This is a genomic window from Stenotrophomonas sp. YJH_SMC_91, assembly GCF_059368495.1.
On sequence record NZ_JCAFRT010000007.1, the window covers coordinates 1 to 194,444 of the forward strand.

The 194,444-nt window shown below is 66.5% G+C and carries 170 protein-coding genes, 1 tRNA gene and 2 pseudogenes; 70 read left to right on the forward strand and 103 right to left on the reverse strand.

Annotated elements, in window-relative coordinates:
• From AC5P5X_RS10590 to AC5P5X_RS10615, 6 genes are all read left to right on the forward strand, one after another.
• On the forward strand, window positions 1–472 hold a 472-nt coding region (locus tag AC5P5X_RS10590), incomplete at its 5' end, for a methyl-accepting chemotaxis protein (RefSeq protein ID WP_495201458.1).
• Window positions 473–509: 37 nt separating this feature from the next.
• Complete coding sequence (locus AC5P5X_RS10595) at window positions 510–1,379, forward strand: CheR family methyltransferase (protein ID WP_005409512.1); 870 nt, start codon at window positions 510–512, stop codon at window positions 1,377–1,379.
• Window positions 1,376–1,972, forward strand: coding sequence for a chemoreceptor glutamine deamidase CheD (gene cheD, locus AC5P5X_RS10600; protein ID WP_005409511.1), 597 nt, complete (start codon window positions 1,376–1,378; stop codon window positions 1,970–1,972). The genes AC5P5X_RS10595 and cheD overlap by 4 nt, the downstream gene beginning before the upstream one ends.
• A complete protein-coding gene (locus AC5P5X_RS10605) occupies window positions 1,969–3,042 on the forward strand; it encodes a protein-glutamate methylesterase/protein-glutamine glutaminase (RefSeq protein WP_329762685.1) in 1,074 nt (357 codons plus the stop codon). Before cheD ends, AC5P5X_RS10605 begins: the two co-directional genes overlap by 4 nt.
• 303 nt (window positions 3,043–3,345) lie before the next feature.
• Window positions 3,346–4,722, forward strand: a complete 1,377-nt coding sequence (locus AC5P5X_RS10610; protein ID WP_258391103.1) for a hypothetical protein — start codon at window positions 3,346–3,348, stop codon at window positions 4,720–4,722.
• Between the two features lie 90 nt (window positions 4,723–4,812).
• Window positions 4,813–5,757 (forward strand): hypothetical protein, encoded by a 945-nt coding sequence (locus AC5P5X_RS10615; RefSeq protein ID WP_111189522.1) that lies wholly within the window; start codon window positions 4,813–4,815, stop codon window positions 5,755–5,757.
• A gap of 91 nt (window positions 5,758–5,848) precedes the next feature.
• On the opposite strand, the gene acnB is transcribed toward AC5P5X_RS10615, so the two are convergent.
• Genes acnB through AC5P5X_RS10630 form a run of 3 tightly spaced genes read right to left on the reverse strand, consistent with a single transcriptional unit; the run spans window position 5,849 to window position 9,113 of the window.
• Window positions 5,849–8,440: a bifunctional aconitate hydratase 2/2-methylisocitrate dehydratase gene (gene acnB / locus AC5P5X_RS10620; RefSeq protein WP_495215978.1), complete on the reverse strand. Its 2,592-nt coding sequence runs from the start codon at window positions 8,438–8,440 to the stop codon at window positions 5,849–5,851.
• A gap of 43 nt (window positions 8,441–8,483) precedes the next feature.
• Window positions 8,484–8,882 (reverse strand): type II toxin-antitoxin system VapC family toxin, encoded by a 399-nt coding sequence (locus tag AC5P5X_RS10625; protein ID WP_005409506.1) that lies wholly within the window; start codon window positions 8,880–8,882, stop codon window positions 8,484–8,486.
• 6 nt (window positions 8,883–8,888) lie between these two features.
• Window positions 8,889–9,113 (reverse strand): AbrB/MazE/SpoVT family DNA-binding domain-containing protein, encoded by a 225-nt coding sequence (locus tag AC5P5X_RS10630; protein ID WP_005409505.1) that lies wholly within the window; start codon window positions 9,111–9,113, stop codon window positions 8,889–8,891.
• A 192-nt stretch (window positions 9,114–9,305) separates the two neighbouring features.
• Here AC5P5X_RS10630 and bamE point away from each other — a divergent pair, with 192 nt between their 5' ends.
• Together bamE and acnA are read left to right on the forward strand one after the other, a co-directional pair.
• Window positions 9,306–9,677 (forward strand): outer membrane protein assembly factor BamE domain-containing protein, encoded by a 372-nt coding sequence (gene bamE / locus AC5P5X_RS10635; RefSeq protein WP_111189521.1) that lies wholly within the window; start codon window positions 9,306–9,308, stop codon window positions 9,675–9,677.
• 260 nt (window positions 9,678–9,937) lie between these two features.
• Window positions 9,938–12,691: an aconitate hydratase AcnA gene (gene acnA / locus AC5P5X_RS10640; protein WP_088431980.1), complete on the forward strand. Its 2,754-nt coding sequence runs from the start codon at window positions 9,938–9,940 to the stop codon at window positions 12,689–12,691.
• 151 nt (window positions 12,692–12,842) lie between these two features.
• Here acnA and AC5P5X_RS10645 read toward each other — a convergent pair whose 3' ends face one another.
• Window positions 12,843–14,393, reverse strand: a complete 1,551-nt coding sequence (locus AC5P5X_RS10645) for a BCCT family transporter (RefSeq protein WP_005409502.1) — start codon at window positions 14,391–14,393, stop codon at window positions 12,843–12,845.
• Between the two features lie 170 nt (window positions 14,394–14,563).
• Here AC5P5X_RS10645 and betI point away from each other — a divergent pair, with 170 nt between their 5' ends.
• From betI to rpfF, 5 genes are all read left to right on the forward strand, one after another.
• Window positions 14,564–15,154, forward strand: coding sequence for a transcriptional regulator BetI (betI, locus tag AC5P5X_RS10650; protein WP_005409501.1), 591 nt, complete (start codon window positions 14,564–14,566; stop codon window positions 15,152–15,154).
• Window positions 15,155–15,192: 38 nt separating this feature from the next.
• Window positions 15,193–16,665 (forward strand): betaine-aldehyde dehydrogenase, encoded by a 1,473-nt coding sequence (gene betB / locus AC5P5X_RS10655; RefSeq protein WP_005409500.1) that lies wholly within the window; start codon window positions 15,193–15,195, stop codon window positions 16,663–16,665.
• Window positions 16,666–16,766: 101 nt separating this feature from the next.
• The gene (gene betA / locus AC5P5X_RS10660) at window positions 16,767–18,449 is read left to right on the forward strand and encodes a choline dehydrogenase (protein ID WP_005409499.1); all 1,683 of its coding nucleotides are present in this window, start codon (window positions 16,767–16,769) and stop codon (window positions 18,447–18,449) included.
• Window positions 18,450–18,668: 219 nt separating this feature from the next.
• On the forward strand, window positions 18,669–20,345 hold the full coding sequence (locus AC5P5X_RS10665) for a long-chain fatty acid--CoA ligase (RefSeq protein WP_012480081.1): 1,677 nt from the start codon (window positions 18,669–18,671) through the stop codon (window positions 20,343–20,345).
• 200 nt (window positions 20,346–20,545) lie between these two features.
• Complete coding sequence (rpfF, locus tag AC5P5X_RS10670; protein ID WP_012480080.1) at window positions 20,546–21,415, forward strand: diffusible signal factor synthase RpfF; 870 nt, start codon at window positions 20,546–20,548, stop codon at window positions 21,413–21,415.
• 12 nt (window positions 21,416–21,427) lie between these two features.
• Here the strand turns inward: rpfF and AC5P5X_RS10675 are convergent, their stop codons facing one another.
• From AC5P5X_RS10675 to AC5P5X_RS10710, 8 genes are all read right to left on the reverse strand, one after another.
• On the reverse strand, window positions 21,428–24,151 hold the full coding sequence (locus tag AC5P5X_RS10675; protein ID WP_111189519.1) for a response regulator: 2,724 nt from the start codon (window positions 24,149–24,151) through the stop codon (window positions 21,428–21,430).
• A 1-nt stretch (window position 24,152) separates the two neighbouring features.
• Window positions 24,153–25,292: a cyclic di-GMP phosphodiesterase response regulator RpfG gene (gene rpfG / locus AC5P5X_RS10680; protein WP_005409495.1), complete on the reverse strand. Its 1,140-nt coding sequence runs from the start codon at window positions 25,290–25,292 to the stop codon at window positions 24,153–24,155.
• A gap of 205 nt (window positions 25,293–25,497) precedes the next feature.
• Complete coding sequence (gene lysS / locus AC5P5X_RS10685; RefSeq protein ID WP_100443322.1) at window positions 25,498–27,009, reverse strand: lysine--tRNA ligase; 1,512 nt, start codon at window positions 27,007–27,009, stop codon at window positions 25,498–25,500.
• 230 nt (window positions 27,010–27,239) lie between these two features.
• Entirely contained in the window at window positions 27,240–28,880 is a 1,641-nt protein-coding gene (locus tag AC5P5X_RS10690) for an acetolactate synthase large subunit (RefSeq protein ID WP_012480077.1), read from the reverse strand.
• A 65-nt stretch (window positions 28,881–28,945) separates the two neighbouring features.
• On the reverse strand, window positions 28,946–30,331 hold the full coding sequence (locus AC5P5X_RS10695) for an NAD-dependent succinate-semialdehyde dehydrogenase (RefSeq protein WP_111189518.1): 1,386 nt from the start codon (window positions 30,329–30,331) through the stop codon (window positions 28,946–28,948).
• Window positions 30,332–31,038: 707 nt separating this feature from the next.
• Window positions 31,039–31,821: a helix-turn-helix transcriptional regulator gene (locus tag AC5P5X_RS10700; protein ID WP_032966703.1), complete on the reverse strand. Its 783-nt coding sequence runs from the start codon at window positions 31,819–31,821 to the stop codon at window positions 31,039–31,041.
• 153 nt (window positions 31,822–31,974) lie between these two features.
• Window positions 31,975–33,100, reverse strand: a protein-coding gene (prfB, locus tag AC5P5X_RS10705) for a peptide chain release factor 2 (protein WP_014037064.1) whose coding sequence is annotated in 2 segments (ribosomal slippage) — window positions 31,975–33,024 and window positions 33,026–33,100 — 1,125 coding nt in all. Because the reading frame shifts where the segments join, the coding sequence is not laid out codon by codon here.
• A 144-nt stretch (window positions 33,101–33,244) separates the two neighbouring features.
• On the reverse strand, window positions 33,245–34,165 hold the full coding sequence (locus AC5P5X_RS10710; protein ID WP_099479805.1) for a LytTR family DNA-binding domain-containing protein: 921 nt from the start codon (window positions 34,163–34,165) through the stop codon (window positions 33,245–33,247).
• A 175-nt stretch (window positions 34,166–34,340) separates the two neighbouring features.
• Between AC5P5X_RS10710 and AC5P5X_RS10715 the strand changes: the two genes are divergently transcribed.
• The gene (locus AC5P5X_RS10715; RefSeq protein ID WP_111189419.1) at window positions 34,341–35,540 is read left to right on the forward strand and encodes an acyltransferase family protein; all 1,200 of its coding nucleotides are present in this window, start codon (window positions 34,341–34,343) and stop codon (window positions 35,538–35,540) included.
• 102 nt (window positions 35,541–35,642) lie between these two features.
• On the opposite strand, the gene AC5P5X_RS10720 is transcribed toward AC5P5X_RS10715, so the two are convergent.
• Entirely contained in the window at window positions 35,643–38,555 is a 2,913-nt protein-coding gene (locus AC5P5X_RS10720; protein ID WP_495215979.1) for a DUF2135 domain-containing protein, read from the reverse strand.
• A gap of 144 nt (window positions 38,556–38,699) precedes the next feature.
• Entirely contained in the window at window positions 38,700–40,457 is a 1,758-nt protein-coding gene (recJ, locus tag AC5P5X_RS10725; protein ID WP_044571328.1) for a single-stranded-DNA-specific exonuclease RecJ, read from the reverse strand.
• Window positions 40,458–40,602: 145 nt separating this feature from the next.
• On the opposite strand from recJ, the gene AC5P5X_RS10730 reads away from it, so the two are divergent.
• On the forward strand, window positions 40,603–41,643 hold the full coding sequence (locus AC5P5X_RS10730; RefSeq protein ID WP_111189421.1) for a DUF1176 domain-containing protein: 1,041 nt from the start codon (window positions 40,603–40,605) through the stop codon (window positions 41,641–41,643).
• Window positions 41,644–41,953: 310 nt separating this feature from the next.
• On the opposite strand, the gene AC5P5X_RS10735 is transcribed toward AC5P5X_RS10730, so the two are convergent.
• The 5 genes from AC5P5X_RS10735 to dapB form a co-directional block, all read right to left on the reverse strand.
• Window positions 41,954–42,871 carry a hypothetical protein gene (locus tag AC5P5X_RS10735; protein ID WP_005409484.1) on the reverse strand — a complete coding sequence of 306 codons (918 nt, stop codon included), beginning with the start codon at window positions 42,869–42,871 and terminating at the stop codon, window positions 41,954–41,956.
• Between the two features lie 4 nt (window positions 42,872–42,875).
• Window positions 42,876–43,340, reverse strand: a complete 465-nt coding sequence (gene greA / locus AC5P5X_RS10740) for a transcription elongation factor GreA (RefSeq protein WP_181453298.1) — start codon at window positions 43,338–43,340, stop codon at window positions 42,876–42,878.
• An 8-nt stretch (window positions 43,341–43,348) separates the two neighbouring features.
• On the reverse strand, window positions 43,349–46,591 hold the full coding sequence (gene carB / locus AC5P5X_RS10745; protein WP_111189422.1) for a carbamoyl-phosphate synthase large subunit: 3,243 nt from the start codon (window positions 46,589–46,591) through the stop codon (window positions 43,349–43,351).
• A gap of 149 nt (window positions 46,592–46,740) precedes the next feature.
• Window positions 46,741–47,868: a glutamine-hydrolyzing carbamoyl-phosphate synthase small subunit gene (gene carA / locus AC5P5X_RS10750; protein ID WP_005413213.1), complete on the reverse strand. Its 1,128-nt coding sequence runs from the start codon at window positions 47,866–47,868 to the stop codon at window positions 46,741–46,743.
• A 335-nt stretch (window positions 47,869–48,203) separates the two neighbouring features.
• A complete protein-coding gene (gene dapB / locus AC5P5X_RS10755) occupies window positions 48,204–48,923 on the reverse strand; it encodes a 4-hydroxy-tetrahydrodipicolinate reductase (RefSeq protein WP_005409480.1) in 720 nt (239 codons plus the stop codon).
• A 90-nt stretch (window positions 48,924–49,013) separates the two neighbouring features.
• On the opposite strand from dapB, the gene AC5P5X_RS10760 reads away from it, so the two are divergent.
• The 4 genes from AC5P5X_RS10760 to AC5P5X_RS10775 all read left to right on the forward strand — a co-directional run bounded on the left by AC5P5X_RS10760 (window position 49,014) and on the right by AC5P5X_RS10775 (window position 51,391).
• Window positions 49,014–49,775 (forward strand): 3-oxoacyl-ACP reductase, encoded by a 762-nt coding sequence (locus AC5P5X_RS10760; protein ID WP_414486345.1) that lies wholly within the window; start codon window positions 49,014–49,016, stop codon window positions 49,773–49,775.
• Window positions 49,776–49,779: 4 nt separating this feature from the next.
• On the forward strand, window positions 49,780–50,175 hold the full coding sequence (locus tag AC5P5X_RS10765) for a MerR family transcriptional regulator (RefSeq protein ID WP_049459818.1): 396 nt from the start codon (window positions 49,780–49,782) through the stop codon (window positions 50,173–50,175).
• 55 nt (window positions 50,176–50,230) lie between these two features.
• Window positions 50,231–50,812, forward strand: coding sequence for an NAD(P)H-dependent oxidoreductase (locus tag AC5P5X_RS10770; RefSeq protein WP_005413208.1), 582 nt, complete (start codon window positions 50,231–50,233; stop codon window positions 50,810–50,812).
• Window positions 50,813–50,929: 117 nt separating this feature from the next.
• On the forward strand, window positions 50,930–51,391 hold the full coding sequence (locus tag AC5P5X_RS10775; protein WP_049459817.1) for a DUF4304 domain-containing protein: 462 nt from the start codon (window positions 50,930–50,932) through the stop codon (window positions 51,389–51,391).
• A 54-nt stretch (window positions 51,392–51,445) separates the two neighbouring features.
• On the opposite strand, the gene AC5P5X_RS10780 is transcribed toward AC5P5X_RS10775, so the two are convergent.
• The 3 genes from AC5P5X_RS10780 to AC5P5X_RS10790 are packed head-to-tail and all read right to left on the reverse strand — an operon-like array spanning window position 51,446 to window position 53,816.
• Window positions 51,446–51,700 carry a DUF6587 family protein gene (locus tag AC5P5X_RS10780; RefSeq protein WP_005409475.1) on the reverse strand — a complete coding sequence of 85 codons (255 nt, stop codon included), beginning with the start codon at window positions 51,698–51,700 and terminating at the stop codon, window positions 51,446–51,448.
• Complete coding sequence (gene feoB / locus AC5P5X_RS10785) at window positions 51,700–53,565, reverse strand: ferrous iron transport protein B (protein WP_049459816.1); 1,866 nt, start codon at window positions 53,563–53,565, stop codon at window positions 51,700–51,702. The genes AC5P5X_RS10780 and feoB overlap by 1 nt, the downstream gene beginning before the upstream one ends.
• Window positions 53,562–53,816: a FeoA family protein gene (locus AC5P5X_RS10790; protein ID WP_005409473.1), complete on the reverse strand. Its 255-nt coding sequence runs from the start codon at window positions 53,814–53,816 to the stop codon at window positions 53,562–53,564. Before AC5P5X_RS10790 ends, feoB begins: the two co-directional genes overlap by 4 nt.
• 119 nt (window positions 53,817–53,935) lie before the next feature.
• Here AC5P5X_RS10790 and AC5P5X_RS10795 point away from each other — a divergent pair, with 119 nt between their 5' ends.
• The 5 genes from AC5P5X_RS10795 to yeiP all read left to right on the forward strand — a co-directional run bounded on the left by AC5P5X_RS10795 (window position 53,936) and on the right by yeiP (window position 57,508).
• Window positions 53,936–54,724: an enoyl-CoA hydratase/isomerase family protein gene (locus AC5P5X_RS10795; RefSeq protein ID WP_005409472.1), complete on the forward strand. Its 789-nt coding sequence runs from the start codon at window positions 53,936–53,938 to the stop codon at window positions 54,722–54,724.
• Between the two features lie 2 nt (window positions 54,725–54,726).
• The gene (locus AC5P5X_RS10800; protein ID WP_043035388.1) at window positions 54,727–55,128 is read left to right on the forward strand and encodes a VOC family protein; all 402 of its coding nucleotides are present in this window, start codon (window positions 54,727–54,729) and stop codon (window positions 55,126–55,128) included.
• Window positions 55,125–56,021: a hydroxymethylglutaryl-CoA lyase gene (locus tag AC5P5X_RS10805; RefSeq protein WP_495215980.1), complete on the forward strand. Its 897-nt coding sequence runs from the start codon at window positions 55,125–55,127 to the stop codon at window positions 56,019–56,021. Before AC5P5X_RS10800 ends, AC5P5X_RS10805 begins: the two co-directional genes overlap by 4 nt.
• A 100-nt stretch (window positions 56,022–56,121) precedes the next feature.
• On the forward strand, window positions 56,122–56,892 hold the full coding sequence (locus AC5P5X_RS10810; RefSeq protein WP_005409469.1) for an SDR family oxidoreductase: 771 nt from the start codon (window positions 56,122–56,124) through the stop codon (window positions 56,890–56,892).
• Window positions 56,893–56,941: 49 nt separating this feature from the next.
• Entirely contained in the window at window positions 56,942–57,508 is a 567-nt protein-coding gene (gene yeiP, locus AC5P5X_RS10815; protein ID WP_005409468.1) for an elongation factor P-like protein YeiP, read from the forward strand.
• Window positions 57,509–57,662: 154 nt separating this feature from the next.
• Here the strand turns inward: yeiP and AC5P5X_RS10820 are convergent, their stop codons facing one another.
• The 4 genes from AC5P5X_RS10820 to AC5P5X_RS10835 form a co-directional block, all read right to left on the reverse strand.
• Window positions 57,663–58,355 carry a COG3650 family protein gene (locus AC5P5X_RS10820; protein ID WP_076739000.1) on the reverse strand — a complete coding sequence of 231 codons (693 nt, stop codon included), beginning with the start codon at window positions 58,353–58,355 and terminating at the stop codon, window positions 57,663–57,665.
• A gap of 83 nt (window positions 58,356–58,438) precedes the next feature.
• On the reverse strand, window positions 58,439–58,831 hold the full coding sequence (locus tag AC5P5X_RS10825; protein ID WP_005409466.1) for a nuclear transport factor 2 family protein: 393 nt from the start codon (window positions 58,829–58,831) through the stop codon (window positions 58,439–58,441).
• The gene (locus AC5P5X_RS10830; RefSeq protein ID WP_111189423.1) at window positions 58,812–61,961 is read right to left on the reverse strand and encodes a multidrug efflux RND transporter permease subunit; all 3,150 of its coding nucleotides are present in this window, start codon (window positions 61,959–61,961) and stop codon (window positions 58,812–58,814) included. The genes AC5P5X_RS10825 and AC5P5X_RS10830 overlap by 20 nt, the downstream gene beginning before the upstream one ends.
• 36 nt (window positions 61,962–61,997) lie before the next feature.
• Complete coding sequence (locus AC5P5X_RS10835) at window positions 61,998–63,146, reverse strand: efflux RND transporter periplasmic adaptor subunit (protein ID WP_099484308.1); 1,149 nt, start codon at window positions 63,144–63,146, stop codon at window positions 61,998–62,000.
• A 129-nt stretch (window positions 63,147–63,275) separates the two neighbouring features.
• On the opposite strand from AC5P5X_RS10835, the gene AC5P5X_RS10840 reads away from it, so the two are divergent.
• Window positions 63,276–63,992: a response regulator gene (locus AC5P5X_RS10840; protein WP_495215981.1), complete on the forward strand. Its 717-nt coding sequence runs from the start codon at window positions 63,276–63,278 to the stop codon at window positions 63,990–63,992.
• Window positions 63,992–65,068: an ATP-binding protein gene (locus AC5P5X_RS10845; RefSeq protein WP_005409462.1), complete on the forward strand. Its 1,077-nt coding sequence runs from the start codon at window positions 63,992–63,994 to the stop codon at window positions 65,066–65,068. Before AC5P5X_RS10840 ends, AC5P5X_RS10845 begins: the two co-directional genes overlap by 1 nt.
• Here the strand turns inward: AC5P5X_RS10845 and AC5P5X_RS10850 are convergent.
• From AC5P5X_RS10850 to AC5P5X_RS10860, 3 genes are all read right to left on the reverse strand, one after another.
• The gene (locus AC5P5X_RS10850; protein ID WP_111189424.1) at window positions 65,046–66,842 is read right to left on the reverse strand and encodes a DUF7844 domain-containing protein; all 1,797 of its coding nucleotides are present in this window, start codon (window positions 66,840–66,842) and stop codon (window positions 65,046–65,048) included. The two genes, AC5P5X_RS10845 and AC5P5X_RS10850, sit on opposite strands and share 23 nt — an antisense overlap.
• A 34-nt stretch (window positions 66,843–66,876) precedes the next feature.
• A complete protein-coding gene (locus AC5P5X_RS10855) occupies window positions 66,877–67,176 on the reverse strand; it encodes a DUF2388 domain-containing protein (protein WP_005409460.1) in 300 nt (99 codons plus the stop codon).
• Between the two features lie 62 nt (window positions 67,177–67,238).
• On the reverse strand, window positions 67,239–68,627 hold the full coding sequence (locus AC5P5X_RS10860; RefSeq protein WP_024958330.1) for an FAD-binding oxidoreductase: 1,389 nt from the start codon (window positions 68,625–68,627) through the stop codon (window positions 67,239–67,241).
• A 169-nt stretch (window positions 68,628–68,796) separates the two neighbouring features.
• Here AC5P5X_RS10860 and serA point away from each other — a divergent pair, with 169 nt between their 5' ends.
• Complete coding sequence (gene serA / locus AC5P5X_RS10865; protein WP_033833465.1) at window positions 68,797–70,038, forward strand: phosphoglycerate dehydrogenase; 1,242 nt, start codon at window positions 68,797–68,799, stop codon at window positions 70,036–70,038.
• Window positions 70,039–70,117: 79 nt separating this feature from the next.
• Here the strand turns inward: serA and AC5P5X_RS10870 are convergent, their stop codons facing one another.
• Window positions 70,118–70,732 carry an NUDIX hydrolase gene (locus tag AC5P5X_RS10870; RefSeq protein WP_111189425.1) on the reverse strand — a complete coding sequence of 205 codons (615 nt, stop codon included), beginning with the start codon at window positions 70,730–70,732 and terminating at the stop codon, window positions 70,118–70,120.
• A 133-nt stretch (window positions 70,733–70,865) separates the two neighbouring features.
• On the opposite strand from AC5P5X_RS10870, the gene AC5P5X_RS10875 reads away from it, so the two are divergent.
• Together AC5P5X_RS10875 and AC5P5X_RS10880 are read left to right on the forward strand one after the other, a co-directional pair.
• On the forward strand, window positions 70,866–72,341 hold the full coding sequence (locus tag AC5P5X_RS10875) for an amino acid permease (protein ID WP_099497646.1): 1,476 nt from the start codon (window positions 70,866–70,868) through the stop codon (window positions 72,339–72,341).
• A gap of 82 nt (window positions 72,342–72,423) precedes the next feature.
• Window positions 72,424–73,851 (forward strand): amino acid permease, encoded by a 1,428-nt coding sequence (locus AC5P5X_RS10880; RefSeq protein WP_012480054.1) that lies wholly within the window; start codon window positions 72,424–72,426, stop codon window positions 73,849–73,851.
• Window positions 73,852–74,118: 267 nt separating this feature from the next.
• On the opposite strand, the gene AC5P5X_RS10885 is transcribed toward AC5P5X_RS10880, so the two are convergent.
• A complete protein-coding gene (locus AC5P5X_RS10885) occupies window positions 74,119–74,472 on the reverse strand; it encodes a hypothetical protein (RefSeq protein ID WP_258391100.1) in 354 nt (117 codons plus the stop codon).
• A gap of 226 nt (window positions 74,473–74,698) precedes the next feature.
• A complete protein-coding gene (locus AC5P5X_RS10890) occupies window positions 74,699–75,073 on the reverse strand; it encodes a hypothetical protein (RefSeq protein ID WP_005413186.1) in 375 nt (124 codons plus the stop codon).
• Window positions 75,074–75,325: 252 nt separating this feature from the next.
• On the opposite strand from AC5P5X_RS10890, the gene AC5P5X_RS10895 reads away from it, so the two are divergent.
• The 3 genes from AC5P5X_RS10895 to mtnC all read left to right on the forward strand — a co-directional run bounded on the left by AC5P5X_RS10895 (window position 75,326) and on the right by mtnC (window position 77,316).
• Window positions 75,326–75,967 carry a methylthioribulose 1-phosphate dehydratase gene (locus AC5P5X_RS10895; RefSeq protein WP_032967162.1) on the forward strand — a complete coding sequence of 214 codons (642 nt, stop codon included), beginning with the start codon at window positions 75,326–75,328 and terminating at the stop codon, window positions 75,965–75,967.
• 92 nt (window positions 75,968–76,059) lie between these two features.
• Window positions 76,060–76,617, forward strand: coding sequence for a 1,2-dihydroxy-3-keto-5-methylthiopentene dioxygenase (locus AC5P5X_RS10900; RefSeq protein WP_005409451.1), 558 nt, complete (start codon window positions 76,060–76,062; stop codon window positions 76,615–76,617).
• A 3-nt stretch (window positions 76,618–76,620) separates the two neighbouring features.
• Entirely contained in the window at window positions 76,621–77,316 is a 696-nt protein-coding gene (gene mtnC / locus AC5P5X_RS10905) for an acireductone synthase (protein ID WP_495215982.1), read from the forward strand.
• A 259-nt stretch (window positions 77,317–77,575) separates the two neighbouring features.
• On the opposite strand, the gene AC5P5X_RS10910 is transcribed toward mtnC, so the two are convergent.
• From AC5P5X_RS10910 to AC5P5X_RS10935, 6 genes are all read right to left on the reverse strand, one after another.
• Window positions 77,576–80,194: a beta-mannosidase gene (locus AC5P5X_RS10910; protein ID WP_227843473.1), complete on the reverse strand. Its 2,619-nt coding sequence runs from the start codon at window positions 80,192–80,194 to the stop codon at window positions 77,576–77,578.
• Between the two features lie 91 nt (window positions 80,195–80,285).
• Complete coding sequence (locus tag AC5P5X_RS10915; RefSeq protein ID WP_227843474.1) at window positions 80,286–81,512, reverse strand: AGE family epimerase/isomerase; 1,227 nt, start codon at window positions 81,510–81,512, stop codon at window positions 80,286–80,288.
• Window positions 81,509–82,504 (reverse strand): carbohydrate kinase family protein, encoded by a 996-nt coding sequence (locus AC5P5X_RS10920; RefSeq protein ID WP_164225500.1) that lies wholly within the window; start codon window positions 82,502–82,504, stop codon window positions 81,509–81,511. Before AC5P5X_RS10920 ends, AC5P5X_RS10915 begins: the two co-directional genes overlap by 4 nt.
• Before the next feature lie 7 nt (window positions 82,505–82,511).
• Window positions 82,512–83,825, reverse strand: coding sequence for an L-fucose:H+ symporter permease (gene fucP, locus AC5P5X_RS10925; protein WP_154329395.1), 1,314 nt, complete (start codon window positions 83,823–83,825; stop codon window positions 82,512–82,514).
• A gap of 60 nt (window positions 83,826–83,885) precedes the next feature.
• Window positions 83,886–84,935 carry a LacI family DNA-binding transcriptional regulator gene (locus tag AC5P5X_RS10930; RefSeq protein ID WP_005413180.1) on the reverse strand — a complete coding sequence of 350 codons (1,050 nt, stop codon included), beginning with the start codon at window positions 84,933–84,935 and terminating at the stop codon, window positions 83,886–83,888.
• A gap of 96 nt (window positions 84,936–85,031) precedes the next feature.
• Window positions 85,032–87,497 (reverse strand): GH92 family glycosyl hydrolase, encoded by a 2,466-nt coding sequence (locus AC5P5X_RS10935; RefSeq protein ID WP_115875233.1) that lies wholly within the window; start codon window positions 87,495–87,497, stop codon window positions 85,032–85,034.
• 1,036 nt (window positions 87,498–88,533) lie between these two features.
• Between AC5P5X_RS10935 and AC5P5X_RS10940 the strand changes: the two genes are divergently transcribed.
• A complete protein-coding gene (locus AC5P5X_RS10940; protein ID WP_111188889.1) occupies window positions 88,534–91,611 on the forward strand; it encodes a TonB-dependent receptor in 3,078 nt (1,025 codons plus the stop codon).
• Window positions 91,612–91,814: 203 nt separating this feature from the next.
• A complete protein-coding gene (locus AC5P5X_RS10945; protein ID WP_005409441.1) occupies window positions 91,815–92,009 on the forward strand; it encodes a heavy-metal-associated domain-containing protein in 195 nt (64 codons plus the stop codon).
• A gap of 79 nt (window positions 92,010–92,088) precedes the next feature.
• On the opposite strand, the gene cueR is transcribed toward AC5P5X_RS10945, so the two are convergent.
• From cueR to hisS, 18 genes are all read right to left on the reverse strand, one after another.
• Complete coding sequence (gene cueR, locus AC5P5X_RS10950) at window positions 92,089–92,544, reverse strand: Cu(I)-responsive transcriptional regulator (protein WP_111188888.1); 456 nt, start codon at window positions 92,542–92,544, stop codon at window positions 92,089–92,091.
• Window positions 92,545–92,555: 11 nt separating this feature from the next.
• Window positions 92,556–95,057 (reverse strand): heavy metal translocating P-type ATPase, encoded by a 2,502-nt coding sequence (locus AC5P5X_RS10955; protein WP_111188887.1) that lies wholly within the window; start codon window positions 95,055–95,057, stop codon window positions 92,556–92,558.
• Window positions 95,058–95,230: 173 nt separating this feature from the next.
• On the reverse strand, window positions 95,231–98,188 hold the full coding sequence (locus tag AC5P5X_RS10960) for a TonB-dependent receptor plug domain-containing protein (protein WP_111188886.1): 2,958 nt from the start codon (window positions 98,186–98,188) through the stop codon (window positions 95,231–95,233).
• Window positions 98,189–98,589: 401 nt separating this feature from the next.
• Entirely contained in the window at window positions 98,590–99,321 is a 732-nt protein-coding gene (locus AC5P5X_RS10965; RefSeq protein WP_005409437.1) for a copper homeostasis protein CutC, read from the reverse strand.
• Window positions 99,318–100,316: a glycosylasparaginase gene (locus AC5P5X_RS10970; RefSeq protein ID WP_005409436.1), complete on the reverse strand. Its 999-nt coding sequence runs from the start codon at window positions 100,314–100,316 to the stop codon at window positions 99,318–99,320. The genes AC5P5X_RS10965 and AC5P5X_RS10970 overlap by 4 nt, the downstream gene beginning before the upstream one ends.
• Before the next feature lie 51 nt (window positions 100,317–100,367).
• Window positions 100,368–101,390, reverse strand: coding sequence for a glucokinase (locus AC5P5X_RS10975; RefSeq protein ID WP_111188885.1), 1,023 nt, complete (start codon window positions 101,388–101,390; stop codon window positions 100,368–100,370).
• Window positions 101,391–101,474: 84 nt separating this feature from the next.
• Window positions 101,475–101,759 (reverse strand): hypothetical protein, encoded by a 285-nt coding sequence (locus AC5P5X_RS10980; protein ID WP_076738991.1) that lies wholly within the window; start codon window positions 101,757–101,759, stop codon window positions 101,475–101,477.
• A gap of 34 nt (window positions 101,760–101,793) precedes the next feature.
• A complete protein-coding gene (locus AC5P5X_RS10985; protein WP_111188884.1) occupies window positions 101,794–103,383 on the reverse strand; it encodes a calcineurin-like phosphoesterase C-terminal domain-containing protein in 1,590 nt (529 codons plus the stop codon).
• A gap of 154 nt (window positions 103,384–103,537) precedes the next feature.
• Window positions 103,538–104,158 (reverse strand): bifunctional phosphoribosyl-AMP cyclohydrolase/phosphoribosyl-ATP diphosphatase HisIE, encoded by a 621-nt coding sequence (hisIE, locus tag AC5P5X_RS10990; protein WP_099485076.1) that lies wholly within the window; start codon window positions 104,156–104,158, stop codon window positions 103,538–103,540.
• On the reverse strand, window positions 104,148–104,924 hold the full coding sequence (gene hisF / locus AC5P5X_RS10995; protein WP_005409431.1) for an imidazole glycerol phosphate synthase subunit HisF: 777 nt from the start codon (window positions 104,922–104,924) through the stop codon (window positions 104,148–104,150). Before hisF ends, hisIE begins: the two co-directional genes overlap by 11 nt.
• Window positions 104,918–105,652 (reverse strand): 1-(5-phosphoribosyl)-5-[(5-phosphoribosylamino)methylideneamino]imidazole-4-carboxamide isomerase, encoded by a 735-nt coding sequence (gene hisA, locus AC5P5X_RS11000; RefSeq protein WP_111188883.1) that lies wholly within the window; start codon window positions 105,650–105,652, stop codon window positions 104,918–104,920. The genes hisF and hisA overlap by 7 nt, the downstream gene beginning before the upstream one ends.
• Complete coding sequence (gene hisH / locus AC5P5X_RS11005; RefSeq protein WP_005409429.1) at window positions 105,649–106,251, reverse strand: imidazole glycerol phosphate synthase subunit HisH; 603 nt, start codon at window positions 106,249–106,251, stop codon at window positions 105,649–105,651. Before hisH ends, hisA begins: the two co-directional genes overlap by 4 nt.
• Window positions 106,248–107,321, reverse strand: coding sequence for a bifunctional histidinol-phosphatase/imidazoleglycerol-phosphate dehydratase HisB (gene hisB, locus AC5P5X_RS11010; protein WP_005409428.1), 1,074 nt, complete (start codon window positions 107,319–107,321; stop codon window positions 106,248–106,250). Before hisB ends, hisH begins: the two co-directional genes overlap by 4 nt.
• Entirely contained in the window at window positions 107,318–108,412 is a 1,095-nt protein-coding gene (gene hisC, locus AC5P5X_RS11015) for a histidinol-phosphate transaminase (protein ID WP_111188882.1), read from the reverse strand. Before hisC ends, hisB begins: the two co-directional genes overlap by 4 nt.
• Entirely contained in the window at window positions 108,409–109,704 is a 1,296-nt protein-coding gene (hisD, locus tag AC5P5X_RS11020) for a histidinol dehydrogenase (RefSeq protein WP_111188881.1), read from the reverse strand. The genes hisC and hisD overlap by 4 nt, the downstream gene beginning before the upstream one ends.
• Window positions 109,701–110,612, reverse strand: coding sequence for an ATP phosphoribosyltransferase (gene hisG, locus AC5P5X_RS11025; RefSeq protein ID WP_033833294.1), 912 nt, complete (start codon window positions 110,610–110,612; stop codon window positions 109,701–109,703). The genes hisD and hisG overlap by 4 nt, the downstream gene beginning before the upstream one ends.
• A gap of 33 nt (window positions 110,613–110,645) precedes the next feature.
• Window positions 110,646–110,954 carry a YerC/YecD family TrpR-related protein gene (locus tag AC5P5X_RS11030; protein ID WP_088025802.1) on the reverse strand — a complete coding sequence of 103 codons (309 nt, stop codon included), beginning with the start codon at window positions 110,952–110,954 and terminating at the stop codon, window positions 110,646–110,648.
• 306 nt (window positions 110,955–111,260) lie between these two features.
• The gene (hisS, locus tag AC5P5X_RS11035) at window positions 111,261–112,655 is read right to left on the reverse strand and encodes a histidine--tRNA ligase (RefSeq protein WP_005413164.1); all 1,395 of its coding nucleotides are present in this window, start codon (window positions 112,653–112,655) and stop codon (window positions 111,261–111,263) included.
• Between the two features lie 127 nt (window positions 112,656–112,782).
• Here hisS and AC5P5X_RS11040 point away from each other — a divergent pair.
• A pseudogene (locus tag AC5P5X_RS11040) lies at window positions 112,783–113,523 on the forward strand (Crp/Fnr family transcriptional regulator); the annotation flags it as partial.
• A 15-nt stretch (window positions 113,524–113,538) separates the two neighbouring features.
• Here the strand turns inward: AC5P5X_RS11040 and thrC are convergent.
• The 3 genes from thrC to thrA are packed head-to-tail and all read right to left on the reverse strand — an operon-like array spanning window position 113,539 to window position 118,270.
• Complete coding sequence (gene thrC, locus AC5P5X_RS11045) at window positions 113,539–114,825, reverse strand: threonine synthase (protein ID WP_088430387.1); 1,287 nt, start codon at window positions 114,823–114,825, stop codon at window positions 113,539–113,541.
• A 29-nt stretch (window positions 114,826–114,854) separates the two neighbouring features.
• Window positions 114,855–115,769, reverse strand: coding sequence for a homoserine kinase (locus AC5P5X_RS11050; protein WP_495215983.1), 915 nt, complete (start codon window positions 115,767–115,769; stop codon window positions 114,855–114,857).
• Window positions 115,766–118,270 (reverse strand): bifunctional aspartate kinase/homoserine dehydrogenase I, encoded by a 2,505-nt coding sequence (thrA, locus tag AC5P5X_RS11055; protein WP_111189379.1) that lies wholly within the window; start codon window positions 118,268–118,270, stop codon window positions 115,766–115,768. The genes AC5P5X_RS11050 and thrA overlap by 4 nt, the downstream gene beginning before the upstream one ends.
• A gap of 27 nt (window positions 118,271–118,297) precedes the next feature.
• Here thrA and AC5P5X_RS11060 point away from each other — a divergent pair, with 27 nt between their 5' ends.
• On the forward strand, window positions 118,298–118,618 hold the full coding sequence (locus AC5P5X_RS11060; protein ID WP_162292024.1) for a hypothetical protein: 321 nt from the start codon (window positions 118,298–118,300) through the stop codon (window positions 118,616–118,618).
• A gap of 9 nt (window positions 118,619–118,627) precedes the next feature.
• On the opposite strand, the gene AC5P5X_RS11065 is transcribed toward AC5P5X_RS11060, so the two are convergent.
• Together AC5P5X_RS11065 and AC5P5X_RS11070 are read right to left on the reverse strand one after the other, a co-directional pair.
• A complete protein-coding gene (locus tag AC5P5X_RS11065) occupies window positions 118,628–119,578 on the reverse strand; it encodes a DMT family transporter (RefSeq protein WP_111189378.1) in 951 nt (316 codons plus the stop codon).
• 119 nt (window positions 119,579–119,697) lie between these two features.
• The gene (locus AC5P5X_RS11070) at window positions 119,698–120,396 is read right to left on the reverse strand and encodes a helix-turn-helix domain-containing protein (RefSeq protein ID WP_060380061.1); all 699 of its coding nucleotides are present in this window, start codon (window positions 120,394–120,396) and stop codon (window positions 119,698–119,700) included.
• Window positions 120,397–120,477: 81 nt separating this feature from the next.
• On the opposite strand from AC5P5X_RS11070, the gene AC5P5X_RS11075 reads away from it, so the two are divergent.
• The gene (locus AC5P5X_RS11075) at window positions 120,478–121,257 is read left to right on the forward strand and encodes a DUF6491 family protein (RefSeq protein ID WP_099485199.1); all 780 of its coding nucleotides are present in this window, start codon (window positions 120,478–120,480) and stop codon (window positions 121,255–121,257) included.
• Here AC5P5X_RS11075 and AC5P5X_RS11080 read toward each other — a convergent pair.
• From AC5P5X_RS11080 to AC5P5X_RS11090, 3 genes are all read right to left on the reverse strand, one after another.
• Window positions 121,254–122,306 (reverse strand): linear amide C-N hydrolase, encoded by a 1,053-nt coding sequence (locus tag AC5P5X_RS11080; protein WP_012480021.1) that lies wholly within the window; start codon window positions 122,304–122,306, stop codon window positions 121,254–121,256. The genes AC5P5X_RS11075 and AC5P5X_RS11080 overlap by 4 nt on opposite strands.
• Window positions 122,307–122,375: 69 nt before the next feature.
• Window positions 122,376–122,789 (reverse strand): DUF6691 family protein, encoded by a 414-nt coding sequence (locus AC5P5X_RS11085; RefSeq protein WP_005409414.1) that lies wholly within the window; start codon window positions 122,787–122,789, stop codon window positions 122,376–122,378.
• Window positions 122,786–123,223: a YeeE/YedE family protein gene (locus AC5P5X_RS11090; protein WP_111189377.1), complete on the reverse strand. Its 438-nt coding sequence runs from the start codon at window positions 123,221–123,223 to the stop codon at window positions 122,786–122,788. The genes AC5P5X_RS11085 and AC5P5X_RS11090 overlap by 4 nt, the downstream gene beginning before the upstream one ends.
• 85 nt (window positions 123,224–123,308) lie before the next feature.
• Here AC5P5X_RS11090 and AC5P5X_RS11095 point away from each other — a divergent pair, with 85 nt between their 5' ends.
• Window positions 123,309–123,629, forward strand: coding sequence for an ArsR/SmtB family transcription factor (locus AC5P5X_RS11095; RefSeq protein WP_012480019.1), 321 nt, complete (start codon window positions 123,309–123,311; stop codon window positions 123,627–123,629).
• A 204-nt stretch (window positions 123,630–123,833) separates the two neighbouring features.
• Here AC5P5X_RS11095 and AC5P5X_RS11100 read toward each other — a convergent pair whose 3' ends face one another.
• The 4 genes from AC5P5X_RS11100 to AC5P5X_RS11115 are packed head-to-tail and all read right to left on the reverse strand — an operon-like array spanning window position 123,834 to window position 129,461.
• Entirely contained in the window at window positions 123,834–124,967 is a 1,134-nt protein-coding gene (locus AC5P5X_RS11100; protein ID WP_005409410.1) for a hybrid sensor histidine kinase/response regulator, read from the reverse strand.
• Window positions 124,964–125,539: a chemotaxis protein CheB gene (locus tag AC5P5X_RS11105; protein ID WP_005413150.1), complete on the reverse strand. Its 576-nt coding sequence runs from the start codon at window positions 125,537–125,539 to the stop codon at window positions 124,964–124,966. Before AC5P5X_RS11105 ends, AC5P5X_RS11100 begins: the two co-directional genes overlap by 4 nt.
• Window positions 125,539–126,363 (reverse strand): CheR family methyltransferase, encoded by an 825-nt coding sequence (locus AC5P5X_RS11110; RefSeq protein ID WP_005409408.1) that lies wholly within the window; start codon window positions 126,361–126,363, stop codon window positions 125,539–125,541. Before AC5P5X_RS11110 ends, AC5P5X_RS11105 begins: the two co-directional genes overlap by 1 nt.
• Complete coding sequence (locus tag AC5P5X_RS11115; protein WP_495215984.1) at window positions 126,360–129,461, reverse strand: hybrid sensor histidine kinase/response regulator; 3,102 nt, start codon at window positions 129,459–129,461, stop codon at window positions 126,360–126,362. The genes AC5P5X_RS11110 and AC5P5X_RS11115 overlap by 4 nt, the downstream gene beginning before the upstream one ends.
• A 151-nt stretch (window positions 129,462–129,612) precedes the next feature.
• Here AC5P5X_RS11115 and AC5P5X_RS11120 point away from each other — a divergent pair, with 151 nt between their 5' ends.
• Both AC5P5X_RS11120 and AC5P5X_RS11125 read left to right on the forward strand, forming a co-directional pair.
• Entirely contained in the window at window positions 129,613–130,776 is a 1,164-nt protein-coding gene (locus tag AC5P5X_RS11120; RefSeq protein WP_414489472.1) for a two-component system sensor histidine kinase NtrB, read from the forward strand.
• Window positions 130,766–131,125, forward strand: coding sequence for a response regulator (locus tag AC5P5X_RS11125; RefSeq protein WP_005409405.1), 360 nt, complete (start codon window positions 130,766–130,768; stop codon window positions 131,123–131,125). The genes AC5P5X_RS11120 and AC5P5X_RS11125 overlap by 11 nt, the downstream gene beginning before the upstream one ends.
• 30 nt (window positions 131,126–131,155) lie before the next feature.
• Here the strand turns inward: AC5P5X_RS11125 and AC5P5X_RS11130 are convergent, their stop codons facing one another.
• A complete protein-coding gene (locus AC5P5X_RS11130) occupies window positions 131,156–131,722 on the reverse strand; it encodes a TetR/AcrR family transcriptional regulator (protein ID WP_005409404.1) in 567 nt (188 codons plus the stop codon).
• A 171-nt stretch (window positions 131,723–131,893) separates the two neighbouring features.
• On the opposite strand from AC5P5X_RS11130, the gene AC5P5X_RS11135 reads away from it, so the two are divergent.
• Entirely contained in the window at window positions 131,894–132,724 is an 831-nt protein-coding gene (locus AC5P5X_RS11135; protein WP_005409403.1) for a universal stress protein, read from the forward strand.
• On the opposite strand, the gene AC5P5X_RS11140 is transcribed toward AC5P5X_RS11135, so the two are convergent.
• Window positions 132,672–133,565, reverse strand: coding sequence for an AraC family transcriptional regulator (locus AC5P5X_RS11140; RefSeq protein WP_111189376.1), 894 nt, complete (start codon window positions 133,563–133,565; stop codon window positions 132,672–132,674). The genes AC5P5X_RS11135 and AC5P5X_RS11140 overlap by 53 nt on opposite strands.
• Window positions 133,566–133,722: 157 nt before the next feature.
• On the opposite strand from AC5P5X_RS11140, the gene AC5P5X_RS11145 reads away from it, so the two are divergent.
• Window positions 133,723–134,283, forward strand: coding sequence for a GNAT family N-acetyltransferase (locus AC5P5X_RS11145; protein WP_111189375.1), 561 nt, complete (start codon window positions 133,723–133,725; stop codon window positions 134,281–134,283).
• Window positions 134,284–134,290: 7 nt separating this feature from the next.
• Here the strand turns inward: AC5P5X_RS11145 and AC5P5X_RS11150 are convergent.
• From AC5P5X_RS11150 to AC5P5X_RS11160, 3 genes and pseudogenes are all read right to left on the reverse strand, one after another.
• Window positions 134,291–134,755 (reverse strand): annotated as a pseudogene (locus AC5P5X_RS11150) (GNAT family N-acetyltransferase).
• Between the two features lie 173 nt (window positions 134,756–134,928).
• Window positions 134,929–135,411 (reverse strand): hypothetical protein, encoded by a 483-nt coding sequence (locus AC5P5X_RS11155; protein WP_099485193.1) that lies wholly within the window; start codon window positions 135,409–135,411, stop codon window positions 134,929–134,931.
• Window positions 135,412–135,655: 244 nt separating this feature from the next.
• Window positions 135,656–135,732: transfer RNA gene (locus AC5P5X_RS11160), tRNA-Arg, on the reverse strand.
• A gap of 183 nt (window positions 135,733–135,915) precedes the next feature.
• Between AC5P5X_RS11160 and amaB the strand changes: the two genes are divergently transcribed.
• The 7 genes from amaB (at window position 135,916) to AC5P5X_RS11195 (ending at window position 142,580) form a co-directional block, all read left to right on the forward strand.
• Window positions 135,916–137,448: an L-piperidine-6-carboxylate dehydrogenase gene (gene amaB / locus AC5P5X_RS11165; protein WP_005413146.1), complete on the forward strand. Its 1,533-nt coding sequence runs from the start codon at window positions 135,916–135,918 to the stop codon at window positions 137,446–137,448.
• Window positions 137,448–138,287 (forward strand): SDR family NAD(P)-dependent oxidoreductase, encoded by an 840-nt coding sequence (locus AC5P5X_RS11170; protein ID WP_111189374.1) that lies wholly within the window; start codon window positions 137,448–137,450, stop codon window positions 138,285–138,287. Before amaB ends, AC5P5X_RS11170 begins: the two co-directional genes overlap by 1 nt.
• A gap of 179 nt (window positions 138,288–138,466) precedes the next feature.
• Window positions 138,467–138,751, forward strand: coding sequence for a DUF4190 domain-containing protein (locus AC5P5X_RS11175; RefSeq protein ID WP_005413144.1), 285 nt, complete (start codon window positions 138,467–138,469; stop codon window positions 138,749–138,751).
• A gap of 4 nt (window positions 138,752–138,755) precedes the next feature.
• Window positions 138,756–139,526 carry a class I SAM-dependent methyltransferase gene (locus AC5P5X_RS11180; RefSeq protein ID WP_111189373.1) on the forward strand — a complete coding sequence of 257 codons (771 nt, stop codon included), beginning with the start codon at window positions 138,756–138,758 and terminating at the stop codon, window positions 139,524–139,526.
• 8 nt (window positions 139,527–139,534) lie between these two features.
• A complete protein-coding gene (locus AC5P5X_RS11185) occupies window positions 139,535–140,590 on the forward strand; it encodes a quinone-dependent dihydroorotate dehydrogenase (protein ID WP_111189372.1) in 1,056 nt (351 codons plus the stop codon).
• An 8-nt stretch (window positions 140,591–140,598) separates the two neighbouring features.
• Complete coding sequence (gene murB, locus AC5P5X_RS11190; RefSeq protein ID WP_111189381.1) at window positions 140,599–141,660, forward strand: UDP-N-acetylmuramate dehydrogenase; 1,062 nt, start codon at window positions 140,599–140,601, stop codon at window positions 141,658–141,660.
• Window positions 141,661–141,692: 32 nt separating this feature from the next.
• Window positions 141,693–142,580, forward strand: coding sequence for a DMT family transporter (locus tag AC5P5X_RS11195; RefSeq protein ID WP_032966688.1), 888 nt, complete (start codon window positions 141,693–141,695; stop codon window positions 142,578–142,580).
• Window positions 142,581–142,722: 142 nt separating this feature from the next.
• Here the strand turns inward: AC5P5X_RS11195 and AC5P5X_RS11200 are convergent, their stop codons facing one another.
• The 3 genes from AC5P5X_RS11200 to AC5P5X_RS11210 all read right to left on the reverse strand — a co-directional run bounded on the left by AC5P5X_RS11200 (window position 142,723) and on the right by AC5P5X_RS11210 (window position 145,484).
• The gene (locus AC5P5X_RS11200; RefSeq protein WP_099529531.1) at window positions 142,723–143,763 is read right to left on the reverse strand and encodes an aminoglycoside phosphotransferase family protein; all 1,041 of its coding nucleotides are present in this window, start codon (window positions 143,761–143,763) and stop codon (window positions 142,723–142,725) included.
• Between the two features lie 99 nt (window positions 143,764–143,862).
• Complete coding sequence (locus tag AC5P5X_RS11205; protein ID WP_111189370.1) at window positions 143,863–144,897, reverse strand: DUF418 domain-containing protein; 1,035 nt, start codon at window positions 144,895–144,897, stop codon at window positions 143,863–143,865.
• Window positions 144,894–145,484 (reverse strand): TetR/AcrR family transcriptional regulator, encoded by a 591-nt coding sequence (locus tag AC5P5X_RS11210; protein ID WP_049449614.1) that lies wholly within the window; start codon window positions 145,482–145,484, stop codon window positions 144,894–144,896. Before AC5P5X_RS11210 ends, AC5P5X_RS11205 begins: the two co-directional genes overlap by 4 nt.
• 143 nt (window positions 145,485–145,627) lie before the next feature.
• On the opposite strand from AC5P5X_RS11210, the gene AC5P5X_RS11215 reads away from it, so the two are divergent.
• Window positions 145,628–146,053 (forward strand): DoxX family protein, encoded by a 426-nt coding sequence (locus AC5P5X_RS11215; protein WP_108270052.1) that lies wholly within the window; start codon window positions 145,628–145,630, stop codon window positions 146,051–146,053.
• Here AC5P5X_RS11215 and AC5P5X_RS11220 read toward each other — a convergent pair.
• Both AC5P5X_RS11220 and AC5P5X_RS11225 read right to left on the reverse strand, forming a co-directional pair.
• On the reverse strand, window positions 146,026–146,829 hold the full coding sequence (locus AC5P5X_RS11220) for an APH(3')-II family aminoglycoside O-phosphotransferase (protein WP_111189369.1): 804 nt from the start codon (window positions 146,827–146,829) through the stop codon (window positions 146,026–146,028). The genes AC5P5X_RS11215 and AC5P5X_RS11220 overlap by 28 nt on opposite strands.
• Window positions 146,830–146,870: 41 nt before the next feature.
• The gene (locus AC5P5X_RS11225; RefSeq protein WP_111189368.1) at window positions 146,871–147,374 is read right to left on the reverse strand and encodes a DUF2938 domain-containing protein; all 504 of its coding nucleotides are present in this window, start codon (window positions 147,372–147,374) and stop codon (window positions 146,871–146,873) included.
• A gap of 53 nt (window positions 147,375–147,427) precedes the next feature.
• Between AC5P5X_RS11225 and AC5P5X_RS11230 the strand changes: the two genes are divergently transcribed.
• The 4 genes from AC5P5X_RS11230 to AC5P5X_RS11245 all read left to right on the forward strand — a co-directional run bounded on the left by AC5P5X_RS11230 (window position 147,428) and on the right by AC5P5X_RS11245 (window position 151,622).
• Window positions 147,428–148,093: an ArsR/SmtB family transcription factor gene (locus AC5P5X_RS11230; protein WP_005409356.1), complete on the forward strand. Its 666-nt coding sequence runs from the start codon at window positions 147,428–147,430 to the stop codon at window positions 148,091–148,093.
• A gap of 14 nt (window positions 148,094–148,107) precedes the next feature.
• Window positions 148,108–148,836: a GNAT family N-acetyltransferase gene (locus AC5P5X_RS11235; protein WP_111189367.1), complete on the forward strand. Its 729-nt coding sequence runs from the start codon at window positions 148,108–148,110 to the stop codon at window positions 148,834–148,836.
• A gap of 28 nt (window positions 148,837–148,864) precedes the next feature.
• Window positions 148,865–149,581, forward strand: a complete 717-nt coding sequence (locus AC5P5X_RS11240; protein WP_049459944.1) for an SDR family NAD(P)-dependent oxidoreductase — start codon at window positions 148,865–148,867, stop codon at window positions 149,579–149,581.
• Window positions 149,582–149,675: 94 nt separating this feature from the next.
• Window positions 149,676–151,622 carry an EAL domain-containing protein gene (locus AC5P5X_RS11245; protein ID WP_111189366.1) on the forward strand — a complete coding sequence of 649 codons (1,947 nt, stop codon included), beginning with the start codon at window positions 149,676–149,678 and terminating at the stop codon, window positions 151,620–151,622.
• Here the strand turns inward: AC5P5X_RS11245 and AC5P5X_RS11250 are convergent.
• A complete protein-coding gene (locus AC5P5X_RS11250) occupies window positions 151,619–152,230 on the reverse strand; it encodes a TetR/AcrR family transcriptional regulator (protein WP_111189365.1) in 612 nt (203 codons plus the stop codon). The genes AC5P5X_RS11245 and AC5P5X_RS11250 overlap by 4 nt on opposite strands.
• A 104-nt stretch (window positions 152,231–152,334) precedes the next feature.
• Here AC5P5X_RS11250 and AC5P5X_RS11255 point away from each other — a divergent pair, with 104 nt between their 5' ends.
• On the forward strand, window positions 152,335–153,411 hold the full coding sequence (locus tag AC5P5X_RS11255; protein ID WP_111189364.1) for an MBL fold metallo-hydrolase: 1,077 nt from the start codon (window positions 152,335–152,337) through the stop codon (window positions 153,409–153,411).
• A 27-nt stretch (window positions 153,412–153,438) separates the two neighbouring features.
• On the opposite strand, the gene AC5P5X_RS11260 is transcribed toward AC5P5X_RS11255, so the two are convergent.
• A complete protein-coding gene (locus AC5P5X_RS11260) occupies window positions 153,439–153,936 on the reverse strand; it encodes a helix-turn-helix transcriptional regulator (protein WP_012479990.1) in 498 nt (165 codons plus the stop codon).
• Window positions 153,937–154,449: 513 nt separating this feature from the next.
• Here AC5P5X_RS11260 and AC5P5X_RS11265 point away from each other — a divergent pair.
• Window positions 154,450–157,563, forward strand: a complete 3,114-nt coding sequence (locus AC5P5X_RS11265; protein WP_329762645.1) for a discoidin domain-containing protein — start codon at window positions 154,450–154,452, stop codon at window positions 157,561–157,563.
• A gap of 56 nt (window positions 157,564–157,619) precedes the next feature.
• On the opposite strand, the gene AC5P5X_RS11270 is transcribed toward AC5P5X_RS11265, so the two are convergent.
• The 9 genes from AC5P5X_RS11270 to AC5P5X_RS11310 all read right to left on the reverse strand — a co-directional run bounded on the left by AC5P5X_RS11270 (window position 157,620) and on the right by AC5P5X_RS11310 (window position 168,212).
• A complete protein-coding gene (locus tag AC5P5X_RS11270; RefSeq protein ID WP_111189362.1) occupies window positions 157,620–158,597 on the reverse strand; it encodes an ABC transporter substrate-binding protein in 978 nt (325 codons plus the stop codon).
• Window positions 158,598–158,612: 15 nt separating this feature from the next.
• Window positions 158,613–160,358 carry an amino acid ABC transporter permease/ATP-binding protein gene (locus tag AC5P5X_RS11275; RefSeq protein WP_111189361.1) on the reverse strand — a complete coding sequence of 582 codons (1,746 nt, stop codon included), beginning with the start codon at window positions 160,356–160,358 and terminating at the stop codon, window positions 158,613–158,615.
• On the reverse strand, window positions 160,355–160,906 hold the full coding sequence (locus tag AC5P5X_RS11280) for a GNAT family N-acetyltransferase (RefSeq protein WP_062606321.1): 552 nt from the start codon (window positions 160,904–160,906) through the stop codon (window positions 160,355–160,357). The genes AC5P5X_RS11275 and AC5P5X_RS11280 overlap by 4 nt, the downstream gene beginning before the upstream one ends.
• A complete protein-coding gene (locus AC5P5X_RS11285) occupies window positions 160,903–162,123 on the reverse strand; it encodes a M20 aminoacylase family protein (RefSeq protein ID WP_111189360.1) in 1,221 nt (406 codons plus the stop codon). Before AC5P5X_RS11285 ends, AC5P5X_RS11280 begins: the two co-directional genes overlap by 4 nt.
• Window positions 162,124–162,127: 4 nt before the next feature.
• Window positions 162,128–163,471: an LLM class flavin-dependent oxidoreductase gene (locus AC5P5X_RS11290; protein ID WP_005409343.1), complete on the reverse strand. Its 1,344-nt coding sequence runs from the start codon at window positions 163,469–163,471 to the stop codon at window positions 162,128–162,130.
• 17 nt (window positions 163,472–163,488) lie between these two features.
• Window positions 163,489–164,466 carry an MsnO8 family LLM class oxidoreductase gene (locus AC5P5X_RS11295; protein ID WP_065184097.1) on the reverse strand — a complete coding sequence of 326 codons (978 nt, stop codon included), beginning with the start codon at window positions 164,464–164,466 and terminating at the stop codon, window positions 163,489–163,491.
• 14 nt (window positions 164,467–164,480) lie between these two features.
• Window positions 164,481–164,843 carry a DUF3088 family protein gene (locus tag AC5P5X_RS11300; protein ID WP_005409341.1) on the reverse strand — a complete coding sequence of 121 codons (363 nt, stop codon included), beginning with the start codon at window positions 164,841–164,843 and terminating at the stop codon, window positions 164,481–164,483.
• Between the two features lie 158 nt (window positions 164,844–165,001).
• Window positions 165,002–165,583 carry an FMN reductase gene (gene msuE / locus AC5P5X_RS11305; protein ID WP_111189359.1) on the reverse strand — a complete coding sequence of 194 codons (582 nt, stop codon included), beginning with the start codon at window positions 165,581–165,583 and terminating at the stop codon, window positions 165,002–165,004.
• 52 nt (window positions 165,584–165,635) lie between these two features.
• On the reverse strand, window positions 165,636–168,212 hold the full coding sequence (locus AC5P5X_RS11310; RefSeq protein ID WP_329762644.1) for a TonB-dependent receptor plug domain-containing protein: 2,577 nt from the start codon (window positions 168,210–168,212) through the stop codon (window positions 165,636–165,638).
• Window positions 168,213–168,646: 434 nt separating this feature from the next.
• Between AC5P5X_RS11310 and ftrA the strand changes: the two genes are divergently transcribed.
• From ftrA to AC5P5X_RS11325, 3 genes are all read left to right on the forward strand, one after another.
• Window positions 168,647–169,648, forward strand: coding sequence for a transcriptional regulator FtrA (ftrA, locus tag AC5P5X_RS11315; protein ID WP_100443298.1), 1,002 nt, complete (start codon window positions 168,647–168,649; stop codon window positions 169,646–169,648).
• Window positions 169,649–169,742: 94 nt separating this feature from the next.
• The gene (locus AC5P5X_RS11320; RefSeq protein WP_032966646.1) at window positions 169,743–170,177 is read left to right on the forward strand and encodes a BLUF domain-containing protein; all 435 of its coding nucleotides are present in this window, start codon (window positions 169,743–169,745) and stop codon (window positions 170,175–170,177) included.
• A 107-nt stretch (window positions 170,178–170,284) separates the two neighbouring features.
• Complete coding sequence (locus tag AC5P5X_RS11325) at window positions 170,285–170,752, forward strand: chemotaxis protein CheW (protein ID WP_099527739.1); 468 nt, start codon at window positions 170,285–170,287, stop codon at window positions 170,750–170,752.
• 11 nt (window positions 170,753–170,763) lie between these two features.
• Here AC5P5X_RS11325 and AC5P5X_RS11330 read toward each other — a convergent pair whose 3' ends face one another.
• The 4 genes from AC5P5X_RS11330 to AC5P5X_RS11345 form a co-directional block, all read right to left on the reverse strand.
• Window positions 170,764–171,264, reverse strand: a complete 501-nt coding sequence (locus AC5P5X_RS11330) for a hypothetical protein (RefSeq protein WP_111189648.1) — start codon at window positions 171,262–171,264, stop codon at window positions 170,764–170,766.
• Window positions 171,265–171,356: 92 nt separating this feature from the next.
• Complete coding sequence (locus AC5P5X_RS11335) at window positions 171,357–171,944, reverse strand: TetR/AcrR family transcriptional regulator (RefSeq protein ID WP_111189647.1); 588 nt, start codon at window positions 171,942–171,944, stop codon at window positions 171,357–171,359.
• A gap of 86 nt (window positions 171,945–172,030) precedes the next feature.
• Window positions 172,031–173,800, reverse strand: a complete 1,770-nt coding sequence (locus AC5P5X_RS11340; protein ID WP_111189646.1) for an oleate hydratase — start codon at window positions 173,798–173,800, stop codon at window positions 172,031–172,033.
• 93 nt (window positions 173,801–173,893) lie between these two features.
• Entirely contained in the window at window positions 173,894–174,418 is a 525-nt protein-coding gene (locus AC5P5X_RS11345; protein ID WP_111189645.1) for a GNAT family N-acetyltransferase, read from the reverse strand.
• Window positions 174,419–174,583: 165 nt separating this feature from the next.
• On the opposite strand from AC5P5X_RS11345, the gene AC5P5X_RS11350 reads away from it, so the two are divergent.
• Genes AC5P5X_RS11350 through AC5P5X_RS11360 form a run of 3 tightly spaced genes read left to right on the forward strand, consistent with a single transcriptional unit; the run spans window position 174,584 to window position 175,843 of the window.
• On the forward strand, window positions 174,584–175,039 hold the full coding sequence (locus AC5P5X_RS11350) for an SRPBCC family protein (protein WP_111189644.1): 456 nt from the start codon (window positions 174,584–174,586) through the stop codon (window positions 175,037–175,039).
• Window positions 175,040–175,049: 10 nt separating this feature from the next.
• The gene (locus AC5P5X_RS11355; protein ID WP_062606310.1) at window positions 175,050–175,382 is read left to right on the forward strand and encodes an ArsR/SmtB family transcription factor; all 333 of its coding nucleotides are present in this window, start codon (window positions 175,050–175,052) and stop codon (window positions 175,380–175,382) included.
• Window positions 175,383–175,384: 2 nt separating this feature from the next.
• Window positions 175,385–175,843 carry an SRPBCC family protein gene (locus tag AC5P5X_RS11360; RefSeq protein WP_111189643.1) on the forward strand — a complete coding sequence of 153 codons (459 nt, stop codon included), beginning with the start codon at window positions 175,385–175,387 and terminating at the stop codon, window positions 175,841–175,843.
• A 30-nt stretch (window positions 175,844–175,873) separates the two neighbouring features.
• Here the strand turns inward: AC5P5X_RS11360 and AC5P5X_RS11365 are convergent, their stop codons facing one another.
• Both AC5P5X_RS11365 and AC5P5X_RS11370 read right to left on the reverse strand, forming a co-directional pair.
• Window positions 175,874–176,428, reverse strand: a complete 555-nt coding sequence (locus AC5P5X_RS11365; protein WP_227860341.1) for a hypothetical protein — start codon at window positions 176,426–176,428, stop codon at window positions 175,874–175,876.
• Between the two features lie 183 nt (window positions 176,429–176,611).
• Window positions 176,612–177,871 (reverse strand): alpha/beta hydrolase family protein, encoded by a 1,260-nt coding sequence (locus tag AC5P5X_RS11370; RefSeq protein ID WP_495215985.1) that lies wholly within the window; start codon window positions 177,869–177,871, stop codon window positions 176,612–176,614.
• Window positions 177,872–178,043: 172 nt separating this feature from the next.
• Between AC5P5X_RS11370 and AC5P5X_RS11375 the strand changes: the two genes are divergently transcribed.
• Complete coding sequence (locus tag AC5P5X_RS11375) at window positions 178,044–178,421, forward strand: DUF4180 domain-containing protein (protein ID WP_111189642.1); 378 nt, start codon at window positions 178,044–178,046, stop codon at window positions 178,419–178,421.
• Between the two features lie 97 nt (window positions 178,422–178,518).
• Complete coding sequence (locus AC5P5X_RS11380) at window positions 178,519–179,283, forward strand: COG4705 family protein (protein ID WP_111189641.1); 765 nt, start codon at window positions 178,519–178,521, stop codon at window positions 179,281–179,283.
• Here the strand turns inward: AC5P5X_RS11380 and AC5P5X_RS11385 are convergent.
• Window positions 179,280–180,062: a 3-hydroxybutyrate dehydrogenase gene (locus AC5P5X_RS11385; RefSeq protein ID WP_111189640.1), complete on the reverse strand. Its 783-nt coding sequence runs from the start codon at window positions 180,060–180,062 to the stop codon at window positions 179,280–179,282. The two genes, AC5P5X_RS11380 and AC5P5X_RS11385, sit on opposite strands and share 4 nt — an antisense overlap.
• A gap of 60 nt (window positions 180,063–180,122) precedes the next feature.
• A complete protein-coding gene (locus AC5P5X_RS11390) occupies window positions 180,123–180,602 on the reverse strand; it encodes a tetratricopeptide repeat protein (protein ID WP_181453875.1) in 480 nt (159 codons plus the stop codon).
• A 166-nt stretch (window positions 180,603–180,768) separates the two neighbouring features.
• Here AC5P5X_RS11390 and AC5P5X_RS11395 point away from each other — a divergent pair, with 166 nt between their 5' ends.
• Window positions 180,769–182,187: a M1 aminopeptidase family protein gene (locus tag AC5P5X_RS11395; protein ID WP_111189638.1), complete on the forward strand. Its 1,419-nt coding sequence runs from the start codon at window positions 180,769–180,771 to the stop codon at window positions 182,185–182,187.
• 71 nt (window positions 182,188–182,258) lie between these two features.
• Here AC5P5X_RS11395 and AC5P5X_RS11400 read toward each other — a convergent pair whose 3' ends face one another.
• The 3 genes from AC5P5X_RS11400 to AC5P5X_RS11410 all read right to left on the reverse strand — a co-directional run bounded on the left by AC5P5X_RS11400 (window position 182,259) and on the right by AC5P5X_RS11410 (window position 184,493).
• On the reverse strand, window positions 182,259–182,753 hold the full coding sequence (locus AC5P5X_RS11400) for a hypothetical protein (RefSeq protein WP_238985303.1): 495 nt from the start codon (window positions 182,751–182,753) through the stop codon (window positions 182,259–182,261).
• A 70-nt stretch (window positions 182,754–182,823) separates the two neighbouring features.
• On the reverse strand, window positions 182,824–183,555 hold the full coding sequence (locus AC5P5X_RS11405) for a hypothetical protein (RefSeq protein WP_099561353.1): 732 nt from the start codon (window positions 183,553–183,555) through the stop codon (window positions 182,824–182,826).
• Between the two features lie 98 nt (window positions 183,556–183,653).
• A complete protein-coding gene (locus AC5P5X_RS11410; protein WP_005409316.1) occupies window positions 183,654–184,493 on the reverse strand; it encodes a type 1 glutamine amidotransferase domain-containing protein in 840 nt (279 codons plus the stop codon).
• A gap of 97 nt (window positions 184,494–184,590) precedes the next feature.
• On the opposite strand from AC5P5X_RS11410, the gene AC5P5X_RS11415 reads away from it, so the two are divergent.
• From AC5P5X_RS11415 to AC5P5X_RS11435, 5 genes are all read left to right on the forward strand, one after another.
• A complete protein-coding gene (locus tag AC5P5X_RS11415) occupies window positions 184,591–185,508 on the forward strand; it encodes a LysR family transcriptional regulator (RefSeq protein ID WP_111189637.1) in 918 nt (305 codons plus the stop codon).
• A 553-nt stretch (window positions 185,509–186,061) separates the two neighbouring features.
• Window positions 186,062–186,415, forward strand: a complete 354-nt coding sequence (locus tag AC5P5X_RS11420; RefSeq protein ID WP_111189636.1) for a hypothetical protein — start codon at window positions 186,062–186,064, stop codon at window positions 186,413–186,415.
• A 272-nt stretch (window positions 186,416–186,687) separates the two neighbouring features.
• Entirely contained in the window at window positions 186,688–187,251 is a 564-nt protein-coding gene (locus AC5P5X_RS11425) for a TIR domain-containing protein (protein WP_111189635.1), read from the forward strand.
• 34 nt (window positions 187,252–187,285) lie between these two features.
• Window positions 187,286–188,122: a macro domain-containing protein gene (locus tag AC5P5X_RS11430; RefSeq protein ID WP_495215986.1), complete on the forward strand. Its 837-nt coding sequence runs from the start codon at window positions 187,286–187,288 to the stop codon at window positions 188,120–188,122.
• A 272-nt stretch (window positions 188,123–188,394) separates the two neighbouring features.
• A complete protein-coding gene (locus tag AC5P5X_RS11435; protein ID WP_146257435.1) occupies window positions 188,395–189,276 on the forward strand; it encodes a hypothetical protein in 882 nt (293 codons plus the stop codon).
• A gap of 343 nt (window positions 189,277–189,619) precedes the next feature.
• Here the strand turns inward: AC5P5X_RS11435 and guaA are convergent, their stop codons facing one another.
• The 3 genes from guaA to folD form a co-directional block, all read right to left on the reverse strand.
• Window positions 189,620–191,185, reverse strand: coding sequence for a glutamine-hydrolyzing GMP synthase (gene guaA / locus AC5P5X_RS11440; RefSeq protein WP_005413109.1), 1,566 nt, complete (start codon window positions 191,183–191,185; stop codon window positions 189,620–189,622).
• A 103-nt stretch (window positions 191,186–191,288) separates the two neighbouring features.
• Window positions 191,289–192,746 carry an IMP dehydrogenase gene (gene guaB, locus AC5P5X_RS11445; RefSeq protein ID WP_005409308.1) on the reverse strand — a complete coding sequence of 486 codons (1,458 nt, stop codon included), beginning with the start codon at window positions 192,744–192,746 and terminating at the stop codon, window positions 191,289–191,291.
• Between the two features lie 492 nt (window positions 192,747–193,238).
• Window positions 193,239–194,117 (reverse strand): bifunctional methylenetetrahydrofolate dehydrogenase/methenyltetrahydrofolate cyclohydrolase FolD, encoded by an 879-nt coding sequence (gene folD / locus AC5P5X_RS11450; protein WP_005416247.1) that lies wholly within the window; start codon window positions 194,115–194,117, stop codon window positions 193,239–193,241.
• Window positions 194,118–194,444: the final 327 nt, after the last annotated feature.

The window sequence follows — 194,444 nt, forward strand, 5'->3', positions numbered from 1 at the left end:
GGAGATCAAGGGCCTGATCGATGATTCGGTCGGCAAGGTCGCCGAAGGCTCCAGCCTGGTGCACCAGGCCGGCAGCACCATGGGCGAGATCGTCGCCTCGGTGCAGCGCGTGACCGACATCATGGCCGAGATCTCCGCCGCCTCGCAGGAACAGTCGGCCGGCATCGAGCAGGTCAACCAGACCGTGGTGCAGATGGACGAGACCACCCAGCAGAATGCTGCACTGGTGGAAGAAGCCACCGCCGCCGCACGTGCGATGGAAGACCAGGCCGCGCAGCTGGCCGACGCCGTGGCGATCTTCCGCCTCGACAACCAGGTCTCGGCCGCGGTGAAGGCTGTCGCCGAACGCGTGGAACCGGCGCGCATCACCACCGTGGCACGTCCGCAGCCGACCAGCACGCCCACGCCGGTACGTCGCAGCAGCAACGCCAGCACCTTCGCCGCCAGCGACAGCGACTGGCAGGAATTCTGAGACCCACCCGCGGCGGCTTCGGCCGCCGCCTCTGCCGATGGACACGTCCCCCGTGCAAAGTCCTACTCCCATCGTCACCGGCCCGCGCGAGTTCGAGTTCGCCGACCGTGATTTCCGCCGCGTCTGCGACCTGATCTACCAGCGCGTGGGCATCGCCCTCGCACCGGCCAAGCGCGACATGGTCTATGGCCGCCTGTCGCGCCGCCTGCGCACGCTGGGCATGCGCAGCTTCCAGCAGTACCTGGACCATCTTGAGCAGGAAGACGGTGACGAGTGGCAGGCCTTCACCAACGCACTGACCACCAACCTGACCTCGTTCTTCCGCGAGCCGCACCACTTCGACAAGCTGCGCGAAGAGCTGCAGCAGCGTTCCAGCCGTTCGCCGCTGCTGCTGTGGTCGTGCGCGGCGTCCACCGGTGAGGAACCCTATTCGATGGCGATCACCGCCTGCGAAGCCTTCGGTACGCTGAAGCCGCCGGTGCGCATCGTCGCTACCGACGTCGATACCCAGGTACTGGCCACCGCCGGCCGCGGCGTCTACAACATCGACCGTGTCGCCAATCTCGACCCGGACCTGCGCCGCCGCTACTTCCAGCGTGGCAGCGGTCCCAACGAGGGCCAGTGCCGCGTGCTGCCGGCGCTGCGCGAGCTGATCGAGTTCCGTCCGCTGAACCTGCTCGCCCCGCGCTACGACGTCGGCGGCCCGTTCGACGCGCTGTTCTGCCGCAATGTGATGATCTACTTCGACAAGCCGACCCAGCGCGCCATCCTCGGCCGCCTGGTGCAGCACCTGGCCGACGATGGCCTGCTCTACACCGGACACTCGGAGAACTACCTGCACGCCGCCGACCTGATCCAGCCCTGCGGGCGCACCCTGTACCGCCGCGCGGCAAAGGCCGGCGCATGAACGCCTCACTGCGTACCGACGACGTGATGCGCTACCAGGATGCACGCTTCCAGACCCTTGCCGCCAAGCTGCTGCCCACCCAGTACCTGGTGGTCGATGACACCACCGCGCTGACCACCACCCTGGGTTCGTGCGTGGCCGCCTGCCTGCGCGACCCGGTGCTGAAGATCGGCGGCATGAACCACTTCCTGCTGCCGGAGGGCAACGCCGGCGACGGCGCGCCCGCACGCTACGGCAGCTATGCGATGGAGCTGCTGATCAACGACATGCTCAAGCGCGGCGCGCACCGCAAGCGCATCGAGGCCAAGGTGTTCGGCGGCGCCAACGTACTGAAGGGCTTCACCAGCAATCCGGTCGGTACCCGTAACGCCGAGTTCGTGCGCCAGTACCTGCAGGCCGAGCATATTCCGATCATCGCCGAGGACCTGTGCGGCATCCATCCGCGCAAGATCTGGTTCTTCGCCGACACCGGCCGCGTGGTGGTGCAGCGCCTGCCGCATGCCCACGAAGCCGAAGTGGCTGCCACCGAATCGGCAGTGCGTGCGCGCCTGTCCAAGGCCCCGGTCACCGGTGGCGTGGAGTTGTTCGAATGACCCTGACCGGCAACGCCCCCTGCCGGGTCCTGATCGTCGACGACTCCGCCGTCGTGCGCCAGATGCTCACGGAAATCCTGTCCAGCGATCCGGCCATCGACGTGGTCGGCACCGCTGCCGACCCGCTGCTGGCGCGCGAGAAGATCAAGCGTCTGGCCCCGGACGTGATCACGCTGGACGTGGAAATGCCACGCATGGACGGCCTCGCCTTCCTGGAAAACCTGATGCGGCTGCACCCACTGCCTGTGGTGATGATTTCCTCGTTGACCGAGCGCGGCGCCGATACCACGCTGCAGGCACTGGCACTGGGCGCCGTGGACTTCGTCTCCAAGCCCAAGCTGGACGTCGCACGCGGCCTGCAGGGCTACGCCGACGAGATCATCGCCAAGGTGAAGATGGCGGCGCGCTCGCGGGTGCGCCCGCTGGTGCGTGCTGCCGCTCCGAAACTCCTGCTGGAAGCAGCTCCTGCAATGCGCCCGGCTGCACCGCAGTTCCGCACCACCGACCGCCTGATCGCGACTGGTTCTTCGGCCGGCGGCACCGAGGCGCTGCGCGTGGTGCTGGAAGGCATGCCGGCCGATGCGCCTGCCGTGGTGATGACCCAGCACCTGCCTGCCAGCTTCAGCAGCGCCTTCGCCGAACGCCTGGACCGGCATTCCGCGATGGCCGTGCGTGAGGCCAGCGACGGCGAGGCAGTGCTGCCTGGCCATGCCTACCTGCCACCGGGCGGCAAGCACCTGCGGATCATCCGCGACGGTGCGCGCTGGCGCTGCCGCGTCGATGATGGCCCTGCGGTGAACCGTCACAAGCCCGCGGTGGACGTGCTGTTCCGTTCGGTCGCGCAGAGCGCGGGCGGCAACGCCATCGGCGCCATCCTCACCGGCATGGGTGACGATGGCGCGCGCGGCCTGCTGGAAATGCGCCAGGCCGGCGCGCCGACGCTGGTCCAGGATGAAGCCACCAGCGTGGTCTGGGGCATGCCCGGCGCTGCCTTCAAACTGGGAGCGGCCGAAGAACAGGTGCCATTGGAACGGATCGCCGAACGACTGTTGGCGCTCGCCCGCGGCTGATCGTCCGCGGCATCGCACCGCCTGATTTCCTCTTTCAGATGCCGGCCCCGGAAGGGCCGGCACGGCTGTCGTGTTTTCCAAGGAGTTTGACCATGGCCCTGCGTCTCTTCCGTTACCAACCGTCACTGCTGGCGGCCGCTCTGCTGGCTCCGCTGGCAGCTACCGCTGCCGGCGTGCCGGCACCGCCGCAGGCCACCCTGGGCCTTCCCCCCCGCCCCCGTCGCGAAGGGCACCGCCTGGACCGATCGCGTCCACATCCAGAGTGGTCCGGATACCGCATCGAAGCGCCTCCACGCACCCGACGTGGCGTTGCGCATCGTCACCCCCGATGACAGCGAGTCGCTCACGCCAAAGGGCCTCGCACTGCTCTTCAGCGGCAATGAGCCGGACTACTTCCGGCGCAACACCCTGCCCGGCAGCATCGTCGAGAGCCAGGCCAGCCCCGCCACCACGCTGATGCCCAACGTAGCCAGGGCGCTGGTGGGTGGCTACTTCAGCTATGCGCCTGACGCGCTGCCCAACCAGAGCAGCACCCTGCGTTTCAGTGCAGACACCTGGGCGCTGGTGCACCAGGGCAACACGCGGAAGGATCCCCTTTACCGCCTCAACCACGTCAGCACCATCGAGCAACGCCGTGCCGATGGCACCCTGGCTGAAATCATCAGATGCAGTGACAGCGACGACCGGGCGACCCTGGGCGAGTGGCAGGCCAATGACTACGCCAGGCTCAAGATTGCCGCCCAGGTGATCACGATGAAGTGCACCGAGCAGCTCATCAAGCGAATTCCGGCGATGTACCCTCGCCCGCTTGCTGCTGAAGATCTCACGGCCTACGCAGGCGGTGCCGTGCCGCCGGCACGGGTGCGCATCTATGCCAGCCTGGGGCGGACCACCACCCTGTACACCGACGCCGCCTGCCGCGAGGACTACCGCGACAGGATCGACGTCAAGTACAACAACGCCGGTGACAAGGGCGTGCTCGGCATCCCCGCCACGGAAACCCTGCGCAGCAAGGAGAACGAGCGGTTCTCCATGCTCAGCTACCAGGAGTACGAAGTCGCCGGCGGCAAGCCGCTGATCGTCGAAGCGCGCTTCGACGCATCAAGCCGCATGTACTGCGACGGGCAGTTGTCGGGTCAGTTCGTGGCCAGGCCCGGACAGGACTACGAAGTGGAAATGGAAGTGGCCGACAAGATGTGCCGCCTGCATCTGCGCCAGGTACACGCCGATGGCAGCACGACGCCACAGGTCGCACGCAAGACCCCCAGCACCTGTGAGGGCACGCGTGCGCCGGTGCGCATTGAACCGCGGCAGGACATGCAGGTCCTGCTGTTCAGCCCAGGCCAGCTGCAGATCCAGGATGCCCGTCAGGGCAGCGCACCGGAACGGTTGACCGACGACGCGGGCAGCACCGAGGCACTGCGGAAGATGCTGCAGCAGGCCAGCAGCAATCCCGGCACACGCCTGTGCGTGGTGGTACCGGCTACCGATTACAGCAGCGCCCTTCACGATGCCGTGCGCGAACGCGTACTGGACGCACCGCAGGTATTGCCCAGCCTGTGGGAAGAGGCGGCCACGGTGAACAGTCGCCGCAGTGCCGCCGCCGATGCTCCGGTCGACATCGCCGCTGCGATCGCCCATTGCAATGCGTTCCCGATCAGGGAGTTCGCGCCGCGCTGAGCAATCGCTCCCCTACCTTCGGCCTTCGCCGGGCATCAACCACCAGAGCGCGCACAGCGCCTCATTTTCGTTTCCCCAAGGAGTACTACCGTGGCATTACGCCCAACCTGCCTCACCGCCGCGATCGCGGCCACCCTGCTGCTGGCGCCGTCGGCCTACGCCAACGACGAAGCACCCACACCCACGCCTGCCGTGGATTCCGCAGTCACCAGCGGGTCAACGCTCGATCCAGCAACGGGTGCGGCGACCGCGCCAGACGCGGCGCACGCCCCCACCGCGGCCGATCCGGGCATCGGGAATGTCACAGCCGCCGTGGCACCTCCTGTTGACTACAGCAGCCTGCAGCACATCAAGGTCACTTCCGGACTGGGTGCAGGCCCCAACGGCAATCGCGTGGGCGATCACGTGCTGCGCCTGGTGATGCGTGCCGACACCGCTGCCGTCACCGCGGCCAAGGTCGGCCTGTCTGCTCTGGCGTTCGTCACTGGCGTGGGTGACATCGGCACCAGCAACAGCTTCAGCAAGAACAACGTCCGTGGCGAGGACATCAACTCTGTGCCCAGCCCGGCCTTCGGCGCATTGCCCGGCATGATCCGCGAGCAGCTGGCACTCTATTTCGCGGCCCACCCCGGCGCCATTCCCAGCGACGAGCGCACCGTGGAAGCCAGCGCCGGCCAGTGGTCGCTGGTGTACCAGAAGCTCAGCGATGCAGAGACCCCCTACGAGCTGCGCCACGATGTAACCATCGGCTTCCCGGTGGTGCGCAAGCTGTTCCGCGGCGCCAGTGGCGGCCAGGGCGTGCACTGCCGGGACGAAGCACGGGTTGCCCCGCTGCAGGAATGGCAGGCAGACGACTACGCGAAGGCCAAGGCGGCGTCGCGTGAGTTCGCCGAGGCCTGCATCGCGCGTTTCGTGGCTGAGCTGCCCCGCCTGTTCCCCGACCATGGCGCTCTGCCGCAGCCTGCGGTGGAAGCCGAGCTTCCGGCGGAAACGCCGGCCGTGACCGAGGAAGCGGCGGCCGTTACCCAGGCCTGAACCTGGGTACGCCCCCAAACGAAGAACCCCCGGCTCTCACCGGGGGTTCTTCGTTTCAACGGCGTGCCGGCCAGCGGCCGGCACTACCGCATCAGGCAGCGACCGTGTTGGCCACGTCCTGGTATTCCTCGATCTGGTCGAAGTTCATGTAGCGGTAGATCTCCGCACCATTGGCGTTGATCACGCCGATGTCCGCCATGTACTCCTCCTTGGTCGGGATGCGGCCCAGACGCGAGCAGATCGCGGCCAGTTCGGCCGAACCCAGGTACACGTTGGTGTTGCGGCCCAGGCGGTTCGGGAAGTTGCGGGTCGAGGTCGACATCGCGGTGGAGCCTTCGCGGTTCTGCGCCTGGTTGCCCATGCACAGCGAGCAGCCCGGCATTTCCATGCGGGCGCCGGTGGCGCCGAAGGTGCCGTACACGCCTTCCTTGGTCAGCTCCGAGGCGTCCATCTTGGTCGGCGGGGCCACCCACAGGCGGGTCGGCAGGTCACGCTTGCCTTCCAGCAGCTTGGCAGCGGCACGGAAGTGACCGATGTTGGTCATGCACGAACCGATGAACACTTCGTCGATCTTGGCGCCAGCGACTTCGGACAGGGTCTTCACGTCGTCCGGATCGTTCGGGCAGGCCACGATCGGCTCGTGGATGTCGGCCAGGTCGATCTCGATGACGGCGGCGTACTCGGCGTCGGCATCCGGCTCCAGCAGCTGCGGGTTGGCCAGCCACGCCTCCATCTTCTCGATGCGACGCTGCAGCGAACGCGGATCCTGGTAGCCCTCGGCAATCATCCACTTCAGCAGCGTGATGTTGCTGGTCAGGTACTCGATGATCGGTTCCTTGTTCAGGCGCACCGAGCAACCGGCCGCCGAACGCTCGGCCGAGGCGTCGGACAGTTCGAACGCCTGTTCGACCTTCAGCTCCGGCAGGCCTTCGATTTCCAGGATGCGGCCGGAGAAGATGTTCTTCTTGCCAGCCTTGGCCACGGTCAGCAGGCCCGACTTGATCGCGTACAGCGGGATCGCGTTGACCAGGTCACGCAGGGTCACGCCCGGCTGCATCTTGCCCTTGAAGCGCACCAGCACCGACTCCGGCATGTCCAGCGGCATCACGCCGGTGGCCGCAGCGAAGGCGACCAGGCCCGAACCGGCCGGGAACGAAATGCCCACCGGGAAGCGGGTGTGCGAGTCACCACCGGTACCCACGGTGTCCGGCAGCAGCATGCGGTTGAGCCAGCTGTGGATCACGCCGTCGCCCGGGCGCAGCGAAACGCCGCCACGGGTGGAGATGAACTCCGGCAGGGTGTGGTGGGTCTTCACGTCCACCGGCTTCGGGTAGGCGGCGGTGTGGCAGAACGACTGCATCACCAGATCGGCCGAGAAGCCCAGGCAGGCCAGGTCCTTCAGCTCGTCACGGGTCATCGGGCCGGTGGTGTCCTGCGAGCCGACCGAGGTCATCTTCGGTTCGCAGTAGGTGCCCGGGCGCATGCCCTGGCCTTCCGGCAGGCCACAGGCGCGGCCGACCATCTTCTGTGCCAGCGAGAAGCCCTTGCCGGTGTCGGCCGGCTGCACCGGCAGGCGGAACAGGTTGGTCGGGGCCAGGCCCAGCGCTTCGCGCGCCTTGCCGGTCAGGCCACGGCCGATGATCAGCGGAATGCGGCCACCGGCACGCACTTCGTCGAACAGCACTTCGGACTTGACCTGGAACTCGGCGATCACTTCACCGTTCTTCAGCGCCTTGCCTTCGTACGGACGCAGCTCGACCACATCGCCGTGCTCCATCTTCGACACGTCCAGCTCGATCGGCAGTGCGCCGGCATCTTCCATGGTGTTGTAGAAGATCGGGGCGATCTTCGAACCCAGGCAGACGCCACCGGCGCGCTTGTTCGGGATGAACGGAATGTCATCGCCGGTCCACCACAGCACGCTGTTGGTGGCCGACTTGCGCGAGGAGCCGGTACCGACCACGTCGCCGACATAGGCAACCAGGTGGCCCTTGTCCTTCAGGTCGAGGATCTGCTGGATCGGGCCGCGCTTGCCGTCTTCTTCCGGGGTGAACGGCGCGTCGTCGCGCTTGTTCTTCAGCATCGCCAGGGCGTGCATCGGGATGTCCGGGCGGGTGGTCGCATCGGGTGCCGGCGACAGGTCGTCGGTGTTGGTCTCGCCAGGCACCTTGAACACGGTGACCGTCAGGCTCTGCGGCACTTCCGGGTTGCTGGTGAACCACTCGGCATCGGCCCAGCTCTGCAGCACGGCCTGGGCGTTGGCGTTGCCGGCCTTGGCCTTTTCCTGCACGTCGTGGAACGCGTCGAACACCAGCAGGGTCTTCTTCAGGCCGTTGGCGGCAATGGTGCCGACGCTGGTGTCGTCAAGCAGCTGCACCAGCGGCGCAACGTTGTAACCGCCGAGCATGGTGCCCAGCAGTTCGGTGGCGCGCTCGCGGCTGATCAGCGGGTTCTGCTCGCTGCCCAGCGCGATCGCGGCCAGGTACGAGGCCTTGACCTTGGCTGCGTCATCGACGCCGGCCGGCACGCGGTGGGTCAGCAGGTCGAGCAGGAACTCGGCCTCGCCCTGCGGCGGGTTCTTCAGCAGTTCGATGACATCGGCCGTCTGCTGCGCGCTCAGCGGCAGCGGCGGGATGCCAAGCGCAGCGCGCTCGGCGACGTGGTGGCGGTAGGCTTCCAACATGACAACTCCCGGGTAATGCGTAGGTTGAAAAAACAAAGTGGGCTCAGGCTTGCGGCACGATCAGCTTCAGGCCCTTGAAGTAGTCGCGGTAAAACGTGTCGTTCCAGGTGATCAGGCCGTCGCACTGCAGCAGTGCGTGGGCGCCGACCATGAATTCGTCCAGGCTGCGGCGGCTGCCGCCGCGCTGGCGATGACGGCGGTGCATCTCGCCGGCGCGCAGTGCCGACTTGGCTTCCATCGGGTTGAAATGCACGCCCATCTCTTCCAGCGCTTCGAGCACTTCGGCACCGCCGCGCAGCGATGCGCAGACTTCGGCCAACGTCGCGCCACAGACCACCACGCGGCCGCCGACCAGGCTCTGCCGCAGGATGGCTTCCACCGCATCGGCCTGCGGACCATTGCTGAGCAGCTCGACCAGAACTGGTGAATCGACGGCGATCATCACCGCTTACTCCTCGTCACGCACCGCGCGCACCGCCGCGTCGGACGATTCGAAGCCGTCCAGCGCGAACTTGCCGCGCGCCCGTGAGATGGCATCGTCAACACTCTTGCGCAGGATGATGCGGCTGCCGTCCAGCTCGACCTTCAGCAGCGTGCCCTTGGTCAGGCCGAGGGCATCACGCACCGCCTTGGGCAGGGTGATCTGTCCGCGTTCAGCAACGGTGGCTTCCATGGGGGGTACGCCTCAAAAAGTATGCATGAATTATACATACTCGCAGCATCTGGAACAAACCCGCCCAATCCGTGACCGCGATCCTGCGCTGGTCGCATCCGGGGGTTAGACTGGCTCCGCAGCGACCTGCTGCGGCCCCGGGCTGGACGCACCGCGTGCCGCCCGCACCTACCCGCCATAAAAGGATGTTCCATGCGCGCCTTGACCCTTGCCCTGATGCTGGCTGCCCCGCTGGCCCTTTCGACGACGGCAGCCCACGCCAATCCGTTCGGCGCCTACACCACCGGCGTCGAGATCACCCAACAGCAGATGGACACCCTGGAAGTCGGCAAGACCAACCAGGACCAGGTCCGTGAGAAGTTCGGCGCACCCGGCCGCCGCGAACAGCTGGGCGACACGCAGGTCTGGTACTACGACTACGTGAAGATCAAGACCTTCGGCAAGAACATCCAGGAAGCGACCGTCCTGGAATTCAACAAGCAGGGTGTGCTGACGGCCAAGTCCAAGAGCAACGCTGTTGGCAAGACCGGCAATCCGCTGCTGGATGCCGCCAACGGCAAGTAAGTCCTGCTCGACACGCACTTCCGGACGGGACGCCCATGGGCGTCCCGTCTGCGTTCGGGCCAGCGGGCGACGACCGCACGCGCTGACACGAAGGCTACACACACCGCTGTAACCTTGCGTTCCAAGCCAGCCGGGTCATTGCCGGGCGCTGGATCGCCGATACTGGGCAGGATCCGGGGCCGGAATGCCACCGGCGACCGCAAGCAGGCCCCTGCACGCACGGGCCAGAGCAAGCCATCCGCAAGAAGGAGTTACCCCGCATGAGCGATTCGTTCTCCACCCGCAGCCAGCTGAACGTCGGCGGCAAGACCTACGACTACTTCAGCCTGCCCACGCTGGGCCAGCGCTTCGATATCTCCCACCTGCCCTACTCGATGAAGATCCTGCTGGAGAACCTGCTCCGGCACGAGGACGGCGGCATCACCGTCGGCAAGGACCACATCGAAGCCGTGGCCCGCTGGAATCCGGCGGCAGAACCGGACACCGAGATCGCCTTCATGCCGGCGCGCGTGGTCCTGCAGGACTTCACCGGCGTGCCCTGCGTGGTCGACCTGGCCGCGATGCGCGATGCGGTGGTCAAGCTCGGCGGCTCGCCGGAGCAGATCAACCCGCAGATTCCCTCCGAACTGGTCATCGACCACTCGGTGCAGGTCGATGTGTTCGGCAAGCCGGACGCACTGGACCTCAACGGCAAGATCGAATTCCAGCGCAACCAGGAACGCTACGGCTTCCTGCGCTGGGGCCAGAAGGCCTTCGACAACTTCAAGGTGGTGCCGCCGAACACCGGCATCGTCCACCAGGTGAACCTGGAAAACCTCGCCCGCGTGGTGATGACCGCGGAGAAGGATGGCAAAGCCGTGGCCTACCCCGATACCGTGTTCGGTACCGACAGCCACACCACGATGATCAACGGCATCGGCGTGCTGGGCTGGGGCGTTGGCGGCATCGAAGCGGAGGCCGCCATGCTCGGCCAGCCATCGTCGATGCTGATCCCGCAGGTGGTCGGCTTCAAGCTGACCGGCAAGCTGCCCGAGGGTGCCACCGCCACCGACCTGGTGCTGACCGTCACCCAGATGCTGCGCAAGCTGGGCGTCGTCGGCAAGTTCGTCGAGTTCTACGGTGACGGCCTGCAGCACCTGCCGCTGGCCGACCGCGCCACCATCGGCAACATGGCCCCGGAATACGGCGCCACCTGTGGCATCTTCCCGATCGACGCCGAGTCGCTGAACTACCTGCGCCTGTCCGGCCGCAGCGAAGAGCAGATCAACCTGGTCGAGGCCTACGCCAAGGCGCAGGGCCTGTGGCACGAGCCGGGCAGCCCGCACGCCCAGTACAGCACCACGCTGGAACTGGACATGGGCACGGTGAAGCCGTCGCTGGCCGGCCCGAAGCGCCCGCAGGACCGCGTGCTGCTGGAAGACGTGCAGAAGAACTACCGTGAAGCCCTGGTCGGCATGACCGCCAACCGTGACAAGCGCAGCGACGACGTCTCCTCGTTCGTCAACGAAGGCGGCGGCGCCGCGGTCGGCAACGAGCAGCTGGCCAAGGGCTTCGCCGACATCGAGATCGAAGGCCGCAAGGTCCGCCTGAAGGACGGCGCGGTGGTCATCGCTGCCATCACTTCGTGCACCAATACCTCCAACCCGGCGGTGATGATCGGCGCCGGCCTGCTGGCCCGCAATGCGGCCGCCAAGGGCCTGAACCGCCAGCCGTGGGTGAAGACCTCGCTCGGGCCGGGCTCGCGGGTGGTCACCGATTACCTGGAAAAGGCCGGCGTACTGAAGGAGCTGGAAAAGATCGGCTTCTACGTGGTCGGCTACGGCTGCACCACCTGCATCGGCAACTCCGGCCCGCTGCCGACCGAAGTCAGCGCCGGCATCGCCACCGGCGACCTGGTGGTCACCTCGGTGCTGTCGGGCAATCGCAACTTCGAGGGCCGCGTGCACCCCGAAGTGAAGATGAACTACCTGGCCAGCCCGCCGCTGGTGGTGGCCTACGCCATCGCCGGCACCACCGACATCGACCTGACCACCCAGCCGCTGGGTACCGGCAGCGATGGCCAGCCGGTGTTCCTGCGCGACATCTGGCCGAGCAACAAGGAAATCGGCGACGTCATCGCCGCCACCATCGGGCCGGAGATGTTCAAGCAGAACTACGCCGACGTGTTCAAGGGTGATACCCGCTGGAACACCATCGCCTCGCCGGACGGCAACCTGTACGCGTGGAGCGATGCCTCCACCTACATCAAGAACCCGCCCTACTTCGATGGCATGACCATGCAGACCGGCAGCATCAACGACGTGCACGGCGCGCGCGTGATGGGCCTGTTCGGCGATTCGATCACCACCGACCACATCTCCCCGGCCGGCAACATCAAGAAGGACTCGCCGGCAGGCCGCTTCCTGCAGGAGCGCGGCGTGCAGCCGGCCGACTTCAACAGCTACGGCAGCCGCCGCGGCAACGATGACGTGATGGTCCGCGGCACCTTCGCCAACATCCGCATCAAGAACCTGATGTTCGGTGGCGAGGAAGGCGGCAACACCCTGTACTACCCGGCCGGTGGCGGCCAGCCGGAAAAGCTGGCGATCTACGATGCGGCCATGAAGTACAAGGCCGACAAGGTGCCGCTGGTGGTGCTGGCCGGCAAGGAATACGGTACCGGTTCGTCGCGTGACTGGGCTGCCAAGGGCACCCTGCTGCTGGGGGTGAAGGCAGTCATCGCCGAAAGCTTCGAGCGCATCCACCGCTCCAACCTGGTCGGCATGGGCGTGCTGCCGCTGCAGTTCCGCAACGGCGAGAACGCGCAGAGCCTGGGCCTGGACGGCTCGGAAGTAATCGACATCACCGGCCTGCAGGACGGTGCCAGCAAGCGCGCCACGGTCACCGCGACCAAGGCCGATGGCACGAAGAAGACCTTCGAGGTGTCGGTGATGCTGCTGACCCCGAAGGAAGTCGAGTACTTCCGTCATGGTGGCCTGCTGCAGTACGTGCTGCGCCAGTTGGCCAGCAAGTAACGTTCCGCTCTCGGTAGAGTCGACTGCTGGTCGACCACCCAACAAAAGGGCCGGATCCTCGCGGATCCGGCCCTTCCTGTTTCTCTGCAGACAGGCATGGCCTGGCTCTACCGCATCTCCGGCGGCACCGGGATGGGCGCCAGGTGCGCGCTCAGCGGCGCGGCGCGTCCGGGTCGGTGCGCAACGCCTTCAGCAGGCCCCACATATAGAACGCCAGGGTGAACGAGAACGGCAGGCCGCACAGCACCACCGCCGTCTGCATTGCGCTGAAATTGCCGGCCAGCAGCAGCCCGACGCTGGCTACGGTGATGCCGACGGCCCAGAACACGCGCAGCCAGATCGGCGCGTCATGGCCATCTTCCACGCCATCGTCAACGCGACGGGTACACAGGTTGGCGATCATCAGCGTGCCCGAATCGACCGGGGTCAGGAACAGCACGAAGCCGATCACCACCGCGGCACCGGCCACGTACGGCGCGGCGGGCAGGTATTCCAGCAGCTTGAACAGCGTCATCGCCGCATCGTGCTGGGCCACGTCACCCAGGATCGCCTGGCCATGGTTGAGCACCAGGTCGATGGCGGTGTTGCCGAAGATCGACAGCCACGCCAGGGTGAAGCCGAGCGGGATCAGCAGCACGCCCATGATCACTTCGCGGATGGTGCGGCCACGCGAGATGCGTGCCACGAAAAGGCCGACGAACGGCGCCCAGGCGATCCACCAGGCCCAGTAGAACAGCGTCCACGAGCCCATCCACTCACGGCCCTTCGGGTCGTTGAGGTACATGTCGAAACTCTTGCGCACGAACGCACCGAGGTAATCGCCGGTGTTCTGGATCAGGCCATCGAACAGGTGCAGGGTCGGGCCGGTGACCAGCACGAACAGCAGCAGGCCGCACAGCAGGCGCACGTTGAGATTGGACAACCAGGCAATGCCCTTCTCCACACCGGCGACCACGCCGATGGTGGCCACCACCATCATCACCAGCACGATCGCCACCAGCACCTGCGGCGTATCCGGGATGTGGAACAGGTAGACAAGGCCGGACTGCACCACCAGCGCGCCGATGCCGAGGTTGGTGACCATCGAGATCAGCGTGGCGAGGATGCCGAAGCCATCGACCATGTCGCCGATCCGGCCATGGATGCGCTCACCGAAGATCGGGTACAGCGCCGAGCGCAGCGCCAGCGGCAGGTCACGGCGGTAGGCGAAATAGCCCAGTGCCACGCCGACCAGCGCATACAGCGCCCAGCCGTGCAGGCCCCAGTGCAGGAAGGTGAGCACCATCGCCTCGCGGCCGGCGGCCACGGTGCCGCCGGGTTGCCCGGGCGGATGCAGGAAGTGGTCCAGCGGCTCGTAGGCGCCGTAATACAGCAGCGCGATGCCGATGCCGGCCGAGAACAGCATCGAGACCCAGGCGACGTAGCCGAAGGCCGGCGATTCCTCGTTGTGGCCCAGGCGGATGCGGCCATACGGCGAGAACGCCAGCCACAGCACGAAGCCCAGGCACAGCACGATCAGCAGCATGTACCACCAGCCGAACGCGGCCGACACCTCGGCCTGCGCCCATTGCAGCCAGTGCTCGCTGCCTTCGGGATAGAGAACGGTGAGCAGCCCGAGGATGCCGATCGACACCGAGGAGCTGAAGAAGACAAAACGGTTCAAGCGCAGGGGCGAACGCTTGGGATGAGCCAGGGAAGACATGGGGTCGTCTCATCAAGTCCGAGGGAGCACATGGGCGGGGCCGGACCAGTAAACCGGGCCCATGGCGTGGGGCGCGAGCGCATCCTAGGGTTTATTGATTGAACGTTCAATCAATAAAAAGCATAATGGCGGGCAGCCCGATCCTTCGGGTCGCAATCCGTGGAGAGACAATGCCGAAGAAAGGCGTGGAACCGGTACGGCGCGAACAGCTGATCCGGGCCACTTTCCAGACCATCGACGAGATCGGCATGGCCGATGCGACCGTCGCCACCATCGCGAAGAAGGCAGGGCTGTCCAGCGGCATCGTCGCCCACTACTTCGGCGACAAGGACGGCCTGCTCAATGCTGCAATGCGGCAGATCCTGCGCGAGCTGAAGGACGCGGTCGCCCGCTACCGCGCCGACGCCAGCGACGACCCACGCGAGCAGCTGCGCGCCATCGTCGACGGCAACTTCGACGACAGCCAGATCAACGGCACCGCGATGCGCGTCTGGCTCACCTTCTGGGCCGCGAGCATGCACCAGCCGGAACTGGCCCGGCTGCAGCGCGCCAACGACCAGCGCCTGTTCTCCAACCTGTGCCACCAGTTCAACCGCCTGCTGCCCCACCCGCAGGCCCGCCTGGCCGCTCGCGGGCTGGCCGCGATGATCGATGGCCTGTGGCTGCGCGGCAGCCTGGTCGGCGGCCAGTTCAACGCCGAGAAGTCCCGGCGCATCGCTTACGGCTACATCGACTTCCAGTTGCAGGCTGTCGCGCTATAAGCGCTCCAGCACCCGCCCCCTTCCAAGGAGTACGCCCCATGACCACCCTGCCCGTCCAACAGCTCTACATCCACGGCCAGCGCGTCGATGCCACCAGCGGCAAGACCTTCAAGACCGTCAATCCGGCCACCGGTGAGGTGATCGCCGAAGTGCAGGTTGCCAGCCAGGCCGACGTCGAGCGTGCCGTGCAGAGCGCATCCGAAGGCCAGAAGGTGTGGGCCGCGATGACCGCGATGGAGCGCTCGCGCATCCTGCGCCGCGCCGTCGAGATCCTGCGTGAGCGCAACGACGAGCTGGCCCACCTGGAAACCCTGGACACCGGCAAGGCGCTGGCCGAAACCACCACCGTGGACATCGTCACCGGGGCCGACGTGGTCGAGTACTACGCCGGCCTGGCCACCGCCATCGAGGGCATCCAGCTGCCGCTGCGCGAATCGAGCTTCTTCTACACCCGTCGCGAGCCGCTGGGCGTGGTCGCCGGCATCGGCGCCTGGAACTACCCGATCCAGATCGCCATGTGGAAGTCGGCCCCGGCCCTGGCCGCCGGCAACGCGATGGTGTTCAAGCCTTCGGAAGTGACCCCGCTGACCGCGATCCGGCTGGCCGAGATCTACACCGAAGCCGGCGTGCCGGCTGGCGTGTTCAACGTCGTGCAGGGCCCGGGCCGCGAGATCGGTCAGTGGCTGACCGAGCACCCGGTGATCGAGAAGATTTCCTTCACCGGCGGCGTCGCCACCGGGAAGAAGGTCATGGCCAGCGCCGCGTCCTCCTCGCTGAAGGAAGTGACCATGGAGCTGGGCGGCAAGTCGCCGCTGGTGATCTGCGATGACGCCGACCTGGACCGCGCCGCCGACATCGCGGTGATGGCCAACTTCTTCAGCTCCGGCCAGGTCTGCACCAACGGCACCCGCGTGTTCGTGCCGCGCAGCATGCTCGCCGCGTTCGAGGCCGCCGTTGTCGAGCGCGTCAAGCGCATCCGCATCGGCGACCCGATGGCCGCCGAAACCAACTTCGGCCCGCTGACCAGCTTCCCGCACATGGAAAACGTGCTGCGCTACATCGAAAGCGGCAAGGCCGAAGGCGCCCGCCTGCTGACCGGCGGTGGCCGTGCCACCGAAGGCGCGCTGGCCAATGGCGCCTACGTTCTGCCGACCGTGTTCTCCGACTGCCGCGATGACATGACCATCGTCAAGGAAGAGATCTTCGGGCCGGTCATGAGCATCCTCGCCTACGACGACGAAGACGAAGTGGTGCGTCGCGCCAACGACACCACCTTCGGTCTGGCCGCCGGCGTGGTCAGCAAGGACATCAGCCGCGCCCACCGCATCATCCACCGCCTGGAAGCCGGCATCTGCTGGATCAATACGTGGGGGGAGTCGCCGGCCGAAATGCCGGTCGGTGGCTACAAGGAATCCGGCGTCGGCCGCGAGAATGGCATCTCCACCCTCGGCCACTACACCCGCATCAAGTCGGTGCAGGTGGAACTGGGCGACTACGCCAGCGTGTTCTGACCGGCGCGCCCCGAGCGCGCACCCTCGTCCGGCCACCGCGCCGATCCGACATTCCGCCGGGACGCCTGCATGCAGCGCGCCCCGGCCTGCAGGAGACACCCATGAGCACCCACAACGAGTACGACTACATCATCATCGGCGCTGGTTCGGCCGGCAACGTGCTGGCTACCCGCCTCACCGAAGATGCCGATGTCAGCGTGCTGCTGCTGGAAGCCGGTGGCCCGGACTACCGGCTCGACTTCCGTACCCAGATGCCGGCGGCACTGGCCTTCCCGCTGCAGGGCAAGCGCTACAACTGGGCGTACAAGACCGATCCCGAGCCCTTCATGAACAACCGCCGCATGGACTGCGGCCGCGGCAAGGGGCTGGGCGGCTCGTCGCTGATCAACGGCATGTGCTACATCCGCGGCAACGCGATGGATTACGACAACTGGGCCAGCATGCCGGGCCTGGAAGACTGGACCTACCTGGACTGCCTGCCGTACTTCCGCAAGGCGGAAACCCGCGACATCGGCCCCAATGACTACCACGGTGGCGACGGCCCGCTGCGCGTGACCACGCCGAAGGCCGGTAACAACGAGCTGTTCGCTGCGATGGTCGAAGCCGGCGTGCAGGCCGGCTACCCCCGCACCGACGACCTCAACGGCTACCAGCAGGAAGGCTTCGGCCCGATGGACCGCACGGTGACCCCGAAGGGCCGTCGCTCCAGCACCGCCCGTGGTTACCTGGACCTGGCCAAGCCGCGCCCGAACCTGACCATCGTCACCCACGCGCTTACCGACCGCATCCTGTTCTCGGGCAAGCGTGCGGTGGGCGTGCAGTGGCTGCACAACGACCAGCCGCAGCGTGCCACCGCGCGCCGCGAAGTACTGCTGTGTGGCGGCGCCATCGCCTCGCCGCAGATCCTGCAGCGTTCGGGCGTCGGCCCGGCCGACCTGCTGCGCAGCCTGGACATCGACCTGGTGCACCACCTGCCGGGCGTCGGCGCCAACCTGCAGGACCACCTGGAGATGTACCTGCAGTACGAGTGCAAGAAGCCGGTCTCGCTGGCACCGGCACTGAAGCTGTACAACCAGCCGGCCATCGGCGCCGAGTGGCTGTTCCTGGGCACCGGCATCGGCGCCAGCAACCAGTTCGAGGCCGGCGGCTTCATCCGCAGCGACGCCGAATTCGACTGGCCGAACCTGCAGTACCACTTCCTGCCGGTGGCGATCAATTACAACGGCTCCAACCCGATCAAGGCGCACAGCTTCCAGATGCACGTCGGTTCGATGCGCTCGCCCAGCCGCGGCCGCATCCACGTGCGTTCGAAGGATCCGCGCGAACATCCGAGCATCCTCTTCAACTACATGTCGCATGAGCAGGACTGGCGCGAGTTCCGCGCGGCGATCCGCATCACCCGCGAGATCTTCGCGCAGCCGGCGCTGGCACCGTACAGCGGCCGCGAGATTTCCCCGGGCAGCGCGCTGCAGACCGATGCGCAGATCGATGCGTTCGTCCGCGAACATGCCGAGACCGCCTACCACCCGTCGTGCTCGAACAAGATGGGCCACGCCGATGACCCGATGGCGGTGGTCGACGGCCAGGGCCGCGTGCACGGGCTGGAAGGCCTGCGCATCGTCGATGCCTCGATCATGCCGCAGGTGGTGACCGGCAACCTCAACGCGCCGACCATCATGATGGCCGAGAAGCTGGCCGACGTGATCCGCGGCCGCACCCCGCTGGCCCGCAGCACCGCGCCGTACTACAAGGCCAACGGTGCACCGGTGCGCAAGCAGGACTGACGCAAGCGCCCCGCTTGGCGACACGGTCGTGCCGGCCGCTGGCCGGCATCCACCGGAATCCCGATCGAGCGCAGATGCCGGCCAGCCGGCAGTACCAAGCAAAGAGGCCCTTCGGGGCCTCTTCGCGTTTTCCCTACGGCGGGGTATGCTGCATTGAACGGCCATTGTCGCTACGCTCAGGGCCGGAACCTAATACATCACGATTCCTGGAGGGGGAATATGAGTCTGGATCGTCCCTGGCTGCAGAGCTATCCGAAAGGCGTTCCCGCCGAAATCGACGTCAACGAGTTCCATTCGGTAGCTTCGGTCTTCGACGCTTCCGTCGCGAAATTCCGCGACCGTCCAGCCTACTCCAGCTTCGGCAAAGTGCTCACCTACGGTGAGACCGATGCGCTGGTCACCCAGTTCGCCGCCTACCTGCTGGGTGAGCTCAAGCTCAAGAAGGGTGACCGCGTCGCCCTGATGATGCCCAACTGCCTGCAGTACCCGGTGGCCACCTTCGGCGTGCTGCGCGCCGGACTGACCGTGGTCAACGTCAACCCGCTGTACACCGCGCGCGAACTCAAGCACCAGCTGGTCGATGCAGGCGTCAGTGCGCTGGTGGTGGTCGACAACTTCGGCGACACCGTCGAACAGGTCATCGCCGATACGCCGGTCAAGCACGTGGTCACCACCGGCCTGGGCGACCTGCTCGGCGCCAAGGGCGCGATCGTCAACTTCGTGCTGAAGTACGTCAAGAAGATGGTGCCCAACTACCACATCAAGGGCGCCGTCCGCTTCAGGCAGGCGCTCAAGCTGGGCAGCCGCCACGCGCTTCCGAAGGTCGAGATCGACCACGACGACATCGCTTTCCTGCAGTACACCGGCGGTACCACCGGCGTGGCCAAGGGCGCGATGCTGACCAACCGCAACCTGATCGCCAACATGCAGCAGGCGTCGGCGTGGCTGTCCACCTCGGGCATCGAGCCGGGCAAGGAAGTGATCATCACTGCCCTGCCGCTGTACCACATCTTCGCGTTGACCGCGAACGGCCTGGTCTTCATGAAGTTCGGTGGCTGCAACCACCTGATCACCAACCCGCGCGACATGAAGGGTTTCGTCAAGGAGCTCAAGGGCACCCGCTTCACCGCCATCACCGGCGTCAACACGCTGTTCAACGGCCTGCTCAACACGCCCGGCTTCGACGAGATCGACTTTTCTTCGGTCAAGTTCACCCTCGGCGGCGGCATGGCGGTACAACGTGCCGTGGCCGAACGCTGGAAGAAGGTCACCGGGGTGACCCTGGTCGAAGCCTATGGCCTGACCGAGACCTCGCCGGCAGCCTGCATCAACCCGCTCACCCTGCCCGAGTACAACGGCGCCATCGGCCTGCCGATCCCGTCCACCGATGCGTGCATCAAGGACGACAACGGCAACATCCTGGCGCTGGGCGAAGTGGGCGAGCTGTGCATCAAGGGCCCGCAGGTGATGAAGGGCTACTGGCAGCGCCCGGAGGAAACCGCCACCGCCATCGACGCCGACGGCTGGCTGCACACCGGCGACATGGCGAAGATGGACGAACAGGGCTTCTTCTACATCGTCGACCGCAAGAAGGACATGATCCTGGTGTCCGGCTTCAACGTGTACCCGAACGAAGTCGAGGACGTCATCGCGATGATGCCCGGCGTGTTGGAGGTGGCTGCGGTCGGTGTCCCGGACGAGAAGTCCGGCGAGGTCGTGAAGGTCGTGATCGTGAAGAAGGACCCGAACCTGACCGCGGAAATGGTCAAGGAACATGCCCGGGCCAACCTGACCGGTTACAAGCACCCCAGAATCGTAGAATTCCGAAAGGAGCTGCCGAAGACCAACGTCGGCAAGATTCTCCGTCGCGAGCTGCGTGATACGCCCGCCCAGTAAGGGTTTCCGGGCAACACGACAGTACAGGGGACCCCGCCGGAGACGGCGGGGTCTTTTTATTGCCGGAACATGGCCGGCCCGGCGCTTGCGGGCGGTTCACGCCGGGTGCATAGAATCAGTCGCCGCCGCATGTTCAGCTCGCCCCCTCACTCCTCTCCGTCCGCTCTGCGGTTGGCCGGACGGTCACACGGAGAACTCCCATGTCTGCAGTACGCCCCATCATTACCCGTCCCTCGCAGCACCCTACCCTGCGTATCACCGAAGAACCCGAGCGGGATGTTTACTGGATCCATATGCACGCCAACCTGGTCAACCAGCCAGGCCGGCCGTGCTTCGCCTCGCGCCTGGTCGATGACATCGTCGACTACCAGCGCGAACTGGGCGATCGCCTCAGCGCCTCGCACGCTCTGTCACCCCATGTCGTACTTGCCTCGGACAGCGACGTGTTCAACCTGGGCGGCGATCTCGAACTGTTCTGCCGCCTGATCCGCGAGGGCGACCGCGCCCGCCTGCTCGACTATGCCCAGCGCTGCGTGCGCGGCGTGCATGCCTTCCATGCCGGCCTGGGCACCCGTGCCCACAGCATCGCCCTGGTCCAGGGCAATGCACTGGGGGGCGGCTTCGAGGCCGCACTGAGCTGCCACACCATCGTCGCCGAGGAAGGCGTGTTGATGGGCCTGCCGGAGGTGCTGTTCGACCTGTTCCCCGGCATGGGCGCCTACTCCTTCCTGTGCCAGCGGATCAGTCCGCGGCTGGCGGAGAAGATCATGCTGGAAGGCAACCTCTACACCGCCAGCCAGCTGAAGGAAATGGGCCTGGTCGACATCGTGGTGCCGGTGGGCGAAGGTGTTGCCGCAGTCGAACAGGTGATCAAGGAAAGCCGACGCATCCCGCACGCCTGGGCGGCGATGCGTGAGGTCAACGAGATCGCCACCATGGTGCCGCTGCATGAAATGATGCGGATCACCGAGATCTGGGTAGACACTGCGATGCAGCTCGGCGAGAAGTCCCTGCGCACCATGGATCGGCTGGTACGGGCGCAGGCCCGACGCAATGGCGACCCGGCCTGATCGTCTGGCGGGTCAGGACGGGCTGCGCTCGCTGTCGTCGCGGTGCGGTGCCCCCGCACTACGGGCAGCCAACGCATTCCTGCCGTTGCGCAGAGCGGTCGCCAGGTTGCCGAGGCGGGAGCTCCATTCACCCTTCAGCTGCCAGTCCGCCATGCGCATGATTTCGCCACTGGAGGCGGCAACCTGGACAAGCCCCAGGTTGCTTGCCACGCCGCGCAGCGCGTGGGCGTGCTCGCGGAAATCCTCCCAGGCCTGGCGCTCGCCGCAGCCTTGGAGCTGGCCCATGCTCGCGTCGACGTCCGCCAGGCACTGGTCGATGAACTTGCGTTCGAAGCCATCGCCCATGCCCAGCGATGCCAGCTCGTCCAGGACCGCGGTATCGAGCACGCCATCGCCGACCGGCAATGCAGGCACCGACTGGATGCCGGGCTCGGCGCGGGTGTTGGCGGCGACATCGGCCAGCACTTCCAGCAGGCGGGTGGCCACCACGGGCTTGGCAAGGAAGGCGCGGGCGCCGGCCTGCTCGCAACGCAGGATGGACTCGGGGGTGACGTCTGCGCTCAGCACCATGACCGGAACGTAAGGCATGCCGCTGGCCTGCATCACCCGCAACTGCTTGAGCAGATCCAGTCCGCTCATGCCGGGCATGTGCAGGTCGACGATCGCTGCGTCGTAACTGGCCTGCTCCAGCGCATCGAGCACTTCGGCGCCGCCGTTGACGCAGGTGACCTTGTGGCCGGCCTTCTCCAGCAGCCGCTGCAGCACCATGCGGTTGGCCTCGTGGTCGTCGGCGACCAGAACCCGCAGGCTCCGCACCCGTGCACGATGGCGCAGGAAGGGGTTGGAAAACGCGATGACATTGCCGGCTTCAGCCACCTCGGGCGGAACCGCCGGGGCTGATGAGGTGTCTGCGACGTCCAGCGTGATCTCGACCCAGAACACGCTGCCGCGCGGGCTGTTCGGCGCATAGCCGACCTGCCCGCCCATCGACTCGACCAGGCCCTTGGCAATGGCGGTGCCCAGACCGGTGCCTTCATGGCGACGGGCCAGGCCGACATCGCCCTGCTCGAACGCATTGAACAGGCGTCCGCGCAACGCCACCGGCACGCCGATGCCGGTATCGACGATCTCGAATCGCAGGCGCATCCGCTCGCTGCCCAGCGCATCGGGGCTGGACACGCGCAGATGCACGTAGCCACTGTCGGTGAACTTGACCGCGTTGCCCATCAGGTTCAGCAGGATCTGCTGCAGATGCCCGGCATCCCCGAGCAGGCGCGGCGGCACGTTGTCGTCCACCTGCACGCGATAATCCAGCGATTTGGAGCGGGTCTGCGGGGTCAGGATCAGGTTGATCGCCTGCAGCACGTCGGCCAGCGCGAACTCGTGCCACTCCACGCGCACCTTGCCAGCTTCGATCGCGGAGATGTCCAGCACCTCTTCCACCAGCGCCAGCAGGCTGCGGGTCGAGGCCTGGATGGTGTTCAGGCACTCGCGCTGTTCGTCGTCCAGGCGGGTGGTGGCCAGCACTTCGGTCATGCCGGCCAGCCCGTTCAACGGCGTGCGGAACTCATGGCTCATGTTGGCCAGGAAGCGGCTCTTGGCTTCGTTGGCCTGCCGCGCCTCGGCCACCGCCCGGGTCAAGGCATGCAGCAGCGAATCGAAGTACAGCGGAATCGCGCCCAGGCCCAGCAACAGGCCCCAGCCCAGATAATCGTGGCCGCGCCAGTACGGCGACAGCATCACCGTGCACAGGAAGGCCAGGCAGCCCATGGCCGTGGCCACGCGCAGGTAGGTGCTGCCGTAGCGCATGCCGTTGCCGATCGTCACCCACAGCATCACCGCATACAGCGGTGCGGCCGGCTCGCCCTGGATGGTCATGATCCAGGCCATGCAGGTGTAATCGGTCAGCATGCCGATCACCCGGCGCACATGCGACACGCCCGGATTGACCAGGATCGCGGTCAGCAGGCCGGCGGAAATGGTCAGCTCGAAGGCGAGGATCAGCCACGTCGCCGTCAGGGCCTCACCGCCGCCGCTCAGCGAGCGCCAGCCGAGATAGCTGATGAACAGTGCCGTGATGATGATGCGGATCAGGTTCTGCGCGTGCTCGCTGTCCTCGCGCCCGGACAGGCGCTGCTTGAAGCGGGCCAACAGCGAGCGCTTGTCGGATCCAGCGGCGGGAATCGTATCCATGGTTGGATGTCGCATCCTTCGGCGCAGCAGGGAGGAGCAGCACAACGGTACTGCCAGCAACCCCAACCACAGGGAAATGGCCAGCCCCAGGTTGGCCTGCCAATAGGGAGTCAACAACACGGTAGTGCCGAAACTGACCATCGCCAGCACGATGGCAGCGGTCAGGTAACGCGGCCCGAAACGCAGGCCGTTGCCCACCGTGACCCACATCACCACCGCATACACCCACGCCAGCGGCTCACCCATCTGGATCATGCCGATCGCGATCAGGCCGTAATCGGCCAGCATCCCGGCCACCCGCCGCAGGTCCGAGCGCTGCGGCTTCCACAGCAGCCAGCCGAACAACAGCAGCGACAGGCCCAGCCCGGTCAACGCCGTTGCCAGCGCGCCCTGGTACTGATCCAGCCGGTGCAGGCGGGCGCCGGACAACAGAACATAGACCAGGATCAGCGAGATCAGCACCACCCGCACGATCGCCTGGCCATGTTCCGAATCCGGACGCTGCGCCAGCCGACGCCTCACGCGTGCGAACAGGTCCTGCATGTCACCCACCCGGTCGCGTCGATGCCGTCGAGTGCTGGGCGCAGATATCCATCAACTGCTGGTGGCCGCGCATCAGCGCATCCACGCAACGCGGATCGAACAGTCGCCCACGCTGGGCATACAGATAAGCCAGTGTGGCTTCCATGGTCCATGCTTCCTTGTACGGACGGGGCGAGATCAGCGCATCGAAGACGTCGGCGACAGCAACGATCCGCGCTTCCAGCGGGATCGCTTCGCCGACCAGGCCGTCGGGATAGCCGCTGCCGTCGTAACGTTCGTGATGGCGCAGCGCGATGAGCGCGCCCACCTGGATGAAACGGTTCTGGCTGCCACTGAGCAGCTCGTGGCCGATGCGTGGGTGCCGGCGCATGATCGCCAGCTCCTCGTCATTGAGCTTGCCCTGCTTGAGCAGCACCGCGTCGGGAATGGCGATCTTGCCCATGTCATGCAGCGGTGCCGCCATCTCGATCAGGCGCACGTCGTCTTCGGGCAGGCCAAGCTGCTCGGCGATCAGCCCCGCAACGCGCGCCATGCGTTCGAGATAGGCACTGGTGCCGGCATCACGGAACTCGATCGCCCGGGCCAATCGCGACAGGGTCTCGCGTTCGCGTTCCTCGACCTCGTGCATGCTGGCCAGCAGGCGCTGCTCCAGCGACAACGCACGTTGCTTCACGTTCTCGGTCTGCTGGCGCAGTTGCAGCAGGTTGTAGCAGCGCGCGCGCAGTTCGCGCGGGCGGATCGGCTTGACCAGGAAGTCGATGACCCCCGCTTCCAGCGCCGCCTGGCGGATCGGCTCGTCGCCGACCACGGTGATCAGGATCACCGGGATATCGCGGTGCTTGGGCAGGCGACGGAATCGACGGGCGAACTCCAGCCCATCCATCTCCGGCATGCGGTAATCGAGCAGCAGCAGGTCGACCGGGTGCGCCTCGCACCAGGCCAATGCGGTCAGCGGATCACCGAAGTCATACACGCTCAGTTCCGGCGCGATGTCTTCGATGACGTGACGCAGCATCGTCCGCGCGGACGTCTGGTCGTCAACAATGACGATGTTCAACGCGTACTCCGCCTGGTTTCTCGACCATGCTGGATCATCAGCAGGCGAGGATACCCTGCTGCTGCGAACGCTCGCACCCTGCATCGGCCCGACTCCCGTGTCATGCGTCCCGGTTCATGATCGTCATCACATTGTGAAGCGGACTCTCCACAATGCGCACTCCCCCTGGCGCCGATCAAGCCATAACAGACGTCAAGGTAGTGCATTAACGATACGCCGAGCGCGGGAGGCGTCAATCGCGCCGTCTCATTTCGCGACGGCGCGCACAAACGGGAGTCAAAAAGACGACTTACTGCTCCGGACGCATGTACGGGAACAGCAGCACGTCACGGATCGAGCTGCTGCCGGTCAGCAGCATCACCAGGCGATCAACGCCGATGCCGAGGCCGCCGGTCGGGGCCATGCCGTACTCCAGCGCACGGATGTAGTCGGCGTCGTAATGCATCGCCTCGTCGTCGCCGCCTTCCTTCGCGGCCACCTGGGCCTGGAAACGCTGGGCCTGGTCTTCCGGGTCGTTCAGTTCGGAGAAGCCGTTGGCCAGCTCCTTGCCGTTGACGAACAGCTCGAAGCGATCCGTGTAGCCCGGGTCGTTGTCATTGGCACGGGCCAGCGGCGAGACCTCGACCGGATGGTCGGTGATGAAGGTCGGCTGGATCAGGGTGTGCTCGACCGTGGCCTCGAAGATTTCCAGCAACAGCTTGCCCCAGCCGTAGGACGGCTTGACGCGGATGTTCAAGCGCTCGCAATGGCGCAGCAGCGCATCGCGGTCAGTGCAATCAGCGGCCGAGATTTCCGGGTTGTGGTGGCGCACTGCCTCATCCATGCGCCAGCGACGGAACGCCGGGCCCAGGTCGATCTTCGCGCCGTCCCACTCGACCTCGGTGCCACCGTTCACGGCCTTGGCCACATCACGGATCACACCCTCGGTCAGGTCCATGATTTCGTTGTACGTGGCATAGGCCTCGTACAGTTCCATCATGGTGAATTCCGGATTGTGGCGGGTGCTGACGCCTTCATTGCGGAAGTTGCGGTTGATCTCGTACACACGCTCCAGGCCACCCACGGTCAGGCGCTTGAGGTACAGCTCCGGCGCCACGCGCAGGTACAGGTCCAGGTCCAGCGCGTTGTGATGGGTGGTGAACGGCTTGGCCGCCGCGCCGCCGGGGATGTAATGCATCATCGGCGTCTCGACTTCCAGGAAGTCGCGGTTGTCCAGCCACGCGCGCATGGCGCGGATGATCTTCGAGCGCTTGATGAACACTGCGCGCGATTCCGGGGTCACGATCAGGTCGACGTAACGCTGGCGGTAGCGCTGCTCGACGTCGGCCAGGCCGTGCCACTTGTCCGGCAGCGGGCGCAGCGACTTGGTCAGCAGGCGGATCGACTCGGCCTTGACCGACAGTTCGCCGGTCTTGGTACGGGTCAGGCCGCCTTCGACGGCGATGATGTCGCCCACGTCCCAGCCCTTGAAGGCCGTGTAGGCATCGCCCAGCACCGCTCCCTGCAGGAACAGCTGGATGCGGCCGGACTCGTCCTGGATCTGCGCGAAGCTGGCCTTGCCCATGATGCGCTTGGCCATCAGGCGGCCGGCCATCTTCACCTGGCGGCCGTTGCCTTCCAGCGCCTCGGCGGTCCAGGTCTCGGCATCGGCGAATTCTTCCTGCAGGCGGCCGGCGAAGTCCTCGCGACGGAAGTCGTTCGGGTACGCGATGCCCTGCCCACGCAGCGCTTTGAGTTTCTCGCGGCGCTCGGCGATCAACTTGTTTTCGTCGACGGGGGGGGTATCGGTAGCTTCGCTCATGGATCTGCGGGAATCGTGTAGTGAGGGGGGATGTTGCACCCGGCACAGCCGGTTGCCCAGCATACCAAAACCGCCCTGCCCCGGCCGGGAGAGGGGTCAGATCCCTTTGCGCAGCAAAGGGATCTGACCCCGTTTGGCGATGCCCCCGGTAGCCGACAACCTGGGTTGGCGTCCTGCGTGCCGACCAAGGTCGACACCTACCGGGCGGATCGGCCGACCCTGCTTCGCCGTTACCTGTTCCCGGGGAACGCCTGCCGCAGCTCGTCCACCAGCACCCGCTGGTTCTCCGAATAGTCCACCGGCACCGACACCAGGTGCACCCCGCCCTCGTTGAAGGCCGCCTCCAGCGTCGGGATGAACTGCTCGATGGCGGTCACCTCGTGGCCCTTGCAGCCGTAGGCTTCCGCGTACTTCACGAAATCCGGGTTGCTGAAGGTCATGCCGTAGTCGGTGAAGCCATCTACCGCCTGCTTCCAGCGGATCATGCCGTAGGCGCCGTCGTTGAGGATCAGCACCACCAGGTTCAGGCCCAGCCGACGCGCGGTCTCCAGCTCCTGGCTGTTCATCATGAACCCGCCATCGCCGCACACCGCCAGCACCCGCCGCTGCGGGTACAGGATCGAAGCCATGATCGCCGACGGCAGGCCCGCGCCCATGGTCGCCAACGCATTGTCCAGCAGCAGCGTATTGGCCACCTGGGTGCGGTAATTGCGCGCGAACCAGATCTTGTACATGCCGTTGTCCAGCGCCACGATGCCATCCGGCGGCATCACCTGGCGCACGTCGTGCACCAGCCGCTGAGGCGTGAATCCAGCCTCCTCGGCTCGGTCAGCCAGGTGTTCCAGAATGGTCGCGCGCAGCGGCAGCAGCGCGTCAGCGTTCGGCACCGCGCCTTCGATACGATCGGCCAACTGGGTCAGCGAACGACCGATGTCACCGATCACTTCCACCTGCGGGAAGTACACCTGCTCCACGGCCGCCTGCGAGTAGCCGATATGGATCACGGTCGGCCCACCCGGGCGCATCACGAACGGCGGCTTCTCGGTGACCTCGTGGCCGATGGTCACGATCACGTCGGCCTGGTCGATCGCCATGTGCACGTAATCGCGCTCGGTCAGCGCCGCGGTGCCCATGTACAGGCCCGAACCACCGGCCACCGCGCCCTTGCCCATCTGCGTGGTGAAGAACGGAATGCCGGCGCGCAACACGAACGCCGACAGCGCTTCGCTGGACTGCGGCCGCGACGCCGCCGAGGCGATCATCAGCAGGGGGCGCTTGGCGTTGCGGATGATCTCCGCCGCCCGATCCAGCGCCTCCGGGCTGGCAATGGGACGATCCACCGCGTGCGGCGGAATCAGCGCCACGCCCTCGACCTCATCGGCGGCGATATCTTCGGGCAGCTCCAGCAGCACCGGGCCCGGGCGCTCTTCCTGGGCGACACGGAACGCCTCGCGCACGATGGTCGGGATGGTGCGCGCCGAGACGATCTGCCGCGCCTGCTTGGTCAGCGGCTTCATCGTGCTGACGATATCGACGATCTGGAAGCGCGCCTGCTTGCTGGCGACGATGCCCTTCTGGCCGGTGATCATGATGACCGGCCACGCGCCAAGCAGCGCGTAGGCGGCGCCGGTGGTGAAATTGAGCGCGCCCGGACCGAGCGTGGCCAGGCACACGCCCGGCTTGCCCGTGAGGCGGCCGTAGGTGGCCGCCATGAACACCGCCGCCTGTTCGTGGCGGGTGATCACCAGCTCGATGCTGGAATGGCGGAGCGACTCGACGACGTCGAGGTTCTCTTCGCCGGGAATGCCGAAAATACGCTCGACGCCTTCGTTCTCAAGTGCGGCGACGAGCAGGTCTGAACCCTTGGACATGGGAATGCCGTCCTTTTTTCGCTGGACTGATGGTGGATCGTTGCAGGAAGGATGGAAGCCGCGCGTCAACGCTTGTCGAACCACACCGTCTGCGCGTTGACGAACTCGCGGATGCCGAAGTGCGAGAGCTCACGACCGAAGCCGCTCTTCTTCACGCCGCCGATCGGCACGCGCGGATCGGACGCAGAGAAGCCGTTGACGAATACACCGCCGGTCTGCAGCCGGCGCGCCAGCTGCATCGCACGGGCGCGGTCGCTGCTCCACAGGTTGCCGCTGAGGCCGAACTCGCTCTGGTTGGCCAGTTCCACCGCATGGTCGGCGTCGCGGGCGCGGCTGATCGAGGCCACCGGCCCGAACGTTTCGGTGTCGAAGGCCTGCATGCCCGGCTCAACCCCGGCCAGCACAGTGGGCGCATAGAACGCACCCGGACGATCCAGCTGGTGCCCGCCGACCAGCAGCTGCGCACCGGCGTCGACCGAAGCGCGTACCTGCGCGTCGAGCTGCTCCAGCAGATCCTGGCGCGCCATCGGGCCGATGCGGTTTGCCGGGTCACGGCCGTCGCCAATGGTCAGTGCCTGCACCTTCTGGCAGAACTGCGCCACGAAACGATCGTAGACCGCGTCTTCGACGATGATGCGCTTGCCGGCGATGCAGACCTGCCCGGTGTTCTGGAAGCGCGAGGCCACCGCCGCATCGACGGCCGCATCAAGATCGGCATCGGCCAGGACGATGAACGGATCGGAACCGCCCAGTTCCAGCACCACCTTCTTCAGCGCCTGCCCGGCCTGGGCAGCAATGCTGCGGCCGGCGGCCACACTTCCGGTCAGGGTCACCGCCGCGATGCGGTCATCGGCGATCGCGCGGCTGGTGCCCTCGCGGCTGATGTTGGCCGCGATGAAGGTGCCCTCCGGCAAGCCGGCATCGCGCCATGCGGCGTCGAGCAGCTGCGCGGTACCGACGATGTTCTCGGCCGGCTTCAGCAGGAAGCCGTTGCCGCCCATCAGGATCGGCACCGCCGCGCGCATCACCTGCCAGTACGGGAAGTTCCACGGCATGATGCCCAGCACCACGCCCAGCGGCAGGTAGGACACGTAAGCCTTGTCGTCGGGCACCTGGGTCGGTTCGTCGCGCAGGAACTGCGCACCGTTGTCGGCGTACCAGTCGCACAGCACAGCACACTTCTCGATTTCGGCCAGCGCTTCGGCCTGGACCTTGCCCATTTCGGCGGTAGCCAGCGCGGCCAGCTTTTCACGGTCACGGCGTAGTACCGCGGCCATCGCACGCAGTACGTCTGCGCGCTGTTCGAGGCTCTTGACGCTCCAGGCCGCAAAGCCGACCTGGCCGCGGTCCAGGATTGTTTCCAGCTCGGCGTCGGTGGCGAAGGGATGGCTGGCGATCTGCTGGCCGGTGGCCGGATCGCGGGAAATGGCGGTGGTGGGGGCAGCGGACATGCAGGGCTCCTGTTGTCTCGACAACGGGCGGTGGCCCGTCTCCTGCACAGGAATGTGGACCCGAATGGCGGAGGCAACAAGGCGTCTGCTTATCCTGTGACCCGCACTTACCTGTCTGAATGGGGGGTATCGGCAGGGCTGCGCCCTGCACCCGCCGAAGCCAGAGCAACGTCAACGGCAGAAGCTGGCATTCCGTGGGTTGGCGGGGTGGGTCCGGTTGAGGGGGGGCTGCAAGTACGTCCATGTAAGCTCGGTCGCCGCATCCATGCGGCTCACGCCCCCTCAACCGGACCCACCCCGCCTTCGACAGAGTTCAGCGATCTGTCGGGACGGCGCTCTGCGTTGCTGTTGGTGGGTGTCGACCTTGGTCGACACAGTAGACCCACGCCATGCGTGGATGACTCATTCGATATCTGAGAGAAAAATCGTGTCGACCAAGGTCGACACCTACCAACAGCCGCGCGGAACAAAGCCGCAGTTGCCAACAGCCGCGTGAACCTGTCGAAGGTGGGGCGGTGTCGGCGTGCGGGGTGTCAGCCGCATGGATGCGGCTGCCAAGCCTACACGGACGTACTTGCGGCGTCCCCGCACGCCGACACCGCCCCGCCAAACCACGGAACCTAGCTCTGGCTCTGGCTCTGGCTTTGGCTTTGGCTTTGGCCGTTGCATTGAGCAGGTGCAGGGCTGCAAGCCCTGCCGAACACCCCCTACTTCCGCGGCAGGTAGGTCACCAGGGAAAGGTCATGCCGGCTCTCCGGCACCAGCGCCACGTACTGCAGGTCCAGCAACCCGCGCGTGGGATGGTTCAACTTCTTCGCCCCTTCATCGAACCGGCGCACATCGTGCTCCGGCCACCACTGGCGGAACTCCTCGCTGTGCGCCGAGATGTCCTCGACCAGCGCCAGGAACGGAGCCTTGTCCGGCGCCTGCGCCATCGCCGCGCGGAAGCCTGCCAGCAGGCCGCGGGTCATTTCTTCCCAGTTGAGGATCAGCGTGCGGTACGGCGGGTACAGGAACATCAGCCGCAGCGTATTGCGCTCGTGCGGCGCCAGCTGGCTGTAGTCCACGAACAGCTCGGCGATGGCCGGATTCCAGGCCAGGATGTCGAAGCGGGTGTTGCGCACGTACGCCGGGATCGGCTGCATCGCCTCCACCAGCTGGCGCAGGCCGTCGGTCACACTCTCGTCCGGTGATTCCAGCGGCACGCCGTAGCCGGACAGTGCGAAGGCATAGGCGCGTTCGTCGTCGCTCATGCGCAGCACCTGTGCCAGGCGCTCGAGCACCTCGGGCGAGGCACGCACTTCGCGGCCCTGCTCGATCCAGGTGTACCAGCTCACGCTGACCCCGATCGCCAGCGCCACTTCCTCGCGCTTCAGGCCCGGGGTGCGCCGCCGCCCGGCCGGCAGGCCGAGCGTGGCGGGGTCGACACGGGCGCGGCAGGCCTTGAGGAAGCCGCCGAGTTCCTTGCGTTCACTTTCGCTGCGCATCATCGCTACCGCCGTACCCGTTGTAGCGTCGAGCCATGCTCGACGCATCTGCTACTGCCCAACAGCAGCCGAGCATGGGCTCGGCTCTACCGGAAGCGTGATCAGCCACCCTCGGCGTTGCGCACGAGGGTGACGACATCCGCGCAGGCGCGCCGATCAGGCATCGACGCGCTTGGAGCCCACGGCCAGGCCGGCCTTCAGGCTAGCCTCGACGAACTCGTCCAGGTCGCCGTCCAGCACCTTCTGCGTATCCGAACGCTCGATGCCGGTGCGCAGGTCCTTGATACGACTCTGGTCGAGCACGTAATTGCGGATCTGGCTGCCCCAGCCGATGTCGGACTTGGTCGCTTCCACGGCGTCCTTTTCGGCGTTGCGCTTCTGGATCTCCAGCTCGTACAGCTTGGCGGCCAGCATCTTCATCGCGTTGTCGCGGTTCTGATGCTGGCTGCGGCCGGTCTGGCAGGCCACGACGATGTTGGTCGGGATGTGGGTGATGCGCACCGCCGACTCGGTCTTGTTGACGTGCTGGCCACCGGCACCCGACGAACGGTACACGTCGGTACGCAGGTCGGCCGGATTGATGGTGATGTCGATGTTGTCATCGATTTCCGGCGACACGAACACCGAGGTGAAGCTGGTGTGGCGGCGGTTGTCCGAGTCGAACGGCGACTTGCGCACCAGGCGGTGCACGCCGGTCTCGGTCTTCAGCCAGCCATAGGCGTAGTCGCCTTCCACGCGCAGCGTCGCCGACTTGATGCCGGCGACGTCGCCACCGGAGACTTCCATCAGCTCGGTCTTCCAGCCGCGCGATTCACACCAGCGCAGGTACATGCGCAGCAGGATCTCGGCCCAGTCCTGGGCTTCGGTGCCACCGGCACCGGCCTGGATGTCGACGAACGCAGCGGCATTGTCCATCTCGCCGGAGAACATGCGCTGGAACTCCAGCTTTTCGACGTGCGCCTGGTGCTTGTCCAGGTCGGCGACCACCGCCAGTGCGGTGTCCTCGTCCTGCTCGGACTCGGCCAGTTCGAGCAGTTCGGTGGCGTCGTTCAGGCCATCCAGCACCGAGGCGATGCCGCCCACGGTCTTTTCCAGGCTGGAACGCTCGCGGCCCAGGTTCTGGGCGTACTCGGCGTTGTTCCAGACATCGGGGCTTTCCAGCTCCCGCGTTACTTCTTCAAGACGCTCTTTCTTGGCGTCGTAGTCAAAGATACCCCCGAAGCGACAGCACGCGATCGGTCAGATCGGTGATGCGCTGGCGGACAGGATTCAGTTCGATCATGTCGGCGGTTATGCATTCAAAAGATGACTGCCAATGATACCGCAGGCCGGGGGCGCCCGGAATGAGGGATCAGGCCTGCCGCTGGGAGCCAACCACTGGTAGACCCGCCTCTGTAGAGTCGACTGTCAGTCGACTGCTTTTCATTCAGGTTGCGGTGGAGCCCGCGCTGCGCGCGATAGTCGACCAACAGTCGACTCTACCCGCGCCCGCGCCGCCCAGCGCCTGCCGCAGGACCGGCAGCTGGCGCCGGCTGCAGGGCACTTTGGCTCCATCGGCCATGTGCAGCAGGGCCTCGCCTCCGTCCAGCGGCTCGATCGAGCGCAACTGACCGCGATTGATCAGCCAGCTGCGATGCGGGCGCAGGAACTCGCCCGGGTCCAGCCGCTGCTCCAGCACCGCCATGGTGATGCGCAGCGGGTAGTCGTGGCCGCGTACCCGCAGGTTCACGTAGTTGCCCGCCGACTGCGCGTACTCCACATCTGCGGTGGCAACCAGGAACTCCTTGCCCAGCTTGCGCACCAGGAAATGCTGGGGGCGCTCGACCGGCTCCACCGGCGGGCCGACGTCGGGCTCGGCCAGCAGGCTCGCTTCGCCCTGCCTGCGCCTGCCGAACCAGCTGGCAAAGTGCTCGAGGGCCACGAACATCGCGAACGTGCGCACATCCTTCAGGTACTCGTAGGCAAAACGCTCCAACAAACCGGCATCGTCCTGGTAGCGGTAGCCCAGCGACGCGTAGGCCAGATGCCGCAGCAGCATCATCCCCACCACGTGCAGCAGCGACCAGCCGACGCTGGCCAGCAGATACAGCGGCAACCGCCGCCTCCAGGTATCGGCATGCAGCGGCCAGCGCTCGCAGCCCCACCACAGCAACGGCAGGGTCAACAGGATCAGGGCGAGGCTGCTGAACTCCCAGATCATCGGCTCCCACAGCCCAAGATCCGCGCCGCGGCGACTGGCGTCCATCACTTCCACCAGCGCATTGGTCACTGCCGAGGCCGACAGGATCGCCGCCCATACCAGCAGGCGGGTTGAAGTACGCCAGCGCGATGGTCGGCCCTGGGTCATTGCTGCATCCATGTCGTTGCGGTGCTCCAGCCTGCCTCAAGGGACCAAGGGTAGCGGCTCCATTGGTCCCATCACCCCCGCCATTGGTCACTGCGTCGGTTCCAGCGGCCCCTTGCCGGTCGCCGCACGGACCGGACGGCGTCACCTTGGCTCGACTCTCCGGCACACCACCACCATGACCCGACGCTACGACATCGACGCCCTGCGCGTGTTCGCCTTCGCCCTGCTGATCCTCTACCACACCGCCATGGCCTACGTGGACGACTGGGGCTTTCACCTCAAGAGCGTGCATACCGCCGAATGGCTGCAGTGGCCGATGCTGTTCGTCAACCGCTGGCGGATGTCGCTGCTGTTCCTGATCTCGGGTATCGCCATCGCGCTGATGCGGCCGGAAGGCAGGTTGCTGCGCTTCGCCGGCCTGCGCACCTGGCGGCTGCTGCTGCCGCTGCTGTTCGGCATGTTCGTGATCGTGCCGATCCAGCCCTACTGCGAAGGCGTAGCCAACGGCCACGTGGCACCCGGCTTCGGCCACTTCCTGCTGCGCTATTGGCAGGTGCGGCCGTGGCCGGAAGGGAGCTTCGCCGGTTGGCAGTACGGCATCACCTGGAACCATCTGTGGTACCTGGCGTATCTCTGGAACTACACGCTGGCCCTGGCCCTGTTGATGCCGTTGCTGGGAACGGCGGTGGTGCGCCGCGCGGTGGCGTTCTGCGCAGCATCGCCGATGCTGCTGATCGGCCTTCCGTCCGCCCTGCTGCTGGCCTGGGTGATCTGGCTGGAGCCGATCTACCCGTCCACCAATGCCCTGCTCAGCGACTGGTACCAGCACGCGAAGTACGCAACGGTATTCCTGGCCGGCTACCTGCTGGGCCGTGCGCCGGTGTTCTGGCAGCGCGTGGTCGCCCTGCGCCGCACCACGCTGTGGCTGGCGCTTGCTGCCGTTGGCTGGTATCTGGGGTTGCGCATCCTCGGCCAGGTGCTGCCCGCCGACTCACCGCTGCGGCAATGGCCCGAACCGTTCTGGGACCTGCAGGGCCGGGCCAGCCAGTCGCTTTACGTATGGACTGCGCTGCTGGCCATCCTCGGCTGGGGAAAGGTCTTCCTCGATCGCCCATTCCGCTGGCTGCCGTACTGCACCGAGGCGATCTATCCGTGGTACATGCTGCACCAGAGCCTGATCATCGCCCTGCTGTTCTGGCTCAGGCCGCTTCAGCTGGGCCCATGGCTGGAACCGGCACTGCTGCTGGGCGGCACCGTCGGCGGCTGCCTGCTGATCCACGAGCTGATGATCCGTCGCTGCCGCCGGCTGCGGCCCCTGTTCGGCCTGCGTGCCGATCCGCCAGCGGCGTCAAAGGCGCGCACCGTGGCGTTGTAGAGCCGCGCCGAGGCTCGGCTGCCTGTGCCGTGAGCCGGGCATGGCCCCGGCTCTACATCAAAGCAGTCGAGCAAGCTCGACGCTACGCGGACGTCCGAGCGGTCAACGCACCTCGAACTCGCCCACCAGGACGGTTTCGGCGCGGTCCTTCAGGCGCATCGTCACCATCTGGTCCTTCTGCTTGGCCGTGCCCCAATGGGTGGTCAAGCGCAGCATCAGGGTCGTCGCACCGGCCACCAGCTGCTGGCGGCTTCCGAAGTAGTTTGCTTCCACCTTGTACTTGCCTGGCTTGGCGTTGCGCAGGGAGAACTGCTCGGGGCCATAGCCGCCGGTGAAGTCCTGCGACATCTGCCCACCCTGATACGTCAGGCGGTTGCCGTAGTACGCGCGCTCGCCGTTCGGGTCGGTCACCCACAGATCCATGTCGCTGTTGTCGGCATCCCACGACAGCACCACGCGCAGGTCCAGCGGCATCGCCTGCAGCAGGCGCGGGTCGATACTGGTGGTATCCAGCCGGGGCGTGCTGCGGGCCACCAGGTTGGTCAGTTCATCCAGTCCGATCAGGGCGATGCCATCGAAACGGCTGTCCCATGGCCGCACAACCACCTGGTACAGCGGCGCCAGCGCCTGCTGCGGCTTGTCGGCCGCTGCCAGTGCCAGGCCCAGGTCGCGGAAGCTCTGCGGCTCTTCCTGGCCCATCGCCAGGACCTGCTCGAACACCGGCACCGCCAGTGCGGGGGCATCAGCCTGCATCAGCCGGTAACCGAGCACGCGCAGCAGGTGGCGGTTGTCCAGGTCCATCTCGGCCAGGTTCGACAGCACGCGCAGTGCCAGGTCGCGCTGACCCTGCTCCAGCAGCAGGTCGGCCACGTCGAGGAAGAACGCGCTGCTGTCGGCATGCGCATCGCGCTCGGCCAGGTAGCGGTCATACAGTTGCGACGGCGGGCCCTGGCGCAGGCGCCGGGCGATGGCCGAGTCCGGCTGCCAGGCCGCCAGCTGGATACCGAGCTCGCCCTCGTTGGCGGCAGCGGGCGCAGCGACACGGCCACCAGTGACCGTAATTGAATCCAGGGCCTTGTTCGATGCAGGCGCCGAGCGACGTGCACGCGCGCTGCTGGCTTCCATGCGCTGATCGGCGGCGGCGGCCATCGGTGCCGGGGCGGGCGGTGCCGCAGGGGCCGGCGCGGCGAGCATTGCCACCGGCGCCGATTCCATCGCGTAGTCCGCCGAGGCCACTTCCAGTGCCCCGCCCTTCGCCTGCGGCGGCACACCCTTCGGCCAGCTGCGGCTCCACCACTGCTGGCGCTCCTTCCAGCGAGCGGCCACTTCATCCAGGCGCTGGCGATCGGCTGCGGCGCGATCACTTACCTGCACTGCAAACCTGGCGTCGTACCCGGCGCGCAACGTACCCGAAGGGCGGATCGCATAGCGCAGGTAGTCCTCCAGCGTCTCCAGCACGATCAGCGAGGTATCCGGCCCGACCAGGCCAAACTGCTGGGACAGGCGCTGCATCGCCTCGCGGTTGCCACGGCGGTCGGCGGCCAGCTGCTGCAGGCGCGCCTGCGCCCACAAGCCCGCCAGCAGCTCGCCGCCTTCACTCTTCTGCGTGGCGGGCAGCGCCTGCCATTCGCCGCCACCCACGCGCACCCGCATCGGCACTCCGTCGGCCGCCAGTCGTGCGTGCAGCCACAGCCAGCCCTGGGCTTCACTGCGACGATCAATCACCACGTCCTGCACGCCGCGCCCCGCATCGACCTGCACATCCAGCGGCGACGACAGCAGCTCGCGCGCCGCCGCATCAACATCCTCGCCCAGCGCAACGAAGCGGCCGCCACGCGCTTCGGTCCAACCACGCAGTCGCACGGCATCGGTGCGCGCACCGGCGCTGCTGACCGCAAACAGGCGTTGATCCGGCGCCATCGCCGGCAGCTGTTCCGGCCCGTAGGTCAACAGCCCATCGCTGACCAGCAGGTACTCCTTCACGCCCGGCTGCGACTGCCACTGCGCCAGCGCGCTGGCACCGTCCGGGCGCACCGCCTGCAGTGCTGCGCGCAGCTCGTTCCAGTTACCGGCGCGGATGCAGAAGCGACGCACCGGTTCAGCGCGATCACGCAGCACGGTCAAGGCCACGGTGCCGTCACCCAGCGCTGCGAAATAGCGATCCAGCAGGGCGAACTCACGCGTGCGATCGCGCTGCCCCGCCGAACCGGAGCCGTCCCAAAGCAGGCCGATCTCGCTGGGCAACGTGCGGGGTGTACTGCTGGCCGCCACCGGCAGCTGTGCCAACAGGTAGTGCCCATCCTGCCAGGGCGCCACCTGCACCTGTGCGTGGCGGGCTGCCGGCAGGTTCCACTGGAGTTGCTTCGGCAGCTGCGCACCCTTGCCCTGCCACTGCAGCTGGCCCGCGCTGATGCGGAATGGCGCAGTACCTGCGGTGGCCGCGTCGGGAGCATGCACCTTCAGTTCAACCGAGGCTGCACCGGCGGCGAACTGCAGCGGCAGCGTCCACTGCCAGCTTTGGCCGGCGAAGGCCAGCGGTTCGCGGATCACCAGCTGCACACGCCGACTGCCACCGGCCGGCAGCGGGTAGACGCGCAGGCGGAACTGGTTGCCGGCGGTCTGTTCCAGCAGGCCCGGATCGACACCACGGCGGGCGATTTCCTCGAACACCTGGCGGCCGCGGTCCTTGGCCACCGGCACCGCGTCACGCATCTCGCCGTTGATATCCAGCGCGAAGCCGGTGATCTGCTGGCCATCAGCCAGCGGGAACTGCAGCTCACCCTCCAGCACACGACGGTTCGGGTTGTGGAATTCCAAGGTGATCCGGGTCTGGGCAACGCCGGCCTGGACCTCGCCTTCGATGCGGGCGTGTCGCAGTTGGACCGCCTGCTCGGCAGCCGGGGCAATCAGCAACGGCGTGCTAGCCTGCGGCCGGGAGATCGGCGGCGACTGTGCGCCAGCGGGCCAGGCCGCAAGGGCCAGCAACAACACAGTGCAGCAACGGACGAAGACCATGACCGGACTCCAGTGGGATCGTGGATCGTTGAACGCACCAGCAACCGTAACGGGGTTGGCGGGCCCCCAAAAAGGGGACGGAGGGGATTAAGTCGCAATTGGCAAACAAGGCAAAAGCGGCTTAATCCCCTCCGTCCCCTTTTTCTAGGCGGGCAGGCAGTGTTCGATGATCAGCTGGATGGCGCTGCCACCGCGATAGTCGTCGCAGGCCAGGCGGTAGGCGAGGTGCACGTGGCGGCCAGGCGCGTTGCCGTGCCAGCCGCCGAAATGGATGGCGTTGATGGTGCCGGGCACGCCGGGCAGGCGCAGCTCCAGCTTGAGGTGGCGTTCCTTCAGAACGCGCCAGTTGGCCACTTCGAAGTGGCCGTCGAACAGTGGCTCGGGGAAACCCTGGCCCCACGGCCCGGCCAGGCGCAGCGCATCGGCGTGGCGATGGTCCAGCTCATCTGCCGCCAGTTCGCCGTCACTGAGCACCTGCTGCTGCAATGCGGCCGGATCGAGCATCTCCAGCACCACGGCGACGAAGGCGGCCTTGAAGTCATCGACGTGATCCAGCCGCATGCTCAGCCCAGCCGCCATGGCATGCCCACCGAAGCGCTCGATCAGGCCCGGATGGCGCGCGTCGACAAGCGCCAGGGCGTCACGGATGTGCAGGCCGGGAATCGAGCGCGCCGAGCCACGCAGGGTGTCGGCGCCCGGTTCGGCCGGGGCAAAGGCGATCACCGGGCGATGCAGGCGATCCTTCATCTTCGAAGCGACCAGGCCGACCACACCGGGATGCCAGTCGGCATCGAACAGGCAGGCCGCGACCGGTCGCTGACCGGCCATGTCCAGCACCACGCGGGTCAAGGCCTGCTCGGCGTCGTCAGTCATCGACTGCTGGACGGCGCGCCGTTCCGAGTTGATCTGCTCCAGCGTCTGCGCGATCTCCCGCGCCTGGCGCGGGTCTTCGGTCAGCAACAGCGCGATGCCCAGCGCCATGTCTTCCAGCCGGCCCGCCGCGTTCAGGCGTGGGCCGAGTGCGAAGCCGATGTCGGTGGCGGTCAGCCGCGCCGCGTCACGGCCGCTGGCTTCGATCAGCGCTCGCAGACCGACGCAGCCCTGCCCCGCGCGCAGACGGCGCAGGCCCGCGCTGACCAGTGCCCGGTTGTTCGGATCCAGCGCCACCAGGTCGGCGACGGTGCCGACCGCCACCAGGTCCAGCAGCGTGGTCAGGTCCGGCCCCTTGCCATCGGCGAAGACGCCGGCCTCGCGCATGTGACGGCGCAGCGCCATCAGCACGTAGAAGATCACACCGACGCCGGCCAGCGACTTGCTGGGGAACGCATCACCGTCGAGATTGGGATCGACGATGACATCGGCCGGCGGCAGCTGCGGCCCGGGAAGGTGATGGTCGGTGACCAGCACCTGCCAGCCCCGCGCCTTGGCCGCGATCACGCCCGCATGGCAGGCGATGCCGTGGTCGACCGTGACCAGCAGGTCCGGCTGCAGCGCGGCCAGCTCCTCCACCAGAGAAGGTGACAGGCCGTAGCCGTGCACCATGCGGTTCGGCACCGCGTGGAAGACGTGTTGCGCGCCGAGCATGCGCAGGCCACGCACGCCGACCGCACAGGCGGTGGCGCCATCGCAATCGAAATCGCCGACCACCAGGATGCGCTTGTCGTTGGCGATGGCCTCGATCAGCAGACCCACCGCATCATCGATGCCGGTCAGCAGCTCCGGCGCGTGGAGGCTGCCCAGCTTCGGCAGTGCCAGCTCTGGCGTACCGGCGCCGCGGCTGGCATAGAGTCGCGCCAGCAGTGGCAGCGTGCCGTCTGGCCAGCTGCCGGGTACGACCGCATCGCGGCGGCGGATCATCGGCGTATCAGAGGACGGCTGCGCAGCATCGGCGGCAAGGGACATCGGCATCGCCGGGTTGCGGAAGACATCCCCATGATAGCGCGGGGTCGGATCTCTCTGCCCGCAGGAGGCTCCCCCCCGATCGCTGGCATTTGGAATCTGCCAGCCTATCTTCCATGCTTGTCGGCCCGGAAATGGACTTCAACGCATGCATCGCACGCTCCTTCCCGCGCTGCTGGGCCTCGCCATGGCCCCGGCCACCCACGCCGCCACGCCCGAACCGAAGGCCGGCGTGCAGTTCCAGCACAACGACTGGTCGCTGGCCTGTGACAACACCGGCACCTGCCGCGCCGCCGGCTACAGTCCGGAACAACCCGGCAATCTGCTCAGCCTGATGCTGGAACGCGCGGGCGGCCCGGGTACGAAGGTGCTCGCGCGGCTGCGCAATGGCGAGGATGGCGAAAGCGCGACGCCGACCGGGGCGCTGCGCCTGCGCCTGAACGGCAAGGACCTGGGCCCGGTGCGCGACACCGGCGACGGAGATCAAGTACTGCTGCAGCAGGGACAGACCGATGCGCTGGTCGCCGCGCTGCCGCGCCACGCACGCATCGACATCATCGACGGCAAGGGCAAGGCGTGGCCGATCTCCGACAGCGGTGCAGCGGCCGTACTGCTGAAGATGGACGAGGCCCAGGGCCGGCTGGGCACACCCGGTGCGCTGGTGCGGCGTGGCGACAAGCCCGAAGCGAGCGTGCCTGCGGCGTTGCCGGTGCCAGTGATCATGCGCGGCACGCTGATGGCACCGCGCGCCTCGGACGCGGCACTGGCGAACGCACCGGGCCTGCGCAAGGCACTGATCGCCAGCCTGCCGAAGCCGGATGAGTGCGGCCGCCTGAGCGAGGGTGGGACAGACGAGATCGAGATCCAGCGACTGGACGCCCAGCATGTACTGGCAAGCACCAGCTGCTTCATGGGTGCCTACAACTTCAGCAGCGGCTACTGGGTAGTGCAGGACAAGGCGCCGTACCAGGCGAAGTTCGTGACCTCCAACGCGGAGGACTTTGATCGCGATGACGCGACGCTGCGCGGGCGCTTCCGTGGGCGCGGCATCGGTGACTGCTTCTCCGGCCACGACTGGGCCTGGGATGGCGCGCGATTCGTGAAGAGCGGCGAGTTCACCACCGGGCAGTGCCGCGGCGTGGCGGGTGGGCATTGGCAGCTGCCGACCGTGGTCAGCACGGTGAGGTGATTGTTTGCAGGGCTGCGCCCTGCACCTGCCGAAGCAACATCCGAAGCAACAGCAACAGCGGGGAGTCCGTGGGTTGGCGGGGCGGTGTCGGATTGCGGGGACGCCGCAAGTACGTACCTGTAGGCTTGGCAGCCGCATCCATGCAGCTGACACCCCGCAATCCGACACCGCCCCACCTTCGACAGGTTCACGCCGCTGCTGGTAGGTGTCGGCCTTGGTCGACACATCTTTCAGATATCGATAGACAAAATGGGGTCAGAGCCGTTTTCCCTAGGAAAACGGATCCGACCCCGCACGGCAGAGGCCCCGATCAGTCGTGAAGCTGGCGCGGCTTCTTCCAGAACTGCCAGCGCTGTCCGCGATCCAGCTGGAACTGCAGGCCGTCCTCGAAATCCAGCACCAGCCGCTGCAGCTCGCCGCGCTTCAGCGCGGCCAGCAGCGGACGGATCGCATCGTTGCCGAGCTGCTGCAGCGAGCGCAGCTGGCGCAGATCAACCAGTGCATCGACCGCCTGCTCGCCATCCACGGCTACGCCAGCCGCAAGAGCCAGGCCCTGCAGCAGCGCATCGCGGCTGCGCACCTGCGCATGCGGCGTGCTGACCGATACCGGCATCACGCCACCACCCCAGAACCACAGCGAATTGATTGGCTGTTGTCCCTGCGCGGCGCGCTGCTGGTTCCAGGAATGGTTATGCAGCAGTACCTGCGCTTCGGTCATCAGCGCCCGCCAACGGCGGCCGCCCTCGCCTTCCGGCAGGTGCGAGAACAGGTCATCGCCCAGCACCTCGTCCGGACTGTCGAAGTCCGGCAGGGCCAGGTCGATCGGCAGGCGCAGGTACCAGCGCGAAGGGTCCGGTGCGTCGAGCACGAATCCGGCATCGGCGAACAACGGCTGCAGCACCGGCAGCAGGGCCAGGCAGTCGGCCAGGGTCGGTCGCAGCGTTTCGCCGTAGGCCATCATCCGCGCGCCATGCATGTCCGGCACCATGCAGGCCGGATCGGCACGCAGCCAGCTGGCGCCAGCGGCATCGCCGACGTCGCGCTGGCGGGTCAACGCGGCCACCGGCCATTGCGGCGCGGCGACCGTGAAATGGCGCGTCAGCTGCGCGCGTTCACCCGGTGCGACCTGCACCGTCGTGGCGCGGCCAAGCGCGCGCGCCACATCGTCCGGCAGCGCAGCCGCGGCAAAGCGGCTGCGTGCCGGCAACAGCAGGGTCGCCGTTGCCACCGGGTCAGTCCACGTAGCTGACGCTGACGATCTCGTACTCGCGTTGGCCGGCCGGGGCGTCGATCACGATCGAATCACCTTCCAGCTTGCCGATCATCGCGCGCGCCACCGGCGAGGAAATCGCGATCAGGCCCTGCTTGATGTCCGCCTCCAGGTCACCGACGATCTGGTACTTCTTCTCTTCGTCGGTTTCCACGTCGGCCAGCGTCACGCTGGCGCCGAACACCACCTTGGAGCCGGCATTGAGCTTGCTCACGTCGATGATCTCGGCGTGCGACAGCTCGCCTTCCAGCTGCTTGATGCGGCCTTCGATGAAGCCCTGTTCCTCGCGCGCGGCGTGGTACTCGGCATTCTCCTTCAGGTCGCCATGCTCACGCGCTTCGGCGATGGCCGCGATCACCTTCGGGCGCTTGACCGACTTCAGGTGATCCAGTTCGTCGCGCAGCTTCTGCGCGCCCTTCATCGTGATGGGGGCTCTCATGCATTCAACTCCTTGTGCAGCTCCTGCAGCGACCAGACGGGGCCGGTGCCGCGGAATTCCAGTGAATCCACCAGCGCCTTGGCGCCGGCAATGGTGGTCGAGTAGGTGACGCGATGCTGCAGCGCCTCGCGACGGATCGAGAACGAGTCGTTGATCGCCGAGCGACCTTCGGTCGTGTTGACGATGTAGACGATCTCGCCGTTCTTGATCGAGTCGACGATGTGCGGACGGCCTTCGACCACCTTGTTGATGATCTCGCAGTCCATGCCGTGCTGCTGCAGCCACGCGGCGGTGCCACGGGTCGCGACCAGGCTGTAGCCACGCGCCAGCAGCGCCTTGGCCACCGGCAGCACGCGCTTCTTGTCCGGATCGCGGACCGAAACGAAGGCCTTGCCGACCGGCGGTGCCTTGATGCCACCGGCTTCCTGCGCACGCGCGAAGGCGGCGTTGAAGCTGCGGCCCACGCCCATCACCTCACCGGTGGAGCGCATCTCCGGCCCGAGGATCGGGTCGACGCCCTGGAACTTGGCGAACGGGAAGATCGCTTCCTTCACCGAGTAGTAGTCCGGCACGATTTCCTTGGTCGCGCCCTGCTCGGCCAGGCTCTTGCCAGCCATGCAACGGGCAGCGATCTTGGCCAGCGGCATGCCGGTGGCCTTGGACACGAACGGCACGGTGCGCGACGCACGCGGGTTCACTTCCAGCAGGTAGATGGTGTCGGCACCTTCGTCGCTGGTCTGGATCGCGAACTGGGTGTTCATCAGGCCGACCACGTTCAGGGCCTTGGCCAGCTCCACCACCTGGCGGCGCAGTTCGGCCTGGGTTTCAGCCGACAGCGAGTACGGCGGCAGCGAGCACGAGGAATCGCCCGAGTGCACGCCAGCTTCTTCGATGTGCTCCATCACGCCACCGATCAGGACGTTGCCCTCCTTGTCGGCGATGATGTCGACATCACACTCCACCGCGTTGTCGAGGAAGCGGTCCAGCAGCACCGGCGAATCGTTGGACACCTTCACCGCGTCGCGCACGTAGCGGGCCAGGTCGGCTTCACCGTAGACGATTTCCATCGCACGGCCGCCCAGCACGTAGCTCGGGCGCACCACCAGCGGGTAGCCGATCTCGCGGGCCAGCAGCAGCGCTTCCTGGTCGTTGCGGGCAATGCGGTTCGGCGGCTGCTTCAGGCCCAGCTTGTCGACCAGCTGCTGGAAGCGCTCACGGTCTTCGGCCAGGTCGATCGAATCCGGGCTGGTGCCGATCACCGGCACGCCGTTGGCTTCCAGCGCCCGCGCCAGCTTCAGCGGGGTCTGGCCGCCGTACTGCACGATCACGCCCTTCGGCTGTTCCAGTTCGACGATTTCCAGCACGTCTTCCAGGGTCAGCGGTTCGAAGTACAGGCGGTCGGAGGTGTCGTAGTCGGTCGACACGGTTTCCGGGTTGCAGTTGACCATGATGGTTTCATAGCCATCCTCGCGCAGCGCCAGTGCCGCATGCACGCAGCAGTAGTCGAACTCGATGCCCTGACCGATGCGGTTCGGGCCACCGCCCAGGATCATGATCTTGTCGCGGTTGCTCGGCGCGGCCTCGCACTCGTCCTCGTAGGTCGAGTAGAGGTAGGCGGTACCGGTGGAGAACTCGCCGGCACAGGAGTCCACGCGCTTGTAGACCGGGCGCACCTTGTGCGCACGACGCAGCGCGCGGATGGCGGCTTCGTTGGTGCCGGTCAGCTGCGCCAGGCGTGCGTCGGAGAAGCCGGCGCGCTTCAGCTTGCGCAGGCGTGCAGCGTCCAGCGCGTCGATGCCACCGGCAGCGACTTCAGCTTCGGCAGCGATGATTTCCTCGATCTGGTCCAGGAACCAGTGATCGATGAACGAGAGTGCGTAGATCTCTTCCACGCTCATGCCGGCGCGGAACGCATCGGCAACGAAGAACAGGCGCTCCGGGCCCGGCGCCTTCAGCTCGCGACGCAGGGTCTGCAGGTCGTCTTCGTTGGCCAGGTCCAGACCGGTCGGGTCGAAGCCGACCTTGCCGGTTTCCAGGCCACGCAGGGCCTTCTGCATCGACTCCTGGAAGGTGCGGCCCATCGCCATCACCTCACCCACCGACTTCATCTGGGTGGTCAGGCGGGCGTCGGCGGCCGGGAACTTCTCGAAGGCGAAGCGCGGGATCTTGGTGACGACGTAATCGATGGACGGCTCGAACGAGGCCGGGGTCAGGCCGCCGGTGATCTCGTTCTTCAGTTCGTCCAGGGTGTAGCCCACGGCCAGCTTGGCGGCGACCTTGGCGATCGGGAAGCCGGTGGCCTTGGAGGCCAGCGCCGAGGAACGCGACACGCGCGGGTTCATCTCGATGACGACCACGCGGCCGGTCTTCGGGTTGATGCCGAACTGCACGTTCGAGCCACCGGTATCGACGCCGATCTTGCGCAGCACGGCGATGGAGGCATCGCGCAGGCGCTGGTATTCCTTGTCGGTCAGGGTCTGCGCCGGGGCCACGGTGATCGAGTCACCGGTGTGCACGCCCATGGGGTCGAGGTTTTCGATCGAGCAGACGATGATGCAGTTGTCCGCGGTATCGCGGACCACTTCCATCTCGAACTCCTTCCAGCCCAGCACCGACTCTTCCACCAGCACTTCGGTGGTCGGCGACAGTTCCAGGCCACGGCTGACGATCTCGACCAGCTCTTCGCGGTTGTAGGCGATGCCGCCACCGCTGCCGCCCAGGGTGAAGCTGGGGCGGATGATGGTCGGGTAGCCGACGCGGGTCTGGATCTCCAGCGCTTCGTCCAGGGTGTGAGCGACGGCGGCGGTCGGGCATTCCAGGCCGATCTCACCCATGGCCACGCGGAACAGCTCGCGGTCTTCGGCCATGCGGATCGCTTCGCGCTTGGCGCCGATCAGTTCGACGTTGTACTTCTCCAGCACGCCATTGTCGGCCAGGTCCAGCGCGCAGTTCAGCGCGGTCTGGCCACCCATGGTCGGCAGCAGCGCATCGGGCTTTTCCTTGGCGATGATCTTCTCGACCGTCTGCCAGTTGATCGGCTCGATGTAGACGGCATCGGCCATCTCCGGGTCGGTCATGATCGTGGCCGGGTTGCTGTTGACCAGCACCACGCGGTAACCCTCGTCACGCAGGGCCTTGCAGGCCTGGGCGCCGGAGTAGTCGAACTCGCAGGCCTGGCCGATGACGATCGGGCCAGCACCGATGATGAGGATGGTCTTGAGGTCAGTGCGCTTGGGCATTTTCTTCTCTAAGTCAGTACAGCGTGACAAGGGGGAGTGATCGCACGCTGTCGATCAGGAATCTTGAACCGCAGCGCCGCGCCAGGGGCAGCAGCGATGCGGGGTTTACGGTCCATCGCGACGCCACCGGGGGGCCGGCGGCGTACTGATCACGCCTTGGCCTGCTCCATCAGCACCACGAAGCGGTCGAACAGCGGGCCGACATCGGTCGGGCCCGGCGACGCTTCCGGATGGCCCTGGAACGAGAACGCCGGCACGTCGGTGCGGGCCACGCCCTGGTTGGTGCCATCGAACAGCGAGCGGTGGGTCACGCGCAGGGTCGGCGGCAGGGTCGCTTCATCGATCGCGAAGCCGTGGTTCTGCGAGGTGATCATCACCCGGCCGCTGTCCAGGTCCTGCACCGGGTGGTTGGCACCGTGGTGGCCGTGGCCCATCTTCATGGTCTGCGCGCCCGAGGCCAGGCCCAGCAGCTGGTGGCCCAGGCAGATGCCGAAGGTCGGGATCTTCACGTCGATGAAGGTCTTGATCGCTTCGATGGCGTAGTCGCACGGTTCCGGGTCACCCGGGCCGTTGGACAGGAACACGCCATCCGGCTTCAGCGCCAGCACTTCGGCGGCCGGGGTCTGCGCCGGCACCACGGTCACTTCGCAGCCGCGCTCGGCCAGCATGCGCAGGATGTTGGTCTTCACGCCGAAATCGTAGGCCACGACCTTGTACTTGGCCGGCACGCTGACGAAGGCATTGGCATCCAGGTCCAGCTGGCCCTCGGTCCAGGTGTAGGTCTTCTCGGTAGTGACGACCTTGGCCAGATCCATGCCCTTCAGCCCCGGGAACTTGCGGGCGGCTTCCAGTGCCTTTTCCACGTCGATGTCGCCGGCCATCAGCGCACCGTTCTGCGCGCCCTTCTCGCGCAGGATGCGGGTCAGCTTGCGGGTGTCGATGCCGGCGATGGCAACCACGCCACGCTGGATCAGCCAGTCCTGCAGCGACACCTGGCTGCGCCAGTTGCTGGGGCGACGCGGAACATCGCGCACGATCAGGCCGGCCGACCACACCTTGGACGCTTCATTGTCCTGGTCGGTCATGCCGGTGTTGCCGATATGCGGATAGGTCAGCGTGACCATCTGCCGGGCGTAGGACGGGTCGGTCAGAACTTCCTGATAGCCGGTCATGGCGGTGTTGAACACCACCTCACCGACGGACAGGCCGGGCGCGCCTACGGATTCGCCCTCGAATACGGTGCCGTCTTCGAGGACGAGGATTGCGGCTTGGGTCACGGGAATCTCACTTTGGCTACCGAGGGGGCTGCCGAAGTCACGCCTGCGCTTCACGGAAATCCGGTTGCAAAAAAGCGCGGACGTGCGGTCTGGGACCGGTCCGGCTTTCGTGATTCGGCGAGTGCGAATTGTAGCGCTGCCGGGGCGCTCGCGCCAGCGGTTATCGCGCTTCATGAACGGGCGATTGCGCATTCATTTCAATCCGGCGGCGTATGCGGGCCGGAGGTGGGGTCGGATCCTTTCCCGAATGGGAAAGGCTCTGACCCCAGGCGCCCTCGGATGGGGTCAGAGCCCTTTCCGCAGGAAAGGGATCCGACCCCAGGAATCAGCCCGCCTTACTGCAGCAGGTCCCGTACCCGGTAGCTGCCCGGGGCGCGGCCCTGCAGCTGGCGGGCGGCGAACAGGGCGCCGCGGGCGAAAATGTCGCGGTTGGTGGCCCGGTGCACCAGCTCGATGCGCTCGCCCAGCCCGGTGAACTGGACCAGATGCTCGCCGACGATGTCACCAGCGCGCAGGCTGGCATAGTGCGGCTCCGCCCCGCCCCGCTGCGCGGCCGCACCCAGGGTCAGTGCAGTGCCCGACGGCGCGTCCTTCTTCTGGGTGTGGTGAGACTCGACGATGTCACAGTCCCAGCCGGCCAGCGCCTGCGCCGCGCGCTCGACCAGCTCGTCCAGCACCGCCACGCCCAGACTGAAGTTCGAGGCCCAGACCAGCGGGATCCTCGCCGCCGCCGCCTCCAGCGCCTGCCGCTGCGTGCTGGAGATGCCGGTAGTGCCCGAGACCAGCCCCGCACCACGTTCCACGCACAGTGCCAGCATCGGGTCGAAACCCTCCGGCAGGCTGAAGTCGATCGCCACGTCGAATGCCGGCGCACCGGGCAGCTCGCTGGCCGCGAAGAACGGTACGCCATCGACCACGCGCTGGGCCGGCGCACGACCCGTCACCGCAGCGGCGATCTGCAGGGTTTCGGGATGTTCGGCGGCCAGCCGCAGCAGGGCCTGGCCCATGCGCCCGGAGGCACCGTGGATGAGCAATCGCAGGGGAGTCTGGTTCATGCCTGCAGGCTAGCGGCAGCACGCCCGCTCCGGCAAGCGCCATCGCTGCTACGCTGCATGCCCTTTCATGCAATGGATGGCAGCTCCCTCATGCAGATCAGCGAACAGCTGGTGCTGGTCACCGGTGCCGGCCGCGGCCTTGGCCAGCACATCGCCCGCGCCTTCGCCGCCCAGGGCGCGCGCGTCATCATCAACTACCACCGAAGCGAAGGCGCCGCACGTGCTCTGGCTGCCGAGCTGGGCGGACAGGCGATCGCGCTGCCGGCCGATGTCACTGAGCGCGCCGAGGTCGATGCAATGCTGCAGCACGCCCTGGCCCACTTCGGCCAGGGCGTCACCACCGTAGTCAACAACGCACTGGCCGCGTTCTCGTTCAATGGTGATGCCCGCGACGGCGCCGCCGACATCGGCTGGCCGGCGTTCCAGGCGCAGTTCGAGGGCAGCGTGCGCGGCGCGCTGAACACCGTGCAGGCCGCCCTGCCCGGCATGCAGGCCCGTCGCTTCGGTCGGGTGATCAACATCGGCACCAACCTGTTCCAGAATCCGGTGGTCCCCTATCACGACTACACCGCCGCCAAGGCCGCACTGCTGTCGCTGACCCGTACCCTGGCCGGCGACCTCGGCCCGCATGGCATCACCGTGAACATGTTGTCCGGCGGCCTGCTGCGCACCACCGATGCCAGCGCCGCCACGCCGGAAGCAGTGTTCGACTACATCGCCGCCAACACGCCACTGCGCAGCGTCACCACGCCGGCCGAGTTCGCCGATGCCGCGCTGTTCTTCGCCAGCCCCTGGTCGCGCGCGGTGACCGGTCAGAACCTGGTGGTCGATGGCGGGCTGGTGCGGGACTGAGTCGATGCGCATCTCCGAAGTCAGCCGCCTGACCGGCGCCAGTGCCAAGGCCATCCGCCTGTACGAGGCGCGCGGACTGCTGCCGCCGGTGCCACGCCTGAACCGCTATCGCGACTACAGCGAACAGGACGTGGCCTGGGTGCAGCTGATCCGCCAGGCACTGGGGCTGGGCATCACCCTGGCCGCGATCTCACGCCTGCAGGGCCGCGATGGACGGCTCGACTGGCCAGCGGTACTGGCCTTGCTGGAGGAGCAGCGCGGCCGCATTGCCGACGAGCGGATGCGGCTGGCACAGGTCGAGCGCGACCTGCAGCTGGTCAGCGACGAACTGCAGCAGTGGCTGCACTCCGGCAGCGGCGACTGCATCCTGGAACCCAGCGGCTGCACCACCCCGGTTTGACTCTGCCCCTGGGGCAGACCCCAACCTCGCGCACTTTCCATTGCGCGAGGTTGCCGTGTCCCGTTCCATCCTGATCCTGCTGGGCCATCCTGACCGTGACAGCCTGTGCGGCGCCCTCGCCCAGCGCTATGCCACCGCCGCCGAGAATGCTGGCCACCGGGTGCGCCTGATCGCGCTGGGTGACCTCCAGTTCGACCCGGTACTGCGCCACGGCTACCGTCAGATCCAGCCGCTGGAAGCCGACCTGCAGGACGCCGCGGAAGCGATCGAGGCCTGCGATCACCTGGTGCTGGTCTACCCCACCTGGTGGGGCGCGATGCCGGCACTGCTGAAGGGCTTCTTCGATCGCGTGCTGCTGCCGGGGTACGCCTTCCGCTACCGGCGCGATTCGGTGTGGTGGGACCGGCTGCTGGCCGGGCGCAGCGCGCGGGTGATCACCACGCTGGATACGCCGCCCTGGTACTACCGCTGGATCTACCGCGACCCGGGCGTCGCCCAGATCCGCGCCACCATCCTGCAGTTCTGCGGCATCCACCCGGTGCGTGTCAGCCGCCTTGGCGCCGTACGCAGCAGTACACCGGCACAACGCAGCAAGTGGCTGGCGCTGGCGGCGGACCTGGGCTCACGCGCCTGGTAGATCCACGCCATGCGTGGATGAAATGCTGGCCAGTGTTCCGCGTGTCGCGTTTGCCAATTGACCGCCAGGCACCGCACCTCAAGGCTGTGGCCCCCTGTTCCGGCCCGGGCAAAGCCCATGAAATCCTCGACTGTCTTCAGCAAGTGCGCCAGGAAGACCGGCTTTGCCGGGACCACGACTACCCGCTACCGCTTGCTGGATGACGCCCTCCTTGTCGTGAATCACCAGCGTGCCAGCGAAAGCCGGGGTTTCTATGTGAATGCTGGACTCTACTTTCCAGAGCTGCTCAAGCATCCCCTCGCACCTGACGATCTTGAAACGGCTTTCAGGTACCGCTCCAGCATTCCCACGCCCCACGTCGACTGGCGGATTGAAGAGACACCAGGCCTGCGCCGGGCCTTCATCCAGCAGGATCTTGAAGACCTGCTGCAGGCTGGTAACCGCGACGGACTGAAAGGCCTGCTGCTCGATGCCCTTGCCGACGTGGCCGGCTTCGCGGCAACCCATGGGAACCGGGAATCGGTGCGGCGATTGAATCGGGATGGACGCTTCCGGGCGATCATCCGCAGAGAGGTCTGAACCCCGGAAGCGTGCGAACCAAGGTTCGCACCCACCAGCGCAGGAGAAGCAGCGTCAGTGCCGCTTCGGCGGAGTCGGCCCGCAACTGTCGCAACCGCCACAGGCACCGCCACTTCCGCTCGCCGGTGGCGCGACCTTCCGCCCCAGCGCCTGCAGCCAGGCGGCGCGACCGGGCTTCAGCAGGGCCAGCGCCAACGCCCCGCGCAGCTTGCGCACGGTACCGGGGAACTGCTTCTTCAGCACCACCCAGGCACTGACCAGCACGGCCACCGCGATGATCAGGTACTGGATCAGCAGCCCGGCATCCATCAGCCGCCTCCCAGCGCCCTGGTCACCTGGTAGGTGATCAGCGCGGCCACGTAGGCCGCCGCGAACAGGTAGAACGCAGCGAAGCCCATCTGTTTCCATGAGTTGGTCTCGCGCTTGATGGTGGCCAGCGTCGAGATGCACATCGGGGCGTAGATGTACCAGACCAGCAGCGACAGTGCGGTGGCCAGCGACCAGCCATCGCTGATCAGCGGGGTCAGTGCCTGGCTGGCGGCATCGTCATCGGCTGCCGACAGCGCATACACGGTGGCCAGCGAAGACACCGCCACCTCACGCGCGGCCAGGCCCGGGATCAGCGCGATGCAGATCTGCCAGTTGAAGCCCAGCGGCGCGAAGAACACAGCCATTGCATGGCCGATCTGGCCGGCGTAGCTGTAATCGATCGCGGGCATGGTGGCCCCCGCCGGTGCTGCCGGGAACGACAACAGCACCCACAGCAGGATGGTCAGCGCCAGGATGATGCCGCCAACGCGCTTGAGGAAGATCATGCCGCGCTCGTACAGGCCGACCGCCAGGTCACGCACGTGCGGCAGGCGGTACGACGGCAGTTCCAGCATCAGCGGATGCTCGCTCTTGTCGCGGCGCCACTTCTTCATGATCCACGACATCGCCAGCGCGCTGAGGATGCCGGCCGCGTACAGGCCGAACAGCACCAGGCCCTGCTGGTTGAACACGCCCCATACCGTCTTCTGCGGAATGAACGCACCGATCAGCAGCGCGTACACCGGCAGGCGTGCGGAACAGGTCATCAGCGGCGCCACCAGGATCGTGGCCAGGCGGTCACGCGGGTCCTGGATGCTGCGCGTGGACATGATGCCCGGCACCGCGCAGGCGAAGCTGGACAGCAGCGGGATGAACGAGCGGCCGGACAGCCCGGCGGCGGCCATCATGCGGTCGAGCAGGAACGCCGCACGCGGCAGGTAGCCGGATTCCTCCAGCACCAGGATGAAGAAGAACAGGATCAGGATCTGCGGCAGGAACACCACCACGCCACCGACACCGGCGATGATGCCGTCGGTCAGCAGGCTGGCCAGCGGGCCTTCCGGCAGCACGCTGCCGACGAAGGCGCCGAGCCAGGCGAAACCGGCCTCGATGGCGTCCATCAGCGGCGTCGCCCAGGCGTACACCGCCTGGAAGATCAGGAACATCACCACCGCCAGGCTGATCAGCCCGAACACCGGGTGCAGCAGCCAGCGGTCCAGCGCGTCGTCGATCTTCGCGGTCCGCGCCGGCATGCGCACGGCCACCGACAGGATCTCGCGCACCTTGGCGTGGTAATCGAGCCCACCTTCCGGGCCCGGCACCGGTGCATCCAGGTGCGGGACCATCGCATCCAGGCGTTCGACCAGAGCCTTGGCGCCCTGCTTGCGCACCGCCACGGTCTCCACTACCGGCACGCCCAGCTCGCGCTCCAGCGCGGCCACGTCCACCTGGATGCCACGGCGCTGGGCCGCATCAACCATGTTCAGCGCCACCACCATCGGCTTGCCCAGCTCGCGCAGTTCCAGCGCGAAGCGCAGGTGCAGGCGCAGGTTGGTGGCGTCGATCACGCACAGCAGCACATCCGGCGCAGCTTCGCCCGGGTAGAAGCCCCGGCACAGGTCACGGGTGATCGCCTCGTCCAGGCTGGCCGGATGCAGGCTGTAGGCGCCCGGAAGGTCGAGTACCGCGAACTCGCGGCCGGACGGCGCACGCAGACGGCCTTCCTTGCGCTCGACGGTGACGCCGGTGTAGTTGGCAACCTTCTGCCGGCTGCCGGTCAGCTGGTTGAACAGTGCGGTCTTGCCGCTGTTGGGGTTACCAACCAGCGCAACGCGCAGGGGGGCGGTAGTGGCAGTGGCAGTCATGCGCGTCGTTCCTGGCTGGCGGCGTCGACCACGACCCGCTTGGCTTCACTGATCCGCAGCGCGAAACGGGTGAACCCGACCTGCACCAGCAGCGGCTCTCCCCCCACCGGACCCTTGGCCACCAGGCGCACTTCCTCGCCCTTCACGAAACCCAGCTCGCGCAGGCGACGGGCGATGGCATCGTTGGCATGCAGGTCCTGCACGGACTCGACCACGGCCGAGGTGTGCAGCGGCAGTTCGGACAGCGTCATCTAGCGTGTTCTCTGCTGGATGTAAATGGTTCTCGATTCTAACATTCCCGCGTCGCGTCATGGCCCATGACCAATGGCCCGCTATGATCCATACAGGTATGGAGTGACCCTGGAATCCCATGAACGATGCTTTGCAGATCGAGCGCAGCGGCGCCGTCCTCACCCTCTGGCTGAACCGGCCGGAGCTGCACAACGCCTTTGACGCCGGGCTGATCGCCCGGCTGACCGCCGCACTGGAGGCCGCCGGCCACGATGCTTCGGTGCGCGCGGTGGTGCTGGCCGGCCACGGCGCCTCCTTCTCGGCCGGTGCCGACATGCAGTGGATGCGCGGCATGGCGGCGGCCAGCGAAGCCGATAACCGCGAGGACTCGCTGGCCCTGGCCCGGCTGATGCGCACCCTGGACGAGCTGCCCAAGCCGACCCTGGCCCGGGTCCATGGCGCGGCCTTCGGCGGCGGCGTCGGCCTGGTCGCCTGCTGCGACATCGCCATCGCCAGCACCTCGGCCCGCTTCGGCTTGACCGAAAGCCGCCTCGGCCTGCTGCCGGCGGTGATCTCGCCCTATGTGATCGAAGCCATCGGCCCGCGCCAGGCCCGTCGCTGGTTCGCCACCGGCGAGCATTTCGACGCCGACACCGCGCTGCGCATCGGCCTGGTCCACCAGCTGGTCGAGCCCGAACGCCTGGACGAGGCCGTGCAACGCCAGCTGGCCCTGCTCGACAAGGCCGGCCCGATCGCCTCGTCCACCGCCAAGCAACTGGTCCGCCAGGTCCGCGACAGCCATGACCGCGACACCCTGGATCGCGATAATGCCGCCCTGATCGCGCGCCTGCGGGTGTCGGCCGAGGGCCAGGAAGGCCTGGGCGCCTTCCTCGACAAGCGCGCCCCCCATTGGGTCACGGAAGCCTGAACATGCTCGATCATCTTGGTTTGACCAGCGCCGACCTGGCGCGCAGCAAGGCCTTCTTCCTGCAGGCACTGGCGCCACTGCAGATCGGCGTGGTGATGGAAGTGACCGCCGAACAGACCGGCGCGCATGACCACATCGGCTTCGGCAGCGACGGCAAGCCGTTCTTCTGGCTTGGCAATGGCGGCACCGCCAGCCATGGCGTGCATGTGGCCTTCGCCTGCGCCAGCCGCGACCAGGTGGACGCCTTCCATGCCGCCGCCCTCGCCGCCGGTGGCCGCGACAACGGCGCCCCGGGCCTGCGCTCGTGGTATCACCCGGACTACTACGGCGCCTTCGTGCTGGACCCGGATGGCAACAACATCGAGGCGGTCTGCCACCGCCCTGCCAATGGGGCAACCGCATGAGCGACTACGTCCGCATCGTCGAGGTCGGGCCGCGTGACGGCCTGCAGAACGAAAAGCAGTCGGTCTCCACCGGCGACAAGATCGAACTGATCAACCGTCTGTCGGCCACCGGGCTGCGCAGCATCGAGGCGACCAGCTTCGTCAGCCCGAAGTGGATCCCGCAGCTGGCCGATGCCGCCGAGGTCTACGCCGGCATCCAGCGCCGGCCCGGCATCCACTACCCGGTACTGGTGCCGAACGAACAAGGCTACGACCGCGCCCGTGCGGTGGGCGCGGAGGAAGTGGCGGTGTTCACCGCCGCGTCCGAGGCGTTCAACCGCACCAATACCAATGCCGGCATCGATGAATCGCTGGCGCGCTTCGAGCCGATCCTGCGCCGTGCCGCCGCCGATGGCGTGCGCGTGCGCGGCTACGTCTCCACCGTGCTCGGCTGCCCCTACCAGGGCGAAGTGCCGCTGGCTGATGTGGTGCGCGTTGCACGCGCCCTGCACCAGATGGGCTGTTACGAAATCTCGCTGGGCGACACCATCGGCGTCGGCACCCCACGCAAGGCACGGGCGATGCTGCAGGCGGTCGCTGCCGAGATTCCGATGGAAGCACTGGCCGTGCACTTCCACGACACCTACGGCCAGGCCATCGCCAACATCGCCACCTGCCTGGAAGCAGGCGTGCGCGTGGTCGACAGTGCGGTGTCGGGTGCCGGTGGCTGCCCGTATGCCAAGGGCGCCAGCGGCAACGTCGCCAGCGAAGACGTGGTCTACCTGCTGCAGGGCCTGGGCCTGGACAGCGGCGTGGACCTGCGGGCACTGGCCGAGACCGGCCGCTGGCTGGCCGGCCTGCTCGGCCGCGCCACCGCCAGCCGCACCGGGCAGGCGCTGGCCGCCGCCGGTTGACCGCCGCGCTGCGCCGCCCCGCAAAGGCGGCGCAGTGCACAACAGCGGCGGTCGCGGCTTCCGTTAGAATCGGCGGTTCTCGAACCTGCAGGACCGTTCAATGCAGCTGTCTTCCGTACGTGCCGTGATCACTGGCGGCGTCTCCGGCCTCGGCCTGGCCGTGGCCCAGCACCTCGTCGCCCAGGGCGGCAAGGTGGCCCTGTTCGACCTCAACGACGACAAGGGCGCTGCCGCCATTGCCGGGCTGGGTGCCGACAAGGCCCGCTATTTCAACGTCAACGTCAGCGATGAGGCGGCGGTGACCGCGGCCATCGACCAGGCCCACGATTTCCTCGGCGGCCTGAACGTGGCGATGAACTGCGCCGGCATCCTGGGCGCCGGCCGCGTGCTGGGCAAGGAAGGCCCGATGCCGCTGGCCGGCTTCCAGGGCACGGTGATGGTAAACCTGGTCGGCAGCTTCAACGTGGCCAAGGCCGCGGCCAACCGCATGCAGCACAACGAAGCGGGCACTGACGGCGAGCGCGGCGTGATCATCAACACCGCCAGCATCGCCGCCTATGAAGGCCAGATCGGCCAGGCCGCGTATGCCGCCAGCAAGGGTGGCGTGGTCTCGATGACGCTGCCGATGGCACGCGAACTGTCGCGCTTCGGCATCCGCGTCAATACGATTGCTCCGGGCGTGTTCTGGACGCCGATGGTCGACGGCATGCCCGAAGCCGTGCAGCAGTCGCTGGCCGCCTCGATTCCGTTCCCGTCGCGCCTGGGCAAGCCGGAAGACTTCGCCAGCCTGGTCGGCTTCATCCTCGGCAACACCTACCTCAACGGCGAGACCATCCGCCTGGACGGCGCTACCCGCCTCGCTCCGAAGTGATTCCCCCCGGGCGCCGGGACGGCGCCCTCCCCCAACGACCTAGATCACCATGAAAGCCAACGACATCAAGAAGGGCAACGTCGTCGAGTACAACAACGGCGTGTACCAGATCCGCGACATCGAGCGCAGCTCGCCGCAGGGTCGCGGCGGCAACGTCCGCTTCCGCTTCATCATGTACAGCGTGCCGGGCGGCAACAAGCTCGATGCCAGCTTCGATGCCGACGACAACCTGGTCGAGGTCGAACTGCTGCGCCGCCAGTCCACCTATTCGTACAAGGACGGCGACGCGTTCGTGTTCCTCGATGACGAGGACTACACCCCCTACACCCTGGACGCGGACGTGATCGGCGACGACGCTGGCTACATCACCGATGGCCTGACCGGCATCTACGTGCAGGTGATCGACGAGCAGCCGGTGGCGATCCAGCTGCCGGCCTCGGTGGTGCTGGAAGTGATCGAGACGCCGCCGGAACTGAAGGGTGGCACCGCCACCAAGCGCCCGAAGCCGGCCAAGCTCAACACCGGCATCGAGATCATGGTGCCGGAGTACATCGTCAACGGCGAACGCGTGCTGGTGAACACCGCCACCGGCGAATTCGCGGGCCGTGCCGACTAATCGCCTCGCGCTGATCGGCTGCCTGTCCCTGCCTGCGGCGCATTCGCCGCAGGCAGGCCATCGGATGTAGCAGTCGTGTAGCACCGAGCCCACGCTCGGCTGCTGTGCGTTGGACAGGGACTGCAGCCGAGCGTGGCTCGGCTCTACAGGTAGCTTACGGCTGCTTCGCGCCGAAATTGCCGCAGCCGTGGTACTGGCGGGTGCCGATGGTCAGGTTCACCTTGGCATCGAACGCCTCGCCACTCATGTCGTCCTGGCAGGTCATGCGCTGGAAGCTGAGCTTGACGTCGGTGCCATCGGACGCCTTGCCACTCCAGCCGTCAGCACCTGCGGTGGGCTGGGCGACATCGAAACGACGCTCACCGTAATCCACTTCCACCTGCAGGCCCGGCGTGTCGCCGTCGACAACCGCCAGCCAGCCCGGCTCATTGCCGGTGGCACGGAACGCGGCATTGCCGGCGCTGCCATCGCCTTCAGTGGCTTCGACCGCATGGCACTCGCGATCGGCTTCGCCCTTCAGGCTCAACAGGCCGTCATCGCTGCCCTTGGTCCAGAAGCTGTTGCCCTTGCCATCGCCGTACTTGGCACCCGACGCCGCACGCTCGGAGCTCATGGCGAAGGTGCGTTCGCCGATCACCACCGTGGCCGCATCCTCGCCATTGAAGGTCGCGCGCACGCTCAGATCACCACACTGGTACGTGGTCTCGCTGCCACCTTCGGTGCTGGCGCTCGGCTGCGGCGCGGCAGGCGGGGCGTCATTGCCGCCTGCGGCGGGCGGCTGGGCCGGCTGGCACGCGGCCAGCACCAACCCGAGGGAGGCTGCCAACAGACTGGGAACTACACGCATGGCTCGACTCCTTGTCGACACTACAGAGAGGCTCGACCCTACCACCTGTCGGTGAGCGGGGCCTGAAAGCGGCCTGACCGCGCTCATGCGGCCAGTACCGCCATCGACAACAGCTGCGCGCCGCTTTCGCCGGAACTGCAGGTCCACACCCGCAGCAGGCGCAGTTTCAGCTCGCGCTCCCGGCCCTGCCCGCGCACCGACAAGCGCACGTCGCTGGACAACAATGCCAGGCGTCCGCACAGCAGCGTTTCCACCGCGTACGACTGCAGGCTGCGCACCTGCAGGTTTCCGGCCAGCCAGTCGCCCAGCCAAGGCAGGTCGAGCAAGCGCCCGCCCTGCCCGTCCATCATGAACAATGCCGGCGATACCAGCGCAGTCAGCGCATCGTGGTCGTCATCCAGCAATGCCTGCCGCAGGCGCTGTTCCAGCGCTGCCAACTGCCGCTCATGCAGGTCTTCAACGATGTCCCGTTCCATCCACGGATCCTTCCGGCATCGGCCGGCGCCTGCGCAGGCGTTGCGCGATCCACTGCCGCGCGCCCTGCACCACTACATAGAAGACCGGTACGAAGAACACCGCCAGCACCGTCGCACTGACCATGCCGCCGAACACACCGGTTCCAATCGCCTGCTGGGTTTCCTTCGACGCGCCCTGCGCAAGCATCAGCGGCACCACGCCCAGCGCGAATGCCAGCGAGGTCATCACGATCGGCCGCAGGCGCAGCCTGGCCGCCTCCAATGCCGCCTCGACCAGGCCGCGCCCCTGCTGCTGCAGCTGCCGCGCGAACTCGACGATGAGGATCGCGTTCTTCGCCGACAGCCCGATCACGGTGATCATGCCGACTTTGAAGAACACGTCGTTGGGCATGCCGCGCAACAACACGGCGGCGACCGCGCCGAGCAGGCCCAATGGCACCACCAGCATCACCGCCAGCGGAATCGACCAGCTCTCGTACAGTGCCGCCAGCACCAGGAACACCACCAGCATCGACAACAGCAGCAGCCACGGCGCCTGCGCCCCCGACTCACGTTCCTGCAGCGACTGGCTGGTCCACTGCAGGGCGAAGCCGGACGGCAGTCTTTCGGCCAGCCGCTCCATTTCGGCCATCGCCTGGCCGGTCGATACGCCGGACGCCGGTGCACCGGACAGGTTCAGCGCCGGGAAGCCGAGATAGCGCTGCAGCTGCAGTGGCGCCTCGGTCCAGTGCGGGGTCACCAGCTCCGACAACGCCACCATGCCGCCTTCGCTGTTGCGCACGTACAGCTTCAGCACATCCTCCAGTTCCATGCGGTGCGGTGCGTCGGCCTGCAGGATCACCTGCTGCAACCGGCCCTTGTTGGGGAAGTCATTGACGTACTGCGAGCCCATCGCAGCCGACAGCGTGCTGCTGATGTGTTCGAAGCCCACGCCCATCGCCTCGGCCTTGGCACGGTCGATATCCAGCCGCACGCTGGTACCTGCTGGCAGGCCATCGGCATGCACCTCGGACAGCAGCGGACTGGCCTCGGCCAGCTTCAGCAGCTGCTGCAGGGCCGCGCGCAGCTCGGCCTGGCTCTGCCCGGTACGCGCCTGCAGGGCGAGCGAGAACCCGGACGAACGACCCAGGCTGTCAATCGCCGGCGGCATCACGCTCATCACCTCGCCCTCGGCAATCGTGGCCATTGCCTTCTGCGCCGCCTCCACCTCAGCGGCCGCGGTGGCGCCTGCGCGCTCGCCCCAGTCCTTCAGCATGGTGTAGGTCAGCGCCGCGCTCGGGCCGGAGCCAGAGAAGCTGTAGCCAAGGATCGACTGATTGGAGCCGATGCCCGGGCGCGAGGCTACATGCCGTTCGTAGGCTTCGACCACGGCCAGCGTGCGCTCGGCGGTCGCTTCGGCCGGCAGCTGGATCGAGGTCATGAAATAGCCCTGGTCTTCTTCCGGCAGGAATGCACCCGGCAACCAGTGCAGGCCCAGCAACAGCGCCACTACCAGTGCGGCGAACACGCCCATCACCCGCCCGCTTCGCTGCAGCACGGAGGCCACGCCACGCTGGTAGCGCCCGGTCATCGCCTCGAAGCCACGATTGAAGGCGCCGAACAGACCGCCCCGACCATGGTGGCCATGGGTGTTCGGGCGCAGCAGGGTCGCGCACAGCGCTGGGGTCAGGCTCAATGCCAATAGCGCCGAGAACAGGATCGACACCGCCATCGCCACGGTGAACTGGCGGTAGATCGCGCCCACCGAGCCGCTGGCCAGCGCCATCGGAATGAACACCGCGGTCAGTACCAGGGTGATGCCGATCACCGCACCGGTCAGCTCGCGCATCGCCTTGATGGTGGCCTCGCGCGGCGGCAGGCCCTCCTCGGCCATGATCCGTTCCACGCCCTCGACCACCACGATCGCGTCGTCGACGATGATGCCGATCGCCAGCACCATGCCGAACATGGTCAGCACGTTGATCGAGAAGCCCAGCGCCAGCATCACCGCGAAGGTACCCAGCAGCGCGATCGGTGCGACCAACGCTGGAATCAGCGTGTAGCGCCAGTTCTGCAGGAACAGGTACATCACCGCGAACACCAGCAGCATCGCCTCCAGCAGCGTCTGCACCACCTTCTGGATCGAGATCCTGACGAACGACGCGGTGTCGAACGGAATGCTCGATTCCACGCCGCGCGGCAGCAGCGGCGCCAGCTCGGCCATGCGCTCGCGCACCGCCGACGCGGTGCGAACCGCGTTCGCGCCAGGACGCAGCTGCACGCCGGCGGCGGTGGCCGGATGGCCATCCTCGCGGGTGCCCCAGGCATAGCTCTGCGCGCCCAGCTCGACGCGGGCGACATCGCCCAGCACCACCCGCGAGCCGTCGGCCCCGGCGCGCAGCACGATGGCAGCGAACTGTTCCGGCGTGGACAACTGGCCATCGGCGCTGAGCGGCACGGTGATGCGCTGGCCCGGAACACCCGGAGAATCGCCGATGCGCCCCGGCGAGATCTCCAGGTTCTGCTGCTCGATGGCAGCGGCCACGTCACCCATGGTCAGCCCATAGCCGGTCAACCGGGTCGGGTCCAGCCACACGCGCATCGCCTGTTCGGCACCGAACAGCTGCACCCGGCCGACGCCATCGATGCGGCGCAGCTCCTCGATGATGTTGCGCGCCATGAAGTCGCCCAGTGCGGCCTCGCTGACGCTGGCATCCGGCGAACGCAGACCGACCAGCATCAGGAAGCCGGAATCGGCGGCCTCCACGAACAGGCCGTTCTGGCGCACGCTGCGCGGCAGGCGCGGCTCGATCGCCTTGATCCGGTTCTGCACGTCCACCTGCGCCAGCTCCGGGTTGGTGCCCGGCTTGAAGGTGGCGGTGATCGAGGCTTCGCCGGACGTGTCCACCGACGACTCGAAGTACAGCAGGTGCTTGACGCTGGACAGCTCGCGCTCGATCAGGCCGACCACCGCGTCATTCAGCGTCTGCGGGCTCGCACCCGGGTAACTGGCGTAGATGCTGACGCTGGGCGGGGCAACCGCCGGATAGCGCTCCACCGCCAGCCGCGGGATCGCCAGCACACCGGCCAGGATGATGAAGATCGCCAGCACCCAGGCGAACACCGGGCGATCGATGAAGAAACGTGCCATGTTGGAATTTCCTGGAGGGACCGGCCCGGTAGAGGCTCAGCCCTTGCTGCCGGCCTGCACCGCGCCGGCGCTGGCGACCGGCATCTGCCAGTCGCGCGCATCGACCACCACGCCTTCCTGCAGGCGTTCCTGGCCTTCGACCACCACCTTTTCGCCCGCCTTCAGGCCGGTGCGCACCAGCCATTGGCGATCAACGCTGCCGTCGACCTCCAACGTGCGGATCACCGCCTTGCCGTCGCCACCGATCACCCAGGCATAGGCCTGGCCACCGGCACTGCGCAGCACGGCCTGCTGCGGCACGGTCAGTGCGCTGGCCGGCGCACCCCGCGGCACCTTCGCGCGCACGTACATGCCGGGCAGCAGCTGGCGCTGCGGGTTGTCGACCAGGATGCGCAGGATCACATCACCGGTGCGCGCATCGACATTGATACCGGAGAACAGCATCTGGCCACGCTCGGACAGCGGCTTGCCGGCCGCACCGATGATCGTTACCGGCAGCTCGCCGCCGCCGGCAGCGCTGCGCTGCAGCGACTCCAGCTGCGCGGCCGGCTGGCGCACATCGACGTAGACCTGGTCGATCTGCTGCACCACCGCCATCGGCTCGGCATCGGCCACGCCGACCAGTGCACCTTCGGTCACCAGCGCCTGGTCGATGCGGCCGGCAATCGGCGCGCTGACCGTGGCATAGCGCAGATCGAGCTGGCGACGCGCCAGGATCGCGCGCGCCTCATTCACCGCGGCACGGGCCTGTTCGTACTCGGCACTGGCATCGTCGCGGTGCTGCTGGCTGACCGCCTGCGCGGCCGCCAGCGCATGCAGGCGCTGCGACTGCACGCGGCTGCGGCCCAAGGCGGCCTCACTGCGCTGCAGCGCGGCCAGTGCCGAGTCGACATCGGCACGGAACGCCGCCGGATCGATCTGGAACAGGGCCTGGCCGGCGCGCACTTCCGCACCCTGCTCAAACAGCCGGCGCTGCACGATGCCGCCCACCTGGGCACGGATCTGTGCGGTGCGTACGGCGGCCACGCGGCCAGGCAGTTCGTCATCGCGCTGCACGACCTGCGGGCCGACCGTGACCACGCTGACGCGCGGTGCCGCTTCGGGCGTGGCTTCGGGGGCGGAGCAGGCCGTCATGGCCAGGGCGAGGGCCGCGATCAACGCGACCGGAGTCCTGAAGGTTCTCATTGCTGTGCACAATGCCGCGCGGGCGGCTGATAGGTTCTGAAGCGTGCAGTCTGCGGGGCGATGATGGGGTTTCGATGGAGGAACTGTGGAGATACGATGGAGGCAAGCACCTTAAGGCCCCGCCCCTGCATGCATGCCTCCCCTGCCCTCGCCGCCCTCGTCCTGATCGTCGAGGATGAGGCCGAGATCGCCGATATTCTTACCGCCTACCTGGAACGCGAAGGACTACGCACCCTGCGTGCCGCCGATGGCCACAGTGCACTGGACCTGCACCGCAGCGCCCGCCCCGACCTGGTCCTGCTCGACGTACAACTGCCGCGGCTGGATGGCTGGAGCGTACTGACCCAGCTACGCCAGCGCGGCGAAACGCCGGTGATCATGCTGACCGCGCTGGACCAGGACCTGGACAAGCTGACTGCGCTGCGCATGGGCGCCGACGACTACGTGGTCAAGCCGTTCAATCCGGCCGAAGTGGCAGCGCGCGTGCGCGCCGTGCTGCGGCGTACGCTGCGTGGCTCGCGCGTGGACGCACCGACCGCACTGCGCGCGGGCCCGTTGCTGATCGACTCGGCCACCCATGCCGTGCAGGTGGAAGGCGACGGCTACAGCCACGAAGTGCTGCTCACCCTCACCGAGTTCAAGCTGCTGCACTGCATGGCGCTGGCGCCGACCCGCATCTTCAGCCGCAGCGAACTGATGCACGAATGCCTGCCGGAAAGCGAGGCGCTGGAGCGCACGGTCGACAGCCATGTCAGCAAGCTGCGCCGCAAGCTGGATGAAGTGGGCATGGTCAATGTTCCGGCCAGCGTGCGCGGTGTCGGCTACCGGTTGATGGCCGACCGCTGATGGCCCGCCTGCGCCGCTCCGGGCTCAGTCGCCACATCATCGTCTCGATGTCGCTGATGGTGATCGGCGTCATCGTGATGATGATCCTGTCATCGTGGCTGCTGTACGCGGTGCTGGTCGAGTTCTTCCCCGGCAGTGCCGAAGAGCCGGAAAGCTGGCTGCCGACCGGGCCGGAGCTGGCATGGATGGTCGGGGTGATCCTGACCGGCCTGGCACTGGCCATCGCCGCCTCGTTCCGCCTTGCCCACCGCATCCTGTCGCCCTTGAATTCGCTGGTCGACAGCGTGCGCGCGCTTGCCGGCGGCGACCTCGGTGCGCGCGCCAGCGCCCAGGAAAACTCGCCCGGCGAAGTGGCCACCCTGGTCGAGGATTTCAATGCGATGGCGCGCCGCCTGCAGCACATGGAGAGCGAGCGCGCGATGTGGCATGCGGCCATTGCCCATGAACTGCGGACTCCGGTGACGATCCTGCGTGGTCGCCTGCAGGGGCTGGCCGAGGGCGTGTTCCAGCCAGACGAATCCCAGTTCCGCAGCCTGCTGGCACAGGTCGAAGGCCTCTCACGCCTGATCGAGGATCTGCGCGTGTTGAGCCTGTCCGACAACGCGCGGTTGGACGTACGCCGCGCGCGCACCGACGTGGTGGCCGAAGTGCATTCGGTGATGACCCTGGTCGACCCGCAGTTCCGCGCCGCCGGCTTCGTGCTGGAGCTGGAAACCAGCCGCGAGGAACACAACGCGCACTGTGACCCGACACGCTTGCGCCAGGCCCTGCTGGCACTGCTGGAGAATGCGCGCCGCTACGCCAGCCCGGGCAAGGTGCGGATTGCCGTGCACGACACGCCCGGACACGTGCAGGTGGCGATCGAGGACGAAGGCCCGGGCATCGACCCGGAACTTCACACCGACATCTTCACTCCGTTCATGCGCGCCGACGGCTCGCGCTCGCGCCAGGGCGGCGGCAGCGGGCTGGGCCTGGCGGTGGTCAAGGCCATCGCCGATGCACATGGCGGGCGCGTCTACTGCACGCCCGGCAGCGCCGGCGGCAGCCGCTTCGTCATCGAGCTTCCGCGCCAGTAGCCGGCAGCCTGGCCTGTTCGCGCAGGTGCGCGCCGAGTGTGGTCAGATTGGCGTCGATCGCATCCATTTCGTCGCGCTGCGGCGCCGGCAGCGTCTGGCGCAGCTGTACGCGCAGCGCCTGCCACGCCGGCACCGCCTGCGCACTGGCGGTGGCCACGACCTCGGACAACAGCGCCTGCTCATCGGCAAGCGGCAACCCGTAGCCATCGTCGACCAGCAGCGTACCCGGGCGCAGCCATTGCCCACCCTGCTCCAGCAGCTGGCGCAGGCCGCGCGTCTCGGCACTGTCCGGTGCCGCCAGCAGGCGCCGTTTCAGCACATCGCGCGCGCGCAGTTCGGCGCGGCGTTGCGCAGCCTGTTCCAGCAGCAGCAGCCCGGCGCTGGCACGCAGGTCACCCTGCAGCAGCCAGGGCGCACGCTGCTGTGCGGGCAGCTTCAGCCAGGCGCGCACATCGCGCACCGGCAGCCCCAGCTGTGAGCTCGCCACCGCGAACAACTGCTGATAGTGATCGCGCGCCGAGGCAAAGTAGTAGCCCTGCGCCTGCGCTGCATTGCGGTCCGTCAGCACCTGCTCGTCCAGCACATGCAGCCGGGACAGCCGACGCTTCAACCCGCGCGGACTCAGCTGGGCCAGCCCGGCCTCCCCCAGGCGCGGCACGCCCGCCTGCAGCAGCTTTGCGGTTTCCACCGCGCAGTTGTTGCTGACGAAGTAATAGCGCCCGTCGTAGCTCCAGTGCACCTGTGCAGTGCGCTCGAGCAGGCCGGCGATCTCGCCGGGCGACAACTGCAACGGCAGCGACTGCAACCCACGCAGTTCCACCTTGGTGTACTCGTCCACCACCTGCTGCAGCGGCAGCACGAACAGCCGCGAGGGATAGCCGCCGGTCAGGCCACGCCAGTTGGAAATCTGCACATCACCCACGAATGCGCGGAACGACAGCACGCGGTGGTGCTCCAGGTCCAGGCGGCAGTCCGGCCCCGGCGCACGGCCCGGCCGGCAGATCACCAGCCGCAGCATGCTGTGCCCCCAGCGGCTCATCAGCTGCGCACTGCCTTCGGCGAACAGGTAGTCCACGGCGTAGACGCGCGAAGGATCGAGCTGCAGCAGCGATGCCGCACCCTCTTCCGATTCGGCCTGCAGCAATGGCAACGTGGCCGCGCAGTGCGACTGCGGCAGCGATGGCGGGGTTCCGAAATGGGCCTGGTACCACTGCGCCAGCGCCGGGCGCCGGCAGGCAAACTCGCTGTCGAGCACGAAATGCTCGGCGTTCACTGCCAGGTACTCGGCCGGATCCTTCAGTTCATAGGCATCCGGACTACGGTCACGGAAGTCGTTGCCACCACGGCCGAGATGCCAGGGCTTGCGCTGCCATCCGGCCAGGTCGCGCCAGCGCGCACTGCGCGACCAGTTCGCGCCGCTACGGTCTGCAACATGGGTCAGTTCATGCACCAGCGCGCTGCGTCGTGCACGGCGTGCGCCGGGCACGGCATCATCCAGCAGCTCGCGACGCAGGTCGATGCGGCCGGCGAAAGCGCGACCGTGCACATCGGCCGGCAGGTGGTCGCTCCAGCGCACCTGCACGTGTGCTGGCAGTGAGCGCAGCAGGCCATCTGGCAGCAGGGACTGCACGTCGGCCAGGGTCTGCATCGCCACCTGCTGCTGTGCAGGGCTCAGCCCTTCCGGATCCAGGCGCAGGTCGCTGCTGGCATGTGCGGCCGGAACGGCCAGCAGTAGAGCCAGGCCATGCCTGGCTGCGTTCCGTGCAGATGTCATGGCGTTGCCAGCCAGCGGCCGGCACTACCCGGGATCAACGCGCCAGCAGCGCGCGGGCCAGTTCCAGGTCGCTCTGCTGCTGCGCGGCAGCGCTCTGCTCACGCAGGTGGACCAGCGCGGCCTGCAGGCGGGCGCCACGGATCTGGCCGTCGCTGGCGATGAACGCGGCGGCATCGTCGCGTGCGGCCTGCACCACCTTGTCGTCGCCCGAGCTGCTGGCCGAAGAGCCCGACGATGCACCGGTGGCGGAACCGGCCGAGGTGCCGGCGAAGCTGGAAGCGAAGCCGGCCAGCGGCAGGGACAGCAGGGCGAGCAGCAGAAGCGGACGGGTCATCGGTTCGAAGCCGGTTGTGAGGATGCGTGGAGCGTAACGGGTGCGTGAAGGATTTGCCCGGCTCAAACGTCGAACAGCTTGCCGGGATTCAGCCGCGCTTGGGGATCGAACGCACGTTTGACCGCCTTCATCAGGGCGATCTCGGCCGGGCCGCGGGTGCTGTCCAGGTAGCCCTTCTTGACCAGGCCGATGCCGTGTTCAGCCGAGATGCTGCCATCGAACCGGGCCAGCACCTGCGCCAGCAGCTTGGTCACATGCTCGCACTGCGCCACGAAATCGGCGTCGCTGGTGTCATCGGGCTTGAGCACGTTGATGTGCAGGTTGCCGTCACCGATATGACCGAACCACACCACATCGAAGTGCGGGTAGGCCTGCCCGATCAATGCCTGGGTCTCGGCCAGGAACGCCGGCATCGCCGAGATCCGCACCGAGACGTCGTTCTTGTAGGGCTTGTAGCGCGCCAGCGATTCGGTGATGCCTTCGCGCAGGCGCCACAACTGGGCGGCCTGGGCATCGCTGGCACTGATCACGCCGTCGCTGACCCAGCCGTTGCCCATGCAGTCCTCGAAGGCCGCCATCGCCGCCGCTTCCTGCGCTTCGTCGTTGGCGGCGAACTCGGTGACCACGTAATACGGGTGCACCTCGTCGAACGGTGCCTGCGCACCATGCGCCAGCACGTGCTCCAGCGCGCGATCAGTGAAGAATTCGAAGGCCTGCAGCTGCAGCCGTGCGCGGAACGCGGCGAATACCTGCATCAGCACTTCGAAGCTGGGCAGCGCCAGCAGCATCACGTTGCTGGCCGGCGGCGGATCGGTCAGCTTCACCGTCGCTTCGACGATCACGCCCAGCGTGCCTTCCGAACCGATCAGCAGCTGGCGGAAGTCATAGCCGCTGGAGTTCTTGATCAGGCCCTTGTTGAGCTCCAGCAACTCGCCACTGGCGGTGACCACCTTCAGCCCGGCGATCCACTCGCGGGTGTTGCCGTAACGGATCACGCGGATGCCACCGGCATTGGTGGCGATGTTGCCGCCGATCGTGCAGGAACCACGCGCGGCGAAATCCACCGGGTAGATCAGGCCGTGGTCCAGCGCGGCGTTGTGCACGGCTTCCAGCGGCATGCCGGCCTGCACCACCAGGGTGCGATCGACCGCGTCGTAGGCCAGCGCCTTGTTCATCCGTTCCAGGCTGAGCACCAGCTCGCCGTTGGCAGCCACCGCGCCACCGGAGAGGCCGGTACGGCCGCCGGACGGCACCACGGCCACGCCCTCGCCCGCACTCCAGCGCATCACCGCCTGCACTTCCTCGACCGTGGCCGGCAGTGCGATCGCCAACGGCGCCGGCGTCCAGCGCCGGGTCCAGTCGCGCCCGTAATGCTCCAGGTCGGCCGGGTCGGTCTTCAGCTTCAGGCCGGGACAGGCCTGCTGCAGCGAGGCAATGCGGGAATCGGTCATGACGGTCCAGCGCGGGGCGTGAAGAACGGGCAAGCGTGCCAGCGGCACGCGCCAGCGTCCAGCCCTGCCGCGCTGCAGATAGCTACGGATGCAACCAATTGCGCACTGCACCATGGGCGCTTCGATCTGGCATAGTGGTCAGCCCCTGTCCCACTGGCCGTGTCGCCCCATGTCGCCGAAGAAGACCTCGTTCCCCAAGCAGGATATCCGCGTGCTGTTGCTGGAGGGGGTCAGCCAGACCGCCGTGGAGGTGTTCAGCGCCGCCGGCTACAGCCAGATCGAAGCGCACACCAAGGCACTGCCCGAGGACGAACTGAAGGCGCGCATCGCCGAGGCGCACATCGTCGGCATCCGCTCGCGCACCCAGCTCAGCGCCGAGGTGCTGGCCGAGGCCAAGCGCCTGATCGCGGTGGGCTGCTTCTGCATCGGCACCAACCAGGTCGACCTGGACGCGGCCGAGCTGGCCGGCATCCCGGTGTTCAACGCGCCCTATTCGAACACCCGCAGCGTGGCCGAGCTGGTGATTGCCGAGGCCATCATGCTGACCCGTGGCATTCCGCAGAAGAATGCCGAGTGCCATCGCGGCGGCTGGTCGAAGTCGGCCAGCGGCAGCCATGAGGTGCGTGGCAAGACCCTGGGCATCATCGGCTATGGCCACATCGGCACCCAGGTCGGCGTGCTGGCCGAATCGCTGGGCATGCAGGTGATCTTCCACGACGTGGAAACCAAGCTGGCGCTGGGCAATGCGCGTGCTGCGGCCAGCCTGGACGACCTGCTGGCCCGCGCCGACATCGTCACCCTGCACGTGCCGGAGACCCCGGCCACGCAGTGGATGATCGGCAGCACCGAGCTGGCGAAGATGCGCAAGGGCGCGCACCTGATCAACGCCGCGCGCGGCACCGTGGTCGACATCGATGCGCTGGACGCGGCGCTGGCCAGCGGCCACGTCGGTGGCGCCGCGCTGGACGTGTTCCCGGTCGAGCCGAAGGGCAATGGCGATATCTTCGAATCGCCGCTGACCCGCCACGACAATGTGATCCTGACCCCGCACGTGGGCGGCAGCACGCTGGAGGCGCAGGACAACATCGGCGTGGAGGTGGCGGCCAAGCTGGTGCGCTACAGCGACAACGGCAGCACCCTGTCGGCGGTCAACTTCCCGGAAGTGACCCTGCCCGAACACGAAGACAGCCTGCGCCTGCTGCACATCCACCAGAACGTGCCGGGCGTGCTGTCCAAGGTCAACGAGATCTTCTCGCGCCACAACGTCAACATCGACGGCCAGTTCCTGCGCACCGACCCGAAGGTGGGCTACGTGGTGATCGACATCACCGCCAGCGAGGAACAGGCCGCCGCCGTGCGCGACGAGCTGGCCGCGATTCCGGGCACGCTGCGGACACGCATCCTGTATTGAAAAAAGGGGACGGAGGGGATTAAGTCGTTTGCGGCACATGCGCTATAAACGACTTAATCCCCTCCGTCCCCTTTTTACCTCAACGTGCCAGCCAGCGGCGCGCCATGCGCTGCATGGACTCGTCCGATTCCTGATCGGACGCGACTTCGGTCACCGGCCGCCATGCCAGGTCAAGTGACTCCTCGCTGAGCACGAAGGCCTCGCCACCCAGCGCCCGGATCACGAAACGCACGTCGTAGTGCCAGTGCCCCGGCACGTCCTTGCGCTCCGGAATCCAATGCTTGTCCAGATCGAAGATGGCCGGGTCTTCCAGTACCAGGCCGCTCAGGCCCGACTCCTCCTCGGCTTCCTTCAGCGCCACCTGGGCCAGGTCGCGGTCGCCGTCGGCGTGGCCGCCCAGCTGCAGCCAGCGCTGCAGCTTGCGGTGATGGGTCAGCAGCAGCCGCTGGCCATCGGCGCTGACCAGCCAGCAGCTGGCGGTGAAGTGGCCGGCCAGGCGCTCGCGGCGGAACGGATCTTCCGGATCGTCCAGCAATGTGCCGAATTCGGCAGCCAGTGCGTCGTGGGCAGGCTCACGGCGGGCATAGTCCCGCAGCAGGCCACGCAAGCGATCGTCAAGCACGGCAAGGGTTTCGGCGGTCTGGCGCATGAATGGGGGCGGTCTGGAAAAATACTGCTCATTATCGCCGTTCATTGTTGCGATTGCGCTTGTGCGTTGGCTTCAGCTTTGGCTAAGGTACAGCGGGCCGTTCGCGCGGCCTTCACCATTCCAGGGTTGCCGGCAACGTATCGGCGGCCCACCCCATCCGATCACTAGGAAGTACTGCATGCTGAAAGCTCTGTTGAGGGTCAAGCCGGTTGAACCGGCCGGGCACGTCGATGCCGGCGAACCCATCGAAGGCAGCCTGGACGGCGAAGCCACGCTGAAACGGACCCTCACGGCTAAACACCTCATCCTGCTTGGCGTGGGTGCGGTGATCGGCGCTGGTATCTTCGTGCTGACCGGCCAGGCCGCGGCCAACCATGCCGGCCCGGCGGTGATGCTTTCGTTCGTGCTGGCCGGTTTCGCCTGTGCCCTGGCGGGCCTGTGCTACGCCGAGTTCGCGGCGATGATGCCGGTCTCCGGCAGTGCCTACTCGTACTCCTACGCCACCCTGGGCGAAGGCATGGCCTGGTTCATCGGCTGGTGCCTGGTGCTGGAGTACCTGTTCGCCTCGGCCTCGGTCGCGGTGGGCTGGTCGGCGTACCTGATCAGCTTCATCACCACCACCTTGCACATGCCGTTCCCGGACCTGCTCAGCGCCGCGCCCATCGCCTGGACCGGCAGCGAGTTCGTCTCCTCCGGCAAGCTGTTCAACCTGCCGGCGGTGCTGATCGTGGCGGCGGTGTCCGGCCTGCTGTACGTGGGCGTGACCCAGTCGGCCTTCGTCAACGCCATCATCGTGGCAATCAAGGTCACCGTCATCTGCCTGTTCATCGGCATCGGCGCGGCCCATATCGACCCGGCCAACTGGCAGCCGTTCATCCCGGAAAACACCGGCGTGCCGGGTGAGTTCGGCTGGAGCGGCATCTTCCGCGCCGCCACCATCGTGTTCTTCGCCTACATCGGCTTCGACGCGGTCTCCACCGCCGCCGGTGAAACCAAGGACCCACAGCGCAACATGCCGATCGGCCTGCTCGGCTCGCTGGCGGTGTGCACGATCGTCTACATCATCGTCTGCGCGGTACTGACCGGCATGATGCCGTACCACCTGCTGGGCACCGACAAGCCGGTGGCCACCGCGCTGGAGCCCTACCCGACCCTGTCCTGGCTGAAGACGTTCGTGGAAATCGGCGCCATCGCCGGCCTGTCCTCGGTGGTGCTGGTGATGATGATGGGCCAGACCCGCATCGCCTACACCATCTCCCGCGACGGCCTGCTGCCGAAGTTCTTCGGCAAGGTCCACGCCCGCTTCCGCACCCCGTACGTCGCCACCATCGTGGTCGGCGTGATCGCTGCCGCGCTGGCCGGCCTGGTGCCGCTGAACGTGCTCGGCGAACTCGTCTCGATGGGCACCCTGCTGGCCTTCGCCACCGTCTGCGTCGGCGTGCTGGTGCTGCGCTATACCAAGCCGGACCTGCACCGCCCGTTCCGCGTGCCGATGGTCTGGATCATCTGCCCGCTCGGCGCTGCCACCTGCCTGTTCCTGTTCTGGCAGGCGTTCGTGGTGCATTGGCACCTGTTCGTTGGCTGGACCCTGCTCGGCCTGCTGATCTACCTGGGCTACGGCATCCGCAACAGCAAGCTGGCCAAGTCGCTCTGATCCGCCTACGGGCCGGCCTCGCGCCGGCCCGTCCGTTTTCCCCGCGCGCCGCCCGTGGCGCGCTTCGACAAGACCACCACACATGTTCAAGCAACTGTGGGCCACCAAGCACCCGCATGCCGCCCATGAAGACGCCAACGGCCTGAGCCTGCGCCGCCACCTCGGCCCCTGGGGCCTGACCGCCCTCGGTATCGGCGCGGTGATCGGCGGCGGCATCTTCGTCATCACCGGCCAGGCCGCCGCCAACCACGCCGGCCCGGCCATCATGCTGTCCTTCGTACTGGCCGCCATCTGCTGCGCCTTCTGCGCACTGGCCTATGCCGAGTTCGCCTCGATGGTGCCGGTCTCCGGCAGCGCCTACACCTACACCTACGCCACCTTCGGCGAGCTCTCGGCCTGGTTCATCGGCTGGATGCTGGTGCTCGAGTACGGCGTGTCCGCCTCGGCGGTCGCGGTCAGCTGGACCGGCTATTTCCTGAGCCTGCTCAGCCAGTTCGACATCCATCTACCGGCGGCGCTGGTCAGCGCCCCACTCGATGCACAGCTGCGCCCCACCGGCGCGATCGCCAACCTGCCGGCCGCTGCGCTGGTACTGCTGCTGACCTGGCTGTGCTACGTCGGCATCAGCAAGTCCTCGGCGATGAACATGGCAATGGTCGTGCTGAAGACCGGCCTGATCCTGCTGGTCATCGTGGTCGGCTGGAAGTATGTGGACACCAGCAACTGGACCCCGTTCATTCCCGCCAACGAAGGGCCTGGCAAGTACGGCATGGAAGGCGTACTGCGTGGCGCGGCGATGGTGTTCTTCGCCTACATCGGCTTCGAAGCGGTGTCGGTGGCGGCGCAGGAATCGAAGAATCCGCAGCGTGACATGCCGTTCGGCATGATGCTGTCGCTGGTGATCTGCACCGTGCTGTACATCGCGATGGCTGCGGTGATGACCGGCCTGGTGCCGTTCCAGCTGCTCGGCACCGACGAGCCGGTGGTGACTGCCGTGGCCGCGCATCCGCAGCTGGGCTGGCTGCGCTGGGTGGTCGAGGTCGGCGCGCTGGTCGGCCTGTCCTCGGTGGTGCTGGTGATGATCATCGGCCAGCCGCGCATCTTCATGATCATGGGTCGCGACGGCCTGCTGCCGCCGGTGTTCACCAGGATCCACCCGAAGTACCGCACTCCGCACATCAACACCGTGATCACCGGCATCGGCATCGCGCTGCTGGCGGCGCTGTTCCCGCTGGACATCCTGGGCGAGCTGACCTCGATGGGCACGCTGATCGCGTTCGCCGCAGTCTGCGCCGGCGTGCTGATCCTGCGCCGTACCCAGCCGGACCTGCCGCGCCCGTTCCGCATGCCGATGGCGTGGCTGATCTGCAGCCTGGGCGTGCTGAGTTGCCTTGCCCTGCTGTCGGCGATGACGATGCACAACTGGATGCTGATGGGGGTGTGGACGTTCGTCGGTTTCGTGATCTATTTCTGCTACGGGTTCCGGCACAGCCGCCTGCGCGCGAAATAAAGGGATTGCAGGGCCTGCGGCCCTGCACCCGCCTTTGAAGCCGGAGCAACGGCAACGGCAACAGCGGGTCTGAGGGTTTGGCGGGGAGGGGCGAGATTGCGGGGGGCGCTGCAAGTACATCCCTGTAAGCTCGGTCGCCGCATCCATGCGGCTCACGCCCCCGCAACCTCACCCCTCCCCACCTTCGACACTCTCCCGGCGCATCCGGTGGATCCACGCCATGCGTGGATGATGGTCATTCCCAGCGACCAGGGCGCCCGACGATGATCATCTGCGGCCAAACCAGATGGTCTTCTGTATCCAGCCTGCGCCGCCCATGCAGCCCATGAAGTGCTCGTGATTCTCCTTGGCGTTGACGTCCACGGTGTGGCGCTCGGTCTTTGGCATCAGCATCTTCTTGTATTTGCCATCCACGTCGCATGTCTCGCCTTCCTTGCAGACCGTCAGCACCTCGGTCTCCTCGGTGCGCTCGACAACGTCCATCTTCTCCGGCCACTTCTCGTTGGCCTCTGCCCTGCAGCGCCACCGCGACTCATCCAGCGGATCAGCATGATCACTGAAGCGGGCCCATTCGGTCGCACAACCGCCGGTCAACAGCGCAAGCCCCGCAGCAACGGCCATTCGCATACACGTAGCCATCTCCATCATCATTTCTCGATTTCCGGTCGCAGCACGCGCTCGTACTTTCCGTCCACGTCGTACGTGTTCTTGTCCTGCCCCCTGCTCGTCTCCAGCCTCAACGCCTGAACGGTTCGCAGAGCCAGATCATTCTCCGCTGGCCCCTGTTGCCTCGACTCCGTTGAGCAGCAACCGGTCGAGCCCCTGTCGTCCGCTGCGCCGGCCCCGCCTAGCGGCGATTGAACCAGATGAGCTGCTGCTGCCAGCCGGCACCGGCCATGCAGGCATTGAACTCGCTGCTGCGGTCGGACGCGTTGACGTCCACGATGTAACTCTCCTCTTTCGGCATGGGTACCATGTTGTACTTGCCGTCAATGGCGCAGACTTCATCAAGCCTGCAGGGCACCTTGCGGTCTTCGTAGACGGTGCGCGTGGCCACTTCATTCCTGACCGGCCAGTGATCGTCGGCCTGCGCCCTGCAACTCGAATGGGCGGGGCCGAATGACCGCGCACCCGCATCCATCTTCACCCATTCCATCGTGCAGCCACTGCTGGCAAGCATGATGCCAATCACCCCCATCATCCCCATCGCGCGCGCGATCATCGAAGTACTCCTTTTCTTGGCGCTCGCCGGAACTTCTGCGGCAATCCGATGATGTTTCGCGGCAAGAGGGCTGTCCACGACCGGAATCGCTTCCAGCGGGAGCGCTGCCCTCCCCATTCAGCCAGCGCTGTGCTTGCCTCGATCCAACCCCTGCGCGCCGCCTGCCAGCACGCCGCTTCGCGTTGCCCACGCAGCAGGCAGGCGGTCGCCGCGCGGGCCCAGCATCGGGCCGGATCACGTAAAATGCCGTCCATGGACACCACCACCTTCCCCTACGACACCGCCCGCCTGGGCGAACTGGCCCAGCTGCTGATCGACAACGTCCGCGAACTGGCCCAGGCCGGCTGGACCCCGGCCACCAGCAGCAACTTCTCCCACCGCCTGGATGACCGCCACGCCGCGATCACCGTCTCGGGCAAGGACAAGGGCCGCCTGATCGAGGACGACATCATGGTGGTGGACTTCGATGGCAAGGCCGTGGGCCGCCCGCTGCGCCCCTCCGCCGAGACCCTGCTGCACACCCAGCTGTACCGCCGCTTCCCGGAAATCGGCTGCGTACTGCACACCCATTCGCCGGTGCAGACCATTGCCTCGCGCCTGTACGCGCCGCAGGGTCATGTGCACCTGGAAGGCTACGAACTGCTGAAGGCCTTCGCCGGCAACAGCACCCACGAGATGGCCATCAACGTACCGGTGTTCGCCAACACCCAGGACATGAACGTGCTTTCGAAGCAGGTCGATGATCTGCTCGACCGCCAGAACCTGTGGGGCTACCTGATCGACGGCCACGGCCTGTACGCCTGGGGCCGTGACATGGCCGAGGCGCGCCGTCATCTGGAAGCCTTCGAATTCCTGTTCCACTGCGAACTGGAACTGCGCAGGCTGCGCGGCTGAACCCGCGCGCAGGTGCAGATGCCGATCCGGAATCTGCACCTCGCCCCCACCCTGATACCCTGTCTTCCCCCCGAGACGTTCAAGCTGCCGCCATGAGCCGACTGCGCATCTACGACGACACCCGCCCCGAATCGCCGCTGCTGGACACCCAGGACGGCGCGGTCATCGCTGCCGAACTGCAGAAGATCGGCGTCACCTTCGAGCGCTGGCAGGCCACCGCACCGGTTGCGCCCGGCGCCAGCCAGGAGGAAGTGTTCGCCGCCTACCGCGCGGACATCGACCGCCTGGTCGCCGAGCGCGGCTTCAAGAGCGTGGACGTGGCCTCGATCGCCCCGGACAACCCGAACCGCGCCGAGCTGCGGAAGAAGTTCCTCGACGAACACTTCCACAAGGAAGACGAGGTGCGCTTCTTCGTCGCAGGCTCCGGCCTGTTCACCCTGCACGTGGGTGACAAGGTCTATGAGATCGAGTGCGTGAAGGACGACCTGATCGCCGTGCCCGATGGCACCACCCACTGGTTCGACATGGGCGATGAACCGAGCTTCGTGGCGATCCGCTTCTTCACCGAGCCGGACGGCTGGGTGGGTCATTTCACCGGCACCGACATCGCGCAGAAGTTCCCCCGTTACGTACCTACCCAGGCGTCCTGATCCATGCAGCCCCGCGTCATCCTGACCGACATCGAAGGCACTACCAGCAGCATCTCGTTCGTCAAGAACGTGCTGTTCCCCTATGCCCGCAAGGCCTTGCCGGCGTTCGTCGCCGAACATGGCCAGCAGCCGGAGGTCCGCCGCTGGCTGGACGCGGTGGCTACCGAGATCGGCGGCGCCTGCCAGGACAGCCTGGTGGCCGAGACGCTGCAGGGCTGGATCGACCAGGACCGCAAGCACACCGCGCTGAAGGCGCTGCAGGGCCTGATCTGGGATGAGGGCTACCGCCGCGGCGACTACACCGCGCACTTCTACCCGGAAGTGGCGCCGGTGCTGAAGGGCTGGCACGCTGCCGGCCTGCCGCTGTACGTGTACTCCTCCGGCTCGGTGCCGGCGCAGAAGCTGTTCTTCGGTTTCAGCGATGCCGGTGACCTCAGCCCGCTGGTGTCGGGCTGGTTCGATACCGAGATCGGCGGCAAGCGCGAGGCCGACAGCTACCGCCGCATCGTGCAGGCGATCGGCGTGCCGGCCGGCGAGATCGTGTTCCTGTCCGATGTGGTGGAGGAATTGGACGCCGCCCGCGAAGCCGGCCTGCAGACCCGCCTGATTGATCGCCTGGATGACTACCCGATGCCGCGCATCGGCCAGGCCGCCAACGGCCACGAGCAGGTCGAGAACTTCCAGCAGATCCAGCTGTAAAGAAGAGAGGTGTGCGGACCAACGGTCCGCACCTACCCGTCTCCGCGTCTGGTGGATGCCAACCTGGGTTGGCATGTTCGGGGTGTGCCAACCAAGGTTGGCACCTACCAAAACAGGATGTGCCGCCCTCAACGATCGAGGTGGGCGGACCAGCGGTCCGCAGCTGCCCCGCTCCGCGGCTGGTGGATGCCAACCTGGGTTGGCATGTTCCGGGTGTGCCAATCAAGGTTGGCACCTGCCAATGCGGGATACGCCGCCCTCAACGATCGTTGAGGGTCTTCAGCTTCATTGCTTCGCGCAGGGTCGTCAGGTCCACCGGGCCACGCACCGCGATATCGCGGGTCTCGCCCGGCAGCAGGTCCAGCAGGTTGTCTTCGACCTGCACATCCAGGGCGCCGAAATCGATCCACGTCGCGCGCACGTAAGACGCGCTTTCCAGGCGCAGACGGTAGTGATCGCCTTCGATGGACAGGGTGGCCTTCAGCTTCTGCCGCGGCAACACCTGGTCCTTGGCTTCGACGAATCCGACGATCTGGCGGGCACTGACCGCCCCGTTCTGCAGCAGCTCGAACACGGCCACCGTGCGCTTCGGATCGGCACCGGCCAGCAGCTCGGCATCGCGGAAATCACCAATCGAGGTGACGCCCGCCGCCGTCAACGTCACCGCGTCCTCGCGACGACGCAGCACCTTGCCATCCACATCCATCACCCGCAGCCGCCAGCGTGCATCTCCGGCAGCGCCATCATTGATCAGGCGCACCCGCGTACTGCCCTCGTCACGCAATGCCGCCAGCGTGGCCGGCGCGAAGAAGCGCCGCGCGGCAAAGTGCAATGCCTTCCAGCGACCGAAGTAGTCCACGCTGGACCATGAAGCACCCGGCCAGACGTCGTTGAGCTGCCAGTACAGCGAGCCCATCGTGTACGGCCGCGAAGCGCGATGGTGCAACGCGGCCAGCGCGATGCCATCGGCCTGCATCACCTGGCTGAGGTAGACGAAGTCCTCGAAGTCCTTCGGCGTGCCGTAGCCCAGTTCGATGTAGTGCAGCAGGCGGCTGTTGCCCTCGCCGGCCATGAATTTCTGGTGCGCGCGGATCACCGGGCTGTCGATGCGCTGCTCGGCGCGGGTGGCGATCTGGTCAACGGTGGCCACCGACGGCCATGCCTGCAGGCCGTACTCGGACATGAAGCGCGGCGTCTCGCGCAGGTAAGCCTGCACCGGCAGCGCCGGATTACCCCAGACCTGCCAGTAGTGCTTGTCGCCACGGGTAGAGTCGTTCGCCTTTTCGCCCAGGTCGTTACTGGGCGAGCTGGACCAGTACGGCACGCCCAGTCCCTCCTCACCCACCACCCGGCGCAGGTCATTGCCGAACAGGTCGACATAGCCCTGCCAGACCTTCGCTGCAAACGCCGGGTCGGCCGCCTTCAGGTCGCGGCCGTGGCCCCAGTCCTTCCAGGCGGTTTCTTCCTCGTTGTTGCCACACCACAGCACGATGCTGGGGTGATGGCGCAGCCGGCGCACATTGTCGCGTGCCTCGGCCACCACGCTGGCACGGAAGGCCGGATCGTAGCCCGGCTGCATGCCACCACCGAACATGAAGTCCTGCCAGACCAGCAGGCCCAGTTCGTCGGCGATGTCGAAGAACGCATCGTCCTCGTAGTAGCCGCCCCCCCAGTTGCGCAGCATGTTCATGTTGGCGTCGCGTGCGGCGGTCAGCACCTGGCGCAGGCGCGCGGCGTCGACCCGTGCGGGGAAGGCATCGAACGGAATGACGTTGGCGCCCTTTGCGAAGATCTCCACGCCGTTGATGACGAAAGCGAAGCCCTGCCCGCCCTTGCCGTCTTCCTCGCGGCGCAGTTCAACCGTGCGCAGGCCGATACGCTGCTCGCGCACCAGCGCTGCATCGGCGCCATCATCCAGGCGGGCCTGCACGGTGTAGCGGTCCTGTGCACCGTGGCCGACCGGCCACCAGCGCTGCGGCTTGACCAGTTCGACCGGTACTTCGACGGCGTTCTGGCCGGGCTTCAGCAGCACCGTGCGCTGCACCTGGGCCACGCTGCGACCCTGCGGATCGCGCACATTCACATGGACCACCGCAGAACCGGCCGCCGCGCCCTGCTCCATCTCCAGCAGCACGGCCAGCTTCGCCTGCTCCGCGCTCAATGCATCGGTACGCACGGCAAGATCGGTCAGGCGGTGCGCATCCCAGGCCTGCAGGTCGACCCCGCGCCACACGCCGGCGGTGACATAGCGCGGGCCCCAGTCCCAGCCGAAGTGATAGGCCGGCTTGCGCGCGAAGTTGCCGACCATCGCGTCCTTGGGCTCATCGCCATAGGGCGAAGGATAGTTGCCGGCGATCTTGTGCGGCATCGCCTGTACACCGGGAAGTAGTGTGCGGATTGGTGAACGGAACACGATCTGCAGTTCATTGCCATTCGCGCGCAGGCGCCCGTCCACGCGCGCACGCCAGGTGCGGTGCGCGTTGTCCGCGCGCAGCAGCCGCCTGCCGTTGAGGCTGACTTCGGCATAGGTATCCAGCCCATCGAAGCGCAGCTCGGCATTGGGCTTGGCCAGTGTCGCCGCATCCACGTCGAAGCGGGCGCGGTACTCCCAGGCAGCCAGCCCGATCCATTGCAGCTCTGCCTCAGGCGCACCGACGTACGGATCGCGGATCAGCGCATGGGCGAGCAGGTCGGTGTGCACGCTGCCCGGCACCTTCGCCGCACGCCACTGCTGCAGGCCCGGGTGGGCGGCGCCCTGCGCATCGCCGGGCAGCATGCGGAATTCCCATCGCGCCTGCAGCGGGGCTGCAGTTGCCGGGAAGGCGGAGACTGCGATCAGCAGCAGGAGCAGACGGACAACGAGGGAAAGACGATGCACGCGGAGCTCCTGTTTTTCCGCCGGGCGTCGCCCGGCGCTACCGATTCCGGATTGCCAGGCATGGCCTGGCAATACTGCCTTCGAACGATCTTCAGCGCACCACGTTCAACACTTCGTAGCACGCGCCCATGGTGTGGTAATCCACCTTGCCGGCCGGGCTCTTCTCGTCGCTGTACTTGCGGTTGTCGGCATCAAGGATGCGGAACCAGGCACCGTACTGGTGGTCGACGAAGTACTCCCACGAGTACGCCCAGATGCGTTCGTACCACTGCCAGTAGCGGTCATCACCGGTGCGCTTGGCCATCAGTGCGGCGGTGGCCAGCGTTTCGGCCTGCACCCAGAAATACTTGTCGTCGTCGCAGACGAAGCTGTCGCCACCGATCGGCGCACCGTCCATGCCCGGCTGTCGGCGCGTTTCGGGTGCGAAACCGTAGTACAAGCCACCGCGCGCTTCGTCCCAGCTGCGCGCCACGGCCACATCGAACAGGTGCTGCGCGGTCGGCACCAGCCAGTCGGCCTGCACGTGGCGATCGAGGATCAGCAACAGCTTGGCCCACTCGGTCTGGTGCCCCGGTTGGAAGCCCCACGGGCGGAACAGGTGCTTGGGGTCGTCCAGGTTGTAGTCCCAGTCGATCTCCCAGTTCTCATCGTAGTGCTCCCAGACCAGCCCGCCGGCCTTGGCCGCCTGGCGGCGGGTCATGTTGTCGGCCAGCTGCAGCGCACGCTCGACATAGCGCTGCTCACCACTGGCCTCGAACGCCGCCAGCATCGCCTCGCACATGTGCATGTTGGCGTTCTGGCCGCGATAGCCGGTGAAGTTCCACTGGCCATCGGCCTCGTCCTTGTACAGGCCGTGCTGTGGCTCCCAGAAGCGCGCTTCCAGCAGCTGCCAGGTTTCGTCCATCCACTCGCGGGCCTGCTCGACACCGGCCTTCAGCGCGCAACTGTAGGCCAGCAGCACGAACGCCACGCCGTAGCAGTGGTTCATGTCGTCCTCGACCTTGCCATCACGCAGGGTCCAGGCGTAGCCACCGGTGGCCGGGTTGCGGTGCACGTCCCGCAGGTAGCGCACGCCGTGCTCGACCGCCTCGCGGTATTCAGCATTGCCGAATTCGCGGTAGGCCATCGCGTAGTTGAAGACGAAGCGCGTGCTGCTCACCAGGTGGCGGTGGCTGGCATCGTAGACGCTGCCGTCATCCCGGAAGTAGTGGAAGAAGCCGCCGTCCGGATCGATGCAGCGCGGATGGTAGAACGCCATGGTATCGGCGATGTGCGCGCGCAGGAACGCGGGCGAACGGAAATCGGGCGAGGTGCTCATGCGGTAATGTCCTGTGCCTGCAGCAGCTGCTGCACTTCATCGAGCGAGGGCATTGCGGCGAACGCGCCCTTGCGGGTAACAGCCAGCGCCCCCACGGCGGCGCCGAAACGCAGCGTGGCGGTGATCGCCTCCGGGTCCTGGCAGAACGCAGCGAAACCAGCGCCCGCCCCACCGCGCTCCAGCAGGCCGACCAGCACGCCACCGACGAAGGCATCGCCAGCAGCCGTGGTGTCGACCGTGGCCACGCGGAAACTGGTGACCGTGCCGTGGTTGTCGCGGGTGTACCAGTGCAGCGTGGCCGCACCGTCGGTGACGATCACCCAGCGCGCCTGCGCGGCCAGCAGGCGCCGCAGCACCGTCGCCTCGCCGTCATTGCCCATCGGCGCGGCCAGGTAGTCCAGCTCCTCGCGCGACAGCTTCACCAGATCGGCGCGTTCCAGCGCCTGCCACAGGCGCGGCGTCGGATCCTCGTTCGCCGGCCACAGCGCGGGCCGCAGGTTGAGGTCCAGGCTGACCACTGCGCCGGCCGCACGTGCACGGTCCATGCCGGCAAAGGTCGCCTCGGCGATGCCCGGCTCGGTCAGGCTGTTGGAGCAGACGTGGAAGCACTGCGCGCTGTCGAGGCAGGCGGCCTGGAAATCGCTGTCACGGAACAGCAGGTCTGCCGCTGGCGGGCGGTAGAAGCTGAAGCTGCGCTCGCCACTGGCGTCGAGGGCGACGAAGGCCAGCGCGGTCTTCGCCGCATCGGTACGCACGATGTAATCCGTGCCCACGCCGTGCTCGACCAGGCTGTCGGCCAGGAAGTCACCGAACATGTCACGGCCGAGCATGCCGACGAACTGCGTCTTCGCGCCCAGCCGCGCAGCGGCCACGGCAACGTTGGCCGGCGCCCCGCCGGCGTACTGCAGGAACGCCCGCGGCGTATCGGCCGAGGCCGGCGGCTGCGCTAGTAGATCGATCAAAATTTCGCCGAAGCAAACGATGGAACCCATTCCGGACTCAGCCTCCCTGCGTTGCGGAAGCCGGCGTACGTGCGCCGACCAGTCCGTAGAAAATGATGTAGCCGTAGCACAGCAGCGGCAGGAGGAAGCTGGCCTGCACACCGATGTGGTCGGCCAGCACGCCCTGCAGGTACGGCACCACCGCACCGCCGACGATGGCCATGATCAGCAGGCTGGAACCCTTGTTGGTCAGCGGGCCCAGGCGCTCGATGCTCAGCGCGAAGATGGTCGGGAACATGATCGAATTGAACAGGCCGATCGCCACCACCGAGTACAGCGCGATGTTGCCGGAGGTCAGCATGGTCGTGACCAGCAGCCCCACGTTGACCAGCGCGAAGATCGCCAGCAGGCGGCTGGGCGAGAAGCGCGCCAGCAGCGCCGAGCCGGCGAAGCGGCCGATCATCGCCATCGTCCAGTAGGCCGACACGTAATGCGTGGCTTCCTGCTCGCTGAAGCCGCCGATGTTGGGCATCGACAGGTAGTTGACCAGGAAGCTGCCGATCGAAACTTCGGCACCGACGTAGAAGAAGATGCCCAGCACACCCAGCAGCAGGTGGCGCTTGCGCAGCGCATCCAGGTAGCTGTGGTGGTGGCCCTGGTCGGCCTGCTCGGTGGCGTCGCTCAGTGCCGGCAGGCGGAACAGGTATACGAACAGCGCCAGCAGCACCAGCGCAACGGCCAGCCCCACGTACGGGCCCTGCACGGCCTGCGCCTCGGCGGCACGGTAGGCCAGCTGTTCGGCGGCCGGCAGTGCCGCGATGTCATCGGCACTCTTCACCGTGTTGGACAGGATCAGCATGCCGCCGAAGATCGGGGCGATGGCCGTGCCCAGCGAGTTCAGTGCCTGCGCCAGGGTCAGGCGACTGGAGCTGGTCTGCTCCGGGCCCAGCAGCGCGACGTAGGGGTTCGCAGCAACCTGCAGCACGGTGATGCCGGTGGCCAGAACGAACAGTGCGCCCAGGAAGGCGCCATACACGCGCAGCTCGGCCGCCGGCCAGAAGCCCAGCGCACCGATACCGGCAATCACCAGGCCGGCCACGATGCCCTTCTTGTAGCCCAGCGCCGCCACCAGCCGACCCGCCGGCAGCGACATCAGGAAATAGGTGCCGAAGAAGGTGAACTGCACCAGCATCGCCTTGGCGTAGTTCAGCTCGAACACCGCCTTCAGGTGCGGGATCAGGATGTCATTGAGGCAGGTCAGGAAGCCCCACATGAAGAAGATCGTGGTGACCACGGCCAGCGCCTTGCCGTTGGTGACGGCAGGTGCGTTGCCCGAAGATCCCGTTGGACGGGGCGTTGCGGAGATCGGCATGCGGTACGCGCCTCGATGCGCGGAAGGTCGTTGTTGCGTGGAAGGGGTGTATGGAATAAATCAGTTCGGTCGTGCGGCACTGCTTTCGCGGATGCGCAACTGCACCGGCGCGACCGTGCGCCGTGGCGGCGCGTCCGGTTCGTCCAGTCGTTGCAGCAGCAGCGCCGCAGCTTGCCGGCCCCGCTCGCGCGGATCGGCGGTGAGCGTGGTCAACGGCGGCACCGCCACCGCAGCCTCGGAAATATCGTCGAAGCCGGTAACGGCAAAGTCACCGCCCGGACGGATGCCCCGTGAATTCAAGCCCAGCATCAGGCCCAGCGCGACGGTGTCGTTGTAGCAGACCGCCGCACTCGGCCGATGGCCATCGGCAAACAGCTCATCGGTGCGCGCTGCCGCTTCCAGGCGGTTCGGCGCCGACTCGATCATCCAACCCGGCGGCAGCGACAGCCCGGCCTCGGCCAGCGCCTGCTGGAACCCGGCGCGGCGCTGGTGGCAGGAACTGGATGCGGCGTGGCCGCCGAAGAAGGCGATCTGGCGATGGCCGCGCTCGATCAGGTGACGCGTGGCCAGATAGGCGCCGTGCTGGTTGTCCAGGGTCAGGAAGTCCCAGTCGGCCCCTTCCAGTTCGCGGTTGAACAGCAGCACGTTGGCATTGGCACCCAGTGCCTGTCGCAACTGCACGGTATCGCTGCCCTCGGCCGGCGACAGGATCAGGCCGGCCGGGGTGTGCTCCATCAACGTGGACAGCACCGCCTGCTGGCGCTCCGGCGATTCGCCAGTGCTGCCGAGCAGGGTCACGTAACCGCGTCCGCCCAGCGCCTCGTCCACGCCGGACGCGAATTCGGCGAAGAACGGGTTGGAAAGATCGTTGATCACCAGCGCGATGCTCGACGAGGTACGTCGGCGCAGGTTGGCGGCAGCGCGGTTGTAGACATAGCGCTGCCGGCGCAGCTCGGCCTCGACCTTGGCACGGGTATCGACGTTGACCAGCGGGCTGCCGCGCAACACCAGCGACACGGTCGCCCGTGACACGCCGATGGCACGCGCGATGTCGGTCACCGTCACTGCCTTGCCGGCGCGCTTGCTGGGACTGCTGCCGTTGTCGTTCATCGTCTTCCCGGACTCCGCTGGAGGCTCAAGCCTAATGGATCAGGGCCGTGTCGTGCCGTGCCGTTCGCTGGGTCACCGCGAACGGCACAGTCCGGCTCAGCGCAGCTGGCTGCCCGGTGCCGCGCACCAGGACACCGGCAGGTCCTTCACCGCCGTACCCCAGCCCTGCTCCGGCGCCTTCGCGTCAAGCGCGAACTGCAGGCGCGGGCCCTGCTGCAGCTGGTTCCAGTCCAGCCAGACCGGCGCATGCGCCTGGCCGTCGACCTGCACGCCCTGAACGTACTGCAGGCGGCGGCCATCGGCACCCGGCGCGTCGATGCGCAGCGTCCGGCCATTGCCCATGTCCAGTTCCACCTTGCTGAAGCGCGGGGTGTGCAGCAGGAACTGGCCGCTGCCCGGCACCGCCGGATACACGCCGATGGCGCTGAAGAGATACCAGGCCGACATCGTGCCGAGGTCGTCGTTGCCGGTCACGCCATTCGGGGCATTGGTGAACAACTGCTGCGCGGCACGCACCACGGCCGCGGTCTTCCACGGCTGGCCGATCAGCGTGTACAGCCACGGCGAGTGCAGGTCCGGCTCGTTGTTCGGGTTGTAGCGGAACTGGTTGTAGTAGCTGTACGGCCCGACCACCCACTCCTTGCGGGCGGCGTTGAGCGGATCGGCCTGCAGCGCGTCCATCGCGAAGAATGCGTCGAGGCGGCGGCCGGCCTGTTCGCGGCCCTGCATGGCTTCGACCAGCCCCGGCACGTCCTGCTGCGCCAGCCACTGGTACTGCCACGCCGTGCCTTCATGGAAACCGTGGTGCGAACGCGGGCTGTAGTGGCCATCGGCCGGGGTGTACCACTGGCCATCCTCGGTGCGCGGGCGCGGGAAACCGGTGAAGCCGGTCTCGGCGTCGCGCACCTGCGGGTCCCACACCTTGCGCCAGTTGCGGCCGCGCTCACGCAGCGTCGCCGCGTCCTGCGCATGGCCGAGGCCATCGGCCATCTGCGAAAGCGCACAGTCGGCCAGTGCGTATTCCAAGGTGGCCGAACCGCCGTGGTGCGGATCGACGTCCATGCCCTTGGACGGGAACGCGCGGTCGTAGACCACATAGCCCTTGTCCAGGTAGGTCGGGTTGCCGGAACGGCCGGCCATGCGTGAGTTCAGCGGCGGCGTGCCGAAGGCATTGCGGCGCAGCGCATCCCAGGCCTGCGATTCACGGCCCTTGAGCGCACCGAAGCGCCACAGGTCGACCATGAACGGGGTGACAGGGTCGCCGGTCATGATGTTGGTCTCGAAGTTGGCATAGCCCCAGCGCGGCAGCCAGCCGCCCTGCTCGTCGATCGCCAGCAGGGTACGGCCGATGTCGCGCGCCACGTCCGGGCGGGTCAGCGCCAACCACTGGTTCTGCGCGCGGTAGGTATCCCACAGCGAGAAGTACTCGTAGTAGGTCCAGCCATCGGCACGGTGAATGCCATCGTCATAGCCGCGGTAGCGGCCGTCGGCGTCGTTGCCGGTCATCGGCTGCAGCAGCGCGTGGTAGACCGCGCTGTAGAACACAGCGCGGTCATCGGCGGTGCCGCCCTGCACGCGCACCCGGCCCAGCTGCTCGCGCCACGACTGCTGGGACAGCGCACGCATCCGGTCGAAACCAAGCAGCGCGCCGCCCTGCATGCCTTCCGCGCGCAGGTTGGTACGCGCGCCTTCGGCATCCACGTGCGAGATCGCACTGACTGCCGTCACCGACTGGCCCTTGGCCAGGTCGAAGCTGAGCCAGGCACCGTTCGGCTTCTGCTCGCCTTCCATGCTGTGGCGCGCGCCCGGCAGGCCACCGCCCTCGCCCCAGGTGCCATGCGCCTTGAACGGGCGGTCGAACTCGATGCGGAACCAGGTGGTGTACTGATGGCCGCCGCAGAAACTTTTGGTCACCAGCTTGCCCTCGACCACGCGGTCGCCGACCACATCGACTACGCTGCCGATCACCGAGTGGCGTTCGTTGGCCTGGCCGACGTTGACCAGCACGTGGCCCTCGCCCTGGCGCTGGCTGAAGGTGTAGCGCTCGGCCGCGGCACGTGTACGCGCGGTGGCCTCGGCATCGATGCCGCCGTAGCTGGTCAGGCGCACCTTGTAATAGCCGGCCTGGCCGATCTCGCCGTCATGCGTGTACGAAGCGGCATAGGTCTTGTGGTTGAAGTTCTTGGCATCAGCAGTATCGAAATCGCCGCCCGGACCGATCCTGCCGGTGACCGGCAGGATCGACACCTGCCCGCCCTGCTCCCAGCAACCGGCGCCAGAGATGAAGGAGTGGCCGAAACCGCGGATCTTCTCGTCGTCGTAGCGCCAGCCGGAATAGTGGCTGCCGATCGGGCTGACCTGGATCAGGCCGAACGGTGCCGATGCGCCGGGGAAGGTATTGCCGTCGTCCTTGCTGCCGATGAAGGTGTTGACCTCGCGCTCCAGCGCCGCCGGAGCGGCCTGCAGCAGCATCGGCATGGCCGAAAGCGCCAGCAGACAGGCCAGGCGCGCCAGCGGGCGGGAGGACAATGGGACGGCGGGAGCGGACGGCACTGGACGCATGTCGGGTTCCTGTAGTCGATGACGCGGAGGCAGACGGCCGGGGCCGTCCGGCACCGTTCCGCTGAGCCCTGCCCTGACCCGCAGAGAGCTCCCCCTGGAATGACGCCCGACCCACCAGACCGTGGATTTAGATCGATTCAAGTAGAGCATGCGGCTTCAGCCGAATGCATTCTGCGGCGCAGCATGAGAGGGGGTGTTCGGCAGGGCTGCGCCCTGCACCTGCCGAAGCCGAAGCCGAAGCCGAAGCAACAGCAAAAGCCGACTATCCGTGGGATGGCGGGGTGGGTCCGGTTGCGGGGGACGCCGTAAACCCGTCCCTGGGGGCTTGGCCGCGGCATCCATGCCGCGGACACCCCCGCAACCGGACCCACCCCGCCTTCGACAGATTTCCGCGATCTGTGGATCCACGCCATGCGTGGATGAATCTCTGTCGGATAACGAAATCGATTGGGGTCAGATCCGTTTTCCAAAGGAAAACGGATCTGACCCCAGCACCCCATGTCGTTCCAGGATCAATCCAACCGTCACCGGGAAACTGTCGAAGGCGGGGCGGTGTCGGATTGCGGGGTGTCCGCGGCATGGATGCCGCGGCCAAGCCCCCATGGACGGGTTTACGGCGTCCCCGCAATCCGACACCGCCCCGCCTAACCCACAGAAAACCGGAGCCGTTCTGGCTTTGGCTTTGGCCTTGGCGTCGAGCAGGTGCAGGGCGCAGCCCTGCCGACCCACCCTCCCCTGCGCACGAAAACGATTTCACTGGTTTCAGCAAACCGTCATCCCTTCGCCACGCCAGTACCATATTGCGGAGCAGCATGCGCCCACGGGCGACCCATGCTAAAAAACGCCCGCCCATCGCTTAGATCGATCCAAGACGACATTGCGATGGCCGGGAGTTGGGGGAGCGGCAACAGGACGTACCAGGCCACGCGTACGGTGCAACTGCCACTGCATGGCGATAGCGACAATGTCACTTCAAATTAGATCGATTCAAGTTGTCCGTGCCACGTCACCGGATCAATCCAGGAGAGAGGGAGAGATGGGAATGAAGCATTCAACACGTACGCATGGCCAGGACGCATTGTCGCTGGCCGTCGCGCTGGCCTTGGCCGCCGCCGTCGTTCCGGCCGGCGCCGCCGCGCAGCAGGCAACCACCAGCGGCTCGCAGGAAGCCACCAACCTGGACAGCGTCCAGGTCACCGGCTACCGCTACGCCATCGAAAAGAGCCTTGAGCAGAAGCGCGACGCCAACGCCGTGGTCGAAGTGATCACCGCCGAGGACGTCGGCAAGTTCCCCGACAAGAACGTGGCCGACGCACTGCAGCGCGTGCCCGGCGTGGTCATCACCCGCAGCGGTGGTGAAGGCAAGAGTGTCAGCGTGCGCGGCCTTGCGCCGGACCTGACCCTGACCCAGTTGAATGGCAACTACGTGGCCACGTCGGAAACCAACGACGAAGCCACCCGCTCGTTCAACTACACCCTGCTGCCGTCGAACATGCTGTCCAGCGCCGAGCTGTTCAAGTCGCCGGAAGCACGCATCGACGAAGGCGGCATCGGCGGTACGGTCATCCTGCACACCCGCCGTCCGCTGGACATGGAGTCCAACTCGGGCTTCGTCACGCTTGAGGGCACCTCCTCCGATACCCACCACGATATCGACCCGCAGGCCTCGGCCCTGTATTCGTGGCACAGCAAGGATGAGCGTTTCGGCGTGCTGGTCGGCGTGACGCAGCAGAAGCGCACGACCCGTACCATGGAAGCCAGCACCGAGGACTACCAGTGGTACGGCGCCGGCAAGGCACGCGACGCCTATGGCAACGTGCAGCAGCAGGACGGCATCCACTACTGGTGGGGCAAGTCCGGCTTCAACAACCAGACCGGCGGCAACTACAGCGACTTCTTCATGCCGACCTCGGTCAACTTCGCCGTGAAGGAAGAAAAGCGCGAGCGCAAGGGCGGCCAGCTGACCTTCCAGTTCAAGCCGGTCGACAACGTCACGATGACCGCCAACTACTTCCGCTTCGAGCTGCAGGGTGACTACACCCAGAACATGCTGAAGATTCCGGAATGGAGCATGGCCCGCTTCAACGGCGATGGAAACTGGGCCGGCGGCCGCCTGCTCAACGGCCTGGATTTCGACCCCAGCGGCAACACCGTCACCGGTGCCCAGTTCGAAAAGCTGGCCGGAAAGACCTACTACTGCAGCGAAGACCAGGCCAAGGCCGCCGGCCTCAAGCCCGGCGGCTGGGGCCCGGACGACTGCACGATTCCGACACCGCAGCTGACCGGTGGCTACAGCAAGGAAAAGGCGCTGTCGCAGACCGCCGACCTGACCATCGACTGGGACATCAGCCCGCTGTGGAAGGCCTCGTTCACCGGTGGCCGCACCTGGTCTGAAGGTGGTCCGTCGATGAACTTCCGCATGTCGGCCAAGCCGCGCCGCAAGGTCGGCAACGACTACCTGTCCGGTAACCAGTACAGCGCATGGGACCTGACCGGCACGCCGTCTGCCACCTTCTCGCCCGACCTGCAGCAGCAGTTGATGAACGGCATCGCCGAAGTCGACACCGGCTCGACCGATTCGTCGTGGAAGCGCACCGAGGTCAAGCAGAACTACTTCCAGGCCGACGTGACCAAGCTGTTCGAGTCCGGTTGGCTGGATTCGATCCAGTTCGGTGCCAAGTACCGTGATGGCAAGGTCCACCGCAACACCGGCAACACCTACTGGGTATGCCCGGGCCGTGACCCGGCCGACTATGACAACAGCCGCTACCAGAGTGGCTGCGATCCGACTGCCGGCGATGCGCAGCCCGGCTTCTTCCTGTCGAACCCGATCAGCAACATTGCCGGTGGCTTCAATGCCAACGTGTTCCCGGGCATCAACCACCCGGCGTACATCGACTATCTGAACAAGACCTACGGTGGTTCGCACAACCGTACCGAGGAAGACTTCGTCTACAACGTCAACGAGAAGATCTACTCCGGCTACTTCCAGGCCAACTTCCGCACCGAGCGCCTGCGCGGCAATGTCGGCGTGCGTGTGGTGCGCACCAAGCAGTTCGCGCAGTCTTCCGACTCGATCGAGAAGTTCAACGACTACTTCCTGGACAACGCGTCCGGCGCGCCGATGGCGTGCACCGATCCCGCCGCTGCGGCCTACCCGACCTACAGCTGCGAGAGCGGCTTCGTGCGCCTGCCGCATGACCTGGCGCAGAGCAAGACCTACAGCCTGATCGGCGTGGACCGCACCTACACCGACGTGCTGCCGAGTTTCAACATTGCATGGGACATCACCGACACGCTGGTGCTGCGTGGTGCCGCATCGAAGGTGATCGCCCGCCCTGGCTACACCGACATCGCAGCACCGGGCGCACTGAGCTACTACAGCGAGGAGTACGTCAATGATCGCCGCGTTGCCGGTGGCGCATCGACCGCAGGCTGGGTCGGCCAGGGCAGCAACAAGCAGCTGGAGCCGTTCAAGGCCACCCAGTTCGACCTGGGCCTGGAGTGGTACTTCCAGCCGGGCGCGGTCGCCGGCGTCAGCCTGTTCCGCAAGAACGTGGACAACTTCACCCTGCCGGTGGTGCGCGACACGCCCATGGTCATCAACGGTGAAGCGGTGAACGTGCAGCGCTACGAGACCCAGGCCAATGGCCGCGATGGTGTGTCGCAGGGCGTCGAGCTGTATGGCCAGTACACCTTCGATTTCGGCTTCGGCGTGCAGGCCAACTACACCTACAACGACACCAACCTGGCTTCCATTGTTCTGGACGGGCAGGAAATCGGCTCCTCGCCGCTGGTCGGCAGCGCCAAGAACCAGGCCAACGTGACGGTCTTCTACGAGAACGAGAAGTTCCTCGCGCGCGCCTCGTTCAACCGTCGCGGCCAGGTGGTCGGTGGGCTCAACAATGGCCTCACCGTCTACACCGAGCCGTATGACCAGCTGGACCTGAACGTGGCCTACAACCTGACTCCGGACTGGACCCTGACCGCCTCGGTGATCAATGCCACCAAGTCCGAGCAGCGCGTGCACCTGGGAAGCGACACCAAGGCACGCCTGGTCTCCAATACCTATGCAGGCCGCCAGCTGTACTTCGGCGCTACCTGGAAGTTCTAAGGCAACACCGGGTTGCCCGGGCGCGCCCCGGTGCAACCCACGCCCCGCCCTGGCGGGGACGTTCCTCCACGGCAGCCGCGCTGGTACAGGTGGCTGCCGTTTTTTTTGTCGGCGCCTTGCCTTTCGTTCAGCCCGGCGCTTGACCCTGACATCGTTGGAAGGTGCACACTGACTCCACCCCAAGAGCACCGAAGGAGCTACAGATGGAATTCCATGTCGATGGCATGACCTGCGGCGGCTGCGCGCGCAGCGTGACCCGTGCGATCCAGCAGATCGATCCCAACGCCAGCGTGGTCGCCGACCCGCCGACCGGCCTGGTCAAGGTGCAGACCACCGCATCGCAGGAAGACGTCTTCGCCGCAGTGAACGACGCAGGCTTCCCGCCGCGTACTGCCTGATCCCCTACCCCGTCTCACACAGGAAAGCCCGCCCGGTGCCGCTGCACCCGGCGGGCTTTTTCATGCATGCGATATCGAGTCAATGCTTGTGCGTACGCCGCCGCACCGCACCGGTCTTCGCGGTATCGACCGGCACCGGCGTCTGATCGTCCTCAGCCAGCCGCTGCAGGATCGGGCACTCCGGCCGCTCGTCGCCGGCACAACAACTGATCAGCGATTTCAGCGTGTCGGCCATCTGCCGCATGTGCTCGATGCGCTGTTCAAGATCGGCAATGTGCTGTTCGGCCAGGTGCTTCACGTCGGCACTGTGCCGCGAGGTGTCATTCCAGAGGCCCAGAAGATCAGTGATCTCGGCCACCTGGAAGCCAAGATCGCGCGCGCGGCGGATGAAACGCAGGCGGTGGATGTCCGCCTGCGAATACGCCCGGTAGCCCGACTCGGTTCTATCAGCTGCGGGAATCAGGCCGATCTGTTCGTAGTAGCGGATCATCTTCGCCGACACGCTGGAGGCCTTGGCAGCTTCACCGATGTTCATGCGGATCTCCTTCAGTGGGTGGCAGCGGCGGCATCCGCCATCGGCGGCTGGTAGCGGCGCAGGCGCAGCGCGTTGCCCAGCACGAACACGCTGGACAGGGCCATCGCACCGGCCGCGAACACCGGCGACAGCAGCACGCCCCAGACCGGGTACAGCACGCCGGCCGCTACCGGAATCAACCCGGTGTTGTAGGCGAAGGCCCAGAACAGGTTCTGCCGGATGTTGCCCAGCGTCGCCTTCGACAGCGCGATGGCATTCGGCACGCCCTGCAGGTTGCCGGACATCAGCACCACGTCGGCCGATTCCACCGCGATATCGGTACCGGTGCCGATGGCCAGACCAATATCGGCCTCGGCCAACGCCGGTGCATCGTTGATGCCATCGCCGACGAACGCAACATGACCATGCGCGGCCTTCAGCCGGCGCACCGCCTCGACCTTGCCTTCCGGCAGCACCTCGGCCACCACTTCGTCGATGTCGAGCTGGCGCGCGATCGCCTGCGCGGTACCAGCGTTGTCACCGGTGATCATCGCCACCTTCAGGCCAAGCTGATGCAGTGCCGCGATTGCGGCCGGCGTGCTCGGCTTGATCGGATCGGATACCGCGATGATTGCGGCCAGGCGGCCGTCGATGGCGGCATACAGCGGCGACTTGCCCTGGGTGCCCAGCTCTGCCGCCAGCGTCGCGAACAAAGTGATGTCCACGCCCAGGTCGCGCATGAAGCGATCGGCACCGACCTCCACCCGCGCACCATCAACGTTGGCACGCACGCCCATGCCGGTGACCGATTCGAAATCGACCATCGACGGCAGCGCGATGCCCTGCTCGGTGGCTGCATCGACGATGGCGCGGGCAATCGGATGCTCAGAGCGCGATTCCACTGCGGCAACCGCCGCCAGCACGGTGCTGCGATTGAAACCGTCCGTGATCTCGAAGTCGGTCAGGCGCGGGCGGCCTTCGGTCAGCGTGCCGGTCTTGTCCACCGCCACCACCTTCGCGTCCTTCAGCAGCTGCAGTGCTTCGCCCTTGCGGAACAGCACGCCCATTTCGGCGCCGCGGCCGGTACCGACCATGATCGAGGTCGGCGTGGCCAGCCCCATCGCGCACGGGCAGGCAATGATCAGCACCGCTACCGCGTTGACCAGCGCGAAGCTCAGCGCCGGTGACGGACCAAAGATCAACCAGACCAGGAAGGTCGCCAGCGCGGCCAGCATCACCGCCGGCACGAACCACAGCGTGACCTTGTCGACCACCGCCTGGATCGGCAGCTTCGAGCCCTGCGCCTGTTCGACCATGCGGATGATCTGCGCCAGCATGGTCTGCGCGCCCACCGCCGTGGCACGTACCGTCAGTGCGCCCTTCTGGTTGACCGTACCGCCCACCACGCTGCTGCCCGGCTGCTTCTCGACCGCGATCGGCTCGCCGCTGATCATCGATTCGTCGATGTAGCTGCGGCCTTCAACCACCTCGCCATCGACCGGCACGCGCTCGCCCGGCCGCACTTCCACCATGTCGCCGCTCTGCACTTCATTGACCGGGATGTCGACGGTGCGGCCGTCACGGAACACATGGGCGACCTTGGCCTGCAGGTTGACCAGACGCTTGATCGCTTCGGAGGTACGGCCCTTGGCGCGGGCCTCGAGGAAGCGGCCGAGCAGGATCAGCGCAACGATGACCGCGGCCGCTTCGTAGTAGACGTTCACCGTGCCCGGCGGCAGCAGCCGCGGTGCAAAGGTCGCCACCACCGAGTAGCCAAACGCCGCGGCGGTGCCCACCGCCACCAGTGAATTCATGTCCGGCGCCAGCCGCAGCAGTGCCGGGAACCCCTTCTGGTAGAAACGGCGGCCGGGAATGGCCAGCACCAGCAGGGTCAGTACGAACTGCAGGTACCAGCTGGCCTGCATGCCGATGGTGGCCATCACCCATTCGTGCATGCCGGGAATCAGGTGCGAGCCCATCTCCAGCACGAACACCGGCAGCGCCAGCGCGGTCGCCACGATCAGGTCGCGCTTCAGTTCGGCGCGCTCGGCATCCTTCTTTTCAGCGGCTTCATCATCGGACTGCACACCGGCCTCGATCGGGCGGGCGGCGTAGCCGACCTTGTCGATGGCCGCAACCAAGGCGGCCGTATCAGTCACGCCGCGCACGGTCGCACGCTCCGTGGCCAGGTTCACGCTGGCCTGGCTCACGCCTGGCACCGCCAGCAGCGCGCGCTCCACGCGGCCCACGCAGGAGGCGCAGGTCATGCCTTCCACGGCCAGTTCAACGGTGGCGGGGGGCACGTCGTAGCCCACCCGCTCCACCGCCTGGATCAACGCGGCCCGATCGACCGGACCGGACGGGCGGATATCCGCGCGCTCGGTGGCCAGATTGACCGAAACACTGCCCACGCCTTCGACCCTGGACAGCGCCGCCTCGACCCGGCCGACACAGCTGGCGCAGGTCATGCCCTCGATGGGCAGGCTGATGGTGGAGGGGCTGGCGGGGACGGCAGCGGTGCGCGGCGTGCTCATGATCGGATTCCCGGGATTCCTTCTGGATGCGGACAGGCTAAACCTTGCCATCGTGGGAAGGTCAAATCCAGCCACCCCGGGGTTCATGCTGGGGTTCATCCACGCATGGCGTGGAACTGCTGAGCGGACGGAGGCGCCAGGCGGATCAGGCCCGGCGCCCCCTGTGGGTCTGCTCAGAAGGTGAACACGTACTCCAACGCGAACTCGCGGCCGACCGCCCCCAGCAGGCGGGTCGGGGCGAAGTCGTAATCCAGCTTGTACGGGTCCTTGTGGTTCCAGCTGGCGGCGTTGAAGGCGTTGTTGACGTACACGTTTACCTTCGCGTGTTCGGTCACCTGGTAGCCCACGTTGAAGTTCCAGGTGATGAACGGCCCCACTCGACCGTAGTAGCGCGCCGTCTGCTGCCCGGCATTGGGGTTCGGGTTCGGCGAGCCGTCCGGACGTGTCGCCGGCTCCAGGCAGTTCAGCGACGGGCTGTCGCTGGGCACGTAGCCGTCGGCGAACGGCAGGCAGCCGCCGGGGTTGTCCAGGCGGTCGGTGCCCCAGTGGTAGCGCACGCCCGGCACCGAGCCCACGCGGTCGGCATAGACATTGGCATTCCAGTTGCCGCGCTGCCAGGCCAGGCTCGCGCGCAGCTTGCTGCGCAGGTCGCGGTCGCGGCGTTCCGGATTCGGATCGTTGGCGTAGCGCTGTTCCTTGGTCGAGATCTGGTTGGTGTAGTTCAGGCCCAGCTGGAAGCTGCCCCACTGCGCGGTTTCCAGGCGATAGCGTGCGGTCAGGTCGACACCACGCACTTCGCGGCTGGCCAGGTTGAACGGGCCGCGCTCGATCGACACCAGGCGGCCGCTGCTGTCACGGTTCACGCGGGCCAGGATGCCGGCGCAGTATTCGCCACCGGCCGGATTGGCCCATGGCGTGCCATCGATGTTCTTGCCGGTCAGGCAGCCGGCCTCGCTGGCCAGCACCTCATCGGCGCCGACGTCGACGATCATGTCTTCCAGCTTGATCGCCCAGTAGTCGGCACTGACCGACAGGTTCGGCATCACGTCCCAGACGAAACCGACCGTCCACGAATCACCGGTTTCCGAGCGCAGCAGCGGCGTGCCACGCCGGTTCACGTCGAAGGTGTACCAGACATCGGTGTTGCCCACGCCGCAGTTGTTGACCAGGTACGCGCCACTCTGGATGCAGCGCAGGCGGTCATAGGTCTGCACTTCGGAGCTGCTCGGCTGGCCCAGCAGGTAATGCATGTCCGGCGCATGGAAGCTGGTGGCATAGGAGCCACGCACCAGCAACGATTCAACCGGGCGCCATTCCAGGCCGACGTTCCAGGTGGTTTCCTTCTGGCTGCCGATGTTCAGTGCTTCGCTGCTGTCGTCGGCCTTGTAGTTGCCATAGCGGTCATAGCGCGCGGCCGCAGTGGCGGTCACGCTGTCCAGCAGCGGAATCTTGAATTCGACGCCGGCCGAATAGCGGGTGCGCTCGCCGCCACCGCGATCGACGTTCTGCAGGTCGAAGTCGATGCCTGCGCGTGGGTCGGGGCTGAGGTGATAACCCTGCTGCGCGACTTCAGCCACCGCGGCGAACGAGATCGGGCCGGCCCAGCCCTGGAACAGTTCGCCGGTGATATCCGCCGAGGCCTGGTTGACCCAGGACGCCGCACGGTTCTTCGCCACCGTACCCATCTGCCAGTACTGGTCCGGCGTCAGCGGATTCCACCAGCGCGATTCGTTCAAGGCGTAGATCGCCTCGCCATCGGCCGTGGTGCCCAGCTTCGGGCCGAGGAAGTAGTCGTACGACTTCTGCTTGTCGACCACGTTCTGCCGTTCTTCCACGCGGTAATAGGAACGCCCCACCGTGGCGCTCCAGTCGAAGCGATCGGCGAGGCGGCCACGCAGGCCCGCACTCCAATCCCAGGACAGTTCGCGGTTGGTGTTACGCAGCGTATCCAGGCCACCCACCTCGTTTGGAGTGAACTGGCGCACGCCGAGGATCGGGCGGTTGCGGTTGGCGTCCCAGTAGTAGCCGTTGTCATCGTCGACCAGCGACACGCCGGGCGGATTGGTGCCCCAGATCGCTTCGGAACGGTAGACCGCCAGATTGGTCCAGGCCTGCAGGTCATTGCTGAAATCGAAGGTGGCATACAGGTTGCCGGACACGTTCTCGGCACCGCCGGTGAGCAGCCAGTTGGCGTAGTCGGCGCTCATGCCGCACAGGCGGCCGGTGTTGGTGATGGTGTTGGCGGCGTAGTTGTAGACCAGTCGATCGGCGGTGTAGTACTCACTGCCGAACTTCTCGCAGGTGCCGGTGGGCGGCGCCAGGCGCTGGCCCGTGGTCGGATCGATCAACGCCAGTCCGGCGGTAGGACGGAAGCCGACCTTGCGTTGTTCCATGTTCCAGGACGGGTACGGCGCATCATCGGCATCGTCCATCTGCGGGCGGTCACGGCCGAACAACGGATCGCGCTTGGTGTACTGCAACGCGTAGGTCACGCTCCAGTTGTCACCGGTCTTGCCGCCGGCCCAGGACAGGTCCCAGGTGTCGCGCCCACCCTCGGTGGAGGTGCCGCCACGCACGCGCACCTCGTCGCCGTCGTAGTTGGTCTTCAGGATGACGTTGACCACGCCGGCGATCGCATCCGAGCCATAGATGGCCGAGGCGCCACCGGTCAGCACTTCGATGCGCTCCACCGCCGCGGCCGGAATGTTGCCGTAGTTGGAGAAGTTGGTTTCACCGCCATAGGGCAGCGGGTAGTCGGCCACGCGACGGCCGTTGACCAGCAGCAGCGAGCGGTTCGGGCCCATCCCGCGCAGGTTCAGGCCGCTGGCATTAGGCGTGTGCGAGCCCCACTGCGAGGCAGCTTCAACAGTGCCGGTCGCTTCGGTGAGGGTCTTCAGCGCGTCGTACACGCTGACAAAGCCTTCCTTCTGGATCTGCGCGGCGGTGATCACGTTGACCGGCGCCGGGCCTTCGACGCTGGCGCGCTTGATGCGCGAGCCGGTGACGGTGACCGCGTCGAGATCCTTGGTGGATGAACTGGCGGCCTCCTGCGCGCTGGCAGCCAGGGGCAACAGGGCCAGGACCAGGGCCTGGGACAGCAGGTGACGACGCTTGCGGACGATCTGAGCCATGGGTGGTTGCTCTTCGAAAGTGTGGACGCACGGACGGGTGGTGGCGCGGCACTACAGCTGATCCGGGCACCTGGATCGGTTCAAGACCGTCCCGACGCCCTCCCCTGTGGATCGATCCAAACTAAAGCACAGCTGAACCACGCTGGGCATGCGGCGACGCAGCAATGCCCGGTGCAATGCCGCTATCGGCCGCAGGTATCAAGAACAATCAAAGGGTTGCGAAACATCGCTGAGAGAACAGCGCACACGTCAATGACACGATCGCGACAATCGCGCGCGGAACGTATTTGTCCGGCGCAAGCCAGCGTCCGGGGTCGGATCCCCTCGCAGAGGGGCTCTGACCCGATTGCGTCGGGTGGGGTCAGAGCCCTTCTGCGAAGGGATCCGACCCCGGGCAGCTCTCAGCCGTCCAGCGCCTGTCGCAGCGCGGCCACGGTCGCGGTGGCGGTCTGGCTCCAGTCCGGGTCCAGCCCGCGCAGGTCCGGGTTCTGGAACTGCATGGCCGAGCGCCGCAGGCCTTTGGCCGAGGCGTGCAGTTCGGTGCAGCCGCTGCGTCGTGCGACGGCGGCGACATTGGCCGGGCCCAGCCCGGCGCCGGCCATCACCGTGATACGTCCCGCCGCCTGGGTGACCAGGCCTGCCAGCACGTCGGCACCGGCCTCGGCACTGACCTGGCCGCCCGAGGTCAGCACGCGCTGGCAACCCAGTTCGATCACCTGTTCCAGTGCCGCCGGCAGATCGCGGGCGGCATCGAAGGCGCGGTGGAAGGTCACCTGCAGCGGCCCGGCAGCCTGCACCAGTTCACGGCACAGCGCCACGTCGATACCGCCCTGCACATCCAGCGCACCGATCACCACGCCGTCGCAGCCGAGCGCGCGGCACTGCGCGATGTCACGCAGCATCAGTTCGGTTTCCAGCGCGTCGTAGTGGAAGTCGCCCGGGCGTGGCCGCACCAGCACGAACAGCGGAATCGACAGGCGTTCGCGCGCAATCGCGATGCTGGCGAACGACGGCGTGGTGCCACCCTCGGCCAGGTTGTCGAACAGTTCGATGCGGTCGGCGCCGCCGGCCTGTGCCGCCAGCGCCGAAGCCAGCGAGTTACTGGCAACCTCCAGGGTCAGCCGCGTGCTCACGCCTGGGTGCTCGTGTAGATCGACGGCGAGTCGCGCAGGTCATCCTGGCGCTGCGCATCGCACACGGCGTAGACGAAGCCGCGATGCAACGCGTAGGCGCCCACCTCGCCCTGCTTGTTCATGGCCAGGAAGCAGACCTGCAATGTCTTGCTCGCTTCGGGGCGCTTGCGCACCACGCGGTCGATGGCTTCACGGCAGGCCTGTGCCGGCGAGCGCCCCTGGCGCATCAGTTCGACCACCAGGAACGAAGCGGCGTTGCGGATCATCTCTTCACCCACGCCCGAAGCAGTGGCCGCGCCCACGTCGTTGTCGACATACAGGCCGGCACCGATGATCGGGCTGTCGCCGACCCGGCCGTGCAGCTTCCAGGCCATGCCGCTGGTGGTGCAGGCACCTGCAAGGTGGCCCTTGGCATCCAGCGCCAGCATGCCAATGGTGTCGTGGTTGTCGCTGTTGCCGGGAATACCACGGCGCTCGGCGTTGATCTGCGGCTGATACTTCTCCGTCTTCAGCCACTCGCGCCAGGCCGCTTCGGCCTGCGGCGTCAGCAGGTGCTTGCGCTCGAAACCCTGCTGCATCGCGAACTGCTGCGCGCCCTCGCCCACCAGCAGCACGTGTGGGCTGTTCTCCATCACTTTGCGGGCCACCGACACCGGATGCAGGATGTCGACCAGCGCGGCCACGGCGCCACAACGGCCATCGCCATCCATGATGCTCGCGTCCAGGCTCAGCACGCCGTCGCGATCCGGGTTGCCACAATGGCCGACGGTGGGGTTGCAGAGCTCGCTCTCGGCCCAGCGTGCGCCTGCTTCCACCGCATCCAGCGCGCTGCCGCCCTGCGCCAGTACCTTCCACGCGGCCTGGTTGGCCGGTACGCCGAAGTCCCAGGTCGAAACCACTTTGGCCCCACCCTGCGTGCGCGCCTGCACGCCCGGCAAAGCCGCCATGCCTGCAGCCAGTGCACCGGCCTGCAGGAACTGCCTGCGATCCACCATCTTCCCCTCCCAGTCTGCAATGCACGGCCGGCCCGATGCCGACCCTGCCGATCAGTCGTGCGTGGACTGCCGTGCGGCGTGCCAGACCGCTGCGCCGAGCACGCCCAACTGGCCGTGCTCCACTCGCCATACCGGCACCTGGCGCAGCACCTCGGTCAGCACGCCCTTGTTGAGGAAGCGCTCACGGAAGCGGCCATCGGCCAGGAAATCCTGCACATGCGCGGAAATACCTCCGGCGAGGTACACCGAGCGCGCACCGACGGCGATCGCCGCGTCGCCGGCCAGGCTGCCCAGCCAGGCACAGAACACCTGCAGCGTTTCCACCGCCAGTGCATCCTCGCCGCTGCGGGCGGCACCGATCAGCGCTTCGGTGCTGGTCCACACCGCGGTGGCACCGCGCAGCTCGCACAGGCACGGGTACAGGTTCATCAGGCCACTACCCGACAGCACACGCTCGTTGTCCACGTGCGACCAGCGCTGCAGCAGCTTGCCCAGCACCTGCAATTCCAGCGCGTTGCCGGCGCCGAGCGCGGCATGGCCGATCTCGCTGGCCAGCACCGGACGCTCGCCATCGGCGAAGCGCAACGCTGCGCCCAGGCCGGTACCGGCGCCCAGCACCAGTGCCGGGAACGCCTGCGCCGGATCAGCATCGCCGTTCAGCGGCACCAGCGTGTCGGGCTGCAGGTAAGGGATGGCCAGCGCCACCGCCTCGAAATCGTTGATCAGCTGCAGCTCGTGCAGCCCGGACTGCGCGCGGGTGACCGACAGCGACACCGTCCACGGCAGGTTGGAATTGATCAGCACATCGCCATCGAGCAGGCCGGCGATGGCGACCACCGCGGTCTGCACCGGCTGGCCAAGGCCAGCGGTGAAATCGGCCAGGATCGCGGCCAGGCTGGGATGCTCGGCGCAGGCATAGGTGCGATGGCTGCCCAGCAGGGGTGCCTGGCCGGATCGGGTTTCAGCTAGCGCAAGGCGGGCGAAGGTGCCGCCAACGTCGGCGACCACCAGATGGCGCGGAAGACCGCCGCGGGCGGAGTCGGAGGAAACCGGGGACGCTGCTGCGATGGTCACGCTGGCCTGCTTGGATCGATTGAATCGCCCCGATTCTCAGGCATCGGGACGGCTTTGCCTAGCGCGCCGGTGGTTCAGGTTGGCCTACATGCCTTCCTGTTCGGCCACCTGCACCCCATCCACCAGCACGCGCAGCCGCTGCGGGCGGAAGCCGGCGAACAACAACGGCCGGGTGCGCTCGACCAGTACTTCGTGGCCGGCGATCCGCCGCATCCACGACTGTACCAGCGAGAACGAGAAGTGGGTGCCCGGATGCAGCGGGTGCTGCACCCAGACCTTCTCGGTGGCGCTCTGCAGCAGCATCGCGCCGGTGAACCAGTGGCGGCTGAGGGTCACCGGCGTGGTGCCGGCCATGAAGCGGATATCCATGCGGGGTCCTTTCGCTGGAGCAGTGACGCGGAGGTCAGGGCTGGGCAGTCTGCAGGCTGTAGCTGGTGGTGGCGGTGAACACCGCACCATCGGGCTGGGTGGAGCGTACCTCGACTTTGTGGCTGCCCACGGCCAGATCGGTCGGCAGCGCGCCACGCCACAGGTGCGGCGATGCGGTGGCCTCCGGCGAGCGGTCGTAGCCACGCAGGCTGTCTGCAAGATCGTCGGCCACGTTCTCCACCATCAGGCGCGGATCGGGTTGGCTGACCTGCTTCATCGGCTGCCAGGCGCCACCATCGACGCGGTACTCGACCACGCTGGCATCCTCACCCATGTAGACGTTGGCATAGATGCCCCAAGCCGGGTAGGCGCCCTGGCGCAGCACCTTCGGCGCATGCAGGCCGATCTGCTCGCTGGCCGGTTTTCCGGCCACGCGGTACTGCAGTCTGTAGCTGCCATTGCCGGCCACGTCAAGCAACGCATAGCCCTTCGGCGTGCCATCACTCATGGTGCTGTCCGGCACGCCGGCGGCATTCTTCACCCCCGACCAGAACGCACCGCAGTTGGCACCCACGTTGTATTCGTGCAGCGGCTTGTCGCCGTCCCAGCCCTCGGCCTTGCCATGGTAGACGTGCTGCTGGGTGTGGCTGTGGCCGCTGAGCACCAGCACGTTGCGGAAGTCCTTCAGCAGGTCGAACAGGCGCTGGCGGTCGGCATGGCGGAAGGTCTCGCGTCCCGGCGCCGCGTCGAACAGCGGGATGTGCATGCCCAGCACCAGCAGGCGATCCTTGTGCAGGCTCTTCAGGTAGCTGGCGAGGAAGGCGAACTGGTCTTCGCGCAGGCCACCGATGTACTTCGGCTTGGCCTTGGGGTCGTACACCACGTCGTCCAGGAACACGAAACTGGCGCCGCCCTCTTCCACCGCGTAGGTGTCCGGACCGTAGATGTTGCGCCAGCTGTCCAGCGAGTGTTCGTCGCTGGCCGCATCGAAGTCGAGATCGTGGTTGCCCGGCACATGGAACCACGGTACGCCAAGTCCGGTGGTGACCTTGTTGATCGCCGGATACAGGGTCAGGTCGTCGTTGACGATGTCACCCAGGGTGGTGCCCATGCGCGCCTTGGTCTGTCCCACCAATGGCGCGACGATCGACTGCTGGTAGTAGCCGATATCCTTCAGGCTGGCGGTCTGCGAATCGGTGAACACCAGCATCTGGAAGCCGCGCCGACTGTCATGGCGATCCGACTGCAGGGCGAAATCCCAGTTGCGGGTGACGTCGCTGGTCGCGGCGATGCCGCCGTACTTCAACGCCGGCGAACCGTTCGGGCGATAGTGCCGCCAGAACGAAGGCAGGCCGTCGGCCGCTTTCGGGAAGGAATACGCATCGGGCTTGATCACGAACACGGTCTGGCCATCACGCACCGGCAGGCTGTAGCTGCCGTCTGCAGCCGTCTTGACGATGGCCTCGCCGTTGGAGACCTGCACGCCGGCCAAGCCCGGATCGGTCGCACCGCGGCCGGGTTTGCCGTCGCGCTCCAGATAGACCTTGCCGGTGACCACGGTGTCCGCGGCCCAGGCCGGCGAGGTCAGCAACAGGCAGCACAGCCAGGCGGCAGGCAGTTTCATGGGCGGTCCGGGTAAAGAAAGACCGCCTATTGTAGATTCCGTTGATGACATCGCGCACGCGATGACGCATGCCGGTAGTGCCGGCCGCTGGCCGGCAGCCTCATGAACGTCGGGCATCCGGGGCTTGCCGGCCAGCGGCTGGCACTACCACACGTCAACGATGGCGTTTTTCCAGCACCGCGCGCGCATCAACCAGCGACAGCCCGCGCGCGCGCAGCAGCACCAGCAGGTGGTACAGCAGGTCCGAGGCCTCGCCCAGCAACGCCTCATCATCCTGCGCCACCGCCGCCAGGGCGGTCTCCACGCCCTCCTCGCCCACCTTCTGTGCGATACGGCGGATGCCGCCCTCGAACAGGCTGGTGGTGTAGCTGCCCGGCGGGCGTTGCGCCTCACGCATCGCCACCAGCTGGCCCAGCCCGCCCAGGAAATCCTTCGGCGCCTGGTCGAAGCAGCTCTCTGCACCGGTGTGGCAGGTTGGCCCCGCCGGCCGTGCCATCACCAGCAAAGTATCGGCATCGCAGTCGACGCTGATCGACTGCACCACCAACACGTTGCCGGACTGCTCGCCCTTGGTCCACAACCGTTGCTTGCTGCGGCTGAAGAAGGTCATGTGGCCGATGGCCAGCGTGGCCGCCAGCGATTCGGCGCTGACATAACCGAGCATCAGTACCTGCAGGGTATCGGCATCCTGAACCACCGCCGGCAGCAGGCCGTCACCCTTGGCCCAGTCCAGCGCCTGCAATGCGTCCAACGACGGCCTGACTTCAATAGACATCCCGCACCTCGATCTGCTGTCCGCGCAGGTAGCGCTTCAATTCTGGAATGGCGATGGCGCCGCTGTGGAACACGCTGGCGGCCAGCGCGCCGTCGACGTCGGCCTGGTCAAAGGCTTCGGCGAAGTGCTCCATCGCACCGGCACCGCCCGAGGCGATCAACGGTACCTGGCACAGTGCCCGCGCCTGTTGCAGCTGCACGACATCGTAGCCACGGCGCACGCCATCGCTGTCCATGCAGTTCAGTACGATCTCGCCCGCGCCACGCCGTTGTGCTTCGACGATCCAGTCCAGGGTGCGCAGCGGCACCGCCTGGGTCTTGTCCGGATCGCCGCTGAAACGACGCACCCGCCATTGCCCGTCGGCCTCGCGCACCGAATCGACGCCCACCACCACGCACTGCACGCCGAACTCGTCCGCCAGCTCGGTGATCAGCTCCGGGCGCCCCAGCGCCGGCGAGTTGATCGACACCTTGTCGGCACCGGCAAACAGCACGCGGCGCGCGGTTTCCACACTGTCGATGCCACCGGCCACGCAGAACGGAATGTCGATCAAGCGTGCGATGCGCTCGATCCACGCCACGTCGACCGAACGCGCCTCGGGGCTGGCGCCGATGTCATAGAACACCAGCTCGTCCGCCCCCTGGTCGCGATAGCGCTGCGCCAACTCGGCGATGTCGCCCATGTCGACGTGGTCGCGGAAGCGCACGCCCTTGACCACGCGGCCATCGCGCACGTCCAGGCAGGGAATGATGCGGCGGCTCAACATGCCAGTGCCTCCGCCAGGTCCATGCGCTGCTCCAGCAGTGCCTTGCCGAGAATCGCACCGCCGCAGCCGGCGGCACGGGCCTCGGCCACATCGGCTACGTCACGGATGCCACCGGACGCCTGCACCGCCACACCCGGCAACAAGCCGGACAGGTGCCGATAGAGGTCGATATTGGGCCCGGCCAGCATGCCGTCACGGGCGATGTCGGTGCACAGCAGGTGGCGCATGCCGGCGCGCGCGTAGCGCTGGGCCAGGTCATCCAGGGTCACTCCGGCGTTCTCGGTCCAACCGTGCACCGGCAATTGCCACTGCCCCTGTGCGTCCTGGCGCGCGTCCAGCGCAACCGTGATGCGCTCGGCGCCGAATTCCTCCAGCCAGCCGACCACTTCATCGGGGCGACGCACCGCCAGCGAGCCGACCACCACGCGACCGGCGCCGGCATCGAGGATGCGCGCCACATCGTCGCGGCAGCGAACGCCACCGCCGGTCTGCACCTGCAGCGATGTCTGCGCGCGGATCGACGACAGTAGCGGCGCCAGCGTATAGCCACCGGCGCGCGCAGCGTCCAGATCGACCAGATGCATCCACTGCGCACCCTGCGCGGCGAAGGCCTGCGCGCGTGGCAACGGATCGTCGCCATACGAGGTTTCCTGCGCGTAGTCGCCCTGGCGCAGCCGCACCACGCGGCCGTCGCGGATATCCAGCGCGGGGTAGACGATGAAACTCATGCAGCAGTGCCCTCGAGAAAATTGCGCAGCATCAGCGAGCCGGTCTCGCCGGAGCGCTCGGGGTGGAACTGTGCGCCGTAGTAACGCCCCTGCTCCACCACGGCAGTGAACAGGCCGCCGTGGTCGCAGGCAGCGACGGTGTGGGTATTGAGGGGTGCCGCGTAGCTGTGCACGAAGTAGGCGCTGGCACGCTCCGGCACGCCGCGCAGCAGCAGCGATTCGCGCAGTGGCAGCAGGCGGTTCCAGCCCATGTGCGGCACCCGGATGCCGCAGGCCGGCACCAGCTTGCGCACCACGCCGGGAATCAGGCCCAGCGTCTCCACACCCGCTTCCTCGGAGCGCTCGAACAGCAGCTGCATGCCCAGGCAGATGCCCATCAACGGCACCTCCAGTTGCTGCAGCGGTTCCACCAGGCCCTGCGCATGCAGGCGCTGCATGCCGGGACCGGCGGCGCCGACGCCGGGCAGGATCACCCGCTGCGCACCGACCAGACCGTCCGCATCGCGCACCAGCCGCACCGTCGCACCCAGGCGCTCCAATGCGTAGCGCACCGAGCCGAGGTTGGCGCCGCCGGCGTCGATCAGCGCAACGTCGCTCACAGCGCCCCCTTGGTGGAAGGCAGCGCGGTGCCCTGGCGGGCCAATGCCGGGCGCAATGCGCGCGCCAGCGCCTTGAAGCAGGCCTCCACCTTGTGGTGATCGTTGTCGCCGCGTACCTGCAGGTTGAGGTTCAGGCCGCTGGCATCGCACAGCGAGCGGAAGAAATGCGGCACCAGCTCGGTCGGCATATCGCCCACGCGCTCGCGCTTGAACTCGCCCTCGAACACGAAGTACGGGCGGCCACTGAAGTCCAACGCAGCGCTGGCCAGCGTCTCGTCCATCGGCAGCGTGAAACCGTAGCGGCCGATGCCGCGCTTGTCGCCCAGCGCCTCGCGCAGCGCCTGGCCCAGGGCCAGCCCCGTATCCTCGATGGTGTGGTGTTCGTCGATGTGCAGGTCACCCTCGGCCTGGATGTCCAGCGCGAAGCCACCGTGCTTGCCGATCTGTTCCAGCATGTGGTCGAAGAACGGCAGGCCGGTGGAGATGCGTGCATCACCCGCGCAATCCAGGTCCAGTTCGACGCGGATCTTCGTTTCTTTCGTGTTGCGCTGGACCACGGCGGTGCGCGGCGCATCGGCCAGCGCATGGGCAATGCCCGGCCAATCCCACTCGCCACCAAACTGCGCGGTGCGCAGCTGGAAACCGCGGATGTTGAGGTTGTCGGCAAACTGCAGGTCGGTGATGCGATCGCCGACCATGCCCGAACGCGCCCAGTCGATGCTGCGGTCCTGCAGATAAGCCGTCATCAGTCCGATGCCCGGCTTGCGGGTCGGCGCATTGTCGTGCGGCCAGCTGCAGTCGATCAGCACGTCACGGAAAGTGATGCCCTGGCTTTCGAAGATCTGCAGCATCAGCTCGTTGGGGCCATCGAAGCTGGCACGCGGGTAGCTGTCGCTGCCCAGGCCATCCTGGTTGGTGACGATCACGAACTGGTAGCCGGCATCCCGCAGCTTCAGCAGCGCCGGGATCACCTGCGGCACGAAGCGCAGCTTCTCGTAGGCGTCGATCTGGAAATCGGACGGCTCCTCGATGAGGGTGCCGTCGCGGTCGATGAACAGGATCGGGGTCATGCTGCGGCCCTCCGCGCCGACAGGGCCGCGAGCACGCGGTCATTCTCTTCCGGGCTGCCGATACTGATGCGAAGCGCATCGCCCAGCTGCGGCGCGGCGCGCTGGTCGCGCACCACCACACCGGCATTCAGCAACGTGTCGAACGCTGCCTGCGCATCGGCGAAGCGGACCAGCAGGTAGTTGCCGGACGAGGCGTACACCCGGCGTACACCGGGCAGGCTGGCCAGTGCCGTTGGCAGGCGTTCGCGCTCGGCGATGACCGTGGCCACGCGCTCGGCGGTGCGTGCCAGCGCGGCCGGCTGCAGGGCCTGCACGGCCAGTTCCGCGCACGGGGTCGGCACCGGATACGGCGCCTGGCAGCGGCGCAGCACGGCAATCAGTTCCGGCGCGGCGATCAGCGTTCCAATGCGCGCGGCCGCGAGTGCGTGTGCTTTCGACAGCGTGCGCAGCACCGCCAGGTTGGCGTGCGCGGCCAGCAACGTGGTCGCCGACGGACGCTGCGCGTACTCGACATAGGCCTCGTCCACCACCACCAGTGCCTGCCCGCGCAACGCAACCGCCACCCGTTCGACCTCGTCCAGGGCGATATCACTGCCGGCCGGGTTCGACGGTGCGCACAGGAACACCAGCTTGGCATTGCGCGCCCTGGCGGTGTCGATCACCGCATCCAGATCGGCGCGCAGGCCATCCTCGCTGTCCACCAGCGGCACTTCAATCAATGCGGCGCCCTGCAGGCGTGCGCAGACGGCGTACATGCCGAACACCGGCGGCGTGACCAGTACGCCATCGCGGCCCGGCACGCACAGGGCACGCGCCAGCAGATCAATGGCTTCGTCGCTGCCGCGACCGATCAGCAGCTGCTGTGGCGTCACGCCGTACAGCGCCGCCAGTCCCTCGCGCAATGCCAACGGCTGCGGTTCGGGATAGCGCCGGCTGCTGCCCGCGGCATCAGCGGGATTGGCCCAGGCCGATTCATTGGCGTTCAACCACACCTCGCCCTGCACCGCCGCGCTGCGCGCCGAGCTGTAGCCGGCGAAGGCCTGCAGATCCGGGCGAACCAGTGCCAGCACATCATCGATAGCCGCGTTCATGCTGCCACCTCCATGCGCACTGCGACCGCACGTTCATGTGCATCCAGGCCTTCGGCACTGGCGATGATGCGCGCGCAGCCGCCAATCGCTGCCAGGCCGGCGGCGCTGGCGCTCTGCACGCTGATCAGGTTCTGGAAGCTGGCCACACTGACACCACTGTAGGCACGTGCGGCACCCGCGGTGGGCAGCACGTGGTTGGTGCCGCTGCAGTAGTCGCCCAGTGCCTCGGGGGTGTAATCCCCCAGGAACACCGAGCCGGCCGCCTGCACCTTGTTCAGCCACGCGCGCGGATCACGCAACGCCAGGATCAGGTGCTCCGGTGCATAGCGGTTGCTGATCGCGAAGGCTTCGTCCAACGAATCGACCTGGATCAGCCGCGAGGCCGACAGCGCCTGGCGTGCGATCTGCTGGCGCGGCAGCAAGGCCACCTGGCGCTCGACTTCAGCCTCGACCGCCGCCAGCATCGCGGTATCGTCGGTCAGCAGCAGCACCTGCGAATCCGGGCCGTGCTCGGCCTGCGACAGCAGGTCGGCTGCAACGAACGCCGGGTTTGCACCTGCATCGGCAATCACCAGTACTTCGGAGGGACCAGCCGGCATGTCGATGGCGGCGGCGCCGTCCTGTGCGACCTGCTGCTTGGCTTCGGTCACGAAGCTGTTGCCCGGCCCGAACAGCTTGTCACAGGCCGGAATGCTGGCCGTGCCGTAAGCCATCGCAGCGATGGCCTGCGCGCCGCCCAGCTTGAACACGCGCTGCACGCCGGTCAGGCGTGCGGCCACCAGCACCGCAGGATCGGCCGTGCCGTCGGCGCGTGGCGGCGTGCACAGCACCACCTGCGGGCAGCCGGCCAGCTGCGCGGGCACGCCCAGCATCAACGCGGTGGACGGCAGCGGTGCGCTGCCGGCCGGCACGTACAGGCCGACGCGGCCGATCGGCCGCAGCATGCGTTCGCAGACCACGCCCGGCGCGGTTTCCACCGCATACCCCGTACCCATGCCGGCGGCGTGGAAGCGGGCGATGCGTTCGGCAGCTTCGACCATCGCCTGGCGCAGTTCGGCGGGGACGGCGGCATCGGCCGCTGCGAACTCGGCTTCGCTCACTTCGAACGATCGCGGCTCGACACCGTCGAAACGTGCGGTGATCGCACGTAGCGCGTCATCGCCCTGCCCGCGCACCTGTGCAATCAGCGTCGCCACCGCATCGCGGGTCTGCTGCGCCACGGTCTGCACCGGGCGGGTCAGTGCCGCACTGCGCGCGGCCTCATCAAGTCGGGACCAGATCAGACGGTTCATGCCAGCGACCGCTCCACGCTCAGTACCATCAAGCCCTGCGCGCCGGCGCGCTCGAGTTCTTCCATGCGCTGCCAGCTCAGCGGGCCCGGGCACATGGTCTGCAGGCGCAGTGCGCCGCCGTCGGCCGGCAGCCGCACCAGCGGCTCGGCATCGGCCAGCAGCTGCGCCAGCGCGTCGACGCGATCCTCGCTGGCGCGGAACATCAGCAGCTTGCGATCCTGGCGCTGCACCACGCCGTCGAGGCGGCGCAGCAGCATCGCGCGCAGCGACGCACGTGCGTCATCCGGCACGCGCACCGCACCGGCCAGCACCGCCTCGCTGTCGAGCAGGTTGTGCACCGGGGTCAACTGGTTGGCGCGCAGCGTGGCGCCACTGGAGACCAGGTCGCAGATCAGGTCGGCGGTACCCAGGCGCGGGGCGATTTCCACCGACCCGGACAGCTCGACCACCTGTGCGTCCACGCCCTGTTCGGCCAGCCATTGCTTGAGGATGGCCGGGTAGCTGGTGGCAATGCGGGTACCGGCCAGCTGCGCCGGTCCCTGCCACTGCCACTCCTCGGGTACCGCCAGCATCAGCCGGCACTGGCCAAAGCCCAGTCCGCGCAGTGCCTGGTAGGCATCCGGCAGGCCCATCTGGCGACGTGCCGCAGCCTGCTCGTCCAGCTCGTTGCGGCCGACGATGCCGAGGTCGCAGACGCCGTCGGCGATCAGGCCGGGGATGTCGTCGTCACGCACCAGCAGCAGGTCCACCGGCAGCGATTCACCGTAGCAGAACAGCTTGTCGCGGCTCTCGCGCCAGCTCAGGCCACAGGCACTGAGCAGGTTGCGGGCGGGCTCGGCCAGCCGGCCACTCTTCTGGATGGCGATACGCAGCCGGTCTCGTGCCGGCGCTGCCTGGGTTGCACTCATGGGGAGGTCTCGAAGTTCGGAACGGGGCGCGGATCAGCGCGAAGCAAGGCGGTCGATGGCGGCGGCATAGCCTCGATGGCCATGCTCGAGCGTTCGCGCCACCCGTCCGGTGGTGGTCACGCTGACCCCGGTGCGCTCGTGGATCTCGCGATACGGCACGCCCTGCTGCAGCAGCGGCACCACCTTCCAGCGGTCGGCCATGGCTTCCAGCTCGGCCGGTGTGCACAGATCGCGCAGGAAGGCCTCGACCTGTTCCGGCTCGCGCAGGGCGGCAAAGGCTTGGGCCAGGGCTTCCAGGTCGGCCTTCGGGTCTTTGGCGGCAATCTCGGGGCGGGCTTTCACGGGGTCGTTTCCATGAATCAATGTAATAGCGCGTTAGTACATTAGCGCATTCTTGCGCACTGCGTCAAATCGGGGGTTGAGAGTGCGGCAGGGCTGCTGCCCTGCACCCGCAGAGGCCGGAGCATCGGCACAGCTGGGTTCCGGACCGACCCCGCCCTCGACAGGTGGTCACGAGCTGTCGGGACGGCCGGGGTCGGATCTGTTTTCCAGAGGAAAACGGCTCTGACCCCGGAACGGGGCCCGGAAACGAAAACGCCCACCGGTTGGTGGGCGTTTCGTTGAAGCGCTGCATGCTGCCAGGGGCCGTTACATCACCTTCGACTGCTCCAGCTCGACCTGCAGGGTGCTGGCCAACTCGTCACGGGAGACTTCGAACTGCTGCTCGCGCAGCAGGTCCTTCACTGCCACCACGCCGCGCGCCAGCTCGTCCTCACCGGCCAGCACCACGAAGCGGATGCCGGCCTTGGCGGCGTACTGGAACTGCTTGCCGATCTTCTTCGGCTCCATCTGCACTTCGGTGTTGATGCCACCGGCGCGCAGGCGGCGCGCGATGTCCAGCGACTGCGGCATGCCCTGCTCGTCCATCAGCGCCACCAGCGCCTGCACGCTGCTGCCCTCGATGCCATCGATCAGGCCGGCTTCGCGCAGCTGCCAGAACAGGCGCGACAGGCCGATGGAGATGCCCACGCCCGGCAGCTTCGACTTGCTGTAGTGGCTGGCCAGGTCTTCGTAGCGGCCGCCCGAGCAGATCGAACCGATCTGCGGGTGGTCGGTCAGCGTGGTCTCGTAGACGGTGCCGGTGTAGTAGTCCAGGCCGCGCGCAATGGAGAAATTCAGGCAGTACGCGGTTTCCGGCACGCCCAGCGCCTGCACCAGCTGCAGCACTTCGCGCAGTTCGGCGACGCCGGTACGCAGGATCTCCGAAGAACCGGCGTCGGCTTCAAGCGTGGCCAGCTGCGCCAGTGCATCGGCATGGCCCTGCGAACGCACGGCCACGAACGCCAGGATCTTCTCGACCTGCTCGGCCGGAATCTCGAAGCCCTCGCCCACCAGCGTCTCGCGCACGTAATCGGCGCCGCGCTTGTCCAGCTTGTCCACTTCGCGCAGCACTGCCAGCTGGCGCTCGCCCTCGGCCACGCCCAGGCTCTCGAAGAAGCCACGCATCAGCTTGCGGTTGTTCAGCTGGATGCTGAAGTCACCGATGCGCAGTTCCGAGAACACCGCGTGGATGACCGCCAGCACTTCGGCGTCGTATCGCACGCTCAGGCTGTCCTTGCCGATCACGTCGATGTCGCACTGGTAGAACTCACGGAAGCGGCCGCGTTGGGCGCGCTCGCCGCGGTACACCCGCTGCATCTGGTAGCGACGGAACGGGAAGGTCAGTTCATGCTCGTGCTCGGCCACGTAGCGCGCCAGCGGCACGGTCAGGTCGAAGCGCAGCGCCATTTCCGGCAGCGAACGGTCACCCGATTCGGCGGCGTTGGCCAGCGCACCGGTGGACTGCACGAAATACACCTGGCGCTCGGTTTCGCCACCGGACTTGGTCAGCAGCACGTCGGACAGCTCGAACACCGGCGTCTCCACCGGCAGGAACCCGAAGCGCTCGTAGTTGCGACGGATCACGTCCAGCATGCGCTGGAACGCAATCTGCTCGCGCGGCAACAGTTCAAGGGTGCCGGGCGGGGTACGGGGCTTGATCACGGGCGGAACTCCTGCTGGAACGGGACGTGGGAGGGGGCGACATTCTAGCGCCCCCGCCTCGGGCAGGGTCGAACGGCCGCTTGAAGTATCATAAAGCCCTCCCCGCCCGCGATACGCCCCCCGCAACATGTCACGGCCTTCCGGCGCTCCGCCCGCCACCAACGATCCCGCCTCGCCGTCCTGCACCACGCTGGACTGCCTGCACTGCTCGGTTCGCCACCTTGCGGTGTGCTCGGCGCTGTCGCCCGATGAAGTGCAGGCACTGGAACAGGTCACCGTTTCCCAGCAGGTCAGCATGGGCAGTACCCTGGCCCGCACCGGCGAAGAGCGCGACCATGTCTATACATTGACCGGCGGCGCCCTGCGCCTGGTGCGCACCCTGGCCGATGGCCGCCGCCAGATCAATGGCTTCGTGCTTCCCGGCGACTACCTGGGCCTGAGCGGCAGTGACCACCACCGCTACGATATCGAGGCCATCGCAGACAGCCGCGTATGCCGTGTCGCGCTGCCGCAGATGAAGGCGCTTCGCAGCCGTTTCCCGCACCTGGAACGCAAGCTGCTGCAGCGTGCCTGCCAGGAGCTGGACGCCGCGCAGGATGCCGCGCTGGCACTGGCGCGGCTGCAGCCGGCCGAGAAAGTGGCCGACTTCCTGCTGCGCCTGGCCGCGCGCGAGGCCAAGCTGGGTGGCGATGGCCTGCGCGTGTCGCTGCCGATGGGGCGTGGCGACATCGCCGACCATCTGGGCCTGACCATGGAAACGGTCAGCCGTACCTTCACCAAGCTGCGCCAGCAGGGGTTGATCGCCCTGCCCCACCTGAACGTGGTGGAAATCCTCGACGAGGACGGGTTGCGCACGCTGGCCGGCAACCCCAGATGCCTTCGATCAACGCAGCAACACCTCACGCAACGCCGCATACTCCGCAGCCAACGGTTCCGCGTGCGCGGGCCGCTGCAGCAACGCATCCAGCGCCGGCGGCACGGCCACTGCTTCGCCAATCAAGGGCTCCACCACTGCCTCGAACTTGGCCGGATGTGCGGTAGCCACCACCGCCCAGTCGCCCTTGGCGCCGCGCGCACGCAGGTCCTGCAGCACCTTCACCGCTGTGGCCGTATGCGGGCAGAACAGTTCGCCGTTGCTGGCATGCGCCGCCGCAATCGTCGCGCGGATGGTCACGTCATCCACCGCGAACGCGCGGAACGCAGCGCGCAGCTCGGCGTCATCTCCGAGGTAAAGCCAGCGCAGGCGTTCAAAGTTGCTGGGCGCCCCTACGTCCATTGCATTGGCCACGGTGGCCACGCTGGCCTGCGGCTGGTAGTCGCCGCCATTGAAGTACGCCGGCAGTACCGCATTGGCATTGGTGGCCAGCACGATCTGCCCGATCGGCACGCCCAGCGCGCGCGCCAGCACGGCCGCCATCGCATTGCCAAGGTTGCCGGTCGGCACCACCAGGTTGAGCCGACGACGATGCGCTGCGTAATGGGTCAACGCCGCATGTGCGTAGTAACTCATCTGCGGCAGCAGCCGGCCCAGGCTGATGCTGTTGGCCGAGCTGAGCGGCACCTGCGCCTGCAGGTCACGGTCGGCCAGCGCCTGCTTGACCATGGCCTGGCAATCGTCAAACGCCCCGGCCACACGCAGCGCCTGGATGTTGTCGCCGAAGCAGCCAAGCTGATGCGCCTGGCGCGGTGACACGCGGCCATCCGGGTACAGCACCACCACACGCACGCCCGGCTGGCGGTGGAAGGCTGCCGCCACGGCGGCACCGGTATCGCCAGAGGTGGCGACAACGATCGTCAGGTCGCGGTCCTTGCCGGCCTGCAGCCGCGACAGTGTTCCGGCCAGGAAGCGCGCACCGATATCCTTGAACGCCGCCGTCGGCCCATGGAACAGCTCCAGCACATGGTCACCGCCGCCCAGTGGACGCAGCGGCACCGGAAAGTCGAACGCCTCGCGGCAGATCGATGGCAGCGCCGCCTCCAGAGCATCACCTGCGAAGAACGGTGCCAGCAGATCGGCGGCGGTATCGGCCAGCGTTGCGCCGGCCCGCAGCTCACGTGGCGCCGGCAGCACCTGCGGAACATACAGCCCTCCATCGGGCGCCAATCCTGCAGCGATCGCCGCACTGAGGCCAACGGCCGGGGACTGACCCCGGGTCGAAACAAATTGCATGGGTTCGGTATCCAGTAAAGGGGAAGGATTCAGCACAAGCGGGCTCCCGCTGCATCCAGCGGCGACACCCAGGCATCGCTGTCGAAACCGGCGGCGGCAAATGCCGCCTGCACCGGTGCGGCAGCGGCGCGGGCCTGGTCGGCGTCCTCGAACCAGGCGAACACGCTGGGTCCGGCACCGGAGATGCCCGCACCCATTGCATGGGCCGACAGCGCCGCATCGCGGGCTGCTTCGAAACCTGCAATCAGGCCGGCCCGCCGTGGTTCGACCAGCACATCGCGCAATCCAGCCCGCACCAGCACCGCATCACTACGATGGCAACCACTGAGTACCAGCGCGAGGTTCGCACTCTGTGCCACGAATTCACCCAGCGCGTAGCTGCCCTGCAGCACCTGGCGCGCACGGCGTGTTTCCAGCACCGCGTGCGGATGCACCAGCAGGCTGTGCCAGGCCGCCGGCACCGGAATTGGGAGCAGGCGGTCGGCCGTACACAGCGCAAAACCACCCAGCAGCAACGGCCCCACGTTGTCGCCGTGGCGGCCACCGCTGGCCACCGCCTCGCCATCGAGCGCAAACGGATACAGCGCCTCGCGCGACAGCGGTACATCCAGCAGCGCGTTGGCGGCAACCAGCGCAGCAACGCATGACGCTGCCGAACCGCCCATGCCGGAACCGAACGGAATGCCCTTGTCGATCTCCACCAAGAAACCGAAGTCCAGGCCCAGGCCTTCGCGCAGTGACATCAGCGCAGCGCCGGCGGTGTTCCCGGCTGCCTCCAGCGGCAGCTCGACGGCACTGCCGCGAATCGCCTCGATGCGCACCAGCGGCTCGTCGATGCGGCGCACGCTCACGGTATCGCCAACACCGGAAATGGCGTGACCGAGAATATCGAAGCCCACCGCTACGTTGGCCACCGAGGCCGGCGCGAACGCACGTGCGATCACAGGCGCGCTCCTTCACCGGCCGCGACCCGCAGCAGGTCGGCAAACACACCGGCGGCGGTGACTTCCGGGCCGGCCCCCGGACCCTGCACCACCAACGGGTTGTCGCAGTAGCGACGGGTACGGAACTGCACCACGTTATCGGTCAACCGAAGGTTGGCGAAGGCGTGGTCGGTGGGCAGTTCCTGCAGGCCCACCGAGGCACCGTCAGCGCCCAGCCGTGCCACGTAGCGCAGCACCGCGCCACGCGCCCGCGCGTCCTGCAACCGCTGCAACAGGCTGGCATCGGACTCGCCCAGCCGCGCCATGAAGTCATCCACGCTGCCGTCGCGCAGCAGCGCCGGCACCAGGCTTTCCACCTGTACCTGTTCCAGGCTGAGCGCGTGGCCGGCCTCGCGGGCGAGGATCACCAGCTTGCGCGCCACGTCCACGCCCGAAAGATCATCGCGCGGGTCCGGCTCGGTGTAGCCCATCGACCGCGCCTGCGCGACCAGCTGCGAGAACGGCTGACTGCCGTCGAAGCGGTTGAACAGCCACGCCAGCGTGCCGGAGAAGATGCCTTCGATCGCCAGCACCTCGTCGCCCGTATCGACCAGATCACGCAGCGTGGTGATCACCGGCAGGCCCGCGCCCACCGTAGCTTCGTAGCGGAAGCGCGCACCACTGGCCGCCGCAGCAGCGCGGATGCGCTGGTAGCGCGGCAGCGGGCCAGCACCGGCCTGCTTGTTCGGAGTCACCACGTGGATGCCGGCGGCCAGCCAGCCCTCATAGCGCTCGGCCACGTCGGCGCTGCCACTGCAGTCGATCACCACCGCATGCGGCAGGTGCGCGGCCAGCAGGTGTTCGGTGAAGCGATCCAGGTCGCTGGGCTCGCCCGCGTCCTGCAATGCCTCCCGCCAATCGGCGTGCAGGCCATCCACTTCCAGCCGCATGCGCGAACGCGAGGCCAGCGCGCGCAGGCGAAGATCCACATTGGCCTTGGCCAGCAGCTGCGGGCGGGCCGCCAGCAGCTGGTCCAGCAGTGCCGCGCCGACGTTGCCCGGCCCGATCACACCGACCGCGAACGTCTGCGGCGACAGCCAGAAGCCCGCATGTGCGGCCCGCAATGCGCGGGTGGCATCGGCACTGTCCACCGCCACAGAAATATTGCGCTCCGACGAGCCCTGCGCGATCGCCAGGATGTTCACCTGCGCGCGTCCCAGTGCCTCGAACAGGCGCGCCGCCACACCGGGCTGGCCGGCCATGCCGTCACCCACTGCCGCCAGCACGCTGACGCCCTCACTGACCTGCACGCGCTGCACCTGCCCTACCGACAGTTCATGCGCGAACGCGTGCAGCAGTGCCTCACGGCCACGCGCCGCTTCGGCGGCGCGCACCACGCAGCAGATCGAATGCTCTGACGAACCCTGCGAGATCATCACCACCGACACCTGCGCCTGGCGCAGCGCCGCGAACACGCGCTCGGCGGTACCGGGCACGCCGATCAGGCCGGTGCCCTCCAGGTTCAACAGGGCCAAGCCGGGGCTCAGGGTCAGGCCCTTCACCGGCCCGCGCGGCGAGCGCTCGGCGCTGATGCGCGTCCCCGGATGCGCCGGCTGGAACGTATTGCGGATGAAGATCGGCAGGCCGAGGCGGATCGCTGGCGACATCGTCTGCGGGTGCACCACCTTGGCGCCGAAATAAGCCAGCTCGCAGGCCTCGTCGTAGCTCAGTGATTCCAGCTGCACCGCTTCGGGCACCAGTCGCGGGTCGGCCGACAGCACGCCGTCGACGTCGGTCCAGATGTGCAGTTCATCGGCATTGAACAACGCGGCGAAGATCGCGCCGGAATAGTCGCTGCCATTGCGGCCGAGCGTGGTGATGCGGTCATGGCGGTCACGGGCAACGAAACCGGTGGCGACCAGGCGCATCTGCGGATGCCGCAGGCGCCACTTGGCCAGGCGGTCCGCGCTGGACTCCCAGTCGACATCCACGCCCAGTTCGCCATGCCCGACCACCAGCACGTCGCGTGCATCGAGTACCGCACAGTCTTCGCCCAAGGCACGCAGGTGGGTGCCAAGCAGTTGCGCGGAGAATACTTCGCCCAGGCCCTGCACGCGGTCGAGCACTTCGCGCGGCAGCTCGCCGATCACCGCCAGCGCCGCAAGCACTTCTGCCAGTTGATCGAAGCGGGCATCGATCCATTCGACGGTCTCGCCCACCTGCTCGCCCAGCAGGGCCACGGCGGCGCCACGGTGACGCGCGCGCAGCGCATGCCAGGCCTCGCGCCAGGCTTCGTCGCCCTTGGCCGCCAGCTGGGCCAGCTCGATCAGCGCGTCAGTGACGCCCTTCATTGCCGAAACGACAGTGACCTGCAGCGATTCGGGACGGGCCAGCAGCAGGCCCGCGACATGGCGGTAGCGTTCGGCATCGGCCACCGAGGTGCCGCCGAACTTGTGCACGACGATGGACGGTGCAGCCAGATCGGCCGGGGCAACGGGATGAGCGGGGGCGTGGGAAGACATGCAGACCTCGGCAGGAGGCCCCGTCGCATGCAGGTGTCGAGTTTCCCCGCCACCTGTATGGTGCGGGGCCGTGGTTTTCGGGAGTTACACGAAGACGACGGGCCGCACCAGGGCAGTGGTGACGGTGGTGGTGGTAATGGTGGTGGTGGCGACCGGCGCAGTCGAACGGCCCGCGGTAGCGGGAGCGATCAGGCTGGCGTGGGCGGCATCAAGAACCATGACGCACAGAAAACACTGTGCGCCGGCCTGCTGTCAAGTGCTGCGATGCAAAAAACCAGTGCCGCGATCATCGCTCAACGTGCCGGCATTTGGTTGCATCTGAGACCAAGGCAGCATCAGCACGCTTGACGCACGCATTCAGCCGGCATGTTCGGCGATCGCCCGTGGACTACGATGGGCATGCGCGCACAGCATCACGCCGGCCACCAGGAACACGATCGCCAGCGCTTCCAGCAGCGAAGGCCAGCGCTGCTGCCAGGCGAAGGCATACGCCAGCGCGAACAGCGTCTCGAACACGATCATCTGGCCGGTCAGGGTCAGCGGCAGCAGGCGGCTGGCGCGGTTCCAGAACGCATTGCCGAGGATCGAGGCCACCACCGCCACACCGGCACTGATTGCCCAGAAACCACTCCACTGCGCCGCCGTGTGCCCGCTGGTGTGGCCGATGAAGGCCATCGGCACCAGCAGCAGGGCCAGGCCGCCGGTGGTGACGCCGGTCAGCAGCGACCAGTTGTGGCTGGACAAGTCCGGTCGACGCGCCAGCCAGCGGCTGTTGCCGATCGAGTACAACGCCCACGAGAACAGCGCGCCGAACGCGCACAGCAGGCCGATCAGGCGCTGCCGCCACGGGGTTGCCAGGTGCTCGGACATCAGTGCTTCCCAACCAACCAGGGCCACGCCCAGCACGCACAGGCCCAGTGCCGGCAGCAGCTGTTTCAAAGGCACTGCACCCTGTTCGCGCACGCCGACCAGGGTGACCACCACCGGAATCAGGCCGACAATCAGCGACGCCGCCGCACCGCCAGCCCACTGCACCGCCGTGGCCAGCAGCAGGAAGTACACCAGGTTCCCGGCCAGGCTCAGCCACAGCAGCCCGATCCATTCGGCGCGACCCAGCTGCGGTGCCAGCCGCTTCCAGCGCGGGAGCAGCAGTACTACGGCGATCAGGCCGTAGACCAGATAGCGGCCGGCCGACAATTGCAGGGCGTTGAACGACTGCAGCACGGCGGGCGTGAGGAAAACCACGCCCCACAGCGCGCCAGCGGCCACGCCATTGGCGATGCCCAGGGCCATCGGGTTGTTGCGCATTCGGGTTCTTCGGGGGGAGAGAACAGGCCGCGCAGTGTAAGCGCTGGCCAGCGGGCGCTCTTGACCGAGGCTATTGCCCTGACCGGCCGCGCGTGCGCAAAGCCGAGCGTGGCTCGACCCTACAGTCCGGCGCCCCGGCGCCACGCTGCGGGAGTCTGACCGCACTCGCGGCGCAGCGCACGGGTCAGTGCGCTCTGCTCGGAATAGCCCGCGGCCAGCGCGATATCGCTGATCGGCGCCACGCTGGTGCGCAGCTGGTGCTTGGCCCAACGCAACCGGCTTGCGCTGAGCCAGGCCTGCGGGCTGAGCCCGAACTCCTGCCGGAACAGCGCATGCAAACGGCTCTCGCTGACCCCGACGAACGCCGCCATGCGCGCCACCGGCCACGCCTGCCCGGGGTCGGCCTGGACCGCCGCACACAGACCCTGCATGCGCGCGCCACTGCCAGCAGGTGCAAATACCTGCAGCAACTGCGGCAGCAGCGCCGGCATCGACTGCCCTGCCTGCACCTCAGCCAGGCGTCGGCGCAATGCCAGCGGCAGATACAGCCAGCGCTGCCGGCACAGATGCTCCTGCGTGCCGTCATCAAGTACGCCCGGAGGACAGTCAACGATCACGAAACCATTGGGACCATCAGCCATCTGGTCATGCGCCTCACCGGCGGCCACGAATGCCCCCTGCAGCACGTCCAGCCGACCTCCGCGACCTTCCATTTCGAACTGCAGTTCACCCTGCACTGGCAGCACCCACTGCGCGTAGTCATGGCGGTCCAGGCCGGTAGCCTGGCCGTAGTGCCGCAGATGGAAGATGGCGCCCATCCGGGCAGTGTGCGCGTGTAACAACGGCCGTGCAAACCGTTGCTATAGTCGATCCGTCATCCAACGCAGGGAGTGCAGGACATGACCCATCAGCAGGTGTCCCTGGTGCTCGCCACCAGCCTCGGCCTGGTGCTCGCAGCTTCGGTCTCCGCACAGGAGCGTACGCCACCGGCTCCGCACTGCATGGACGCTGTCGGCGTACAGGAAGTGGAGCAGGCATCACCGCGCTCGATCGCACTGCGCGCCGCCTCCGGCCAGCCCTTTCGGATCGACTTCAACGAAGATTGCCCCGGCGTCCGCGGTGCCACCTCGCTGAAACTGGAAGCCCCCGCCGGCTGGGCCTGCGGCCGCCCCAGCGAACGCGTCGTGGTCGACGGCCGCCGATGCACCATCAGCGCGGTCACCCCGCTGCAGAATCGCGACTATGCCAGCGTCGCCCGCGACAGCGACCGCCTGCGCACCGCTACCCTGCCTGCCGTGACCATCCGCGAACGCAAGGAGGTGCGTCGCAGCTTCGGCGGCTCACCGTCCTACTGCTTTGCCACGCGCAACGTGCGTGCCTGGTCATCCGACCCGCAGGGCATGCTGGTGGAGACCAATCCGCGCCGCAATGGCGGCCATCGCTACTACCGGGTCGAACTCGGCAGCCACTGCCGCCAGCTCGACCGCGCGCCGCAGCTGAGCTTCCACTCGGGCCTGCAGAACGGCCTGATCTGTGGCAATCCCGGCGATCGGATCATGACTGCCGAATTCGAGACAAACGATCTGCGCGGTGAAAGCATCGCCCCGCTGCCGCAGTACACGCGCGGCAGCTGCACGATCCAGGCGGTCTACCCGGCCTCCAGCCAGGCGTCGAACTAACCGTCGACGCCGAGGAAGGCGAACGGTGCGCTGGGCACGAACTGGCCCAGTGCATCACCGGCGAAGGTATTGCGCTGGTCCTTGCCGAGGTCGAGCTTGAGCACCTTGCCGGCGAAATCGACCTTGTTCAGATCGACCCAGAAGGTGTTCGGGGTCAATGCCGATTCGAAGAAGTACAGCCGCCGCTTGTGGTCGGCCACGGTGCGCCAGCGCGTGGATGAGATGTTCGGCTCACCCGGCGTGGTGATGCCATACGGCACCGACGCGTTGCGGATCACGCTGAACACACTGGCCAGGGCCTCCACCGGATCCTCGGCCTTGGGAATGGCGTTGATGTAGAACGAGGCGCGCGCGAAACGATCAGCAGAGCGGTTGGTGCCCGGCAGCATCACCGTGCCGCCGATCTGCTGCCAGTAGCTGTTGAGCGCCAGCTGCTGCTCGAAGATCGGCGAATTGGTCATCACCTGGTAGCGCCGGTCATGGTGAATCACCTGGCGGCCGCCGATGTACTCGACGATGGCACTGTCGCCGCTGGCATCGGACAGCGACAGGTGCAGCGTCGCCTGCCGATCTTCACCGGGCACCTTGTCGGTGACGATCGAGTACGGCTCGCGCTTCAACGCGGCGACCGCCTCTTCCACGGTAGCGAAGTTGTCCAGCACATACTGCGCCCACAGCGAAATCGCCAGGCCCGGCTTGTTGCCACGCTGCTGCGGATACTCCGATTCGACCAGCCACAGCAGGTTGGCTACCAGGCCCTTTTCGTTCATGCCATCGGTGGTCGACACGTCGTAGCCGGTGGCCACCACCGAGCCGTAGCGCGCGGTCCACGCCAGCGACTTCGGGCCGGCCTGGCCGGTGCGCGCAATGCCGCGCGGCAGTATGTAGAGGTTGGTCGCCACATCGACCTTCCAGTCCATCGAGCGCGCGGTGATCACATCGCCGTTGTCACCCAAGTACACCGCGCGCGTGCAGGCCAGTGCCGGTGCCACGGCTGCGGCCAGCGCGACCGCCAGCATTCCCCTTCCCATCCACTTCATCCGTGCCATGTCGTTGCACTCCTTTTCCCCGTGATCCGAAGATAGGACCCCAGGCAGGGTGAGACAGGGGTGAAAGCCTCAACGGACGAAGCGGTCGTGCAGCCAGAATCCTGCAAGCATCGAAGGCACGAACCACAGGGCTTCGCGCGACGCCACGGCCACCCCGGCGATGGCCGGGCCTGGGCAATAGCCCGCCCAGCCCCAGCCGATCCCGAACAGCGCGGCACCCAGCAGCAGGCGAGCATCCACACGCCGGGTAACAGGCAGCCGGAAGCGGTCTGCGTACAGCGGCTGCTGTCGCCGCAACACCCACCGCTGCCCGATCGCGCTGACCAGCAGCGCCGAGCCCAGCACCCACAGCAGCGTGGGATCGAAGTCACCGGTGATGTCGAGGAAGCCGAGGACACGACGCGCGTCGGTCATTCCCGAAAGTGCCAACCCCATGCCAAACAATGCGCCCGCCGCGCCGGCGGCCCAGACTGCGCGGCTCATGTTGGGCCTCCGCCATGACGGACCAGGAAGGTGGTCAGCATCGCGGAGGCCATGAACACCAGCACGGCCGCCAGCGATCGCTTCGAAGCGCGGGCCATGCCGCACACACCGTGACCGCTGGTGCAGCCATTGCCCAGCCGCGTACCGAAGCCGACCAGCAGGCCGGCTCCCATCAACTGCCATGCCGGCAGCGCATCACGCAGCAGCGCACGTGGCGACGCCTCGGGCACCGATTGCCACCACAGCACCAGCCCCGCCGATGCGGTCAGGCCGGCCAGGAAGGCCCAGCACCAGGCACGCTCGCCCTTGCCTGCGCGCAGGCTGCCTGCGGTGATGCCGCTGATGCCCGCCACGCGTCCGATGGTGGCGAGCAACAGCACCGCGGCGGCGCCGATCAACGCACCACCTGCCGCCGCACTCCATGGCAGGTTCATGCCCTGCCCTCTTCGCTGCCGTACATGGATTGCCCATTTATTTAGAGTATTCTAAATTAGATCATCCTAAACAAAATGGTCAACCATGGCCCGGACCCAGCTCGACAGCGCCGCGATGGCCGAACACGCGTCGCAGGCAGCCACGCTGCTCAAAAGCCTGGCCCACCCGGCCCGGCTGCGGGTGCTGTGCCGCCTGGTGGAAGGTGAAGCGCCGGTACCGGAACTGCAGGCACTGACCGGCCTGAGCGCATCGGCGTTGTCACAGCATCTGGCGGTGCTGCGCGGACTGGATATCGTGGCGACCCGGCGCGAAGCGCAGGCGATCCACTACCGGGTTCTTGAAGGGCCCGCACTGGGCGTGCTGCAGGCGCTGCATGCGGCGTACTGCGGTGCTGCTTCGCGCTGAATCCGGCGCAGACCATCAGCCTGCGTGCAGCGCCGGCTGCACCACCTGATCGAGCAGGTCCACTGGCGTCGGTGCCGAACGATCGCCCTGCAGGCGCCGGGAGAATCCGGACCAGTCACTGCAGGAAGGCTGGCGAGAATAGGCACCCACGCTGGCAGTTGCGGACCAGTCCGTCTCAGTCCGCCGGGATGCTGGCTGAAGCGCTTAGGTTGCCGCCAAGACCGTGCCGTCGCAGCGTCGTGGCAGCATTGCCTCGAACACCACCTGGCCCGCTTCGTTGCGGGCCGCAATGCGCCCGCCGTGCGCGCGGACGAACTGATCGACGATGTACAGGCCCAGGCCCAGGCCCTTGCTCTGGTGGAAGCTGGCCTTGAACGGTTCGAACAGTCGCGGCAACAGCGCGTCATCGATCCGGCCGGCGTTGCTGACCCGCAGCAGTACGCCGCGCGGGTCGCGCCCATCCACCTCCACCCTCGCCTCGCTGCCATGGGTCAGCGCATTGCCGACCAGGTTGGCGGCGACCTGGCCAAGGCGATCCAGATCGCCCTGCAGCCGCGTGTCTCCCTGCAGGTCCAGGTGGATCCGGTCCGCCCCATGCGCGCTGCCCGCCTCGGCGACTACCGCGCGCGTCACGTCGGCCAGATCGCAGGCACTTGCCTCCAGCCTCAGGCCACCGCTGCGGATCCGCGAGAAATCGAGCAGCTGCTCGACCATCCGCGCCATCCGCAGGGTGCTGGCTTCCAGGTACTGCAGGGTCTGCTGCGCGCCTGCGTTGTCTTCCGGAAGCTCCAGCGCCAGCTTGTCGGCACACAGCAGGATCGCCGACAACGGCGTGCGCAGGTCGTGGGTCAAAACGGCAGCCATCGTCTCGTTGAGCTTCAGCGCGCGCTCCAGTGCCTCGTTGCGCGCCTTCAGCAGCTGCCGCTGCTGGTACAGCTCGATGAAGACGTTGACCTTGCTCAGGATCACCTGCGGCGCCACCGGCTTGTGCAGGAAATCGACCGCACCGCTTTCGTAGCCCTTGAACACGCGCAGGGGATCATCCGGAGAGGCGGTCAGGAAGATGATCGGCACGTCGCGGCTGCGATGCGAACCGCGCATCAGTTCGGCCAGGGTGAAGCCATCGATCTCCGGCATGTGCACGTCAAGCAGGGCCAACGCCACCTCGTGCTCGAGCAGCAGCTCCAACGCCTGCGCGCCCGAGCCGGCCAGCAGCAGGTTGACCCCTTCGCGCTGCAGCAGGGCCTGCATGGCTACCAGGTTCTGCGGCACGTCATCGACGATCAGCAGGTTGACCGGTGTCTGCGACTGCGCAGGTTCCGGTGGCAACAGGTTCATGCAAACAACTCCTTCAGGCGGCGACACATCAGTTCAAGGGGCAGCACGGCATCGGCGCCGGCGTACTGCAGGGCGGAAGCGGGCATCATCGACGCCTCGGCTTCCTCGGGACATTGCAGCCAGGCATGGCCACCGGCACGGCGCACGGCGGCAACGCCCTCGCTGCCATCACTGCTGGCACCGGTCAGCAGCAGGGCCAATACCTGCGCGCCGAACACCGCAGCGGCGGAGTCGAACAGCGGATCGATGGCCGGACGGGAAAACAGCACCGGTGCATCCACCGACAACGCCAACGCCCCCTCGTCCTCCACCAGCAGGTGGTAATCCGGCGGCGCGAACGTCACCGTGCCCGGCTGCAACGGCTGCTTGTCTTCGGCTTCGCGCACCGGCAACGCGCAGTACGGCGCCAGCACCTCGGCGATGCGGCTGGTACGGTCACGCGGCAGGTGCAGCACGGCCAGTACCGGTACCGGCAGCTTCGCCGGCAGTGCACCGAGCACCGCCTGCAGGGCCGCCACGCCACCGGCGGACGCGCCGATCACCAGCACGGCCGGACGCACCGGCAGCGTCATCAGGCCACCTTCCGGTACAGACGGTGCTCTCGCGAACAGACCTCGAAGGCATCGTGGTGGCACCCGAACTGCAGCGACTCCTTGCTGCCCAGGCCAAGGAAGCCCCGGTGCACCAGCGCTTCGCGGAACAGGCCGACGGCACGATCCTGCAGGTCGCGGTTGAAATAGATCAGTACGTTGCGGCACGACACCAGGTGCACTTCGGAGAACACGGTATCGGTGGCCAGGCTGTGGTCGGCGAACACCACGTTGCGGCGCAGTTGGCGGTCGAACACCGCACCATCGTAGGCGGTAGCGTAGTAGTCCGACAGCGACGCGGTGCCACCGGCGGCCAGGTAGTTGCGGCTGAACTGGGCCATCCGGTCGATGCCATAGGCGCCCGCCTCGGCGGTGGCCAGCGCGGCCGGATTGATGTCGGTGGCATAGACGATGCTGCGCTCGAGCAGGCCTTCTTCATGCAGCAGGATCGCCAGCGACCACACTTCCTCGCCGGTGCTGCAGCCGGCCACCCACAGCTTCACCGAGGGATAGGTACGCAGTACTGGCACCACCTGCTCGCGCAGCTCACGGAAATACGCAGGGTCACGGAACATCTCCGAGACCTGCACGGTGAAGAACTGCATGGCCTGGGCGAACAGGTCCGGCTCGTGCAGCAGCCGGTACTGCAGGTCGACCAGCCGCTCGCACTCATAGCGCTGCATCGCCTGGCGCATGCGTCGGCGCAGCGACGACACCGCATAGCTGCGGAAATCGTAGTGGTAGCGCTGGTACAGCGCCTCCAGCAGGACCTTCAGTTCGAGGTCGAACAGCGCCTGTTCGTTCATTGCCGCGAGCACCAGACCCGGCACAGCGAGACCAGCTTGTCGACGTCGATGGGCTTGGCGATGTAATCGTTGGCGCCCGCCTGCAGGCAACGCTCACGGTCGTCCGGCATGGCCTTGGCAGTCAGCGCGATGATCGGCAGGTCCTGCAGGTGACGCTGCGCGCGGATCTCGCGCATCGCGGCCAGGCCATCCTTCTCCGGCATCATGATGTCCATCAGCACCAGGTCGACTTCGCGCTCGGCCAGGCGGTCCACTGCCTCCTGCCCATTGCGCGCGATCTCCAGCGTCACGCCCAGCGGCTCGAGCACGCTGGACAGCGCAAAGATGTTGCGCACGTCGTCCTCGGCCAGCAGCACGGTGCGTCCATCAAGCACGGTGTCGCGACGGCGCGCCTCGCGCAGCAGGCGCTGCTGGTCGGTGGGCAGGCTGGCTTCCACGCTGTGCAGGAACAGGGTGACTTCATCCAGCAGGCGCTCGGGCGAACGCGCGCCCTTGATGATGATGCTCTTGGAATAGCGGCGCAGGCGCTGTTCTTCCTCGCGACCGAGCGCGCGGCCGGTATAGACGATCACCGGCGGGAAGCCGACGTCATCGTTGCCGGCCATGTGTTCGAGCAGGTCGAAGCCGCTGCCGTCAGGCAGTGACAGGTCCATCACCATGCAATCAAAGGTGACCGTGCTGAGCTGCTCCAGCGCGCCAGCAAGCGTTCCCACGGCGACGATCTGCAGCTGATCACGGCCCAGCAGCAGTTCCAGGTTGTGGCGCAGCTCGCTGTCGTCCTCGACGATCAGCAGGCGCCGCACGTCGCGCTGGCTGGTCTGTTCCAGCTGCTCGATGGCGCTTACCAGGCGCTCGCGCGTGGTCGGCTTGATCGCAAACCCGATCGCGCCAAGCTCGCGCGCCACCTGGCTGCGGTCCGTTGCCGAGACCACGTGCACAGGAATATGGCGGGTATCGGGGTTGCGCTTCAGGCGCTCCAGCACGCTCAGGCCGGACACGTCCGGCAGGCCGATATCGAGCAGGATGCCGTTCGGTCGCAGTTCGCCGGCCAGGGCCAGCGCCTCTTCGGCCGTCCCGGCCACCACGCAGTCGAAATCCAGTTCATGGGCCAGGGCCACCAGCGCTTCGGCGAACGTGGCGTCGTCCTCGACGGCCAGGATCAGGCGGCCCGGGTGCTGGCGACGACCGCGGTCGTCGGCCACGCTGGGCACCGTCGTCGTCGGCGCCACCGGAGCCCTTGCTGGCACCTGCATCGCCGGCACAGCGGCCGCGACCGGCGAGGCCACGGGGGCTGCGGCGATGTCCGCGGCGTTCGAGGCGGGCGCGCCCTGCAACGGCAGTTCCAGAATGAAGCAGCTGCCACGGCCCGGTTCGCTGTCGACCTGGATGCTGCCGCCCATGCGCTCGGCCAGATCGCGCGAGATCGACAGCCCCAGGCCGGTGCCACCGTAGCGGCGACGGGTGCTGCCATCGGCCTGGCGGAAGGCTTCGAAGATGACCTGCAGCTGCTCGCGGGCAATGCCGATACCGCTGTCGCAGACCTCGAAACGGATGCGCCCCTGGCCGGCCGCGCGCACGTGCAGGCTGACCTTTCCATGCTCGGTGAACTTCACCGCATTGGCCAGCAGGTTCTTCAGGATCTGCTGCAGTCGCTGGCTGTCGACCACCAGCTGGCTCGGCGCCAGCGCATCGGCCTCGATCTGCAGGGCCAGGCCCTTCTGCCGCGCCATCGGCTCGAAAGTCTCGCGCAGGCGCTGCAGCACGCTGTCGGTCACCACCACTTCATCGGCCAGCTCGACGTGGCCGGCCTCGATGCGCGACAGGTCCAGGATGTCGTTGATCAGCGCCAGCAGATCGTTGTTGGACGACAGGATCGCACGCGCATACTTCACCTGTTCTTCGGTGAGCGTGCCGTCCTTGTTGTCGGCCAGCAGCTTGGCCAGGATCAGCGAGCTGTTCAGCGGCGTGCGCAGTTCGTGCGACATGTTGGCCAGGAACTCGGACTTGTAGCGCGATGTCGCGGCCAGTTCGTTGCTGTTGCGCACCAGCTGGCTCTGCGCGACCAGCAGTGCCTGCTTCTGCGCCTCCAGCTCGTGGGTCCGCTCTTCCAGCTGGACGTTGCTCTGTTCCAGCTCGGCCTGCTGTTCTTCCAGATGGCTCTGCGACTGCAGCAGGCTGCGGCTCTGCTCTTCCAGTTCCTCATTGGCCACGCGCAGCTCTTCCTGCTGGGCCTGCAGCTCCTCGCCCTGGCGCTGCGATTCCTCCAGCAGCACCACCAGTTGTGCGCGCAGCAGCGATGCACGCAGCGCCATGCCGATGGTCTCGGCGCAGCGCTCCAGCAGCTCGCGATCCAGGTCGCGCTGCGCACCCGCCCGGGCGCGTCCCAGCTCGACGATGCCTACCACGGTGCCGTCACTGCTGATCGGCGCCAGGATGCGCTCGCGCACCGGCAACCGCCCCAGGCTGGTCTGCAGTTCAAGTACGGCGTCGTCGCTGCCCTCCAGGTGACGGATGCACTCATCCCGCGCCACCTGCCCGGCCACGCCCTCCTGCAATGCCAGCGACGCCGGCATGCCGGACGGCAACGCCAGGCCGCCGGTCAGCTGCAGTCGTCCGCCTTCCAGCCGGTACACGGCGCCGACGTCGGCCTCCAGTTGCGCGCCCAGGCTGGTGGCTGCCGCCTCGGCAATCTGCTCCGGGCCGAGGTCGCCGCGCAGGCTCATCGCTACCGCGTTCTCGGCCTCCTGCAGCCACAACGCCCGCATTGCGTCCCGGCGTGCCTGGATCGCGCGGGAGACGATCAGCGCGATCATCAGGAACGCACAACCACCGATGCTTCGGTTGACCAGCGAGAACGCCGAGTTCGAGCTGGCCGGGGCGATGTTGAAACCGATGACCAGCAGGACGCAGGCGAGCACAGCCACGATGAACGGCGCGCGCGCACTGCGCTGGAACACCGTGACGCCCACGGCCAGGAAATACGCCAGCCATACCGCATAACCGAGCGGTACCACCAGCTCCAATGCGATGGTCGCAGCCAGCAGCACGGCGGACGTCATCCAGATCCAGCGGTCACGCGTAGTCGCACCAGGACGCATGCAGGTCGGTTCCAGAACAAAAAGGGTGGGTGATGGTACTCCGTGTCGTATTCAGCCGCACAGGACAAATGGCACGTGTCCCGCCTCCACGCCTCCTTCACACTTGAATGCCTAGCTTCACGTCCCTCACAGGGGTAACACTTATTTTTACGTGGACGCTGCCGCCTCTACGACGTCCGTGCTGACGGACCCTTCCCGCCAACTGCGACTGCTGATCGACAGCGTGCGCGACCATGCGCTGTACCTGCTTGATCCGGATGGCATCGTCTGCAGCTGGAACCCGGGTGCGGAGCGCATCAAGGGCTATTCAGCCGATGAAGTGGTGGGCACCCACTTTGGTCGCTTCTACCTGGCCGCCGACCGCGAGGCAGGAGAACCGCAACGCCTGCTCCGTCATGCAGCGCAGCATGGCCACGTTGCCAATGAGGGCTGGCGGGTACGCCGCGATGGCTCGTCGTTCCGTGCCAGTGTTGTCATCGAGCCGGTGGTTGAAGCGGGTGAGCTGCTCGGCTACGTCAAGATCACCCGCGACATCACCGAGCAGTGGCAGGCACAGCGCCTGCTGCGTGATGCCCAACGAGCGCTGCGCAATACCCAACAGTTCGAGGCCGTCGGCCGACTCAGCCGCGGCCTGTCGCATGAGTTCAACAACCTGCTGACCACCATCGGCAACGCACTGGACCTGCTGTCCCTGCGCGTTGGCGGTGACGATGCGCGCGCCGCCGAGCTGCTCGATGCCGCGCAGAGCGCGACAGATCGTGGTGCGCTGCTGACCCGCCAGCTGCTGGCGTTCAGCACTGGCCAGACCCTGATCCGCGAACCACTGGATATCAACGTGTTGATACGGCAGTGGCTGCCGGACCTGCAACGCGCCTGCCCGTCCACGGTGATGCTGGATGCCCAGCTGGCACCCGGCCTGCCTGCGGTCAACACCGATGCGGCGCAGCTGCAGACGGCGCTGGCCAATCTGGTCGCCAATGCCGCCGATGCTACCCTTGAAGGCGGTCGCATCCTGATCGGCACCGCGCTGGAGCATCGCCTCGACCCGGACGCGGACTCCACGCTGCAACGTGGATATGTCACCCTCAGCGTCTGCGATGAAGGCCACGGGATGGCGGCCGACATCGCCGAACGGGCCACCGAGCCCTTCTTCACCACCAAGGACATCGGCAAAGGCAGCGGCCTGGGCCTGAGCCAGGTGTTCGGATTCACTACCCAGAGCGGCGGCTTCGTCGACGTGTCCACCACGCCCGGTGTCGGCACCACGGTCAGCCTGCTGCTACCCGCAATGGAGGACCCTGCCGATGACCGATGACCCGATCCGCGTACTGATGGTGGAAGACCAGACCGATCTGCGTGAAATGATCGGCCTGGCCCTGCGCGACCTCGGCATCGATGTGGCCACGACCGCCGATGGCCACGAGGCGGCGGAACTGCTCAAGGGCGAAGCACGTTTCGACGTGGTGTTCAGCGACGTCAGCATGCCCAACGGCATGTCCGGCATCGAGCTGAGCGAGCATGTGGCACGCGAACAGCCGCAGGCACGGATGATCCTCTCGTCCGGCTATGCCCGTTCGCAGCTGCCGCCGCTGCCCGAGCAGGTGGAGTTCCTGCCCAAGCCCTATCGCCTGCGCCAGCTGGTGCAGCTGCTCAGGCAGGCGTAAGCCACGGCGCCCCGCAGGAAACCCCTGCGGTCAACCCATCATCGCCCCGCGCTGGAACGATGCCAGCAGCGTAGAGGCTGCCGCTGCCGGCGCCAGCCGACCGCGTGCCAGTGACCAGGTGATGCCGTAGAAACAGCTCCAGTAGAAGTCCGCGAGCCATACCGCGGTGAAACCGACGTTGAACTCTCCGGCCGCCTGACCCCGCAGGAAGAAGGCCTCGAAACGTTCGCCGATCGGCGCCCAGCGCTCCGGCAGCAGGTGCAGGTCGCCCAGGCGCTGCTGTTCTTCCATCATCCGTGCGAACAGCAGCGTCACCAGCTCCCAGTCCGCCAGCAGCGTGGCGGTGACCTGCTCCAGCACGTGGCGTGCATCACCGCCCTGGTCGAACCAGGCCGCCGCCGCTTCCACGCGCTCGAAACCGGCTGCGAACAGGGCCTCGTCGATCGCCTCCCGGGTAGGCGCAAACCGGTACAGGGTCGCGCGGCTGATGCCCGCCCCGCGCGCGAGTTCGCTGAGGGTGCAGCGTGGATGGCTGACCAGGGTGGCCGCCAGCGCATGGGGCAGGTCGCGTCGTGTACGTGCTGCGGCAGGTCGCATGAAAAGCGATGGGTGTGGGCTGGCCCTCACGCTAGCATGAATCATCAATTAATAAACTGAATCAAATATGATTCATCCGAATCACGGATGCGCTACAACGGGGGTGCGTCCGGTGCACCCGGGTCGGTGCACGGCAGGGAACGCGTCACAGGCATCGAGGGAGACAACGCCATGCTGCACCCACTACGCGATATCGCCGTGCTGTTCGACGCCAGCGACACCGGGCACCGCGTTCTCAACATCGCCGCCGACCTGGCGCAGGCCCAGCAGGCGCATCTGGTCGCAGTCTCCACGGCCCTGCATCCCACCGACATCGCCAACGGCTTCGCGCGCGGTGCCGGCATCGCCGCCGCGCTGGACCACGAGGCCCGCGCGGATGCCGCCTGCACCGCACAGCTGATGCAGAACCTGCGTGCCGTGTCCGAGCCGCTGCAGATCAGCACCGAACTGCGCATCGTCTCGGACTACCTGGGTGGCGCCGACCTGGCGCTGCAGTCGCTGTACTGCGACCTGATCATCGCCGGCTATCCGCACACACCAGGCGCGCCCTCCGGCTGGCATCCACTGGGCACGCTTCGCCAGACCGGGGTACCGATGCTGCTGGTGCCGCCGCACTGGAAGGGCGAGCAGGTCGGCCGGCGTATCGTGGTGGCCTGGAATGCCAGCAAGCAGGCCCGTCGTGCGGTGGCAGATGCCCTGCCTCTGCTGGCCCGGGCGCAGGCCGTGCACCTGCTGATGGTCGACACGCCCAAGGCTGAAGCGGCACCCGGCGCTGAAATGGCCCAGCATCTGGCGCGGCACGGCGTTGAAGTGGAGATACAGGCGATCAGCTCCAGCCAAGGGGGCGTAGCTGCCACCATTCGCCAGCATGTACTTGATGCCGAAGCCGATCTGCTGGTGCTGGGGCCCTACAGCCGCAGTCGCGTGGTCGAACGCGTGCTCGGCGGGGTCACCGAGGATCTGCTTGCCGAAGTACCGGCGCCCTTGTTCGTATCGCACTGATACCGCCCTGCCCCGCCCGGCGGTAGCCGGTCAGCGATTGGCCGGTCTGCCGCCGGAAATAGCGGCACAGGTAGGACGCGTCCTCGAAACACAGGCGTTCGGCGATGCGTCCGATCGGCAGTTCGCTGTAGCTCAGCAGTGCCTTGATCTCCAGCACCACCTGGCGGTCGATCAACGCCTTCGGCGTTTCATCGAAGCATTCCCGGGTCAACTGCGAGAGATAGAACGGGGTAATGCACAGCGCCTCGGCGTAGGACTGCACGTCGCGCTGGCGCATGCAGCGCTGGCCGACCAGTTCCCAGAAGTTCCAGGCCAATCGCTCGCGCCGGCCGACCTGCGGCGCTGCCTCGTAGTGTGCCGGGAGCAGCGTGGCGAACTTCAGGAAAAAGGTCTGCAGCACGTTGCGCAGCATCACGTGCCGATGGCGGCCACCGTTGTGCTGGGCATCCATCAACTGCTGAAGCCAACCCTGCAGCAGCGGCACCTCCAGCGGTGACGGCACGCAATGGGGATGCTCGTGCAGGAACTTGAACAATGCATTGGGCAGCACATAGGCCACCTCCGAGGCCAGCGCTTTCGGCATCAGGCAGACCACCGCCAGGAAACCGCGCGAGCGCTGCCGCAGCAGCGCCAGCGTACCCTCGGTCAGCACCAGCACGTCGTGCCGCTGCACCGCCACCTCGCGGAAGTTCAGTGCAAAACGCGCACACCCGGACACGCACACCAGCACCGCCAGGTACGCGTGCCCGAACGACAGTGGAACACCCAAGCCTTCAGCCAGCGTACTGACTTCCAGGCGCATGGATTCGTCCTGTTCCAGAAGCTGGGGAATGCGATCCATGGGCCGATCCACTGGGATTCCACTGGGATATCGCGGCAGAGCATATCCGCCCGAACGAAGAAGTTGTGAAAAGTACCGAAACCATCAAGGTCCCGCCCTGTGCTCCCCGCCCGTCGAAACCTAGCCTGTGCACTCTCTCTCCACCGACGGACCCGCCATGCGGCTGGCCACCCAACGCTTGATCCTGCGCCCTTGGCGCGACAGTGACGCCGCCGATCTGTACGAGTACGCCCGCGACCCGCGTGTGGGGCCCATTGCCGGTTGGCCACCGCATGCCAGCGTAGAGGAGAGTGCCGACATCATCCGCACCGTGTTCAACCGACCAGAGGTCTACGCCCTGCAGAGCCGCGAGAACGGGCGTGCCATCGGATGCGTCGGCATCCTGATCGGTGCAGACAGCAACTTCAGCTTGGGCGAGCGCGAGGGAGAGATCGCCTACTGGATCGGCGTACCGTACTGGGGGCGTGGCCTGGTACCCGAAGCCGTACGTGAGGTGATGCGGCATGCCTTCCTGGATCTGCAGCTGGATGCGTTGTGGTGCGGCTACTTCTCCGACAACCTGCAATCGATGAGCGCGCAGTCCAAATGCGGTTTCCGCCATCACCACACCGAGGTCAACCAGTTCAACCGCTTCCTCGCCGACTACCGCACCGAACACATCAGCCGCATCACCGCCAGGGAATGGCAGGCGCAGCAGACCGTACCGCTGCCCACGTGATCACGGCTCAGCCCTCGCTGCGCTGCATGAACAACAATTCCGGCGTCGAGGCATCTTCCACCGGCTGGAAGCCGAAATCGCGGTAGAGCGCGAACGCTGCGACGTTGTCACGATAGACACGCAGGCTCAGGCGCTGCACATCCGGCGACCGCAGGGCCTCGGCACACAACAACTGCATCAGCACCCGGCCCAGGCCGCGCCCACGCGCCTGCGGCGAGACAATGATGCGGCCCAGGTGGGCAGTGCCGGGCGCGGTCAACCAGTACTGGCCGAACCCCATGCACGCACCCTCCCCGTCCAACAGCACTCAACCCGGGCGCTCGGCCAGTTCAAGAGCCCGTGCGAATGCCTCAGGCAGCAGAGGAAACGCAACGCCCGGGCCAGCCCAGCGTTGCGTCGCTGCAACCGAATCGAGCCAGCCAGCGATACGCGGATAATGCCGAGGTTGAACCGGTTGCAACTGTGCGGGCATATGGAAGCCTGTGTGGTCCCGTCAACCTGCCGCGGCCGCTGCCTGGGTTGGGGGCTGATGATCAGGCGCTTGCAGCGGACGTGCTTGCGCGAACTGGGCTGCGGTAACAGTGCGTGAGACGGATGTCCCATGCAGGAAGCCGCCGCACTCGACGGCGGCGACCTGTCGGCGCTTTACCGGCAGACGTACTCGCGTGCCGACTCGATGGTGTCCACGTCGAGCTCTTCGTATTGGATCTCGACGGTTTCCATGCTGGACGCGGTGACCACCGCGCGCGCGCCAAGATTGCAGGCGGCAGGCAGCCCGCCAGCGTACGCCTGGCCATTGATCGCATACGCCAGGCCGTAGCAGGCCGAGCCGAGCTGGAACGGATTGTGGCTGCAGGCCATGAGCTGACTGTTGGCAAGGTCACTGGAGGCCGTGTAGTTGGACGTCCAGCCACTGCCGGCATCGCTGCCGCAGCTACCCGGGTACCCCTGGATCTGCGCACCGCTGGAGTCGCAGGTGTGGTAGGCGAAACTGCCAAAGAAACTGGTCTTTACGTACGCGGTGCGGCCGCTGTCTACCCATTGCGCCGCAGCAGCGCTCTGGGCAAAGGCGGACAGGCCGAGCAGGCACACGGCGGCAGCGGTGAGAGGTTTCAATCCCTTCAACATGACTATCGTCCTCGGTATTGGCGTAGTGCACGCCTCATGCGTGCCAACCGAGTCTACCCCGCAGGTATACGGGCAAATATGACAGGCTCGACAGTCTGGGCCCTTCTGCGCACCTGATGCCTGAAGGGGAGGACGGCTTCGTGGCGAGGGCCGCCTGTTGACTGGCCATTGTGACCAAAGCACTGGAAGGTGCCGTGGAACAAGGAGCGCCATACGATCACGAATCGTCGCAAGTGACTGATTCTGGTGACCCCGGCCCGATTCGAACGGGCGACCTTCCCCTTAGGAGGGGGACGCTCTATCCAGCTGAGCTACGGGGCCATGCAGCCGGGAAGTTTACAGGCAACACACCCTGCCCTCCAAGCATTCGTGCTCCACACGGCGGCGCTGGCGCGTTGCACCATGGCCGGACAGGCCGCTCTGCTACCATCGGCGATTCAGTTCATCGCGTCCCCCACCTGCCCGCGATGGCACCAAACAACGTAACGAAACACAGGAGTCTGCATGTCTTCCGAGCTGCTCAAGTCCCTTGGCCTGGACGCGATCAACGCTGGCACGTACCTGGGCAACGGGGAGTGGTCGAGCGCGACCAGCGGTGAGCTGATCACCCCGGTCAACCCGACCACCGGCGAGCCGATCGCGCAGGTCCGCGCGACCACCGAGGCCGAGTACGAGACCGTCGTCGCCCGCGCCCAGGAAGCCTTCAAGGTCTGGCGCACCACGCCGGCCCCGCGTCGCGGCGAAGCCGTGCGCCTGTGCGGCGAAGCACTGCGCAAGCACAAGGACGCCCTGGGTTCGCTGGTGGCGCTGGAAATGGGCAAGAGCAAGCCGGAAGGCGACGGCGAAGTGCAGGAGATGATTGACATCGCCGATTTCGCCGTGGGCCAGAGCCGCATGCTGTACGGCTACACCATGCATTCCGAGCGCCCCGGCCACCGCATGTACGAGCAGTACCACCCGCTGGGCCTGGTCGGCATCATCTCTGCCTTCAACTTCCCGGTCGCGGTGTGGAGCTGGAACTCGTTCCTGGCCGCCATCTGTGGCGACGTGTGCATCTGGAAGCCGTCCAACAAGACGCCGCTGACCGCCATCGCCTCGCTGAAGATCTGCAACGACGCCCTGCGCGAAGCCGGTTTCCCGGACATCTTCTTCCTGATCAACGATGCGGGCACCGCGCTGTCGGAAAAGATGGTCGATGACCGTCGCGTGCCGCTGATCAGCTTCACCGGCTCGACCCAGGTCGGCCGCACCGTCAACGAGAAGGTCGCGCGTCGCCTCGGCCGCTGCCTGCTGGAACTGGGTGGCAACAACGCCATCATCCTGGACGAAACCGCCGACCTGAAGCTGGCCGTGCCGGGCATCGTGTTCGGCGCCGTCGGCACCGCCGGCCAGCGCTGCACCACCACCCGCCGCCTGATCGTGCACCGCTCGATCTACGCCGACGTGCTGGCCACCTTGGTCAAGGCCTACAAGCAGGTCGAAGGCAAGATCGGCGACCCGACCGATGCGGCCAACCTGATGGGCCCACTGAACAGCGACGGCGCCGTGCAGCAGTTCCTCGATGCCATCGCCCAGGCCAAGGCGGCCGGCGGCACCATCGAAACCGGCGGCACCCGCATCGACCGCGCCGGCAACTTCGTGCTGCCGGCGATTGTCTCCGGCTTGAAGAACAGCGATGCCGTGGTCCAGCACGAGACCTTCGCGCCGATCCTGTACGTGATGCCGTACGACACCCTCGATGAAGCCATCGACATGCAGAACGGCGTGCCGCAGGGCCTGTCGTCCTCGATCTTCACCCAGAACCTGAAGACTGCCGAGAAGTTCCTGTCGGCGGCCGGCAGCGACTGCGGCATCGCCAACATCAACATCGGCACGTCCGGTGCGGAGATCGGCGGCGCCTTCGGTGGCGAGAAGGACACCGGCGGTGGCCGCGAGTCCGGTTCGGATGCGTGGAAGGTCTACATGCGCCGCCAGACCAACACCATCAACTATTCGGACTCGCTGCCGCTGGCCCAGGGCATCAAGTTCGATCTGTGATGGCGGACGTTTCTGCCATGGCTGCGGGTCAGAGCGCCTCCGGGGATCTGACCCCTGCCCAAGGCCGGATCCCCAATGGGGCTCCGACCCTCGATTTCACCGGTCGCCGCGTGCTGATCGCCGGCGGCAGCAAGGGCATCGGTCGTGAAATGGCGCTGGCATTTGCCGGCGCCGGTGCGCAGGTCTCGGTCTGCGCACGTGGCCACGCCGGCTTGGATGCCCTGCGTGCCGATGCGCAGGCACAGGGCACCCCGCTGCATACCGTCTCCGCCGATCTGGCCGACGCCGGCCAGATCCGGGCCTGGCTGCAGGCCGCTGCCGATGCACTCGGCGGCATCGATGTACTGATCAACAACGCTACCGGCTACGGCATGGCCGACGACGAGGATGGCTGGGCCGCCAGCCTGCAGATCGACCTGATGGCGGCGGTACGGGCTTCGCGCCTGGCACTGCCGTGGCTGCGCGCATCCAGCGATGCCTGCATCCTCAACCTGTCCTCGATCGCCGCACAGCAGCCGCGCCCCGGTGGCGCGCCCTACGCCGCCGCAAAGGCCGCGCTGTCGCACTACACCACGTCGCAGGCATTGGCGCTGGCCAGGGACCGGATCCGGGTCAATGCGATCGCGCCGGGCTCGATCGAGTTCGATGACGGCCTGTGGGATCGCCGCCGCACCGAAGATCCGGCGCTGTACCACGGCACCCTGGCGAAGATCCCGTTCGGCCGCTTCGGCCATCCGCGCGAAATTGCCGACGCCGCCCTGTTCCTGTGCTCGCCGCTGGCGCGCTGGGTCACCGGCAGCGTGCTCAACGTGGATGGCGGCCAGGTGTTGATGGGCTGACACCGGCACTCCGGTAGCTGCCAACCTTGGTTGGCATGCCTTTCGTCGACCAGGGTCGACGCCTACCAGGGCTGGCACCTCGTTTGTCGACCAGGGGCCACGCCTGCCATCGCATCCGCCGGGCATGGGATTGCCCGGGCAGAGGCACTATCATGTGCACACTGCCAAGGAGGACCCCGATGAGCGTGGCACCCCGACAGACAAGCGCCCTGGCCGTGGTCAGCCTGGTCATGGGCATCGCCAGCTGGACCGTCCTGCCCTTCGTGGCCAGCATCGTGGCCATCATCACCGGCCACATGGCCCGCGCCGAAATCCGCCGCCGCCCGCACGAACTGGAAGGTGATGGCCTGGCCGTTACCGGCCTGGTGCTGGGCTGGGTGATGGTCGGCGCGGTACTTGCCGCCATCCTGGTCTTCATCCTGTTCTTCGGTGGCCTGGCGTGGCTGGCCGCGGTGTCGAACTGACGCCATGACCACCTCCGACAGCACTGAACGCTTCAGCAGCCGCGTCGCCGACTACGTCCGCTACCGGCCCGATTACCCGCCCGCGCTGCTGGAATGGCTGCACGGCCCGATGGATGTCAGTCACCAGGCCCGTGTCGCCGACATCGGTGCTGGCACCGGCATTTCCAGCCGTCAGTTTCTGGCCAGCGGTCATCCGCTGGTGGCGGTCGAGCCGAACGCCGCCATGCGCGCCGCCGCCGAGGAGTGGCTGGCGCCCCAGTATCCGGGCTTTTCCGCCGTCGATGGCCGCGCCGAGGCCACCGGCCTGGACGATGCCAGCATCGATCTGGTCAGCGTCGCGCAGGCGTTCCACTGGTTCGACACCGTGGCGGTGCGCGCCGAGTGGCAGCGCATCCTCTGCCCCGGTGGCCTGGCACTGATCTACTGGAATTCACGCCTGCTCGATGCCAGTCAATTCCTGGTCGGCTACGAACAGCTGCTGCTGGACTACGGCACCGACTACACCGCGGTGGCCGAGCGCTACCAGGACGATGCCACCATGCAGGCCTGGTTCGGCCGCGGCCTGCGCGGCATGGTGGAGTTGCCGAACGTACAGCATCTGGACTTCGACGCCCTGCGCGGGCGCCTGCTGTCCTCCTCCTATGCACCCCAATCCGGTCATCCTCGCCACGCGCCGATGATCGACGCTCTGCAGGACCTGTTCGCCGCCCACGCGGTCGACGGCCAGGTCGCTTTTGAATATCGAACCCGAGCCTTCCTCGGCACGCTGGACTGAACCGACGCATGTATTCGCTTGCCCGCCCCTTACTGTTCTCGCTCGACGCCGAGCGCGCCCACGGCCTCGGCCTGTCCGCACTGGACCTGGCCTACCGCACCGGCACCACGCCGCTGCTGGCCGCACGCATCGCGCCGATGCCCAGCACGGTGTTCGGGCTGACGTTCCCCAATCCGGTCGGCCTGGCCGCCGGCCTGGACAAGAATGGCGAGCACATCGATGCGCTGTTCGCGCTCGGCTTCGGCTTCGTCGAGATCGGCACCATCACCCCACGCCCGCAGGCCGGCAACCCGCAGCCGCGCCTGTTCCGCCTGCCGGAACACAACGCGATCATCAACCGCATGGGCTTCAACAATGCGGGCGTGGACGCGCTGGTGCGCAATGTCGAGCGCGCGCGCAACCGCCGCGGCCTGCTCGGCATCAACATCGGCAAGAACAAGGACACCCCGAACGAACAGGCGGTGGACGATTACATCGCCTGCCTGGACAAGGTGTATCCGCTGGCCGACTACATCACGGTCAACATCTCCTCGCCCAACACCGCCGGCCTGCGTGAGCTGCAGGAAGAGACCGCGCTGCGCCAGCTGGTCAGCCAGTTGCGCGACCGCCAGGAAGATCTCGCGGCGCGCCACGGCCGCCGTGTGCCGATGCTGGTCAAGGTGGCACCGGACCTGAGTGACCGCGACATCGATGCCGCCGCGCGCGTGCTGGGCGAACTGCAGGTGGACGGCGTGATCGCCACCAACACCACCATCGACCACAGCAAGGTGGCCGGCGACCCGCTGGCCAACGAGGCCGGCGGCCTGTCCGGTGCGCCGGTGCTGGAGCAGTCCACCCTGGTGCTGCGCCGCCTGCGCTCGCGCCTGCCCGAATCGGTACCGCTGGTGGGTGTCGGAGGCATCCTGTCCGGTGCCGATGCGGTGGCCAAGATGGCCGCAGGCGCGGCGCTGGTGCAGTGCTACAGCGGCTTGATCTTCCGTGGCCCGGCGTTGGTCTCCGAATGCGTGGAGGCGATCCGTCGCCGCCGCGAAGCGCCGAGCCGCGGCGCGGTGGCCCCACTGTGAGCGCGCCCATGGATACCGTCGACGGCAACGCCCCGCTGCGCTGGACGCTCACCCGCAATGCGCCACTGCAGGCGCTGAACACCTTCCACGTGCAGGCCAGCGCCGCGCAGCTGCTGGAACTGCACGATGCCGCACTGCTGCCGGAAGTTCTGGCATTGCCCGACGTGGCCAGCGGTCCCCTGTTGGTACTGGGTGCCGGCAGCAACGTACTGATCGCCGAAGACCTGCCGGGCACCGTGCTGGTGTTCGGCAACCGTGACATCAGTTTCCTGGAACACCGCGCTGACCACGCAGTGATCCGCGCCGGGGCCGGCGTGCCCTGGCATGGCCTGGTGATGTGGTCGCTGCAGGAAGGCTTGTCCGGGCTGGAGAACCTGGCCCTGATTCCCGGCACCGCCGGTGCCGCGCCGATCCAGAACATCGGCGCCTACGGTGCGCAGGTCGGCGAGTTCATCCAGGCGGTCGAGGCCTGGGACTGCCAGGAACAAACCTGGGTACGGCTGGACAACGAGCAGTGTCGCTTCACCTACCGCGGCAGCGTGTTCAAGCAGCAGATCGACCGCTACCTGATCACCGCCATCGAACTGAAGTTGCCGCTGCTGCACGACCTGCGCATGGACTATGCCGGCATCCGCGAGGAACTGCAGGCACAGGGCGTGGAGCTGCCGAGCGCGGTGGACGTGGCCAACGCGGTGATCGCGATCCGCCGCCGCAAGCTGCCCGACCCGGATGTGCTGGGCAACGCCGGCAGTTTCTTCAAGAACCCGGTGCTGCCGCTGGAACAGGTCGACGTCCTGCTGCAGCACTTCCCCGACCTGCCCGTGTTCCCGGCCGAGCAGGACGACAAGCGCAAGGTCTCGGCTGCATGGATGATCGAGTCCTGCGGCTGGAAGGGCTTCCGCGAAGGCGATGCCGGCGTGGCCCCCAGCCACGCGCTGGTACTGGTCAACCATGGCAATGCCAGCGGTGCTGAACTGCTGGCGCTGGCGCGACGCATCTCCGCTTCAGTGCTGGAGAAGTTCGGCGTGCCGATCGAACCGGAGCCCCGCCTGCTCGGCGCACAGTGGTGAACACCCCCGCCCTCTCCCCCAGCGCCACCCCGATGCGGGCGGCGCTGCTGATGCTCGGCAGCACGATGGCATTCGGCCTGATGGCCGTCGCCATCCGCTACGCCACCCGGTACGTACCAACCCAGGAAGTGGCGTTCTTTCGCAATGCCTTTGGCCTGCTCGCGTTGCTGCCGATGCTGCTGCGCCCCGGCCATGCACCACTGAAAACGCAGCAGCTGCCGCGTTATTTCGTGCGCAGTGCGATTGGCCTGGGTTCGATGCTGTGCGCGTTCTGGGCACTGGGCCATCTGCCCCTGGCGCAGGCGGTTTCCCTCTCGTACTCCACGCCGTTGTTCGTCACCATCGCCGCCGTGCTGTGGCTGGGCGAGACCGTGCGTATACGGCGCTGGGCCGCGGTGGTGGTTGGATTCATCGGTGTGCTGGTGATCGTGCGCCCCGGTACCGCCGGCTTCACCGCCGGCAGCCTGGTAGCGGTGGCAGCCGCCGTGCTCAGCTCATTGGTGGCGATCCAGATCAAGCAGCTGACCCGTGTCGACAGCGCTGACACCGTGGTGCTCTACACCTACGTGTTCTGGGTGCCGCTGTCGCTGGTCCCGGCACTGTTCGTCTGGGTCTGGCCCTCCGGCATGGCGTGGCTGTGGCTGCTGGCCACCGGCGTGCTGGGCACCGTCGGTCAGCTGCTGTGGACGCGGGCGTTGCGCCTCGGTGAAGTCTCGGCGCTGACCCCGATCAGCTTCCTGCAGCTGCCGCTGGTAACGCTGCTCGGCTGGCTGCTGTTCAACGAAAGCGTGGATCGCTGGACGCTCATCGGTGCCGGCATCATCCTCGCCGCCAACGCCTACATCGCCCACCGCGAAGCCGTGTTGTCGCGCCGCGCCGCAAGCGCGGCGGCCTCGGCAGCGGCCAAGCCCGCCGAATGAAAACCATCTGCATGGAGAAGCCATGGGGCCTGCACGGGCAAGCCACGGGTCGTGCATGGACAGGCCATGGGTAGAGTCGACTGTTAGTCGACTGCTTTTCGTTCGGAGCGGGCAGAAACCGCGCTGCGCGCGATAGTCGACTCTATCTGGGGAGATCCTGGCAACGGCCTGGAACCTGATCCAGCGCGCGATATACCCGCTCCGCCGCATCGAACACATTGCCCGGTGCGAACTGCTCCCCCAGGTAGTGCAGCGACTGCCGGCGCAACTGCGGCGATCGGTCCTCTCCGTCACTGCCCAGCAGCACCTGCTGGAACTCGATCAGGTCCTGCAGAATGCGCCAGTGCCGGTACCAGGCGATCCAGCGCGGGTCACCGCGATCGCTGCCGTAGCCCTCCTCGAACCCCAGTGGATTCTCGCGACCCCAGCGCCCGCCAACAGCGGCACCGATGAACATCAGGTCACGCTCGCGCGGGGCCAGCGACAGACCATCCCAATCGATCAGGTGCAGGCCCCCGTCATTGCCCATCAGCAGGTTGCCGGCATGCAGATCGGTGTGGCACAGATGCAGGTCTACCGGCGCGCCCTGCAACGCCGCGAGCAGCTCCCGTGCCTGCGCATGCAGCGCCGCGATGCGCGCATGCTGCTGGTCCCATACCGAAACGAATGCGCGGCCCAGCCCGTCCTTCGCGGCCGCCAGGCCCTCGCCGGCCAACCATTGCCCGACGGTCTCCAGCGCCGCGGTTTCCAGCCGTACGATCGGCAGTGCCTGCTGCAGTTCCGCTGGCAACTGCGCACCATGCAGGCGCCGCAGCACCTCCCCCAGCCGTCTCCACTGCGTGCGGCTCAACGCCGCCTCGAACCCGGACTGGCCTTCCACATACGGGAACAGGGTGAACTGCAATCCCCAGCGCTGCACAGACGCACCACCGGTCAACGCCGGCCACGGCGCGACGATCTCATCGATACCCAGCGTGCCGCGCATCCAATGCAGGCTGTCCCACACCGCTGGGGCAACCTGGTAGGTACGGCATTTCAACCACCACTGCCCGTGCCGCGCATCGACGCGATACACGCTGGCATTGGCGTCGGCGCCCACCGGGCGTGGCACCACGGCGGTGGGGGTGATGCCATAGGATTGTTGCAGGACTTCGCCGAGATGCTGCGCCGAAGCGAATGACATGGATGCAAGCGGAAAGTGTTACCTGCCACCACTATCGCAGATGCGTTCGCCGCGGCACAGACATGTCCGTCACAACATCACTTGAGCACGACCAGGGAACTAGCCTGCGATGCGCCGCATCACCGTCTCCAGCGGGCCGCGTGCGAACTGCCACGACCATAGCCAGGCCGCGCCCGTCGCCAGCATCAGGAACAGCAGCGCCCACAGCAGCACCGATGCGAGCGACGCGCTGCCATCGAGCAGGCCCAGGCTTTCCAGCGTGCCCATGCCCAGCAGGATGTGGCCGGCATACAGGGTCAGGGTCATGCGTCCGGCCGCGGTGAACGGCTCCAACCAGTCACCCGGTCGCACACGCGCCAGCCACAGGCAGGCGGCGATGACACTGCAGGCCGCACCCGCGCCCGTAAGCACATAAGCCGGTCCCGGCGGCATCGGCTGCGTTCCCAGCCACACCTGCCAGGACGTTCCCTGCGCAAGCTGCTGCACGCCATGTCCAGCCCCGATCAGCAGCAGCCCCAGCACCAGCAATGCATGCTGTACCCGCGGCTGCGACAACTGAAGCCGTGCCAGAAGCATCCCCAGCAGGAAGAAGCACAGCCACGGCATCAACGGGTGGAAGCCATTGAACAGCAGGTTGCGGGCCGCGCCCGGCCATTGCCACAGGCCGGCATATTCCAGCGTCTGCCAGTTCCAGCCTTCGCTGTAATTCAAGTGCAGCAGCGCCCAGAACGAACAGGCGGCAATGGCCACGATGCTGGTCAGCAGCACGCGCGGCGAGGCACGCAGCCACACCACGGCCAGCGCGAAATACACCGCGTAGTAGTGCAGGATGTCGGCCGGGAACAGGGTCAGGTTGAGCAGGCCCAGCGCCAGCAGGAACAGCGCGCGCCTCATGGTCTGCACGCTGGCGGGCCACCACCCTTGCCGCTGCGTGGCCAACACTAGGCCCAAGCCAGCCAGCGTAACGAACGTCGCCGAAGCCTTGCCTTCCAGAAAGTGGAAGAAGCCTGCCAACCATCCGGCGCCCTCTGCCGGCACGGCCATCGCCAGGCGGAAGTTGACCAGCACCATGCCGGCCAAGGCCAGGTAGCGCGCCAGATCAAGGCCGTGCAATCGCCGGTCAACGGCACTCATGCGCGCGCCCCGAGCAGCAGCGCGAGCAGGCCAAGATCCAGCGATGCCTCATCGCCGCCACCGGCTTCGCCCAGCCCCCGACGCAGTGCATCGCTTTCAATGGCATCCAGCAGCACCTGCGCCTGCAATGCGGGGGCCAACACGGGACGCCGGCGTTCGCGCTGTGCCACCTGCTGCAGCGCTTCGGCCAGGACCGCCTGCAACTGCCTGCGATTGGCCGCAAATGCCTCGGCTACGGCCGGATTGCGTGCGCTCTCGGCCAGCACTTCGACGGCGAGCGTCGCCCATTCCGGCTGCCGGCACAGTGCGTGGAAGTCCCGAAGGAAAGCCAGCACCTGTGCGCGCTCGCCTTCGGACGCGGCCAGTCGCTGCAGCAACGGTGCCAGCTCTTCGCTCTCAGCCACCGCCACGGCAAGGATGATCGCCTCCTTGCCCGGGAAGTGGTTGTAGAGATTGCCCAGGCTGACACCGGCCGCCTGCGCGATGTCACGCATGCTGGTCTGGTGGAATCCCTTCTCGAGGAAGCACTGCAGGGCGGCCTGCAGGATCTGCGCGATGCGTTGCTCGTTGCGGTCGGCTCGGCTCATGGCGCGAATAGTGAACGAACGTTCGTCCAATTAAAAGGCGACAACCCGACCACCATCGGGCTTCGTTCAGCCAGCCTTGACCTCAACCGCTGTTGAGGCCCGATGCTGCCCGGCCCGCCCAACGCTCAACCCGGAGTTCCTGCATGCCACGGATGATCGCCACCCTGCTCGACAGCCGCGTGCTGTGGTTCCTCGCCCGGCTGCTGCTGGCCGTGGTGTTCCTGTCCTCGGGCCTGGCCAAGCTGCTGGCGTGGGACAACAGCGTGGCCGAAATGCAGGCCGCCGGGCTGCAACCGCCTGTGCTGTTCAACCTCGCCAGCGCCGTGGTGCTGCTGGGCGGCGCACTGTGCCTGCTGCTTGATCGCCTGCTCTGGCTGGGCAGCGGCGTGCTGGCAGTGTTCATGCTGCTGACCATCGTTGTCGTGCATACCTTCTGGACCAAGCACGGCGCGGAACAGCAGCTGGCCCTGTTCTTCGCGCTGGAGCACCTGAGCGTGGTGGGCGGCCTGATCTGCGCGGCCATCGCCAGCCACGCGCGGGCTCAGAAGAACTCGTCGAGCAGCCGGTAGAACGCAAGCCGGCGCTCGTCGGCCACCGCGCCGTAGCGCTGGAACAACGGCGCCACCCAACGCGTGTCGCCGAAGTTGTGGACCAGGCTGCGCGCGGCCAGCGCCAGGTCCTGGTAGCGGTCGGCAACACCCAGTCGCCCACAGTCGATGAAACCGCTGAAACGCCCCTCGACCACCATCAGGTTCGGCAGGCAGGCATCGCCATGGCTGACCACCAGGTCTTCATGATCGGGCCGGGTGCTGCACAGTTCGGCGAAGACCTGCTGCGGACTCTGGCCCAGGCGCTCATCATCGAAATCATCGGCATCCACCAAGCCCGCTTCGACGCGGGCCTGCGCGGCCTGCAGGCGCGAGGCCAGTCGCTGGTCAAACGGACAGGCTGCCAGCGGCAACGCATGCAGCCCGCGCAGCGCGTCGGCCAGCAGTTCCACCAGCTGCTGCGGCGCGAGTTCCGGCGACGAAGCCAGGTCGCGGCCGGGCAGCGCGCTCATCAGCAACCAGCGCCGGCCCGCTTCTTCGGCGGTGGCAATTACCGTTGGTGCCGGTTGTCCCTGTTCCTGCAGCCAGCGCAGGCGCGCGATCTCATCACCGAGCTCACTGAAGGCGTCGATCACTTCCGACTTCACGAAGGCATCGGCCTGCCCCGGCCGTTGCACACGGGCTACATCCGCGCGCGACACGCCGATCGACTGCCGCTCGATGCGCGCATCGGCCAACGCTTCCTGCCATGCCCACGGTAGCGGCATGCCATCAGTGAAGGGATTGGGTGCTTCCATGCCGGGGTGTTCCTGTTGCCGGTGACCCCGCCGATTCTCGCTCATGTTGCACGAACCGCGGCCAACAGCAGCGCGGAAAGGTACATGCCCACGCCGAACACGCTGTGCGCCACCAGGCTGCGCAGGCGTGCCTTGCCCGGCGCCGGGGTCTTCGAAGCGGCAATGCCGGCACCCATGCCCGGCTGCAGGATGAAGAACGGCGCGGCAACGCTGAGGATGCCGAAGGCCAGTGCCGGCCACAGGGTGGGTGCCTGCGCCCAATCGCTTCCTGCCACGGCCAGCAACAACGCGGCGAAAACCACCCCGATCACGTAATGCGCGGTCCAGCCCAGCGCGCGCTCGCCACCGACCGCTGCCGCGCGGCCGATGCCGTTGTGGCGGAAGCGCCCGCGCGGCAGGTGCCCCAGCCAACGGCCCACCATCGCGAAATCCAGCGAGGGAATGCCGAACAGCCGCCGCTGCACCACCGCCCACAGGTCCATTACTGCGGTCGCTCCCACGCCGACTACCACCGCATCCATCACAAATGTCGCCTGGCCAGGCATCGCAAACCTTCAATTATTTGCTTGAATGATAGAGCGATGCTAGCGTGCCCCGCATGAACGCTGCAACAGAGCCACCACCCTCGCCGCTTGAGGCCTTGGCCGAGATCGCCCGCACGCTCGGCCATGCCCATCGCCTGGCCCTGCTGGAGCACATCGCCCAGGGCGAGCGCGCCGTGGAACGCCTGGCTGAACTGACCGGCCTGTCGGTGGCCAATACCTCCCAGCACCTGCAGCAGCTGCGCCGTGCCGGCCTGGTACAGACCCGCCGTGACGGCAAGCGCATCCTCTACCGCAGCGGTGATGGCCCGCTGGGCAACCTGCTGGCCGCACTGCGCGACTATGCCGACCACCAGCGCAGCGAAATGCACGGCGTGATCCACGACAGCCTGCAGCGCCGCGATGCGCTGGAAGGACTGACCGTGGAGCAGCTGCTGGAACAACGCAGCAGCGTGGTGCTGCTGGATGTGCGGCCGCGCGAGGAATTCGATCTGGGCCACCTGCCAGGCGCGCTGAACATTCCCGTTACGGAACTGCGTGCACGGATGGACGAACTGCCGCGTGCCGTCCACATTGTCGCGTACTGCCGCGGTCCCTACTGCGTGCTGTCCAACGATGCGGTGGCGATGCTGCGCGAGGCCGGACTGACCGCGCAGCGGCTCGCCGCCGGTTACCCCGAATGGAAGGCCGCCGGCCTGCAGGTGGACCTGCCCCGGCACTGAGCGAGACACCGGTCATGGATGATGTGTTTGCCCCGTTGATCGATGCGACCTGGCGCGGCGTGTTCTCCGGGCAGCGCACGCTGCGGGATGATCCACAGCTGCAGTTGGCGTGCAGCGATGATTTCGATGAGGGCGAGGACGGCATGCTGCTGCAGCCGGTCGTGGGCCCCGCTCGCGCACTGTTGCGCCCTGCCCTGGCGGCTCGCCTGCACCTGCACGCGCAACTGCACTGGACGCTGGCACAGCTGCAACAGCGCCTGCAGCAGCTCGGCCAGCGCACGCATGGTGCGGATCGTGTCTTCTACTTCCCTGCCGCAGAACTTGCGGCCCTGGCCGCGCGCCCTGCACCACCACATATCCGCCGTCTCGACCCGGCCGACGCAGCCGCGTTCGAGGTGTTCCAGGCCAACGCCAGCGAAGAGGAACTCGATGCCGCCTGGGTCGAGCTGGACCACTGGCAGGTGTTCGGCGCATTCGATGGCGAGCGGCTGGTTGCCGCGGGAAGCATGTACCCGTGGAGCGTGGATCCAGCCCTGGCCGACATGGGCGTGCTGACCCTGCCCGAGGCCCGCGGTCGCGGGCACGCACGCCAGCTGGTACACGCCATGGCCGTGTCCGCGCAGGCGGCCGGGCTGCAGCCTCAGTACCGTTGCCAGCTCGACAACACTGCCTCGATCATTACCGCCGAGCGCAGCGGCCTGCGCGCGTTCGCCGACTGGGACACCATTCTGGCTGCCGACTGAGGCCGCCGCAGTACAACAAGGAAGCAACATGAAATTGATGGTCATCGGCGCCAGCAGGGGCCTGGGTCGGGCGTTCGTGGAAGGCCTGTGCAGTGCGGGCGACACCGTCATCGGCGTTTCGCGCAGCCGTCCGCGCGACCTTGAATGCCCCGAGGGTGTCACCCTGCAGTGGATCGAGGCCGATCTGTCCCAACCCACCCTGGCTGCCAATCACATCGCAGCGCAGGCACCGGCCGATCTGGATGTGCTGATCCACAACCTGGGCATCTGGGAAGAGACCGCCTTCAGCGACGAGTACGCCTTCCTCGACGAGAGCGATGCCGCGCTCACCCAGCTGGTCGACGTCAACATCACCGCGACCCTGGTGCTGCTGCAGCGCCTGCTGCCGCGGGTGCTGGGCGCGCCACGCCCGCAGCTGGTGCTGACCGGCTCGACCTCGGCACTGCCGCGCAGCGGCCGCCCGGAAGTGGCGTTCGGTGCATCCAAGTTCGCACTCAACGGCATCGCCGATGCACTGCGTGAGGGTTTCCGCGATCGGCGCTTGGCGGTGACAAGCCTGCAGTTGGGCTACCTCAACACCGACGATGCGCTGTCGGTGCCGGTGGCAGAGGCCGCAGGGCGCGGCGACGGTGAACTGGTGCCGGTGCACGACGTCGTTGCGATGGTGCGCGCGCTGCTGCAGTTGTCACCGTCCGGCTTCGTGCGCGAACTGGTGCTGCCGGCCATCGCCGACCCGCGCTACTGACTGCAGAGACCTTGGTCGGGCCCTTGGTGGCCGCGTAGGCGCCTGTGGTTTACCCTGCTCGTCACTGGCCGTCGGTCACAGGCGGGAACCTGCTATGGATGCGCTTTCACGGGTCTCGGCCCAGGTCCTGGACAGCGCCCTGCCCAGCCTGCCGCTGTACCTGCTGCAGGCCACGGCGGTGATCGGCATGATCGGCGTGCTGCTGATCGCCACCCGCCGCGCCGGCCACGCCATTGAAGGCCGCCGCCTGTATGTGGGCGTGGCGCTGGGCCTGATCTACCTGTTCAATTCCTGGTTCGTGGCCCGCTACAGCCAGGGCGTGGTCAAGCTCCACCTGGGTTTCGACATCCTGCTGGTCAGCGGCCTGCTCGGCGGCTGGCGCGGTGGCCTGGCCTGCCTGGGCGCCAGCCTGCTGGCCCGCTACCAGTTCGCCGGCACCCAGTATTTCCTGCCTGCCAGCCTTGAGGCCGTGTTGCAGATGCTGGCCGGCGTCTGGCTGCGCAGGCGCCTGCACCCGCGCATGCTCAATGAACTCTCGCTGCGCATGATCCTGCACGCCTGGGGCGTTCGTATCATCGTCACTGCGTTGGGCCTGGCACTGGGGGTAGCAATCATCGGCGCCCATCAGCTACCCGTGGAGGAGTTGGCAATCCAGCGCCTGCTGGCACTGCCACTCTCACTGCTGATGCTCGGCGCGGTGTTCGCACTGGTCTACAACGATGCGCAGATCGATGCACAACGCCAGCGCGAACAGGCCTGGCTGCGCATCGATCCGATCAGTGGCCTGCCCAACATGCGTGCGCTCGGCGAACGCCTGCAGCATTACTGGCGCGACAACGACGGCATCGGCAAGGCCTGCCTGATCGTGGCCGAGATGGGCAACCTGCGCGATCTGCGCCTGCGCTATGGTCCGCTGCAGGACAACGGTATCTGGCAGCGCGACAGCACCGAAGAAGTACATCGGCTGCTGCCCTCGCTGCCGGCCACGCAACTGGAGATCTACCAGTTCGGCGATGCCGCGCTGGCGATCCTGGTGCGCGACCTGACCTTGTCCGAACTGCGCACGCAGCCCCAGATCACCGAGCTGGCCAGCAACCTGGCCGAGCAGGTCGGCCGCGATTGGCCCGGTTTCCGGCCGCTGTTCCGCTGTGCAGTAGTCGAATTGAAGCCCCCCGTAGATGCCGACGAAGGACATCTTCCGTTCCGTGCGATCACCGTTGCACTGAGTGCGATCGAATCCGGCGTCGTGTTCTTCGACGACCCGATCCAGCGCGACAGCGAGATCGACGCCCTGATCGAAGTCGCTCTCGAACGTTGGCTGCAGCAGGGCGACGCACCGCTGTGCTACCAGCCCAAGCATCGCCTGCAGGATCGCCAACTGGTCGGCGCCGAAGCACTGCTGCGCATGCGCGACGGCGAGGGCCGGCTGATCGCGCCGATGCGGGTGATCTCCCTGCTGCGCCGGCAGGGACGGCTGGCTGAACTGGAATGGGCCACGCTGCAGTCGGCCATCCACTTCCTGCAGCAGTGCCGACGCGATGGCACGCAACTGAAGATCGCAGTGAACGTTTCGGCCGAGTCACTGCGCCTGCCCGACTTCGGCCTGCGCCTGCAGGAACTGCTGCAGCTGCACGATGTGCCTGGCGTGATGTTGCGCCTGGAGATCGTCGAATGGACCGAGATCGTCGAGCGCGACGTGGTAGATGCCAACATCGCACAGCTGCTGGCGGCAGAGGTCACCCTGTCGCTGGATGATTTCGGCGCTGGCTATTCAACCCTGATCCTGCTCTCGCAGCTGGCCATCGCCGAGGTCAAGATCGAACAGGCGCTGATCGCCACACTGTCCGACGCCAAGTCGCAGTCGATCGTGCGCTTCATCGTCGAGGTTGCGCACCGCTGCGGCGCAATCGTGGTGGCCGAAGGTACCGAAACCCTGGCGCAGGAGCAGAAGCTGCGGGCCCTGGGCGTGGATGTCGGCCAAGGCTATCTGTACTCGGCGGCGCTGCCGGCCGACGAGTTCCTCCGCTTCGCCGCCAGCTAGACCGCGTAGAAACCCAGGAACATCGCCACCGTCGATTCGGCCACGCGTGCACGCTCCTGTGCGTTCAACGGCGCCTGCCCCATCGTCACTTGGGGCCAGAACGCAAAGCTCTTCACCAGCCCGTGCAGCTGGTGGCCAGCAAATTCCGGATCGACCTCGCGCAACCGGCCATCAGCGATGGCCGCGCGGATCCATGCACTCTCGCCGCTTTCCTTTTCACCCATGCGGCAGACGATGGCTTGCGCACGCTCCGGTGAGTGGATGATCTCGGCCATCGCCACCCGCGCCAGGTCGATGAAGTTGGCATCGCTGAGCAATTCCAGCTTCTGCCCCAGCAACTGCAGCAACTGCGCCTGCAGCGGCTGGTCGGCGCGGTACGGCAATGTGTCGCTGGCCACGCTGCGCTCCCACAGCTCCTCCAGGATCATCGAGAACAGCGCTTCCTTGCTCGGGAAGTGGTTGTAGACGGTGCGCTTGGAGACCCCGGCCGCCTCGGCAATGCGGTCCATGCTGGTCGCCTCGTAGCCCGAGGCACGGAACTCCTCCACCGCCGCGCGCACGATGGCTTCGCGTTTGCGGTCGGTCAGGCGTTGCGGGGCACGGGGCATGGCGGGAACCGGATAACTGAACGGATGCCTCCATTTTACACTCGGCAGTGTACTTTTGGAAAACCCGAAACTACACTGTGCAGTGTACTCAGCGGACGTCACCCATGAAGCGCCTGCTCCTTGTCCTCCTGCTTGGAATCCTCGCCGTGACCGCCTACACCTTCTGCAAGTCCTGGTCCCTCCCCGACTTCCCCGAGTCGCCGCAGTACCGTGATGGCAAGTTCCGCAATGCCCTGCCCCGTCCAGCGATGGGCCTGCGCGACGGCCTGGAGATCTGGTGGACGTTCCTCTTCAACAAACCCAAGGGCACCGTGCCCGCGCACCCGATTCCAGTGCAGCCGCTGGACCGCGCCACACTGGACGCCGCGCCGGACCGCAGCCTGTTCCGGCTGGGGCACTCCACGATCCTGCTGAAGCTGCGCGGCCAGTACTGGCTGACCGACCCGGTGTTCTCCGAGCGCGCCTCGCCGGTGCAGTGGATGGGCCCGGCCCGCTTCCATGCGCCGCCGATCAGCATCGACGATCTGCCGCCGATCGCCGGCGTGATCCTCTCGCACAACCACTACGACCACCTCGACCATGCAGCGGTGATGCAGCTGGCCGGCAAGACCGCGCGCTTCATTGCACCGCTCGTCGTCGGCGACCAGCTGATCGCCTGGGGCGTGGACGCCAGCAAGGTCGAACAGCTGGACTGGTGGCAATCGACCGAGGCCAATGGCCTGCGCCTGACCGCCACCCCCGGCCAGCATTTCTCCGGCCGCGGACTGGGCGACAGTGATCGTAGCCTGTGGGCGTCATGGGTGATCCAGGACGGCGACTTCCGCATCTTCTTCAGCGGCGACACCGGCTACTTCGACGGCTTCAAGGCCATCGGCGAAAAGTACGGCCCGTTCGACCTGACCATGATCGAGACCGGTGCCTACGATCCGCGCTGGGCGTTCGTGCACATGCAGCCGGAACAGACGCTGCAGGCGCACCTGGACCTGCGCGGCAAGTGGCTGCTGCCGATCCACAACGGCACCTTCGACCTGGCCCTGCACGAGTGGCAGCAGCCGTTCGAACGGATCACCGCGCTGGCCGCAGCGAAGAATGTTCCGGTGGCCACGCCGATGATGGGCGAAGCGCTGGACATGCAGGCGCCGCAGGCGGGTACGCGATGGTGGGAGACGGTGGAGCTGTAATGCGATGGGCTCCGATTCTGGCCGCTGCTACGTCTTCGGGTGAAGCCTGCGCCCTTCCCGGGCCAGATTGATCTGCAGCGCAGCGGCGGCGAGCTCGGTCATTTCCGTCGTGACTTTCCCGCTGCCGCGCGCTCGCAGCCAACCGAGAATGTCGACCAGATGCCAGATCGAGGTCGAGCCGTCATGCACGGGGGACGGAAACGACTGCGGGTTGGCCAGCATGAGCTTCCGCATGTTCTGGCGCGACATTCCGAGCAGGTCTGCGACGTCAGTGAGCCCCACCAGATCGGGGCTCACTTCAACCAGTTCGGCACCGGGCACGGCCCGCTGCACATCGTCCAGCGCCGAACGCAGGGCAGCCCCTGCGCTGTCTGCTTCGCGGCAGAACGCCAGGGCCAGCCGTCCCGGCAGCCCAAGGCCCACAAGCGCGTCGTCACAGCCGCCTTCGGCCAGGCGCTGCTCGAGGACGCCGATTTCATTGCCTGTGTCCGGCAAGCGGTACTTCAGGGTGAAGTTGAATTCCATGATTGACCCCTTCGCTTCTGACGAAGCCTGATCTCATTGCTCACGACTGCAGTTCTCGACCACACGCCGCAAGGCCCTTGCATGATGGCTGCCGCTTCGCGGCGTGCTCCAGACGCTCACGATGCAGAACTCCCCGCATCGGCAATCGGTGTCGTTGTAAGGGCAATACATCCGGCCCCACGCATGGCCGCCCGCCATACGGAGCCTCCACCCGCGGTCCTCCGCGAACTGCAACGCCGCTTCGATGTCCTTGTCTGGATGACGCGCTCGAGACATTCCTTGTTCTCCATAGTCTGCACACGGCTCACGTAAGTTGTCAAATGACAACCAAACTAAAAGACTTGCGATGTGACCCTAGCCAATCCGCGCTACACGTCCAGAGCCACATCCGTCAGCCCTCCCGTGATGGCGGGGCCAGCGTCCAGCGGCGCTGCAGTGCGTCATGTAACCGATTACATCCCTTGCTAGCGTAGCGCTCGCCCGATTCCGGTCGATCCTGCGAGGCTGCCAGTAATGACGTTGCGCGCCGAACGCTCCAAGGTCTCCACACCGCTTTTCCCGTTGCGCCCTGCCGCTGCCCTGCTGTTGGCCGCCCTGGCCTCCAGCGCACAGGCACTCCCCCCGCGCAGCCAATGGCAGGCCAGCAGCTCCTCGCAGCAGGTGCCGGCGATGGCGATCAGCCACCTGATCGACGGCGACCCGAAGACCGTCACCGGCGGTGCCTTCAGCCCCGGCCACTGGTTCCAGATCGACCTGGGCGCGCCCACCCTGCTGGCCGGCGCGCGCCTCACCTGGGATGTATCGAACCCGGAAGGCTATTCACTGCAGACGTCAATGGACGGCACGCAGTGGCAGACTGCGTACACGATGGCCGATTCGCTGGGCGACGTGGAAACGCTGTACTTCGCACCGCGGCAGGCGCGCTACCTGCGGCTGGCCAGCCCGCAGCGCACCTCCGACTGGGGCGTGTCGATCTTCGAGATGGAGCCACTGGACGACTCGCTCAGTGCACGCATCGGCGGTGTGGATGCAGCGCAGGCAGCAGCGCTCTGGCAAGGCGGTGGCGCCGTTGCGGTTCCGGCCGGAAAAGGAGGCGCTCACGCGTTCGAGATCACCCTGCCCCGCGCGCAATCCACGGCTGGCCTTGTAGTGGAATGGGCGGAAGGCGCGCGCGGCGCTGCCCGACTGCAGGCGCAGGACGCGCAAGGCCGCTGGCAGGACCTCGCACATGATGCGCAGGCTGCCAGCCGCAGGCAGAGTTGGCTGGCGGCTGACACGGCGCAGCCGCTGCGTGCATTCCGGCTGAGCGTAGACGGCGCCGCACCGCAGGTCGCGCGACTGCGCCTGCTCGGCCCCAAAGCGGTGATGACGCCGATGAAGCGCTATCAGATCGCCGCCAGCGGCGCGCAGCGCGCGTTGTTCCCGGCCTCGCTGCAGATGCAGCAAACCTATTGGACCGCCGTCGGCGTGCACGCGGGGCGACAGAAATCGATCTTCGACGAATACGGCAACCTGGAAGCCTTCAAGGGCGCGCCGCTGGTGCAGCCACTCTGGCGTAGCGCTGACGGGCGTGCCGCAGGTGCCACCGGGCAGAACGTGCAGCATGCATTGCGTGATGGCTGGAAGCCGATGCCCTCCGCCACCTGGTCACCGCAGCCCGGCCTGGAGCTGCGCAGCGAAGTGTTCGCCATCGAACGCGACGGGCAACCGGTCACCTTCCTCCGCCATCGCTTGCACAACACCGGCAAGACCCGCATCGACGGCACGCTCAGCCTGGTCGTGCGCCCGATGCAGATGAATCCACCGTGGCAGAACGGCGGGCTGTCACCCATCCGCGATGTGGCGATCGATGGACAGGCCGTGCGCATCAATGGACGCACGCTGCTGCAGTCGCTCACGCCGGTGACTGCGTCCGGCGCGGCGCCGTTTGGCAGGGATGGCGCAACGGAAATCACCGCGACCCTCGCTGCCGGCCAGCTGCCCTCCACGCAACAGGCGCGCGACGACGAGGGTCTTGCCTCGGCTGCGTTGAACTACCGCGTCTCGTTGGCGCCGGGAACCAGCGATGCCATCGTGGTCGCGTTCCCGCTGGGTACTGCCGCCGCCGATAGCAAGGGCGCACTGCCCGAGGCGCCTGCGCTCGATCTGGCCACGCTGCCCCGCGATGCCAATACGGCGTTCGATTCCCTGGCCACGCAAGCCTCCGCGGACTGGCAGGCACGGCTGGGCCAAGTCGGGCTGCGCCTGCCCGATCCTTCGCTGGTCGACATGCTGCGCGCGCAGGCCGCCTACATGCTGATCAACCAGACCGGCCCGGCCATGCAGCCCGGGCCCCGCAACTACAACCGCTCTTTCATCCGCGACGGCATGGCCACCTCGGCGGTGCTGCTGCGCATGGGCGAAGCACGCGTCGCGCGCGACTACCTGGCCTGGTACAGCGAACACGGCGTGCATGCCAACGGCCTGGTCTCGCCGATCCTCAACGACGATGGCAGTGTCAACACCGGTTTTGGTTCGGACATCGAGTACGACAGTCAGGGCCAGTACGTGACGCTGGTGGCCGATGTCGCGCGCCTCGATGGCGGGCCCGAGTCGGTACGTGCCTATCTGCCGAAAGTGAAAGCGGCGCTGCGCTTCCTGCAGGAACTGCGCGAGCGCACGCTGGTGCCCGGTTACAAGGCCGACCAGCCGGCGCCGAAGCGATTCGCGGGCATCCTTGCGCCGTCGATCAGCCATGAGGGATATCCGTCGCCCACCCACAGCTACTGGGATGACTACTGGGGACTGAAGGGCTGGCACGACGGCGCGTGGCTGGCCGAGTCGCTGGGCGACCATGAAACCGCCCGTTGGGCGCGCGAACAGTACACGCTGCTCTACGACGCGCTGCACGCCTCTATCCGGGCGACGATGGCGTGGAAGGGCATCGACTTCATTCCCTCCTCGGCCGACCTGGGCGATGGCGATCCAACCGGCGTATCGATCGCACTGGACCCCACCGGTGCGCAGAGCGTGCTGCCCACCGAGGCACTGCGGACCACCTTCGCGCGTTATCTGGAGGATGTGCGCAAGCGCAGCCAGCCCGATGCGCTGTACGCCTATACGCCGTATGAGATCCGCAACGTGCTGAGCTATGTGCACCTGGGCCAACCGCAGGTTGCCGATGAGCTGCTGCAGGGACTGCTGCATGATCGGCGCCCGCTTGAGTGGCAGGTACTGGCCGAGGTCGTGCACTCGCGGCTGCGTTTCCCCCGCTACCTGGGCGACATGCCGCATACCTGGATTGGTGCCGAGTACGGCCGCACGCTGTTCGGCATGCTGATGCGCGAAGACGATGATGCGTTGTCATTGCTGCCGGGCACGCCGCCGTCGTGGGTGGCGGGCGATGGGTTGGCGGTGGAGCGGCTGCCGACCGCGTATGGCACGTTGCAGATGCAGGCGCGGCAGCGCGACGGCATGCTGACGGTCACGCTGGGCAAGGGGTTGCGCAGCGGAACGGCAGTGAAGGTCTGGTGGCCGGCGCGCACCATGCCGAAGACGGTGCGTGTGGATGGGCGTAGCGTTTCCGACTTCGATGCCGAGGGTATGCGGCTGGCAAAGCCGTTCAAAACGCTGGAGGCGCGCTGGTAAAGCAGCCGAGCATGGCTTGGCTCTACAAAGCGGGGCCCGCCGGGCCACGCCCGGTGTCATTGCAGCGTCGGCAATCCCGGCGGGTTGGTCTGCGACTGCGGCACAGCTTCCTCGGCCACGTCCCATCGCTTCAGCGCCTGCGCATAGGTACCACTGGCAATCTGCGTGTTCAGCGCCTGCGTCACCGCATCAGCCAGGCCGCTGCCCTTGCGGGTGGTCACCGAGATCGCCGCAGCGTTCGGCCAGCCGCCGGGGAACAGGCCCACGCGCCGCACCTTGCCGTCGCGTGCCGAGTACGCGCCGGTGGCATTGGGCTCGAACGAGACATCGGCCCGCCCGGTGATCACCGCCAACCGGCCGACCACCGCGTCATCGAAGTACTGGTACTCCACCGGCTTCAAGCCGGCAGCGATGTTCTGCTGGTCCCACTGCCGCAGGATCTGGTCCTGGTTGGTGCTGGCACCGACCACCACCTTCAGCCCGGCAACGTCGGCCGGCTTTTCGATTTTCCGGATGGGCCCGTCGCTGCGCGTGTAGATGCCCAGCAGGTCGTAACGGTAGCTGGAGAAATCGAACTTCTTCTTGCGCTCCTCGGTGACCGTCACGTTCGACAGCACCGCATCGTACTTGCCCGACTCCAGCCCCAGCGGCCAGTCGGCCCAGGCCACCGGCACGATCACCAGCTTCAGGCCCAACGCATCGGCGATCAGCCGCGCGATGTCCGGCTCGATGCCGACCACGTCCTTGCTGTCGGCGCCGTAGTCGGCCAGCGGCAGCTGCCCCGGGTGGGTCGCCACGGTGAATGCGCCCGGTGTGACGAAGCGGTAGCCCGCCGGAATCAAGGCCTGCGCCTTCGGGTCGAGCGTGCCCTTCAGCACGGCGGTGTTGGTACCGGCCAGGCTGGTCGCGGCCACAGCGGCAGCCTCCGGGGCCTGGCGCACGCGCGAGTAGACGATGCCGGCGATGCCGATGACCAGCACGCCTGCGATCAACAAGGTGCTGCGTGAGGGGCGACGGGGTGCTGCAGGGCTCATGGCATTCCTTGAGGGTTACAGGGTCTTGGCCAGGAAATCGGCGGTGCGTTGCTGGCGCGGGCGCTCGAACAGGGCCTCGGGCGTGCCCTGCTCGATCACCCTGCCCTGGTCCATCATCACCACGTGGTCGGCCACGCGGCGGGCGAAGCTCAGCTCATGGGTGACGATCACCAGCGTGGTGCCGGAACGGGCCAGTTCTTCGATCACGCTCAGCACCTCGGCCACCAGTTCCGGATCCAGCGCCGACGTGGGTTCGTCAAACAGCAGCACCTTCGGCTGCAGCGCCAGCGCGCGGGCGATCGCGATGCGCTGCTGCTGGCCACCGGACAGCTGGCGCGGGAACGCATCGGCCTTGTCGGCCAGGCCCACCCGCTCCAGCAGCGTGCGCGCCTGCCGCTCGGCCTGCGCACGCGGCACACCGCGTACTGCGATCGGCGCCTCGATGATGTTCTCCAATGCGGTCAGGTGCGGGAACAGGTTGAAGCCCTGGAACACCATGCCCACTTCGGCACGACGGCGACGGATCTCGCGCTCGGGCAGTTCGTACAGGGTGTCGCCATCGCGGCGGTAGCCGATCAGCTGGCCGCCGACAGTCACGTAACCGCCGTCGGCGCGTTCCAGGTGGTTGATCAGCCGCAGCAGCGTGGATTTGCCGGCGCCGGACGGGCCGATCAGAACCGTCACGCTTCCAGCGTGCAGCTCCAGGTTCACGTCTTCCAGCACCGGCTGCTCGCCGAACACCTTGCCTACGCCATGCAGCGACACCGATGCGCCCTCGCCCGCTTCAACCTGGGTGGCGATGCGCGGGCGGTTGACTACGCGCGGTGCGGCATCACTGGATGTCCGCACCGGTGACGACACCCGCGACACCGAGCGCTCGCGCTGCAGTTGGCCGCGCGCGAAGCGCTGTTCCACGCGCCGCTGCAGCAGCGACAACACGGTCAGGATCACCAGGTACCAGACCGTGGCCACCATCAGCAGCGGCACCACTTCCAGGTTGCGGCGGTAGATCACCTGCACGGTGTAGAACAGCTCAGGCAGCGCCAGCACGTAGACCACCGAGGTGCTCTTGGCCAGGCCAATCACATCGTTGAACGCGGCCGGCAGGATCGAACGCATTGCCTGCGGCAGGATGATGCGGCGCACCTGGCGGCCACGCGGCAGGCCGAGCGCGGCCGCGGCCTCGTACTGGCCGTGGTCGACCGAGAGGATGCCACCGCGGATCACCTCGGCCGAGAACGCCGCCTGGTTCAGGGTCAGGCCCAGCACCGCGGCGGTGAACACACCGATCAGCTGCGTGGTCGGGTACGAGAACAGGCTGATGCCGGTGAACGGCACGCCCAGTTCGATGGTGCTGTACAGATAGCCCAGGTTGTTCAGCAGCAGCAACAGCACCAGCAGCGGAATCGAACGGAACAACCACACGTAGCCCCACGACACCGCCGACAGCAGCGGCGAGCCAGAGACGCGGGCCAGCGCAAGCAAGGTGCCCAGCGCGAAACCGAGACCGGTACCGAGCGCGGTCAGCAGCAGCGTGCGGCCCAGGCCCTCGAGCACCGGGCGTGCGAAGAACCACTCAGCGAAGGTGCCCCAGCCCCAGCGCGGATTACCCAGTACGGACTGCAACCCGATCAGGATCAGCGCCAGTGCCAATACTGTGCCGAACACCTGCAGCGGGTGCCGGGCCGGCACGATCTTCAGCGCCGGCGCTGGCGCGGGCCGGGTTGCAATGCCATCCAGCGCGGTCGAAGGCGTGCTCACGCGTGGGCTCCTTGCAGCTGGGTCTGCGCAGGCACGATGACGGGCGCCGCTGCCCGCAGGTGCTTTTCGAACGGCAGGTGCGCAATGGTTTCGGGATCCGCATCCAGATCGAACAGCGCGGTGTAACCATGGCTGAGGTACAGGCCAACCGCTTCAGGCTGGCGGAAGCCGGTGGTCAGGAACACCCGCCGGTATCCTTGCCGCGCCGCCTGGTCTTCCAGCTCCTGCAGCACGCGCCGCGCGATGCCCTGGCGACGCAGCCCGGGCAACGTCCAGATCCGCTTGAACTCGGCGGTATCCGGATCGCGGTGCGGCATGAACGCGCCGCCGGAGATCGCCACCCCGTCGCGCAGCAGCAGCACGAAGGCACCGACCGGGGCCGCAAAGGCCTGCGCCGGGTAGCGCTGCAGCTCCTCGCGGGCGCTGCCGCCGATGCGTCGGCGCACGTCGGCGTAGCGGCTGTCGTACTCCTGTTCCAGGCCATCGAACAGAGGCCGTGCCAGCGGATCATCCACCGAGGTGTAGAAGAAGCGTTCGTTGCTGCTCATGCCACGTCCTTCACCAGATAGTCTTCGGCCAGCCGTGCCCACAGGCTGGCGGCGGGTGCGATTGCGGCGTCGTTGAACACGTAGCGCGGGCTGTGCAGCGGCGCGCTGTCGCCGTTGCCGACGAACACGAAACTGCCCGGCCGCGCCTGCAGCAGGAAGGCGAAATCCTCGCTGGCGGTGCGTGGCGCGAATTCGGGCACCACGTGTTCTGCACCGAATCCCCGCACAGCGACCTCGCGGATGTAGGCAGTCTGCTGCGGGTGGTTGATCACGCTGGGGAAACCGCGCGGGAACTCGATCTCGGCGCGCGCACCGAACGCGGCAGCGGTCTGCTCGGCAATCCCGGTGACCCGGCGCCGCAGGGTGTCGCGTACCTCCGGCAGGTAGGCGCGCACGGTCAGTTTCAGCTCCACCACGTCTGGAATCACATTGGCGGCCTGGCCGCCGTGGATCGAGCCGATGGTGACCACGCCCATCTGCCGCGGATCGACATTGCGCGACACCACGCTCTGCAGCGCAGTGATGATGTGCGCGGCGACCAGGATCGGATCCACGCTGCCCTGCGGCTCGGCACCGTGGCCACCCTTTCCGATCACCTTCAGCCGTGCCCAGTCCACCGACGCCATCGCCGGGCCATCGACAAAGCCGAAGTGGCCCACCGGCACGCCCGGCCAGTTGTGCAGGCCATAGATCGCGTCCACCGGGAAGCGCTCGAACAGGCCGTCGGCAATCATCTTCGACGCGCCCGAACCGGTCTCCTCGGCCGGCTGGAACACCAGCTGCAGGGTGCCGTCGATATTGCCGTGATGGGCCAGGTAATGCGCGGCGGACAGCAGGATGGCGGTGTGCCCATCGTGGCCACAGGCATGCATCAGCCCTTCGTTCTGGCTGGCGTAGGCCAGCCCCGAGTCCTCGTGGATCGGCAGTGCATCGATGTCGGCGCGCAAGCCGAGGCGACGGCTGCCCTGCCCGCGCTGCAGCGTACCGACCACGCCGGTGCCACCGAGGCCGGTGGTCACCTCATAGCCCCACTGCTGCAGCAACTCGGCCACACGGGCGCTGGTGCGGTGCTCATCGAAGGCCAGCTCCGGATGCCGGTGCAGGTCATGGCGGATCGCGATGGCCGCCTCGGCGCGTGCCGCGATTTCGGGCAGCACGCCGATGGACGCGGGGTCTCGCCGGGCATGGCCGGGCGCTACCGAATTCTCTCCGCTCATCGCCCTACCCCGCCTTCCGCGCCGGTTCGGCATCGGCCGCATACCGGCTGGCCTTGTACGGCAGTCCCAGATGCTCACGCAGGGTCTGCCCCTGCAGCTCACGCTGGTGGTAGCCGCGGGCCTGCAGGATCGGCAGCACCTGGGTCACGAAATCATCCAGGCCTTCGCGCTGTGCGGCAAAGCCGAGAATGAAGCCGTCGCTGGCACCGGCGTCGAACCAACGGATCAGCTCATCGGCCACGTGCTCCGGCGTGCCGATGAAGTTTGGTCGCGGGCTCACCGCTTCAAGCGCCACCTGGCGCAGGCTCAGCCCCTTCTCACGCGCATCCTGCTTGATGCGGTCGGTGGTGGAACGGAATGAGTTACTGCCGATGTCACCCAGCTCCGGGAAAGGTGCATCCGGATCGTACTGGCTGAAATCGTGGTGATCGAAGAAGCGCCCCAGGTACGCCAGTGCATCCTCCAGCGTAGCCAGTGCGGCGATCGCCTGATACTTGGCTTCGGCCTCCTCGGCCGTGCGGCCGACGATGGGACCGATACCCGGGAAGATCTTCACGTCATTGCCGCTGCGGCCGTGCGCGATCGCCGAGTTCTTCACTTTTTGGGTGAACGCGCGGGTTTCTTCCAGCGATGGCGAATGGGTGAACACCGCATCGGCGTACTTGCCGGCCAGCGCAATGCCGTCATCGGACGAACCGGCCTGGAAGATCACGGGCTGGCCCTGTGGCGAGCGCTGGATGTTGAGCGGGCCTTCCACCTGGAAGAAGCGGCCTTTGTGGTCGAGCCGGCGGAACTTCTCCGGCGCAAAGAACGTGCCGCTGTCGCGCTCGCGCACGAAGGCATCGTCATCCCACGAATCCCACAGCCCCTGCACCACCTCCAGGTACTCGTCGGCGATCTGGTAGCGCAGCGCATGCTCCGGGTGCGGCCGGCCATAGTTGCGACCCGAACCTTCCAACGGTGAGGTCACCACGTTCCAGCCAGCACGGCCGCCGCTGAGCAGATCCAGCGAGGCGAACTGGCGGGCCACCGTGAACGGGTCGCTGTAGGAGGTGGACAGCGTACCGGCCAGGCCGATCTTCTTCGTCGCCGTGGCCAGTGCCGACAGCAGCGAGATCGGCTCGAAGCGGTTGAGGAAGTGCGGAATCGACTTTTCGTTGATGTACAGGCCGTCGGCCACGAAGCCGAACGCGATGCCGTTGTCCTCGGCGGTCCGCGCAATGTCGATGTAGAACTGCAGGTTGACGCTGGCATCGGCCGGGTTGGACGGATGCTTCCAGGCATGCATATGGCTGCCGGGGCCCTGCAACATGATGCCGAACGGAATGTGGCGCGGAGTGGTGCTCATGGAATCGCTCCTGCAGGTCAGGCCACCGCCGCGCGCGGCGCGGGCGACAGCAGTTCAAGGGATGTCAGGCGTGCGTCGAGGTCGGCCACCGGCGCATCGAGGATGAATTCACCCACGCCGAAGCGCCGATGCAGCGCGTCCAGTTCGCCGCGCACGTGCTGCGCATCGCCAGACAACACGCTCGGGCGTGTTTCCTCGATGCGGAAGTCGGCCACGCCCACTTGGCGTGCGTACTCGGCAGCCGCTTCGGGGCTGGGCAGGTTCACCGTCTGCCCGGGACCAAGGTGCAGCTTGTAGACGCGTAGCGCACCGATATGACGCGCTGCGGCTTCGGCAGTCGGCGCGGCGAAGGCCACCGTAGCCAGCAGCGGTGGCTGCGAGGAGACGTTGCGGTAGGCGTCGAACGCGGCCTCGATGTGCTTAGGGTCGCCGTCGAAGTGCGCGGCGTAGACGAAACGCCAGCCCAGCTCGGCCGCCTGCCGTGCACTCTGCGGGCTGGCACCGAGCAGAAAGCGCTCCGGCGCCCGCTGCGGAATCGGCCGCGCCAGCACATCGGCGTCGGCGCCGGACAGATAGCCCTCAAGATCGCGCAGTTGCTGGTCGAAGTCGGCGAACGCCGGGCGCCCCGCTGCCAATGCAGCGGTAGAGGCCGGCAGGCCGCCGGGCGCCTTGCCCACGCCCAGGTCAACACGACCTGGCGCCAGCGCCGCCAGCAGGTTGAAGTTCTCCGCCACCTTGTACGGCGCGTAGTGGCGCAGCATGACCCCACCACTGCCGATGCGGATGCGCCGGGTCTGCGCCAGCACCCAGGCCGCCAGAACTTCCGGTGCGGGGCTGGCCAACGTCGGCGCGGCGTGGTGCTCGGCAAACCAGTAGCGGTGATAGCCCAGCTGTTCGGCGCGCTGCGCCAGCTGCAGGCTGTTGCGCAGCGCCTGCTCCGGCGAGGCGCCTTCGGCCACCGGGCTCTTGTCCAACACGCTGATCTGATAGCTCATGGTCGCGTCCTCGCTCAGGGATGGGCCACGGGGATGCCGAGCAACCCGTTCAGCGCGGCCAGGATCGGTTCGGCACCGGAGATGTACTGGCGGTCCTGGTGCACGCCACTCGCGAGGTCACTGCGCACGCCCTGCGGCAGCACCAGCTTCGGCAGCGACTGGTCCTGCTCGCCGATTTCGGCGATCACCTCCCGGCGCGGCCGTGCGAAACCGATGCGGCGCACGTCCAGCTGCGCGTCCAGGCCGTCGATGCTCGACAGCGCACCTTCCAGCAACAGGCTGTGCCGGCAGAAGAAGCGCTGGCCGGGAATCTGTCCGTCCTCGAACTCACGGTCGAGCAGGAACAGGATGGGCTTGTCGGTTGCGTCCAGACTCACGGGGTCGTCCTCATCGGGGGGGCGGCAATGCGATGCCGCTTCGATATCGATGCTAGAGATGACGGCGGTCGGCACGGCGATGCCAGGCGACAATCGGCGGTCAGATCCGGCCATGCAGATGCGCCTTGGCCATAAGTAAAGCGCCGCCGGTTATGCCGTCAGGCGATCCTTCGCAGCGGCGCCGGTACCGCCAGCGCCTGCGAAGCCAGATGCCCTGCCGCGCGCTCGGCCGCCAGTGCGATGCGCGCCTGCAAGGCTGCACTGTTGATGTGCTCGCCATCGAAGTCGGCAGGCGTGGCATACACCCCGATCGGCAGCGTGTGCGCCTGCAGGAAACTGAACAACGGCCGCAACTGGTGGTCGATCACCAACGCATGGCGCTCGCTGCCACCGGTCGCCGCCAGCAGCACCGGCGTATCCACCAGCGCTTCCAGCCCGATGAAATCGACCAGGTGCTTGAACAGCCCGGGATAGGAACCGCGATACACCGGCGCCGCCACCACCAGCAGACCGGCCGCCTCGATTGCCTGCAGTGCCTGCTCTACGGCTGGCTCCGCTTCATCGCGCGACAGCGACTGCCCCAGCGAACGCGCAATCGGCGCCAGCTCCACCAGCTCCACGCTCGCATGCACCCGCTGCTGCAACGACGCCAACAAGTGCCGCACCAGCAGCAACGTGCGCGACGTTGCCGAGCTGGTCGGTGACCCCACCACTGCCACCACCTTCAATGCAGAAGACATGAAATGCTCCTCGATGATGCCGAACTACGTCCGGCCGCCTTTGGCGTGGACCTCAAAACCGGCAACTGACCCGCCCGTACCAGTACGCGCCGACGTTGCCCAGCACATCGCCGTTGTCCCACGTCGTCTCGATGCTGGCCACATCGGTAGCACTGCGCGCGTACTCCGGCACCTTGCGCGTGCGCTTGTCGAACACGTTGTTGATGCCCAGCGCCGCACTCCAGCCTGCGCCCAGTTCCACGGCACCGGAGAGATTGGTCACCAGCACCGGCGGCTGCTTGTACTCCACGCCGTTGTTCAGGCGCTTGATCGGGCCGTAGTAGGTGAAGTCGACGTTCGAGCGCCAGCGCCCGTTCTGCCAGCCCAACCCCGCCACCTGCGTGTAGCTGGGCGTGCGGAAGCGCAGCGCGTACTCGCTGCTCTTGGTCAGCAGGTTGATGTTCGGCAGCCCCTGCAGCGCCGCCGGAATGTCGCTGACCTTCTGGATGGTGGTGCGACCCACGTTGGCCGCATAGCTCCAGCGCAGCTTGCCCCACGCGGTTTCCTGGTTGGCCTCCAGGGTCAGCTCGACACCGCGCGTACGGGTATTGCCCACGTTGGTGAAGTAGCTGGCGTAGAACGCATCACCCGGCAGGATGCTGATGCCGGCCGACCCGAGCAGCGCATCGATGGTGTTCTTCTGCGCCGCGCTCAGCACCGTGCCGCTGTTGTCGGTGACGCGTGCAGGATCCTGCGCGTTGTAGCCAATCTGGCTGGACTGGCCGAGCTGGCCGCGGATGTCGATCTGGTAGGCATCCACGGCCAAGTGGAACGCCGGGCTCGGGTCCCAGGTCACGCCCAGGCTGTAGTTGGTGGCTTTCTCGGGCTTCAGCGGCGTAGCACCCAGCGCAACGGCCGCCGGTGAAGACACCTGCGCCACCAGCGTGGTCCCGCACGGGCAACTGCCCGTGGCCTGGTAGAACTGTGCGCCCAGGCTGGGCGCATGGAAGCCGTTGCTGACCGTCGCGCGTACACCCAACGCGTCGGTGAAGTCGAAGCGCGTGGTCAGGCGGCCAGTGGAGACACTGCCGAAGTCGGAATGGTCTTCCCAGCGCGCGGCCGCATCCAGATACCAGCGCGAGGTGATGTTGCTGGCCGCGCCCACATAGACCGCCTTGCTGTTGCGCGTCGCCTTCACCGCATCGGCGGTGGAGTAGCCCACGAACGCCGCGGCACCGAAGCCGGTGTACGACTCCCACTGCCCGGCCCCGCGTTCGTACTGTTCGTGCTGGTACTCGGCGCCTGCGCTCACTTCCAGCGGCGACGCAAAGGCGGCCACCTCGAAGCCACGGCGCAGGTCGAGGTTGGCGATCCCCTGCTGGTAGTCCAGCTTGCCGTCATAGAAGTCAGTGGGCGAACCGGGATACGGCAGCGAGTAGTTCACCGAATTGCGGGTATAGGTGCGCACCGTGCTGCGGTTGCCGGTCAGGCTGGCGTCGTAGTCCCAGCCTGCCACCTGCCCTCTCACGCCCGCAGTGCCGGTGTTCTGCTTCTCCTTGGTTTCCAGCACGGGCAGGAAGCCATCGGGAAACACGCTCAGCACCCCGGGCGCCTTGTAGGTGGTGAAGATGGTCGCCGGCAGGCGGAAGTTCTGGATTGCCTGCGCGGTGCGATCGCTGGCCGTGGCGTTGGCGTAGAACTGCGCGCTCTCGCCCAGGCCATGGCCCACGTTCACCGCGAACGCCTTCAGCGCATACGACGGGGAGCTGAGGATGGTGTTGGCCTCGGCATTGCGGCTGGCTTCGGCCGGGTTCGGCGATGCGCCGGCCGGCAACCGGTTGTTCGGGCGCAGTGCGACCAGATTGCCGCTACCATCCACCGCCGGGTAGCTCAGATAGCCATCGATGTAGCGGCGGGTGCGGATCGCATGATGCTGGCGGGTGGTCTCGCCGGAGAGGTTGACGAAGCCATCGGCACCCCACGGCAGGCCAACGTTGGCACGCACGCTGGTTCGCGAGCCATCGCCATCAATACTCTGCCCGCTTTCCACGGCGAACTCGCCACCGTGCGCCTGCGACTTCAGGATCACGTTGACCACACCGGTAATCGCATCGGAGCCATAGATGGCCGACGCACCATCACGCAGCACTTCCACGTGGTCGATGGCCGACACCGGAATCAACGCCAGGTCCGCCCACGCATGGCCTGGGAAGCCGCCCCCATTGGCACCGCTTACATAGGCACTGGCATTGCGGCGCTTGCCGTTCACCAGCACCAGCGTGTAGCCGGGCGACAGGTTGCGCAGCTGGTAGCCACGAATCAGGCTCTCCTGGTCGCTCTGGTAGCCACCAATCTGGCTGAGCGACGGCAGTGCGCGCTGCAGTGCTTCCAGCAGGTTGGCCTGGCCGGTGGCGGTGAGGTCTTCGGCGGAGATCACGTCGATCGGCGTGGAACTGTTCTTCACCGTACGCGTACTGGTGCGCGAGCCGGTCACCACCACGGCATCCAGCGTGGACGCGGCCACGTTGGCCGTCGCAGCGGCGGCAGCAGGATCCGCATCGGCTTCAGCCGCATGGCTGGGCGAAGCGGCGAGGATGGCTGTGATCAGAACAGCGAGAGTGCTCAGGACAGGGGCGTGGGCGGCAGGCATGGGGGCTCGTGGGGGTGGGCCGGAAACACGCTTCCATTCAAGGGCCTGTCCGCCCACCGCGACAGGCGCGATCGCGTCACCCAGCCGTAACATCCGGCCACCCACATGACTGCTGGTAATGACGTTAGGCAGCCCTGCGCACCACGCCCATGGGACGGCGATGGGCAATCGACGCTGGATGATGTGCGGTGGGTGATGGGTGATGGGCGGCGGGCGGCGGGCGGCAACCTACGGGGGTAGAGTCGACTGTCAGTCGACTATCGCGCGCAGCGCGGGCTTCTAGGCGGTATCGCCAACAGCAGTCGACTAACAGTCGACTCTACCCCGTCGGGTGCCCAAGCCAGACGAATGCCCCCCGTGCACATGCTCCACAGGCATCACCTCATGCCCGCGCAGCATTCTGCGGCGCACATCACCACCCGTAGCATCAAGCCATGCCCAGCCCACCCGCCGATCCCAGCGCACCGCTCGTCGCCATCGTTGCCTGCCACGGCCAAGGGCTGTTCGAGTTCGGCTGTGCGGTTGGCCTGTTCGCGCCGGTGCGGCCGGAACTCGGCGTGGCCTGGTATCGCACCCAGCTGTGCGCGGGTGAACCTGGTGCGCTGCGCATGCTTGGCGGAACGCAGGTGCAGCTTCCCTACGACCTCAGCACAGTTGATGACGCCGACATCATCGTCATTCCCGGTTGGCGCGAGCCCAGCGAGCGCCCGCCACAGGCGCTGCTTGATGCACTCATCCGTGCCCACGGCCGTGGCGCGCGCATCGCTTCGATCTGCTCCGGTGCCTTCGTGCTGGCGTGGGCCGGGCTGCTCGATGGCCGCCAGGCCACCACCCACTGGCGCCTCACCGAAGCGCTGGCGCGCGAGTTCCCGCGCATCGATGTGCGCGAAGATGCACTGTATGTAGACACCGGCAGCATCATCACCTCGGCCGGCTCGGCGACCGGCATGGACATGATGTTGCACATGGTGCGCAAGGATTACGGTGCGCGCGTGGCCAACCTGGTGGCCGAACGGCTGGTACTGGCGCCGTGGCGTGATGCCGAACGCAGCCAGCGTGTCAGCCGCGCCATTCCCCATGGCGAGCCCACGCGCCTGGCAAGGCTGATGGAATGGATGCGCCGCAACCTGCGCGAGCCGCACTCGCTGGGCAGCCTCGCCGAGCAGGCCGCACTCAGCCAACGCACCCTGCAGCGGCAGTTCCTGGAGGCCACCGGCCTGTCGCCCATCGATTGGCTGATCCGCGAGCGCGTGGCCTACGCCCGCGAGCTGCTGGAAACCACCGATCGGCCGCTGCAGTGGATTGCCGAGCAGGCTGGATTTGGTTCGCAGGAATCGTTCCGTCGTCACTTCCGTGGCCAGGTCGATGCGAGCCCTACCGAGTACCGCAACCAGCACCGCAGCGGTCTCGGCGCCGACCGCCTGGTGGGCTGTTGACCCAGTGCGCGGTGCCAGGCGTGGCGTGAGCAAAGCCTCACGACGGTGCGAGCTTGCGTGCGTATAGTGACGTGCGTCACACGAAGCCCCTTCCATGCTCCACGCATTTGCTTACTCCAGCCACATGTCGGCTGGGCTTTCCGATGAAACCCTCCGCCAGATCGTCTCGGGCTCTGCCGCGTTCAATCGCCGGGTGGACGTTACCGGAGCGCTGCTCGTCGACGGGCAGCGGTTTTTCCAGTACATCGAAGGCCCGCCCGACGGCCTGGAGGCGGTCAGGCGCCGTATCCAGGACAGTCGTTCGCACGCCGCCGTCGCCCCGGTACTGGACATGGCAATCGGCGCACGCGCCGTACCCTACTGGGCGATGACCCGCATCGAGACCGGGCAGATCGTCGTGTCCGGGCTGGTCAATGCGCGATGGGACGAATTTGGCCATTCCGTTCCAGGCATGGATCAGCTCGTTGGCCTGCTGCGTCCGCATTTCCCACGCATCGGCACCGTCGAGCCGCCACGCGCCCCCGCCTGATACACACTGAACCGTCGTCTTGCGTGCGCCTGCCGACGCGGCCGTGCGTTACGTTCGGGCGTCATCATCAGGATCCTCCTTCCCGCTGTCTTCACCACGCCCATCGCATGCCAGTACCCGCCCCACCTGCAACGGAAACACGCGCATCGCCCGCCGACCTGTTCGAGATCGTCATCGTGCGTGCAGGCAACGCCCTGTTCGCGATCGACATCCAGGCTGCCGTCGAAATTCGCGGCCTGGAGGCATTCGGCCCTGCAGACCGCAACGGCAGGCCGACCCTGGAAGTACGTGGGCAGCCATTACCCGTGGTCGACCTGCGCCGCATGAGCGGCCAAGCGGCATTCGACGGTGGCAGCCCGGCCATGCTGTTGATCAATGCCGGTACCGCAACGCTGGCGCTGGCCGTGGATGAGGTGCTGGAGATTGAGACACCGGACGCGAGCGCACGCGTCCCCGAGCGTGCCGCAGGCCGATCGTTCGGCTTCTGCAGCCGGCACATTCAACTTGACCCGGCGCGCTCGGCTGCACTGATCGAACCGGTGGCACTGCTGGGCGCACTTGCCGCGCCGGAGTGACCGGCGGCGTCTCAGGATCGTCCTGCCAAGGCACGGTTTCGCAGCCTCCAGCACTGCGCGGCCACGCCGATCACGAACACCACCAGGCAGACCAGCAGCGTGTGCAGCACCACCGGGGCCATCGGCGCGGCAGCAATCGGATGCGCTGCCGGCACGCGGGTCAGCGTTTCGTTGACGCCGGGCACCAACGACAGCAGGAAGCTGAAAGACAGCGCAAACGTCGATGCATAAGGTGCTGCGCGCCCCAGCCAGCGCAGCCGCGCGGCCAGCACGCCGCCGAATGCCACCAGCAGCACGATCACCCCGAATGCGTGGCCGGGGTTGATCCCGCCCGTGCTGGACACGGTGAACGAGGTGACCACCGACAGCACCAGCCCCACCAGGTACAGCTTGCCCGCGCGCGTGGCGGGATCGATTGCGCGATGGCGAATGAAGGCATACAGGCCACTCAACACCGGGATCAGGCTGACAGCGGTATGGATTACGCCAAGCGTGGACAGAGGGTGGGACATGGGACATCTCCAGGGATAGAATGAACCTACTAGTAGGTAGGCATTGGACTCAAAAAGAAGGCCCGCGTCGCCGCAGGCCCACCACACATCTCTCAGAGCGCCGCACTCACCCGCGCGATCGCCAACCGTGCCAGTGCCGCGAAGGTCGCCGCTTCACCAAAACCGCGCGCGGCCAGCATCGCGCCGTGCACCGAGGACATGAACGCCCTGGCCTCGTCCGCAGGGGAACCCTGCAGGCGCAACTGGCCCAGCGCCGCGCCCTTCTCCAGCGTCACCGTCAGCCACCCGCTCAGATCCTCGAAATGCCCGCGCACTTCATCGGCAATCTCCGTAGGGATCATCGGCGCCTCCGCTGCCAGCATCGCGCAGATGCAGAACGACGACGCCCCCCCTGCAATGCAGCTGGACCAGTACTCCACATAGGCGTTGAGCTCCTGCAGCGGGTCGTCCAGCTGCCGGTCCAGCAGCGCCAGGCCTTCGCGCGCCTCGGCCCGGTACAGTTCAACCACCGTGCGCACCAGGTCGGCCTTGCTGGGGAAGTGGTGATGGATGCTGGCCTTGCTGATGTTCACCCGCGCGGACACGTCGGCGTAGCTGAAACCGTTGTAGCCACCGGCCTCCAGCAGCGAACGGGCATGGGTCAGGATCTCCTGGGCCTTGGGCGAGAGCGACTCTTTCATGTCGCCAACCTACTAGTAGGTTGAAACGCTGTCAACTACCCGCTGCCGGGCTCGCCGGGCATGGCCCGGCGCTACCCACGCCCCGCTCAGTCCTCCTGCACCAGCTTGAACTCGCGCAGCAGACCACCGATCTGGGTCTTGTCCAGCTTGTTCATCAGCAGGTTGCGCAGGAACGCTGGCCCGGGAATGTCCAGTTCCTTGCCATCACGCAGGCGCCCGGTCGCGGCCAGCAGCGAGCGCACGTCATACGTGGAATTGAACACCTCCGGCACGCCACGCTCGATCCCCAGCAAGGTGTACACCGCCTCCATCGGCGTGCGCACCGAGTACTCGGTGGTGAAGATGCAGTCGCGCTGCTTCGATTCGGCGAACTGGCCGATGAAAGCGAAGTTCACCGCACCTTCCGGCACCACGTCCGGGCGGTCACCTGCCTGGCGTGGCATGAAGAACGCCGTGATGTACGGCATCATCACCGGCACTGTCTTCGCGCCGGTCGCGGCCAGCTCATCGATCTCTTCCACCGGCACGCCCAGGTGATACAGCCATTCGCGCGTGATCTCCTCGCCGGTGCAGTCCTGCATCGGCTTCTTCACGTAGTCGCCGGGCGTATCCACGAACAACGAATACACCCAGACCACGATCTGGTCCTTGGGCTGGTTCTTGAAATGTGGCTGGCGATTCACCGTCCAGCTCATCAGCCAGCGCGAGTCGCGCACGCTGACGATGCCGCCGGTCACCACTTTGCCGCTGAAGGGATCGCGCTTGGCGATCTTCTGGATGTAGGCCGGAATGCGCGCATCCAGCGTGGTCACCGTTGCCGATTCCCACTTGGTTTCTGGAATGTGCGCGCCGAACACATCCGGACGCCCGAACGCGTCATCCTTCGCGGCAATGCGGCGCCACAGGTCCCAAGCAAGCGCCGGACCTTCGTTCAGGCGTGCCGCAGTGTGGTGGTCGCCATTATCCGAGTTCTCGGTCAGCGAACCGATGGTCATTAACAGCAGATCATCCGCGCCGAGATCCACGCCACCGGCTACACCGTCATGCATCCAATGGATGCGCGTGGCCTGCTTGCGGTCCGGCTGCAGATCAAAGTCGACGTCGGTCACCTCGGTACCGTACTGGAACACCACGCCCTGGTCCTGCAACCACTTCACCAGCGGCAGCACCAGCGATTCGTACTGGTTGTACTTCGTGAACTTCAGCGCCGAGAAATCCGGCAGGCCGCCGATATGGTGGATGAAACGATGCAGGTACAGCTTCATCTCCAGCGCCGAATGCCACTCTTCGAACGCGAACATGGTTCGCCAGTACAGCCAGAAGTTGCTGTCCAGGAAATCACGGCCCAGTACTTCGTTGATGCGCTTGTTCTCCATCTCCTGACGGGTGGCCAGGAACAGCGCGACGATGTCCCTCTGTGCCTGCTCGGTGAGTGTGAACAGACCGTCGGTGTGCGCATCTTCGCCGCGATTGATCGTGGCGCGCTGCAGCGAATAGTTCGGGTCGTCCTTGTTCAACCAGTAGAACTCATCCAGCACGCTGGCATCCTCGATCTCCAGCGACGGTATCGAGCGGAACAGGTCCCACAGGCACTCGAAATGGTCTTCCATCTCGCGACCGCCGCGGATCACGAAACCCTTCTCCGGCACCTTCAGGCCATCCAGCGCACCGCCAGGAATGTGCTGCTGTTCAAGGATGGTGATGCGTTCACCGGCCATGCGCCCGTCACGTATCAGGAACGCAGCGCCGGCCAGTGAGGCCAGGCCTGAACCGACGAACCATGCGCGCTTGCCATCGACACCGGCGGGCTTGCGCGGGCGCGCGAAGGCTTCGTAGTTGCCACTGCTGTAGTACATGCGCTGCTCCTTCCTGGAGGGGGTGACCCACTCTAGCGCCGAACCGATGTACCGATTCCTGCATGCATGCTGCGACCGAATGACGCAGCGGCGTCAGAGCTGGCGGCCCAGCAGCATGCCTGGCCAGCCGTCCACGTTGAACGGCGCAATTCGCGTGTAGCCGCAGGACTCGTAGAAGCGCACCAGATCACCGCTGCCTCCGCCATAGCAGTCCACGCGCAGATGGTCGAGGCCGGCAGCGCGCGCCTGTTCATCGGCAAACGCCATCAGGCGACGCCCAATGCCGCGCACGCGCGCATCACGCGAGGCCACCAATACCCGCACGTACAGCTCCGGCCCATCGGGCGCCGGCACATAGGGCATCGACTCGCCCAGCGCCAGGAACGCACGCACCTCACCCTGCTCGTTCTGGGCCACCCATGCGCCAGGCAGCGCGCACGCATCGGTCACCTGGGTGATCCGGCGTGGCACCGTGGACCATGGCTCGCTGCCCCATTGCTGCAGATTGCTGATCGACACGAACCATTCGATCACCTCGTCGAACAGCGCCAGCACCGCAGGGGCATCTGCCGCACTGGCGCGGCGGATGGTCAAGGTGTCCTTTCCTGTTTCAGTCATGCACGTACTCCTGTCAACACGTCAATCAGCTGTCACGAGGATGCCGGCCAGCGGCCGGCACTACCAGGGTCGGAAGTCCCTGGGCCGGATTTGACATGCAGGTATTTACCTGCATATAGTCCATCCCAAGGGCGGCGCCTGCCGGCCCATCGCGAGGAACCTGCAATGGTGGATATCGCACACAGGGTCGGCATCAAGGCCCCCGCAAGCCAGGTGTACCAAGCCCTGGCCACCCCCGAAGGCGTCGCCGCCTGGTGGGCCGAAGACACCCACGGCGACCGCGAGACCGGCGGCACGGTCAAGGTCCGTTTCACCAATAACGGCCAGGAAATCGGTGCCATGGAAATGCAGCTGGAACAGCTCATTCCCGGCGAGCTGGTGCTCTGGAAGTTCCTGGCCGGCCCTGCCGAATGGATCGGCACGCATGCGCGTTTCGCGCTGAAACAGGAAGGCGACTACTGCATCGTCCTGTTCACCCATGAAGGCTGGAAAGAGCGCGTCGAGTTCACCTACCACTGCAGCACCAAGTGGGCGGTGTTCCTGATGAGCCTGAAGGCCCTGCTGGAGACCGGCAAGGGCCAGCCCAACCCCCACGACGTCAGGATCGACAACTGGAATTGAAGACATCCCCATGGCGGTAGACCACGTGCGCGACGCAGACAAGGTGTTCAAGGCACTGGCCGATCCCACGCGCCGGACGCTGCTGGATCTGCTCTGCGAGCACAACGGCCAGACCCTGGGCCAGCTGTGCGAGCACCTGGACATGGCCCGGCAATCGGTCACTCAGCACCTGGGTCTTCTGGAAGACGCCAACCTGATCAGCACTGTGCGCCGTGGCCGCGAGAAGCTGCACTTCATCAACCCGGTACCGCTGCATGAAGTCTACGAGCGCTGGGTACGCAAGTTCGAGCAGCAGCGCCTTAGCCTGTTGCATGACCTGAAACGCGAACTGGAAGGAGAATGACGATGTCTGCAGAGTCAACCCGCTTCATCCACGTGATCTACATCGCGTCCACGCCACAGAAGGTGTTCGAGGCCATCACCCGCCCCGAGATCGCCAGCCGCTATTGGGGCCACGAGAACGTATCGGACTGGAAGCCCGGCTCGCGCTGGCAGCACGTGCGCGCCAACGAAACACGATCGGTCGAGCTGGTCGGCGAAGTGGTGGAAAGCACCCCGCCCTCCCGCCTGGTCATCACCTGGGCCGCCGCCTCGCAGGCCGACAACCCGGATGCTTACAGCCGCGTCACCTTCGACGTCGTGCCCTACCAGGACATGGTGCGGCTGACGGTTACCCATGAGGAGCTGGAACCGGGCAGTGGCATGGATACCGGCATCCGCCAGGGCTGGCCGATCGTGCTGTCGAGCCTGAAGTCGCTGCTGGAGACGGGCAAGGGGTTGGATGTGTTCGCGAAGCCGAGTTGACGCGGTGCTGGCGCGTGGCCACCCACGCGCCTACAGCGCCACGCTGCCAATCAAGCGGCACAGGAACGCCGTCGCGGCAAACGCGGCCGCAAACGAAAACAGCCAGTGGCTCTCCGCTGAAAGCAGCCGCTTGCCCACCACGTCCAGCAACCCGGCATCGCGGAGCCGGAACTGGCGGCGAAGCAGCAGCATGCACACCCCCATCAGCGTGAGCAGCGGCAGCCACGCGAATACCAGCATGGTCAAACTGCCCGCAGACGCGCGGCCCGCACTGTAACGGCCGATGAAGGCACTGAAAGCCGCCTGGTTGTCGTGCGGCAGGAAGACGAGCAGCAACGTCGCAATACCCAGCACGTACAGCACCGCATGCCGCAGCCGCCAGGACCATGGCCACTTGATGGCCGGTACCGGCGCTGCATCCTCCGCTCCGAACCGGAAGGCCAACCGATCGCGCCCCTGCGCGCTACTTCGGAAGCCGCGCAGGAAGCCATAGTGCAGCGCCGGCAGCAGTACCAACGACAGCAGCAGCACGAAGGCGGCATTCAACGCCATCGCAGCGCCATCCTCGTTGTCGCCCAGCAGCATTGCCAAGCCGAACCAACCGGCGAAGAACACACCCAACCCGGTCACCAACAGCACGCCGGCAACCAGCCAGCGGCGCCAAGGGGCCACCGCCATCCATGTGTGCAATGAAGCAAGCGGCTCGGGCCTATCTTCCATTCCCTTCCTTCATTCACCGTGGCGCTCTGCAGGCGTACACCCTACCCGCTATTCGCTCTCTCTGCGCGCGCGCCCATAGCCCCCGTGCACATCCTGCTTGATCCAATCGGCCAGCAGGCGAAGATAGCCGTCGGTGATCCGCGTCGACACCCGGTTGCCCTCGGCATCGGTGCGGAACTCGACCATGCCGTGGTCGGTATCCGGGAACAGGTAGGTGTCGATCGGTTGCCCCGACGCGCGCAGGCGCGACAGGATCGAACGCGTGGCGGCAATCGGCGCGGCGCGGTCCTGCTCGGCCAGCACCCACAGCAACGGCACCTTCAGGCGGCGCAGCGCGGCCTCGGCGTCGTAGTCCCAGATCAGCTCCAGGTTGTCGAATCGCGCGCGGCCGATCCGGCGCAGGTCGGCTTCACTCATGCGCAGCATGTCGCCGCTGTATTCGCCGCTGATGTTCTTTGCCCACGGTGCGGCACCGATCTGCGTACGCACCTTCGCCAGCGCCTCGAACCCTTCATTGAAATGCGTGCGCATCAACTGCGCGGTCGCGTCTGAAAGCTGGCCGACCTGCTTCATCGCCGTTGCATCCAGCTGCATGCGGCGTGCCTCGTCGAACAGCTGCTCGCGGTCCTCCTCGATGGGTGACACCACCAGGCCGAAACCGATCGCCACGAAATCCGCCTGCGAGCGCGTCGCCGCCAGCGGCGCGATCCACCCGCCCTGGCTGCCACCGAAGTAGCCGGCCCGACCGAAACGCCCCGCCGCCAGCTCACGTGCCTTGGCAAGCGCCGCCGCTGCATCGTCAGCCAGCAGCTCAAAGTTCTGGGTGTACTCGCCTTCCGAATCGCCGGTGCCACGCTTCTGGTAGGCGAACACCGAAATGCCCTGGGCCACCAGCATGCGCTGGTAGATCGCCGCCACCGCCATCGTGCGTTCCGAGCCGTGCACCAGCACCACCAGCGGCCGCGTCGGGTCGGCCGGCCCTGCCGGCTCGATCAACTGCCCAACCAGCGTGGTTCCCGCGCTGATGAACGTTGCATCGGTATCGCGGGTCGGCAGTCGCCGCCAGCGCTGCGTGGCTCCCGCAGGCGTCCTGAAGCTGACCACGTCGCCGCTGCAGCTCACCGGTGCGTTGGCATCGCCGGTGGCGCCACGTCGCCCGTCCAGCATCAGATAGCGCTGGCCCGTGGCCGGCACCGCAGCGGGTGCGCCCAGCACCGCCAGGTTGCCCTGCCCGTCACCGTAGGCACTGACCGTGCACAGCTCGGCGGCTGGAACCGGCAGGCCAGAACACACCAGCGCCGCGCTCAACAACGAACGACTCCTCCACCCTGCCATGCCCTTCCCCGGTATCGTGAACCCGCCTCGTGCGGCCGCCCGGCGCAGCCTAGCGCGTTCGCTTGCCAGATTCATGCTGCATCTGCTTACTGTCGGCCTCTCCCATGACCATACTGGGCGGACGATACGAACTTCAGAGCGCACGATGCACACACATGTAGAACAGATCGACAGCACCCGCGTCCTGCGCAGCGCCGATACAGGCTCGCTGCTGGATGGCAACGCCTTGCGCGATCTGGTCGGCGATGCCCTCGGGCATCAGGCCGAGTGGATCGCCATTCCGGTGCAACGCCTCTCTCCGGACTTCTTCGAGCTGCGCTCCGGCATGGCCGGGCAGTGGCTGCAGATGCTGGTGAACTACCGCCTGCACTTCGCCGTCCTGGGCGATGTCAGCGGCTATCGCGCACAGAGCGAATCGCTGGACGCGTGGATCACCGAGTGCAACCGTGGGCACAACGGCTGCTTCGTGGCCGACTGGGACGCCCTGCTGGCACGCCTGCCGGCCCCCGCCAGCACCGGCTGAACGCCGCCCCCACGCTCACTCTCGCCGAACCCGGTTCCGACCGCGCTCTGACGCCCGCCGCCACAGCATCACCCGCAGGCTTCCCAGGCGACGTTCGATGAGTGTTTCAGACGCAGATTCCCTGCACAGCAAAGTGGCGGCGGTCACCCTCGGTTTCTGGGTGATGAAGATCGCCGCCACCACCCTCGGCGAGACCGCCGGCGACCTGCTGTCGATGACGCTCAGCCTGGGCTACGTGGCCAGCTCGGTCATCCTGCTGACTATCTTCGCCGGCCTGCTCGCCCTGCAGCTGTCGGCGCGGCGCTTCCACCCGGTGCTGTTCTGGTCGGTGGTGCTGGCGACCAGCACCACCGGCACCACCCTGTCTGACCTGATCGACCGCACCCTGGGGCTGGGCTACGCCACCGGCGCCAGCCTGCTGGCCGGCTGCCTGGCGCTGGTGCTGCTGGCCTGGCGCATGTCGGAGAAGTCGATCTCGGTCAGCAACATCGCATCGCGCCGCGCCGAAGGCTTCTACTGGACCGCCGTGCTGTTCTCCAACACGCTCGGCACCGCGCTGGGCGATTTCCTCGCCGACGACTCCGGGCTCGGCTTCACCGGTGGCGCGCTGCTGATCGGCAGCCTCGTCGCGCTCACCGCACTGGCCAGCCGCATCAAGGGCATCGACCGGGTCATCCTGTTCTGGATCGCCTTCGTACTCACCCGCCCGTTTGGCGCCACTTTCGGCGACCTGCTCACCAAGCCGCTGGAAAAGGGCGGCCTGGGCTTCGGCACGGTAGGCTCGTCGCTGGTGCTGTTCACCATTCTCGCCACGCTGGTGGCATTGCCCATGCTGCAGCGTAAAGCACAGCCAGCTAGCTAGCGCGCCGTCCAGCCCCCATCCACCGGCAGCGCCATGCCGGTAATCTGCGCAGCGGCGTCCGAGGCCAGGAACACCACCATTTGTCCCAGCTGCTCAGGCGTCACGAACTGCAACGACGGCTGCTTTTCAGCCAGCAGCGCACGCGCGGCGGTCTCCTGATCCGTGCCTTCGCGCTCGGCCAACGCGGTGATCTGCTGCTCGACCAGCGCCGTCCGCACCCAGCCCGGGCAGATGGCATTGGCGGTGATGCCGGTGCCCGCATTCTCCAGCGCGGTCACCTTGGTGAACCCCACCACGCCATGCTTGGCCGCCACATAGGCCGACTTGTTCACCGAGCCCACCAGCCCGTGTACCGACGCGATGTTGATGATGCGGCCGGCGCCCTGCTGCTTCATGTGCGGCAAGGCCGCCGCCGTTGCATGGAACACCGCCGACAGGTTCAGCGCCAGGATCGCATCCCACTTCTCGACAGCAAACTCCTCGATCGAGGCGGTGTGCTGGATGCCTGCGTTATTTACGAGGATGTCGATGCGGCCCATCGTCGCGACGGCATGCTCAATCATCCCGCGCACTGCCTCGCCACGGGAAAGATCGGCGCCGTCATGCGCCACGCGCACACCGAACTCGGTTTCCAGCTTGGAACGGATGCGTTCGATCTCCGCCGCATCGCCGAAGCCGTTCAGCACGATGTCCGCGCCCTTCCGCGCCAGCGCGGTGGCAATGCCAAGACCGATACCGCTGGTGGAGCCGGTGACCACCGCGACCTTTCCAGAGAACATGGGCGAGCTTCCATCGGGGTAGGCCGCCAGTGTAGCGTTACCGGCCTCCGCACCCTCCTCCTACGTGCCCACGTCCAACGAGTACGTCAGCAGGAATTCCCTGGCGTACTCATTCTCAGCCTGCGCCGAAGCGCGGATCAGGTACACCGCACGTGGCACGTCGCTGGCGACACCCTTGCCATGGAACAACGCCAGGCCAAACTCGTACATGGCCGACGGATAGCCGGCCTCCGATGCCCGCTCAAAATGCGCGGCCGCACGCATGACGTCCTGCTCGACGCGGTCACCGGTCAGCAGGCACAGCCCTATCGCATGGATTGCCGGGATATAACCCTTCTCTGCGGCCTGCTTGAGGGTCGCGAAGCTGTCCGCCTCGGCATGTGCGTCGTCCTCCCCCACAGGCATCGAAGAAGAGAGGAACAACGCTTCAGCACAGCCGCGTGCAAGCTGCGGGGCCAACAGCCGCCGCGCCTCGGCAATGTCACCACCGTCGAGCATCGCATCGAAGTCGGTCGTGAGCTGGGTTGGCATGTTCGTCATGGCGCAGGCGTCCGTCCTGTTCGCGGGCATCCGTTCGCCCCGCTGGCATTATGCCTGCACCAGGCCAGGGCATTGCACCAGCCCCACAAGGCCGGGTGACCAGAAGACTCTCCGCGTCCATCGATGTTGGCCCTATAGTCAACGCCATCCACCCAAGGATGGCCCGATGAACCCCTGCACCGCCCTGCTGCCTGCCGCCCTGACCGCACTGCTCGCCCCCGCTACCAGCGTGGCCGCACCGACCGCACAACCGGCCACACCACTCACCACCGGCAGCGTGCGGCTGGATATTGTCAGCGGCCGCGTCGAGGGCGAGATCTGCATGTCCAACCTCCCAGCCGAATCAAGGGGCGCGTTCGTACTCAACGCCGGCCTGAACGTCGCGCGGGTCACCGACGGTGACGGCAAGCCGGTAGGGTTCGATGGCTGGTACGACCCGGGCGTGGACGGCGAGGCGCGTGTCTACACCCTGGCCGAGCCCACCGCCACGCTCTGCGTGCAGTACGTGGGCGCGTTCCCGCTGTACCCGAAGCACGATGCCATGGGCGACTTCAAGGGCATGATGGCCTTCAACGGCGACAGCGCCCGCTTCACCGAACAGTCCGCGTGGCTGCCGCAGGCATTCGATCCCAAGGCCCGAGTGCGCAGCAGCGAGAGCCGCTACGACCTGCAGGTGGACTGCGCCGGCTGCCGCTTCCTGTATCTCAACGGCAGCCCGGCCATCGAAGGCGCGCAGGGGCGATTCCGCAGCGACAACGCACGGCCGATCCTGCTGTTCGGCGGCAGCGGCCCGATCACCCGCACCGCGCAGGTCGCGATCCTCAACGAGACCCTGCCCACGGCCAAGGTCGATGCATTGTCCAGCACGGTGCAGAAGGTTGCCGACGTGCACAGCCGCTACATGGGCATGCCGCTGGCCGACCGCCCCACTTTCCTGCGCATGGTCACGCTCAACCAGATCGAGCGCGACCGCGAAGGCAGCGAGTGGGGCTTTGCCACCTGGCCGACCATCGCCATGAGCGGCAGCATCGGCAATGTGGCTGACTCGCTGCTGGCCGCGGGCGAGCAGGCCGAGCGGCGCGTGCAGTACATCGCACACGAAATGGGCCATTACTACTTCGGCACGCTCAACCGTCCGCAGGGGCCGTATTTCTGGGTGCTGCTGGAGTCCAGCGCCGAGTTCCTGTCTATCAAGGCGCTGCGTGAGATCAGTGGCGATGCCGCGGCCGATCGCTATATTGCGCGACTGCAATCGGCCATCGACACGCAGGACACGCCGCTGCCGGCATTCGATGCCATCGACAGCAACTCCGATCTGGGCGAGATGTATCGCTACGTCTATGCCCCCTTGCTGTTGCTCTCGCTGGAGAAACAGGTGGGCGAAGCGAAGATGCAGGCCTTCATGCGCGGGCTGCTGGCCGCACCGTCGCCGAGGAACTGGGCCGAGCTGCAGGGCATTGCGCTGAAGGCCGGCATCGATGGCAAGGCCTGGGAGAATTGGCGAGCCAGCTGTGTGGCAGGTGGGAAGACAAGCTGTAGATCCACACCACGCGTGGATTCACCGCCTCAACGCCCACACATCTGAATCATCCAGCACCGTATCCAAGGCAACGGTGCCACCTTACCCCAACCAACTAGAGCAGCAGCTGGAAAATCTTAGAAGAACAGACCTGCCTGATCGACGGTTGCCAGTGGATTGGCCTTCCGCACCGCCTCCAGGAACAGCAGGAAGTCGCGGTTGAACAGCGTCAGGTTGTTGGTGAACGTCACGCATTTTCTGCCCGATGCCTTGCTGAAGCACACCTGCCAGACATAGCGCCCGTAGATCCTGTCGGACGTTCGTGTGACCGAGGTGATCTGCGAGAGCGGAACGGCCGTAGGCACCGGGCCCCGCCGCAGGTAGAAGGATTCTGTATCAAAGAAGTAGTGCTCCCGATCCTCTTTCCCATCCACCATCACCAGGGTCATGGACTTACCGGAAATCCGGCGAGGGGGATTCAAACGCAGCCCTGATCCCAATGCAGAACGTGCGGTCGCTGACATTCGCCGAAGAATGAACCAGAGGATCACCAACGGAAGTGCCGCGAGGACAATGAAGCCTACGGTCTTCAGAACAGTTTCCAGCGTACTTGGCACACAGATCTCCAACATGAACGTTCAGGCATTGGCGATGCCCAAGTAGATCCACGCCATGCGTGGATGCTCTGGCTTCAACGCCTTTTCACTTCCAATGATCCGGCCCCAGGAACGGCAGGCTTAGCACAAACACCGGCACCGCCACAGGGATCAGCGCCGCGCCGAGCACCTTGCCCGCCGCCGAACCCGCACCCGGCTTGTCCTCCCTCTCCGGCAGGATCCGCTGCGCCCGCGCATTGATCGGCTGTGCCAGCTTCCCCTTCTCCGCCAGTGCCGCAGCATCCGGCAACTGCACCCGCTCGCCGTCGCCCTCGAACAGCGCGCTGTAATAGCTGCCGCCCTTCCTTGAAAGATTGCAGGCGCGGTCAAACGCCAGCGCGTAGCGGGTCCGGTCCATCGGCAGGTAGTAGCGCGACCGCTCCTCCACGGCCTTGGCCTCACGCGGGAGCACCTCAATCCGCTCAAGCTTGAACTGCGCGGCCTGTTCCGCCGTCACCTGCTCCGGCCGCAGCAGCAGCGCATAGCTGCCGTGCACCTTGGCCTTGTTGGCCGGGTCGCGCCAGTCTTCATGGAAGTACATCTGCGCGCAGGCCACCGCCTCGCGCAGCGGGCTGTCCATCAGCGCGCGGTACTCGCGGAACGGCGCGGCATTGAAACGCATCGGCTCTTCAAAGCGCGGCAGCAGGTACAGCTGGCCATCGTCGGCCACGAATGCGCCGGTGATCTCGCGGCTTGAGGCGTGTTCCTCCGGGCCACTGGCACAGCCGGACAGCAAGCCAAGGCACAGGGCGGAGAGAATGAAAAAAGACGTTCGCATGTCGTGTTCGAGGGCTTCCCTGGGAAAACGGCCCCGCCCGGAAGGACGAGGCCAGCCCATCATGGTGCCACGGCACCGCATGCGATGCAGAACCCGCCCTACTTCAACCGCTCAACCAACCGCTGCCCCACCTCCAGCGCCGAAGCCGGGTTCTGCCCGGTAATCAGCTCGCGGTCCACCACCACATGCCCGGTCCACGGCGTAGCGTTGCTGCTGAACTTCGCACCCGCCCGCTGCAACGCCGTCTGCGGGTAGAACTTCATCTCACCGCCGCCCAGCAGCGGCTTGGCCTGCTCTTCTTCCTGGTTGCTGATCACCGTCATCTGGTAGCTGCTGTAGATCCACTTCGGTGTGGTCGGCTTCGCGCCCGCTTCCAGCTTTGCCACGAAACCCGCAGCATCCGGCAACGTGGACAGCAGCGCGATCGGCCCGTGGCAGACCAGCGCGGTGGTCTTGTTGCGCTGGTGGAAGTCGGCCAGCAGCCGGCCCAGCGCCGGGCTCTTCAGCAGGTCCTGCATCGGCGCGTGGCCACCGGGAATGTAGACCGCGTCGAAACGCGCGTAGCCCTGCTGCTCGATGCGCGCCAGGCTGACCACCGGCGAGGCCGTCGGGGAGGTCAGCGCCAGCTTCTCCAGCAGGTCCTTGTGCAGTTTCAGCTGCGCGGCATCGTTGCCGAAGTAGGCCGCCGTCAACGAGGACGCATCCACCGTCGGCGCCCGCCCCTGCGGCGTGGCGAAGGTCACCTCGTGGCCAGCGTCCAGCAGCAACTTGACCGGCTGCATCAACTCGTTGAGATAGAAGCCGGTGGACAGCACCTTGCCGTCCTTCAGATCCAGGTGGTTTTCGTCGGACAGCACCACCAGCACGTTGGCGGCATGCGCGCCGGTGGCGGCCAGGGTCAGGGCCAGCGCTGCGGCCAGCCGGGTCATCAGGTTCATGGGGGAACTCCTATCGGGGAATGGCGCCCACTTTATTCATCGCCCCAGCGGCGATAAATTGGCCCCATCGCAAAACATCTGTTCCCCGGAGAGCCAAATGAGCCGCAAGTTCGACTACCTGGGCGATGTGGAGGTGTTCCTGGCGGTGGTCGAGCACGGCTCGTTCACCGCCGGCGCCGTGGCGCTGTCCACCACGCCCTCGGTGCTAAGCCGCGCGGTCACCCGTTTGGAAGCGCGGCTGGGTCGGCAGCTGCTGCAGCGGACCACCCGCCGCGTGGGCCTGACCGACGCCGGGCGGCTCTATCTGGAACAGGTGCGCACCGCCTTCGGCCTGCTGGACGACGCCGAGCGCGACGTACTGGCCCAGGACGGTGCGCTGGCCGGCCGCGTGCGCCTGAGCGTGCCCACCACCTATGGCCACTACCGGCTGCCGCCCGTGCTGGCGCGCTTCGCGCGGCAGTACCCTCAGGTGCAGGTGGAACTGAACATCACCAACCGCAACGTGGACCTGGTGGCCGAAGGCTTCGACCTGGCCATCCGCCTGGGCCAGCTGCCGGACAGCGGGCTGGTGGGGCGCAAGCTGGAAGACGCCCCGCTGCTGCTGGTGGCCGCGCCGGACTACCTGCAGCGCCGGGGTACGCCGCAGACGCTGGAGGATTTGGAGCAGCACCTGTGCCTGCCCTTCGTGATGCCGCGCACCGGGCGGCTGGCGCCGTGGATCTTCCGCGACGGCGGGCGCGATGTGGACTGGCTGCCGCGTTCGTCCATCGAGACCTCCGACGATGTGCTGGGCGTGGTGTCGCTGGCCGAACAGGGCATCGGCATCTGCCAGAGCTATGAGTTCATCGTGCGGGAGCGATTGCAGCGCGGGCAGCTGGTGGAAGTGCTGCCGCAGCTGCGCGGGCGGTCAAGGCCGTTCTCGGTGATCTATGCGCCGCATCGGCGGCAGTCGGCGGCGGCACGGGCGATGATTGAACTGCTGGTGGGGAATGCGGCTGAGGATGGCGTCGGTTGAAGGTGCGAGGCTTGATAGCGGTGTCGGGTTTGAACCGATTTTCGGGGTGTGCGGCCGATCGCGGGCCGTTGCTTGGCGAGGCGGACTAAGAACTGTTGCAAAGCAAGCTGTCGCGCTATTTGCTTGTGGCGTGGGCGATTGCGCCACGTTGATTCGCCATCAACAGAATAACTGCGCGAATGCGTCTGCTGGCGTCGCGTGTTGCACGATTGGTGTGTGCAACAATAGTTCTTCGCTCTCGGATTCAGCGATTCCTTCGCGAATTTCTATTGGCATTCGAAGCGACTGCGTAACCAACATGACGTGCCACCGACAACGGGTGGCTCCGGGTCTGCAAACCCGCGACGATTGTTGTGCCTGTTGTTTACGCTTGCCCGTCGGCACCGTCCTTAACCGGTGCCGGCGGGCAATCCGTCGGCCTGTATGGCGGGCGGTGCGTGGGGGTCTTCGGACCCACCGGTCATGGCACTACTTCGTCCCGGTTTGCAGCCACGCATCGTCCGCCACCCTCTTCTCGGTGGCGCTGTTAAGCACAGCCACGGAAGCCGACGCCATGAACGAATCCGACACCTTCTCCTACACCGTTGTTGAGCCCATCAACGACGACGCTTCCCTGCCTGACCTGAACTACCTCCTCGGCATCCTCAAGCGCATGCGCGGCTGCGAGGGCGCCGATGGGCACCCGTGGCCGGAAACCGATGTGTCACCCGGCCGACGTGTGAGCCTCGCCAGAAGCGAGCGCGCGATGGTGGGGGCACTGACGGTGCTGGAGCTACTGCATGCAGCAGACCGCTGCCGGGTGGCAGCGGACCCGGAACGGCATCTGGATGAGGGGGTTGTGGATGGGTTGTTTCTAGCTTGCCGGGGGTTGGTTGAGTGGGCTTGTCGGGAGGTTAGGCCAGAGTGACTCATCAACTGTGCTCGAGAAATATCGTTAGCGTTATCACCACTCCGAAGCGGGAATTCTCATCACCCATAAATTCTGCATAAGGGCTCGAATCCTGCTGACACCCTAGACAACAAGCAGAATAATGCGTACAAACTGATGCGCGGCACCTATGGCCAACGGACGCGCGAGTGAATCGGCACGAGCGATCCACAACGTGACCTTGTCCGCAGCGAGGAACATGCACACTCGCATCGTCAAATACTTGACTCAAATGGAGATTGAGAAGCGCCATGGCATATAGAAACGGGAACTACACCGCCTTCTACGTTGCAGAGCCGTTCCACCCCAGCTCGCTGGGCGCCAATGCAACTAGAGATTTTCAGTACTACAACACCCTAAGGATGTGGAAAGGCGCCGATGCTAAATTCCCTTTCGTCGATTCACATGACAAGACCTACAGCGTTCGAGACGGTAGCGATTGGGAATACACTCTAAAGCCCAGGCTGAGAGAACGCCTTCGGAGCTCTAAGAACATAATTCTCATCCTGAGCTCCATCACGACAAACTCTCGCGCGCTTCGAGAGGAAATCGACTACGGGATCAACGATCAAGGACTGCCGGTCATCGTCCTCTACCCCGAATACTCGACCAAAGAAAGCATGCTTGAGGGAGGGGTACTGAAGCAGGCCGTCAAGAATATTTGGGGAAATCTCCCCGTATTCCGAGACTCAATGAACAAAGTACCCACGCTCCACGTCCCCATGAACAAAGATCTCATAAAGATGGCCTTAGATAATAGCGACTTCACGATTGGCAGCAAGACTAAGCCAGACTTCTACTGGTATAGACCTTGAGATCTCAACCTTTTGAGTGAAACGGTTAAATGTTATGGCGAAGGTAAGCTTTCGCGACAAGCGGGTTTTCAAGAAGTTCCTTGAAATCACCTCTCTCGCCAGCGGCACACTATCTTTCGTAGTCATCTTCATTGACATCCCCGCCGAATGGAAGATCCGAGCCGGCTGGATTTTCCTGGCATCACTTTTAATAACCTATCTAGCAATATGGATTTGGTCTAACAATCTAAACAATATAGATATTAATGTTGAGGGCAGCGATGTCGCCATTAGGACTGGCGACATCTTTCTGCAGCCAGGATTGAAAGCGATAGCTTTCAATGAGTATTTCGACACACAAGTGGATAACAAGGTAATCAGCGAGACCTCCCTCAACGGGATTTTTATCCAGAAACATCTTAGGGTCCCAACCTCCGAACTCGATCGACATATTGAGGATTACGCCTTTGACGACGGTGATTTCCTAGAAGAGAACGAGAGCAGAACTCACGGGAAGAAGAAAAGATATCGACTAGGGACAATCTGCCTGTACGAAGACTACCTTCTGACCGCGTTCTCCAAGTTCGACGAGAACAACAAGGCATCGTTAACAATGCCCGAGTACCTCGAGTTTCTCATCAATTTCTGGGACAAGGTAAACAACGTCTATGCCCAGAGAAGCGTATCCGTGACAATCTTCGGCTCAGGAATCACCCGAATCAAGGGGCATAAGAACATTTCCGACGAAGACCTCCTTAAGATAATGTTATGGACATTCAGGATCAGCGAGATGAGATTCAAGTACCCCGCTAAACTCACCATAGTTATCCATCAGGACAAGATCGACCAGATCAACTTACTTGATATGAAGTCTGCGAGGAATGGCGTTTGATTCCCCCGGAAAATGGAGAGATCACACCAACCTCTTGTCAATACTGTGCCTCTTCCGATATACCTCTCGCACTGCAGTGACAGTGCACTAGCCTGTGTCGCGAAAGAACTTCGGCAACGTTCCCGTCAAGGATTGACGGATGGCGAATGGCGAATGTGAAAAATCACAACTCACCATCTGCGCATTGAATTACACCACCTTCCGCGCCAGCCAATAGAATACACCCGTCATTTTTCATACGGGTCAGCTTTTGAGAGGAAATGGTTCTCGATATGATCAAGTACACAGATAATGACATTCTTAACCTCGACGCACGGTTCGCAAAGGAAGGACTCCCATTCCATGCACGCCCTTTTCGTGCGGCAATGGAGATCCTTGGTGAACAATTTTCCATTGGAGCCGACGGCAACCCCCAAGTGCGTGAGATAGAAGAGGCATACGAACGGTTGATTCCTGAAGTCAAGTTCACTTGGCCAGGCATGGGTACAGGCTTGGCAGTGTCGGTAGATCGCGCAAGACGGGTAACGATTGGCGTAGTCTTTGGAACCGCCGACATAACCATCGACAAAGCGCTGGGCTTTTCAGATCACCGAGAGTGGAACAACTGGTGTCGCGGCGACGAAATGATCGCAACAAGGTCGGAATTTGCCTTTGCTGACATGCATGACCTCGTCTACGGTATTGATAGCGGGGCACAGCACAAGAATACGCTAACACTCTGGGGCCTTGCGGCCGATCAGCTGAAACTGGTTGCCGAGAATCTCTCACAGTCCGGCCCAGTTGGCAGCGCAGTTCTACAGCCCATCTGCCTGACTGCCGAGCTCGCCATGAAGGGCACATTGCTGCATCTTGGCGTGCCCGAAATGGACTTAAAGAACTCGAAACTGTTCGGCCACAATCTAAATAGACTCGGCGAAAGAATGGCAGAACTTTCCAAACACAGGGATGACGCACTACTGCTGCGGGCACTTCGCCAGTTCCCCGATTATGTAGGTGATCGTTATAGAGAAACGCAATTGACCCGTCTTGAAATTATTAGCCTGGCCATTGATGCCCAATTTGTCGCCGCTTCAGCCGTTAGGCGCATTTCTGGCCAAGACCTAGCAAGTCAGGTTGAAGCCGCAGTAGGCCCGCGCGAAAATTTCTTTCCGTGATCACAACACAACAGCCACATCACCACAGTTAGTGGGCGACAATCGATTACACCTTTTCGATAGCGCTGGGCATTAAAGGCTCACAGACTTACTTTCTCGATTTGCGGGCCGAACACGCGAGCAGAATTTAGCGGCACAGCGCTTTTTCTCCGACCATACGCCGAACGCCCCCCCCCTCGACTCCCAGGATCATTTTAACGACATTCTAGTTTGGGACGACGCTGCAGATGCGACATTCCCGAAACGACTGAACGAACCAACGAAACGCCACTTGAGGCAACTTTCTTGAGGAAGACCAGTGCCTCGCTAAAAGGGCGCCTCTCGGCGCCCTCGTTCTTTCAACTCATTCCCACTCAATAGTCGCCGGCGGCTTCCCCGAGATGTCGTAAACAACCCGCGACACCCCCCGCAACTCATTGATGATCCGGTTGCTCACCGTACCCAGGAACTCATACGGCAGATGCGCCCAGTGCGCCGTCATGAAGTCGATCGTCTCCACGGCCCGCAGCGCAATCACCCACTCGTAAGCACGCGCGTCGCCCACCACGCCCACCGACTTCACCGGCAGGAACACGGCAAACGCCTGGCTGGTCTTGTCGTACAGGTCCGCCTTGCGCAGCTCATCAATGAAGATGGCATCGGCCTTGGCCAGCAGTTCGGCGTATTCGCGCTTCACTTCACCCAGGATACGCACGCCCAGGCCCGGGCCCGGGAACGGATGGCGGTAGACCATGGTGCGCGGCAGGCCCAACTCAACACCCAGGCGGCGCACTTCGTCCTTGAACAGCTCGCGCAGCGGCTCCACCAGGCCCAGCTTCATGTGCTCCGGCAGGCCACCCACGTTGTGGTGGCTCTTGATCACATGCGCCTTGCCGGTCTTGCTGCCGGCCGACTCGATCACGTCCGGGTAGATGGTGCCCTGCGCCAGCCACTTGGCGTTCTTCAGCTTGTTCGACTCTTCGTCGAAGATCTCAACGAACAGGTTGCCGATGATCTTGCGCTTGGCTTCCGGGTCGCTTACGCCTTCCAGCGCGGCGAAGTAACGGTCGGCGGCATTCACGCGAACGACCTTTACGCCCATGTGCTCGGCGAACATCGCCATCACCTGGTCGCCTTCCTGCCAGCGCAGCAGGCCGGTATCCACGAACACGCAGGTCAGCTTCTCGCCGATGGCCTTGTGCAGCAGCGCGGCCACCACGGACGAATCGACGCCGCCGGACAGGCCCAGGATCACTTCGTCATCGCCCACCTGTTCGCGCACGCGGGCGATCTGGTCGTCGATGATGTTGGCGGCGGTCCACAGGGTCTGGCAGCCGCACACGTCCACCACGAAGCGGCGCAGCAGCGCCTGGCCCTGCAGGGTGTGGGTCACTTCCGGGTGGAACTGCACGCCGTACCAGCGCTTTTCCTCGTTGGCCATGGCGGCCACCGGAATGCGGTCGGTGGTGGCGGTGATGGTGAAGCCCGGCGGCGCAACGGAGACGTGGTCGCCGTGGCTCATCCAGACATTCAGCTTCGGCTCGCCGCCGTGGTCGCTCAGGCCCTTGAACAGCGCATCGGGGTTGATCACGTTCACTTCGGCGTGGCCGAACTCGCGCTGGTCAGCGGCTTCGGTGGCACCACCCAGCTGGGCAGCCAGGGTCTGCATGCCGTAGCAGATGCCGAAGATCGGCAGGCCGCTGTCGAACACTTCCTGCGGCGCGGCCGGGGCGCCCGGCAGCGTGGTCGATTCCGGGCCACCGGACAGGATGATGCCCTTGGCGCCAAACGCGGCGATCTCGGCCGGGTTGTGGTCCCACGCCCAGATTTCGCAGTAGACGCCCAGCTCGCGGATGCGGCGGGCGATCAGCTGCGTGTACTGCGCGCCGAAATCGAGGATGAGGATCTTGTCGTTATGGATGTTGGTCATGGCGCCCCGGCAATGCAGTAGGGAAAACGAAATCAGATTTACGGCGGCAGATGGAGAAAGAGGAACGGGAAGTGCTTCCCCGTTCCTCTTTGCTCGGCCCGCATCAGGCGCGGTAGTTCGGCGGCTCTTTGGTGATCGTCACGTCGTGGACGTGGCTCTCACGCTGGCCGGCGCCGCTGATCTTCACGAACTTGGGCTTGCTGCGCATGTCTTCGATGGTGGCGCAGCCCACGTAGCCCATGGTGGCGCGCAGGCCGCCCATCAGCTGGTGGATGATGCCGCCCACCGGGCCGCGGTACGGCACGCGGCCTTCGATGCCTTCCGGCACCAGCTTGTCGGCGGTGGCGGCGTCCTGGAAGTAGCGGTCCTTCGACCCCTTCTCCATGGCAGCCAGCGAGCCCATGCCGCGGTAGCTCTTGTACGAACGACCCTGGTACAGCTCGGTCTCGCCCGGCGATTCCTCGGTACCGGCCAGCAGGCCGCCGACCATGATGGTCGAGGCACCGGCGGCCAGCGCCTTGCCGATGTCGCCCGAGTAGCGGATGCCACCGTCGGCGATCAGCGGGATGCGGTCCTGCAGGGCTTCGGCCACCAGGTCGATGGCGGTGACCTGCGGCACGCCGACGCCGGCGACGACGCGGGTGGTACAGATCGAGCCCGGGCCGATGCCGACCTTGACTGCGTCCGCGCCGCTGTCCAGCAGCGCCAGTGCCGCTTCGCCGGTGCAGATGTTGCCACCGATGACCTGCACGTTCGGGAAGTTCTTCTTGACCCAGCTGACGCGGTCCAGCACGCCCTGCGAGTGGCCGTGCGCGGTATCGACCACGATCACGTCCACGCCGGCGGCGACCAGCGCTTCCACGCGGCGATCGGTATCGCCACCCACACCGACGGCAGCGCCGACCAGCAGGCGGGTCGACAGGTCCTTGGCGGCGTTCGGGAAGTCGGTGTTCTTCTGGATGTCCTTGACGGTGATCAGGCCACGCAGTTCGAACGAATCATTGACCACCAGCACCTTCTCGATGCGGTTGCGGTGCAGCAGCTGCAGCACTTCGTCGCTGGCGGCGCCTTCCTTGACCGTGATCAGGCGATCCTTCTTGGTCATGATGTGGCGGACCGGATCGTCCAGCTCGGTCTCGAAGCGCATGTCGCGGTGGGTCACGATGCCGGCCAGCAGGCCGTCGCTGCCCACCACCGGCACGCCGGAGATGTTGTGCGCCTGGGTCAGGGCCAGCACGTCGCGGATGGTGGTTTCCGGGCCGACGGTGATCGGGTCGCGGATGACACCGGCCTCGAACTTCTTGACCTTGGCCACTTCCGCGGCCTGCTGTTCCAGGCTGAGATTCTTGTGGATGATGCCCATGCCGCCGAGCTGTGCCATGGCGATGGCCAGGCGGGCTTCGGTGACGGTATCCATGGCTGCGGACAGGATCGGAAGCTTCAGCTTCAGGTCGCGAGTCAACCGCGTTTCGAGGTTGACGTCCTTGGGCAGGATGGTCGAGTGGGCGGGGACGAGCGAGACGTCGTCGTAAGTGAGTGCTTCAGCCTGGATGCGCAGCATCGGCATACCCGAGATGTGGGGAAGCGCGACATTTTACCCCTTTTTCGCGCCGCGTGGCAGGGGGTAGATGCGACGCAGTGTCGCGCGGGCGGCGATTGGTTCAGGGGGCCATCCGGGCCGGCGGGATACTGCCTTTGGTAGGTGCCAACCTTGGTTGGCACCTACCAGGAGCGAGTCATCGGCCTGCCTTTGGTGGGTGCGGACCGTTGGTCCGCACTACCCTTCAGACACCTGTGTCTCCTGCATTGTGCCGACCAACGGTCGGCACCCACCTTAAGAGGATCACTCGGGCCAGCCCTGGAGCGCCTTTGGTAGGTGCCAACCTTGGTTGGCACAAACAGCCAGAGGCCCTCACCCCACCTTGGGGTCCAGGTGCCGGACGGATCGTGCCAACCAAGGTTGGCACCTACCAGGAGCGGGTCATCGGCCTGCCCCGACATTGTGCCGACCAACGGTCGGCACCCACCAACAGCAGATCTCCCCAATCGCAGGTCAGCTCAGCGCTTCCGCCGCTTCCAGGGTGTTCTGCATCAGCGTGGCCACGGTCATCGGGCCGACGCCGCCCGGCACCGGGGTGATCCAGCTGGCCCGCTGGGCCGCAGCCTCAAACCCGACGTCACCCACCAGGCGGCCGTCATCCAACCGGTTGATGCCCACGTCGATCACCACCGCGCCCGGTTTCACCCACTCGCCCGGCACGATGCCCGGGCGACCGACCGCCACCACCAGGATGTCGGCATTGCGCACGGCCTGTTCCAGCACGTCCTTGGGGGTGAACTTGTGGCAGCTGGTCACGGTGCAGCCGGCGATCAGCAGCTCCAGGCCCATCGGGCGGCCCACGTGGTTGCTCACGCCCACGATGGTGGCATTGCGGCCGCGTACCGGCTGGTCGGTGTGGCCCAGCAGCGTGGTGATGCCGCGCGGGGTGCACGGGCGCAGGCCGAACTCGCGCAGGGCCAGGTGGCCGACGTTTTCCGGGTGGAAACCGTCCACGTCCTTGCGCGGGTCGATACGCTGGATCAGCCGGCGCGCGTCGGGGATGCCCGGAAGCGGCAGCTGGATCAGGATGCCGTTGATCTTCGGATCGGCGTTGAGCTGGTCGATCAGGTCGAGCAGCTCGGCCTCGGTGGTACCGGCCGGCAGATCGTAGTCGTGTGCTTCGATGCCGACCTTCTCGGCGGCACGGCGCTTGTTGCGCACGTACACCGTCGAGGCCGGGTCGCCACCGACCAGCACCACGGCCAGGCCCGGACGGCTGCCGCCGGCGGCCACGCGGGCGTCGACGCGCACCTTCAGGCTGTCGAGCAGGTCCTCGGCGATACGGCGGCCATCAAGGATGCGGGCAGGATGCGGGGCGGCGGAATCGGTCATCGGGAGCGGGCGTGGGGCGGCGGGGACGCTATTGTCCCTGATTCAGGCCCCCTCGCCCACCGCCGCGCGCCGACACCGCGCACCGGTAGTGCCGGCCGCTGGCCGGCAACTCCATGACGTCGGAACGTTTCCGTATCTGCCGGCCAGCGGCCGGCACGACCAACCGCCGGCTTGGGTAATCCCCACCCGGTAGTGCCGGCCGCTGGCCGGCAACCCCACGACGTCGGAACGTTTCCGTATCTGCCGGCCAGCGGCCGGCACTACCAACCACCGGCTTCGGCAATTCCCCTCACGGTAGTGCCGGCCGCTGGCCGGCAACTCCATGAC

What these genes read in the sequence shown, in the direction of transcription:
- AC5P5X_RS10595 (WP_005409512.1), top strand. Translation starts at nt 510, where the DNA reads ATGGACACGTCCCCCGTGCAAAGTCCTACTCCCATCGTCACCGGCCCG.
- cheD (WP_005409511.1), top strand. Translation starts at nt 1,376, where the DNA reads ATGAACGCCTCACTGCGTACCGACGACGTGATGCGCTACCAGGATGCA.
- AC5P5X_RS10605 (WP_329762685.1), top strand. Translation starts at nt 1,969, where the DNA reads ATGACCCTGACCGGCAACGCCCCCTGCCGGGTCCTGATCGTCGACGAC.
- acnB (WP_495215978.1), bottom strand. Translation starts at nt 8,440, where the DNA reads ATGTTGGAAGCCTACCGCCACCACGTCGCCGAGCGCGCTGCGCTTGGC.
- AC5P5X_RS10625 (WP_005409506.1), bottom strand. Translation starts at nt 8,882, where the DNA reads ATGATCGCCGTCGATTCACCAGTTCTGGTCGAGCTGCTCAGCAATGGT.
- AC5P5X_RS10630 (WP_005409505.1), bottom strand. Translation starts at nt 9,113, where the DNA reads ATGGAAGCCACCGTTGCTGAACGCGGACAGATCACCCTGCCCAAGGCG.
- bamE (WP_111189521.1), top strand. Translation starts at nt 9,306, where the DNA reads ATGCGCGCCTTGACCCTTGCCCTGATGCTGGCTGCCCCGCTGGCCCTT.
- acnA (WP_088431980.1), top strand. Translation starts at nt 9,938, where the DNA reads ATGAGCGATTCGTTCTCCACCCGCAGCCAGCTGAACGTCGGCGGCAAG.
- AC5P5X_RS10645 (WP_005409502.1), bottom strand. Translation starts at nt 14,393, where the DNA reads ATGTCTTCCCTGGCTCATCCCAAGCGTTCGCCCCTGCGCTTGAACCGT.
- betI (WP_005409501.1), top strand. Translation starts at nt 14,564, where the DNA reads ATGCCGAAGAAAGGCGTGGAACCGGTACGGCGCGAACAGCTGATCCGG.
- betB (WP_005409500.1), top strand. Translation starts at nt 15,193, where the DNA reads ATGACCACCCTGCCCGTCCAACAGCTCTACATCCACGGCCAGCGCGTC.
- betA (WP_005409499.1), top strand. Translation starts at nt 16,767, where the DNA reads ATGAGCACCCACAACGAGTACGACTACATCATCATCGGCGCTGGTTCG.
- AC5P5X_RS10665 (WP_012480081.1), top strand. Translation starts at nt 18,669, where the DNA reads ATGAGTCTGGATCGTCCCTGGCTGCAGAGCTATCCGAAAGGCGTTCCC.
- rpfF (WP_012480080.1), top strand. Translation starts at nt 20,546, where the DNA reads ATGTCTGCAGTACGCCCCATCATTACCCGTCCCTCGCAGCACCCTACC.
- AC5P5X_RS10675 (WP_111189519.1), bottom strand. Translation starts at nt 24,151, where the DNA reads ATGCAGGACCTGTTCGCACGCGTGAGGCGTCGGCTGGCGCAGCGTCCG.
- rpfG (WP_005409495.1), bottom strand. Translation starts at nt 25,292, where the DNA reads ATGCAGGGTGCGAGCGTTCGCAGCAGCAGGGTATCCTCGCCTGCTGAT.
- lysS (WP_100443322.1), bottom strand. Translation starts at nt 27,009, where the DNA reads ATGAGCGAAGCTACCGATACCCCCCCCGTCGACGAAAACAAGTTGATC.
- AC5P5X_RS10690 (WP_012480077.1), bottom strand. Translation starts at nt 28,880, where the DNA reads ATGTCCAAGGGTTCAGACCTGCTCGTCGCCGCACTTGAGAACGAAGGC.
- AC5P5X_RS10695 (WP_111189518.1), bottom strand. Translation starts at nt 30,331, where the DNA reads ATGTCCGCTGCCCCCACCACCGCCATTTCCCGCGATCCGGCCACCGGC.
- AC5P5X_RS10700 (WP_032966703.1), bottom strand. Translation starts at nt 31,821, where the DNA reads ATGATGCGCAGCGAAAGTGAACGCAAGGAACTCGGCGGCTTCCTCAAG.
- AC5P5X_RS10710 (WP_099479805.1), bottom strand. Translation starts at nt 34,165, where the DNA reads ATGACCCAGGGCCGACCATCGCGCTGGCGTACTTCAACCCGCCTGCTG.
- AC5P5X_RS10715 (WP_111189419.1), top strand. Translation starts at nt 34,341, where the DNA reads ATGACCCGACGCTACGACATCGACGCCCTGCGCGTGTTCGCCTTCGCC.
- AC5P5X_RS10720 (WP_495215979.1), bottom strand. Translation starts at nt 38,555, where the DNA reads ATGGTCTTCGTCCGTTGCTGCACTGTGTTGTTGCTGGCCCTTGCGGCC.
- recJ (WP_044571328.1), bottom strand. Translation starts at nt 40,457, where the DNA reads ATGTCCCTTGCCGCCGATGCTGCGCAGCCGTCCTCTGATACGCCGATG.
- AC5P5X_RS10730 (WP_111189421.1), top strand. Translation starts at nt 40,603, where the DNA reads ATGCATCGCACGCTCCTTCCCGCGCTGCTGGGCCTCGCCATGGCCCCG.
- carB (WP_111189422.1), bottom strand. Translation starts at nt 46,591, where the DNA reads ATGCCCAAGCGCACTGACCTCAAGACCATCCTCATCATCGGTGCTGGC.
- dapB (WP_005409480.1), bottom strand. Translation starts at nt 48,923, where the DNA reads ATGAACCAGACTCCCCTGCGATTGCTCATCCACGGTGCCTCCGGGCGC.
- AC5P5X_RS10760 (WP_414486345.1), top strand. Translation starts at nt 49,014, where the DNA reads ATGCAGATCAGCGAACAGCTGGTGCTGGTCACCGGTGCCGGCCGCGGC.
- AC5P5X_RS10765 (WP_049459818.1), top strand. Translation starts at nt 49,780, where the DNA reads ATGCGCATCTCCGAAGTCAGCCGCCTGACCGGCGCCAGTGCCAAGGCC.
- AC5P5X_RS10775 (WP_049459817.1), top strand. Translation starts at nt 50,930, where the DNA reads ATGAAATCCTCGACTGTCTTCAGCAAGTGCGCCAGGAAGACCGGCTTT.
- AC5P5X_RS10780 (WP_005409475.1), bottom strand. Translation starts at nt 51,700, where the DNA reads ATGGATGCCGGGCTGCTGATCCAGTACCTGATCATCGCGGTGGCCGTG.
- feoB (WP_049459816.1), bottom strand. Translation starts at nt 53,565, where the DNA reads ATGACTGCCACTGCCACTACCGCCCCCCTGCGCGTTGCGCTGGTTGGT.
- AC5P5X_RS10790 (WP_005409473.1), bottom strand. Translation starts at nt 53,816, where the DNA reads ATGACGCTGTCCGAACTGCCGCTGCACACCTCGGCCGTGGTCGAGTCC.
- AC5P5X_RS10795 (WP_005409472.1), top strand. Translation starts at nt 53,936, where the DNA reads ATGAACGATGCTTTGCAGATCGAGCGCAGCGGCGCCGTCCTCACCCTC.
- AC5P5X_RS10800 (WP_043035388.1), top strand. Translation starts at nt 54,727, where the DNA reads ATGCTCGATCATCTTGGTTTGACCAGCGCCGACCTGGCGCGCAGCAAG.
- AC5P5X_RS10805 (WP_495215980.1), top strand. Translation starts at nt 55,125, where the DNA reads ATGAGCGACTACGTCCGCATCGTCGAGGTCGGGCCGCGTGACGGCCTG.
- AC5P5X_RS10810 (WP_005409469.1), top strand. Translation starts at nt 56,122, where the DNA reads ATGCAGCTGTCTTCCGTACGTGCCGTGATCACTGGCGGCGTCTCCGGC.
- yeiP (WP_005409468.1), top strand. Translation starts at nt 56,942, where the DNA reads ATGAAAGCCAACGACATCAAGAAGGGCAACGTCGTCGAGTACAACAAC.
- AC5P5X_RS10820 (WP_076739000.1), bottom strand. Translation starts at nt 58,355, where the DNA reads ATGCGTGTAGTTCCCAGTCTGTTGGCAGCCTCCCTCGGGTTGGTGCTG.
- AC5P5X_RS10825 (WP_005409466.1), bottom strand. Translation starts at nt 58,831, where the DNA reads ATGGAACGGGACATCGTTGAAGACCTGCATGAGCGGCAGTTGGCAGCG.
- AC5P5X_RS10830 (WP_111189423.1), bottom strand. Translation starts at nt 61,961, where the DNA reads ATGGCACGTTTCTTCATCGATCGCCCGGTGTTCGCCTGGGTGCTGGCG.
- AC5P5X_RS10835 (WP_099484308.1), bottom strand. Translation starts at nt 63,146, where the DNA reads ATGAGAACCTTCAGGACTCCGGTCGCGTTGATCGCGGCCCTCGCCCTG.
- AC5P5X_RS10840 (WP_495215981.1), top strand. Translation starts at nt 63,276, where the DNA reads ATGCATGCCTCCCCTGCCCTCGCCGCCCTCGTCCTGATCGTCGAGGAT.
- AC5P5X_RS10845 (WP_005409462.1), top strand. Translation starts at nt 63,992, where the DNA reads ATGGCCCGCCTGCGCCGCTCCGGGCTCAGTCGCCACATCATCGTCTCG.
- AC5P5X_RS10850 (WP_111189424.1), bottom strand. Translation starts at nt 66,842, where the DNA reads ATGACATCTGCACGGAACGCAGCCAGGCATGGCCTGGCTCTACTGCTG.
- AC5P5X_RS10855 (WP_005409460.1), bottom strand. Translation starts at nt 67,176, where the DNA reads ATGACCCGTCCGCTTCTGCTGCTCGCCCTGCTGTCCCTGCCGCTGGCC.
- AC5P5X_RS10860 (WP_024958330.1), bottom strand. Translation starts at nt 68,627, where the DNA reads ATGACCGATTCCCGCATTGCCTCGCTGCAGCAGGCCTGTCCCGGCCTG.
- serA (WP_033833465.1), top strand. Translation starts at nt 68,797, where the DNA reads ATGTCGCCGAAGAAGACCTCGTTCCCCAAGCAGGATATCCGCGTGCTG.
- AC5P5X_RS10870 (WP_111189425.1), bottom strand. Translation starts at nt 70,732, where the DNA reads ATGAACGGCGATAATGAGCAGTATTTTTCCAGACCGCCCCCATTCATG.
- AC5P5X_RS10875 (WP_099497646.1), top strand. Translation starts at nt 70,866, where the DNA reads ATGCTGAAAGCTCTGTTGAGGGTCAAGCCGGTTGAACCGGCCGGGCAC.
- AC5P5X_RS10880 (WP_012480054.1), top strand. Translation starts at nt 72,424, where the DNA reads ATGTTCAAGCAACTGTGGGCCACCAAGCACCCGCATGCCGCCCATGAA.
- AC5P5X_RS10885 (WP_258391100.1), bottom strand. Translation starts at nt 74,472, where the DNA reads ATGGCCGTTGCTGCGGGGCTTGCGCTGTTGACCGGCGGTTGTGCGACC.
- AC5P5X_RS10890 (WP_005413186.1), bottom strand. Translation starts at nt 75,073, where the DNA reads ATGATCGCGCGCGCGATGGGGATGATGGGGGTGATTGGCATCATGCTT.
- AC5P5X_RS10895 (WP_032967162.1), top strand. Translation starts at nt 75,326, where the DNA reads ATGGACACCACCACCTTCCCCTACGACACCGCCCGCCTGGGCGAACTG.
- AC5P5X_RS10900 (WP_005409451.1), top strand. Translation starts at nt 76,060, where the DNA reads ATGAGCCGACTGCGCATCTACGACGACACCCGCCCCGAATCGCCGCTG.
- mtnC (WP_495215982.1), top strand. Translation starts at nt 76,621, where the DNA reads ATGCAGCCCCGCGTCATCCTGACCGACATCGAAGGCACTACCAGCAGC.
- AC5P5X_RS10915 (WP_227843474.1), bottom strand. Translation starts at nt 81,512, where the DNA reads ATGAGCACCTCGCCCGATTTCCGTTCGCCCGCGTTCCTGCGCGCGCAC.
- AC5P5X_RS10920 (WP_164225500.1), bottom strand. Translation starts at nt 82,504, where the DNA reads ATGGGTTCCATCGTTTGCTTCGGCGAAATTTTGATCGATCTACTAGCG.
- fucP (WP_154329395.1), bottom strand. Translation starts at nt 83,825, where the DNA reads ATGCCGATCTCCGCAACGCCCCGTCCAACGGGATCTTCGGGCAACGCA.
- AC5P5X_RS10930 (WP_005413180.1), bottom strand. Translation starts at nt 84,935, where the DNA reads ATGAACGACAACGGCAGCAGTCCCAGCAAGCGCGCCGGCAAGGCAGTG.
- AC5P5X_RS10935 (WP_115875233.1), bottom strand. Translation starts at nt 87,497, where the DNA reads ATGCGTCCAGTGCCGTCCGCTCCCGCCGTCCCATTGTCCTCCCGCCCG.
- AC5P5X_RS10940 (WP_111188889.1), top strand. Translation starts at nt 88,534, where the DNA reads ATGGGAATGAAGCATTCAACACGTACGCATGGCCAGGACGCATTGTCG.
- AC5P5X_RS10945 (WP_005409441.1), top strand. Translation starts at nt 91,815, where the DNA reads ATGGAATTCCATGTCGATGGCATGACCTGCGGCGGCTGCGCGCGCAGC.
- cueR (WP_111188888.1), bottom strand. Translation starts at nt 92,544, where the DNA reads ATGAACATCGGTGAAGCTGCCAAGGCCTCCAGCGTGTCGGCGAAGATG.
- AC5P5X_RS10955 (WP_111188887.1), bottom strand. Translation starts at nt 95,057, where the DNA reads ATGAGCACGCCGCGCACCGCTGCCGTCCCCGCCAGCCCCTCCACCATC.
- AC5P5X_RS10960 (WP_111188886.1), bottom strand. Translation starts at nt 98,188, where the DNA reads ATGGCTCAGATCGTCCGCAAGCGTCGTCACCTGCTGTCCCAGGCCCTG.
- AC5P5X_RS10970 (WP_005409436.1), bottom strand. Translation starts at nt 100,316, where the DNA reads ATGGTGGATCGCAGGCAGTTCCTGCAGGCCGGTGCACTGGCTGCAGGC.
- AC5P5X_RS10980 (WP_076738991.1), bottom strand. Translation starts at nt 101,759, where the DNA reads ATGGATATCCGCTTCATGGCCGGCACCACGCCGGTGACCCTCAGCCGC.
- AC5P5X_RS10985 (WP_111188884.1), bottom strand. Translation starts at nt 103,383, where the DNA reads ATGAAACTGCCTGCCGCCTGGCTGTGCTGCCTGTTGCTGACCTCGCCG.
- hisIE (WP_099485076.1), bottom strand. Translation starts at nt 104,158, where the DNA reads ATGTCTATTGAAGTCAGGCCGTCGTTGGACGCATTGCAGGCGCTGGAC.
- hisF (WP_005409431.1), bottom strand. Translation starts at nt 104,924, where the DNA reads ATGTTGAGCCGCCGCATCATTCCCTGCCTGGACGTGCGCGATGGCCGC.
- hisA (WP_111188883.1), bottom strand. Translation starts at nt 105,652, where the DNA reads ATGAGTTTCATCGTCTACCCCGCGCTGGATATCCGCGACGGCCGCGTG.
- hisB (WP_005409428.1), bottom strand. Translation starts at nt 107,321, where the DNA reads ATGACCCCGATCCTGTTCATCGACCGCGACGGCACCCTCATCGAGGAG.
- hisC (WP_111188882.1), bottom strand. Translation starts at nt 108,412, where the DNA reads ATGAACGCGGCTATCGATGATGTGCTGGCACTGGTTCGCCCGGATCTG.
- hisD (WP_111188881.1), bottom strand. Translation starts at nt 109,704, where the DNA reads ATGAACCGTCTGATCTGGTCCCGACTTGATGAGGCCGCGCGCAGTGCG.
- hisG (WP_033833294.1), bottom strand. Translation starts at nt 110,612, where the DNA reads ATGAGTGCAACCCAGGCAGCGCCGGCACGAGACCGGCTGCGTATCGCC.
- thrC (WP_088430387.1), bottom strand. Translation starts at nt 114,825, where the DNA reads ATGCAATTTGTTTCGACCCGGGGTCAGTCCCCGGCCGTTGGCCTCAGT.
- thrA (WP_111189379.1), bottom strand. Translation starts at nt 118,270, where the DNA reads ATGTCTTCCCACGCCCCCGCTCATCCCGTTGCCCCGGCCGATCTGGCT.
- AC5P5X_RS11060 (WP_162292024.1), top strand. Translation starts at nt 118,298, where the DNA reads ATGCAGGTGTCGAGTTTCCCCGCCACCTGTATGGTGCGGGGCCGTGGT.
- AC5P5X_RS11065 (WP_111189378.1), bottom strand. Translation starts at nt 119,578, where the DNA reads ATGCGCAACAACCCGATGGCCCTGGGCATCGCCAATGGCGTGGCCGCT.
- AC5P5X_RS11070 (WP_060380061.1), bottom strand. Translation starts at nt 120,396, where the DNA reads ATGGGCGCCATCTTCCATCTGCGGCACTACGGCCAGGCTACCGGCCTG.
- AC5P5X_RS11075 (WP_099485199.1), top strand. Translation starts at nt 120,478, where the DNA reads ATGACCCATCAGCAGGTGTCCCTGGTGCTCGCCACCAGCCTCGGCCTG.
- AC5P5X_RS11080 (WP_012480021.1), bottom strand. Translation starts at nt 122,306, where the DNA reads ATGGCACGGATGAAGTGGATGGGAAGGGGAATGCTGGCGGTCGCGCTG.
- AC5P5X_RS11085 (WP_005409414.1), bottom strand. Translation starts at nt 122,789, where the DNA reads ATGAGCCGCGCAGTCTGGGCCGCCGGCGCGGCGGGCGCATTGTTTGGC.
- AC5P5X_RS11090 (WP_111189377.1), bottom strand. Translation starts at nt 123,223, where the DNA reads ATGAACCTGCCATGGAGTGCGGCGGCAGGTGGTGCGTTGATCGGCGCC.
- AC5P5X_RS11095 (WP_012480019.1), top strand. Translation starts at nt 123,309, where the DNA reads ATGGCCCGGACCCAGCTCGACAGCGCCGCGATGGCCGAACACGCGTCG.
- AC5P5X_RS11100 (WP_005409410.1), bottom strand. Translation starts at nt 124,967, where the DNA reads ATGAACCTGTTGCCACCGGAACCTGCGCAGTCGCAGACACCGGTCAAC.
- AC5P5X_RS11105 (WP_005413150.1), bottom strand. Translation starts at nt 125,539, where the DNA reads ATGACGCTGCCGGTGCGTCCGGCCGTGCTGGTGATCGGCGCGTCCGCC.
- AC5P5X_RS11110 (WP_005409408.1), bottom strand. Translation starts at nt 126,363, where the DNA reads ATGAACGAACAGGCGCTGTTCGACCTCGAACTGAAGGTCCTGCTGGAG.
- AC5P5X_RS11115 (WP_495215984.1), bottom strand. Translation starts at nt 129,461, where the DNA reads ATGCGTCCTGGTGCGACTACGCGTGACCGCTGGATCTGGATGACGTCC.
- AC5P5X_RS11125 (WP_005409405.1), top strand. Translation starts at nt 130,766, where the DNA reads ATGACCGATGACCCGATCCGCGTACTGATGGTGGAAGACCAGACCGAT.
- AC5P5X_RS11130 (WP_005409404.1), bottom strand. Translation starts at nt 131,722, where the DNA reads ATGCGACCTGCCGCAGCACGTACACGACGCGACCTGCCCCATGCGCTG.
- AC5P5X_RS11135 (WP_005409403.1), top strand. Translation starts at nt 131,894, where the DNA reads ATGCTGCACCCACTACGCGATATCGCCGTGCTGTTCGACGCCAGCGAC.
- AC5P5X_RS11140 (WP_111189376.1), bottom strand. Translation starts at nt 133,565, where the DNA reads ATGGATCGCATTCCCCAGCTTCTGGAACAGGACGAATCCATGCGCCTG.
- AC5P5X_RS11145 (WP_111189375.1), top strand. Translation starts at nt 133,723, where the DNA reads ATGCGGCTGGCCACCCAACGCTTGATCCTGCGCCCTTGGCGCGACAGT.
- AC5P5X_RS11155 (WP_099485193.1), bottom strand. Translation starts at nt 135,411, where the DNA reads ATGTTGAAGGGATTGAAACCTCTCACCGCTGCCGCCGTGTGCCTGCTC.
- amaB (WP_005413146.1), top strand. Translation starts at nt 135,916, where the DNA reads ATGTCTTCCGAGCTGCTCAAGTCCCTTGGCCTGGACGCGATCAACGCT.
- AC5P5X_RS11170 (WP_111189374.1), top strand. Translation starts at nt 137,448, where the DNA reads ATGGCGGACGTTTCTGCCATGGCTGCGGGTCAGAGCGCCTCCGGGGAT.
- AC5P5X_RS11175 (WP_005413144.1), top strand. Translation starts at nt 138,467, where the DNA reads ATGAGCGTGGCACCCCGACAGACAAGCGCCCTGGCCGTGGTCAGCCTG.
- AC5P5X_RS11180 (WP_111189373.1), top strand. Translation starts at nt 138,756, where the DNA reads ATGACCACCTCCGACAGCACTGAACGCTTCAGCAGCCGCGTCGCCGAC.
- AC5P5X_RS11185 (WP_111189372.1), top strand. Translation starts at nt 139,535, where the DNA reads ATGTATTCGCTTGCCCGCCCCTTACTGTTCTCGCTCGACGCCGAGCGC.
- murB (WP_111189381.1), top strand. Translation starts at nt 140,599, where the DNA reads ATGGATACCGTCGACGGCAACGCCCCGCTGCGCTGGACGCTCACCCGC.
- AC5P5X_RS11195 (WP_032966688.1), top strand. Translation starts at nt 141,693, where the DNA reads ATGCGGGCGGCGCTGCTGATGCTCGGCAGCACGATGGCATTCGGCCTG.
- AC5P5X_RS11200 (WP_099529531.1), bottom strand. Translation starts at nt 143,763, where the DNA reads ATGTCATTCGCTTCGGCGCAGCATCTCGGCGAAGTCCTGCAACAATCC.
- AC5P5X_RS11205 (WP_111189370.1), bottom strand. Translation starts at nt 144,897, where the DNA reads ATGAGTGCCGTTGACCGGCGATTGCACGGCCTTGATCTGGCGCGCTAC.
- AC5P5X_RS11210 (WP_049449614.1), bottom strand. Translation starts at nt 145,484, where the DNA reads ATGAGCCGAGCCGACCGCAACGAGCAACGCATCGCGCAGATCCTGCAG.
- AC5P5X_RS11215 (WP_108270052.1), top strand. Translation starts at nt 145,628, where the DNA reads ATGCCACGGATGATCGCCACCCTGCTCGACAGCCGCGTGCTGTGGTTC.
- AC5P5X_RS11220 (WP_111189369.1), bottom strand. Translation starts at nt 146,829, where the DNA reads ATGGAAGCACCCAATCCCTTCACTGATGGCATGCCGCTACCGTGGGCA.
- AC5P5X_RS11225 (WP_111189368.1), bottom strand. Translation starts at nt 147,374, where the DNA reads ATGCCTGGCCAGGCGACATTTGTGATGGATGCGGTGGTAGTCGGCGTG.
- AC5P5X_RS11230 (WP_005409356.1), top strand. Translation starts at nt 147,428, where the DNA reads ATGAACGCTGCAACAGAGCCACCACCCTCGCCGCTTGAGGCCTTGGCC.
- AC5P5X_RS11235 (WP_111189367.1), top strand. Translation starts at nt 148,108, where the DNA reads ATGGATGATGTGTTTGCCCCGTTGATCGATGCGACCTGGCGCGGCGTG.
- AC5P5X_RS11240 (WP_049459944.1), top strand. Translation starts at nt 148,865, where the DNA reads ATGAAATTGATGGTCATCGGCGCCAGCAGGGGCCTGGGTCGGGCGTTC.
- AC5P5X_RS11245 (WP_111189366.1), top strand. Translation starts at nt 149,676, where the DNA reads ATGGATGCGCTTTCACGGGTCTCGGCCCAGGTCCTGGACAGCGCCCTG.
- AC5P5X_RS11250 (WP_111189365.1), bottom strand. Translation starts at nt 152,230, where the DNA reads ATGCCCCGTGCCCCGCAACGCCTGACCGACCGCAAACGCGAAGCCATC.
- AC5P5X_RS11255 (WP_111189364.1), top strand. Translation starts at nt 152,335, where the DNA reads ATGAAGCGCCTGCTCCTTGTCCTCCTGCTTGGAATCCTCGCCGTGACC.
- AC5P5X_RS11260 (WP_012479990.1), bottom strand. Translation starts at nt 153,936, where the DNA reads ATGGAATTCAACTTCACCCTGAAGTACCGCTTGCCGGACACAGGCAAT.
- AC5P5X_RS11265 (WP_329762645.1), top strand. Translation starts at nt 154,450, where the DNA reads ATGACGTTGCGCGCCGAACGCTCCAAGGTCTCCACACCGCTTTTCCCG.
- AC5P5X_RS11270 (WP_111189362.1), bottom strand. Translation starts at nt 158,597, where the DNA reads ATGAGCCCTGCAGCACCCCGTCGCCCCTCACGCAGCACCTTGTTGATC.
- AC5P5X_RS11280 (WP_062606321.1), bottom strand. Translation starts at nt 160,906, where the DNA reads ATGAGCAGCAACGAACGCTTCTTCTACACCTCGGTGGATGATCCGCTG.
- AC5P5X_RS11285 (WP_111189360.1), bottom strand. Translation starts at nt 162,123, where the DNA reads ATGAGCGGAGAGAATTCGGTAGCGCCCGGCCATGCCCGGCGAGACCCC.
- AC5P5X_RS11290 (WP_005409343.1), bottom strand. Translation starts at nt 163,471, where the DNA reads ATGAGCACCACTCCGCGCCACATTCCGTTCGGCATCATGTTGCAGGGC.
- AC5P5X_RS11295 (WP_065184097.1), bottom strand. Translation starts at nt 164,466, where the DNA reads ATGAGCTATCAGATCAGCGTGTTGGACAAGAGCCCGGTGGCCGAAGGC.
- msuE (WP_111189359.1), bottom strand. Translation starts at nt 165,583, where the DNA reads ATGTCTTCTGCATTGAAGGTGGTGGCAGTGGTGGGGTCACCGACCAGC.
- AC5P5X_RS11310 (WP_329762644.1), bottom strand. Translation starts at nt 168,212, where the DNA reads ATGCCTGCCGCCCACGCCCCTGTCCTGAGCACTCTCGCTGTTCTGATC.
- ftrA (WP_100443298.1), top strand. Translation starts at nt 168,647, where the DNA reads ATGCCCAGCCCACCCGCCGATCCCAGCGCACCGCTCGTCGCCATCGTT.
- AC5P5X_RS11320 (WP_032966646.1), top strand. Translation starts at nt 169,743, where the DNA reads ATGCTCCACGCATTTGCTTACTCCAGCCACATGTCGGCTGGGCTTTCC.
- AC5P5X_RS11325 (WP_099527739.1), top strand. Translation starts at nt 170,285, where the DNA reads ATGCCAGTACCCGCCCCACCTGCAACGGAAACACGCGCATCGCCCGCC.
- AC5P5X_RS11330 (WP_111189648.1), bottom strand. Translation starts at nt 171,264, where the DNA reads ATGTCCCACCCTCTGTCCACGCTTGGCGTAATCCATACCGCTGTCAGC.
- AC5P5X_RS11335 (WP_111189647.1), bottom strand. Translation starts at nt 171,944, where the DNA reads ATGAAAGAGTCGCTCTCGCCCAAGGCCCAGGAGATCCTGACCCATGCC.
- AC5P5X_RS11340 (WP_111189646.1), bottom strand. Translation starts at nt 173,800, where the DNA reads ATGTACTACAGCAGTGGCAACTACGAAGCCTTCGCGCGCCCGCGCAAG.
- AC5P5X_RS11345 (WP_111189645.1), bottom strand. Translation starts at nt 174,418, where the DNA reads ATGACTGAAACAGGAAAGGACACCTTGACCATCCGCCGCGCCAGTGCG.
- AC5P5X_RS11350 (WP_111189644.1), top strand. Translation starts at nt 174,584, where the DNA reads ATGGTGGATATCGCACACAGGGTCGGCATCAAGGCCCCCGCAAGCCAG.
- AC5P5X_RS11355 (WP_062606310.1), top strand. Translation starts at nt 175,050, where the DNA reads ATGGCGGTAGACCACGTGCGCGACGCAGACAAGGTGTTCAAGGCACTG.
- AC5P5X_RS11360 (WP_111189643.1), top strand. Translation starts at nt 175,385, where the DNA reads ATGTCTGCAGAGTCAACCCGCTTCATCCACGTGATCTACATCGCGTCC.
- AC5P5X_RS11365 (WP_227860341.1), bottom strand. Translation starts at nt 176,428, where the DNA reads ATGCTGCTGGGCGACAACGAGGATGGCGCTGCGATGGCGTTGAATGCC.
- AC5P5X_RS11375 (WP_111189642.1), top strand. Translation starts at nt 178,044, where the DNA reads ATGCACACACATGTAGAACAGATCGACAGCACCCGCGTCCTGCGCAGC.
- AC5P5X_RS11380 (WP_111189641.1), top strand. Translation starts at nt 178,519, where the DNA reads ATGAGTGTTTCAGACGCAGATTCCCTGCACAGCAAAGTGGCGGCGGTC.
- AC5P5X_RS11385 (WP_111189640.1), bottom strand. Translation starts at nt 180,062, where the DNA reads ATGTTCTCTGGAAAGGTCGCGGTGGTCACCGGCTCCACCAGCGGTATC.
- AC5P5X_RS11390 (WP_181453875.1), bottom strand. Translation starts at nt 180,602, where the DNA reads ATGACGAACATGCCAACCCAGCTCACGACCGACTTCGATGCGATGCTC.
- AC5P5X_RS11395 (WP_111189638.1), top strand. Translation starts at nt 180,769, where the DNA reads ATGAACCCCTGCACCGCCCTGCTGCCTGCCGCCCTGACCGCACTGCTC.
- AC5P5X_RS11400 (WP_238985303.1), bottom strand. Translation starts at nt 182,753, where the DNA reads ATGTTGGAGATCTGTGTGCCAAGTACGCTGGAAACTGTTCTGAAGACC.
- AC5P5X_RS11405 (WP_099561353.1), bottom strand. Translation starts at nt 183,555, where the DNA reads ATGCGAACGTCTTTTTTCATTCTCTCCGCCCTGTGCCTTGGCTTGCTG.
- AC5P5X_RS11410 (WP_005409316.1), bottom strand. Translation starts at nt 184,493, where the DNA reads ATGAACCTGATGACCCGGCTGGCCGCAGCGCTGGCCCTGACCCTGGCC.
- AC5P5X_RS11415 (WP_111189637.1), top strand. Translation starts at nt 184,591, where the DNA reads ATGAGCCGCAAGTTCGACTACCTGGGCGATGTGGAGGTGTTCCTGGCG.
- AC5P5X_RS11420 (WP_111189636.1), top strand. Translation starts at nt 186,062, where the DNA reads ATGAACGAATCCGACACCTTCTCCTACACCGTTGTTGAGCCCATCAAC.
- AC5P5X_RS11425 (WP_111189635.1), top strand. Translation starts at nt 186,688, where the DNA reads ATGGCATATAGAAACGGGAACTACACCGCCTTCTACGTTGCAGAGCCG.
- AC5P5X_RS11430 (WP_495215986.1), top strand. Translation starts at nt 187,286, where the DNA reads ATGGCGAAGGTAAGCTTTCGCGACAAGCGGGTTTTCAAGAAGTTCCTT.
- AC5P5X_RS11435 (WP_146257435.1), top strand. Translation starts at nt 188,395, where the DNA reads ATGATCAAGTACACAGATAATGACATTCTTAACCTCGACGCACGGTTC.
- guaA (WP_005413109.1), bottom strand. Translation starts at nt 191,185, where the DNA reads ATGACCAACATCCATAACGACAAGATCCTCATCCTCGATTTCGGCGCG.
- guaB (WP_005409308.1), bottom strand. Translation starts at nt 192,746, where the DNA reads ATGCTGCGCATCCAGGCTGAAGCACTCACTTACGACGACGTCTCGCTC.
- folD (WP_005416247.1), bottom strand. Translation starts at nt 194,117, where the DNA reads ATGACCGATTCCGCCGCCCCGCATCCTGCCCGCATCCTTGATGGCCGC.